Here is a 224955-nt window from a genome sequence, read left to right on the forward strand (position 1 = left end):
CGCGGTTCATGCCCACGAGCCGGGCGACGTACGCGGTCGCGGGCCGGGTCGCGACCTCCGTGGGCGCGCCCTCCTGCACCTGGCGGCCGTCCTCCAGCACCAGGATCCGGTCGGCGAGCGCGAGCGCGTCCACCGGGTCGTGCGTCACGAGCACGGCCGCGCCGCCGAACCGGCGGAGCTCCTCGGCGAGGAGGTCGCGCACGTCGAGCCGCGTGCCCGCGTCCAGCGCCGCCATGGGCTCGTCGAGGAGGAGCAGCGGCGGCTCGAGCACGAGCGCGCGGGCGAGCGCGACGCGCTGGGACTGGCCGCCGGAGAGAGCCGCCGGCCGCCGGTCGGCGAGGGGCGCGATCCCGAGCCGGTCGAGGAGGGCGCGGGCGCGGCCCTCGGCCTCCGCTCGCGGGACGCCGTGCGCGCGCGGACCGAAGGCGACGTTCGCCAGCGCCGACAGGTGAGGGAAGAGCAGGTGGTCCTGGAAGACGACGCCGATGCCGCGGCCCTCGGCGGGGATCCGCGGGGCGCGCGCATCCGCGTCCTCGAGCACGCGGCCGTCGAGCGCGACGCGTCCCGCGGTGAGCGGCACGAGCCCGGCGAGGGCGCGCAGCAGCGTCGACTTCCCGGCGCCGTTGGGGCCGACGACGGCGGTCGTGGATCCGGCCGGGACCCGCAGCGCGACGTCGAGCCGGAAGGCGGGGCGCTCGACGACGACGCGGGCGTCGAGCCCCCGGTCGTGCGCGGCGCCGCTCACGCGTGCACCCCCGAGGTCCACCGGTCGCGCAGGCTGACGAGCACGACGACCGACACCGCGAGCAGCACGAGGCTCAGCACGACGGCGGCGTCCGGATCCGTCTGTAGCGCGAGGTAGGCCGACAGCGGGATGGTCTGGGTCACCCCCGGGAAGCTGCCCGCGAAGGTGAGGGTGGCGCCGAACTCGCCGAGCGCGCGGGCGAAGCACAGCACCGCGCCCGCGCCGATCCCGGGGGCGACGAGCGGCAGGGTCACCCGGCGGAGCACGGTCCAGCGGCTCGCGCCGAGCGTCGCGGCGGCGTCCTCGAACCGGCGGTCGGCGCCGCGCAGCGCCCCCTCCACCGCGAGCACGAGGAACGGCATGGCCACGAAGGTCTCCGCGATCACCACGGCCGGCGTCGTGAACGGGATCGTGATGCCCGTCAGCGCCTCGAGCGGTCCGCCCACGAGCCCGCGGCGCCCGAGCAGGAGCAGGAGCGCCACGCCGCCGATCACAGGCGGCAGCACGAGCGGCACGGTCACGAGCGCGCGGAGCATCCGCTGCACCACGGGCGGCCGGCCCGCCGAGCGCGACAGCACGAACGCGAGCGGCACCCCGAGCAGGAGGCTCAGCGCGGTCGCCCCGAGGGCGCTGCCGAGCGAGAGGCCGAGGGCGCGCGCGATCGCCGGATCCTGGAGCCGCTCCGCCAGCGTCGCCCACGGCGCGCGCACCACGAGCGCCGCGAGCGGCAGCACGAGGAACGCGAGCGCGACGCCGGCCGGGATCCAGAGGAGGGCGGGCACGCGGTCGGCGCGCTCGCCGGCGTGGACGCGCGTTCGGATCCGCGCGCGGGCCGTCACGCGCTCAGGGCGCACGGAACCCCGCGGCGTCGAACCGGGCGCGGGCGGCATCGCCAGCCACGAAGTCCGCGAAGGCCGCGGCCGCGGCAGGCGACGCGGATCCGGCGAGCGGCGCCACGACGCAGTCGGTCGTCACGTTCGCCTCGTCCGGCAGGGGCACGCCCTGCACCCGATCGCCCGCGGCGCGCACGTCGGTCTCGTAGACGACCGCCGCGTCCACCTCGCCGAGCTCGACGCGCGTGAGGGCGGCGCGCACGTCCTGCTCGAGCGAGTCCGGCTGCGGCGCGATGCCCGCCTTCGTGAACGCCTGCGCCGCCGCGGCGCCGCACGGCACCTCGGGCGCGCAGAGGGCGAGCGTGCGACCGGCGTCGGCGAAGTCGGCGAGGCCCGTGATGCGTCCCGGGTTCCCGGGCGGCACCGCGATCTCGAGGGCGTTGCGGGCGAAGACGCGCGGGCCTGCCGCGGTCTCCCCCGCGTCGGCCACCGTCCGCATCGTCGCCGTGGAGGCGGACGCGAACACGTCGGCGGGCGCGCCCTGCACGATCTGCTGCGCGAGCGTCGAGCTGCCGCCGTACGAGACGGTGACGGTCACGCCCGGGTGCTGCGCCTCGAAGTCGGCGACGACCTGGTCCATGCTGCCGGTGAGCGAGGCGGCGGCCTGCACGACGAGGGCGCCGGAGATCGAGTCGGGAGCGGGATCGGGGACGCCGGCGGGAGTGGATCCGCCGGCGGAGCAGCCGGCCAGGAGGAGCCCGGTGGCCAGGACCCCGGTGGCGAGCGCCCCCACGACGACCGCGCGCACGCGGCGCATCAGGCCCGCCCGCCCGTCAGCGACTCCGGCGCGAGGGCCTCGACGCCCACGTTCGTGGCCTTCACGGTCGCGACCGCGGGCGAGCCCACCCCGAGGCCCAGCTCGTCGGCGGCCTCGCGGCTGATCAGCGACACCACGCGGAACGGCCCCGCCTGGATCTCGACCTGCGCCATCACCCCGTCGCGCACGACGCGCGTGACGATGCCGGGCATCCGGTTGCGCGCCGACGCGAGCGGCGCGCGCGAGGAGGACGCGGCGAGCGCCCCGTCCGCCGCGAGCTCGGTCGCGAGGTGCGCGAGCTGCACGCCGTCCACGAGGATCAGCCGCCCCTCGCCGCGCACCAGGTCGAGCCGCCCGGCGTCGGCCCAGCGGCGGAGGGTGTCGTCGCTCACGCCGATGAGCGCGGCGGCCTCGCTCACGCGGTAGCGGGTGGGCGCGCCCGCGTCGCGGGATCCGGATGCCTCGTCGGCATCCGCGGCTCGACGGGGCGTCCTGTCCCTGTTCTGCGTCATGCATCGATCCTACGGACCGCGCACGCGGCGCGCGACGAGACGCCCGATCCGCCGCGCGTCGGGTCCGCGGCGGGGCGCGCGTAGCCTGGACGCATGAGCACCTCGCTGGGGATGCCGGCCATGCCGCGTCCCGCCGCCGCGCCGGGTCCCGCCCGGCCCGACGACCCGGCGCTCCTGGACACCCACGGCCGCCGCGCGACCGACCTCCGCATCTCCCTCACGGACCGCTGCAACCTGCGCTGCACCTACTGCATGCCGGCCGAGGGCCTCCCCTTCACGCCCGACCGACAGGCGCTGCAGCTCGCCGAGATCGAGCGGCTCGTGCGCATCGGCACGCGCGACCTCGGCGTGCGGCAGGTGCGGTTCACGGGCGGGGAGCCGCTGCTGCGCCGCGACCTGCTGGAGATCATCGCCGCGTGCGCCGCCCTCCCCGACCGGCCCGAGATCTCGCTCACCACCAACGCCATCGGCCTGGCGTCCCGCGCGCAGGCGCTGAGTGACGCGGGGCTCGACCGGATCAACGTCTCGCTCGACTCCGTGCACGCCGAGACGTTCCGCCTCATCACGCGCCGCCCGTTCCTCGACCGCGTGCTCGAGGGCATCGACGCCGCGGCGGCCGCGGGGCTCGCGCCCATCAAGATCAACGCCGTGCTCGTGCGCGGCGTCAACGACGACCAGGCCGCCGACCTCCTGGAGTGGGCGGTCGCCGGCGGACACCAGCTGCGCTTCATCGAGCAGATGCCGCTCGACGCCGACCACGCGTGGGACCGGGCCGAGATGATCACGGCGGCCGAGATCCGCGGGCGCCTGTCGGAGCGCTTCACGCTCGTGCCCGACGACGATCCACGCGACGGCGCCCCGGCCGAGCTCTGGCGCGTGCACTCCCGCGAGGGCGGCCCGGGCACCGCGATGCTCGGCCGGGTGGGCGTCATCGCGAGCGTCACCGAGCCGTTCTGCGCCGACTGCCGCCGCACCCGCCTCACCGCGACGGGAGGCGTCCGCAGCTGCCTCTTCTCGCACACCGAGACCGATCTGCTCGCGCCGCTGCGCTCCGGCGCCTCGGATGCCGAGGTCGCCGACCTCTGGCGCGGCGCGATGTGGGCGAAGCCGAAGGGCCACGGCATGGACCAGGCCGACTTCATCCAGCCCGCCCGCTCCATGAGCGCGATCGGCGGCTGACGTGATCGTGCCCGTGGAGCTCTTCGCCGCCGCGTCCGCCGCGCTCGGCCGCACGACCGACGCGCTCGACTTGCCCGACGGCGCCGTGCTCGGCGACCTCGTGGACGCGCTCGGCGCCCGGGCCGCGGCGTCCGAGGATCCCGCGAACGCCGCGGCCGTGCTGGCCCGCTGCACCTACCTCCTGGAGGGCGTCGCGACCACGGATCGCGACGCCCCCCTCACCGCGGGCAGCGCGGTGGACGTGCTGCCGCCGTTCTCGGGCGGCTGACGGCGGTCAGTAGCTGTCCGTCACCGTGAGCTGACCGTTCACCAGCTTGAGCCGCTGCGCGACCTGGAACGTGTCCTGGTAGTCGTGCTGCTCGGGGGTCGGCTCGAAGGAGTAGCTGGTCTGGTACTTCTCCTCCACCTGGCCGCTCGTGGTGGAGATGACCCCGATGGAGCCGTCGTCCCGCACGATCACCTTCAGCTCGGGCATGCGCGTCACCGTGTACGAGACGTTCGACACGTTCGAGTAGTAGTACGGACCGCTGAAGGGGCATTCCGACGGGAGCTTCGCGTCCGTGCGGGCCGCGCACGACGTGATGGTGTCCTGCACCAGCTTGGAGGCGTCGGCCGTGAGCTTGTCCGTACCCGCCAGCGACAGCGAGACGGGCACCGTGCCCGCGTCCGCGACGGTGACGTCGGCGGTCGGCGCGGCGAAGTAGTCGGTGCCCTCGACGGCGATCGTGTAGTCACCGGGGAAGGCCGCGAAGGACTGGACGCCGCCGCCGTAGCCGGACGCGTGCGCGACCTGGCCGATCGGGATCCCGTCCGCGGTGATCTTCGCCCCTTCCAGAGCGGCGGGTGCCTGGACGACGACCTTGCCCCCGAGGGAGGAGGTGACGCGCCACTCGTCCTGGATGAGCCACGACGTGCTGACGCGCGTGAGACCCACCTGGGTCGTCCGAGGATCCGTGCCCTGCTTGTAGGTGACGGTCGCCGTCGCCGTGTCGCCGTCCTGGTGGACGAGGCCGAGCTGCACGTCGGAGATGCGCGTCTTCGCGGACTGCAGCACCTGGTCGGTGAGCATGCCGGAGCCGATCCCGTTGATCTGGGCGAGGGTGCCCGCCGTGCTGGCGTCCCCGTCGGCGATGGCCTGGACGAAGCGCTGCGCCGTGGAACCGGGACCCCAGACGGTGGAGCGGAGCACGCCCCCCGTGATCGACAGCGCGACGATGAGCAGGACGACCGCACCGCCGGCGATGGAGGAGCGGATGAGGATGCGGCGCCCCCGCGGGGACAGCGCCCGCGGCGCCGGCAGACCCGCGACGGCCGGGGCCGACGCGGTGTCGGTCGGCTCGCCCGCAGGTGCGTCGCCCGCCTGCACCGCTCCCGCGGCGGACGCGGCGGTGGCCGCCCCGACCCCGGGCGCGTTCACGGGACGCGCACGCGGGGTCCACGCGGCGACGGCCGCGGCGTCCCTGCCCACGAGTCGCGCGATGAGCCCCGTGAGCGGGGCGGGCGTGACGGCGAGGACCCGCGGCGCCACGAAGCGCGCCACGGTCTCGATGGCCCCTCCCCAGAGGGCGAGGATGACCGGCAGCCACGGAGTGAGGCCGATCGATCCGTCGCCGTTGACCGTCGCGACGTTGACGCTGACGACGGCCGTCCCGAGGACGAGCCCGAGGATGCCGAGCACGAAGTAGGCGGCGGGAGTCGCGGCCCAGTCGACGCCCCGGCGCGCCACCGCACCGCGGCGGATGGCGAGCGCGATGCCCGCGACGAACGCGAGCAGCACGGAGAGCAGCACGAGGAGCCAGATCGACGCCGGGCCGCTGAGGACGGAGAGGTCGGTGTTGCCGGCCTGGTAGCGGGAACCGGCGGCCGACTGCGCGACCTGCACGAGGAAGTCGGACGGGGAGGCCGTGGCGAACATGCTCACGGCGGCGAGCACGACGGCGAGGTTCCCGAGGAACAGCGGCAGCGCGGCGCCGGGTCCCGAGGAGCCGGCGAAGGCGGATCCGATGACGATGACGACGGCCGAGACGACGACGAGCGCTCCGAGGTGGCTGGCCGCGACCCGCAGGGTGCCGAGGCCCGCGGCGATCACGGGGTGCAGGCCGGTGAGCCATCCCGGACGTGCGAGGAGGGTCGCGGAGACGCCCACGAGGAAGGCCACGAAGACGGATCCGACCGTGGTCGCGGAGATGTCGCCGATGGAGACTCCGCTCGACGCGGGGATGCGGAAGGCCAGGAGGAGGCCGAACACGAGGCTGATGACCGCGAGCACGAGGCCCGAGATGACGGATCCGGCGAGGCGCACGCGGAACGGCTGATCACGGCGCCCGGCGTACCGGGCGACGAGCACGAGCGCGAGGAGCTGCGCGAGGCCCACGGTGACGGGCAGGACGCCGACCGACAGCGATCCGGTCACGGGGACGATCACCTGGAGGGCTCCGGAGACCCCCAGCCGACCGAGGTCGGCGAGCGAGATGAGCTGGGCGGGGCCGGCGAAGATGTTGCCGATGGCGCCGAGCGCGTCGGGGATGCTCGGCGTCGACATGCCGCCGGAGGAGCCGGAGGACGCGCCCGAGCCCGAGCCGGAGCCGCTGTTCGAGGCGATCGCGACCGCGATGGTGAGGAGGAGGCACACGACGCCCACCAGGTAGGCGGCCACGTAGGCACCGGCGCCGGCGACGACCGCCACGATGCGATCGCGCACCGTGAGGCCGCGGAGGGCGTCGACCACGGGGTTGGGCCGATGCGGTGCGGCGCCGGTCGGGGAGACGCCGGTCGGGGAGACGCCGGTCGCGGGGCCGACGGTCGGGGGGACGCCGATCGGGGGGATGCCCGCGGGGGCCGCGGCCGGCGGCGGGAGAGCCGGGCCGCCGGCCGCGGCTCCCGTCTCGGAGGCCGGAGGCGGCGTGGCGGGCTCCGGCGTGACCGGCTCCGGTGTGGCGGGCTCCGTCGCGGACGGGTCGGGTGTTGGTTCGGACACGTGGTGCTCCTCTGCGTGGCTGCTGTACGACTCAGACCGGGGCACCGACGGGTCGTGCCCGCTGATGCACCCGGCGGTGCAGCCGGAAAATACCAGCGAATGCGAAGGTGCTGCACTGATTCTCCCCAGGCGCACGTGCAGGCCGCGCGCGGCCGCGGAGACGGGTCCCGGCGGCGGGCCGCGGACGTCGGAATCCGGACCGGGGGCGCGCCGCGGAGGAGAACTGGGGCGCCGGGCTGCGGATCAGGCCGCGTCGCGCGCGGCGAGCAGGGCGCCGAGGACGGCCGCGCCCTGATGCGCGTCCGCCACGGTCACGAGCCGCGCCCGGCCGCCGCGCAGCCGGACGACGAGGCCCGGGCCGGATCGCGTGACGTACGCGACGCCGCGCCCCGAGATCCTCAGACCCCAGCCGCCCCACTCGCCGGGCGACACGTCCTCCCAGCCGCCGGACTCGATCCGGTCGAGGGGCACGCGCATGACGGGGATCCGCGTCCACGACGACGTGACCCGGAAGCCGCGGGCGTCCACGGTGACGTCGACCCGGGCCAGGACGAGGACCGCGAGACCCGACACGACCAGCGGGATGGAGGAGAGCGCGGCGGTGCCCACGTCGATGCCGGACGTGCTGATGCCCGCCACGATGCCGGTGACCACGACAGCCGCGCCGATGCCCGCGAACCACGCGCTGCCCGCATGGGCTCGCCAGGCGATCCGGGCCGTGGCGGTCACCGGGAGCGCCGGCACGTCGTGCGCGGGGACGGGCGACGCGTGCCGCACGAGCACGATCAGCGGGATGGCGGCCGCCAGCGCGCCGACGCCGAGGAACACGACGCTCCACCACATGGGGAACGTGCCGTCGCCGACCAAGCCGGCCATGGCGATGCCGATCCAGCCCGTGGCGAGGCTCCCCGCGAGGAGGTTGACGACGAGCAGCACCGTGGCGGCGGTGCGCCGGTCCCGCACGCGCAGCGCGGCGACGGCGAGCGCCGTGCCGAGGAGGGCGAGGCCGAGCGCGGCGGCGAGCATCGGCCACGGCGAGCTCCAGCCGTCCGGGGTGCCGTCGGCGGCGAAGTGGACGGCGATGCGGGCGGGCAGCTCCGGCGCGAGCAGGACGGCCGCGGCGGCGAGGGCCACGGCGATCACGGCCGCGGGGGCGACGACCGCCACGCGCGCGCCGAGGGACAGGGGGAGGGACGGGGGCGTCGTGGCGGTCATCGTGCTCCCTTGATCATGGTGAGGAGGTCGTCGAGGGGCACCCCGAGGGTGTCGGCCTGCGCGCGCAGCTCCTCGACGAGCGTGCGCATCCGGTCGAACGAGGCGTTGCCCGAGCGGATCACCGTGGCCCCGCGACCGCGTCGCAGCTCGATGAGCCCGTCGTCCTGGAGGCTCGCGTACGCCCGGAGGACCGTGTGCATGTTCACGTCGATCGAGGCCGCGAGATCGCGCGCCGACGGCAGACGCTCGCCGCTCGCGAGCTCCCCGCGCGCGATGGCGTAGCGGATCTGCGTGGCGACCTGGTCGGCCAGCGACGCCTTCGCCGCGGGATCCACCGTGATGAGCATGTTCGCATTCTATGCGAACAATGCATGTCCGCACCAGAGGGCGCGCATCACGCCGACTCGCGCACCACCAGCTGATGCCGCACCGTGCGGATCACCTCGGGGCCGGAGCGCGGCAGCTCCCCCGCGATCATCGCGACCGCGAGATCGAGCGCGTTCCGGGCGAGCTCGTCGAGGTCCACCGCGAGCGTCGTGAGCGTGGGCGCGAGCAGGCGGCCGATCGACAGGCCGTCGATGCCGACCACGCGCACCTCGCCCGGCACGTCGACGGCCGCGCGGCGGCAGGCGGACAGCACGCCGAGCGCGCACACGTCGTTGAAGGCCACGATCGCGTCGGCGGTGCGCGGCCGGGCGACGATCCGCTCGGTCGCCTCGGCCGCGGCCTCCGCGGTGGGTGCGGATGCGCGCACCACGGACGCCGCCATCCCGCGCGCCGCGAACGCGTCGACCAGCAGCCGGGCGCGCGCGCTCGGACCGGCGGCCACGGCGGCGTCGAGCACGACCGGATGCATCACGCCCGCCGCCCGCAGGTGGTCGGCGAGCGCCTCGACGGCGCCCGAGGGATCGAGGAGGACGGCGGCGCGCAGGGGCTCGCCGCGCGGATCCAGCTCCACGACGGGCACGGAGCCGAGCCGCGCGATCCACTCGCCGGCGCGGGAGCCGAGCGTGCCGATGACCGCGTCGGTCTGCGCGCCGAGCGCCTCCACCATGCGGTCGGAGTCGGCGGCGAGGCCCACGTCGGCGAGCGACACGTTCCAGCCGCGCGCCGCCGCGACGCGCACGACCGCGGACGCGAGCTCCGGCGACCACGGGTTCCGCAGGTCGTCGACCACGAGGCCGAGCTGGTGGTCGCCGCCCGTCACGAGGCCGCGGCCGAAGCGCGACGGCCGGTAGGCGAGCTGGTCGGCGACGTCGAGCACCCGCCGCTTCGTCTCCTCGCTGATGCCCGGCATGGCGTTCATCGCGCGCGTCACGGTCTGGCGGGAGACCCCGGCGGCGGACGCGACGTCGTGGATCGTGGCGCGGCCGGCCGGGTCCCTCGCGGGCTCCCGGCCGGACGCATCCGCTCCGCTCAGCCGCGCAGGTCCAGCCACGCCACCTGCTCCGGGGTGAGCTCGACGGAGAGGCCCTGCATCGAGGAGCGGACCTCCGAGATGGTGCGCGGTCCGAAGAGCGGGAAGGTCGGGAACGGCTGCGCGAGCACGTACGCGAGCGCGATCGCCGTGGCCTGCACCCCGTGCTCGGCGGCGAGCTCCTCGGCCCGGCGGAGGCGCTCGAAGTTGTCGTCGCCGTAGTAGCAGCGCACGAGCTCCGGGTCGCTCAGGTCGTCCGGGCGGGCGCGGCCGGTGAAGAAGCCGCGCGCCTGCGACGACCACGGGAGCAGCGGGATCTGCCGCTCCTCGAGCCAGGCCTTGGAGGCCGGATCCGTGACGTGCACGCACCCCGCCCACGGCACGTCGTACGCCTCGGCCAGGCCGAAGTGGTCGCTCAGCGCCTGGAAGCCCGCCCGCCCGTTGGCCTGCGCGTAGGCCTGCGCCTCGTCGAAGCGCTCCGGGGTCCAGTTCGAGACGCCGTAGGAGCGGATCCGCCCGGCGCGCTGGTGCTCGTCCATCACGTCGACGAACTCCCCCACCGGCACGTCGGGGTTGTCGCGGTGCATGAGGTAGATGTCGGCGTAGTCGGTGCCCTGGCGCTCGAGGCTCTCGAGCAGCTGCCGCGTGAGCGAATCGGGGTCGCAGTGCGGGGTGTGGGCGCCCTTGGTGATGACGACCAGGTCCTCGCGGATGCCGCGGTTCTGGATCCACCTCCCGAGGCGCCCCTCGAGCACGCCGCCGCCGTAGATGTAGCCCGTGTCGAACGCGTTGCCGCCCTGCTCGACGAAGTGGTCGAAGATCGCCGACGCGTGGGCGAGGTCGGGCTGGTTGTCGACGCCCATGACGAGGCGCGACATGCGCTTGCCGACGCCGGGGATCTCGCCGTACAGCATCGGGCTGTCGTCGCGCACCCGGAGGGGCCGGCCCGAGACGGTGGGGATGTCGGCGTCCTCCGCCTCGAACGGGTAGCGGAGGTCGAGCGCGGCGCGCCAGCGGTCGAGCGTGCGCGCGGTGGCGAGCGTCTCGTCGAGCGTCATCTGCGCGGCCTCGCCGAGGCCGGCCGCGAGGGCGTCGGTCGTGGCGTCGGCCTCGATGGCGTACGGCTTCGCGCCCGTGAAGGTGAGCGTGCGCGGCTCCTCGCCGACGACCGAGATCTCGATGGTCGGGGCGTCGCCGAGGGTCCACGGGTCGTTGAGGTGGATGCGGCCGCGGGATCCGTGGATCGTGAGCGCCTGCGGCTCGTCGAGGGCGACGCCCGTGCAGAGGGTCGCGGTGATGCCCGGCTGCCCGGCCCCGCGGGCTGCGCTCCCCCGGTACGTGGCGCGCGCGACCGACCACTCGTCGACGCCGGTCGGGCCGACCGTGCCGTCGACCTCGAGGGTGAGCGGCTCGGCGACCGCGATCCCGGTGGCGGCCTGCACGACGGCGGCCGCGGCGGTGACCGTGTAGCCGCCGACGTCGAGGATCCCGCCGCCCGCGGTCGCGGTGTCGTAGAGCCGGCCGGTGCGGGATCCGGTGCGGAAGGAGAAGGACGCGTCGACGTGGGCGACCTCGCCGATCACGCCGTCGCGGATCAGCTCGAGGAGCGCCTGGGTCTGCGGGTGGAAGCGGTACATGTACGCCTCGACGAGCGGGAGGCCGGCCGCGCGGGCCGCGTCGACGAGCGCCATCGCGGTGCCGTGGTTGACGGCGAGCGGCTTCTCGCAGAGGACGGCCTTGCCGGCGTCGAGGGCGCGGATCACGAGGTCGGCGTGGCCGGTGTGCACGGTGGAGATGTAGACGGCGTCGACGGTCGGATCCGCGAGGACGGCGTCGTAGTCGCCGCCCGTGACGTCGGCGAAGCCGTGGTCGGCGGCCTCGGCGGCGAAGGCCCCGGCGCGTTCGGCGCTCGAGCTGCCGGCGGCGACGAGGCGGGCGCCGCGCGTGCTCGCGGGGAGCTGGGAGAGGAAGCGGCGGGCGATGCTGCCCGGGCCGAGGACCGCCCAGCCGGGAGCGGTCGGGGTGGTCGGGGTGGGGTCGGTCATGGGGAGCCCTTCGCGGCGTCGTCGGCGTGAACGTTCACGACGACGCTACGGGCCGGCGTCCGGCGCGGTCAAGGGGGCGGGCGCAGCGGGCTCGTGAACGTTCACGACGGAGGCGCGGCATCGGGCGCGTGCAGGGTGAGCCACTCCTCGTCGATGCGGTAGCCGAGCGCGGTGCCGGCCGCGATGATCGCCGCGTTGTCCCGGGAGCCGCCGGTGCGGAAGGCCCGGATCCCCGCGCTGAGTAGCGCCAGGACGGACGCCGCCTTCACGGCACGGCCGAGCCCGCGCGAGCGGTGGGTCCGCGCGACGACGGTGACGTCCGTCTCGGCCCGGGCGCCGGCCGCGTCCACGTCGACGACCGTGAGGGCGACGAGGCGCCCGTCCGCGTCCAGGGCGCCGAAGGCACGCCGCGCCGGGATGCCCACGAGCGCGGTCTCGGGCGTGAACGGCGCGTGCCGGGTGGCCGGGCCGCCCGGGTAGTCGTCGATCGTGGCGGCGTCGAGCTCGAGGATCCGGTCCCGGTCGTCCGGCCCGAGCTCGCGGATCCGCAGGCCGGGCGCGATGCCGGCCACGCACGCGCGCAGGTGCGCCTCATCGACGCGGTCGGCGTCGAGCTGCGCGCCCCACGACCGGGCGCCCACGCTCCAGCCTGCGGCGAGCAGGCCGCCGAGCCGCGGGTCGTCGGAGCGGAGGATGACGGGGTCGTGGGTCATGCGACGAGCCTGGCATGGCGATGCGCTCGCCTCGCGGGCATGCGACCGGTCCGCTGTCCGGGCGGCGGAGGGCGAGCCGGAGCGGTGGGGCGCGAAGCTGCGGGAGACGGAGTCGCTGCGGGCGTCGGTCGCGTGATCCACCCCGATCGGGGGCGTCCCGCGCGGCGCGCACGGTGAGAGGCTCAGGCCGTACCCGACCGAGCCGGCCGGCCCACCCGAAGGAGTCCCCGTGGATGACGACGTCCAGCTGATCAGCGACGGCGACGGCCTGGCCGTCATCGGCGAGCCGAGCGCGGTGGAGCGCTTCCTCGCCGCGAACGAGCTGCCGAAGGGGCGGGATCTGGGGCTGAAGAAGCTGTGGCCGGTGATCGGTGTGGCGGCATCGGTGATCCAGAGCGGTTCTGAGATCGCTGCGAATCACGGCCGGTGGATCAAGCTGACCAAAGAGTCGGCAGCCGCGCTCGCGAACAATCCCGCGATGAAGGGATCAGCCGACCATCTCAGCCGCGCGATCGTCATGCACGGCGGTAAGACGAAGAAGATCCTCGAATTCGCGACCGGACCCGGGAAGGCGCTCGCGAATCCGAACGTCGCTGCCGCTGTCGGCGCCGTCATGGCCCAGTACGCCCTGGAGCAGGCCATGGACGAGATCAGCGACTACCTGGCCGTCATCGACGCCAAGGTCGACGACATCCTCCGCGGCCAGAAGGACGCCGTGCTCGCCGACATTATCGGCGCGGAGATGGTCATCGACGAGGGCACGATGATCCGCGCCCAGGTGGGCCGCGTCTCGGACATCACCTGGTCGAAGGTGCAGGGCACGACCCAGACGCTCGCGCGCACGCAGGGCTACGCCCTCCGCCAGCTCGACGCCCTCGCCGAGAAGATGGAGAAGACGACCAAGGTCGACGACCTCGTGCGCGTGACGAAGGACGCGGAGTCGACCGTGCGCGAGTGGCTCGCCGTGCTCGCGCGGTGCTTCCAGCTCCAGGACGCCGTCGCCGTGCTCGAGCTCGACCGCGTGCTCGACGCCTCGCCGGAGGAGCTGGACGAGCACCGGGTCGGGCTGCGCACGGTCCGTCAGAACCGCCTCGCCGTGATCGGCCGCACCACCGACCGCCTGCTCGAGCGGATGGACGCCGCGGCCGGCACCGCGAACGCGAAGGTGCTGCTCAACCCGTTCGACTCGCGGGCGGTCGTGGGATCCAGCAACCAGGTGGCGTCCGGCGTCGTGCGGTTCAACGGGCTGCTCGGCGTCGCCGACGAGCGCGAGTCGCTGGAGGCGCGCCGCTGGCTCGCGGCAGTGGGTGACACCTGGGACTCGGCGCGCGACCAGGGCGCCGAGGGCGTGGACGCGGCCCGCCGCCTCGGAGCCGCGGCCTTCGGTCGAGGCCGCGCAGCAGCCGACGGCCTCCAGCTGAGGCTGGCGGAGGGCGCGCTGCGTCGCCGCAAGGGCAAGGGCGATCAGGCGGGCGACGCCTCCGAGGACGACGCGAGCTGAGCGCACCGGCGCGCGACGACGACCCGCGAGCTCACGCCCGCCCCGCCACGCTCCGCCACGACTGGATCCCGCCGCGCAGGCTCACCGCATCGCGCCCCGCCTCACGGAGCGCCGCCGCGGCTGCCCGCGAGCGCACGCCCGACGCGCAGTAGACGATGACGCGGTCGGTGATCTCGCCGGGCACCGCGCCCGGATCCACCGTGACGATGCGCACCGGCACCGCGACGTGGCCGGGGATGGAGTCGACGAGGCGCTCGTCGGGCTCGCGCACGTCGAGGAGGACGACCTGCTCGTCGGAGGCGAGGATCCGCTCCACCTCCTCCGCGTCGAGCTCGGTGCCGTCGGTGGCCGCGCCCACACCGCAGAAGAGGTCGTAGTCGGCGAGCGCCGTGACCCGCTGGCGGCCCTTCGCGCGCTTCACGCCGATGGTGCGGCTGGTGCCGGCGAGCGCGTCGAGCACCACGACCCGGCCGAGCAGCGGCTGTCCCGCGCCCGTGACGAGCTTGATGACCTCGGTCGCCATGAGCGACCCGACCGTGCCGCACACCGCGCCGAACACGCCCGCCTCCTCGCAGGAGAGCACGGCGCCGTCGGCGGGCGGCTCGGGGAACACGTCGCGGTAGTCGATGCCGCGGCCGTCGGGCGCCGCGTCCCAGAAGACGGTGACCTGCGCGTCGAACCGGTACACGGATCCCCACACGCACGGGACGCCGACGAGCGCCGCCGCGTCGCTGATGAGGTACCTCGTGGCGAAGTTGTCGGTGGCGTCGACGACCACGTCGTATCCGCCCAGGATCCGGAGGGCGTTGTCGTTGGTGAGCCGCTCGGCGTGCTCGATCACCTCGATGCCGGGGTCCGTGCGGTGCACGGAATCCGCAGCTGACGAGGTCTTCGGCCGGCCCACGTCGGGCGTGCCGTGGATGGTCTGGCGCTGGAGGTTGGAGAGGTCCACAGCATCGTCGTCTACGATTCCCAGGGTCCCGATCCCCGCTGCGGCCAAGTACTGCAGCACCGGGGAGCCCAGCCCGCCCGCGCCGATCACGAGCACGCGCGCCTGGTCGATGCGGGACTGACCCCCCATCCCGATGCCGGGAAGGGCGAGGTGCCGGGAGTGCCGTTCGCGCCGCTCGTGCGCATCCTGCCCGGAGCCCTGACCACCCGGGCCCCGCCCTCCGGGGTCGGTGCCCTCCCGATCGACGAGCGGCAGAGACGACCCCATGACAGACCTCCGTACGGACGGCGGACGCGGACCCGCGTCGACCGGACCCAGCGTACGACGGCCCGCCGACGGGACCCGCGGCGGCCGCCCCTCCGCCCCCCTCGGCCGCTTCCACCACCGCCGCTGGGGCGACGCCTGGCTCATCGGCCTCCTCGGCTTCCTGCTCGCGCTCCCCCTCGCCGGCGCGCCGTCGGTCTGGTACGACGAGGCCGCCACCGTGATCTCCGCCACGCGCGGCTGGGACGACCTGCTCCGTGAGCTCAGCACGGTCGACGCCGTCCACGGCCTCTACTACGCGGGCATGAAGGTGTGGTTCGAGCTGGTCGGCTACTCCCCCACGTCGCTGCGGTTCCCGAGCGCCGTGTTCATCGGCCTGGCCGCCGCAGGCGTCGTGCTCCTCACCCGCACCGTCTCGACGCGCGCCACCGGCATCGTGGCCGGCATCGTCTTCGTCGTGATCCCCCGCTCGGCCTGGATGGGCACCGAGGGCCGGTCCTTCGCCCTCGGCACGCTCATCGCCGTCGCGCTCACGATCACGCTGGTGCTCGCGGCCCGCCGGGCGGGCGCGCGTTGGCAGGTGCAGGCCAGGTGGTGGGCGCTGTACGGGCTGCTCGCGTGGCTCGGCGCCTCCACGTTCGTGTACCTGGCGCTGCTCGTGGGCGCGCACGGCGTCGTGATCCTGTGGGCCGTCGCCTCCGCGCGCGCCGGCCGCCGCAGCCGCCGCCCCATGGTCGTGTCGTTGCTCGGGTGGGCCTCCGCGTCCATCGCCGCCGGGCTCCTCAGCCTGCCGCTCGTGCGCGTGGTGACGGAGCAGTCGGGCCAGGTCGGCTGGATCAAGCCCATCGGGCCGAACACCGTCATGCAGGTGCTGTCCACCCAGCTCTTCTCCGAGAACGACGTGTTCGCGCTGGTCGCCTGGGCGGTCGCGCTCCTGGGCCTCGCGCTGCTGGTGCGCCGCGGGATCCGCCTGGTGCGCGCCCGCCGCGCCTCCCGCGTCGAGCCCGAGGGCGACCTCGCCGAGTACGAGTCGGCGTACCTGCACGCCGGATGGTCGCCGACGATCCTGCAGCTCGCGGTCGTGTGGTGCGCCGTGCCCACGCTGCTGCTGATCGGCGCGTCCACCCTCATGTCGCCGCTCTACTCGCCGCGCTACATGGCCTACACGGCGCCCGCGTTCGCGATGCTCATGGCCGTGGGGATCCTCGCGCTGAGGTGGAAGCCGCTCGTCGCCGCGGTGACGGCCGCGCTCGTCGCACTCTCGGTGATGCAGCTCGTGCACGACCGCACCACCACCCGGAAGGCCGACTCCGACTGGGCCGCCATCGCGCGGATCGTCTCCGAGGAGCGCGCCCAGGAGGCCCCCGGCACGAGCGAGGCCGTGATCTTCGGCCCGGTGCGCCGGCACCCCAAGGCGACCTCGCGCATCGTCGCGTACTCCTACCCGGACGCGTTCCGCGGCATGGACGACATCCTGCTGCGCACGCCGCCCGGCGACACCGACGGCCTCTGGGAGCAGACGCACCCGCTGGCCGACCGGGTCGACGAGGTCGACGGCGCTGACGTCGTGTGGCTCGTCACGAGCGACAGGCAGGACATCCGCCCCGAGGTCGCCGAGGCGCTCACGCCGCGCGGCTTCGCGAAGACCGACGACTGGCACGTGATGAACGCGAACGTCGAGCGCTACGAGCGGGTCGACGCGGGCTGATCCGCCCGGCCGCGCATCACGAGGCGTCCTGCCACTCGCCGATGGTCCGCACCACGAGGTCGAGCTGCGACTCGAGCAGGAAGTGCCCGCCGTCGACCAGCTCGATGCGCGCGTGCGGGGCGTCGCGCCGGAACGCCTCCGCGCCCGCCGCACCGAAGATCTCGTCGTGGCGTCCCCAGATCGCGAGGAGCGGGACGCGCGACTCGCGGATCCACGCCTGCACCGCCGGGTACAGCTCCCGGTTGGTGGCGTAGTCGCGGAACAGCGCCAGCTGCACGTCGTCCTGGCCCGGGCGGGCGAGGAGCGCGAGGTCGTGCTCCCAGGCGTCGGGATCCACGACGGACGGGTCCGGCACGCCGTGCGTGTACTGCCACTCGACGGCGTCACGACCGAGAGCCGTGCGGAGCGCATCGCGCGTGGCGTCGGTGCGCTCCGCGCCGTCGGCCCAGATCGGATCCCAGAACGAGGGCACGAAGCCCTCCTCGTAGGCGTTCCCGTTCTGCGTGATGACGCCCGTGACGGCCCCGGGGTCGGCGAGCGCCAGGCGCCAGCCGACGGGGGCGCCGTAGTCCTGCACGTAGATCGCGTACCGGGACACCCCGATGGCGGCGAGGAAGCGCCCGGTCACGTCGGCGAGCGCGGAGAACGTGTACGCGAAGTCGTCGACCGAGGGCGCGGACGAGCGGCCGAAGCCCACCAGGTCGGGCGCGATGACGCGGTAGCGGCCCGCGAGCACGGGGATCAGGTGCCGGAACATGTGCGAGCTCGACGGGTAGCCGTGCAGGAGCAGGAGGACGGGCGCGTCGACGGGTCCGGCCTCGCGCCAGAAGACGTCGAGGCCGTCGATCGAGACGGTGCGGTGGTGGACGGTGACCATGGCTAACCCCTTTGAGTTGTTTTGGTGGTTAGCGAGACGGTAGCATGGATCCATCGCGCCATCCGAGCGCGGAGGATCGAGGAGCCGTGCACCCGGACGAGGAGCTGCTGCTGGCCGTGCTGAACAGCGCGCCGGTGGTCGACGGCGGGCGCGAGGACCACCTCGACGGTGCATCCGGCCGGCAGCTCGCGCGCACCTGGGGCGGCATCGGCACCGCCGCCGAGCTCGAGCGCCTCCGCCGCGCGCGCGACGCGATCCAGGCCGTCGTCCGGGCCGATGCCGGCGCGGGCGGCATCGCGGATGCCGATGCCGTCGCCGCGCTGGCGGACGTCGTCGACGGGGCCGTCCGCACGCCGCGCGTCACCGCCGCGGGCGTCACGTGGGAGCTCCGCGCGCCGCGGGACGAGCGCCTGGCCGTGGAGGTCGTCCTCGCCTGGTCCGACGTGACCGCACGCCTGCCCGGCCGTCTCCGCCCGTGCGCGAACGACGAGTGCCGGCTGTTCCTCCTCGACCGCAGCCGCCCCGGCACGGCCCGGTGGTGCTCGATGGCGACCTGCGGGAACCGGATGAAGGCCCGCGCGCACGCACAGCGGACGCGCTGAGCCGAGCGGCCGATCCGGCGCCCGCCACAGCGCTCCCGCCCGGCCACGGCGCGCCCGGGCCGCACGACACGCGCCTCCCCGGTCCGCCGTCCTCCGCGACGGCGGACGCCCGAGTGGCTAGGGTCCTGACGGGCTCGGCGACGCCCGGTCCATCCGGTCGCCCCGCCGCGCCCCCACACGAGGGGACCGCACGCCACGCGAACCGCGGCGGGCGGCCGCAGCGCGCCGCGGGGATCCCGCCGCACGCGCCGACCAGCACGAGGAGAGCGCCACCGTGCCATCGCAGCCCGCCCCGGATCCGCGTGGACCCGTCGACCCGGGTCCCGCGGACGACGCCGCCGCCGGATCCCACGCGCGGTACGCCGGCCTCGACGCCCTGCGCGCGCTGGGGCTCCTGGCGGTCGTGCTCTTCCACGCGGCCCCCGACGCGGTGCCGGGGGGGTACGCCGGCGTCGACGTGTTCTTCGTCATCAGCGGCTTCCTGATCACGGGCCTGCTCCTGCGCGAGCGACGCGCGACGGGCACGATCCGCCTGGGCGCCTTCGCCGTCCGCCGCGTCCGCCGGCTCCTGCCGGCCGCCGTGATCGTCGTCACCGCGGCCACGGCCGTCGCCGCGATGATCGGCGGCGACGTGCTCGTCGGGCTGCCCGCCCAGCTCGTGGGCATGGCGGCGCTCGGCACGAACTGGCAGATGCTCATCGCCGGCGGCGACTACTTCCTCCACTCGACCACGGGCCTCTTCGACAACTTCTGGTCCCTCGCGATCGAGGAGCAGTTCTACCTGGTCTGGCCGATGGTGCTGCTCGTCCTCACGCGCGGCGGCCGCACGATCCGGCTCCGCTGGCTGTGGGCGGCGGGCGCGGTGGCGGCCGTCATCCCGCTCGCGCTCACGGCCGCCGGGCTCACGGAGGCCGCCTACCTGGCGACGCCCGCGCACGCGTTCGGGCTGCTCTTCGGCGCCGCCCTCGCGGTGGCGGCCGAGCGGCGACGGACGCGCGCGGATCCCGCGGCCGACGCGCACGCGACGGCGTGGGCGGTCGTCTCGTACCTGTCGCTCGTCGCGTTCGGGCTCCTGGCCCTCGCGCCCGACGCCGCGGATCCGGGCTCGCGCTCCCTCGTGACCGTGCTGGGCGCCGGGCTCGGCTGCGTCATGGTGCTCGCGTGCAGCCGGGGCGGTGCATCCCCGTTCGCGCGCCTCGACGCCGGACCGACGGGCTGGCTCGGCCGCCGCTCCTACGGCCTCTACCTCTGGCACCTGCCGATGCTCGTGCTCGCGGCGGCAGCGCTCCCCGACGTCGGGGGCCTGGGCCCCGTGCCTGGACTGCTGCTGGCCCTCGGGATCTCCGTCGTCGCCGCGGCCGCCAGCCACCGGTGGGTCGAGCTGCCCGTCCTCCGGCTGGGGTTCCGCCGGCTCCTGCGGCAGCCCGTGGCTCTCGTGGCGGCGGTCGCGCTCGTGCTGGGGCTCGGCACGTCGGTCACCGCGGCCGAGCGCGCCGACCCCGGCGAGACCGAGGCCCAGCGGTTCGTCGAGCAGGGCAGCGCCGACCTCCCCGGCGACGACGACGTTGATCCCGGTGCCGACGCCCCCGGGGACCCGGGCGGCCCCGGCGACCCCGGTGTCGCGGCGGATCCGGGCGGCTCCTCCTCCCCCGACGCCTCCCCGGGCGCTCCCGGCGCGGACCGCGCGCCGGACGCGGGCACCCCGGACGCGGATGCGCCACGCGCGACCCCGACCCCCACCGCGACCCCCGGTCCGTCCGCCCACGCCCCCGGGACGCCCGGCGCATCACCGCCCACCACGTCGACCCCCGCGCCGACGCCCGCCGCCCCGGCACCGCACGCCCCGACCATGGACGGCTCCTCGACGATCGCCATCGGCGACTCGGTCATGCTCGCCTCGGGACGCGCGCTCCAGCAGCAGCTCCCGGGCATCACCATCGACGCGGTGGTCAGCCGGCAGATGCCCGCGGCCGCGCAGCTCGTCCGCAGCCACCTCGACTCCCGGCCGGACGCCACCACCGTGGTCATCGCGCTCGGCACGAACGGGATGGGCGGCGTCGATGACCTCGAGCAGGCCATCCAGGCCGCGGGCGGCCGGAAGGTGGTCCTGGTCGACGTGTCCGGCCCCATGTCGTGGACCTCGCGGGTCGACGACGCGATCCAGCAGGCGGCCGCGTCACACGCGAACGTGCGGATCGCGCGCTGGCAGGCCATCGCGACGGCGAACCCGGGGCTGCTCGCGAAGGACGGGATCCACCCCGGCAGGCGCGCCGCCGCGATGTACGCCGCGGCCGTCCGCGACGCCATCGCGTCCTTCGGCTGAGGTCGCGTCGACCGCGCCCCACGGCGGCAGGATCGTCGCCACGGTCCCGCTCGGACCCGGGTCGCGAGAGCCCCGTCCCCTCCGGGCGGGTGCAGCTCGCGGATGCGCCCCGCGGACCCGGCTCGCGGATGCGGCCCGCGGATGCGCCCCGCGGATGCGCCCCGCGGACGCACGAGGGCCCGACGCCGTGGCGTCGGGCCCTTCGCGGTGGAGCGGATGCAGCGGACGGAGCGGTCGCGGATCAGCGGACCGCGATGGTCCCCGCGAAGCGGGCGGTGACCGCCGTGCCGTCGGGCGTCTCGACCACGTGGTACGCGAGCCCCCGGTGGCCGGCGGCGTCCGTCGTGATGACGGGGTTCGGGAACTCGGTGGTGAGGGCCCAGTCGCCGGAGCCGTCGACGTGCGCCTTCTCCGCGACCACCGTGAGCCCGGCGACGCCGCGGTTCCGGTACGCCGGGTCGCGGGTGACGGCGTAGGTGACGGTGACGATCTCGCCGGGGACGCCCGTGCCGTGGAACTCCACGCACTTGGTCGTGCCGGCGCAGACGGCCCGCTGCGTGCCGTGGACGGTCAGCGGACCCGTCCCCGTGATGCGCTGCGGGTCGGGCAGCGCGACGCGGGCGGTCGAGTCAGCCGGCCCGGTCGCCGCGACGGGCGACTCGGTGGCGGCCTGCGCCGCGGCCGGCGCGACGAGCGCGAGCGGGAGCCCGGCGCTGACGGTGATGGCGACCGCCGCGGCGGCGCGAGTGATGATGTGCATGATGTCTCCTCGGAGGATGGCGAGCGGGATCGGAGCCACGCGCGAGAGCGCACGCGCCGCCGAGGGTAGGGGCACCGCTCCGCGCGGGGCGGGCGTTCTCCACGATCCCGACCGTGGACCCCGTACCGTCGCCTCCGTGATCACGTACTTCGTCGCCGGCAGCTGGCGCAACAGGCCGGGCGTCGCCGAGGTCCTCGACGCGCTCGACGGCATCGGCGCCCGGTCCTACTGCTTCGTCCGCGCCGCCTACGACCCGGACGCCGCCGCGTTCGCCGCCCCGGGTGGCGCCGACCACGCCGACCTCGACGACCCGGGCATCCGCCGGCTGTTCGAGCAGGATCTCGCCGCGCTCCGGGCAGCCGATCGGTTCGTGCTCGTCCTCCCGGCGGGGGCCGCCGCGCACATGGAGGCCGGGATCGCCTACGGGCTCGGGAAGCGCTGCGTCGCGGTCGGCACGGCCGACCGCAGGGAGACCCTCCACCTCGCCTTCGAGGCGATGTGCGCCGGGCCGGAGGACCTGATCCGCCACCTCCGCGCGACGGGCGCCGCGCGGTAGACGGGCACCGGGACGCTCCGATGCACCGCGAGGCCGCACCCGTCAGCCGACGGTCCGGCGCTCCTCACCCGGCTCGGGACGCGGCGCGGCATCGGGCTCACGCGCCCCGCGCGGCCGCAGCTCGCTGACGAGCGTGCCGGCGACGATGAGGGCTGCCCCGAGGATCGCGAGCGCGGGCAGCCGCTCCCCCGCCACACGGCCGACGATCCCCGCCCACACGGGCTCGCCCGCGTAGATGATGGTCGCGCGCGTCGGCGACACGGAGCGCTGCGCCCAGTTCATCGTGAGCTGGATGAGGCAGCTGCTCACCCCCAGCGCGAGCGCCGCGACGAGCCACACCCACGAGAACGCCGGGATCGCCTCGCCCGCCACGGGCATGCACGCCAGCGACAGGGCGCCGGCGACGAGGAGCTGGACGACGGTCACCCGACCCACGTCGACGCGGCCCGCGAACAGGCCGATGAGGATGATCTCGGCCGCGATCGGCAGCGTGCTCACGAGGGTCGCCAGCTCCCCCGCGCCGAGCGCCACCCCCTCCTGCGGACCCGCGACGAGCAGGAGCCCGACGAACGCCAGCGCCACCCCCACCAGGGCGAGAGCGCTCGGCCGCTTCCGGAACGCGGCCCACTGCAGGAGCGGCACGAGCGGCACGTAGAGCGCGGTGATAAAGGCGGAGGTGCTGCTCGGGATGGTCTGCAGCCCGTACGTCTGGAGGCCGTAGCCCAGGAAGATCATGACGCCGATGGCCGCGCCCGCGCCGAGGTCGACCCGGCGCATGCCGCGGAGCGTCCGGCGGAAGACGACCGCGCTGATCATCCCGGCCGCGAGGAAGCGGAGCCCCACGAAGAAGAGCGGCCCGCTGTGCTCCATCGCGACGTGCACCGCGAGGAAGGTGCCGCCCCAGATCGCCGTGATGCCGAGGAGAGCCCACTCGGGCCGCGTGGGCCGGACGGCGCGGGGCAGCATCGTGCGCATGGTGCGGAGCGGGCCGGGTCAGCCGGTGATGATGCGGGCGCCGTGCACGGGCCCGGTGGCCCGGATGACCGTGAGGCGGGCGGCGCTCAGCGCGATCTGCAGCTCGAGCGCGCTGTCGAGGTCGGCCGCGAGGAACGCGACCGTGGGACCGGATCCCGAGACGATGCCCGCGAGCGCGCCGTTCTCCTCGCCGAGCTGGAGCACCTCGCCGAGGCCGGGCGCGAGGTGGAGGGCGGGCGCCTGGAGGTCGTTGTGCAGGACCTCGGCGAGCATGTGCGGATCCCCCGCGCGCAACGCCTGGAGCACGCCCGAGTCGACCTGCGGGACCTGCTGCGCCGGGAAGATGTCCTGCGCGTGGCGCTCGCGGTGCTTGTCGAGCTCGCCGTAGACGTCGGGCGTGGAGACGCCGAACTCCGCGATGGCGAGCACCCACTGGAAGGTGCCCTTGGCGAGCGCGGGGCTGAGGCGGTCGCCGCGGCCGGTGCCGATGGCGGTGCCGCCGGCGAGCGCGAACGGCACGTCGGCGCCGAGCTCGGCGCCGAGCGCGAGCAGCTGGTCGCGCGTGCGCTCGGTGCCCCAGAGGGTGTCGCAGGCGAGGAGGGTGGCCGCGGCGTCCGCCGATCCGCCGCCCATGCCGCCCGCGATGGGCACGTCCTTCTCGATGCGCAGGTGCACGCCGCCGCGGTACCCGGTGCTCCGGGCGAGCAGGCGCGCGGCGCGGATGGCGAGGTTGTCGGCGCCGACCGTGAGGTGCGACGTGTCGATGGATCCGCCGAACTCCACCGAGAAGCCGTCCGACCGGGTGGCGTACACGTCCTCGTAGAGGCTCACGGCCTGGTAGGCGGTGGCGACGTCGTGGTAGCCGTCCTCCTGCAGGGCGCCGACCGTGAGGGAGACGTTGATCTTGCCCGGGGCCCGCGCGTGCACCACATCTGAGGTGGTGGCCGCGGAGGTCATGTGATCCAACCTAGCGGAGGCTGGGAGGCACTCCGACCCCGTCGCGATCCGCCCAGGCACGGGCTACGCGGAGGTAGTCGTGGACGCTCAGCTGCTCGCCCCGCGAAGTGGGGGCGACCCCGCCGGCCTCGAGGAGCGCCGACGCCGCCTCGCTCCCGCCGAGCAGCTCGGCGAGGGCCTGGCGCAGCATCTTGCGGCGCTGCTGGAAGGCCGCGTCGACGATCTTGAAGGTGCGCTTCCGCAGCTCCTCGGAGGCGAAGGGCTCCGCGTGCCGCTCGAAGGCGACGAGCACGGAGTCGACGTTCGGCACGGGCCAGAAGACCTGGCGGCTGACCTGGCCGGCCGTGCGCCACGCGCCGTACCAGGCGGCCTTGACGCTCGGGGATCCGTAGACCTTGGATCCGGGTGCCGCGGCGATGCGGTGTCCGACCTCGGCCTGCACCATGACGACGCCCGTGCGGATCGACGGGAAGTGCTCGAGCAGGTGCAGCAGCACGGGCACGGAGACGTTGTAGGGCAGGTTCGCGACGAGCGCGGCGGGGTCGCCCGGCAGGTCCTGGATGCGGAGCGCGTCCTCGTGCACGACGGTGAGGTCGGCGTCCGGCTGGTAGAGGCCCACCGTGATCGGGAGCTGCTCGGCGAGGCGGCCGTCGATCTCCACCGCGACGACGCTCGCGCCCGTCTCGAGGAGGCCGAGGGTGAGGGATCCGAGCCCGGGGCCGACCTCGACCACGTGCGTGCCGGCCTCGACGCGGGCGACGCGCACGATGCGGCGGACCGTGTTGGCATCGATGACGAAGTTCTGGCCGAGCTTCTTGGTGGGCGCGACGCCGAGCAGCTCGGCGAGGTCGCGGATCTCGGCGGGGCCGAGGAGCGTGGGGGCCGGGGCGGCGGCGGGCGCGGTCGACGCCTCGTCGCTCACGCGCGGCCCGCCGGGTCGAGCTCGGCCGGGTCCTTCGACGGCGACGTCACGGGCTCGTCGTCCCAGCGGCCGTAGACGAGCTCGGTGTTGGAGGAGATCTGCGCGGCGAGCATCGACACGTCGGTGCCGAGGTGCGCGGCCATCGCCCGGAGCGTGTGCGGGATGAGGTACGGCGCGTTCGGCCGACCGCGGAACGGCACGGGCGTGAGGAACGGCGCGTCCGTCTCCACCAGCAGCAGCGAGCGCGGCGCGAACGCGAGCGCCTCACGGAGGTCGTGCGAGTTCTTGAAGGTGACCGTGCCGGAGAACGACATGTACCAGCCGTTCTCGGCGCAGATCCGGGCGAGGTCCTCGTCGCCGGAGAAGCAGTGGAAGACGGTGCGCTCGGGGGCGCCGACGCGCAGCAGCGTGGCGACGACCTCGTCGTGCGCGTCGCGGTCGTGGATCTGGAGGGCGATTCCGCGCTCCTTGGCGATGCGGATGTGCTCCTCGAACGAGCGCTGCTGGGCCGCGCGGCCGTCCTCGCCCGTGCGGAAGAAGTCGAGGCCGGTCTCGCCGACGGCGCGCACGCGCGGGCGCCCGGCCAGCTCGTGGATCTCGGCCAGCGCGTCGTCGAGCGTGCCCGCCTCCTCGTAGGCAGGCGCCTCGTTCGGGTGGATCGCGACGGCCGCGAGCATGCGCGGCTCGTGCGCGGCCGTCTCCGCCGACCAGCGGGAGGTCTCGAGGTCGCCGCCCACCTGGATCACGCCGCGGACGCCCACGGAGCTCGCGCGGTCGAGGTGCTCGGTGAAGTCGAGGGGCGACTCGCCGTCCGCGATCTCGAGGTGCGTGTGGTTGTCGTAGACCGGGACCGTGAGCGCCTCGGGCAGCGGCGGGTACGAGAGATCGCGCGTCTGGCCGTGGGCCGAGGAGGTGTCGCGCTGGCGCACGTGATTGGAGTCGGACATCGCGCTCACTCTACCGACGGCGTCCGCGTCGCCCGGGGCCGGGACGCGACGCATCGGCCTGCGCATCGCCCCGCATATACCACGGGGATGGGCGATCCGGGGGCCTTCGGACGAAGCCGTTCCGGGCCCGATGCGGCTGCTAGCGTCCCGCGCTACAGGCGGTCGGACGCCGCCGTGCCGCGGGTCTCCCATGCCCGCTCCCACCACCATGAACACACGACAGGATGGCGAAAGATGAACGGATCGACGGAGATCACCAGCACGGGAACGAGACGAGGGGGCAGACGGAGCACGACGCGCAGGCGCGTCATCGCGGCCCTCTCCGTCACCGCGGGAGCTGCGCTCGCGACGCTGGCCGGAGCGACCCCGGCGCAGGCGGCGACGCCGGCGTTCGAGATCTTCTACGGACCCGGCTGCGGAGGCGGCGGGACGGCGTCCCGCGTCTACACGGGGTTCAACGCCAAGGAGGGCTGGGTCAACGACACCTTCACCAGCAGCCAGTGGGGCACCGTCGGCCTGGGACAGCCGGTCCGCGAGGATGCGGCATCCATCTACGTCAGCAACGCCCGCGTGTACATCTACACGGACGGAGGAGACAGCCCGTCGTGGACGGCCGCGTCGACGGGCGCCTGCTACGACCTGCCCCCGGGCGTCCGCAACCACAACACGCAGTGGCAGACGTTCCGCATCAACTGATCCGCGGAGAGCAGCCCTCGGGTGGGTGGGCGGGTGCCGGACGGACCGGCCCCGCTCACCCGTCCCGCGTTGGCGCCGCCCCGCGCGACCCCCACCCGGCGTGCCGACGCCGACCGGGAGGCGGCACGATCGAGCGACGGGTCAGGCGACGGGCGTCGCCGGCTCCTGCTCGATGCGCGGGAACAGGGGCGCCTCGAGCGGGGTGACGAGGCCGGATCCGGTCCACTCGTCGGCGAGGTCGATGCGCTGCCCGCCGACCGTGCCGGTGCCGCCGAGCGCGGTCCAGAGCTTGGCGGTGGCGCCGGGCAGCACGGGCGCGAGCAGCACGGCGAGCGTGCCGAGCCCGCGGACCGCGGTGTGCAGCACGGTCTCGAGGCGCTCGCGGCCGTCGTCCCTCTTGGCGAGGGCCCAGGGCTCCTGGCTCGTGATGTAGCCGTTGAGCTCGTCGACCAGCGTCCACACGGCGGCGAGCGCCTCGTGGATCGCGAGCCGCTCGATGGCCTCGTCGGCGGTGGCCGCCGCGGACCGCGCCACGGAGAGCACGCGCTCGTCGGCCTCGGTGAGCACGTTCCCCTCGGGGACGCGGCCGTCGAAGTAGCGGCCGACCATCGCGATCACGCGGGAGGCCAGGTTGCCGAAGCCGTTGGCGAGCTCGGCCTGGTAGCGGGCCGACAGGTCTTCCCAGCTGAAGGAGCCGTCCTGCCCGAACGCGAAGGCGCGCATGAAGTGGTAGCGGAAGGCGTCGATGCCGAAGGTGTCGGTGATGGTCTCCGGCGCGATGCCCGTGAGCTTCGACTTGGACATCTTCTCGCCGCCGACGAGCAGCCAGCCGTGGCCGAAGACGCGGCGGGGCGGCTCCTCGCCGAGCGCCATGAGCATGGCGGGCCAGATGACCGCGTGGAAGCGGAGGATGTCCTTGCCCACGAGGTGCGTGGCGGGCCAGCGGCGGCGGAACCGCTCGTCGTCCACGCCGTAGCCGATGGCCGTGACGTAGTTCATGAGCGCCTCGAACCACACGTACACGACGTGGCTCTCGTCCCACGGGATGGGGATGCCCCAGTCGAAGCTGGAGCGCGAGATGGAGAGGTCCTGCAGGCCGCCGCGCACGAACGAGAGGATCTCGTTGCGCGCGCTCTCGGGCTGGATGAAGTCGGGACGCTCCTCGTAGAACGCGAGGAGGCGCTCGCCGAAGTCGCTCATGCGGAAGAAGTAGTTCTTCTCCTCGAGCTGCTCGACCGGCTTGGAGTGGATGGCGCAGACGAGCTGGCCCTCGAACGGCCCGGTGCCCTCGACCAGCTCGTTCGGCTGCTTGTAGTCCTCGCAGCCGACGCAGTACGAGCCCTTGTACTCGCCCGTGTAGATGTACCCGGCGTCGTGGAGGCGCTGCAGGAACACCTTCACCGACTCCTCGTGGCGGGCGTCGGTGGTGCGGATGAAGTCGTCGTTGGAGATGTCGACGGCGGCGAGCAGCGGCTGCCAGCTCTCGGTGACGAGGCGGTCGGCCCAGGCCTGCGGGGTCGTGTCGTGCGCCGTGGCGGTGCGGAGGATCTTCTGCCCGTGCTCGTCGGTGCCCGTGAGGAACCAGGTGTCGTCGCCGCGCTGGCGGTGCCAGCGCGCGAGGACGTCGGCGGCGACCTCCGTGTACGCGTGCCCGATGTGCGGGACGTCGTTCACGTAGAAGATCGGCGTGGTGATGTAGAAGGGCTCGCCGCGGGACATGGGCTCCATCCTAACGATCGGCGGGAGCGCTCCCGATCGTGTGACGGGGGCGCCGAGCGGGCCACGCGCGCCGGTCAGGAGAGGTGGCGCTCCGCCGGTCCGTCGTACTCGGAGAGCGGCCGGATCAGCGAGTTCGCCGCCCGCTGCTCGACGATGTGGGCGGTCCAGCCGACCACGCGCGCGGCGACGAACAGCGGCGTGAAGGCGCGGGTCTCGAAGCCGAGGAGCGCGTAGGCGGGGCCCGAGGGGTAGTCGAGGTTCGGCAGGATGCCGGTGCGCGCCGCCATGCCGCGCTCGAGCGCGTCGTACAGCTCCATGGTGCGGGTGGCGGACTCCCCCGTGGGCCCGCCGTCGGCGACGCGGGCGGCCACGAGGTCGTCGAGCGCCGCCTTCATGGTGGGGACGCGCGAGTCGCCCGCGCGGTAGACGCGGTGGCCGAAGCCCATGACCTTGCGCTTCGCGGCGAGCGCCGCATCGAGCCACGCCTCCACGCGCGACGCGTCGCCGATCTCGTCGAGCGTCTCGAGCACGGCCTCGTTCGCGCCGCCGTGAAGCGGGCCCTTCAGCGCGCCGATGGCGCCCGTGACCGCGGAGTGCAGGTCGGCGAGGGTGGAGGTGATGACCCGGGCCGTGAACGTGGAGGCGTTGAAGGAATGCTCGGCGTAGAGGATGAGCGACACCTCCATCGCCTTCGCGTCGGCCTCCGTGGGCCGGTCGCCGTGCACCATGAGGAGCAGGTTCTCGGCGAGGCCGAGGTCGTCGCGCGGCTCGACGGGCGCGAGGCCCTGGCGGCGCCGCTGGTCGTACGCGATGAGCACGGGGATCTGCGCGAGCAGACGCACGGACCGCCCGAGGTCGGCCTCGGCGGAGTGGTCCTCCGGCGTCGGATCCGCGGCGCCGATCGCGCTGACCGCGGTGCGCAGGACGTCCATCGGATGCGCGTCGACGGGGAGGGCGTCGATGATCCCGAGCACGGCCGCGGACGGCTGCCGCTCCGACCGCTCCTGGTTCTCGAAGTGGGCGAGCTCCTCGTCGGTCGGCAGCTCGCCGTGCCAGAGGAGGTACGCGACCTGCTCGAAGGAGCACTCGGCGGCGAGCTCCTGCACGGGGTAGCCGCGGTAGAGGAGGGAGTTGGTGGCCGGCTCGACCTTGCTGATGCGGGTGGTGTCGACGACGACCCCGGCGAGGCCCTTGCGGATGTCGGCCATGGTGCTCCTTCGCGGCATGCCGCACCCGCGGTGGTCGGGCGGATCGGGTCGCCTCCGGGTGCGTTCGTCACTGTATCGGGGCCGGCGGCGCGGCGGCGAGGGGCGCCGACGACGAGGCGGTGGACGCGCGACGGCGGGTTGGGGAGGAGCCGCCGGACGACAGGCCGGTGACGACCTCCTCCGCACCCGGGTCGCCGCGGGATCCGCTCGGTAGCCTCACGAGCAGGCGCACCCGAGGCGCCGCCACGCAGCCGCGCCGACCCGGAGGACGCCATGCCCGAGAGCACCGACCACGCCGATCGCGCCGCCGAGGCCGCAGCCGCAGCCGCAGGCGACGCGCAACCCGGCGGCGCGGCCGAGCCCGACCGCTACGACGTCGCCGTCATCGGCGCCGGCCCCGCGGGCACCGCCGCCGCCCTCCGCGCCGCCGAGCTGGGTGCATCCGTCGTGGTGCTGGAGGCCGGCCGCCTCGGCGGCACGTGCGTCAACACCGGATGCGTGCCCACGCGCGTGCTCGCGAAGACCGCGCGGCTCGTGCGCGAGGTGCGCTCGGCGGGCGAGAGCGGGATCGGCGTGGGTGAGCCTGCGCCGCACTGGCCGTCGATCGTGGCGCGCGTGCACGCGCAGGTCGACCGCGTGCGCTCGCTCAAGGACGAGGAGGCGCGGTTCGAGGAGGCGGGCATCACGCTCATCCACGAGGGCCGCGCGCGCTTCGTCGACGACCGCACGCTCGTGCTCGACAGCGGCCGGCGGATCACGGCGGGCTCGATCATCGTGTGCGTCGGCGGCCACTCGCGCCGCCTGCCCGTGCCCGGCGCCGAGCTCGCGACCGTGCCCGAGGACGTGCTCGCGCTGCCGGGGATCCCCCGCCGGCTGGCCGTCATCGGCGCGGGCAACACGGGCGCGCAGCTCGTCACGGTGTTCCGCTCGTTCGGCTCCGAGGTCACGCTGCTCGACGTCGCGCCGCGCGTGCTCACCGCGTCCGACGAGGTGATCTCGGAGGCCGTCGCCGACGCGTTCGTCGCCCAGGGCGTGCGCGTGCGCACGGGCATCGACACCGTGACGGGCCTCACGAGGACGGGCGACGGATCCATCACCCTGCTCTGGCGCGAGGGCGACCGCCCGCAGTCCTCCAGCTTCGACGCCGTGATCATGGCCACCGGCTGGCCCGCCGACGTCGAGGACCTGGGGCTCGAGCACGCGGGAGTGGAGGTGGAGCGCTCGGCGATCCCCGTCGACCGCTACCTCCGCACGCGCGTGCCGCACATCCTCGCGGTGGGCGACGCCAACGGGAAGGACATGCTCGTGCAGGCGGCGCAGTCGGAGGGCGAGGCCGCAGCCGAGAACGCGGTGCTGGGCGTCAACCGGCGGATCCCGCTGCAGCTCCTCCCGGCCGGCGGCTTCACCGACCCCGACTACGCGGGCGTCGGCCTCACCCAGGCGGAGGCGCGCGAGCGCGACGGCGCGTGCGTCGTGGCGCGGGTGCCGTTCGCCGAGGTCGACCGCGCCGTGATCGACGACCGCGAGGCCGGCTTCCTGCTCCTCATCGCCGACCGCCGCCGTGAGCTGATCCTCGGTGCGCACGCCGTGGGCGAGAACGCGGTCGAGGTGATCCAGTCGGTCACCACCGCGATGGCCGCGGGCGTCGACGTCGCCACCCTCGCGCACGTGCGGTTCGCGTACCCCACCTACAGCGCGATCATCGGGATCGCGGCCCGGCGGCTGCTCCAGGAGGAGGAGCGCCCGGGCGAGCTGGACTGACGCGCGGTCGGGGCCGCCCAACGGCGCGTGGTCGGATGGACGCATGACCGCGCTGATCGTCACGGCCCATCCCGATCCCGACTCCCTCACCCACGAGGTCGCCCGCCGGGTCGTCGCCGCCCTCGGAGCCGACCGGACGGAGGTCGCGCACCTCGCGCAGGAGGGCTTCGACCCGGTGTTCGGCATGGCCGACCGGGCCGCGTACGCCGGCGGCTCCCCCGCGCACGCGGACGTCGTCGCCGAGCAGGCGCGCCTCGACGCCGCGGACCACGTCGTGCTCGTCTTCCCCGTGTGGTGGTGGTCGATGCCCGCCCTCCTCAAGGGCTGGATCGACCGCACCTTCATCGCGGGCTGGGCCTTCGGCATCGACGACGAGGGGCGCATCGAGAAGCGGCTCCAGCGCCTCACCGTGCACCTCGTGCCCGTCTCCGGCACGAGCCGGGAGTCGTTCGCCCGGCACGGCTACCTCGCGTCGTTCGAGACCCAGATCGGCCACGGGATCCTCGACTACTGCGGCGCGCGCCGCGGCGCGACGGCCTTCGTGCACGACTCCGAGTCGGGCGACCGCGACGCCGTGGACGCCGAGGTGGAGCGGGCCGTGGCCGAGGTGCTGGCGGCGGTCGGCTGATCCGGCGGGCCCTCCGCGCAGGCCGTCCGGCGTCGCCTAGCGTCGGAGCATGACCGCCGACGATCCGCTCCCCGACCGTCCCGGCGACGAGGCCCGCGCCGTCCCCGGTGCGGACGAGATCGCGATCCGCGCGGCCGAGCCCGCGGACATGCGAGCGGTCGCGGAGCTGCGCTGGCGGTGGTCCGTCGACGAGTCGGGCACGGCGCCCGTGACCGATCCCGCCGGCTACGTCGCCGCGACCACCGCCTTCGCCGACGCGCACGCGGGGACGCACCGCTGCGTCGTCGCCGAGCGGGACGGCGTCGTCGTGGGCCTGGCCTGGCTCGCCCTCACGGACCGGCCGCCGACGCCGGACGACCTGAGCCGCGTCGCGGGCGACGTGCAGTCGGTCTACGTCGTCCCCGAGCTGCGCGGATCCGGGACCGGCTCGCGGCTGGTCGCCGCGCTGCTCGACGACGCCCGCGCCGCGGGCTGCCGGTATGTCCGCGTTCACTCGAGCCCGCGCGCGATCGCCGTCTACGCCCGCGCGGGCTTCGCGGTGGACGAGACGTACCGCGTCGTCCGGCTCTGACGCGCCGACGCCGGGATCCCGCCGAGGAGCGCGCAGTCCGCCACCTCGCGCCGGCCGCACGCCGCGAGGCACGAGGATCCGCGTCCCACTGTGCACACGCCGCAGCGCCCGCAGCCCCCCGCGGCTAGCCTCGCGGAATGCCCGCCGCCCCCGCCGCCCGATCCGGCGGGGTGCGCGCGGGTTCCCGTGCGGGCCATGTCGTCGCATCGCTCGCGATGGGCGTCCTCACCCGGGGACTCGCGCTCGACGGATCGCTCCGGCGCCTCGACGAGCACGCGCCCGGGGCGCGCGCCTGATGCCGCACGCGACCCCGCACGACGACGAACCCCGCACCCTCCTCCACGTGCTCCCGTGGACCACCGCGGTGGGCGGCGCGGTGGCGGTGCTCCTGATCCCCGGGTCATTGGTCGCGCTCAGCAGCATCACCAGCCGGGCCGGCTCCGACGACGGCAGATTCCTCCCGGTCGTGCTGCAGGCGATGCTCTTCGCCGCGGTCATGGCCTTCGTCGTCGGGCTGGCCGCCGGCGCGCTGGCGGGCCTGCCGGATCACCTCGCGCGGCACCGCCCGGAGCTCCGGCGGCGCACATCCGCGCTCGCCGTCGTCATCCTGACCGCCGTCATCTCCCTCGCCTGGCTGGCCGTGCTCGCCGAATGGCAGCCGCTCCCCCTGGCGCCCACCCTCGGGACGACCGGCGTGGTCGCCGCCATCACCGCGGGGGCCACGGCGATCGTGGTCGCCCGCCACGCGCGACGCCGACGCCGGAAGGAGTCGCGCCCCTCGGTCACGGACGCGTGAGGATCACGCCCCGCCGCGGTTCCCCTCGAGCGTGAACGTGAAGACGTCCTCGTCGAACGCGCTGTAGCCCGCGTAGTCGAGCAGCTCGTAGAGGCGGGCGCGGGTCTGCATCTCGGGCACCTTCGACGCGAGCGTGCCCTCCTCGAGGATCGCGTCGAGGCCACGCTCGGCGGCGCCCATCGCGAGGCGCAGGAGCGACACCGGGTAGATGACGATGTTGACGCCCACGTCCGCGAGCTGCTGCGTCGTGAACAGCTCGCTCTTCCCGAACTCGGTCATGTTGGCGAGGATCGGCACGTCCACCGCGGCGCGCATCGCCTCGAACTCGGCGAGGTCGGCCATCGCCTCGGGGAAGATCGCATCGGCGCCCGCGTCCACCAGCGCCTTCGCGCGATCGACCGCCGCGGACATGCCGTCGACCCCGCGCACGTCGGTGCGGGCCATGACGAGCAGGTCGGGGTCGCGGCGGGCGTCGACGGCGGCGCGGATCCGCTTCAGCGCGGTCGACTCGTCCACCACCTGCTTCCCGTCGAGGTGGCCGCAGCGCTTCGGGTTCACCTGGTCCTCGATGTGGAGGCCCGCGACGCCGGCGTCCTCGAGCATCTGCACCGTGCGCGCGACGTTAATCGGCTCGCCGAAGCCCGTGTCCGCGTCCACGAGGCAGGGCAGGTCGGTGACGCGCGCGATCTGCTGCGAACGCCCGGCCACCTCGGTGAGCGTGGTGAGGCCGATGTCGGGCAGACCGAGGTCCGCCGAGAGCACGGCGCCCGAGATGTAGACGCCGTCCATGCCCTTGTCCTGGATGAGGCGGGCCGAGAGCGGGTTGAACGCGCCGGGCATCCGGAGCAGCTCACCCGATGCCAGCCGCTCGCGGAACGCGCGGCGCTTGGCGGCGGAGGTGAGGGTGGAGTGCAGCACTAGAGGAGTCCCTTCGGGGAGCCGGCGCCGTCGAGCAGGCCGGGCCGGGCGGTCACGGTGAGGCCGGCGAGCTCGTCGGCGGTGAGCTCGGGCAGGCGCTCCACGAGGGCGAGGAAGCGGTCGACCTCGCGGTCCTCGAGCACGCCGTCGGCGAGCGTGCGGAGCTTGCCCACGTAGTCGGCGCGCGCGAACGGCCGGGCGCCGAGCGGGTGCGCGTCGGCGACGGCGATCTCGTCGACGATGGTCGAGCCGTCGGTCAGGCGGATCTCCACCCGGCCGCCGAACGCCTTCTCGGCCGGATCCATGGAGTGGTACCGGCGGGTCCACTCCGGGTCCTCGGTCGTGGTGACGCGGCGCCAGAGGTCGACCGTGTCGGGGCGGCCGGCGCGCTCGGGCGCGTACGAGTCGACGTGGTGCCAGGTGCCGTCCTGCAGCGCGACCGTGAAGATGTACGGGATCGAGTGGTCGAGCGTCTCGCGGCTGGCGCGCGGGTCGTACTTCTGCGGGTCGTTGGCGCCGGATCCGATGACGACGTGCGTGTGGTGCGACGAGTGGATGAGGACGCGGTCGATCGCGTCCGCGTCGGCGAGCACCGGGTGGGCCTGGTGCAGGCGGCGGGCGAGGTCGATCCACGCCTGCGCCTGGTACTCGGCCGAGTGCTCCTTCGTGTACGTGTCGAGGATCGCCCGCTTGGCCTCGCCGGGTGCGGGCAGCGGCACGTCGTAGGAGGCCGCGGGGCCGTCGAGCAGCCACGCGATGACGCCGTCCTCGCCCTCGTAGATGGGGGTGGGGCTGGTCTGGCCGCGCATCGCCCGGTCGATCGCCTCGACGGCCATCTTCCCGGCGAACGCGGGCGCGTGCGCCTTCCACGTGCTGATCGCGCCCTTGCGCGACTGCCGCGTGGCGGTCGTGGTGTGCAGGGCCTGGCCGACGGCCTGGAACACGGTCTCCTCGTCGAGGCCGAGGAGCGTGCCGATGCCGGCCGCGGCCGACGGGCCGAGGTGCGCGACGTGGTCGATCTTGTGCGCGTGCAGGCTGATGGCCTTCACGAGGTCCACCTGGATCTCGTAGCCGGTGGCGATGCCGCGGATCACGTCGGCGCCCGTGAGCGCGCGGCCGTCGGGACGGCCGGCCGCGGCGGCGTGCTGCGCGGCCGCGAGGATCGGCGGGATGTTGTCTCCCGGGTGCGAGTACTCCGCGGCGAGGAAGGTGTCGTGGTAGTCGAGCTCGCGCACGGCCACGCCGTTCGCCCAGGCGGCCCACTCGGCGCTGACGCGGGTGGCGGGATCCGCGCCCACGACGGTCGCGCCCGCGCCGCCCGTGGACGGCCCGTGCGCGAGGGCCTGCGCGCGCGCCGCGACGACGGGGGCGCGCGTGAGCGACGCGGTCGCGACGGCCGCGTTGTCGATGATGCGGTTGACGACCATCTCGGTGACCTCGGCGTCGACCTCGACCGGATCCGCGGCGACGGCGGCGATGCGCCCCGCCAGCTGCTCCCCGGGAGGCAGGGCCTCGTCGCTGCGGTGGACGCGGACGCGGTGGATCTGCATGCTCTTCCTCACGGTCGGGCGCCTGTCGCGGAGGGCTCGGGGCCTCGTCCGCGCGGCACCGGTCCAGCGTATCCACCGCCGGGGCCGTCCTACGCTGGAGCGTGCTCACCGTCGATCCGGAGTCCCCGCGCGCCGCCGACGTGCTCCCGCTGCTGCGGCAGGCCGACGACTTCGCGCTCACGCTCTACCCGGCCGAGAACTACCACGCGCTCGACGCGGCCGACCTCGAGCGGTCGGGCGTGACGTTCCTCGTCGCGCGCGAGGACGGCCGCGCGCTCGGCACGGCGGCGGTCGTGGACGGCGGCGACGGATCCGCGGAGCTGAAGCGCGTGTTCGTCACGGACGCGGCGCGCGGCCTCGGCGTCGGGCGCGCGCTGCTGGTCGCCGCGGAGGAGCGGGCGCGCGAGCTCGGCGCTGACGTCATGCGGCTCGAGACCGGCCTGCCGCAGACCGCGGCGATCGCGATGTACGAGCGCGGCGGCTACCGGCACGTGCCGCGCTTCGGGCCGTACGCGGCGGATCCGACGAGCGTCTGCATGGAGCGCGACCTGCGGGTGGCGCCCGGGCCGCTCCCCCGCTGGATCCTCCGCCCCGCCCTCGCCGACGACGCGACGTGGATGGCGGAGCTGCGGGCCGTCGCGCTCCGGCCGGACCTCGAGCGGCTCGGCCGGTGGGATCCGGTGCGGGTCCGCCGCCGCTTCCTCGACGGATGGGCCGCCGAGCGCACCTCGGTGATCCGCGTCGACGGCCGCGACGCGGGCCTCATCGCCTGCCGCGAGGAGCCCGACGCGCGCTGGATCGAGCACTTCTACCTGGATCCCGCGGTGCAGGGCCGCGGCATCGGCGGCGAGGTGCTGCGCGCGATCATGGCCCGCCCCGACGACGGCCGCCCGTTCCGCCTCGACGTGCTCCAGGGCAGCGCGGCGCGGCGGCTGTACGAGCGGGCGGGGTTCCGGGTCGAGCGGGAGGATGCGGTGGACGTGTGGCTGGTGGCGCTGCGCCACGACCCCGCGGCCGCACCCCGGGCGACGAAGGGGACGTCCCCACGATGACGACCTCCGCGCGACCGGTCACCCACTTCACGCCCGCCCGCCACTGGATGAACGACCCCAACGGCCTCATCCACCACGACGGACGATGGCACCTGTTCTTCCAGCACAACCCGCACGGGATCGACTGGGGCCACATGAGCTGGGGCCACGCCTCGAGCGTCGACCTCCGCACGTGGACCGAGCATCCGGTCGCCCTCCGGCACGATGACGACGAGGCGGTCTACTCCGGCTCGGTCGTGTTCGACGCGGGGAACGCGTCCGGTCTCGGAACGGCGGATCGCCCGCCGCTGGTCGCCCTCTACACCTCCGCGCGCCCCGGCAGCCAGGCGCAGGCCCTCGCGTCGAGCGCCGACGGCGGCCGGACGTGGACGAAGCACGGCGTCGTCCTCGACCGCGGGACCACGGACTTCCGCGACCCGAAGGTGCTCCGGCACGGCGACCACTGGATCATGGTCGCCGTCGAGGCGCTCGACCGGCAGGTGCACCTGTTCCGCTCCGACGACCTCCGGTCGTGGACGCCGCTGTCGGTCTTCGGCCCCACCGGATCGACGGAGGGCATCTGGGAGTGCCCGGACCTCTTCCCGCTGGACGGGAGGTGGGTGCTCCTCGTCTCCACCAACCCCGGCAACCCGGCCGGCGGATCCGGCATGCAGCGCTTCGTCGGCGACTTCGACGGCACCGCCTTCACGGCCACGTCCTGGGGCCCGCTCGACCACGGGCGCGACCTCTACGCGGGCGTGACCGTCGCCGACGCCCCGGAGCCGACGCTCATCGGCTGGATGGGCAACTGGGACTACGCGGACGCGGTGCCGACCTCGCCGTGGCGGGGGTCGATGGCGCTGCCCCGGCGCCTCGCGCTCCGCGGGGAGCAGGTGCTCCAGCTCCCCGCGGTCCCGGACCCCGGCCCTCCCGACTGGCTCGCGGCGCAGGGCGAGGCGCCCTCCGGTCCCCTCCCCGCGGCGGCCCACGGTCGGGCGCTGCGGATCCGGCTGCGATGCGTCCCGCGGGAGGGCGCGGTCGCGCTGGTGGTCCGTGCCGCGGCGGACGGCTCCCGCGGCACGACCATCCGGATCGACGGCGACGTCCTCACCGTCGACCGGCGGGCCTCGGGACAGGTGGGCTTCTCGCCGGCGTTCCCGAGCGTCTCCTCGGCACGCGTCCCGGCCGACGCCGACGGAGCGGTGTCGCTCGAGATCTGGGTCGACGTCTCATCCGTCGAGGTGTTCGCGGATCAGGGGGCCGTGGTCCTCACGGAGCAGGTCTTCCCGTGCGACGAGGACATCGCGGTCGTCCTCGAGACGCCGGCCGGCGGGTCCACCTCGATCGACGTCACGGTCCTTCGCGCATGAGGTCGCGATCTCGCGTGGTGGGTCGCCCGGAGACCTCACCCGGGTCGAGGCCACCTGGGCAGGCGCCCGAGGAGGGTGACTAGCTGGACGGCCAGCGCGGCCGGCCCGACCCGCGGCATCCGCGCAGTCGTAACGTGGAGGGAAGACCGCGAAGGAGCAGGCACATGGAGCACACCCGACTCGGCAGCACCGGCCTCCGCGTGAGCCGCCTCGCCCTCGGCTGCATGACGTACGGCGATCCCACCCGGGGCATGCACTCCTGGACCATGGACGAGGAGGCGTCGGCGCCCTTCTTCCGCCAGGCGGTCGAGCTCGGCATCACCTTCTGGGACACCGCGAACGTCTATCAGCAGGGCACGAGCGAGGAGTACGTGGGCCGCGCCATCCGCCGCTTCTCCCGGCGCGAGGACATCGTGCTCGCGACCAAGGTCTCCGGGCGGATGCACGACGGACCCGGCGGATCCGGCCTGTCGCGGGCCGCGATCCTCGAGCAGGTCGACGCCTCGCTCCGCCGCCTCGGCACCGACCACATCGACGTGTACCACGTGCACCGCTTCGACCCGGAGACCCCGGTCGAGGAGACGATGCAGGCGCTCGACGACGTCGTGCGCGCGGGGAGGGTCCGCTACCTCGGCGCCTCGTCCATGCACGCCTGGCAGTTCGCGAAGCTCCAGCGCGCCGCGGCGGTCAACGGCTGGACGGGCTTCGCCGCCATGCAGGACCAGTACAACCTCCTCAAGCGCGAGGAGGAGCGCGAGATGATCCCGCTCTGCGCCGACACCGGCGTGGCCCTCACGCCGTACTCCCCCAACGGCAAGGGCCGGCTCACCCGGCCTCGCGGCGCGACGACCGCGCGATCGGCGACGGACGAGGTCGCCGAGGCGTTCGACACCGACGCCGACGGCCCCGTCATCGACGCGGTGGAGCAGGTCGCCGCGGAGCGCGACGTGCCCATGGCGCGCGTCGCGCTCGCGTGGGTGCTGCGGAACCCGACGGTCGCCGCGCCGGTCATCGGCGCGACGAAGCCCCACCACCTCACCGACGCCGTCGCCGCCCTCGACCTGGAGCTGACCGACGACGAGGTCGCCCGGCTCGAGAGCCCCTACGTGACGCAGCCGCCGTTCTGGTGGTGACGGGACGGCCGGCGTCGGGATGCTGTTCGCAGGCCTGTTCGGCGCCGCCATGTGCGTGCTCCGGGAGATGTGCCGAGGGTCCGTGGTGTGGATCGGCGCCGTCCACTTCGTGGCCGACGTGATCCTGATGGGAGGCGTTCATGGAGTCTGGACCTGACAAGGGGTTCGCCGTGCTGCTCGATCGTCTGGGGAGGTCCGCGCGAGCTCATGCGTGCTCCGGAGCGCCGACGGAGGCCATGGTCTGGGACGAGTCGTCGGAGATCACGGTCCGCCTGTCCCTGCGCGGAGACGAGCTCTGGGCGATGGCCGGCTCCGGCGTGCTGGTCCGCTTCGTGGAGACGAGCGAGGGGGAGTTCGACCTCGATCAGGTCGAGCACGCCGTCGGGCTGATGCTGCGGGGGCTCGCCGTCGAGTTCTTCGGGGCGGCCGATGATCCCGGGGGCGAGGCGTACCCGTCCGGCTTCGAGATCGGGAGCGAGCGTGCATTCGCGGGCGGCCTGGACGAGGGGCAGTCGCGCTTCCGCGCACGCCTCGCCGGGCCGATGTTCCGCGCGACGGTGCCGATCGCGGAGTGAACGTGTCCTGGCCGCAGCGCACGGCGGACGCGGACGCAAGCGCCGTCGCCACCTAGTCGCCGGGGTGCAGGCCAGCGTCCGCCGGCCCGGTCCGCCACGCGGTGAAGTGGACGGTGAAGCCGTCGCGCGTCGGGGCGCAGCACATGGGGCCCGCGGTCACGGCGGCGTCGGGATCCAGCGGCGACACCCGCACGAGGCGCCACGGCTCGTCGTCCACCCGCGCGCGGACCGTCAGCGCGTCGCCGGAGCGGCTGGTGCGGATCGTCACGAGCCGGCCGTGCCAGTCGGGGACGGGCGCCAGCGACCAGTCGGACATGCCGCGGGTGACGACGGCGCCGAGGCCGTCCTGGCCGTCGCTGCGCTCGACGCCGGCCTTGGTCCACACGCGGTGGTCCAGGTGCCGGAGTCCCAGTCGATGTCGGTCATGGCCCGAGCGTACGTACCCCGCGATCCCCGGTCGGGCTCGGACGGCGCGCGCGGAGGAGCGATCCGCCCCCGTCCCGGGAGTTCACGGAAGCAGAACATCCCGTTCATGCACGGGGCCGGGCCGCGCCCCATGATCCTGATGCCGAGCTCCCGCGCGTCTGCGCGCGCCGGCCTGCGCGACCCCGCGCGCATCCCACCACAGAAGGACGAACGTGAAGATCCCCCCTGCCCGCCGTGCCGCCCCCGCGCGCATCGGCGCCCTCACCGCGGCGGCCGCCGCGGTGGTGCTCTCCGTCGGCATCGGCGCCCCCGCCGCGCATGCCGCCGCCGACCCCGCGCTCCAGCCGGCCCCCGCGGCGAGCGACCACCTCATCACCGACGTGCCCGGCCTCGTCAACGGCCGCGAGCTCGGCGCCTTCACCGGCCTCGACGGGCGCCAGGTCGACGCGAGCCGCCTGATCCGCACCGAGTCGCTCGACAAGATCACCGCCGCGGGCGCCGCGACGCTCGCGACCGCGCACCACGTCGACCTCGTGATCGACCTGCGCACGCCCGGCCAGATCCAGAAGAAGCCCGACGTGGCGATCCCCGGCGCGAAGACCGTCGCGATCTCGCTCTTCGGCGCCGACGGCGACTACCCGGACGACACGGTCATGTACCAGGACCTCATCGACAAGGGCCACGTCGACGCCGCCCACCCGGGCGTCATGATCAGCGCGTACCGCCAGGTGCTGCAGGCCATCGCGTCGCACACCGGGAACGGCACGATCCTGATCCACTGCTCGCACGGCATGGACCGCACGGGCACCGTGGTCGACCTGCTCGACCGGATCCTCGGCGTCGGCAGCTCCGACATCCTCCACGACTACCTGCTCTCCAACACGCAGCTCGGCGTCGACTGGGCGAAGCCCGCGCTCCTCCAGGGCACCTTCGAGGCCGGCATCGCGTCGCGCTACGCGGGGATGGACTCCTACATCCGCACGACCCTCGGCGTGGACGACCAGGAGATCCGCGCCCTCCGCGCGCAGTTCCTCGTCTCCGACGACGCGGCCGCCACGTCCATCACCGTGGGCGGCGTGACCGTGCCGCTCGCCGACGCCGCCGGATCCGCGGGCGCCACGGTTGCCGTCGGCCGCGCGTCGATCGCTCCAGCCGACGTCCACGTCGCGCTCGCGGACGCCGGCAGCCGCGCGTCCGTGACCGTCGCCGGTCGCGTCGTCTCGGTCGTCGTCACGGCCGCGGACGGGCGCAGCACGCGCACGTACCGCGTCACGGCCGGCCTCGCGCGGCTCGAGCTGACGGGCGGATCCGCGCCCCTCGCGGGCGGGACGGTCGCGGTCCGCGCATCCGGCCTCACCGCGGGCGCCGCGTACCGGGTCGAGCTCCACTCCACGCCGACCGACGTCGGCACCCTCACCGCGGGATCCGACGGCGCGGTCGCCGGCACCGTCACGATCCCGGCGGGCACCGAGGCGGGCGCGCACACGCTGACGCTCCTCGACGCGTCAGGGGCCGCCGTCACGGATCCGGCGTCGCTCACGGTGAGCGCGGCCCAGGTCGCCGGCACGACGACGACGGGCACGACCACGGCCGCGCACCACGCCGGCCCCGCGGTCGCGACCGGCGGTACCTCGGTCGCCGCCGCCACCCCGTGGCCCGGCATCGCGCTCGCCGGCCTGGGGCTCGGCGCGCTCGCGGCCCTCGCCGCGACGCGTCGCCGCCGGGCGTCGCACCAGCGGTGACGACGGATCCGCGGACGACCCGGCGGCGGGCCATCACCGCCGCCACGGTCGTCGCGGCGTCCGCCGCCGTGGTCGTCGGCACGCTGTCGGCCGTGGGCGCGCTGCCCGCTGACGACGCCCCGCGCGACCTCGCCGGTGCACCGGTGCAGGCCGACGTGACCGCGCCCTCCGCCGGCGACGACGGATCCGCGCAGCCAGCCGTCGACTCCGGCCTCGGCCGCCTCCGGGCGCCGTCCGTCGGGCTCGACGTGCCGCTCGGCGCCGTCGACGTGGTCGGCGGCGTCGTGGATCCCCCGGGCTTCGCCTCCGCGTACCGCGTGCGCGACCTCGGCGTCGCGCCCGAGCACGCGGCGGAGGGCACGGTGTTCGTCGTCATGCACTCGGTGCGCGGCGGCGGCGTGGGCCCGGGCGACCTCCTCATCGACGACCGGGCCGGGAGCGCGCGCATCGCTCCCGGGGCGGTCATCGAGGTGGCGGGCGTCGACTACGCGGTCGGATCCAGCCGGGCGGTCGCCAAGGGCGCGCTGCCCGACGACGCCGCGGTCTGGGCCGACACCCCGGGCCGCCTCGTCGTCATCACGTGCCTCCAGCGCGCCGACGGCACCCCGTCGCGCGACGACATGGTGATCGAGGCGACGCGGACCTGACGCCCCACCGCCCGCGGAGCGGGGAGCGCGACGACCGATGCGGTCGCGCGCTCCCCGCCTCGCTAGCCTCGGGTCATGGGGATCCACCGCGTCCAGCACGCCGTCGTCGGCGCGTGGCGCGCCGCCACCTCCCCGGACCGCCTCCTCCTCGCCGCGAAGACCGCGCTCGCGGTCGGCATCGCGTGGGCCGTCGCCCCCTACGTGCCCGGCGTCGCGAACGAGTACCCCTACTACGCGCCGCTCGGCGCGCTCGTGAGCATGTACCCGACGCTCATGGGATCCGCCCGCACGGGCCTGCAGACGCTCCTCGGGCTCGCGGCGGGCATCGTCCTCGCCACCGCGGTGATCCTCACCTCCGGCCCGACGTGGTGGTCCATCCCCCTGATCGTCGGCATCGGCGTGATCCTGTCCGGCTCCGGCTGGTTCGGCGCCGGTCGCGAGTACGTGCCCATGGCCGCGCTGTTCGTGCTCATCATCGGCGGGCAGGACGCCGACACGTACTCGCTCGGCTACCTCGTGCAGATGGCGGTCGGCGTGGTGACCGGGCTCCTCATCAACGTGCTCATCGCGCCGACGCTGTCGAGCGGACGCGCGGCGGCCCGGATCAGCGCGTTCCAGCGCGAGGTCGCCCAGCGGCTGCGGGAGGTGGGCGACGCGGTCGAGTCCGACGCGCCGCCCGCGCACGCCGACTGGATCCGCGCCAGCGAGGACCTCGCCGGCACCGCGCGGGCCGTGCGCGCCGACCTCCGGGAGGCCGACGAGAGCCGCAAGGGCAACCCGCGCGCGCTCGTGAACAAGCGGGACGTGCGCATCGATCACGCCCGGCTCGAGGCGATGGACCAGATCGTCTTCCACGTCCGCGACGTGTCCGCGGCTCTCGCCGACACCATCTGGCAGCAGCGCGGATCCATCGGCCTCGACCACGGCATCGGCGCGCCCATCCGCGACGCCTGCCACGCGGTCGCCGACGTGCTCGACCTCGACGACCCGGACTCCCCCGAGCGCCACCGCGCCATGGGCGAGGCCGCCCGGCAGGTGCGGCTGCTCGTGGAGGCGGTGGACGAGCAGTCGCAGGAGCTCGGCCGCGCGATGGGACCGGGCGTCCTCACGGCGATGCACCTCAAGCGCGTGCTGCGGCACCTCGAGCCGGTGGACGCGGCGGAGTCACCGGCTCCGTAGCGCGGCGTCCGGGCCGTCCCCGCCCGCTGCCAGGGCCACGGCACCGGCACCGCCCGCGCCCGGCAGCGCATCCGCCCGCGCGTCGAAGCGCACCGCGACGATGCCCGCCACGATCAGCGCGCCGCCCACCAGCTGCAGCGCCGTCAGCTCCTCGCCGAGCAGCAGCCAGGCCCATGCGCCGGCGGCCGCCACCTCGAGCAGTCCCACGAAGGAGGCGAGGCGGGATCCGAGCATCGCGCTGCCCGTGATCCCCGCGCCGTACGCGAGCGCGGTCGCGACGACGCCCACCACGAGCATGGGCACCCACCACGGCACCACGCTGCCGAGCATCTCGACGTCGGCGACGGACCCCGTGAACGGCAGCACCCCGGTGAGCCCGACGAGCCCCAGCACCGCCGCCGCGACGAGCAGCCCCGCGGCCGCGAGCGCCACGGGCGGCAGGCCGTCCGCGCCCCGCGCCGCGATCGCGAAGTAGCCCGCGCAGCCCACCATCGCGCCGAGCGCGAGCAGCACGCCGACCGGATCCAGCGCCCCGCCGCCCGACGGCGACACCACGAGCGCGAGCCCGCCGGCCGCCGCGACGGATCCGAGGAGCACCGGCACCGCGGGCCGCCGCCTGGTCATCGCCCACGCGACCGCGACGAGCAGCAGCGGCGCCATGAACTCGATGAGGATGGCCGTGCCCACGGGGATCCGCTCGATGGCCGCGAAGTACATGCCCTGCGCGCCGGCCACGCCCACGAGCGCCATGCCGAGCACGCGCCGCCAGGCCCGGAGCACCGGACGCAGGTCGCCGCCGAGCTGCACGAGCGCGATCGGGGCGAGCACCAGGCCGCCGACGAGCGCGCGCAGGGCGACCGCCGCGACCGGACTCCAGCCCGATTCCAGCAGCGGCTTCACGAAGGCACCGGAGAGCCCGAAGGACGCGGCGGCCACGATGGCGAGCACGAGTCCGGTGGTGAGATGGCGTCGGGGCATGGTGCTCTCGTCTCGTCAGGGGCCAAACGACCTACGCCCCTGACGCTAGACTGGTCGCGGATAAGGAGTCAACTTGCATTTCACCCCTGACACCGAGGACGTGCTCACGTTCGACGCCGTCGTCCTCAACACGGCGCCGCGCGCCACCCGATCCGGCACCGACCTGCTCGCGACGCCCGAGCAGCTCGAGGACCTCATGACCCGCAGCGGCTTCTCCGGCCGCTTCGACCGCGACGACCGCGAGCTCCAGGAGGTGCGCCGCGCGCGCACCCGGCTCCGCGCCATCTGGACCCTCGACCGCGACGACATGGTCGACGCCGTGAACGAGCTGCTCGCCCGGCACCGCGCATCGCCCCGGCTCGTGCGGCACGACGCGCTCGACTGGCACCTGCACGCGACGCCCGACGACGCGCCGCTCGCCGACCGGATCCTCGTGGAGGCCGCGATGGCCCTGGTCGACGTCATCCGCTCCGGCGCCACCGACCGCCTCCGCGTGTGCGCCGCCGACGACTGCGACGGCGTGCTCGTCGACCTCAGCCGCAACGGGTCGAAGCGCTTTTGCAGCGTGCGCTGCGGCAACCGGATGAACATGGTCGCGTTCCGCGAGCGGCGCGGGTCCACGCCTCCCGCGTGACGGCCGGCGACGCGTGCGGGCGCGTGGAGGAAGCGCACGCGCCGAGGCGCCCCATCCCTACGCTCGGGTCGCACGCGGGATCGGGACGCGGATGCCCTCGATCCTCCCGACCGCGCCGCAGCACCTTCCTCCCGTCGAAAGGCTGTCATGACGCTTCGCCCGCTTCCCCTCCCCCCTCGGGGAGCCGCCCGCTCCCGCCGCCGCGGAACGCTCCGGACGACCCCCGGCATCGCCGTCGTCGCGCTCGCCGCCGTCGTCGGCTCCCTCCTCACGGCGGTCGCACCCGCCCACGCCTCGGAGTCGACCCTCGCCGAGGCCCGGACCGCGATCTCCTCGTCCGTGAACCACGGCACCTACACGGAGGACCTCCTCTCCGGGAAGGTCACCGTCGACCAGCTCGTGGACGTCACCATGGATCTCCGATCCACGGGGCGCATCCCGAGCGCCGGGCCGGTCCTGAGCCGCGCGGAGGTCACCCAGCAGGCCGTCTCGGCCATCGCCAGCCTCCGCGCCGTGGCCGCCGCTCCGGCCGCACCCACCCTGACCGGCTCCTCGCGCTCCCACGCGTCCACCGATCCGCTCGTCGAGGACAAGCACTGGTGGAACCACCTGACGCACTGGTTCGGCTTCAAGGCGGACGCCCTGACGCTCGTCGGCGCCGGCGCCGCGAGTGCCGCCGTCGGCGGCATCCTCGCAGGCGCCTGCTTCGCCAGCGGCAACGTGATCTGCGGAGGCCTCGCCTTCCTGGCCACCGCCGCCGTCGCCTTCATGGTCGCTGCAGCCGGGAACTGCCTCGCCCAGCACCATGCATTCCTCTACGTCAGCGTCCCGGACTTCAAGGCCAGCGGATGCCGCGACTGATGGCGTGACGCACGACCCCACGGGATGACCTCGCCGAGACGGGCCCCACACGGGCGCGCCCGTGCGGATGCCCGGATCAGCCCCAGCCCACCGCCCCGGTCGCCGCCTCACGAGGAGGCGACCGGGGCGGTGTCGCGTCCGGGCGGGCCGTTCGCACGGCGCCCCTCTGTGCAGGGCGTGCATGCGTGCTGTCCGCCCGTGCCTACGCTCTCCGATCGCGGGGGCGCGGCCCCCGCGTCTGCGCCGGGTCGCCCGCCCGGCACCCCCATGAGAGGACGTCATGACGCATCGCCCTGCCCCGCATGCTCCCCGCACCTCACGGCGTCACCGGACCCGGATGGGACGCGCCACCACCGGGGTCGCCATCGCCGGACTCGTCGCCATCGCCGGCTCCTTGCTCACCGCCCCCACCCCCGCCCACGCCTCCGAGGCCGCCCTCGACGGCGCTCGCGCCGCGATCTCCGCCTCCATGAGCCGGGGCACCTACTCGGAGGACGTCCTCTCCGGGAAGATCACCGTCGAGCAGATCGTCGACGTCGACTTCGCCGCCCGCGCAGCGATCCACGCGGACGCGACACGGATCCCCACCCGCGCGGCGCTCATCCGGCAGACCACCGAGGAGATCGCCGACGTCCGCATCCACGGGGCCGAGCCGACCACCCCGGAGCTCAGCCCCTCCACCGGATCACGCCCCGCCTCCGACCCCCTGGCCGAGGACAAGCACTGGTGGAACAAGGTCACCCACTGGGCCACCATCTCGGTGAACGCGCGCAAGGCGTGGCGGGCGGGGGCCGGCGCCGCCGGGATCTCCGCCGTCATCTTGGGCGCCCGCCTCTTCGAGGGCGTCGTCGTCTGCACAGCGGTCGCGGCGATCGGCGTCGCGGTCGCGGCCTCCCTGGCGTCGACTGCCGCGTGGTGCGTCGCGCACGATCAGCCCGTCCTGTACGTCAAGGTCCCGGACTTCACGAACAGCCACTGCGGCGACTGACCGGGCAGCCGGTCCCGCGCCGTCGTCACCGCGCCTGGAGCGCCGCCTGGTACAGGTCGCGCTTGCCGAGGCCGGTCGCCTCGGCGATGGTGCCGGCCGCGTCCTTGAGGCGCGCGCCGTCGGACACCAGCTCGAGCACCTGGGCGACGCCCGTCGCGAGGTCCACCTCGAGCGCGGCTGCGCCCTCCGCGACCACGACGATCTCGCCGCGCACGCCCTCCGCGGCCCAGGCGGCGAGCTCGGCGGCGGATCCGCGGCGCACCTCCTCGTAGAGCTTCGTCAGCTCCCGGCACACGACGAGCCGGCGGTCCGGACCCCACTCGGCGACGACGTCCTCGAGCGACGCCTGGAGCCGGTTCGGCGACTCGAAGAACACCATGGTGCGGCGTTCGCGCACGAGCTCGCGGAGCACGCGGCGCCGGTCGCCGCCCTTCCGCGGCAGGAAGCCCTCGAACGTGAAGCGGTCGGTGGGGAGTCCGGAGACGGCGAGCGCGCTGAGCACGGCGCTCGGGCCGGGGATCACGGTGACGCGGACGCCCGCCGCGGCCGCCGCCTCCACCAGGTGGAAGCCGGGGTCGGAGATCGCGGGCATGCCGGCGTCGGAGAGCACGAGCACGTCCGTCTCGCGGGCCAGCTCGACGAGGTCGGCCGAGCGCTCCTGCTCGTTGTGGTCGTGCAGCGCGATGAGGCGCGGCCGGTTCTCGACGCCGAGCGCCGTGAGCAGGCGGATGGTCGTGCGGGTGTCCTCGGCGGCCACGACCGTGGCGGAGGCGAGCGCCTCCACGAGCCGCCGCGACGCGTCGCCCAGGTTGCCGATGGGGGTCGCGCCGAGGATGATCACCGGTCGATCATCCCATCCGTGTCGCCCCCGCCGCGGATCGCGTTGGCGATGCCCAGGCCGATCGTGAAGATCCCCAGCGGCACGCCGAACAGGATGATGCCGGTGCCGCGCCCGGCCCGCAACTCGCCGAAGACGCCCGTGAGGCCGAGCACCGAGACCACGCACAGGCCGAGCCCGAGGATCCAGAGACCCCACGTCTCGCGACCTCGGGACCGGCTCCGCAGGAACACGCGTCAGCCCGCGTCCGGCGCGCCGGCGCCCACCGCCGCCAGCACCATCGGGTCCGCGCAGCCGCGCGCGTAGCCATCGATGCGGCGGGACTCGACGCCGGGCACGGATCCGTGCTGGCACGGCGCGCGCGGGCGGCGAGGGGCGGGCGGGCGCCCCCGTCCACGGGCGGGCGACTTGACGGCTCGGGACCATGGCACGTACGTTCGTTGAGCGTTCAAGAATGAGCGCGAGGGGCTGGGGGCACCGGGGACCGCGCCGATCGCGCGGCGGTCCCGCCGCGGCATCCGCCTGATGCCGCCATGGACCTCGATCGTCCCGGCACGATCGTCGGGCGTCCACCCGGGCGCGACCGACGGGGTCGCGCGGCCTCCGCACGGCGTGATCGTCGTGCGCGGCGTGATCGCCGTGCCCGAGGAGACCGACGCGGACCGATCCGCCCCTCGTCGGCGGACCTCCCGCGGCCGCCGGCCCACCACCAGGCACCACCGAACGAAGGAGAACCCCGCATGCGCACGCTGCTCCACCCCGCCCGCACGACGCCCGTACTCCAGGACGCCGCCCTGCTCGTCGCCCGCGTGGCGATCGGCTTCATCCTCATGGCGCACGGGCTCCAGAAGTTCCTCGAGTACACGCTCGACGGCACCACCGCCTCCTTCACGCAGATGGGCATCCCGGTGCCGGCCGCGGCGGCGATCTTCGCCGCGACGGTCGAGACCGTCGGCGGAGCCGCGCTGATCCTCGGCCTCCTGACCCCGGTGGTCGCGGCGCTGAACATCGTCAACCTGCTCGGCGCCTTCTTCGTCGTGCACGCCAGCAAGGGCATCTTCGTCGACGCCGGGGGCTACGAGCTCGTGCTCGCCCTGATCGCGGGCCTCGTCGTCGTCGCGCTCGTCGGAGCGGGCCGCTTCAGCGTCGACGGGCTCCTCGGCCGCCGCAGCCGGGCCGCCTGAGCGGGCGCCGTCCGAGCGGGGACCGCCCGATCGGGAGCCGCCTGCGCGGGGGCCGGCTGCGCGGGGGCCGGCCGCGGCTGGCACCGGCCGACCGGATCAGGCGTCCGCGACCACCCAGGGGAACGCCTGCGCGGTGGAGCGGGCTCCCTGCCGGGCCTTCGAGCGGTTCGGCTCGCCCAGGTCGCCGAGCAGCCGCTCGGATGCGCGCACCAGGTGGGCGAAGGCCGCGGTGGTGAGCCAGTCGGGGCGCAGCGCGAAGACGAGGTCCTCGGTGGCGGTGTTGCCGCTCGCGCCCGGAGCAAAGGGGCATCCGCCGAGCCCGCCGAGCGCCCCGTCGACCACCGTCGCCCCGGCATGGATGGCGGCGAGCGCGTTCGCGACGCCGGCGCCCCAGGTGTCGTGCCCGTGGAAGACGATCTCGCGGTCCGGCGTCTCCGCGGCCACGCGGCCGACGAGGGACGACACCTGCTGCGGATGCGCCTGCCCGAGGGTGTCGCAGATCACGATGTCCTCCGCCCCCGTCGCACGCGGGTCGTTCGCGATGTCCATCACCCGCCGCTCGGGGACGACGCCGTCGAAGGGGCAGGTGAACGAGGTCGCGATGCACAGCTGGATGCGCCCGCCCACCCCGTGCGCCAGATCCACCGCCTCCGGCATGGCGGCCAGGCTCGCGTCGGTGGTCCGGCCGATGTTCGCCTGGTTGTGGGCGTCGGACGCGGAGAGGCAGTACTGGAAGTTGCGCGCCCCCGCGGCCGCGGCGCGCGCGACGTGCCGGGGCGTGGCGACCCACACCCACGAGCGCTCCCGCTCCTCCGGCGTCAGCGCGGCGATGACCTCGAGCGTGTTCGCCATCGGCGGCACGACGTCGCCGCGTGCCATCGACCCGATCTCGAGCTCGGGGACCCCGGCCGCGAAGAGGGTCCGGGCGAGCTCGACCTTGCGCTCGGTCGGCAGCATCCCGCCGGTGAGCTGCAGCCCGTCGCGGAGGGTCACGTCGCGGAGCCGGACGCCGGTCATCGGACGCCCGCCGCATCGTCGTCGTCGCGGGTCGCGCGGTGGTCGTCGAGCATCGCGAGCACGTCCTCGGTGTCCTGGCCCAGCTCGGGAGCGAGCGTGCGGATCGGGAGGGAGCGGCCGCCGAGGACGGGCACGATGCCGGGGAACCCGACGCCGGGGATGATGCCCCCTCCCGTGTCGACGTCGAACTGCTGGATCATGTCGCGGGCGGCGTACTGGTCGCTGGAGCTGATGTCCGCGGCCGTGTAGATGGGCCCGGAGGGGACGCCCGCCTCGTCGAGGATGTCCAGCGCCTCCGTCGCGGTCCGGGTCGCGGTCCAGGCGCCGATGGCCGCGTCGAGCTCGTCGCGGCGCAGCCAGCGCCGGTCGTTGGTGCCGAGGTCCTCGTCCGCGGCGAGGTCGGCTCGGCCGATGACCTCCATCAGGCGCGGGAAGATGGCGTCGGCGTTGCCGGCGACGACGATGCTGGCGCCGTCGGCGCACGTGTAGGCGTTCGACGGGGCGATGCCCTCCATGCGTCCGCCGACGCGCTCCCGCCTGATGCCGTGGGCCTGGTAGTCCGGGATGAGCGACTCCATCATCGAGAACATGGCCTCGTTCAACGCGACGTCGACGACCCGCTCGTCGAGCGGCGCGGGCGGGAGACCGGCGGCGCGTCGCGCCTCCCTCTGGTACAGCCCCATCATGACGCCGTAGCCCGCGTACAGGCCGGCGATGGAGTCGCCGATCGAGACCCCCACGCGCACGGGAGGACGGTCGGGGTCGCCCACGAGGTCGCGGAACCCGCCCATCGCCTCGGCGACGGCGGCGAAGCCGGGACGCTGCGAGAGCGGCCCGGTCTGGCCGAAGGCGGAGATCCGCCCGATGACGATCTCGGGGTTGATCGCGTCGAGGACGTCCGGTCCGATGCCCCAGCGCTCGATGGTGCCCGGTCGGAAGTTCTCGAGCACCACGTCGCACTCGGCGGCCAGCCGTCTGACGGCGTCGCGCCCCTCCTCCGTGCGCAGGTCGAGGGCGATGGAGCGCTTGTTGCGGTTGATGGCGTGGAACAGCATCGACGTCGTCGAACCGGCGTGCAGGCGCCACCTCCGCAGCTCGTCGCCGGTGCCGGGCCGTTCGACCTTGATCACCTCGGCTCCGAAGTCCGCGAGGAGGCGCCCGGCGGTGGGGGCGGCGATGAAGCTGCCGAGCTCCAGCACGCGGATGCCGGCGAGCGGGGCGATGCTCGATGCGTCGATCATGGTCGGCCTTCCTGACGGGGTGCGGGTGGGATGCGGAGGGTCGCGTCGAGCGCGACGACCGACGCTACCGAGAGCGCGACCGCGCGGGTCCCCCGATTCCCCCGGACGGTCCGGCCGCGCGGCGACGGCAGGGCGGGATCGGGTCGCGCGCCGGCGTCGCCGCCACCGCCCACGACGCCCGCGCATCCTGCGTACGCTCGTCGTAGCGGCCCCGCGGGCCGACGTCGCCCGTATCGGGCACGACGCACCACCACCCCGAGGAGCACCAGTGGACGACGCCACCGAGCAGAACGCGATCCCCGAGCCGGAGCCCACCGAGATCACCTACGACGAGGACCGCTTCCCCGCGCGTCCCGCCCGGCTCCGCTCCCGCCCCCAGATGCGCGCGAGCGGGATCCGCCGGTCGTCGAACGACCCGCGCGCCGCCGACGCGTCGAACCCCTCCTACGTGGAGTGGCTCCGCCGCCAGTCGATGCTCGGCGACGCCGACGTGCTGAGCCGCGGCCTCTCCGGCTCGCCCAGCATGTGGTCGAACCCGTACGCGCGGCCCGACGCGCGTCGCGCCATCGACACCGCGTCGGTCTGGTTCACCGCCTACCCGATCTCGCTCATCACGAAGCCCGAGGAGACCTACCTCAGCGCGCTCGGCGACCCCGAGCTGTGGCGGATCTTCCAGTCCATCGGCATCGAGGCCATCCACACCGGCCCCGTGAAGCTCGCCGGCGGCATCACCGAGTGGTCGCAGACCGCGAGCGTCGACGGCCACTTCGACCGCATCAGCACGCAGATCGACGCCGCCTTCGGCACGGAGGACGAGTTCCGCCGTCTCACCGAGGTCGCCGACCAGCACGGCGGCAGCATCATCGACGACATCGTGCCCGGCCACACCGGCAAGGGCGCCGACTTCCGCCTGGCCGAGATGGGCTACAAGGACTTCCCCGGGATCTACCACATGGTCGAGATCCCCGAGGAGGACTGGCACCTCCTGCCCGACGTGCTGCCCGGCCGCGACGCCGTGAACCTCGACGTGGCCGCCGAGCAGGCGCTCGCCGACCAGGGCTACATCATCGGCCGCCTGCAGCGGGTCATCTTCTACGCGCCCGGCGTGAAGGAGACCAACTGGAGCGCCACCGCGCCCGTGCTCGGCGTCGACGGCCGCACGCGCCGCTGGGTGTACCTGCACTACTTCAAGCAGGGCCAGCCCTCCATCAACTGGCTCGACCCCACGTTCGCCGGCATGCGCATGGTCATCGGCGATGCGCTGCACTCGCTCGGCGACCTCGGCGCGAGCGCGCTGCGGCTCGACGCCAACGGCTTCCTCGGCGTGGAGAAGAGCGTCGAGGGTCCGGCGTGGTCCGAGGGCCACCCGCTCTCGGAGGCCGCGAACCACCTCATCGCGAGCATGGTGCGCAAGGTCGGCGGGTTCTCCTTCCAGGAGCTGAACCTCACGATGGAGGACATCCGCGACACCGGCCGCGTGGGCGCCGACCTCTCCTACGACTTCATCAACCGGCCCGCGTACCAGCACGCGCTCGCGACCGGCGACACCGAGTTCCTGCGCCTCACGCTCCGCACCTCGCTCGAGGTCGGCGTCGAGCCCGTCACGCTCGTGCACGCGCTGCAGAACCACGACGAGCTCACCTACGAGCTCGTGCACTGGGCGACCGAGCACTGCGCCGACGTGTTCCCGTTCCGCGGCGACGAGATGACGGGCGCGGACCTCGCGGAGACGATCCGCGGCGACCTGCTCGAGGAGCTCACGGGCGAGAGCGCGGACTACAACCACGTGTTCACGACGAACGGCATCGCCTGCACCACGGCATCCGTCATCGCGGCCGCGCAGGGCTTCACGACGCTCGACGCGATCGGGGACGACGACGTGGCCGGGATCCGCGCCGCGCACCTCCTGCTCGCCAAGTTCAACGCGTGGCAGCCGGGCGTCTTCGCGCTCTCCGCCTGGGACCTGCTCGGCGTGCTGCCGCTGCACGCGTCGCAGGTGGCCGACCTCATCGAGGGCGGCGACACGCGCTGGGTGCACCGCGGCGGGCACGACCTGCTCGACGGGGCGCCCGAGGCGACCGGATCCGCGTCCGGCATGCCGCGCGGCCGCTCGCTCTACGGGTCCCTCCCCGCGCAGGTCGACGACCCGTCGTCGTTCGTCTCGGGCCTCCGCAGCGTGCTCGAGGTGCGCGAGCGCTTCGACGTGGCCGTCGGCACGCAGGTCGACGTCCCGGACGTGGGCCACCACGGCATGCTCGTGATGGTCCACCGCCTCGACAACGGCGACGCGTCGGGCGACGCGCGCCTGCAGCTCACGGTGCTGAACTTCACGGGCGAGCCGATCCTGGCGACGGTGCGCTCCGAGGAGCTGCCCCCGCGCCGGACCGTCCGCGACGCCACCACGGGCGAGGAGGTCGGCACGGTCGACGACCTGTCCAGCTTCCCCGTGCAGCTCGAGCCCTACGCGGGCCTGTTCCTGCTGCTCGACGAGGCGCCCGAGTCCGACGAGGAGGACGCCGAGCAGTAGGAGCGGATGAGGCCGCGCCCGCATCGCGGGCGCGGCCTTGTGCAGTCCGCCCACGCCCGGCGCCGCCCACGCCCTAGCTTCTGGTCTCGAACGGGCGCGATCGTGCCCGCCGGCCGCATCCGGCCGACCGCCGATCCCGAAGGCCACCATGACCTCGTCGTCCCCCGCCCTGATCCGTCCCCGCTCTGCCCTCCGCGCCCTGCTGCGCGCGCCGCGCCTCGGGTCCGGCATCGCCATCGTCGGGATCCTCGCCGTGGTCGCCTCCCTGACCTGCGCTCCCGCCCCCGCACGTGCCTCGGAGGCACCCATGGAGGTCGCCCGGGCCGCCATCTCCGTCTCCGTCGATCGCGGCTCCTACGAGCACGACCTGATCGCCGGCCGCATCACCCCGGACGAGGTCGTCGACGTCGTGATCGCCGGGCGCGCGGCCGGCGTCCCGACGTCCGACCGCGCCGAGCTGGTGCGCCGGGCGACCACGGAGATCGCGCAGCTCCGGCGGTCCGAGGCCGCGCCTGCTGCGCCCTCCACGTCGCCGGTCTCCGCGAGCGCGTCGATCTGGAGCCACTTCAAGCACTGGGCCACGTTGAAGGTCGAGTCCCGGAAGCTCGCGTTCGCGGGCGGCGGGGCCGCCGGCGGCATCTCCGCCATCGCCGGGACCTGCTTCGGCTTCGCCCTGTTCGTCTGCTCCGCCGTGCTCGCCCTCGCCGCCGGCGTCGCCCTCGGGCTGATGGCCCTGGCGCTCTCCTGCATCGGCGACAAGCAGCCCTACACCTACGTCAAGATCCCGGATGTGACGAACAGCCACTGCGGCAGCTGATCCACGAGGTCGGGGCGGCGATCGCTCCCGAGTCCAGGCGGGCCGATCGGCGACGGACCTCCACGGGGACGAGCGGGGGTCGCCACTGAGCGTCCGCGGCCCGGGCGGCCTCTCGCGTGCATGCCATGATGAGCCGTGCCCGACATGCCCCACCGCCCCACCGAGCACGGCATCGACGCGGGCGCGCCGGACCGCGATCCCGCGGCGGACGGCCCCGGCTCCGGCTCCGGCACCGCACGGCGCGACCTCGTCGCCCGAGGATCCCGCCTCGACGACCTGCTGGCCCGCCTCGTCACCACGCCCGGCCGCCGGCGCGCGCTCGAGTGGGGCACGGTCGTGGCGATCGCGCTCCTCGCCGCGGTGCTCCGCATCCAGAACCTCGGCCACCCCGACACGCTCGTCTTCGACGAGACCTTCTACGTGAAGGACGCGTGGACCCTCCTCCACCTCGGCTACGAGGGGTCGTGGCCGAACGACCCCAACCCCGCCTTCATCGCCGGCCAGACGGACGGGTACCTCCAGGCGCCCGGGTTCGTGGCGCACCCGCCGCTCGGCAAGTGGGTCATCGCGCTCGGGCTCGCGGTCTTCGGCGCGGCGGATCCGGTGGGCTGGCGCATCGCGACGGCCGTCGTCGGCACCCTCGCCGTGGTCCTCCTCACGCTCATCGCCCGCCGCCTCACCGGATCCGCGGTCGTCGCCGCGATGGCCGGGTTCCTGTTCGCGATCGACGGCCACGCCATCGTCATGAGCCGGATCGCGCTCCTCGACACGCACGTGATGTTCTTCGGCCTGCTCGGCGTGGGCGCGATCCTCCTCGACCGCACCTGGCACGAGCGCCGGTTCGCCTCGCTCCTCGCCGTGCGCCGCGACGCCCGCCCCGAGACCGCGCCCCCGCTCGAGTTCGGCCCCGTGATCCTGTGGCGTCCCTGGCTGATCGCGGCCGGCGTCGCGTTCGGCGCCACCTCGTCGGTCAAGTGGTCGGGCCTCTTCTTCCTCGCGGGCTTCGGCCTCTACGTGGTGCTGAGCGACATGCTGCTGCGCCGCCGCCACGGGCTCGCCGCGTGGTTCACGGCGGGCGCCGTCGTGCAGGGTCCGATCTCCTTCCTCCTCCTCGTGCCGCCCGCGATCATGGCGTTCCTCGCCTCGTACGCCGGCTGGTTCGCCACCTCGAACGGGTACTTCCGCGGCTGGGCCGCGGAGGGGACGAACGCCTGGCAGGGCGGGCTCGCGTGGGTGCCGCTGTCGATCCAGAGCCTCTGGCACTACCTCGCGCAGCAGTACGCGTTCAACGTGGGGCTCGACGTCTCGCACCCGTACCGGGCGGATCCGCGCCTCTGGCTGCTCCTCTACCGGCCCACGCAGTTCTACTACGAGGCCTCCGGATACGGGCAGTCGGGCTGCACGGTCGACGCGTGCTCGTCGTCCATCACCTCCATCGCGAACCCGATCATCTGGTGGCTCTCGGTCGCGGCGATGCTCTACCTCGTCTACCGCCTGGCCGCCCGCCGCGAGTGGCAGGTGGGCCTCGTGCTCATGGGCATCGCGGTGGGGTACCTGCCGTGGCTGCTGTACGTGAACCGCACGGTGTTCCAGTTCTACTCGATCGCCTTCGAGCCGTACCTCATCCTGTGTCTGGCGATGGTGCTCGGGCTGGTCCTCGGCGACCGGCGCGACGCGCGTCCCCGGCGGACGCACGGCATCGTGATCGCGGCCGCGGTGCTCGCGGTGTGCGCGCTCGTCAGCGTGTTCTTCTACCCGCTGTGGACCGGCCAGCTCGTGCCGACCTGGTTCTGGCGGCTGCACGCGTGGATCCCGACGGGCTGGATCTGATGCCCGCCACCGCCGCCCGCCTCCCTCCCGCGCTGCCCGGCCTCGCGGCCGCCTCCGCCGCCGCGCTCGTCGCGTGGGCGGTGCACGCGCTCGTCCCGGCGATCCCGCTGCTCACGGTCGCGGTCGCGCTCGGCATCGTCGCGGCGCAGATCCCGGCCGCCCGCCCCGCGCTCACCGGGCCCCTCAAGCCCGGCCTCACGCTCGCGTCGAAGCGGCTGATGCGGATCGGCGTGGTGCTCCTCGGCCTGCAGCTCGGCCTCTCCGACATCGTCGGCCTGGGCTGGCGCGCCGTGCTGCTCGTGGTCGCGGTCGTGGTCCTGTCGTTCGCTGGCACGTACGCCATCGCCCGCGTGCTCCGGATGCCCGGGCAGCAGCCGCTCCTCCTCGCGACCGGCTTCTCCATCTGCGGCGCGAGCGCGATCGGCGCGATGGCCGGCGTCACGCGCGCCAAGCCCGCCGACCAGGGCGCGCCCGTGGCCCTCGTCACCCTCTGCGGCACGCTCGCGATCGCCGTGCTGCCGCCGCTCGCCGGCCCGCTCGGCCTCGACGACGTGGCCTTCGGGCACTGGGTCGGGGCGGGCGTGCACGACGTGGGGCAGGTGGTCGCGACCGCGCAGATCGCCGGATCCGCCGCCCTCACCATCGCCATCGCCGTGAAGCTCACGCGCGTGCTCCTGCTCGCGCCCGTGGTCGCCGTCGCGGGCGTCGTGATGCGCCGCCGCGAGGGCCGGGTGGAGGGCGCCGCGCGTCCGCCGATCGTGCCGCTGTTCGTGTTGGGGTTCCTCGCGGCCGTGCTCGTGCGCACCTTCGTGCCGGTGCCGGGCGGCGTGCTCGACGCCGCGCAGGTCGTGCAGACGGCGCTGCTCGCGATCGCGCTCGTGGCGCTCGGATCCGCGGTGCGCCTCCGCGAGCTCGTCGGCCAGGGCGGATCCGCGCTCGCCGCCGGCCTCCTCTCCTGGGCGCTCATCGCGGGCCTCGCGCTCGCGGCCGTGCGCCTGTCCTGATCCGCGTCCGCCCGCGCCGCGCGCGTGTCGCCGCATGCCGGCGCATACCGGCGCATACCGCACGCATGTCGCTGCATACCGCACGCATGTCGCCGCATTACGGCCCGGCCCGGGAACGCGCGGGAGCCCCGGCTAGCGTGACCCCATGGTCGATCGCGAGTACGGGTTCAAGACGAGGGCGATCCACGCGGGCAACATCCCCGACGCCACCACGGGTGCGCGCGCCCTCCCCATCTACCAGTCGAGCGCGTTCGTCTTCGACGACACCGCCGACGCCGCCGCGCGCTTCGCGCTGCAGAAGTACGGCAACGTCTACTCGCGCCTGTCGAACCCCACGGTCGCGTCCTTCGAGGAGCGCGTCGCGAGCCTCGAGGGCGGCCTCGGCGCGGTCGCGACGGCGAGCGGGCTGAGCGCGCAGTACATCACCTTCGCGTCGCTCGCGGGCGCCGGCGACCACATCGTCGCCTCCGCGGCCCTCTACGGCGGATCCATCACCCAGCTCGACGTGACCCTCCGCCGCTTCGGCGTGGAGACCACGTTCGTGCAGTCGAGCGACCCGGCCGACTACGCCGCCGCGATCACCGACCGCACCAAGCTCGTCTTCGCGGAGACCGTCGCGAACCCGTCGGGCGAGATCGCCGACATCGAGGGGCTCGCGGCCGTGGCGCACGCGACGGGGGTCCCGCTCGTCATCGACTCCACCATCGCGACCCCGTACCTCAACCGGCCCATCGAGTGGGGCGCCGACATCGTCATCCACTCGGCCACCAAGTTCCTCGGCGGGCACGGCACCACCCTCGGCGGCGTGGTCGTCGAATCGGGCCTCTTCGACTGGGAGAGCGCCCGCTTCCCCCTGCTCGACCAGCCCGTGCCGAGCTACGGCGGCCTCAACTGGACCGGCAACTTCGGCGAGTACGCGTTCCTCACCCGCCTCCGCGCCGAGCAGCTCCGCGACATCGGGCCCGCGCTCGCGCCGCACTCCGCGTTCCTGCTCGCGCAGGGCGTCGAGACCCTGCCGTACCGGATGCAGGCGCACATCGACAACGCGCGGGCCGTCGCCGAGTGGCTGGATCAGGATCCGCGCATCACCGCCGTCAACTGGGCCGGCCTCCCCGCGCATCCGCACCACGAGCGGGCGCGCAAGTACCTGCCGACGGGGCCCGGATCCGTGTTCACGTTCGAGGTCGCGGGCGGCCGCGCGGTCGGCCAGCGCTTCATCGAGTCGGTGGAGCTCGCGAGCCACCTCGCCAACATCGGCGACGCGAAGACGCTCGTCATCCACCCGGCCTCCACGACCCACGCGCAGCTGAGCGAGTCGCAGCTGGTGGACGCGGGCGTGCTGCCGGGCATCGTCCGCATCAGCGTCGGCATCGAGGACGTCGCCGACATCATCCACGACCTGGACCAGGCGCTCGCCGCCGCGACAGAGGGAGCGAAGTGAGCTTCGACACCGGCGGGGTGCCGCCCGAGCGCACCGGATCCACGCCCCACCCGGCCGCGGCCCCCGCGGACCTGGCGCCGCTGGATCCCGCCGAGGAGGCTGCCGACCGCGCGGCAGGCGACGCGGCGGAGGCGCAGGACGTCGACACCGACGCCGCGCCCGTCGAGCCCGTCGCGGATCCAGAGGCCGACGGCACCCAGACCACGCAGCTCCAGAACGGCCTGACCTGCGCGATCCCCCGCTCCAGCCCGCTCGCCGCGCTGCTGCGCTCCGAGCGCACGTGGACGGGCCCGAGCGCGAAGGAGCGCCAGGCGATCCTCCGCCGCGCGAAGTCCGTCGCCATCGTGGGCGCCTCGCCGAACCCGGCGCGCTCCAGCTACTTCGTCGGCACGTACCTCCAGCAGTCGAGCGACTACCGCGTCTACTTCGTGAACCCGAACGCCACCGAGATCCTCGGCCAGAAGGCGTACCCCGACCTCGCGTCGCTCCCCGAGGTGCCGGACATCGTCGACGTGTTCCGCAAGGCGAGCGACATCCCGTCGGTGGTGGACGACGTGGTCGCCGTCGGCGCGCCCGTCATCTGGGTGCAGCTCGGCATCTGGAACCAGGAGGCGGCGGTGGATGCGGAGTCGCGCGGCCTCACGGTGGTGATGGACCGCTGCATCAAGGTCGAGCACGCCCGCTTCCACGGCGGCCTCCACCTGCTCGGCTTCGACACGGGCGTGATCAGCTCGCGGAAGGCGGCGGGCTAGCGCGACCCGGACGCGCGCGCGGTCACGCCCCGGCGCCGCGGAGGATGCGCGACAGCCATCCCGACGCTCGGGTCCGAGCGACCGGCGCCGAGTCGATCGCCTCCTCCGGCGGTGCGTCCTCGGAGCCGCCGGCGATGCGGCTGATGAACGACGTCTCGGGATCGAACTCCACCGTGAGCACGCCGTCCGGGAGCGTCAGCACCGCCCGCGACTCACCCATGTCGATCGGGATGCCGCGGCCGGCGGCGTACTTCTCCACCGCAACCCGGTGGTCCCGGATCAGGGTGTAGTCCAGGCCCTGCGCGAGCACGCGCGCCGTACGGGGCAGCGTGGGAGCCGGCAGCTCCAGATCCGGATGGCACAGCATGAGGATGGTCTTCGAGATGTCCGTCGGCCCCGTGTAGGTGGCCCGCCACTCGGGGCGCAGCACCCCGACGGCGATCGCGAGCCGCTTGTGGACGGCGTCGTCCTCCGGCCAGTCGTCGAGCATCAGGTGATCGCTCGCGAGCTCGGGCACCGGCTCCCGGCGGCCGAGCTCGGCCAGTTCCTCCGAGAGCCGACGCGCGCCCTCGCGAGCGGAGGGGTTCGCCCACGCGGCCAACCACGTCGCCCCGGCCGCGGTGCCGAGGAGCTGCGCCGGGTAGACGCGCGTCGTGGAGCCGGTGCGGAACATCAGCGTGCACTCGCGCATGTCCATGTCCCACCTGTCGTAGTCGCCGAGCAGATCGACGAGGTGGAGCTGGGTCTCGAGGGACAGGAAGGCGCCGGCGTCGACGAGGGCGGTGAGCTCAGGGGATTCGGTCACGTCGCGCGCCTAGGCCGACCGACGGCGTCCGAAGAGGCCGGACAGCCACCCCTTCTTCGCGGTCGCCCCGACCGTCGGGGCGATGGGCGCCTCCACGCTGTTGCCGCCGGCCTCCCCTCGGACCCCGACGATGCGCGCGGTCTCCGGGTCGAACTCGACGACGACCGCGCCGCCGGGAAGCGTCAGCTCGGCCTTCGACGCGCTCATCTCGACGGGGATCCCGCGGCCGATGGCGTACGCCTCGACGGCATCGGTCATGCGGTGCAGCCTCGTGTAGCCCACGCCCTCGGCGAAGACCCGCATCACGCGCGGGATGGCGGGCGCCGGGAGCTCCAGCTCCGGGTGTCGCATCATGACCATGGCGTGCGAGCTGCCGAGCGGAGCCGCGTAGTAGGTGCGCCACTCCGGGCGGAGCGCGCCCGCGGCGATCGCGAGCCGGGTGCGGATCGGGTCGTGATCCGGCCAGTCGCCGAGCTTCAGCTGCTCGCTGGCGAGCTCGCGCACGGACTCGCGCCGGGCGTGCTCGGACAGCTCCCGCGAGAGCACCCGAGCGCCATCCCGGATGGACGGGTTCGCCCAGGACGCCATCCACGTCTCCGTCGATGCGGAGCCGAGCACCTGCGCGTCGTAGACGCGCGTTACACCGCCGGTGCGGAAGGAGATGACGGGGACGGTGAGATCCGCGTCCCACTGGTCGACGCTGCCCGTGAGCTCCGAGAAGTGCAGCTGGGACTCGAAAGACAGGAAGGCGCCGGCATCGACGAGGGCGGAGAGCTCAGGGGATTCGGTCATGCCCGGAAAGTAGACGACCGGTCGGGATCCGAGGGGGAGTTGTCACCACCCCAACGTGCCCGGCGCCCCCTTGAACGGGCCGACCACGCGCGGCGTGATCCAGCCGCCGTAGAAGTCGCCTTCCTGCGCCTCGACCACGACACCGTCGACCGTGATGCGGTCCATCGCCGACGGGTAGACGGCGACCATGTCGGCGAGCACCTCGAAGCCGCGCGTGGGCGACGGGTACCACCAGGCCGAGCGCTCGGCCGTGACGGATCCGGCGGCGAGCGAGAGGTACGACGCCTCGCCCTTGTACTCGCACCACGAGCGGCCCGCGGCGGAGGAGAGCACGCCGGCCGCGAAGTCGGCGGAGGGGATGTAGTAGACCGGCGGGTGGCTCGTCTCGAGCACGCGGACGGCGGCGCGGGAGTCGGCGACGACCTGGCCACCGAGCTCGATCACCACGTGCTCGCCGCTCGGATCGACGCGCGGCGGACGCGGGTAGTCCCACACGGACTCCTGCCCCTCGCCGGGGATCTCGCGGGGACGACGGGCCGGGGGGATGCGCATGCGCCGACGGTACCGCGGGCTCCTGAGCGCCCCGGATCCCGCGGAAGCAGGGGCCCGGCGCCCCCGTCCAGTAAAGGCGCATCCACTAAACGTTTTTGCACGAATGGTCCTCAGGGTGCTTGACTGGGGCACGTCCACCCGCATTCGGGTGTCACACAGCACGTCATCTTTGAGGAGTAACGCACATGGGCATCATCGGTTTTCTGGTTCTGGGTCTGATCGCCGGAGCGCTCGCCAAGCTGATCCTCCCGGGCAAGCAGGGTGGCGGAATCATCGTCACGCTGATCCTGGGCGTCGTCGGGGCCTTCCTCGGTGGCTTCATCGGCAGCGCCCTGTTCAACAAGGGCGTCGACAGCTTCGACCTGGGCTCGCTCGCGCTCGCCATCGTCGGCGCGATCATCGTCCTGCTGGTCTACGGCGCGATCACCGGCCGCAAGAAGGCCTAGCCCTTCCCGCAGCTCGCGGAGCCCTCGTCGCCCATCCGGACCGGATCGGCGGCGGGGGCTCTCGTCATGTCGGGCTCCTGAGCCGGGCGGGTCGCGCGTCGGCCCGTGCCTACGATGACCGCATGCCCGCCGCCGCTCCCTCCTCCCCCTCCCGCTCCCGCACCGCCGCCGTCCTCGTCGCGGTCGCGCTCCCGCCGCTCGCCCTCGCCGCCGCCGGGCTCAGCCACCCGAGCCAGCTGACCGACGCGACCGCCATGCACTGGCGCGACATGCACATCGCGCTCCTGCCCGTCTTCCCGCTGCTCGCGATCGCGCCGATCCTCCTCACGCGCCGCCACGACCGCCGCCTCGGGATCCTCGCGGTCGTCCTCGGCTTCGCCTACGCCGTCTGCTACCAGGCGCTCGACATCCTCGCCGGCATCGCGGCCGGCGCCCTGAAGCTCGAGGGCGGCCAGGGCGTGACCACCATGTACGCGCTCGCCGACGGCATCGTCGTGACGGGCGTCTGGTCGTACGTCGCCGCGACCGTGCTCGCGAGCGCGCTCGTGATCCGGCACGCGGGCCTCCCGGCGCTCCCGGGCTCCGTGATCGCGGTGGTCGCGGCCGTCTCGTTCGTCGACAGCCACATCTTCTTCCCGCGCGGGGTGATCACCATGCTCGGCCTCGCCATCGGCTGGACCTGGCTCGCGCTCGCCTCGTACGGACCCGCCCGTCGCGGCCCCGATCGCCCGGGGGCTCCCGCGACGGACCGCGCGGAGGCGGCGGCATAGTCTGGCGGGATGACAGCGTACGTCTCGGCACTCGACCTCTTCTCCATCGGGATCGGGCCGTCGAGCTCGCACACCGTCGGCCCCATGCGCGCGGCCCTGCTCTTCGCCGAGGAGTGCAGGGCGTCGCCCCGGTTCACGGAGATCGCGCGCGTCACGGTGCGGCTGTACGGCTCGCTCGGCGCGACCGGGCTCGGCCACGGCACGCCCGACGCGGTCGTCGCGGGGCTCGCGGGGCTGGCGCCCGAGACGTGCGACCCGGACGAGGTGCGCGGGCGCTGGTCGGGGCTCGGCGAGGGCGTCGACGTGCCGCTCGCGGGGATCCACCCCGTGCGCATGGTCGGACGCGACCTCACCTTCGAGCCGTTCACGCGCCTCCCCCGCCACCCCAACGCGATGCACCTCGCGGCCCTCGACGCCGACGGCGGCACGGTGCTCGAGAGCACGTGGTTCTCGGTCGGCGGCGGCTTCGTGCTGCGCGAGGACCAGGCGCCCTCCGCGGTGCTGCCCACCGGGCTCCCCCACTCCTTCTCCAACGCCGACGAGCTCATCGCCCTCGCCGAGTCGACCGGCCGCTCCATCGCCGACGTCGCGCGCGACACCGAGGAGTCGATCCACGGATCCCGCCGGGCCGTCGCGGGGCTCGACGCGATCTGGGACGCCATGGCCGCGTGCGTCTCCGCAGGGCTCGACGGCCAGGGCACGCTGCCCGGCGGCCTCAACGTGCGGCGGCGGGCAGCGCGGGTCGCCTCGCAGCTCGCGACCATCGACGCCGAGGGCACGCGCGACACCAGCCACGAGTGGCTGCACGCGTTCGCGCTCGCGGTGAACGAGGAGAACGCGTCGGGCGGCCGCGTGGTCACGGCGCCGACGAACGGCGCGGCCGGGATCATCCCCGCGGTCGGCTCCTACTACCTCCGGTTCGTGCCCGGCGCCGACCGCGGCGGCATCCGCGACTTCCTGCTCACCGCGACCGCGATCGGCTCGCTCGTGAAGGCGAACGCGTCCATCTCGGGCGCGGAGGCCGGCTGCCAGGGCGAGGTCGGCACGGCGTGCGCGATGGCGGCGGGCGCGCTCTGCGCCGTGCTCGGCGGATCCCCGCGGCAGGTCGAGAACGCCGCCGAGATCGCGATGGAGCACCACCTCGGCCTCACCTGCGATCCGGTGGGCGGGCTCGTGCAGATCCCCTGCATAGAGCGGAACGCGATCGCCGCGTCGACCGCCGTGAACGCCGCGCGCATGGCGCTGCACGGCGACGGCACGCACCTCGTCTCGCTCGACACCGTGATCGAGACCATGCGGCAGACGGGCCTCGACATGTCCACCAAGTACAAGGAGACGTCCACGGGCGGCCTCGCGGTGAACGTCATCGAGTGCTGAGGGCGGCGGGCGCGCCCCGCCGTGACAGGCTGTCCGCATGGGCGCTCCCGCACTGCTCCTCGCCGTCGCGGCGCTGCTCATCCTCGGCACCACGCAGGTCGCCGCGTGGGGCGGCCTCAAGCGCAACGGCTGGATCGGGATCCGCACGCGCCCCCTCATGGCGAGCGACGAGGCCTGGCGCGCCGGCCACCGCGCGGCCCTGCCCGCCCTCCGCGGCACCTGCATCCCCGTCGCGATCGGCGGCGTGATCGGCGCGGCCGCGAGCGGCGTGGGGATGAACAGCGTCGCGACCTGGGGCGCGCTGCTGCTCGTCGCGGGGATCGCGTGGGGCACCTTCCGCGCGGGGCGCGCGGCGAAGGCCGTCACTCGGACGCGCGATCCCGGACGCTGAACGGCCCCGCCCACGTGGGACGGGGCCGCCCGGCTCACCTCGGGATCAGCGGTGCCACCAGGAGAAGCCGCCTGTCCTCACGGGGTGGATCTTGTCGAAGGGCGACGTGTACTTGTAGATGGCGTTGACGTCGAGTCCGGGGCAGGGGTCGGTCCCGGTGTCGCTGCGCTGCCCGAACTCCTCGCACGTCATCATGTCGAACCTCTGCTCCGCCGAGGAGCCCTGCCACGCGTAGCCGTAGTACTGGAACATGAACTTCAACTTCTGGTGGCAGGTGTCCGGGCCGCCCTTGTAGACCTTGACGATGAGGCCCGACCCGATCTCCCCGTCGGACTGCGACGAGTTCCAGGTGCCGCACACGCGGTAGTTGGACTGCGCCTGGGCAGCCGGTGCGGGGCCGGCCGCGAGGCCTGCCGAGACGAGGGCGAAGGCGGCGAGGCCGCCGGCGAGGAGGCGCGGGAGGGCGCGGGGGAGCTTCATGGATCATCCGTCCTGTCGGGGAACCACGGGACCGTGGCTCTCGGAGCATAGGGCCGAGCCGCACGCGCACCAGGGAACGTTCCCCATGACCGGACATGGGCGAGCGTCACGGGCGGATGCGCGGGGTCGGCGACGCCCTCAGGCCCCTGCGCCCGCCGCGCTGAGGGCGTCGCCGATCGCCGCCAGCCGCGCCCGACCCACGAGGCCCAGGTGATAGACGTACGTGTCGTCGAGCCGCGCGACGGCGCCGGGCCAGCCGTCGCGGATGCTCGCGGGCGTGGCCGGCGGCAGCGCCCAGAGGTAGCCGCCGATGCGCGTGCCGGGCAGCCGTCCGCGGAGCGCGCGCATCGCATCCGGGTCGTGCGCCACGGCGTCGAGCACGACCACGCCGTCCACGAGGTCGACGTCGTCGAGGAGCGCGGCGAACGGGCCGGTGGCCCACGGATCCTCCTGCGCGTGCACCACGACGCGGCGCACCCCGGCGTCGCGGGCCGCGGCGACGCAGCCGATGAGCAGCTCACGCCGCGCTCGGGCGCGCACGCGCAGGACGGCATCGAGCCCGGCGAGGCCGCCGCCGCCGTCCACCCGCGCGCGGACCTCGGCCCGGAGCGCGTCCGGATCCTCGCCCTCCCCCGCGAGCAGCGCCACGCAGACCGCGCAGAAGCAGATGGACATGAGCGCCTCCGCCTCCGCCGACCAGTCGGCGCCCGCGGTCTTCTCGTGGTGCCCGAGGTGGCCGACGCCCATGGGGCCGCACGCCTCGAGCATCACGCCGTCGAGGTCGGCCGCCCGGACCGTCTCGGCGACCAGCGCCGTCGCGTACTCGCGCACCTCGGGCCGCGCCGGGCAGAGCGCGTACGGGTACGCCTCGCCGAACGCGTTGACGACGCGGGACTCGGGGTTCCGCGTGCCGACCGAGGTGGAGTGCGTGAGCACGATCCACGCCTCGACGCCCAGGCCCGCCGCGCGCGCCACGGCGGCGGCGCGCGCGAAGGCGTCCGGGCCGACCCACGGCGTGCGGTCCTCCGGGCGGAGCGCGCCGAACGCCTCCTCCCGCGCCGGCAGGTACAGCGCGGCCGAGGTCGCATCCACGATGCGGTGGCGAGGATGCAGCGGCGTCGCGGCCCGCACCGAGTGGTAGGCGGTGGCGATGGCGACGCCGTCTCCCCCGGCGGCCCGCACGCGCGCGCCCGCGTCGGGATCGTCGATCAGGTCCCACGGGTACGCGCAGAAGGAGACGCTCACCGGACGCCCGCCGAGCGGAGCTCCTGCGCGAGGCGGCCCGCATGGGAGCCGATGATGCGCGCGACCCGCGCGACCTCCGCGGGCGTCGCGCGTTCGATCGGCATCGAGCAGCTGATGGCGTCGGTCGCGGGGATCCGGTACCCCACGCTGACCGCGACGCAGCTGACGCCGAGCAGGTTCTCCTCGCGCTCGTGGGCGTGGCCGCGCTCGTGCGCCGCGTCGAGCTGGGCGTCGAGCGCGCGGCGGTCGGTGACCGTGTTCTCGGTCAGCGCCGCGAGCGGGCCGTCGCCCAGCGCCTCCGCCCGCTCCTCCGGGCTGAGCTCGGCGAGCAGCGCCTTGCCGAGCGAGGTCGCGTGCGCGGGCAGCTGCCGGCCGACGCGGGAGGTGGCGCGGCGCGACTCGGTGGTCTCGCGCGTGGCGAGGTACAGCACGCGGGCGCCCTCCCGCCGGGCGTAGTGGGCGGTGTACCCGGTCTCGTCGCGGACGCGCTCGAGCACCGGCAGCGCGTGCGGCAGCGCCCGGTCGCGGTCGAGGTAGGCGGTGCCGACGACGAGCGCGCGGGATCCGATGGAGACGTGCGTGCCGTCCTGCAGCATCTCGATCCACCCGCTCGCGGCCATCGTGTGCAGCAGCTGGTGCAGGCTCGAGCGCGGGTAGCCCGACGCGCGGTGCAGGTCGACGACCGACAGCGGCTCGCGCGCCTCCGCCAGCCGCTCCAGCAGCGCGAGCGTGCGCTCCGCCGACTTCACGGGTCGCGCGGCGCGGTCCTCGGCGGGCTCGGTCGCGGGCTCGGTCGCCGGGTCCTTCGTCACCATGCGTCTCCCAGCGCGTGCTGCGGGGCGGCCCATTCGCCGCCGATGAGCCCGTTCGCGTCGGCGTCGTCCCCGTCGACCACGCCGTCCGCGAAGGCCTCCGCGTCGTCCTCAGGGTAGTAGCCGATCCGCTCGCCAGCGTCGGGGAGGAACCACGCGCGGGTGTTGCGCGAGACGCCCCAGACGACGTGGGCGCCGGGCTCCTCCAGCCGGGCGGCGGCCTCGATCAGGCGCGCGAGGTCCGGGAAGGAGAGCCAGGTGGAGAGCGAGCGGCGGCCCGTGGGGCGCTCGAGGAGGGTGCCGATGCGCGCGCTCACGACGCTCATCCCGTGGCGGTCGGCGTAGACGGATCCGAGCGCCTCCATCGCCGCCTTCGTCACGCCGTAGAAGCTGTCCGGCCGCGGGGGCAGCTGGTCGACCGGCTCTGCGGGGATGGGATGGAAGCCGACGGCGTGCGTCGAGCTCGCGAGCAGCACGCGCCGGACGCCCTCGTCGCGCGCGGCCTCGAGCACGCAGCGGGTGCCGTCGATGTTGGCGGCGACCACGTCGTCCCACGCGCGCTCGCGGCTGATGCCGCCGAGGTGCACCACGAGGTCCGCGCCGCGCACGGCCTCGCGCACGGCGTCGACGTCGCGCACCGAGGCGACGACGGCGCGCTCCCCCGCGACGGGATCGGGATCCACCAGGTCGAGGAGCACGAGCTCGTGCCCCGCCGCCCGCAGCAGGGGCCGGACGCCCCGCCCGGCCATGCCGGCCGCTCCCGTCATCGCGATGCGCCTCGCGTCCGCCATCCCGTGCCTCCTCGCCGGTGGTCCCGGCGATTGACATCACCAGGTGGTCCACCTACGGTAGCAGCGCATTCACACTGACGTAATGCATTCGCCCATGTAAATGGAGATCCGATGATGAAGATCCGATTCGCGCGGCGGACGATCGCCCTCGTCTCCGTCGCCGCGCTCGCGGGCGGCCTCAGCGCCTGCTCCCCGGGCGGTGGCGGGCAGACGTCCGCCGACGACCGCTCCCTCGAGGTCTGGACGCGGAGCACGCCCGAGGACGCCGCCTCGTACCAGCTCGTGTTCGACGCCTTCACCGCGAAGACGGGCATCCGGATCGACTACAAGCCGGTCCCCGAGTTCGACACCCAGCTCCAGGCCCGCGCGCAGCAGAAGAGCCTGCCGGACGTCATGGTCAACGACGCCGGGAATCTCGGCACTTACGTCTCGCAGGGCTTCGTCCTCCCGGTCGACCGCGCCACGCTCGCCGGCGCCGACCAGATCTCCGACGCCACCTGGGACAGCACGCGCGGCACCGACGGCGACCTCTACGGCGTCCCGTGGTCGCGCCAGGCGAACGTCACCGTGATCCGCAAGGACTGGCGGGAGAAGCTCGGCCTGCCCGTGCCGAAGACGTGGGACGACCTCGCCGCGCTCGCGACGGCGTTCGCCGAGGACGACCCCGACGGCGACGGCAAGGCCGACACCTACGGCATGGTCGTGCCCGGCAGCGCCGAGAGCGGCTACATCGCGCGCTGGTCGGCGTCGTACATCTGGCAGGCCGGCGGCGACATCCTGAAGGACGAGGGCGGCGGCACGTACTCCGCCGACTTCGACAACCCGGGCACGGAGACCGCGGTGGAGTGGATCCGCGACCGGTTCTGCACGCCCGGCGCGGTCGTCCCCGGATCCGTCAACCTCACCACCGCGAACACCCCGTTCTTCGCGCAGGGCACCGCCGGCATCTACCAGACCGGCCCGTACAACATCAGCTCGTTCGACGAGGCGGTGGGCGAGGACAACGTGGAGGTGATCCCGACCCCGGAGGCCCCCGGCGGCGGCACCGACTCGCTCGCGGAGGGCGAGGACATCTACTTCGGCGCGGCCTCGAAGAAGCACGACCTGCAGCAGCAGCTCGCCGAGTTCATGATCACGCCCGAGGCGCAGGAGCTCGCGATGAAGGTGGAGACGAACGCGCAGGGCGTCACGGCGCAGCCGGTCGTGCGGATCCCCGTCAACACGACCGTCGACATCGGCCGGGTGAAGCAGGACCCGCGCTGGGACACCGCCAAGGAGGTCTACGAGGACCACGGGCGCAGCTTCCCCTGGGCGATCGACTTCACGCCGTACCGGCAGATCGTCGCCGACGGTCTGAACGGGGTCATCTCGGACTGCTCGAGCGACATCCCGGGCGCGATGGAGGACATCCAGTCGCAGCTCTCCGACGAGCTCGACGAGCAGGGGGTGCAGCGGTGAGCATCGGCGCCCCCGCCCCCGTCCTCGTGGATCCGGACCGCCGCGCCCTGGCCGCGCCCCGCCCGGTCGAGGCGCCAGGCCGCCTCCCGTTCCGTGGGCGCGCGCTCATCCCGTGGGCGTTCCTCGTACCCGGCCTCGTGCTCGGCGCCCTGTTCAAGTTCCTGCCGATGCTCGACGGCATCCGGATGAGCTTCGTCAAGGTCCAGCCCTTCCTCGGCGACCGGTTCGTGGGGCTCGACAACTACGCGCGCGTGCTCCGCGACCCGCGCTTCACCGAGGCGCTCGGGCACACCGTGCTGCTCGGCGTCGGGCAGACCGTGGGCGCGCTCATCGTCGGATCCGCCCTCGCGCTCCTCCTCGAGGGCACCTCCCGCCGGCTCTGGTTCGTGCGGACAGCCGTGTTCCTGCCCGTCGTCACGGCGCTGGCCGTGGTGGGCGAGATCTGGCGGATCCTCTACTTCCCCACCGAGACCGGGTTCCTCAACTCGCTGCTCGGGGCAGCGGGGATCCCGCCGCAGCAGTTCATCAGCGACCCGTCGACGGCCCTCGGCTACGTGATGCTCGTGGGCATCTGGACGGGCGCGCCCTACAACATGGTGATCATCCTCGCGGGCCTCACCGGCATCGACCGCACGCTCTACGAGGCCGCCGCGGTGGACGGGGTCACGATGCGGCAGCGGTTCCGGTACATCGTGCTCCCCGCGCTCCGCCCGGCCGTGAGCGTGGTGCTCACCCTCGCCGCGATCCGCAGCCTCCGCACCTTCACCGAGGTGTACGTGCTCACGGGCGGCGGGCCGGCCGGATCCACCGAGGTCTGGATGACCCGCGTGTTCTCGCTCGGCTTCAAGGCCAACGACCTGGGCGTCGCGTCGGCGGCGTCGGTGCTGCTGCTCGTGGCGACCCTGGTCCTCACCGTGGGCGTGCGCGCCCTGTCGTCCCGCAAGGAGGAGGTCCAGTGAGCATCCTCGAGCGTCCGAAGGGCCCGGCCCGTCGCAGCGGCGACGGCCAGTTCGACAGCGCCATCGGCTGGAAGCCCGGGCTCCGGCCCTCCAATGCCGTTCGGCTGGTGCTGTGCGTCGTCGCGTTCGCGGTGTTCGCGGCGCCGTTCGTGATCATCGTGTCCGGCGCGTTCGACGCCTTCACGTCGTCGACGAGCGTGCACCTGCTGCCGCAGAAGCTGTCGCTCGAGTCGTTCCGGGTGGCGATCGACAAGGGCGTGCTCGGCTACTTCGCCAACTCGCTCGTGATCGCCGGCGGCGGCCTGGTGCTGCAGGTCGCGGTGGCGATCCTCACCGCCTACGCGCTCGCCCGGCACCGGTTCCGCGGGCAGTCGTTCGTGCTGCTGCTGTTCCTGCTCACGATGATGCTGCCGGAGGAGATCATCGCGATTCCGCTGTCGCAGGCCATCGGCGACGTGGGCGGAACCGGCCTCAGCCTGCGCGGGACCCCGTTCGGCGTGATCCTGCCGGTCGCCGTCTGGGGCTTCTCGATCCTCATCATGACGGAGTTCATGAAGGACATCCCGCTGGAGATCGAGGAGGCCGCGCGCCTCGACGGCTGCGGCGAGCTGCGGATGCTGTGGAGCGTCATCCTCCCGCTGTGCACGCCCGTGCTCGGCGTCGTGACGATCTTCGGCTTCATGATGATCTGGGACCAGTACCTCCTCCCGCTCATCGCCGCCGACAGCCCCAGCGACTACACGCTCACCGTGGCGCTCAGCGTGCTGCGGACCGACGCCACCGTCGGGTCCGGCGTGCTCCTCGCGGGCGCGCTGCTCGCGCTCCTGCCCAGCCTCGTCATCTACCTGCTCATGCAGAGGTCGCTCATCCGGGGGATCACCTCGGGCGCGACGAAGGGATAGCACCATGATCATCCGCGACGTCGTCGTGACCCCCATCGCCTTCCGCGATCCGCCCCTGCTCAACGCCGACGGCGTGCACGAGCCGCTCGCCCTCCGCACCATCGTCGAGCTCGTCGTCGACGGCGGCGTCATCGGCCTCGGCGAGGGCCAGGGCGGCGCGGACGTCGCCGCGCGGCTCGCCGCCGCGCGCGACGCCGTCATCGGGCTCTCCGTGTTCGACCTGCACGGCATCGAGCGGGCGGTCGACGCCGCGCTCGGCGGCGACGCCGGACCGCTCAGCCGCCAGCAGCGCCGCGTCGTCTTCTCGATGCTCGAGGTCGCCGCCCACGACGCCCAGGGGCGCATCACCGGCCTGCCCGTGAGCGAGCTGCTCGGCGGGCGCGTGCGCGACGCCGTGCCGTACAGCGCGTACCTCTTCTACAAGTGGGCCGCGCACCCGGGCGAGGAGCCCGACGCCTTCGGCGAGGCGCTGGATCCGGCCGGCATCGTCGCGCAGGCGCACCTCCTCATCGACCGCTACGGCTTCGGCTCCATCAAGCTCAAGGCGGGCGCGTTCCCGCCAGACGAGGAGGTCGCCGCGATCCGCGCACTGGCCGAGGCGTTCCCGACGCACCCGCTGCGCATCGACCCGAACGGCGCGTGGACCCACGAGACGGCCACGCGCGTCGCGGCCGAGCTCGACGGCGTGCTCGAGTACCTCGAGGACCCGGTGCTCGGCATCGACGGCATGGCCACGGTCGCCGCCGAGGTCGCGCAGCCGCTCGCCACCAACATGTGCGTGGTGACCTTCGAGCAGATCTCGGAGGCGTTCGCGAAGGACGCCGTGCAGATCGTGCTCTCCGACCACCACTACTGGGGCGGCCTCGCGCACACGCGCGAGCTCGCCGCCATCTGCCGCACCTTCGGCGTCGGCCTGTCGATGCACTCCAACTCGCACCTCGGCATCTCGCTCGCGGCCATGACGCACCTCGCCGCCGCGAGCCCCGAGCTCGCCTACGCCTGCGACACGCACTACCCGTGGAACCGCGGCGACGACGTGATCGTGCCGGGCGTGCTCGAGATCGTCGACGGCGCCGTCGCGGTGCCCACGGGCCCCGGCCTCGGCGTCGAGCTCGACCGCGACGCCCTCGCCCGGCAGCACCGCGTGTACCTGGACGCGGGACGCACCACGCGCGACGACACCGGCTACATGCGCACCATCCACCCCTCCTACGACCCCACGCTCCCGAGGTACTGATGACCGACACCGCCCAGGCCCCCGCCGCCGTCCCCTCCGCCCCCGCCGCGCTCGCGCCGTTCGAGGGCGTGCTCTTCTTCCCCGTGACGCCGTTCGACGCGGCCGACCGGGTCGATCAGGACGTGCTCGCCGCCCACGTCGCCGACGGGCTCGCGCACGGCGCGGGCGCCGCGTTCGTCGCGTGCGGCACGGGCGAGTTCCACGCGCTCGGCATCGACGAGCACGCCCAGGTCGTGCGCGCCGGGGTCGCCGCCGCGGGCGGGCGCCACGTCGTCATCGCGGGGGTCGGCGGGCCGCTCGGCCATGCCCGGCGCTGCGCCGAGATCGCCGCGGAGGCGGGGGCCGACGGGATCCTCGTGCTCCCGCCGTACCTCGTGGCCGGCCCGCCGTCCGGCGTCGCCGCGTACGTCGAGGAGATCGCGCGCGCCACGCCCCTGCCGCTCATCGCCTACCACCGCGGCACGGCGCAGCTCACCGACCAGACCGTGGAGCGGCTGCTCGCGCTGCCGGCCCTCGCGGGGATCAAGGACGGCGTGGGCGACGTGGCCCTCTTCCAGCGGTTCGTGCTCGCCGCGCGCCGCGCCGGCCGCCACGACCTGCAGTTCTTCAACGGGCTGCTGACGGCCGAGGCCAGCCAGGCCGCGTACCGCGCGATCGGCGTGCCGCTCTACTCGTCGGCCGTCTTCGCGATGGCCCCGCGCATCGCGCTCGACTTCTACACGGCGTACCGCGACGACGACGTCGAGCGGCAGCGCCTCCTGCTCGACGAGTTCTACACACCGCTCGTGCGGCTCCGCGACCAGACGCCCGGGTTCGCGGTGTCCCTCATCAAGGCGGGGCTGCGGCTGCGCGGCGTGGACGTGGGACCCGTGCGGGCACCCCTCGTGGATCCGTCGCCCCGGCAGCTCGCCGAGCTCGAGCGGATCCTCGCGCACGGGGAGGACGTGCTCGGCTGAGCGCCGTCGTCGCTCGCGCCTGCCGGGGCGCGCTCCGCCGGCGGACGACGGCCCCGTCCACCTGGACGGGGCCGTTCGCGGAGCATCGGCGCAGGTCAGGGGCGCCAGCAGGAGGCGGAGATGCTCCTGTTCGAGGGGCCGCGCACGGGCGCCCGCGACTCCCGTCCGGACGCGGACCGGCCCCGCCCGCGAGCGGACGGGGCCGGTCGGATCAGCCCGGGTCAGCGGTTGTAGAAGTGGAACGACGGCGGGTTCGGGTGGACCCGGTCGTTCGGCGAGGTGTAGGTGTAGATGATGTTCTGATCGAGCTGATAGCAGGGATCCGCACCGGTGCCGCTGCGGCTCCCGAAGTCCTCGCAATTGATCATGTGGAAGTTCTCGTAGGGGTAGGAGCCGCCGTACACCTGCCCGTAGCGCTGCGCCATGAAGTTCATCTTGGAGTCGCACGTCGAGCTTCCGTACTTGTAGACCTTGGTGATCATCCCAGTGCCGATCTCCTCGCCGTAACGTGCGGAGTTGAAGACGCCGCAGACGCGGAAGTTCGATTCGGCCTGGGCTGCAGGCGCGGGGCCGCCGAGGGTGAGCGCGGCGGAGACGACGGCCAGCGCAGCCAGGCCTCCAGCGAGCAGTCGTGAGCGGGCGGGGGAGCGCTTCATCGTGGTGTCCGTCCTGTGGGGATGCGCCGCGGAGCCGCGGCATCAGGAGAGTAGGGAGCGGCGGCGGGAGGGCGGGCGGACGTTCCCCACAGCCGGAGACGCGGAACACGCCGAACACCGGCGCTTGCCAGTCGGATGTCTGACGAGTCACCTTCCGCACCCCGGCCGGACGCCGAACCGACGTCAGCCGGACATCAGCGCACGGTCGCTGCGAGCTGGTCGGCGAGCGCCTGGGCGTCCGTGACCGGCAGGCGGCAGACGAAGCCGGAGCAGAGGTAGGCGGTGGGCCCGGGTGCCGCCGTGCGGTCGGCCGTGGTCCGGCACTTCAACGGGCTGCTGACGGCCGAGGCCAGCCAGGCCGCGTACCGCGCGATCGGCGTGCCGCTCTACTCGTCGGCCGTGCCCGCTCGGACGGGGCCGACCGGTCGGACGGGGTCGGCGCCGGTCTCAGGGGCGCCAGTAGGAGAACGCCGGATTGTCGGCGGGGTAACGCGCGTCCCCCGACGACGTGAACTTGTAGATGGCGTTCTGCACGAGCTGGTAGCACGGGTCGCCGTCGACCCCGATGCGCTCGGCCAGGCTCTCGCAGCGGATCATGACCGCCGTGTGCTGGACGGAGGATCCGCTGTACGCCTCGGGGTAGTGGTCCTTCATGTACTGCAGCTTCTGGGCGCACGTGGAGTCGCCGTTCTTGTAGACCTTGACGACGAGGCCCGTGCCGATGCCGTTGGCGAAGCTCGACGAGTTCCAGGCGACGCAGACCCGGAAGTTGGCCTGCGCGTGGGCCGCGGGCGCGGGCCCCGCGACGAACGTGGCGAGGCAGAGGCCGGCGGCGGCGAGGGCGCCGAGGCAGAGGCGGAAGAGCCGGGACGGGATGGGCATGCGGGGCTGCTCCTCGAGACGGGGGACGCGCACGGGATCCCGTGGCGGGGGAAGGGTAGCGAGTCCCCGCGGCGCGGGTCGGCGCTCCTCCCGGGCCCCGGACGCGGACCGCGCGGGTCCGCGTCCGGGCGCGCGACAGAGTCAGGACCTCCAGTACGAGAATCCGGGGTTCGTGACCGGGTGGACGTAGTCGTACCTCGAGCTGTACTCGTAGATGGCGTTCTGCGTGAGCTGGTAGCACGGGTCGCCGAGGTACCCGATGCGCCCCGCGAAGTCCTCGCACGTCATGAGGCGCGTCGCGTGCTGGACGGAGGATCCCTGGTAGGCCTCGCCGTAGTGGTCGTACATGTACTCGAGCTTCTGGTCGCACGTGAACGAGCCGTTCTTGTAGACCTTGACGACGAGGCCCGTGCCGAGCCCGCCGGACACCGCCGAGTTCCACGCGGCGCAGATGCGCACGTTCGATTGCGCTTCGGCGGCGGGAGCGGGACCTGCGGCGAGGACGGAGAGGACGAGACCGGCGGTGGCGGACGCGCCGAACGCGAGGCGCGCGAGCTGACGGGTGGGGCGCATGGGGATGCTCCTTCGGGCGGGGGATCGCGCACGGGATGCCGTGGCGGACGGAGGCTAGCGATTCCGCTCCCCCGCGCTCGCGGTTCCTCCCCGGGTACTCGCGGGCGCGACGCGGGACCGAGCCTCCGCGCGATGCCCCCGCCCTCAGGGGAGCGCGACCAGCTGCTCGCGGAGCGCGTCCGCCGTCGTCACGGGGAGGCGGCACGAGAACGCGCGGCACACGTAGGCCGTCCCGGTGGATCCCGCGTCGCGGTCGGCGAGCAGCTCGAAGCCCGCGTCGGCCCAGGCGCGCGCGGCCGACTCCGCGACCACGATCGCCACGTCGGGCGGGCGGACGCGGCCCCGCGCGACCAGGGCGAGCGGGTCGGTGGCGCCGGGATCCGCGTCCGGCACGACCACCACGAGCTGCCGCGCCGCCGCGTCGATCGCCGCCGCCTGCTCGAGCGCGCCGCCGAAGGCGATCGGCCGGGTGGCACCGGCAGCCGCCACCGTCGCGAGCGCGGCGCGCGCGGCCCGGTCGTAGCGCGGATCCGCCGTCAGCTGCCCGAGCACGCGCGCGGCCGAGGACGCCGCCGTGAGGCCCGACGGGTACGCGCCCTCGGACGGGTCGGCGGCGAGGTCGAGGCCGAAGCCGGCGAGCACCGGATCCACGCCCGTCGGCACCCGGAAGCCCGCGGCGCCCGGTCGCGGATCGGCCTCGGCGGCCGCGATCAGCGCGTCGACGAGCGCCCGCGCCCGCACCGCGTACGCGACCTCACCCGTGGCGAGCGCGAGCGCGAGCAGCCCGTCGGCGAGCATCCCGTGGTCCTCCAGCGTCGCGACCGCGGGCGAGACGCGTCCTTCGATGGAGGCGCGGACGAGCGACCCGTCCATGCGCACGTGCTCCGCGAGCAGCATGTCGGCGGCGGCGCACGCGGCGTCGATCCACGCGGGCCGGTCGAACGCGCGCCCCGCCCGGGCGAGCGCGCCGATCGCGAGCCCGTTCCATCCCGTGAGCACCTTCCCGTCGACCGCGGGCGGCTCCTCGGCCGCGCGGCCCGCGGCGTCCAGCGCGTAGTACCCGCCCTCGACGCGGCGCCCGCCGACGGTGCTCTCCGAGTCCTGCGCGGACGCGAACCCGCCCGACGCCCGCCGCAGCGTCCCCGTGAGGAAGGCGACGATGCCCGCGGCGACGTCCTCGTCGCCCGCCCGCGCGTACGCGTCGAGGAGCAGCGCGTTGTCGTAGAGCATCCGCTCGTAGTGCGGCTCGGACCAGTCGCGGCGCGTGGAGTAGCGGAAGAAGCCGCCCTCGACCGGGTCGCGCAGGTCGGATCCGGCCATCGCGTCGAGGGTGCGGCGCACGAGCGCGCGGGTCGCCTCCGCGCGCGGTGCGGCGAGCACGCCGGACTCGGCGAGCGTGTCGAGCAGCAGCACGACGGGCGCCACGGGGAACTTGGGCGCGGATCCGAACCCGCCGTGCTCCCCGTCTTCGAAGCCGGCGAGCTCGGCGGCGACCCGGTCGAGGGCGGCGTCGTCGGGCAGCGGCGAGGCGACGGATCCGCGCGCCGAGGCCTCCCGGATGGCCGAGCTCAGCTGCCCCGCGCCCTGCTCGACCTGGTCGCGCCGCGTGGTCCACGCGTCGGCGACGGCGTCGAGCACCTGCCGGAACGACGGGTGCCCGGCGCGCGGCTCGGGCGGCGAGTACGTGCCCGCGTGGAAGGTGCGGCCCTCGGGCGTCGTGAACACGTTGAGCGGCCAGCCGAGCTGGTCCGTGAAGGCGCCGGCCGCGGTGATCAGGGCCGCGTCGACCTCGGGGTGCTCCTCGCGGTCGACCTTGATCGCGACGAACCCGTCGTTCAGCCGCGACGCGAGCGCCGGATCCTGGAAGGTCTCGCGCGCCATGACGTGGCACCAGTGGCAGGTGGAGTAGCCGACCGAGACGAGCACCGGCACGTCGCGGCGGCGGGCCTCCGCGAACGCCTCCTCGCCCCACGGCCGCCAGTCGACCGGGTTGTCCGCGTGGCTCTGGAGGTAGGGGCTGACGGCGTCGGCGAGGCGGTTGGGCATGCCGCCCACGCTACGCGCGGGTCAGGGAGGGGCCGAGCGTCAGATCCAGTCGCGCTTGCGGAAGATGCCGTAGAGCACGCCGCTCACGCCGAGCATGAGCACGATCGAGAAGGGGTAGCCCCAGTCCCAGTGCAGCTCCGGCATGATGTCGAAGTTCATGCCGTAGACGCTCGAGACGAGCGTGGGCGCGAAGAGGATGGCCGCCCAGCCGGAGATCTTGCGGGTCTCCACGCTCTGCCGGTTGCTCGACTCGCTGAGCTCCCGCATCTCCTCGTTCTGGCGCTGGCCGACGAGCGTCGAGTTCACCGTGAGGATGTCGCGCAGCAGCACCCGGAACTCCTCCACGCGCTCGTTCACGACGATGACGTGGTCGGCCACGTCGCGGAGCGCCTGCTGGAGGTCCTCGCTGACCTCGTACTTGCCGGATCCCGCCTGCAGCTGCTGCAGCATGCCGCCGAGCGGGCGCACCGCGCGCTGGAAGTCGATGACCTCGCGGCTGAGCTCGTAGATGCGGCGGGACACGGCCGGATCCCCGTCGAAGACCTGGTCCTCGATCTCGTCGATGTCGTTGGCGAGGCCCGTGACGACGGGCGCGTAGCCGTCGACGACCGCGTCGAGGATCGCGTAGAGCACCGACTGGGGCCCGTGGGTGAGGAGCTCGGGCCGCTCCTGCATGCGCGTGCGGATGGCCGAGAGGTCGGGCGACTCGGCGTGCCGGACGGTGATGACGAAGTTGCGGCCGAGGAACACGTGCAGCTCGCCGAACTCCACCTCCTCGCGGTCGTCCACGTAGCGGGCCGCGCGGAGCACGGTGAAGAGGGTAGAGCTGTAGCGCTCGGTCTTGGGGCGCTGGTGGGCCTGCACCGCGTCCTCGACCGCCAGCTCGTGCAGGTCGAACTCCTCGGCGAGCGCCTGGAGCTCCTCCACGGTGGGGCGGTAGAGGCCGATCCAGGCCATGGCGTCGGGCCGCGCGTCGAGCTCGCGGAACGTGTCGGCGAGCGTGGCGGGCGAGGCCACGCGGCAGCCGTCCACGTACACGCCGTTGTCGACGAGGCTGGGGCGGCGCACGCCCGCCTGCTCCGTCTGATCCTCCCGTTCCGACCGCGCCCGCGCCGCACCGCCCGCATGCCCGCCGCCGAGGGGCGCGACGCCCCGGGAGACCACGGACTTGAGGCGCGTGCGGATGCGGTGCTGGGACATGACGGACACCGTACCCGGCGCGCACGGCCATCCCCCGCGGCTCCCCTGAGGCGGCGCCGACCCGCGACGGCGCGGCCCGATCCGCCGGCGACCGCCCGGTGGACGGCGGGTGGACGGCGGGTGGACACTCACAGGCCGCCGACGCGCCGCCGCGGAGCCCGCTACCTTTCAGCCAGCGCCCGATCCCCGTCCGCGTCCACGCCGACCGGGACGCGGTCGCTTCCTCCACCTCTCTCTCCCCCCTCCGCTCCGCAGGACAGCGCGGGCCGCCCCTCACGTGCGACGTCCCTCGCGCACGCGCGGTTCAGCACATCCGCATCCCGACCAGGAAGACCCCCATGACCCGCACGCGCCTCCGCAGCCGCCTCTCCCGCATCCTGTCCGCATCCCTCGTCACGGCGGCGCTCGCGACGGCCGTCGTCGTGTCCGCGCCCGGGGACGCCGCCGAGGCCCAGTCGGGCTACCGGGTGTGCGGCGCCTTCAACTCCTCCACATCGGAGTCCATGCAGCACGGCATCCGGTACCACCAGCCGGTCGCGCCGACCATCGGCACGGGTCTGGTCGCCAAGATCTGGATCCGGGGCGGCGAGACCTGCGAGAGCAAGGTCGGCTTCATGCAGACGTACTACGGTCTCGCCTACCCCGGTTCGTCCGCGGAGTTCACGTTCCACATGGTCACCTGCGAGGCCTTCGGGACGGGCATCACCGGCACGTCGTGGGACCCGTGCAACGGCCTCGAGACGAACAAGATCTACAAGTACACGTCCAAGTTCGACTTCTGGCACCCCGTGCGGTACCCGACGATCAACTGGTGGCACAACTGACCTGACGGGATCCCCGCCACCCGGTCAGACCACCTGATCCGGGTGGCTGCCGACGCGTCCTGCGGCCTCGAGCGCGGTGATCCCGGCCATCTCCTCGTCGGTCAGCGCGAAGTCGAACACGTCGGCGTTCTCGATGAGGCGCGCGCGCCGCGTGGTCTTCGGGAAGACGATCGTGCCGCGCTGCACGTGCCAGCGGAGCACGACCTGCGCGTCGGTGCGGTCGTGCGCACGGGCGGCGTCGCGCACGACCTCGGCGTCCGCGACCGCGCCGCGGGCGAGCGGGCTCCACGCCTGCACCGCGATCCCGTGCTCAACGAGGTACGCGGTGGTCGCGCGCTGCTGGTGCCGCGGGTGCAGCTCGATCTGGTCGACCGCGGGCGCCGGCAGCCCGGCGGCATCCAGCGCCTCGAGGTGCGGCACGAGGAAGTTGGAGACGCCGATCGAGCGGGTCAGCCCCTCCTCGCGCGCCTCGGCGAGCGCCTCCCACGTCTCCACGTAGAGGCCGCGCTCGGCGGCCGGCCAGTGGATGAGGTGCAGGTCGACCGCGGGCACGTCGAGCCGGTCGAGGCTCCGGCGGATCGCGTCGCGCGCCCGGTCGCGGCCGTGGTCGTCGTTCCAGACCTTCGTGGTGACGAACAGCTCGTCGCGCGGGATGCCGGATGCGCGGATCGCCCGCCCGACCCCCTCCTCGTTGCCGTACATGGCGGCCGTGTCGATGTGCCGGTAGCCGACCTCGAGCGCCTCCGCCACGATCCGCTCGGCCTCGTCGTCGGACACCTTGTAGGTGCCCACGCCGAACTGCGGGATCGGGATCCCGTCGCCCATCGGCACCGACGGGATGGGCGTGCGGAGGACGGCCGCGCTCACGCGCCGAACCGCTCGACGAGCTCCCGCTTGAGCACCTTGCCGCTCGGACCGAGCGGCAGCGCCTCCACCACCTCGACCCGCCGCGGGTACTTGTAGGAGGCGATGCGCTCCCGCATGTACGCGACGACCTCCTCCGGATCCACCGTCGCGTCCGACTTCGCCACGATCGCGGCGACGACCTCCTGGCCGTGCAGGTCGTGGGCGACGCCGAACACGGCGCACTGCGCGACGGCCTCGTGCCGGGCGAGCACCTCCTCGACCTCGCGCGGGTACACGTTGTAGCCGTTGCGCAGGATCATGTCCTTCGTCCGGTCGACCACGCGGATGTAGCCGTCCTCGTCGATCGTGCCGAGGTCGCCCGAGCGGAACCAGCCGTCGACGACCGCGCGGGCCGTGTCCTCGGGGCGGTGCAGGTAGCCGTTCATGAGGTTGTGGCCGCGGATCACGATCTCGCCGAGCACGCCGCGCTCGACGAGCTCCACCCGGTCCTCGTGCTCGGGGTCGGCGATCTCGATCTGCACGCCCCAGATGGGCGTGCCGACCGTGCCGGGCCGGGCCGCGACCCCCACGTGGTTGAACGACGCGACGGGCGAGGTCTCCGTGAGGCCGTAGCCCTCGTGGATCTCGGCGTCGAACGCGGCGCGGAACGCGTCGATGACGGCCACCGGGATCGCGGCCCCGCCCGAGATGGCGTAGCGCAGGTGCGGCCGGGCCGGGTTCCGCCCGGCGGCCGCGAGCAGCGCGTAGTACATGGTCGGCACGCCCATGAAGACCTGCGTGTCGTGCTCGACCATGAGCGCGAGCGCCGCGTCGCCGTCGAAGCGCGGCACCATCACGATGGTCGCGCCCGCGCGGAACGACGCGTTCATCGTGCAGGTCTGGCCGAAGGTGTGGAACAGCGGGAGGCAGCCGAGGATCCGGTCGCCCGCGCGCAGGTCGAAGGTGTCGAGCAGCAGCACGTCGACCTGCATCACGAGCGCGAGGTGGCAGCCCTCGGCGCCCTTCGGCTGGCCGGTGGTGCCGGACGTGTAGAGGATCGTCGCGGTGTCGGACGGCCGACGCGGCACGTAGGTGCGGATCGGCGCCGCGGCCTGCGCGAGCTCCTCCAGCCGGTCGGGTCCACCGTCGGTCGCGGCCGGCACGAGCACGCTGATCACGGGCACCTCGGCGAGCGCCGCGCCCTTCGCGCCCTGCTCGAGCAGCGGGCCGGCGCAGACCAGCAGCGCGGATCCGGAGTCGCGCAGCACGTACGCGATCTCCTCGCTCTTCAGCAGCGCGTGCACGGGCACGACCACGCCGCCGAGCGCGAGCACCGCGTAGTACACGCGCGGGAAGTCGGCGACGTTCGGGATGAGCATCGCGACGCGCGTGCCCTCGCCCACGCCGCGGTCGCGGAGGGCGCCCGCGTACGCGCGGGTCTCGTCCCACAGCTGGCGGTAGGTGGTGGAGACGTCGCCGACGACCACGGCAACCCGGTCGGCGTGCCGGTCGGCCGACTCGGCGAGGATCGCGGCGACCGAGACCGAGGAGAATCCGGTCCCCGCCTGCTCGCGGTCGTGCTCGGGGAGGAGGGGCGTGTCGGAGGTCATGGGCGGATCCCGTCGGTCGTCGTCGACTCGGGAGGCGGTGCCGCCCGCGCGCCGACGTGGCCGGCGCCTTGTCTCGAACATATCCACCGCGACCCCCGCCGGGGAGGGCCGACGGCTCGCGGATAGACTGACCCCAGCATGGAATTCAGCATCGCGTACCCGCCGGAGCTCCCCGTCAGCCGGATGCGCGACGAGATCGCCGACGCCATCCGCGACAACCAGGTGGTCATCGTGGCGGGTGCCACGGGCTCCGGCAAGACCACGCAGCTGCCGAAGATCTGCCTCGAGCTCGGCCGCGAGAGCATCGGCCACACGCAGCCCCGCAGGCTCGCCGCGCGCACCATCTCGGAGCGCATCGCGGAGGAGCTCGGCGGCGAGGTCGGCCAGCTCGTGGGCTACCAGGTGCGCTTCACCGACAAGGTCTCGGCCGACACCCGCATCAAGCTGATGACGGACGGCATCCTCCTCAACGAGCTGCAGCGCGACCGGCTGCTCCGGAAGTACGACACGATCATCATCGACGAGGCCCACGAGCGCAGCCTCAACATCGACTTCCTGCTCGGCTACCTCAAGCAGCTGCTCCCGCGCCGGCCCGACCTGAAGCTCATCATCACGTCGGCGACCATCGACCCGCAGAGCTTCTCGAAGCACTTCGGCGACGCGCCCATCGTGGAGGTCTCCGGGCGCACCTATCCGGTGGAGATCCGCTACCGCCCGCTCGTCGCGGAGGCCGCCGTCGCGGGCGAGGACGACGACCTCGCCGACGCGCCCATGGAGCGCCCGGCCGACGATCGCGACTTCCTCGAGGGCATCAACGCGGCCCTCGACGAGCTGGCGGCCGAGTCCTCGGGCGACGTGCTCGTGTTCCTCAGCGGCGAGAACGAGATCCGCGACGCCGAGGACGCGATCCGCAGCCGGAACCTCCCGCACACCGAGGTGCTCCCGCTCTACGGCCGGCTCTCCTCCGCCGACCAGCACCGCGTCTTCCAGCCGTCGACGCAGGCGGGCGTGCGCCGCCGCATCGTGCTCGCCACCAACGTCGCCGAGACGAGCCTCACGGTGCCCGGCATCAAGTACGTGATCGACGCCGGCACCGCGCGCATCTCGCGCTACTCCGTGCGCTCCAAGGTGCAGCGGCTCCCCATCGAGGCCGTCTCGCAGGCCTCCGCGAACCAGCGCTCGGGACGCTCCGGCCGCACGAGCGACGGCATCGCGATCCGCCTGTACTCGGAGGAGGACTTCCTCCGCCGGCCCGAGTTCACCGAGCCGGAGATCCTCCGCACGAACCTCGCGGCCGTGATCCTGCAGATGGTGTCGCTCGGCCTCGGCGACATCGCCGCGTTCCCGTTCCTCCAGCCGCCGGACTCGCGCGGCATCAAGGACGGCGTCGACCTCCTCACCGAGCTGGGCGCGGTCGTCCGCTCCCCCGACGGGACGCCGGCGCTCACGAAGGTGGGCCGCGATCTGTCGCGCCTCCCGATCGACCCGCGGTTCGCGCGCATGGTCGTCGAGTCGCGCAAGCACGGCGTGAGCCGCGAGGTCATGATCATCGTGGCCGGCCTCACCATCCAGGACGTGCGCGAGCGCCCGCTCGAGAAGCGCCCGCAGGCCGACCAGCAGCACGCGCGGTTCGTGGATCCGGCGAGCGACTTCATCACCCTCCTCAACCTCTGGAACCACCTGGAGGAGAAGGAGGCCGAGCTCTCCTCGAGCGCGTTCCGCCGCATGTGCAAGGCGGAGTTCCTGAACTACGTGCGCGTGCGCGAGTGGAAGGACGTCTTCCGGCAGCTGCGCCAGCTCGCCCGCCCGCTCGACCTCACGATGAACGAGCCGAAGGCCGACCCGGACGGCATCCACAAGTCGCTCCTGGCCGGGCTCCTCTCCCACATCGGGTTGAAGGACGCGCAGAAGAAGGACTACGTCGGTGCCCGGCAGTCGCGGTTCGTCGTGTTCCCCGGATCCGCGCTCGCGAAGAAGCAGCCCGACGCGATCATGAGCGCCGAGCTCGTGGAGACCAGCCGCCTGTTCGCGCGCACCAACGCGGCCATCGACCCGGCATGGGCCGAGCCCATCGCGGGCTCTCTCGTGAAGCGCACCCACAGCGAGCCGCACTGGGAGAAGAAGCAGGGCGCGACCGTGGCGTGGGAGCGCGTGACGCTGTACGGCGTCCCCATCGTGCTCAAGCGCCGCGTGCAGTTCTCCCGGATCGACCCGGCGTACGCGCGCGAGCTCTTCATCCGGCACGCGCTCGTCGAGGGCGACTGGGAGTCGCAGCAGGCGTTCGACCGCGCCAACCGGAAGCTCCGCGAGGAGCTCGCCGAGGTCGAGGAGCGCACGCGCCGCCGCGACATCCTCAACGACGACGAGGCCGTCTTCGAGTTCTACGACAAGCGGATCCCGCGCGACGTCGCCTCCACGCGCGCCTTCGAGGGCTGGTGGAAGAAGCAGCGCCAGGAGACGCCCGAGCTCCTCACCATGACCGCCGAGGAGCTCCTCGCCGAGGACGCGGTCGACGTCGACGTCGACGAGGCCGCGTTCCCGCCCACCTGGCAGCAGGGCGACCAGCGCCTCTCCCTCACCTACCGCTTCGAGCCGGGCGCGCCCGACGACGGCGTCACGGTGCAGGTGCCGCTCGCGCTCCTCGCGCGCCTCAGCCCGGCCGGCTTCGACTGGCAGGTGCCGGGCATGCGGCACGACCTCGTCACCGCGATGATCAAGGCCCTCCCGAAGGCGCTGCGGAAGAACGTCGTGCCGGCCGCCGACTGGGCCGCGCGGCTCATCGAGGGGCTGCCGGACCCGGATCCGCAGCACCCCGTGGCCTTCACCACCACCATCGCCGGCCTCATCATGCGGAAGGCGCACGTGCGCGTCGCCGACGACGACTTCGACCTCGACCGGATCCCCGCGCACCTCCGCATGGCGTTCCGGGTCGTCGACGAGCGCGGCCGCGAGGTCGCCGCCGGTCGCGACCTCACCGAGCTGCAGGCGCGGCTCTCCAGCCGCGCCCGCGACAGCGTCGCCCGCGCCACCGCGCGTCCCGTCGAGCGCGTCGCCGGCGCATCCGGACCCGCGACGCGCGGCATGGAGCGCACGGGCCTCACCACGTGGGACCTCGACGAGCTGCCGCGCTTCGTCGACACCGCGCAGGGCGGCACGGGCGACAGCCGCCACGTCATCCGCGCCTACCCCGCGCTCGTCGACGAGGGATCCACCGTCGCGATCCGCCTCATGGCCACCGCCGAGGACCAGGCGCGCGCGATGCCCGGCGGCGTGCGGCGCCTCCTTGTGCTCGCCATCGCGAACCCGTCGGCCTACGTGAAGCAGCACCTCACGAGCCAGGAGAAGCTGATGCTCGCGACGAGCCCGTACCCGAACGTGCAGGCGCTCTTCGACGACTGCCTGCTCGCCTGCATCGACCAGGTGCTCGAGCGCGTGGCCCCGGGCGGCGCGATCTACTCCAAGGAGCTGTTCGAGACGGCGCGCGACCGCGTCTCCGGCGTCGTCATGGACTCGATGTTCGACACGGTCGCGCTCGTCAACCGGATCCTCACGGGGTACCGCGACGCCGAGCGCGCCATCAAGCAGGCCACGAGCATGCAGCTCATCGGCGCGCTCACCGACGCGCGCGAGCAGCTCGCCGGCCTCGTGCACCCGGGCTTCGTCTCGGCCACCGGGCTCGCGCGGCTCCAGCGCCTGCCCGCCTACCTCTCCGGCCTCACCCACCGCGTCCAGCGCCTGCCCGACCAGCCGGCCCGCGACCGCGCGTGGATGACCGAGGTGCAGAAGGCGACCGACCTCTACCGCGAGGCCGGCGGCGTCATCCCGTCGGCGCCGCACGCGCCCGAGTCGCTCGTGCACGCCCGCTGGATGCTCGAGGAGCTGCGCCTCAGCCTCTTCGCCCAGCACCTGCCGACGGCCGAGCCGGTGTCGCTGCAGCGGATCCGCAAGGTGCTCGCGGGCTGAGGCGCGCACCGGGAACGGCTGCGGGAAGCGGCCGGGACGCGCCGGATCCTAGGTCCCGAGCGCCTCCCCGTCCACGCCCGGACGGAAGCCCGCACGCGCGTAGGCTCGATGCATCGCGCACGACCGGTCCGGTGTCCTGCGCGATGCGCGGATCGGGGGATCCGCCGGAGGAGCGCAGGGGGAGCACGGGATGGACACGGAGCTCCGGGAGCGCCAGCGGCTCGAGTCGCTGGAGGCGCTGCACGTGTACGGCACGGCCCCGGAGACGCGGTTCGACCGCATCACGGTGATGATCGCCGAGTTCTACCGCGTGCCCATCGCCGCGGTCGGCATCATCGGCGCCGACGCCATCTGGATGAAGTCGCGCGTCGGCCTGCCCAGCCCGCGCTGGGCGCGCGACGGCACGTTCACCGAGGCGGCCCTCGACGCGGACGGCATGCTCGTCGTCGAGGACGCGTGGGAGGATCGAGAGCTCGCCTCCTCCCCCAGCACCACGGGCACGCTCAGCGTCCGCTTCTACGCCGCCCAGCAGCTGCGCGCACCCGACGGGAACGTCATCGGCGTCTTCTTCGTCGCCGACACCGTGCCGCGCTCCTTCGACGAGGCCGACCGTGCCCGCCTCTCCCTCATCGGCGACTTCTTCTCCGAGGAGCTCGCCCGCGAGACCGACGCCCACCGCGCCACCGAGGTCGCCCGCGCGCTCAGCCCGCAGGCCGCGCCGCACCTGGACGGCTACGAGGTCGCGGGCACGAGCGTCCCCGCGCAGGTCGTCGGCGGCGACGTGCACGACTGGTTCCTCGAGGGCGGCGACCTGCGCCTCACCCTCGCCGACGTGATGGGCAAGGGCGTCGGCGCCGCCATCCTCGCCGCGGGCGTCCGCGCGACCGTCCGCCTCGCATCCCGTTCCCACGGCGTGCGCGAGACGATGGTGCGCACGGCCGCCGCGCTCGTCGACGACCTCTCGACCGCGGGATCCTTCTCCACCCTGTTCCACGGGCGCCTCCAGCTCGCCACGGGCATCCTCACCTACGTCGACGCCGGGCACGGGCTCGCCCTCGTCCTCCGGGCGGACGGCGCGATGCTGCGCCTCCGCGGCCACCACCTCCCGCTCGGGCTCGAGGCGGAGGACGCGTGGCAGGAGCAGTCCGTGCGGCTGGATCCGGGGGACGGCCTCGTGGTGTTCAGCGACGGGCTGCTCGACTTCTTCCCCGACGAGGAGGCGGCCTACGCCTACCTCGCCGACCTCCTGGCGCGGCACGGATCCGCGCGGCGCTTCATCGACGCCCTCGTGGCCCTCACCCCGGCGGGACAGGCGGACGACTGCACGATCATCGCCGTGCGGCGCGCGGCGGACTGAGCCGCACCTCCCGTCCGGATCCCGCGGGCTCGTCGACCGGACGACGCGGTCGGTGTGTGGAATCTACTGAGAACGGTTCTCGATAAGCGGCTAGCCTGCGCCTCGACCCGCGCCGTCGCGCGGAGCCCACGCAGCTGCACGGAGGATCCCATGACCACGCTCCCCAGGAGGCACCCCGCGACCACCGCGGCGCTCGTCGCCGTCGCGATGACGGCGGCGCTGTCCGGCTGCGCCTCGTCGCCCGCCGGCTCCGCGGACGCCGCGACGGGCGGCACGCTCCGCGCGGCGTTCCCCGGCGGCGGCGCGTCCGAGACCCTCGACTACCTCGTCGGCCCGACCGCGCTCGACTACGTGCGGGCCCGGCTGGTGCACGCGCCGTTCTGCGAGCTCGACGCGTCCGCCGCGGACGGCGTCGCCTACGGCGCCCTCTCCTCCATCGACGTGAGCCCCGACCTCTCCTCCTACACGCTGCACGTGCGGCCCGACGTGCCGTTCACCGACGGATCCACGCTCACGGCCGCGGACGTCATCTACTCGCTCCGCGCGCCCGGGCTGCTGCACGGCCTGCCCTTCACGCAGATCGTCGCCCGCGACCTCGACGTGGATGCCGCCGCCGCCGTGGACGACCTCACCGTCACGCTGCCGACGCGCCACCCGGTCGCCGACGGGCGCCAGCTCATCTGCCAGAGCATGCTCGCCATCAAGGACGGCACCACGGAGTTCACCCCGACGACGCCGTCCTCCGGGCCCTTCACCATCAGCGGGTTCGAGCCCGGGCGCAGCACGGTCCTCACCCGGAACCCGAGCTTCTACGGCACCGCGCTCGGCACCGGGCCGACGCTCGACTCCATCGAGCTGCTGTCCGTGTCCGACGCGACCGCCCGCGAGGACGCCCTGCGCCAGGGCCAGGTCGACTACGCGAGCGGACTCGCCCCGGCGCAGGCCCAGGAGCTGCAGGGAGCGTCCGGGATCACCGTCTCCACGAGCGAGCTGCCGTACGCCTCCTCCCTCCAGTTCGCCATGAACCCGGCGTTCGCCCCGTTCGCCGACGAGCGCGTGCGGGAGGCGTTCAAGCTCGCGATCGACCGGCAGCAGATCGTCGACACCGTGTACTTCGGCCACGCGTTCGCGGGCGACGACGTGCCGGGGCTCGGCTTCCCGAGCTACGACACGACCCTGCCGGTGCGCGAGCACGACCCGGACCGGGCGCGGGCGCTGCTCGCCGACGCCGGCCAGAGCGGCATGTCCGTGACGCTCACGGCGGGCCCCGAGCTGCCCGGCATGGTCGAGACGGCCACCCTCATCGTGCAGGACCTCCGCGCGATCGGCGTGGACGCGACCCTCTCCGAGCTGCCGGCGGGCCAGCTCTACGCCGACTACGCCGCGTACCAGAAGCTGCCGTTCGCGGCCGGGTACACGCCGCCGGCGCTCTTCGAGCCGAACCACGTGCCCGGCGCCCTGCCCGAGGCGGATGCGCTCGTCGCCGAGGCCCGCAGCGCCGCCACCCCGGACGCACGGCTCGCCGCGTCGCACCGGGCGCAGCGGATCCTGTGGGAGAAGGGGTACACGATCGCGCCGGTGTTCGTGCCCTCCGTCAGCGCGCGAGCCGACGGCGTCGGCGGCATCCGCGAGCTGCAGTTCCCCGACCTGTCCCGGGCGACGGTCGCGGCGCGGTGAGCGCCGCGGCGCCGCTCGGCCGGTGGATCGCCGGGCGGTTCGGCGCCGCGATCGTGACCCTCGTGGCGCTCTCGGTCGTCGTCTTCGGGAGCGCGTCCGCGCTCCCGGGCGACGCCTCGGGCGCGCTCGCGGGCAGCGGCGCGACCCCGTCGGAACGCGACGCCCTGCGGACGGATCTCGGCCTCGACCGGCCCGTGGCGGAGAGGTACCTCTCCTGGGTCCTCGCCGCCCTGCACGGCGACCTCGGCCGGTCGCTGGTCTCCGGCCGCGAGATCACGCCGCTGGTCGCCGAGCGCCTGACCGACACGCTGACGGTCACCGCGATCGCGGTGGCGGTCATCGCGGCGACCGCGACCGGGGTCGGCCTCGCGTCCGGCATGCGGGAGGGCAGCGCGGCCGACCGGATGCTCACCGCCCTGACGGTGCTCACGATGTCGACCCCGGACTTCCTCACCGCCACCGCGCTGCTCGCGCTCCTCACCTCCCTCGTCCCGCTGCTCCCGGCGGTGGCCCTCCTGCCGCTCGGCGACAGCGCGTGGCAGCATCCGGAGGTGCTCGTGCTGCCCGTCGCGACGCTCGCGCTCGGCGGAGCCGGGCCGGCCGCCCGCATGATGCGGGCCGCCGTCGTCGACGTGATGCGCGCGCCGTTCATCGAGCACGCACGGCTGAACGGGGCCCGCGGCGTCCGCCTCGCACTCGTGCACGTGCTGCCGAACGCCGCGGCTCCCGCGCTGCAGTCGCTGACGCTGGTGGCCGCCGGCCTGCTCGGCGGCGGGATCGTCGTCGAGACGCTGTTCGGCCTCCCGGGCATCGGCCTGGAGCTCACGCGCGCGGTGTCCGCGCGGGACGTGCCCACGGTGGAGGCCGTCGCGCTGACGCTCGGCGCCACGGCCCTCGCGATCGTGCTCGCGGGCGACGTCGGCGCGGCCCTCCTCCGACGCCGCCGGGGCGCCGAGCGGGTGGGCGGATGACCGACGCGCCCGGCGGATCGCGCGCCCGCGTCGCCGCCCTGGTGCTCGCCGCGGCCGTCGTCGGCGCCGCCCTCCTCGGGCCGCTGCTGCCGCTCGGCTCGCCGGACCAGGTCGTCGGCCGGCCGTTCGCGGGGCCCGACGCCGCGCATCCGCTCGGCACGGAGCTGCTGGGGCGCGATCTGCTCGCGCGCGTGGCGGCCGGCGGGCAGGGGCTCGTGCTCGAGGCCCTGGGCGCGACCCTCGCGGCGAGCGCCGCCGGACTCGCGATCGGGATCTGGTCGGGACTCCGCCCCTCCCGCCGGGCCGACGCGGCGGTGCGCATCCTCGACGCGGTGACCGCCCTGCCGGCGCTGCTGGTCCTGCTCGTCATCGCGGCGGGCGCTCCCGGGCAGCCGGCCGCGATCGTCGCCGCCATCGCCCTCGTGAGCGCGCCCTTCTCGGTGCGCGTCATCCGGCAGCGGACGCGCGCCGTCGCGGCGGCCGACCACGTGATGGTCGCCCGCTCGCGCGGCGACGGGATCGGCAGCCGGCTGCGACACGACATCCTCCCCGGGATCCGCCGGGTCGCCCTGGCGGACGCGGGCCTCCGCTTCATCGCCGCGCTCCAGATCGCCGCGACCGCCGGCTTCCTCGGCGTCGGCGCCAGCGCGCCCGCCGCGGATTGGGGGCGCATGGTCCGCGAGGACGTGGTCGGCCTCCGCGCGAACCCGCTCGCGACCCTCGTCCCCGCCGGGCTCCTCGTGGCCGTCTCGCTGGGCGTCACGCTGGCCGTGGACGCGTCCGGCCGGCGTCGCGGGGTCGACCGATGATCCACGCCATCGACGTCCGGGGCCTCACTATCCACGGGACGTCCGCACCCGGCACCGCCGGACCGCCGCTCCTCCGCGCGATCGACCTGCGCGTCGCGCCCGGCGAGGTCGTCGGGCTGTCCGGGCCGTCTGGCAGCGGCAAGTCGACCATCCTGCACGCGCTCGTCGGCCACGTCTCTCCCGGCATGCGGGTCGCGGCCGGCACCGTCCGCGTCCATGGCGCGGATCCCCTCGCCCCGGCCGGCCGACGCCTCCTGCGCGGACGCGTCGTCGGCCACCTGCCGCAGGATCCCGCGAGCGCCCTCGATCCCGCGCGGACGGCGATGCACCACCTGCGCTCGCGAGCCCGGCGGTCCACGGGCCGCTCCGGGCGCGCGGAGCTCGACCGGCTCGTGCTCGCGGCCGCCCACGACGCCCACCTCGACCCCGCGCTGCTGCACCGACGCGGATGCGAGCTCTCGGGCGGTCAGGCCCAGCGCGTGATCCTGGCCGCGCTGCTCGTCGGCCGTCCCGCGGTGGTCCTCCTCGACGAGCCCACGAGCGACCTGGACGCCGAGACCGCCGACCTGGTCGCGCGCCGCCTCGCCGACCTCCCCTGGCTCCCGGCCGTCGTCCTCGCGAGCCACGCCCCCGACGTCCTCGCGCGCTCCCGCGCCCGCATCCTCACCCTGCGCGACGGGGTGCTCGGCGAGCCGGCCGTCCCGGCGGACGCGGGGCCCGCACGCGCCGGTGGAAGGGCGACCCCGCGATCCCGGGCGACGGAGCCGGCCGCGCGCCTCCCACGCGAGGCGCCCGGTCACACCCCGGACGACGCGGCCCCCGCCGGCGGCGCGGCCCCCGCCGGCGTCGATGTGGTCGACCTCCGCATCCGCCTCGGTGGCGCTGCGGTCGTCGACGGAGGCTCCTTCCGCATCCCGCCCGGCGGGATCCTGGCCCTGCGCGGCCGGTCCGGGTCCGGGAAGACGAGCGTCGGCCGCGCGCTCGCCGGCCTGCTCGCGCCGGAGGCGGGCGAGCTGCGCGTGGACGGCCGCCGGGTCCCCTGGTCGGGCGACGACCGCCGTCGTGCCGAGAGGATGCTCGTGGGGCTGGTCCTCCAGGACTCCCGCACGGCGCTGCACCCGGAGGAGACGGTGCGCACGGCCATCGCGCGTGCCGGCCGTGCCGCGGTCCGCCAGGGCGCCGTCCCCGCCGCTCCGGCCGAGCTGCTGGAGCGCCTCGGGCTGGATCCGCGCCTGCTCGACCGCCGGCCGCACGAGCTGAGCGGCGGTCAACGCCAGCGCGTCGCGATCGCCCGGGCGATGGCCGCGGCACCGACCCTGCTGGTGTGCGACGAGGTCACGGCGTCCCTGGATCCCCCGGCGGAGCGCCAGGTGCTCGACGCCCTCGACGACGCGTGCACGCGCACCGGCCTCGCGGTCCTGCTCATCACGCACAGCGACGCGGCGGCCCTCCGCGCGCATCGGGTGCTCACGCTGGACGCCGGCCGTCTCGTCTGACGCCGGCCGTCGCGCCCGGCGACCTCGCCCCGCCCGGCGCGCCGCACGCGACGGCGTCGGTCCCCGCCCGACGTGCCGCACGCGACGGCGTCAGTGCCCGCCCGGTTCCGCACCGGTCGCGGCCGGCAGCTCGGGCCGGTTCGCCCACGCCGACCAGGATCCGGGGTACAGGGCCGCGTCGATCCCGGCGATGCGGAGCGCCGCGACCTCGAGCGCCGCGCTGACGCCGGACCCGCAGTACACCGCGACCTCCCCCGCCTCCGGCACGCCGAGCCCGGCGTACCGCGCGCGCAGCTCCGCGGCCGAGCGGAACGCGCCGTCGGCGTCGAGCGCGTCCGAGGAGGGCGCGCTGCGGGCGCCCGGGATGTGGCCGGCGCGCGGATCCCACGGCTCGACCTCCCCGCGGTACCGCTCCCCCGCGCGCGCGTCGAGCAGGACGCCGTCGTGCGCGACGCGGGCGGCGCCGGCCTCGTCGACCACGGCGAGGAGCCCGGAGGTGAGCGTCACGTCGCCGGGCGCCGGCACCACCGGGCCGGTCTCGAGCGGCAGCCCGGCCGCGGTCCAGGCGGGCAGCGCGCCGTCGAGGATCCGCACGTCGGCGATCCCGGCGTCACGCAGCACCCACCAGGCCCGGGCCGCCGCGAGGCCGCCCCCGCCGTCGTACGCCACGACGACGTCGCCCGTCCGGATCCCCCAGCGCCGGGCCGCCTCCTGCAGCGCCTCCCGATCCGGCAGCGGATGCCGCCCCTCCTCCGGCGCACCGTGCCGCGACAGCTCCTCGTCGAGGTCGACGTACACGGCTCCCGGGATGTGCCCGGCCTCGTGCAGCGGCCGGCCGGGAGGGCCGCCGAGCGACCAGCGCACGTCGAGGACCCGGACGTCGTCGCGGGTGCGGAGGGCGTGATCCAGCTCGGCCGGCGTGAGGGTGATCCACATGTCCCCCATGCTCGCAGGCGGGATCGACGCCTCGACCCCCTAGGGTTGCGGGATGCGCAGTCCCGTGCTCGAGGACGGTCTCCCGTCCGGGCAGGGCGGTGACGGCGCGTGAACGACCCCCGAGGCGAGGTGCGCGCCCAGGTCCACCCGGACGCGATCCGGCACAACACGGCGGTGTTCGCCGCGTGGACGGGGACGCCCGTCATGGCCGTCGTCAAGGCCGACGGCTACGGGCTCGGAGCGCTCACCGCGGCGCGCGCGGGCATCGAGGGCGGCGCGACCTGGATCGGCGTGACCGCCGTGCAGCACGCCGTGCGCCTCCGCCTGGCCGGCATCCGCGTGCCCGCGCTCAGCTGGCTGAACACGGCCGTCGTCGACTTCGCGGTCGCGGCCGAGCACCGCGTGGACGTGGCGGTGGGCACCTTCGCGGAGCTCGGACGCGCGATCGACGCGGACGGCGCGCCCCGCGTGCACCTGCAGATCGACACCGGGCTCACGCGCGAGGGCTTCCCCGAGGCGGACTGGGAGCTCCTCGCCGCTCGCGCCGCCGAGGCCGAGCGACGCGGCCGGATCCGCGTCGTCGGCGCCATGACGCACATGGCCTCGGCGGACCGCCCGGCGGCTCCCGCGAACGAGGCCCAGCGCCGGGCCTTCGAGCGCGCCTGGGAGGCCCTCCTCGCTGCGGGGCTGGATCCCGAGGAGCGCCACGCCGCCGGGTCCGCCGCCGCCCTCCTCGATCCCGCCTCGCGCGGCACGCTGGTGCGGATCGGCGCCGGCCTCGCCGGGATCGACGCGAGCGGATCCGCCGGCCTCCGCTGGGCGCTGACCCTCCGCGCCCCGCTGATGGACGTGCGCCGCGTCGATGCGGGCACGTCCGTCGGGTACGGCGGCACCTGGACCGCCGAGCGCGACACGATGCTCGGCCTGCTCCCCGTCGGCTACGCGGACGGCCTCCCCCGGGCCGCCTCCCCGCTCGCCTCCGTGCAGGTCGCCGGCCGCCGGGTGCCGGTCGCCGGCGTGCTGTCCATGAACCAGACCGTCGTCGACCTCGGCCCCGGCTCCGCGGACTCGGTCGGCGACGAGGCCGTCGTGCTCGGCGACGGATCCGATGGCGCGCCCACCGCGGGCGACTGGGCCCGCTGGGCCGGCACCATCCCGCACGAGGTCCTCACCGCCGTCGGGAGCGCCCTCGCGACGCACGGCGACGTGGGGTCCGCGTCCGTCGACCCGGCCCCGACCCCGGCCGACGCATCCGGCACCCCCGCCCCGCCCCGCGACCGGACGGAGATCCGCGCATGACCGCAACCCCCCACGCCCCCCGCACCGCCCGGGACGCCGCATGCACGCGCGTCGCCGTCATCGGCGGCGGGAGGAGCACCGAGCACGACGTGTCGCTGGCCTCCGCCGCGGGCGTCGCCGCCGCGCTCGACCCGGCGCGCTTCGACGCCGTCCCGCTCACCCTGCTGCGCGACCACGGCTGGCTCGACGCGTCCGGCCGGGCGCTCACGCTGGCCGGTGCGATCGACGTCCTCGCCGGCTGCGACGTCGCCATCCCGATGCTGCACGGGCAGGACGGGGAGGACGGCACGATCGCCGCGCTCCTCGAGCTCGCGGGCGTCCCCTACGTCGGGTCCGGCGTGCGCGCGGGCGCCATCGGCATGGACAAGCTGCAGACCAAGCTCCTGGCGACCTCGATCGGCATCGCGGTCGCGCCCGGCGTGCAGCTCACGCGCGGCTCGGCGGCCGCGTACGCATGGGACCACCCGGTCATCGTGAAGCCGGCCGTGGGCGGATCCAGCCACGGCGTCGGCCTCGCGGAGTCCGCCGGAGACCTGCCCGCCGCGCTCGCGGACGCCTTCGCCGTCGACGACCGCGTGCTGGTCGAGGACCTGATGTCGGGCCGCGAGATCGACCTGCCCGTCATCCGCGCCGCGGACGGCGCGGTGCGCATCGGCCCCGCGGTGGAGATCCTCGCCGACGGCGTGTTCGACGCCGAGACGAAGTACGGCGGCGAGGCCCGCTTCGCCATCCCCGCCCCGCTCGCGCCCGAGGAGCTGGCCGCCCTGCACGACGCGGCCACCCGCATGGCGGAGGCGCTCGACTGCCGCGGCGTCGTCCGCGTCGACTTCTTCCTCACCGCGGACGGCCCCGTCCTCAACGAGGTGAACACGACGCCGGGCTGCACCGCCGCGTCGCAGGTCCCGCGCAGCTTCGCCGCCGACGGCCTCGCCTTCGCCGACCTGCTCGCCCTCCTCGTCGACGACGCCCTCAGCGCAGCGGCTTCTCGAAGCAGATCGAGTTCGTGACCGGGATGTACGGCGGGTACACGTCGATCGGCAGCCAGCCGGCCGTCGCGTAGAGCCGCACGGCGTCGGGCTGCCGGTCGCCGGTCTGCAGGATCATCCGGTGCGCGCCGCGCTCCCGTCCGACCCGCTCGAGCTCGGCCATGAGCACGCGGGCGAGCCCCGTGCCGCGGTGCGCCGGATCCACGACGACCTTCTTCAGCTCCAGCTCGCCGCGCAGCCGACGGATGACGCCGTGCGCGGCCGCCTCGCGATCGTCGCCCTCCGGCACGAGCAGCACGACCGCCTCGACGTCGGCGGGGTCGATCGCGAACGCGACGGCGGCCTTCGCCGGCCAGTCCGGGTCGTCGGCGTGCCGACCCTCGTAGCGGACGTCCATCTCGTCCTCCATGGCGCGGCGCATCCGGGCGCCGCGCGGGTCGTCCCACCCCACGACCTCGGTGCGGTAGGCCCGCCCGTCGCGGGCGACGTGACGCGGGGCGGAGTCGTGCTGCTGGTCCATGGGCCCTCTCGATGGCGGCGATGGTGATGCGGGCGGCGGCACGACGCCGCCCGCCCCGGCATCGACGGATGCGCGGCGCGGGCGGCGTCGGGTGGTGAGGTGGTGCGGCGCCGCGGTCTTCCGCGGCGGGTGGTGCGGTCCTACTTGGCGCCGACCGTGGCGGACGCGTTCGACTCGTACGACGTGTTGGTCGACTCGAAGAAGTTGACGAGCTGCAGCGTGTCGTTCGCCGTGGCCATCCACTTCGCCGGGTTGGAGACCTTGTACTCGGCCTCGAAGCCGAGCTCCTCCAGGCGGCGGTCGGCCAGGTACTTCACGTACTGGTTGATGTAGTTCGCGTTGAGGCCGAGGATGCCGTTCGGCAGGAGGTCGCGGTTGTACTGCTCCTCCATCTCGACGGCGTCGAGGATCATCTGCTTGATCTCGGCGGCGAACTCCTCCGTCTGCAGGTCGGGGTTCTCCTCGAGCACCGTGAGGATGAGGTTGATGCCGAACTTGAGGTGCAGCGACTCGTCGCGCACGATCCAGTCCATGAGCGAGCCGAAGTTGCGCAGCAGGTTCCGCTGGCGGAACGACAGCGACACCATGAAGCCCGAGTAGAACCAGATGCCCTCGAGGATCACGTTGTACGCGACGAGGTTCCGGACGAAGTCCTTCTTGCCCTCGGTGGTGGTGATGTCGAGGGTCTGCTCGGTCATGCGCTTGATGAACTTGACCTCGAACTCCTCCTTGCGGGCCATCGACGGGATGTCGACGTGGGAGTTGTACGCGGCCTCGCGGTCGATCGGGAACGTCTCCAGGACGTACTCGAACGACATGCAGTGGTTCGCCTCCTCCCACATCTGCTTCGCCAGGTAGAGGTGGCACTCCGGCGCGTTGATGTAGGGGTAGACGCCGAACGCGAGCGCCTTGTTCACGAGGAGCTCGTTCGGGTTGAAGTAGCTCATGAGGAACGTGATCGCGTGGCGCTCCTCGTCCGTCATCTTCTTGAAGTCCGCGATGTCCTCGCCGAGCTGGATCTCGTTGGGGAACCACGTGTTGGCGACGGCCTGGTCGTACAGGTCCATGGCCCACTGGTAGTTGACGGGCTTGAGGAGGAGGCCCTCCTGGATTCCCGTGCCGAGGATCTTCGACATCTGCTTCTTCTTCCCTGTTGCTTCTAGCTCGTCGTTCGTGTGGGGGCGGGTCGCGCCGCGCGGGCTGCGCGACCCGCTGCGGCGGTCCTGCCTACTGGCAGGAGTCGCACTGGAGCTCGTCCATGGGGTCCATGGGGACGACGTAGTCGCCGAACGTGTCGTCGTTCATCAGCGTGCACCTCCCACTCCGCCGAAGCCGAAGCCCTTGCGGGGCGCCGGAGCGGACTGCGGCGCCGGGGCGTCCGCGGTCGCGGTGGATGCGGGAGCCGCGGTGGCGGGCACGGCCGCGGGAGCGCCGCCGCCGAATCCGCCGAAGCCCTTGCGCTTGGTGCCGTCGGCGTCCTGCGACTTGTCGACCTTGACGGTCGACTGCTCGGCGGTGTGACGCGGCTTCATGTGCAGGTAGTACGTGGTCTTGACCCCGCGCTCCCAGCCGGCGAAGTAGATGTCCATCATGTCGCCGAGGTCGCGCGTCTCGAGGTACATGTTGCGGCTGATGGCCTGGTCGATCCACTTCTGCGCGCGGGCCGCGACCTCGAGGAACGCGTACGGCGAGAGCTGGAAGCTCGTGCGGTACGTGGCCTTGACCGAGTCCGGGATGGCGGCGATGTTCTGGATGTCGCCCTGGCTGCGCAGGATGCTCTCGCGCACGGTCTCCCAGAGGCCGAGCTCCTGCAGGTCCTTCACCAGGTTCCGGTTGACCTCGAGGAACTTGCCCGAGGAGGTGGAGCGGCTGAAGATCTGCGAGAACTGCGGGTCGAGGCCGGGCGTGGTGCCGGCGACGAGGCCGATGGACGCGGTGGGCGCGATCGCCATGAGCGTCGCGTTGCGCATGCCGCCCTTGACCTTGGCGCGGAGCGCGTCCCAGTCGAGGCGCGTGGTGCGGTTGACCTTGACGGGCACGCCGCGGTCGGCCTCCATGAGCGCGATCGAGTCGAGCGGCACGAGGCCCTCCGACCAGCGCGAGCCCGCGAAGTTCGGGTACGCGCCGCGCTCCTTGGCGAGATCGGCCGACTCGTCGATGGCCGCGTAGGAGACGTGCTCCATGATCTCGTCGATGAGGTCGTACGACTCCTCCGACTCGTACGAGAAGCCGAGCTTCTCCACGACGTCGGTGAAGCCCATGACGCCGAGGCCCACCGCGCGGTTCTGCTGGTTGGAGAAGTCCGCCTCCTTCACGCTGGAGCGCGTGATGTCGATGAGGTTGTCGAGCTGGCGCACCGCGAGGCGCGCGCTCTGCTCGATCTTCGCGAAGTCGATCTTGCCGTCGGCGAAGTGCTGCGACAGGTTGATGGACGCCAGGTTGCAGACGGAGACGTTGTCCTCGTCCTGCGGCAGCGTGATCTCGGTGCAGAGGTTCGAGAGGTGGATCGTGCCCGTGTTGTTGTTCAGGGCGCGGTTGTTGATCGTGTCCTTCCAGGTCAGCCACGGGTGGCTGGTGGTCTGGAGCGAGATGAGGATCGACTTGAACTGCTCGCGCGCCTTGATGCGCTTGAACATCCGGATGCGCCCGGCCTCGGCCTCGCCGACGTAGAACGCGTAGCGCTCCGAGAACGCCTTGCCGTACAGCTCGTTGAGGTCGGAGACCTCCAGCGGGTCGAAGAGGTACCAGTCGTCGTCGTTCTGGACGCGCTTCATGAACTCGTCGCTGATCCACACGGCCGTGTTGGCGGTGCGGGTGCGGCGGTACGGGTCGCCCGAGTTCTGGCGCAGGTCGAGGAACTCGGGGAAGTCGAGGTGCCAGTTCTCCATGTAGAAGCACAGGGCGCCGAACTTCTTGCCGCCGCGGCTGACGGCGCGGAGCACCGAGTCGATGGTGTGCATGAACGGGATGGGGCCCGTGGAGGTGGTGTTGTTCGAGCGGATGGGCGAGCCCTGCGCGCGCAGCTTGGAGACGGAGAGGCCGATGCCGCCCGTGCCCTTGGTGAGCCACATGACGTCGCGCGTGGTCTTCGCGATGTGCTCGATGTCGTCCTGCATCTCCATGACGAAGCAGTTCGCGAGCTGCGGGTAGATGGTGCCCGCGTTGACGAGGGTGGAGCCGGCCGCGAGGTACTCGAGCTTCGACATCTTCTCGTAGAAGGCGATGGCGGTCGCGGTCGGGTCCTGCTCGTTGAGCGTGAGGCCCATCGCGATGCGCATCCAGAAGTACTGGGGCACCTCGAGGGCGTCGCCGTTGCGGCCCTTGATGCCGTAGCGGTTGTTCAGCGTGACGACGCCGATGTACTTGAGCAGCTCGTCGTGCGCGGGCTCCAGGGCCTGGGCGAGGCGCTCCAGGTCGAACAGCTGCACGAGGCGGGAGTCGAGGAGCATCTCGTCGACGCCGCGCTGGATGTTGCGGGCGAAGTGCTCCGCGTGGAGGCGCTTGAGCTCCTCGGGCGACGAGTAGTCGCCGAGGACGCGCTTGTAGATGGTCTTGAGGAGGAGGCGCGCCGCGACGGTGTCGAACGCCGGGTCGTCCTTCACGTTCTGGAGCGCGACCTGGATGACCGCCTCATCCAGCTGCTGCGTGGTGATCCCGTCGAAGAGGGTGATCTCCAGCTCGGACGCGATCTGCGTGACCCAGCCGATGTTCTCATCGAGGCCCTGCGTGGCGTCCTCGATGGCCAGGTTGATGCGGTTCGCGTCGTACGGCTCCCGCGTGCCGTCGCGCTTCACTACGGTGATGGACACTCTGCTCCTCGTCGTCTTCGTCGTCCGCCCTGATCGGCTGCGGACCGTCCTGCTGTCGGCGGCGACGCGGTGCGGGTCGTGCCCGCCGCGCCATGTGCCTCACCAGCCCTGGTCCTCACCAGGGGAAATGCTCGGCGGGCCCTCATCCGCCCGGCTCCGGGGAGCAAAGGCGGCGGGGTGTCCCGCGGTCCCATCACTATATATGCGGGCCCCCGGCCGAGCCCAACCCCATATGTAGTGGGCGTGTCGTCCACAGGTGTGGACAACTCCGCGGACTTGTCCACAGGTTCCACAGGCTACGGAGGTCCCCCGACATCCCTGTCCGGTGGCGCCCGGGGCTGCGGGCGGATGCCTCACGGACGGTAGGATCTGACCCTCGTGAGCACGTACGGAAGCCTCCTCAAGACCCGCGGCGTGGGCCGGATCATCGCCGCCCAGCTCGTGGCGCGCTTCCCCGGCGGCATGCTCTCGCTCGCGTTCCTCATGCACGTCGAGCGGATCCACGACTCGTACGGCGCAGCCGGCCTCGTGCTGGCCGCGACGAGCATCGGCCAGGCCGTGGCCGGTCCCCTCACCAGCCGGTGGATGGGCGTCTGGGGCATGCGGCCCGTCCTCGTCCTCACGTCCATCGTCTGCACCGTCGCCGTCGTCGCCGTGGCGCTCGGCGACGCGGGCACCTCGGTCCCGGTCTTCATGGTGCTCGGCCTCGTCGCCGGCCTCGCCAACCCGCCCGTGCAGCCCGCCGTCCGCACCATCTACCCGAAGATGGTCAACTCCAAGCAGCTCACGCCCCTGTTCTCGCTCGACGCCTCGGCACAGGAGATCATCTGGGTCCTCGGGCCCGTCATCGCGACCTTCCTCGCGATCCAGGTCGACACGAGCGCCGGGATCCTCGTCGCGGCGGCGTTCCTGGTCGGCGGCGGCGCGTGGTTCATCTCCTCCCCCGAGCTCGGCCGGGTGCGCATCCCGCGCAGCAAGCGCCGCTTCGGCGTCGTGCTCGGGCGCCCGCCCGTGCTCCTCAGCACCGTGGTCGGCTTCCTCCTCATCGCCGCGTGCTCCGCCATCGAGGCGGGCGTCGTCGCGGTCTACGGGCACGGCGGCCCGGAGGCCGGCTTCGTGCTCGCGATCTTCGCGGTCGGCTCGCTCATCGGCGGCCTGTCGCTCGGGCACATCCCCATCAGCCCGTGGGCCATGGCCCGGCGGCTCACGATCATCCTGGTCGGCACGGCCCTCGCCGCCGTCTGGATGCAGTTCGCCTGGCTCTCCGTGTTCCTCTTCCTGGCGGGCGTGGGCATCGCGCCCGCCCTCGCGGTGCTCTTCGCGGTCGTGTCCTCGTCGGTGCGGTTCAGCGACACCGCCGAGGCGTACGGCTGGGTCGGCACCGGCCAGCTCATCGGCGCGGCCCTCGGGTCCGCGGCCGCCGGCTTCGTCATCGACGCACAGGGCGCGCAGGGCGCCTTCGTCGTGGCGGCCGCGCTGCTCGCCGCGGGCACCGCGATCGCCGCCGTGTTCCACCGCCACAGTCCGGACCTCCGCGGACGCGACGCCGGGCCGATCCCGGACACGGAGCCCGTCGCCATCGTCACCTGACACGCGGGCTGCCAGCGCGGGTCCGCTCCGCACCCCAGAGTTCCCGCCCCCGCGGAAAACGGAGCCGCCCGGCTGGATAGTGTGAGGGCATGACCTCTCAGCAGACCCCTCTGACCACGCGACGCCTGCGGGCCGGGATCGCCGGGCTCGGGCTCGTCCTCGGCCTGACGCTCGCCGGCTGCAGCTCGCCCGCCGCCGACGACGCCGCCACCCCCGCGCCCTCCGCCTCCGCGAGCGCCCCCGCCGAGGCCGCCGCCCCCACGCCCGACGCGAGCGCGAGCGCCGGCTCCGGCGACGCCGCCGCGACCGGATCCAAAGAGGCCATCGCCGCGAAGACCCGCGAGATCGCCTGCGGTCTCAAGGACAAGTCGACGCTCGAGGAGTCGGACGTCCAGGCGTTCCGCGACCTCGGCACCGAGATCTCCGCCTCGCCCGAGAACGGCGCCGCGGCGGCCGGCCAGCAGATCACGGCCCTCGCCGACCAGATCGCCCCCGGGGTCGGCCAGCCCCTCAGCGCCGACCTGAAGACGCAGATGTCGTCCGCCTGCGACAAGCTGCAGTAGCGGTCTCCCACGATCGACGGCCCCGACCCGCGCAGAGCGGGTCGGGGCCGTCGCACGTGCGGGCGGCTACCAGCGCGGGTGCACGGCCTCGCGGAAGCACCGGTCGTAGATGTCGGCCACCTGCCGCTCGAAGACCTCGCCGAGCGCGGGGGCGTCGCCGGCCTGCGCGTTGGCGCGTGCCTGCTCCGCGTTGCGCGCGCCGGGGATCACCGTGGAGACGCCCTCGCGCTGCACGATCCAGGCGAGCGCGACCTGCGCGGGCGTGAGGTCGGGCGCGGCCTCGTGCGCGGCCGCGGCGAACTCGCGCGCCGCGGTGACGCCCTGCTCGTAGTCGACGCCGGAGAAGGTCTCGCCGACGTCGAACGCCTCGCCCTTGCGGTTGAAGCTGCGGTGGTCGGTCTCGGCGAAGGTCGTGTCCGCCGAGTAGCGGCCGCTGAGGAGGCCCGAGGCGAGCGGGACGCGCGCGATGACGCCGACCCCGGCCTCCGCCGCAGCGGGCAGCACCCGGTCGAGCGGCTTGAGGCGGAACGCGTTGAGGATGATCTGCACGCTCGCGACGCCCGGCCGCGCGATGGCGAGGAGGGCCTCGTCGGTCGTCTCGACGCTCACGCCGTAGGACGCGATGGCGCCGTCGGCGACGAGCTCGTCGAGGGCGTCGTAGACGCGGTCGCTCGAGAAGACGGGCGTGGGCGGGCAGTGCAGCTGCACGAGGTCGAGCGTGTCGACCCCGAGGTTGCGGCGCGAGCGGTCGGTCCACTCGCGGAAGCGGTCGAGGGTGAAGTTCGCGGGATCCTGCGCGTCGCGGCGGCCCATCTTCGTGGCGACCGTGACGCCGGAGCCCGGGTGCGCACGGAGCCAGGATCCGATGATCGTCTCGCTGCGGCCGTCGCCGTAGACGTCGGCGGTGTCGAAGAAGGTGATGCCCGCGTCGGCCGCCGCATCGAGCACGGCGAGCGCGTCGTCCTCGGCGACGTCACCCCAGTCCCCGCCGAGCTGCCAGGTCCCGAGTCCGATGACCGAGACGTTCCGATGGGTCCTGCCGAGGCTTCTCTGCTCCATGCGTCGAGCCTACGCGCGGGGCGGGCGCCGGGCCGGGCGCCGGGGGTGCCGCGATCCATGGCCGACGCTCGTGCTCGTCATGGGCTGCTCATAGGGACGGGCGGTGTGATCTCCTCATCGCCCCCACCGGGCCACCCGAGACACGAAGGACCGTCATGAACGAGACACCGCAGGAGCCGACCGGACGTCCGGACGAGGCCCCGGCCGGCGACGCCGGCACGACCACCCCCGCGCCCTCCACCGACGCGACTCCCACCTCCGCCACCACGCCTCCCACCGACGCGACTCCCACCTCCACCACCGGCACCGCAGCCTGGGCCGCCCCGACCGGACCCGCCGCGGCCGGCCCCGCCGCCCCGACCGCCGCGTACGCCACCGCGTCGCCGTCCGTCGGGCACGGCGCCCCAGCCGGATCGCCCTGGCCCGCGCCCGCGACCGACGCGTTCGGCCGCCCCCTGCAGGTGGACGCCGCGGGCCACCCCGTCCCGCCGAAGCGGATGGGCCGCGGCCTCCGCACCGGGCTCATCGCCGGTGCCTCCGCCCTCGCCCTCCTCCTCGCCTTCGGCAGCGGCACCGCGGTCGGCTTCATGGCCGACCTCGGGCGCCACTCCACGGCGGCCGGCGACTCCCGCGTCCAGGACCCCGGCTCCTTCGTCCCCGGGCAGGGCCACGGCCACGGACGCGGCACGGGCGGCACCGGGCAGGGATCCGACGGCGGCTCCGGCAATCAGCGCGGATCCGGATCCGGCACCGGCGCCTCGGAGACCTCCCCCGAGGCGTCGGCCGACCAGATCTCCGGCGTCGTCACCGTCGACTCCGCCCTCACCTACGAGAACGCGGCGGGCGCGGGCACCGGCATCATCCTGTCGTCCGACGGCACCATCCTCACCAACAACCACGTCGTCAGCGGCGCCACGAGCATCCGCGTCACCGTCGAGTCCACCGGCAAGGCGTACGTGGGGAAGGTCGTCGGCACCGACGCCACGAACGACGTGGCCGTGCTGAAGCTCGAGGGCGCATCCGGCCTCACCCCGGCGAAGATCGACTCCGACGGCGTCCAGGTCGGCGAGGCCGTCACGGGCGTCGGCAACGCGGGCGGCACGGGAACGCTCACGGCGGCGTCCGGCGCGGTCACCGCTCTCGGCCAGTCGGTGACGACGCAGTCCGAGGGCACGGCGGCCGGCGAGACGCTCACCGACATGATCCAGACGGACGCGCCCATCGTCTCCGGCGACTCCGGCGGACCGCTGAAGGACGCCGACGGCGAGGTCGTCGGGATCGACACGGCCGCCTCGAGCGGATCCGCCGACATCACGGGCTTCGCCATCCCCATCGACCGCGCGATGTCCATCGCGAAGCAGATCGAGAACGGCGTCGAGTCCGGCACCGTGAAGATCGGCTACCCCGCGTTCCTCGGCGTGCTGCTCGCGAACCAGCCGGGCACCGTCGCGGGCGCGCCGCTCTCCGGCGTCGTCAACGGATCCGGTGCCGCGAAGGCCGGGCTCGCGCAGGGCGATGTCGTCACCTCGGTCGACGGGAAGCCCGTCGCCTCCGCGTCCGAGCTCAGCACCGCGGTCTCCGGCCACAAGCCGGGCGACCGCATCAAGCTCGGCTGGACCACCGCGGCCGGCGCGCAGAAGACGGCCGAGGTCACCCTCACGGAGGGCCCCGTCAGCTGACCGTCGCTCCGCCACGACGACGACGGCCCGTCCCGCATCGCGCGGGGCGGGCCGTCGTCGTGCGGGTCACTGCCCGCCGAACCCGGTCGTCGAGATGCCCTTGATGATCTGGCGCTGGAAGAAGAGGAACACCACGATCAGCGGCAGCGCCGCGAGCACGGCCGACGCCATGTTCTGCGCGTACTGGATGCCGTAGGCGCTCTTCACCGTCTGCAGCCCGACCGGGAGCGTCATGAGGCTCGAGTCGTTGGTCGCGATGAACGGCCAGAGGAAGTTGTTCCACGCGCCGATGAAGATGAAGATCGCCACCGCCGAGAGGATGGGGCGCGACAGCGGCATCACGATCTGCAGGAACACGCGCACCCGGCCGGCGCCGTCGACGCGCGCCGCGTCCTCCAGCTCGATCGGGATCTGGTCGAAGAACGCCTTCAGGATGAAGACCATGGCCGGGTGCACGAGCTGCGGCAGGATCACCGCCCAGAGGGTGTCGATGAGGTCGAACGACAGCATCTGGTAGAAGAGCGGGACGATCAGGATCTGCGGGGGCACGATGATCGACGCCACGATCGCGCCCATCAGCACCTTGCGTCCGCGGAAGTCGATGCGGCTGAGCGCGTAGCCGGCGAGCGCGGAGAACACGACCGCCACCACCGTGATCACGCTGCTCGTGAGCAGGCTGTTCCACGTCCACAGGGGGATGGTGCCGCCCTTGAGCACCGAGGCGTAGGCGTCGAGCGTGAAGCCGCCGGCGGGGAAGAGCGTCACGGGGAACGCCGCCGCGTCCGTCTCGGACTTGAAGGACGTGAGCACCGCCCACAGGAACGGCAGCAGCCACGCGGCCGCGAGCACGAGGAGGATCAGCAGCGCCGCGATGCGCGAGGGCGCGAACCGCGGGGTCCCCGTGCGCCCGGCGCGGGCGGCCGAGGTCGTGGCCGGCTTGCGGGCCAGCGTGCCGGCGGAGAAGGCGGGGCGGGTGGCGGTGGTCATGGCTTCCTCCGGGTGGCGGTGAGCTGCACGATCGAGATGACCACGATCAGGGCGAAGAAGATGTAGGAGATGGCGGCCGAGTAGCCGAAGCGGAAGCCGGTGAACCCGGTCTCGAAGACGTACTGCACGATGGGCCGGGTCGCGCCGCCGGGGCCGCCCGCGGTCATCTGGTAGATCTGGTCGAAGACCTTGAGCGACGCGAGCACCTGCAGGATCGCGAGGAGCGCCGTCGTCGGGGCGAGCTGCGGGATCGTGATGGAGAACAGCTGCCGCCACTTCCCGGCGCCGTCGAGGGCCGCGGCCTCGTACTGCTGGTCGGGGATGTTCTGCAGCGCCGCCAGGTAGATGAGGAAGTTGAACCCGACGGTCCACCACACGGTGGTGATCACGACGCTCGCCATGGCGAGGGACGGGTCCTGCAGCCAGGCCGGCTGCGGGAGGCCCAGGGATCCGGCGATCGCGTTCACCACCCCGAGCTGCGGGTTGTACATCCACAGCCAGAAGAGCGACACAACGGTGGACGCGAGCAGGAACGGCAGGAAGAACGACAGGCGCCACAGCCACTGGCCGGGCAGCCCGAGGTTCACGAGCAGCGCGAGGACCAGCCCGACGAGGAGGAGGGGCACGGTGCTCGCGACCGTGAACACGACGGTATTGCCGAGCGAGCGCCACATCTGGGAGTCGCCGAACGCCTCGGCGTAGTTGGCGAAGCCGATGAAGCCGCCGTTCGCGCCCGTCAGGCTCTGGCCGGTGAGGCTCTGGTAGAAGCCGTAGAGCACCGGCCACACGAGGAAGAGCAGGAAGGTGACGACGAAGGGGGCGATGAAGAGCATCCCCTGCATCTGCTCCTTCGCGCGCGGCCTCGGGCTCGGGCGGCCCGCGACGGGAGGCGGGGAGGCGGGTCCGGTCGCGGGCGCGACCGGGGCGGGTGGTGCAGCTGTCGTCACGAGTGGACTCCTTCGTCGTTTCGCAGGATGGGGCGCCGGGCCGCGGGGAGCGGCCGCGGCCCGCTAAAGGGGGTTGGGCTTGGCGAGCAGCGCGTCGATCTGCCCGATGAACGCGTCGAGGCCGGCCGCGGGATCCTGCCGGCCGAGGAACACGTTCTGCATGTTCTCGGCGAAGAAGGTCTGGAAGTCCGAGCCGGATCCGGTGAAGTACGCCACCGGGTCGTACTCGATCTGCTCGGCCGCGTACGCGTAGTGCGCCTGCGGCAGCAGCTCCGCGTACTCCGGGCTGTCGATGATGGGCTTGTACGCGGGGATGTGCCCGGCGCCCGCCCACTGGAGCGAGTTCTTCAGGAGGTCGGTCACGAACTCGTAGCTCTTGCGGCGCTTGTCCGGATCGGGTGCGCTCTGGTGCGGGAGCACGAACGCGTGCGAGTCGGCGAAGGACGCGGGCGTCCCGTAGAGGGTCGGGATCGGCATCGCGTCGAAGGGCAGCTTCGCGGTCTGGAACGTGGGCAGCTCCCACACGCCCGTGAAGATCGCGCCGCTCTTGCCGCCGGCGAACTCGGCGATGGCGGTGCCGGCGTCGCCGCTCGCGGTCGCGATGGTGCCGTCGAGGAGCGTGCGGATGAACTCGATCGCGGTGAGGGCCTTGTCGCGGTCGTAGACGACCTGGCCGCCCGTGGGCAGCTCCATCTCGCCGCCCATCTGCTTGTAGAGCGTGTAGAAGAGGCGCCACATCTGGGTGCCGTCGCCGAGGTAGCCGTAGCTGAGGCCGTGCACGCCCGTGATCCCCTGCATCGCGCGCATCGCGTCGGCGAAGGCCTCGGGCGAGTCGAGGGGGGCGAGCTGGCCGTCGTCGCCGAGGAGGCCGGCCTGGCCCGCGATGTCGGTGTTGTACATCATCACGAACGGGTGGCTGTCGAGCGCGATGGAGTAGAGCTTCCCGTCCACCACGCCCTTGTCCCAGACGCGCGGCTCGAAGTCGGCCTGGGTGACGCCCAGCTCGGCGAGCACGTCGAGGTCCCAGGGGTCGAGGAGGCCGCCGGGCGCGAAGCCGGGGACGCGGGCCGCGTGCATCACGGCGACGTCGGGCGCGCGGCCGCCGACCGAGGCCATGGCGAGCTTCGTGTAGTACGGCTGACCCCAGGCGAGGACCGTGGCGGTGACGTCGAAGTCGCCGCTGGTCGCCTCCGCCTGCCGCACCATCTCCGTCATGCGGATGCCGTCGCCGCCGGACAGCAGGTGCCAGTACTTCAGGTCGACGATGCCGCCGGCCGCCGCCACCTGGGGCGCGCAGCCGGAGAGACCCCCGACCAGGAACGCGCCGCCCAGGGCGGCCGCGCCGCCCATGATCAGCTGACGCCTCGACCACGCCGTGGGTCGCGCCCCGGCCTTTCCCTCAACAGGATCCATTGACCACTCCTTCGTGATGCGACGATCATTACATCGTTGTAATGGCGAGCGCAACGTTTCCGGGGTCGATCTCGGGGGTCGGCGCGGACCGGGGCGGAGCGATCAGCCCACGAGCGTCGAGCGCGTGCTGCCGCGCACGACGACGCGGTGCGGGATCACGACGTGCACGGGCGGTCCCTCGCGCTCCTCGATGCGCCGCACGAGCTGGGCGACCGCCGCCTCCGCGTAGGCGCGGATGTCGAAGTGCACGGTCGTGAGGGTCGGGATCGAGAAGCGCGACTGGTCGACGTCGTCGAAGCCGGCGACCTGGATCTGCTCGGGCACGCGGATCCCGTGGTCGGCGAGCGCCCGCAGAGCGCCGAAGGCCAGGCCGTCGGTGAAGCAGAACAGCGCGTCGGGCAGCGGGTTCCCGCTGGAGAGGTACGAGTCGACGGCCTCGGCGCCGGACGCGCTGTTCCACCCGGTCCGGTCGATCTCGATCGGCGCTTCGCCCGCCTCCTCCATCGCCCGGAGGTAGCCGATGCGGCGGAGGTCGCCCGCCGCCGACTCCTCGCGCGTGGCCGTGCCGACGGCGGCGATGCGCCGGGCACCGGTGCCGAGGAGGAACCGCGTCATGTCGTAGGAGGCCTGGACGCTGTCGACCCCCACCCGGTCGGCGATCTCCTGCTCCACCTCGCCGATGACCACGACGGGCGGCAGCGACTCCGCGCGCACGATGGCGCTCTGCGACAGCAGCACCGGGTTGAGGATCAGGCCGTCGACCAAGTGCTCGCGCGCGCGGGACATGAGGTCGCGCTCCCGGTCCGGCCGCGACCCGGTCTCCTCCATCTGGATGCTGTACCCGGCCTCGTGCGCCACCTCCACCAGGTGGTGCGCGAGCTCCGCGGAGTACGCCGTGCCGAGGTCCGGCAGCGCGACGGCGATGACGCCCGTGCGTCCGTTGCGGAGCCCGCGGGCCGACAGGTTGGGCACGTAGTCGAGCGCGGCCACCGCCTGCTCGACGCGCTCGCGGGTGGCGGGGCTCACGGCGACACGGCCGGTGATCACGTTGGAGACGGTCTTCGGGGAGACGCCGGCGCGCGCGGCCACGTCCTTGACTGTCGCGCGCATGGTCCTCCCGGTCCCGGACGGCGGCGGTCGGCGGCCGCGGTCGGTGCCCCGAATCTAATGCACCGGCATTCCCCCACCCGCGGAGGCGACGCCCGGGAGGGCCGGGCATACTGCACGGATGATCTCCACCGCGCACGCGACGACCCTCCTGGAGCTCGGCCTCGAGTGGCAGCCCGAGCCCGGCGACCGGTTCCGGATCCGCGGCCAGGGCTTCGAGTCGGACGTCTTCACCATCAGCGAGCTCACCATCGAGGCGCACGAGCACGCGACCGGGACGGTGCTCGGCTTCAACGGCACGACCGAGTGGGCGCTCGACTCGGTCGCCCTCGAGGACAGCCTGTGGCTCCCGCGCGAGGACCAGCTGCGGGCGCTCCTCGGCGGCGCCTTCCGTTCGCTGCGACGCGAGATCGGCGGGGCCGAGGACGGCGCTCACGTGGTGTTCGTCGTCATCGCCGGCGAGGAGGTCGAGCACCGCGACCTCGAGGCGGAGGAGGCCTACGCGAAGGCGCTCATCGCCGTGATGGAGGCGGCGGCCTAGTCGCGACCGGCGCCGGAGCCGCGACGACTCGGATCAGGCGCGCGCCCGGCGGCGGACGGCGACGGCGACGATGCCGCGCCAGCCGAGGAGCAGGATCCCCAGGATGATCGCGGTCGTGATCACGAACGGCACCACCACGCCCTCCCCGGTGAGCGCGCGCAGCACCATGCCGACGACGACCGTGACGCCCCACGCCACGAGGCCCGTGGGCACGATGCGGGACGGCGCGCGCCAGGCGCGCGCCACGATCCAGCCCACGACGCCCGCCGCCAGGAACGGCCACGCGGTGCCGAGCACGCCGGACGGCGCGAGGTCCTCGCCGTGGCTGGCGCGCCCGATGAGGACGAAGACGACGACGAGCGCGGCGTCGAGCACGGCGGCGCGGAGGATCTCGGGGCGGGCGGCGGGGCGGGCGGTTCGGCGGGTCACCCGGAGATCCTAGGCGTCGTCGCCTGGGCGGGCGGCGCCCTGTCCCGCATCCGCGTCCGCCGCCGCGTCCGGCAGCAGCAGGAACCCGTCGGCCACGAGCGCGCGGATCCGCGGCAGCAGCTCCGCGCGCAGGGCGGCGGCATCCACGGACGTGAGCTGCGCCACGGCGTCCGCGATGGCTCCGACGGTGAGCTCGCCGTCACACGCCCCCACGAGCGCCGCCAACCCGGTGTCGAGCGGCAGCTCGCGGCCGAAGCCGGCGCCCTGGCGGAGGATCATCACGGTGGGGTCCTCGGCGCCGGGCCAGTGGTGCCGCTCCTCGGTGACGTCGCCCGCGACCACGAGCGCGGTCGCCGCCAGCGCGTCGTCGTCGAGGAGCGCGAGGCCGTCGTGCGCGGCGAGCGACGCGGCGAGGTGCTCACCCAGACCGGTGGGGTTGTGCCCGAGTCCGCCGGGCAGGCGCTCGAGGCGGCGGAGCGTCGGCGCGCCCGCGGCGGGACGACGCAGGGTCAGGTAGCCGAAGCCGACGGCGTCCACCCCGCGGGCGGCGAAGTCGTCGAGCCACGCGCCCATGAGCGACTCGGACTCCGGTGTGCCGGCGCGGGTGCCGCCGTCGCGGATCCACGTCTCGGCGTAGAGCGCGGCGTCCTGCACCTCGCGCTCCACCACCCACGCGTCGAGGCCGGCTCCCGTGCGCGCCGCGGCGCGGTCGAGCCAGCCCGCCACCCGCTCGAGGCCCGGCTCCCCCGCCCGGTGCTCCCAGTTGCCGAGGAGCTGCGCGACGCCGCCGGGCGTCAGGTGGTCGGCGAGGTCGGCGATCACCCCCTCCACGAGCGCGTCGCCCACGAGCCCGGCGTCGCGGTACTCGTACGCGGGAACGCCGTCGGCGCGCGGGGTGATCACGAACGGCGGGTTCGACACGATGTGGTCGAAGCGCTCCCCCGCGACCGGCTCGAACAGGCTGCCGAGGCGGAGCTCGATGGTCGTGACGCCATTGAGCGCCGCGTTCAGAGCGGCGAAGGCGAGCGCGCGCGCGGAGATGTCCGTGGCGACCACGCGGTCGGCGTGGCGGGAGGCGTGCAGCGCCTGGATGCCGCAGCCGGTGCCGAGGTCGAGCGCGTTCGCGACCGGGGTGGAGATCATCAGGCCGCTGAGGGTCGCCGACGCGCCGCCGACGCCGAGCACGTGGTCCTCGTCGAGGGCGCCGCCCGTGGCGAGCTCCCCGAGGTCGGACGCGATCCACCACTCGCCGACGCCGTGAGCGTCGATGAAGCCGTAGGGCCGGAGGTCGACGGCCGGGCGCACGCGGTCGCCGTCGACCTCGACCAGCCCGAGGCGCGCGGCACCGTCGAGGCCGAGCGCCGGGAGTGCGCGTCGCAGGTCGGCGGCGTCCACGGCGTCGCCGAGGACGAAGAGGGCTGCGAGCGCGGCGGGGGCGGGGAGGCCGTCCGCGGTGCGCGCAGCGGCGACGGCGCGGCGGGCGGGGATCCGGTTGCCGCGGTGCAGGGCCTGCCCGGCCGCGTCGCCCCAGACGCCGAGCGCCGAGGCCAGGGTGAAGGGCGCCGCCTCGAGGTCGGCGCGGAGCGCCCGCACCTCCGGGGTCGCGATGGTCACGGACGGGATCGCGGGGCGGGGCACTGACCGATCTTAACGAGCGGCGGCGCCGGCCGCCGGGTGGGAGCCCGACGACCGGCGCCGTGGTGAGGTGGAGGTCAGCGGCTCGTGACGGTGAGCTGCGGCGCGCTCGGAGCGGGACCACCGGCCGCCTGCAGGCCGACGTGCACGGTCTGGCCGGCGGACAGCGCACCTGCCCAGTCCGCGCCCGTGCAGGTCACCGTGCCGGAGGCGACACCGCAGCGCATCCCCCAGCTGTTCCCGACGGAGGTCGTGCCGGAGCTCGCCCACGACACGGTCCACCCGGAGACGGCGGACTTCGCGGTGATGTCGAGATCGGCCACGTAGCCGGACGACCAGGAACCGCCCGGCTGCCACGTCGCCGCCACGGCGCCCGACGTGGCGGGTGCCGGCTGCGGCTGCGGCTGCGGAGCGGGCTGGGCACCGGAACCGGATCCCGAGCCGGAACTGGCGCCGGATCCGGAACCCGAACCCGACGATGCCGCCGGGTGCAGGATCGGCGCCATCGCGTCGAGCTTCGCCTGCTCCGGGGTCACCCAGTCGCTCTTCACGAGCCCGCCCGTGTCATTGCTGTCGGGGTTGAACGACCAGAACGACGAGCTGATGCCGGTGGTCTGCAGGTAGGACACCAGGGTGGACAGCCACTGCTTGTCGCTCGTGGTCTCCAGCCGGGTGCCGAACTCGCCGAGCAGCACGGGGGCGACGCCGGTCTTCGCGAGGTAGCCCCAGTGGGTGTCCCACACGCTCGTGAGGTTCTTCGGGTACTCGGGCGAGCTGAACCACGACTGGCCGGAGATGCTCGACGGGTAGTCGTGCGGGGAGTAGACGACGCGGTTCGGCACGCTCAGCCGGACCGGCTTGTCGCCCGCGGCGCCGAGGGCGCCGCCCCACCAGGTGCCCGAGCCGTCGGGCTGCTTGTCGGTGCCCTCGACGATGACGAGCAGCTTCGGGTTGACCGACAGCACCGCGTTCCCGCCGCGCTCGGCGGCGAGCCGCCAGTCGGTGGCCGTGTCGCCCGTGCCCCAGGATGCCTGGCCGTGCGGCTCGTTGTGCAGGTCGACGCCGATGACCGTCGGGTCGTCCTTGTAGCGGTCCGCGAGCATCTTCCAGTCGGAGATCCACTGCGACTCCGGGAGGTCCGACGTGTACCAGACCTCGGACTGCCCGCTCGTGGTGGGACGGTGCTGGTCGAGGAACACGTTGAGGCCGTTGGCCTTGGCGGAGGCGATGACGCGGTCCATGAGCTGCAGCGGGGACAGGCCCCGCAGGTCTGGGTTCGCGTTCAGCCAGTCGGCCGTGCTGGAGGCGTGGAGGCACTCGTTGGCGTACGGGAGGCGCACCGTGGTGAAGCCCATGTCGTGGAGGTGCTTCATGCCGCTGTCGAGCGTGATCTTGTCGAGCCCGTGGAGGACGCAGCCCGACGACTCGAGCCCGAACCAGGCGGCGCCGCGGATGGTGTACGTGGATCCGGATGCGTCGACGATCCTCCCGCCGTCGGTGTGCAGCCACCCGGAGGCGGCCGTCGCGGCGGTCGAGGCGGCGGAGGTGCGCGCGACGGCGCCCGGGTCGGCTGCGGAGGCCGAGGCAGCCGATGCTCCTGCCGCCGCGAGCGCGACCGGGAGGAGGAGTCCGAGCAGTGCAGTGGTGAGGCCTCTTCGTGTCTTCATGGGGGAAGGCTAAGAGGCTCGGAGGGCGCTCGGGAACATCCCTCACAGGACGTGAGGGTGAACGTCGCACTGCGGATCGGCGGGGCGTGCAGCGTCGTCATCCCCGTCATCCCCGTCATCACCGCGTGCGCGCTGCCCGTCGGCTCGGCCGGGATCCCCCGCGGTCACCGGTCGGGCGCACCTCCCGTGGCAGCCCGCGGACGGGTCGGGAGAAAGCAAAAACCCCGCCGGAGCGGGGTTCTTGTGGACCTAAGGAGATTCGAACTCCTGACCTCCTCGATGCGAACGAGGCGCGCTACCAACTGCGCCATAGGCCCTGACAACTCCACGAGACTACCACGTCACGGGGAGCCCTCCGAACCGCGCGGCCCGGAGACGAGGGGTCAGCCGACGGCCCTGCGGCGCCGCAGCACCTCGTCGAGGTCGCCCATGCCGGGCTCGGCGTCATCCACGATGCCCATGCGCGAGAAGCGGCTGTCCGGAGCGGTGCGCGCGGCGGGCGCGAGCGGAGCGGCGGATGCGGCGGGCGCGGCCTCCTCCTCGGCGGACAGGCGCGCGACCTCGGGCTCGAGGTGCGCGCGGCGGAGCGTCTCCTCCGACGCGGCGGCGGCGCGGCGCATCTCCTCGACGGGCGACAGCGGCGTGCGCGGCGCGTTGCCGGCGCCGGGTCGCGGGCCGGGCGCCTGCGAGCGCGAGAGGTAGAGCGGCTTCGGGACGGGGACGGGGGTCCACGACTCGCCCTCCTCCCGCTCGGCGACGGGCGCGGCGGGCTGCTCGGCGGACTCGTGGAAGTCGGTGAAGCCGGTCTGGGGTCGCGGCCGGGCCTCGGGCGCCTGGAGGCGGCGGGCGGCGGCGACCTGGGACATGCGCTGCAGGATCGCGAGCGATCCCATGGTGGCGAGGGACGAGATCACGAGCAGCGTCCACGCGGCACCGCCGGCGACCTGGGCGATGCCGGCGACGACGCCCACGAGGGCGAGCGCGAGGATCGCGGTGGCGACGAGCCGGGTGCGGCGGAGGCGCGTGGCGGCGGAGGGCGACGTTGCGGACACGGGGGCCACTTTCGGTAGGGCGCGCTGGGCGGCGGCGTCTCGCGCGCGCGCGGCGGCTTCGGCTTCTTCGGCGGCGCGGCGGAGCGCGCGCTGCTGCTCGACGACGCTGCGGGCGCTGGTCTCGGCCCGCACCGCGTCGGGGACCTCGGCCGTCTCGGCCAGGATCCGCAGGGTCTGCTGCAGCCGCACGGCGTTGCGCTCGGTCGCCATGTACTGGCGCCGGTGCAGCCACGTGGGCAGGAGGTAGGCGAGCCAGAGCACCGCGGAGAGCGCGATGATGATGCCGCCGGATTGCATGTCCCGAGGCTAGGAGGTCGGGGGCGCACGGCGCGGGAAGCGCGCCGCGTGTCCACCGCTGGACCGGCGCATCCGCAGGCGCGGGCCGGACCCGGCCGGCAGCCGGACCGGCGCCGGATCCCGGGTCAGATGCGGCGCTGCACGGCGAGCGGGGCTGCGGCCGCCTCGACATCGGCGTCGGGCACGCGCGACCACTCCGGGTCCACGCCGCCCTGCTTCCAGCGGTCGAGCACGCTGGTGGACAGCTCCTCCACCACGAGGCCGAAGCAGAAGTGGTCGCGCCAGTCGCCGTTGATGTGGATGTAGCGGCGTCGCAGGCCCTCGTACCGGAAGCCGAGCTTCTGCACGACGCGGAGGCTGGGGGCGTTCTCCGGGCGGATGCAGATCTCCATCCGGTGGAGCCCGAGCGTGGTGAAGCAGTGGTCGGTGGCGAGCGCGACGGCCGTGGGCGTCACGTTCCGGCCGGCGAAGTCCTGGCCGACCCAGTAGCCGATGGTCGCGCTCGAGAGCGAGCCGTAGGCGATGGACGAGACGTTGAGCTGGCCGGCGAACTCGTCGTCGTACTCGATGACGAGCGGCACGCCGAGGCCCGCCCGCGCGTTGGCCTGGAGCGACCGGATGCTCGCGCGGGTGTCGAACGCCATGGGCGCGTAGGGGCTGGTCGCCTCCCACTTGCGGAGCCACGAGCGGTTGTCGAGCAGCGAGCGCTCGAGGGCCCGCGAGTCGCGGAGCCGGATGGGGCGGACGGAGATGCGCCCGTCCCGCATGGTGGGTACGGTCTGCGGCACGTCCATGAGCCTAGGCCCGACCGGGTCGGGTGGCGCCGCGCGCCGGGTATGCCGCGCGGAGCGGATCCCCGGAGGCGGGCCGACCGCCGTGCGCGCGGATCAGCGCTCGAGCGTCTTGACGAACTCGGGCAGCCACTCGCGGAGGCCCTCGCCGAGGTCCTCGTGGTCGACGCCGAGCTGCACGATGGCCTTCAGGTAGTCGAGCCGGTCGCCCGTGTCGTAGCGGCGGCCGCGGAAGACGACGCCGTAGACGCCGCCGGTCCACTCGGGAGCGGCCGCCATCTTCTCGAGCGCGTCGGTGAGCTGGATCTCGCCGCCCTTGCCGGGCTCCGTCTTGTGCAGCACGTCGAAGACCTCGGGGCGCAGCACGTAGCGGCCGATGATCGCGAGGTTGGACGGCGCGGTGCCGGCGGCCGGCTTCTCGACCATCCCGGTGATGCGCACGACGTCGTCGTCGTCCGTCGCCTCGACCGTGGCCACGCCGTAGAGGTGCGTCTGCGAGGGATCCACCTCGAGGAGCGCGACGACGGAGCAGCCGCGCTCGAGCTGGACCTCGATCATGCGGGAGAGGAGCACGTCGCGCTTGTCGATGATGTCGTCGCCGAGGAGCACGGCGAAGGGCTCGCGGCCCACGTGCATCTCGGCGCGGAGCACCGCGTGGCCGAGGCCCTTCGGGTCGCCCTGGCGGACGTAGTGCATGTCGGCGAGGTCGGTGGACTCGTTGACCTTGCGGAGCTTGGCGTCGTCGCCCTTGAGCTGGAGGGTGGCCTCGAGCTCGGCGTTGCGGTCGAAGTGGTTCTCGAGGGCGGTCTTGTTGCGGCCCGTGATCATGAGGACGTCGTGGAGGCCCGCGCCAACCGCCTCCTCCACCACGTACTGGATGGCCGGGCGGTCCACGACCGGCAGCATCTCCTTCGGCATCGCTTTCGTGGCGGGCAGGAACCGCGTCCCGAGCCCCGCCGCGGGGATGACAGCCTTCGTGATGTGGGTGACCATGCGATCGAGCGTATCCACAAAAGCTACCTAGACTCGACCCATGCCGAGCGATGTCCCCAACGAGAAGAGGGCCCTGCGGGCCCAGCTGCGGGAGCGTCGTCGCCAGATGACCTCGACCGAGCGCGACGAGGCGGCCCACGGGCTGACCAGCCGGCTGACCGAGCTGGTGGCGAACCATGACGCGCGTCGCGTCGCCTGCTACCTCTCCACCGTCGACGAGCCGACCACCCGGCCTTTCCTCCAGCGGCTGCACGCGGACGGCCTCCGGGTGCTCCTGCCGGTGTCCCGAGACGACGGCCTGCTCGACTGGGTCGTCAGCGACGGCACCGAGACCGAGGGCCTGTTCGGCCTGCCGGAGCCGGTGGGCGAGCTGCTCGGTCCGATCGCGATCAACGACGTCGACCTGATCATCGTGCCCGCCGCCGCGGTCGACCAGGGCGGCATGCGCATGGGCTGGGGCCGCGGCTACTTCGACAAGACCCTCGGATCCATGGAGGCCTGTCCCCCGGTCTACGCTGTGGTGTTCGACGCCGAGTTCGTCGACGAGCTCCCGCGGGAGAAGCACGACATGCCGGTCGACGGCATCGTGACCCCGACCCTCATCCACTCCTTCTAGGGACCCATGCCCACGTACTCCTACCGCTGCACGCTGTGCGGCAACGCCTTCGACATCGTGCAGGCGTTCACCGACGACTCCCTCACCGAGTGCCCCGTGTGCGGCGGCAAGCTCCGCAAGCTCTTCGCGGCGGTGGGCGTGAGCTTCACCGGCAGCGGCTTCTACCGCAACGACTCGCGCACCGAGGACGCGGCGAAGCGGTCGCGGTCGTCGTCGGGGTCGTCGTCGGCGAAGTCGGGCGACGCGTCGTCGTCCTCGTCGTCCGACTCGTCGTCGTCCTCGTCTGACTCGTCGTCCTCGTCGTCCTCGTCGTCCTCGTCGTCCGACTCCTCGGGGTCGTCCGGGTCGGGCACCACGGGCCAGGGCTCCGGTACCGTGGCCCCCAGCACCCCCTCCGGTCCCGCGTCCTCGGGCTCCGGTCCGTCCTCGCCGTCCACCTGATCGGGCGGCCCGCACGACAGGAGCACCCGTGAAGGGCTTCAAGGAGTTCATCCTCCGCGGCAACGTCATCGACCTCGCGGTCGCGGTCGTCATCGGCGCCGCGTTCACCGCGATCGTGACGGCCATCGTCACGTCGGTCTTCAACCCGGTCATAGGGGCGCTCTTCGACGCGAAGGACCTCGCGGAGGCTCTGCCTGTCGGGATCCCGAAGGCGTCGGGCGGCGAGGCCACCATCTACTTCGGCGCCGTGATCGCCGCGGTCCTCAACTTCCTCATCGTCGCGGCCGTCGTCTACTTCGCGCTCGTGCTGCCCGTGAACCACCTCAAGAAGGTGGCGTTCGCCAAGCAGAAGGCCGAGGAGGAGGCCACGCCGAAGGACGTGCCGCCGACCGAGACCGAGCTGCTCATCGAGATCCGCGACCTGCTCGCCGGGCGGCCCTCGCCCGAGGGCTCGCACACGGTGCCGTCGCCGACCGGCCAGCACGCGGCCGAGACCGGGAAGCCCGCCTAGCGGGATCCGCGCTCCCGCACGACCGACCGCCTCCGGTCCGTCCGCTCAGCCCCAGTGGGGCGGGCGGTCGAGCCGGAGGCGGTCGTCGTTGGTGTCGGCCGACGCGGGCGCGTCGCCCCAGCCCTGCGGCGCGTCCTCGGCGGCGCGCACCGCGGGGACGCGCGCGTCGGCCTGGGGCGTGGGGTCGGATCCCGGCACGGGCGGCGTCGACGCGCGCCGCGACCGGCGCGCCGGCCGGGGCTCCCCCGCGGCGTGCGGGTGGCCGTCGGCGTCCGACGGATCGCGCTCCGGCATCAATCCGCCCGGTGCGCGCCGGCCTGCACCTGCACGGGCGCGGTGACCGGATGCGCGTCCGAGATGGCGCCGAGGGCGGTGGCGATGCGGCGGGCGACGGCGTCCGGATCCGCGAACAGCTCGAAGGAGTGCACGCGGAGGTAGTGCCAGCCGAGCCGCTTGAGCATCTCGGGCCGCAGGCGCAGCGACTCGCGGAGGCTCGTCTGGTTGACGACCGGGTCGGTCTCGATCGCGATGGCCCGGCCGCCGTAGGACGCCACGAGGCCGAGCTTGTCGCGGTGGCCGAGGGCGGGCGCGAGGCCGAGGCCCTCGAGGCGGCGGGCGAGGTCGACGAGCATGGCGTCGCCGTCGTCCGGGATCGGGTCCTCGCGGAAGCGCGCCTCCGCCTCGGACAGGATCTGGGCGAGCGCGACGATGCCGTGCTTCATCCGGTCCTGGTCGATGTCCGACGGCTGGAAGCAGGAGACCACGACCATCGAGCGGCGGGCGCGCGTCATGGCGACCGCGAGCAGGCGCTCCCCGCCGGGAGCCGCGAGCGAGCCGAAGTTCGACAGCACGCGGCCGTGCGGGGTGCGGCCGTAGCCGACCGAGAAGATCACGCGGTCGCGGCTCTGCGCGACGCACTGCTCGAGGGTCGCGACCATGAACGGCTCGGCGCGGTCGCCGATGAAGAACTCGGTGACGTCGCTGCGCTTGGCCGCCGCGTGGAGCGCGGCCTGCTGCACCCGCACGGCGTGCCGGGCGCTCGCGGTGATGACCATGAGGGACTCGCGCGGGCGGTGGCTCGCGTGGTCGAGCACCAGCTCCACGACGCGGATCACCTCGGCGTCGACGCTCTCGACCGCGCCGGAGTCCTCGTCGGGCATGCCGTGTCCGTCGGCGACGAAGTCGAGCGACAGGCTGCCGTGGCCGAGGAACGTGCCGGCCCACGGGAGGGACTGGATGCGACCGCCGTAGAACCGGCGGTTGACGAGCTCGGCCAGGTCCTCGCCGCCGGCGCGGTAGCTGCGGGTGAGCGCGAGCGAGGGCAGGAGCTCGCCGAGGCGCGCGAGGGCGGAGTCGGCGTGGCGCTCCTCGAGCGTCGAGTCGTCGTCCGCGAGCTGGGGCGTCGAGCGCTCCGGCTGCGGCACGACCGCGATCGTGAACGGCGACGGCGTCTGCGTGACGGGATCCCCGAAGACCACGGTCTGCTTGCCGCGCCGGATGCCGCCGAGGGCCTCCGCGAGCGTCATAGCGCCGGCGTCCACGAGGAACACGGCGTCGAAGGGCATCTCGTCGGTGATCGCCGGCACCTCGTAGGGCGACGCGAGCCAGACCGGCGCGATCGTGCGCGAGAGGTGGGGCGCTGAGTGGTGGAGGGCCGCGGCGTCGACGGGGGCGGATCCGCCGAGCAGCTGGCGCAGGTGGTGCGCCTCCTCGGGCCAGTCGACCACGCCGATCTTCCACGTCTCCGCGAGCTGCCAGGCCAGGAGGCCCGCGCTCGCGGTCGCGTGCGCCTCGTCGACGAGGCGGAAGTCGGACTCGAGCCGGTCGAGCACGCTCGTGTTCGCGTTGAGGAGCGCCTTGTCGCCCGCGAGCATCTGCTCGAGCACGGACTGCCACCAGGCGAGCTCGAGCTCGGCGGCGACGGCCTCCTGCGGCACGTGCCGGTCGGAGAGGTCGCGGAGCAGCGGGTCGAGGTCGAGGCGGCGGAGCTCGGCCAGCAGGGAGGTGCGCTCCTGCAGGTTCTGCAGCACCTCGCTGTCCTCGGCGAGCTGGGCGACCTTCTCGCGCAGCTCGTCGACGGGCAGCTCGGCGAGCGGGGTGGGCCGGGTGAGCATGCTCAGCGGCTCGTCGAGCACGCGGAGGTCGGCGGCGACCTCCTGGAAGCGGACGTGCACGTCGGAGATGCCGCGCGGGACCTCCGGGGTCGAGCCGACCGCGACGTAGCGCTGCCACAGGATCCGCTGCTTCTGGATCGCCTGGAGACTCTCGTGCATGTCGGAGATGTGGACGCCCGGGCGCACGTACTCGCGCGCCAGCTTGCGGAGGCGACGGCGGGTGATGCTCGTCATCTCGGGGGCGTCGCGGCGGGACCCGGTGGCCGCGATGATCTCGCTGAGCGACCGGTCGAAGACGACGGGCTGGAACTTGTCGAGGGTCTCGCGCACGTCGAGCAGGAGGCGGAGGTACACGCCGAGCTCGTCGATGGAGCGGTAGGCGCGCATGCGCGTCTGGCCGATGAGCTCGTCGGCCCGCTCGAGGAGGCGCGGGAGGCCGTCGGCGGACAGCGACTTCGCGAGGTCGTGCGCGTGGCTCGCGGCGGCGCTCGTGGGGAAGGTGGCGCCGTACCAGGGCGAGTCGCCCGGGCCGTAGCGGAACTCGCCGAGGCTCGCGGCCTTCACGAGGGAGGCGGCGGCGCTCGCGCGGTCGTGCGCGATGGCCGTCACGGCGGCGCGGGTGAGGCGCGCGGTGGTGGCCGGCGGGCTGGGGAGCAGCGCGAGGCGAGAGAGCTCGCCGAGCGCGTCGAGCACGGAGACGCCGAGCTCGGCGTCGGGGCGGCCGAGCGCGAAGCGGTAGTCGAGCAGCACGTGGCGCAGACGCACGAGCGCGTCGTCGACCTCGGCGGTCTGCGCGGGCGCGGCCTTCTCGTTGCGGACGATGGACTGCACCACGTCGCGCTTCAGCGACTTCGGTGCGACGGCGAGGCCCGGCAGCCCCACGTCGGCCAGGCGCTGGCCGATGCCCTTCAGCGAGGAGGCGCGGGGGCTCACCACGAGCACGCGCTTGTTCTGCGCGACGAGGCAGCCGATGGAGTTGACGATCGTCTGCGTGCCGCCCGTGCCGGGAAGCGTCGTCACCACGAGCGAGTTGCCCGCGTTGATCTGCGCGATGACGTACTCCTGCTCCGGATCCGCGTCGAGCAGCAGGGTGTCGGTGACGGGCGGGCGCTGGTCCTGCGGGATCGGATCCACCGGCGCGTAGGCCTCGCCGACGCCCCACTTGGCGGTGGGGTTGCCGGCGATGGCGTCGATCACGAGGTGGTCGAGGTGCTCAGCGTCCTCGGCGAGCGCGCGGCCGACCTCGGCGAACGAGGAGACGACGAGGCGCGGCTGCACCGCGAAGGCGGGCAGGTGCGAGGTGAGGCCGCGCAGGCGGTCGATGACCGGCTGCGGCTTGAACGCGCCGTTCTGCACGGCGAGCGCGACGAACGACTCGGCGTCGAGCGTGATCTGGAACTGCTCCTCGAGCGCCCGAGCGAGCGCCGGGTTGAGGAACGGCTGCCCCTTGAGGCGCACCTCGTAGTCGCTGCCGTGGCGGCGGATGGCGAGCGGGCGCAGGAGCACCGGCGCGCGGAACTGCTCGTCGGCGAAGCGCCACTCGGCGAGGCCGATGGCGAGGTGGATCGACTCGATGCCCCGGGCCGAGACCAGCTCGATGCCCTTCTGGGTGATCCTGTTCGCGGCCTTGCGGGCGCTGCGGAGCGCGAGCTCGTCGCGGATGAGGGACGACAGCAGGGTCGTCTTGCCCGTGATGAACTGCGCGAGGCCGCCGGGATGCGTGGTGCTCAGCTCGATGCGCGCGCCGGGCACGTCGACGAAGTGGAGGAGGGGCGAGGGCCCGCCGATGCCGGCCAGCTGCTCGCGCCACTCGCGCCAGCGGGGCTCGGCCACGTTGCCGCTGCCCAGCTGCACGTCGCCGACGCGGAGGTCGTGGGGGCTGGTGCTGTTGTGGGAAGCGTTCACGTGGGGGTCCTCAAGATGCTCGGCGGCGAACCCGGAGAGCAGGTCGTCGTCGTCGTCGGATCGTTCATTGGCACGCCACACCCGGCAACAGTACGACGCGGCGGGTGGGGAAACGGGCAGGCGGGGCCGCGCGGGGGTCGATCCGGGGGGGCTCGGCGGACAGCCGCCCGTGTCCGTTCCCGGCGCCCGCCCACCTCAGCCGAGCCCGCGGCCCTCCGCTACCATGGGCCCGTCAGCCTCTGTAGCTCAATGGAAGAGCAGTTCCGTCCTAAGGAAAGGGTTGGGGGTTCGAGTCCCTCCAGGGGCACCCTCCGCCTCGCGATATCGGCCCGCTATCATCGCGGACATGAGCGAGGCGACCGTCGGCGAGGAGCTGCGTCGGCTGCGCCGCGAGGTGGCGCTGTCGCAACGCGAGCTCGCCGCTCGCACGGGGGTCCCGCAGCCGAACATCGCCGCGTACGAGAGCGGTCGCCGGCAGCCGTCCCCCGAGACGCTCGAGCGGCTGGGGTCGGTGCTGCGGGTCCCGTCGCTCGAGCGCGTGCGGGCGTCGCGGGAGCGGATCCTCGAGGTCGCGGCCCGCCGACGCCTCAGCGACGTCCGCGTCTTCGGATCCGTGGCGCGCGGGGACGCCACGGCGGGATCCGACGTGGATCTCCTCGTGCATCCCGCGCCGGACGCGTCCCTCTTCGACCTGGCGGGCTTCATGGCCGAGGTCACGGAACTGCTGGGCCTGCACGTCGACGTGGTCTCCGATCGTGGGACGGGGCCGGTCATGGACCGCATCCGAACCGAGGCCGTGGCCCTCTGATGATCGACGGCGAACGCATCCCGGCGCTGCTGGCGGACATCGCGCGGTTCGCGGTCTCCGCTCGACGGGTGGCGGCGCGCGGCCACGCGCGCTTCGTCGACCCCGCGGACGACGAGCAGCGCCGCATCGCGCGCTCGCTCGTCGTGGACCTCTCGAGCGCCGCCGACCGCCTCCCCACCTCCTTCCGGGAAGCCCGTCCCGACGTCGACTGGAGCGGGATCCGCGCGGTACGGAGCTTCGTCGCCCACGACTACGACGGCACGGACGTGGAGGTGCTGTGGCGCGTGGTGGCGGTGGAGTTCCCGCGGATCGCGGAGGCGCTGGCGGAGTGACCCGGAACTACGCGCCGACCGGCTCCCCCGCGTGCCCGCGGATCGCCTCCCGGATCGCGTCCGCGTGCGCGTAGATCTCGTCGAGCGATCCGATCGGGTGCCGCGTCTCGACCTTGTGCGCGTCGAAGAGCCCCAGGTACTTCTGCTTCTTGCCGTTGAAGTGCAGGCGCGCGATGGGCTTGCGGTTGTTGTCGTCGAGGAGGATCGCGAGGTAAGACTTCGCGTCGCGGTGCACCACGCGCTGCGGCTTCACCTCGCTGCAGGCGATGGCCTTGACGATCTGGTAGCCCTCGAGCTCCTCGAGCGTCGTCTCGATCTCGGTGTCGCGGTCGAGGTCGGCCTCCACGGCCTCCTCGCTGGTGATCGCGTCGGCCGACACCGCGGTCGGCGCCGACGGGAACGCGGGAGCGCCCAGGGCCGTCTTCAGGCGGTCGTTCACCTGCTCGTTCAGGTACTGCTTCGACGCCTTGCCGACGAGGGTCGTGAACTGGTCGCGCACCTTCTCCGTGAACGAGCCCTCGTACACGCGCCGCGTGAGGAGCTTCACCCATTCCGGCGTCGGCTCCCGGAACTCGGCGGCGATCGCCCGCTTCAGCGCACCGACGTACTTGAGCTCACCGGCCGCGCTGATGATCGAATCGAGGTCGAACACGTCCTTCGTGAGCTTCATCAGCTCGGGCAGCAGGGTCTCGTCGATGTCCGCGAGATCGAGCACGAGGAACGGCTTCTCGTCCATGCGGTTCGGCGCGTCGAGGTCCGTGTAGAAGTGGTACGTGTCGCCGTTCGTGAGCACCGCGATGCGCGCGTTGGTGACGGCGAAGTAGCGGAAGAGCTGCGACGCGTGCTCGATCTTCAGCGGCTCGGTCGACTTCTTGCACTCGATGAGGATCTGCACCTCGCCGTCGCGCATGATCGCGTAGTCGATCTTCTCGCCCTTCTTGAGGCCGAGGTCCGCCGTGAACTCGGGGACCACCTCGAGCGGGTTGAAGACGTCGTATCCGAGGATCGTGGAGATGAACGGCATGATGAACGCGTTCTTCGTCGCCTCCTCCGTCTGGATGGCCTCGCGCTGGTTGCGGACCTTCAGGGCCAGGGCGGCCAGTCGTTCGGCGAATTCCATGGGGACTCCCTCGTCTCGGTGATCCTGACGATACGGATGTCCATGCGCGCTCATGGAAGCGCGGTGCCCCCACTTCGGGATCGGGGACCGCCTGCTACCGTGACCGCATGGTCAGCCGAGACGTGCGCGACGAGCTCGCCGCGTTCGTCGCGGAACGGGACTGGGCGCAGTTCCACACGCCGGAGAACCTCGCGAAGAGCATCGTGATCGAGGCGGGCGAGCTGCTCGAGTGCTACCAGTGGGATGCCGAGGGCGACCCTGCGCAGGTGAGGGGCGAGTTGGCCGACGTCTTGACGTACTGCCTGCTCCTGGCCGAGCGGATGGACCTCGACCCGGAGGAGATCGTGCGCGAGAAGCTGGCCGTCACGCGAGCCAAGTACCCGGTGGAGAAGGCTCGCGGACGCAGCGCCCGGTATGACGCACTTTGAGGTCCGTCGCGTCGCACTCTCCGGTGACGCCGTCGCCCGATGGGGAGCAGAGCATCCGCGCAACTCCAACTGGCCGGTGGTCTACGTCCTCGACGGTCCGCCCGCCGGAACGCGGCCGAGCCGCCGCGCACCCGACGACCTCTACGTCGGGGAATCGCTCCGGGCAGCCGCGCGTCTCGCACAGCACCTCAAGTCCGACGCACGCGGACATCTGGCGACCGCGCGCGTGATCGTCGGTGAGACCTTCAACAAGTCCGTGTGCCTGGACTTCGAGTCGCGTCTCATCAACCTCTTCTCCGGCGACGGCGTCTACACCGTCCTGAACCGCAACATCGGGATCACGAACGCGGACTACTACGACCGAGTCACCTACACCGCGGAGTTCGAGAGGGTCTTCGAGACGCTTCGACGCGAGGGGCTGTTCCAGCGCTCCATCGCCGAGATCGAGAACGGCGACCTCTTCAAGCTTTCCCCGTTCAAGGCGCTCTCGCCTGACCAGGAGGTCGCGCTGGAGCAGGTGCTCGAAGGTCTGGTAGCGGACCGGCAGACGGGGATCGAGAGCACGATGGTGATCCAGGGCGAGCCCGGCACCGGGAAGACCGTCGTGGCGATCTACCTGCTGAAGCTGATCGCCGACATCGGGCGGCTCCCGGTCGACGACGTCCTCGACAGCGACTCCGTGTTCACCGACTTCTTCCTCGGCGAGAACCGCGAGGCGCTCCAGGGGATGCGCACGGGTTTCGTCATTCCCCAGCAGTCGCTGCGAGAGAGCGTGAAGAAGGTGTTCACGCGCACGCCCGGGCTACGAGGCGTCGAGGTCCTGACGCCCTTCCAGGTCGGCGAGAGCGCAGGCCGCTTCGACCTCCTCATCGTCGATGAGGCGCATCGCCTGAACCGCCGGGCGAACCAGGCCTCGGGGCCGCTGAATCGCAAGTTCGAGGACATCACCGTCGCCCTCTTCGGGGAGGACGACAAGCACAAGACGCAGCTGGACTGGATCCGCGCGAAGAGCACGCATCAGATCCTCATGATCGACCCCGCGCAGAGCGTTCGGCCCGCCGATCTCGGCGCGGACATCATCGACGGCGTCATCGCCGAGGCACGACGCGGTCGCCGCTGGCAGCCGCTCATGTCGCAGATGCGCGTGCGAGCGGCGACGGATTACATCGGGTACATCCGCCGCGTCCTCGGCGCGACGCCGAGCTCGCGTCCGGAGGAGCCGCTGACCGCGGACGCCCTCGGCGACTACGAGTTGCGGATGTTCGACGATGTCGGCGCCATGCATGCGGCCATCCGCGACCGTGACCGGGAGCACGGGCTCGCGCGCATGGTGGCGGGGTACGCATGGGAGTGGGTCTCGAAGAAGGACCCTCAGGCGTTCGACATCCGGATCGGCGACTACCGGGCGAAGTGGAACAGCACTCAACGCGACTGGATCGCGTCGACGAACGCGCTGGAGGAGGTGGGCTCGATCCACACGGTGCAGGGATACGACCTGAACTACGCCGGCGTCATCATCGGGCCGGATCTCCGATACGACTCCGAGGGCGGCAGCCTGTTCATGCACCGCGAGTCCTACTTCGACAAGAAGGGCCAGGAGAACAACCCGACGCTCGGCATCACCTTCTCCGACGATGACCTGCGGCTGCTCATCAGCAACATCTACGCGGTGCTCATGACGCGCGGCATCCGCGGGACCTTCGTGCACGTGGTCGATCCCGAGCTGCGCGAGCATCTGCGTCGCTACATCCCCACGACGACGTAGGACGGATCGTCCGGGCTCACCCGCCCTCGCTGTCCTGCTCCCGCCGCTTCCTCTCGATCGCGTCGCGGTAGCGCTGCATGCTCCGCTCCCCGGCGCGTCGGCGGATCTCCTCCACGTCGGGGGCGAAGGTCTCGCGGGTCATGTCCTTCAGCTCGATCCACTTGGCGTCGTGCTCGTCCTGCGTCATGCCGGGCTCCCACGGGCGGCCGATGGCGATCCCGACCGCGGAGGCCAGCCCCCAGGCGGCTCCCACCGCCACGCCCACGGCGAGCGAGCGGCTCATGAGCCAGCCGAGGGCCACCACCCCCACCAGCGCGACGAGCGGGGGCACGAGCGCGAAGTCCCAGCCGCCCGGCGACGAGAGCCTCCGCCGCCGGGCGAAGGGGTCCTCGACCAGGACCTCGATCAGCGCGCCGACGCCGATGGCCACGGCGACGAGCGCCACCAGTCCACCGGCTCCCGGCGACGGGACGGCGGGCAGGAGGGTCGCGAGCCCGAGGAGCACGAGCACCACCGGCGCCTTCACGACCCCGAGGACGAGGTGTCCCACGAGGGCCGCCCCCAGGCCCGGCGGCTCCCAGGAGTCGGGGTTCCGAGGTCGCGCGTCGTCCATGAGACTCCCGATGCTCGCAGGCTCGGAGCCGACCCGCCCGGACTCTCCCCCAGCACTCCGCCCCGCTCCCCGCTCCCGACGGGGCACTCTGCACATGGCGCCCTCCGCGGGCGGATCCCTACGCTGTGGCAACCCGTCGTGACACCCGAGGAGTCCCCATGGCATCCACCGCACCCGACGACTACGCGCTCGCGCGGGTCCCGCAGGAGGCGCGCTACCACTGGTTCCCCATCGCGACCCAGCGCGTCGGCCAGCTGTCCGCGCTGAGCGCCTTCGTCGTCGCCGCCACGCTCGGCTTCAGCATGTCGTTCTGGGATGCCTTCTGGGCGATCACCATCGGCGCCGTGATCCTCGAGGTCGTCTGCGTCTTCACCGGGCTCATCGGGCAGCGCGAGGGGCTGAACACCTCGATCCTGTCGCGGTGGACGGGATTCGGGCACGCGGGCTCCGCCGTCATCGGGCTGGCCATCGGCGTCAGCCTCATCGGCTGGTTCGGCATCCAGTCGGGCGTCTCCGCCTCGGGGCTGCACTCGATCATGCCGTGGCTGCCGGTGTGGGCCTGGTCGCTCGCGTTCGGCCTGATCATCACCGCCGTCGTGATGCTCGGCTTCCACGGCATGCAGTGGGTCGCGAACATCGCGGTGCCGCTCTTCCTGCTGCTCGTCGGCTGGGCCGTCGTCCTCGAGCTGAAGGAGCACGACATCTCGGAGCTCGTGATGCAGCCGGCGCCGGGCCCGCCCATGTCGATCCTGGCGGGCGCCTCGATCGTGGCCGGCGGCTTCATCGTCGGCGCGCTCATCTCACCCGATCAGACCCGCTACAACCGCTCGGCGATCGACGTGGTGAAGCAGACGGTCGTGAGCATCACGGTCGGCGAGTACCTCACGGGGCTGTCCGGTGTGCTGCTCGCGCACGCGGTGCGCACGGCCGACGTCTCCGCGATCATCCTGTCGTCGGTGGGCTGGGTGGGCGTGCTCGTGATCCTGCTCGGCACCATCAAGATCAACGACTGGAACCTGTACTCGTCGGGCCTCGGCATCGTGAACTTCATCGACGCCGTGTTCGGGCGGCGCGTGAACCGGGCGCTCGTCACCGTGGTGGTCGGCCTGGTCGGGTCGGTGCTCGCGGCGGCCGGGATCCTCGGCCAGTTCACCGCGTTCCTCACACTGCTGGGCGTGGCGTTCCCGCCCATCGTGGGGATCATGATCGCCGAGTACTTCGTGGTGAGGAACTGGCGGCCGGCGCTCGACGCCTCCCGCGCGACCGGCGCGCTCCCGGCGAGCGCGCCGCGCTGGGTGCCGGTGAGCCTCGGGATCTGGCTGGTCTCCGCGCTCGTCGGCTACTACGCGACCTTCGGGCTCGGCAGCCTGAACGCGGTCATCACGGCCTTCGTGCTCTACGCGCTGCTCGGTAAGGCGGGCCTGATCCGCGGCGTCGGCGAGGTCGCCACCGAGGGCGCCGCGCACCCGGCGCCGGGAGCCGCGACGCCGGTCGCGGCCACGGCCGGGACGGGGGCGAGGCGATGAGGATCGGCATCGACGTCGGCGGCACCAACACGGACGCCGTGCTCATGGACGGCGACCGCGTGGTCGTCGGCATCAAGTCCTCCACCACCGAGGACGTCACCTCCGGCATCGTCGGCGCGCTCGCGGAGCTCGACCGGCAGCACCCCTTCGACCCGGCCGCGATCGACGCGGTCATGATCGGCACCACCCACTTCATCAACGCCCTCGTCGAGGCCCGGCGACTCGCGCCCACCGCGGCCGTGCGGCTCGCGCTGCCGGCGACCGCGTCGCTGCCGCCCTTCGTCGACTGGCCCGAGGCGCTGGTCGACGCCGTGCGCGGCACCGGGTACCTCGCCCACGGCGGCCACGAGTTCGACGGCCGGGTCATCGCGCCGCTCGACCACGACGAGCTGAAGCGGCACGCGGCCGACATCGCCCGGCGGGGCCTCCGCTCCGTCGCGATCTCGTCGGTGTTCGCGCCCGTGAACAGCGAGTTCGAGGTCGAGGCGGCGGGCGTGCTCGCGGCCGAGCTGGGGCCGGACGTCGCCATCTCCCTCTCGCACGAGATCGGCCGGATCGGCCTGCTGGAGCGGGAGAACGCGACCATCATCAACGCGTCGCTGCGGGAGCTGGCCGACCAGATCGTCGGCGGGCTCGAGGAGGCGGTGCGCGGCCACGGCATCACCGCTCCCCTCTACCTCTCGCAGAACGACGGCACGCTCATGGGGGCCGACTTCGCGCGCCGGTACCCGGTGGCGACCTTCGCGTCCGGACCCACCAACTCGATGCGCGGCGCCGCCCTCCTCTCCGGCCTCGACACGTGCGCGGTCGTCGACATCGGCGGCACCACGAGCGACGTGGGCGTGCTGGCGGGCGGCTTCCCGCGGGAGGCGACCACCGAGATCAGCGTGGCCGGCATCCGCACCAACTTCCGCATGCCGGACGTGCTCTCCATCGGCATCGGCGGCGGATCCCTGGTGCGCGGCGACGGCGACCTGGTCGGCCCCGACTCGGTCGGCTACGCGCTCGGCCGGCGCGCCCTCGTGTTCGGCGGGGACACCCTCACAACCACGGACGTCGCGGTCGCCGCCGGCATGGCCGAGGTGGGCGACCCCGCGCTCGTCGCGCACCTCTCCCCCCAGCTCGTGCGGCGGACGCTCGACACCATCGCCGGACGCGTCGCCGACGTCGTGGAGCGCATGCGCACCTCGTCCGCGCCGCTGCCGGTGGTGGCCGTGGGCGGCGGCTCGATCCTCCTGCCCGACGAGCTCGAGGGACTCGGGCGGATCGTCCGGCCGAACGACCACGCGGTCGCCAACGCCGTCGGCGCCGCCATCGCGCAGGTCTCCGGCGAGCTCGACCGCGTCTACAGCGTCAACGACGGATCCCGCCAGCAGGCCCTCGACGACGCCCGGCAGGAGGCCGTGGAGCGCGCGGTCGCCGCGGGCGCGTCCCCGGCGAGCGTCGAGATCGTGGACTTCGACGAGCTCGTCATCCCCTACCTGCCCGGCAACGCGATCCGCATCCGCGCCAAGGCCGTCGGCGACCTCGACATCAGGAAGGCCGCGCATGTCTGACACGACCGTGCCCCGCACCCGCCTCACCGAGATCCGGCTGGAGCACCTGCCCGCCATCGCGCGCGGCGCCGCCATCCTCGGCACGGGCGGCGGCGGCGACCCCTACATCGGGCGCCTGCTCGCGGCCGAGGCGATCAAGGAGCTCGGCCCCATCCCGCTCGCCGACCCGTTCGACCTGCCGGACGACGCGGTCGTGATCCCCGTCGCGATGATGGGCGCGCCCACCGTGATGGTCGAGAAGCTCCCCACGGTCGAGCAGCTGCAGGGCGCGATCCTGTCGCTCGCCCGCTACCTCGGCGTGACGCCCACGCACGTCGCGTGCATCGAGGTGGGCGGCGCGAACTCCACCATCCCGATGGTCGCCGCCGCGCGCATGGGCCTGCCGCTGGTGGACGGCGACGGGATGGGACGCGCGTTCCCCGAGATCCAGATGGTGATCCCCACCATCGACGGGATCCGCGCGACGCCCATGTCCTTCGCCGACGAGAAGGGCAACACGGGCGTCGTCGACACCATCGACAACGCCTGGGCCGAGCGGCTCACCCGACCGGTGGCCGTGCAGATGGGCAGCTCGATGATCATGTCGAACTACGCGATGACGGGCGCGCAGATCAAGACGTCCTTCGTGCCGCGCACGCTCTCGCTGTGCCACGAGCTCGGCACGCTGGTGGAGGAGGCCCGTGACGCGCTCGTCGACCCGGTGGAGGCGGTGGCCGAGCGGCTCGGCGGCGCGGTGCTCCTCGGCGGCAAGGTCGTGGACGTGGCCCGGCGCACGGTCGCGGGCTTCGCGAAGGGCGAGGCCAGGATCCAGGGCACGGGCGCCGACGAGGGCCGCGAGATCGTGCTCGGCTTCCAGAACGAGATGCTGCTGGCGTCGATCGACGGGGTCCCCGTGGCCTCGACGCCCGACCTGATCATGGTGCTCGACAGCGAGACGGGCGAGCCGATCACCACGGAGACGCTGCGCTTCGGGCAGCGCGTGCGCGTGGTCAGCGCGCCGGCCGACGAACGCTGGCACAGCCCGCGCGGCATCGAGCTCACGGGGCCGCGCTACTTCGGCTACGACATCGATCCCGTTCGCTCCCCCGTCGACGCCTTCCCGCGGTAGCCGGCCGCCGGCCGAGGACGGACGGGCCCGGCCGGGGCCCGGGGAGGGCGGACGGCCGGGTGCTACCGTGACGCCGGTGAGCCGGGACCTGGGAGTCGACGACCTCCCCGACCTCGTCGCCGGGCTGATGCTGCTGGGCTCGGGCGGCGGCGGCGACCCGCGGATCCTCGCGGCCGCCACCGCCCGGCAGCTCGCCACGGCCCCGGTGCGCGGCATCGGGCTCGACGACCTCGACCCGGACGACCTCGTGGTGCCGGTGGGCTACATCGGATCCACGTCGGTGCTCCGCGAGAAGCTCCCCTCCGGCACGGAGCTGCCCGAGGCGGTGCAGGCGCTCACGCGGTGGACGGGCACGCCTCCCGCGGCGCTCATGCCGCTCGAGATGGCGGGCGTCAACGGGCTCGCGCCCTTCGCGGCGGCGTCGATGACCGGCCTGCCGCTGCTCGACGCCGACCTCATGGGACGCGCGTTCCCCCGCATCGACCAGTCGAGCCTCGTCGTCTCCGGCCGCGCCATCTCGCCGTGCGTCGTCGCCGAGCCGGGCGGACGCACCATGCTGCTCGACGGCGTCAGCCCCTCGGAGGTGGAGGGCCTGCTGCGGCTCGCCATCGCGCACTCCTCCGGCTGGGCCGCGCTCGCCCTGTCGCCGCAGCGCGCCGCCGACCTCCGCGCGACGGCGATCCCGGGCACCGCCGAGCGTGCGCGCCGGCTCGGGCGGGCCCTGCGCGCGGCCGACGGCACGGACGCTCCGGCCGACCTCGCGAAGGCGCTCGGCGGCGTGCTCCTCGGGCACGGTCGCGTGGTCGACGTCGTCACCTCGCCGCGCCGCGGCCGCTTCGACGTGACCACCGTCAGCGTCGTGGACGAGCGGAGCGGCGCGGTCATCCGGCTGGAGGCCGAGAACGAGTTCGTCGTCGCGCTCACGGACGGCCTGCCCGTGGCCGCGGCACCCGACATCATCACCGTCATCGCGGTGCCGGGCCTCTCCGTGGCGGGCGCCGGAGCGCTCCTCGTCGACGCCGTGCGGCCGGGCGCGAAGGTCGCCGTCGTCGCGCTGGAGGCCCCCGCCTGGTGGACGGCCACGGCCGAGCGCCGGGCCGCGGTCTCCCCCGCGGCGTTCGGCTTCGGCGCCGTCGAGGTGCCCGCGTGATCCGCCCGGTCGTCCTCTCCGCGCTGCTCGACCACGCGTCGCTCGCCGACGTGCGCCGCCTGGCCGGATCCGCGGACCCGGCCGTGACGCGGGTCCAGGGCGTGCTGATGGACGCCCCGTCGGACGAGCCGCTGCCCCCGGGGACGGACGTGCTCGTGGTCCTCGACCGGACCGAGCGCACCACCTGGCGGTTCGACGCCCGCCTGCGCCGCCTCGCCGACCGGGGGGTGACCGTGGTCGTGCTCGATGCGGCCGTCGCGGTGGATCCGGCCACGTCCCTCCTCGCAGCCCGGCTCGGCGTCGTCGTCCTCGCGTGCGACGACGCGTGGGCCACCTCGCTCGCCCTCCACGACCGTCTCGGCGATGCCCGCGCTGCCGCGGGACGGGCCGCGCTCGACGCCGTCACGGCGCTCGCGGACGCCGACCGGGATCCGGCCGACACCCTCGTCGCGGCGACCGCGCTCCTCGGCCGGCCGGCGCTCCTCGTCGACTCCTCCGGCCGCGTCCTCGCGCCCGATGGCGCGCTCCCGTCCTCCGAGGCGCGCGCCGCGATCGCCGAGGGGCTCCCCGGGCACGTCGACGCGCGCCCCGTCGGCGAGACCGGCACGCTGGTGAGCGCGCGGGTCGACTCCGGTCTGGTCGCGCCGAGCTGGCTGGTGGTCGAGGTCCCCGGGTCCGTGCCCGCCGAGGTCGACGCCGTGGCCGCCGCCCTCCCCATCGCCGCGCTCGCGGTCGGCCACCGGCTGTCGCTGCGGCGCGTGGTCGACGAGCGCGAGGCCCGGTGGCGCATCGCGCTGCTCGGCGAGCTCCTGGAGGCGGGGGACGCCCCCGGCGCCGGGCTGCTCCGCCGCGCCCTCGAGCTCGGCTGGCGCGTCGAGGGCTGGCACATGGGGGTGCGCGTCGTGGCGCGCCAGGACGTGGACACCGTCGGCCGCCGCTACCAGCTCATCGAGGCGCTCGCGGCGGAGGGCCTCGACGTGGGCGTGGTCGAGCAGGGCGACGGCTGGGCTGCGTGGATCACGTTCGACCTCGAGCCCGACGTCCCCGCGGCCCAGGCGGCCGCGCGTGCGGTGCGGCGGGCGCAGCAGCGGTGGGACGACGACCTGTCGAGCGCGGTCGGCGTCGGACGCGTGCACCACGGGCCGGCCGGGATCGCGCGCTCGCTCACGGAGGCCGCCGACGCCGCGCGTCTCGCCGCCTCCCGGCCGCAGTCCGGCCGCTTCCTCCACGTCGACCGCCTGGGCCTCGCGCAGCTGCTCCTCGCCTGGACGCAGACCGACACCTTCCAGCCGGCGGCGCTCGAGCTGCTCGCGCCGCTGCGCCGGCAGACCGCGGGCGACCTCCTCGCCACCCTCGCGACCTACCTCGACGCCGAGTCGTCGGTCGCCGAGACCGCCTCGATCCTGGCCGTGCACCGCAACACGGTGGCCGAGCGGATCCAGCGCGTGCAGCGCATCCTCCAGGTCGACCTCGCGGACGCCGAGACGCGCCTCGCGCTGCACCTCGCCTGCCGCACGGTGCTGGCGGCGGAGGGATAGGGTCGTCCCCTGTGGACGCTCACCCGTCCCGCCCAGCCGCCGCGCCTACCGTCGTCCACACCGCCTGATCGCCGCACGCGCGGCACGGCGCATCCCGGCCCGACGCAGGTGCGCCCATGCTCCCCTTCCCGACACGTACGAGAGGCACGCGCCCATGACCGACACCACCCGCACGATCCCCTGGGACGGCAGCCTCGACGAGCGCGCCGCCGCCGCGATCGAAGCCCCCGGCGGGCTCGTCGTCGCCGCCACCAAGGTCGGCTACATCCTCATGACCACCGACGGAGCGGGCCTCGAGCGCAAGTTCGACGCCAAGCAGCGCAACCGCGACAAGCCGGGCGTGGTCCTCTGCACGAGCATCGAGCAGCTGCAGCAGCTCGCCGTGCTGAACGACGAGATCCTCGCCTTCTACCAGGAGCACTGGGACGCGGACGTGCTGCTCGGCTGCATCCTCCCCTGGCGCGAGGACGCGAAGCACCTCCTCCCCGACGAGACCGCGGCGCAGCTCGCCATGGACCGCCGCGGCACGAGCTGCTTCGTGATCCGCTTCGGCCGCCCCGCCGAGCAGCTCGCCGAGCACCTCTGGGCGAGCGGGCGCCTCGCGTTCGCCAGCTCGGCCAACCCGTCCGGCAAGGGCAATCGCGGTCGCGTCGAGGGCATCGGCGAGCGCATCGAGCAGCAGGCCGACGTCATCGTCGCCGCCGACGAGTACGTCGCCTCCATCCAGCCGGGCCTCGACGAGACCAGTCGGCACGAGCAGGGCGTCATGGTCTCGATGGTCGACGCGTCCGGCGCGCTCATCCCCGAGCAGCGCGGCGAGCGCTCCGTCACCCCGAGCCCCACGCTCATCCGCCGCGGCCTCGCGGTCGACGTCATCATGTCGGCGCTCGCCCGGTCGTTCCCGTCGTGGGACTACCGCCACGGCGAGTACTACTGATCCCGCGTCGCAGCAGGATCGGCATCGAGGGCCCGCGGAGCACGTCTCCGCGGGCCCTCGCGCGTCCGGGCGCCCGCCTGCGGACCCGCCTGCGCACCCCGGCGCCGCGGATCCGTTGCGGGACGCATCAAATTCCCCGCTTTCCGAAAATAGGCGGCGGGGACGCCCGCGCCGGCCCGTCCGCCCTCCCGGAAAGGGCCGGAGCGCATCCCCGGACGGGTCCGAAATGCGAATGCCGCGCTCAGGGCACGCGCATATCGCGTAATCGACGACCGGATCGCGCGTCTCGTTTCGGAAATCACGCCGGGAACGGTATCGTGTGGAACGCAGGCATCGCAGGATGCATCATCCGCAAGGAAAGGAATGGACGTGGCTCGCAAGGTTGTCACCACGCTCGTCGACGACATCGACGGCGTCGTCATCGATGAGGGAAAGGGCGAGACCGTCCCCTTCGCACTCGACGGCGTGAACTACGAGATCGATCTGAGCGACGCGAACGCCGCGAAGCTCCGTGAGGCGCTGGACACGTACGTCGACCGCGCACGCCGCGTCGGCCGCGCCTCCTCCGGCCGCTCCTCCAGCCCGCGTCGCTCGTCCTCGAGCGCGCCCAAGGAGGACCTCGGCGCCGCCCGCGAATGGCTGCGCGCGCACGGCCACAAGGTCTCCGAGCGCGGCCGCATCTCGGCCGACCTGCTCGAGGAGTACCGCTCCAACAAGTAGTCGCACCGCTTCCCGCGCCTGGCGCGGAATGCACCCGAGAGGGCCGATCCGCATGCGGATCGGCCCTCTTCGCATGCCCGCCGGAGTCACGTAATGAATGGCCCGCGCACCACGGCCGTGCGCATCCGGCACCGTGGCGCGCCGGGTGTCACGCGCCGGTCACGCGGCCGTCGCGGCCGTGTCGCGCCCCTGCGAGCAGGCTCGCTCCCGAACAAGGAGCACCGTGCCGAATCACCTCGCATCACCCGGGTCCGCCGCAGCCGCGACCCGCATCACCCGCCCTCGACGCCCGCTCCGCGCGCGTCTCGTCGCCGCCGGTGGTGCCGCGCTCATCGCCCTCGTGGCCGTGGTCGGCATCGGAGTCGGCGTCGGCAGCTCCCTCGACTCCGCGTCGGCCGCCACCGCCACCGCGATCCAGCAGTGCGACGGGATCTCCAACGTGGGCGGCGAGCAGGTCACCTGCTCGGTCACCGTCGTCAACAACCTCGACGTGGCCACCGGCGTCGGCTCGTCGACCGTCACGACCGTCGTCTGCGTCGGCGCCGCGAACACCGCCGGCACCTGCACCACGGACGTGCAGAGCGCGCAGACCATCGTCACCTCGGTCGACCAGTGCAACGGATCCGGGAACGGCGGCGGCGGCGAGGTCGCATGCACCGTGGACGTCACGAACAACATCACCGGCACGAGCACCACGACGCCGGCGACGGTCAACCAGTGCATCGCCGCCGGACAGGGCGGCGGCGCGAACGCCGTCAACTGCTCCCCGGTCGGCAGCACGACGAACGCCGACATCACCCAGTGCAACCAGTCCGGCAACGGCGGCGGCGGGGCCGGTCGCGTGACCTGCACCGTGCCGACCTCCACGACCTCCACCGCGCTCGCGGTGCAGGTCGACCAGTGCATCGGATCCGGCAACGGCGGCGGCGCGACCGTCACCTGCTCCGCGCGCATCCGCAACTTCGTGACCGCCGTCGTCACCCCGACGGCGACGCCCACCGACGCGCCGACCACGTCGCCGACCGTGGCCCCCACGACGTCGCCGACCGACGCTCCCACGCCGACGCCCACCGCGACGGCACCGACCCCCACCCCCACGGCGCCGACGCCCACCGCGACCGCGCCGACCCCGACCCCGACCGCTCCCACGCCCACCGCCACGACGGGCACCCCGACGCCGACGGCCGGCACCCCGACCGCCACGCGCACCCCGGGGACGCCCTTCGGTCCGGGCGGCACCACGCCGGGCGGGAACCTCCCGGTCACCGGATACGACCCCACGCCCACGATCGGCTGGGGCCTCGCCGCCCTGATCCTCGGAGCCCTGGGCCTCGGGATCCACGCACGACGCAAGACCGCGAAGGCCTAGCCGCCCTCGCACCCCATGCCGAGCCGCCCGTCGATCCGTCGCCGGGCGGCGCGGCGCACCTAGCCCCAAAAGCACCCGGATGATGGGCTTTCGTCGCCGAACGGATACGTTGGCGGCGACGGAGGTGCCCCATGCATCAGCACGCGCACGACGGGAGCACGTTCGTCGCGCGTCGTGATGCCGTGACCGGCACCGGGCCCGACAGCCCGTCCACCTCCTCCCCCGCGTGCGCCGGGGCCGCCCGGTGATCCGCGTCGACCTGCTCGGCGGGTTCCGCGCCGCCGGCCTGGCCCCGCTCGCCGACGCCTCGCACCCACCCGCCCCGCTCGCGACGACGACGACGACGACGACGGTGGGCCCGCCCGCCACCGCCCTGTCCGACGGCACGCAGCGCCTCATCGCCGCCCTGGCGCTCCGCAGCCGGCCCGCCGACCGCGGCGCGCTCGCGGCCGAGCTGTGGCCCGAGGCGCGCGACGGCCGCGCGGCCTCGAGCCTCCGCTCCGCCGTCGCGCGCCTCGGTGACGCCGGGCGGGAGATCGTCGAGACGACGCCCGGCGGCCTGCTCCTCCGCGCGGACGTCCGGGTCGACCTGCGCGTCGCCCGCGCCACCGCCGCTCGCCTGCTCGAGCCGCGGATCGTCGAGCCGGCGGACGCCGACCTGGCCCCGGACGCCGTGGCCCTGTTCGGCTCACCCCTCCTGCCCGACTGGTTCGACGCCTGGCTGGAGCCCGCCGCCGACGAGTGGCGGCACCTCCGCGTGAACGCGCTCGAGGCGCAGTCCGACGCGCTCCGCGTGCGCGGCCGGCTCCACGAGGCGGCGTCCGCGGCCCGCCGGGCGATCGAGGTGGATCCGCTCCGCGAGACCGCGCAGCGCTGCCTCATCGCCGTGCACCTCACCGCGGGCAACCAGTCCGACGCGCTGCACGCGTACGGCGCCTACCGCGCGCGGCTGGAGCGCGAGGTGGGGCTCGCGCCGACGGCGATGCTCTCCGACCTCATCGCCGGGATGCACCAGCGCTCGCGGGCCCTCGACCGCACCGGCTGAGGCGGACCGTCGATGCGGCGCCGCATCGCCGGTCCGCCGCGTCCGTCAGCGGCGTGCGCCGAGCCGCTCCCACAGGAAGGCGTGGATCAGCGACTGGAGCCGCGCGGTCGCCGGGTTGTCCGCGGACCCGCCGTGGCCGCCCGCGGTGTTCTCGAAGTACCAGGCGTCCTCGACCCCGGTCTCGTGCAGGAGGGCGACCATCTTGCGCGCCTGCACGGGGCCGACCCGGTCGTCGCTCGTCGCCGCGTAGACGAGCGCAGGCGGGTACGCGACCCCCTCCCGGACGTTGTGATACGGCGAGAACGTGCGGATGAACTCCCAGTCCCCTGCCACGTCCGGGTCGCCGTACTCGGCGATCCACGACGCCCCCGCGGAGAGCCGCGTGTACCGCCGCATGTCGAGCAGCGGCACCCCGCAGACCACGGCGCCGAACAGCTCCGGGTAGGTGGTGAGCATGTTGCCGACGAGCAGCCCGCCGTTGCTCCTGCCCTCGCAGCCGAGGCGCGCGGGCACGGTGACGCCGCGGGTCACGAGGTCGCGCGCGACCGCCGCGAAGTCCTCGTAGGCGCGGTGGCGGTCCTGCCGGAGCGCGGCCCGGTGCCACGCCGGGCCGTATTCGCCGCCGCCCCGGATGTTGGCGAGCACGTAGACGCCGCCGCGCGCGAGCCAGCCGCGCCCCACGACGCCGCTGTACGACGGCAGCCGGCTGTTCTCGAAGCCGCCGTAGCCGGAGAGGAGCGTGGGCGCGGATCCGTCGAGCGGCAGGTCCCGCGGCCCCACCTGGAAGTACGGCACGCGCGTCCCGTCGTCGGACACCACGAAGTGCTGCGCGACCTCGAGCCCGGACGCGTCGAAGGAGGCCGGCTGGTCCTTGACGGCACGCGGCGCGCCCTCGCCCACCACGCCGAGCAGGAGCGTGGGCGGGGTGAGGAAGCCCGTCACCGCGAGCCAGTACTCGTCGGTCTCGCGGTCGGTGGCCACGACGGAGACGGAGGCGAGCGGCGTGCCCACGGGCACGTCCTCCTCCCTCCAGCCGCCGGAGCCGTCGGCCGTCGGCGGAGTCAGCACGCGGATCCGGCTCGCCACGTCCTCCAGCAGGGTCAGCACGAGGTGCCCCGCGGTCCAGGCCCAGTCCTCGAGGCTCCGCGACGAGGTCGGCGCGAACAGCACGGCCGGCTCGCGGGATCCGGCGAGGAAGTCGTCGAGGCGCGCCGCCAGCAGCGAGCCCGCGGGGTGGACGACGCCGCCGATCTCCGTGTCGGTGCGCGGCCGGAGCACGAGCCACTCGCGGTGCAGGTCGACGTCCACGTCCTCGGGCACGTCGATCGGCACGGTCCCCGCGTCGGTGAGCAGCAGCGTGCGCGAGGTGAAGAAGTCGGGCACCTCGCGGATGACGTCCCGCTCGAAGCCCGGCGTGGGGTCGTGCGTCACGTGGACGAGCATGTCGCTCGCCGCGACCGCGTGGACCTCGGGGGCGTCGGCGAGCGCCTGACCGCGACTCCAGCGCCGGGCCGTCCGCGCGTAGGAGCTCTCGGTGAGGCTGCCCGGGCCGAAGTCGGTGCCGACGAAGACGGTGTCCCGGTCGATCCACGACACCATCGTCTTCGCGACCGGCACCGCGAAGCCGCCCTCGACGAAGCGGCCGGTGGCGAGGTCGAGCTCGCGGACCGCCACGGCGTCCCCGCCGTCGGGCGACAGCGACACGAGCGCGCGGTCGCGGTCGGGCGACAGCAGCTGCGCCCGGAAGAACTGCCACGGGATCCCCTCGGCGGCGCCCAGCGCGTCGAGGTCGAGCAGGACCTCCCACTCGGGCGACGGCGCCGCGTACTCGTCGAGCGTGGTGCGGCGCCAGAGGCCCTGCACGTGCTCGGCGTCGCGCCAGAGGTTGTAGAGGTGCTCGCCGTGGCGGGTCACGTACGGGATGCGCTCGTCGGACTCCAGCACCTCGAGCAGCTCGGAGGTGAGCCCGGCGCGCGACTCCTCGGGCGACCGGCCGAGCGTCCGGTCGTTCTCCGCCCGGACCCACGCGAGCGCGCGGTCTCCGTGGATCTCCTCCAGCCACAGGAACGGATCGTCGGGGGTCGCGGAGGCACGGACGTCGTCGGTCATCCCCTCAGCCTACGGACGCGCGTCCGCCGGATCCCGTCGGGCGCGTCGACCGCCGTCCCGCGTCAGGCCGCGGGCGCCAGGAACTCGTCCCAGCCGGGAGCCGGGCGCTCCATGCCGCTGACGACCCAGCCGCTCCCCTGCGGAGCCCGCGGCGACGTCCGCAGCGACCACCCCATCTCCTCGGGCGTCCGGTCGCTCTTGCGGTTGTTGCACGACAGGCAGCAGGCGACGAGGTTCTCCCAGGTGTCCTTCCCCCCGCGCGAACGGGGCAGGACGTGGTCGATGGTGGTCGCGTTCCGGGCGCAGTACGCGCAGCGGCCGCCGTCGCGCCGCAGGACCCCGCGGCGCGAGACGGGCACACGGCGCGCGTGCGGGATCCGCACGTACCGCGTCAGGAGGATGACCGACGGGCGGCCCCAGGCGCCGCCGCTCCCGAGGATGGGGTTCTCCTCGTCCTGGGCGAGCGTGGTGGCCTTGCCGCTCAGCACGAGCACCAGGGCCCGCTTGAACGACACGACGGCGAGCGGCTCGAAGCCCGCGTTGAGTACCAGTGTGCGCACGACATCCCTCTCAGACCGGCCTGGACGGCTTCCAGGAATCCGAATGAGGCGTCCCCGCCCCCGGGAACACGCGAAGGCACCGCCGAGTGCTCGGCGATGCCTTCAGGAGAGCGGGTGACCGCTCGGGTGGACCAGGTGGATGCCCACCCGGGGATGGTGCCGATGGCCGTGGCGCACGTGCGCATCCATGGTGCGGATGTCGCGTGCGGTGGTCATCGGGGCTCCCGGGCGGGTCGAGGGACGTCTCACCGCACAGGGTAGCCCAGCGACCCCCGTTTGTCCCGGGGAACGACGGAGGCCGGCGGCGCATCGGGTGGATGCGTGCCGCCGGCCTCCGGAGGTCGGTGCGCGGGTCAGCCGAGGAGGCGGACGTAGTGCACGTTGGAGCTCCAGACCGGGCGCTCCTTGACGTGGTCGCCGGGCTTGGGCGCGTCGATCATGATGCCGTTGCCGGTGTAGATGCCGTCGTGGCTGCCGTCGTTCCAGACCACGATGTCGCCGGCACGCGCCTCCGACTCGGGGACCGTGACGCCGGCGGCGCCCTGCGCGCGGACCGAGTGCGGCAGGTCGAGGCCGAACTGGGCGAAGACGTACTGGACGAGCCCGGAGCAGTCGAAGCCGGCGGGGGAGTTGCCGCCCAGGACGTAGGGGGTGCCGAGGTACTGGCGCGCCACAGCGGCCACGCCCGTGGCCGAGGTGCCCGGGTAGATCGGGTTCTGCGCGAGCTGCGAGGCGGACGCCCCGGTGTAGTTCGTGACCGAGGACGCGAGCTGCGTGCGGCGCTGCTGGGCGAGCGCGGAGCGGGCCGCGTCGGCCTTCTGGGCGTTGAGCTCGGCGACGGAGGTGGCGGTGAAGCCGGCCTCGACCGGGGCGGACGACGCGTTGTCGGCGGTCACGACCTGCGCGTTGGCGGCCGTGTAGTCCTGGAGGGAGGTGCCCTTCACGTTCGCGGTGTGCTCGATCGAGGCGCCGGTGGCGTACGCCGGCAGCGCGAGGGCCCCGATGACGCCGGTTACCACGGTCATGACGAAGACGTTGGCGGTCTTCGTGCGGCGCGAGCGCGCGGCAGGCGCGGTGCTCACGCGCGGCGCGGGGGCCTGCAGCGTGCGCGCGGCCGAGTCGCGACGGGGACGGACCGCCTGGGCGGCCTCGGCGGCACGGAGCTCGCGGCGGGTGGGGAGGCGATCCATCCCGGGTGCGGGCGGTCGGGTCGGGTCGGACGGGTTCCCGACGGAACCGCTGATGTCACCATGGGCCAAGTTGTCAACCTCCTGCGTCTCGACGCCGGGCATGCTGGCGCCCCGTCCCTCCAAGGTCGTCGAGGGGTACACGTGCAGGGGACGGGTGTCGAGACGCCCTGCACCGGGCCCGGGACCTCTGTGGTGGTCGGTCGGGCCTGTTCGAGAGTAAGGGACCGGCCCCCGTTTGTCATCCTGAGGGACCATCTTTCTAACGAATCCATAACGGGAGACGTCATCCTCGCGAGGGATGCGGAACAGAACCCCCGGTGAGCACGGTGTGGCGCGAACGCGTGACCACTTCGGGGGTGGTGCTGTGGATCCGCCGACCGCGATCGCCCCGCGCGGGGCGCCGGTCAGCGCTCGATGAAGATGTGCCCGGCGACCTCGAGCGGCAGCTCCAGCCCCGACTCGGCGCCGTCGACGCGGACGAGCACGTAGGCGCCGTCGCGGGAGAACGACCCCGTGGCGCCGGGCAGCACGCCGGCCTGCTTGAGCTGCGACAGCAGCTCGGGGTCGAACTGCACGGGCTCGCCGAGGCGACGCACCACGCCCCGCGCCGGGGCGTCCGCGGTGACCCCGAGGGTCGCCTCCACGATGCTCACCACGCCGGCCATGAACGCGACGGCCGGGGAGTCGCCGAGCTCGTCGAGGCCCGGGATGGGGTTGCCGTAGGGGGACTCGGTCGGGTGCCCGAGGAGGTCGAGGATCTTCCGCTCCACCTGCTCGCTCATCACGTGCTCCCAGCGGCAGGCCTCGTCGTGGACGAACTCCCACTCCAGCCCGATGACGTCGCTGAGGAGGCGCTCGGCGAGGCGGTGCTTGCGCATCACGTGGACGGCCTTGCTGCGGCCCTCCGGCGTGAGCTCGAGGTGGCGGTCGCCGCTCACGACGACGAGCCCGTCGCGCTCCATGCGGGCGACGGTCTGCGAGACGGTGGGGCCGGAGTGCCCGAGGCGCTCGGAGATGCGCGCCCGCAGGGGCACGATGGCCTCCTCCTCGAGGTCGAGGATGGTGCGGAGGTACATCTCCGTCGTGTCCACGAGATCAGTCATCGGGGCCTCCCTTGCGCCAGCGACCAGCCTACTTCCCCGGGTGCGGGATGACCGGCGCGGGGGCTCGCACGCCTCCGGACGCACTCCGAGGCGCGCGGAGGGGGTCCCCTAGCATTGCCGCATGCCGACCACGACGATCCCCACCGAACTCCTGCCCCTCGACGGACGATTCGGCTGCGGCCCGTCCAAGGTCCGCCAGGCGCAGCTCGACCACCTCGCGCTCGCGGGCGCGCAGATCCTCGGCACCTCCCACCGGCAGGCGCCGGTGAAGGACATGGTCGGCCGCGTGCGCGCCGGCCTCTCCCGCCTCTTCCGCCTGCCCGACGGCTACGAGGTCGTGCTGGGCAACGGCGGATCCACCGCGTTCTGGGACGCCGCGGCGTTCTCCCTCATCGAGCGCCGCAGCCAGAACCTCGTCTTCGGCGAGTTCGGCGGCAAGTTCGCGAAGGCCGCCGCGGCGCCCTTCCTCGAGGCGCCCGACGTCATCACGGCGGAGCCCGGGAGCCGTGCGTCGGCGAACCCCGTCGAGGGCGTGGACGTCTACGCCTGGCCGCACAACGAGACCTCCACCGGCGTCATGGCGCCCGTCACCCGCGTGCACGGCGACGAGGGCGCCCTCACGGTCGTCGACGCCACGAGCGCGGCCGGCGGCATCGACTTCGACGCGGCCCAGGCCGACGTCTACTACTTCGCCCCGCAGAAGAACCTCGCGAGCGACGGCGGCGTCTGGCTCGCGCTGTTCTCCCCCGCCGCCCTCCAGCGCGTCGAGCGCATCGCGGCGTCCGGCCGTTGGATCCCCGAGTTCCTCAGCCTCAAGAACGCCGTCGACAACTCGCGCCTGGACCAGACGCTGAACACGCCGGCGCTCGCGACGCTGCTGATGCTCGAGGACCAGCTCGACTGGATCGACCGCGCCGGCGGCCTCGCCTGGGCCGACGCCCGCACGCGCGAGTCGTCGGCCGTGCTCTACGACTGGGCCGAGCGGGTCGACTACGCGCGGCCGTTCGTCACGGATCCCGCGCACCGCTCGCAGGTCGTGGTCACGATGGACTTCGACGACGCCATCGACGCGGCCGCCATCGCGAAGACCCTGCGCGCGAACGGCGTCGTCGACACGGAGCCCTACCGGAAGCTCGGACGCAACCAGCTGCGCGTCGCGACCTTCACGGCCATCGAGCCGGACGACGTGCGGGCGCTCGTGCGCTGCATCGAGTTCGTGGTGGAGCAGGGCGCTGGCTGATCCCGCACCTGCCGGAGACGACGACGGCGGCGGTCCCCTCGGGGACCGCCGCCGTCGTCATGCGCGACGCGGGTCAGCGATCGGCGCCGTCGAAGCTCGTGTCGTCATCGTCGTCGTCATCGTCATCGTCGGCTGCCGGGGGGCTCTCGAAGTCGACGCCGTCGAGCACGTCGTCCGCGTCCTCGGTGTCGTCGTCGGAGGAGTCGTCCGACTCGTCGTCGTCCTCATCGTCGTCATCGTCGTCTTCGTCGGATCCGGACTCGGCGGCGAGGCGCTCGGCCTCCTCGTCGGCCTCGATCCCGGCCAGGCGGTCGGACCACGGCAGCCACTCCGGCGACAGCAGCGCGCCCTCGCCGGGCATGAGCTCCGCCTCGAGCACCGTCGGCGCCGCGTCCTCGACGCGGGCCAGCGTCACGGTCCAGTACCAGCCGGGGTAGCCCGGCATCGTGTTCGCGAAGAGGAGGGAGAGCACGCGATCGCCCTCGACCGTGGATCCGGCAGGCTCGCCGACGGTGTCGGCCGGCGTGATCTCGAGCAGCGCGGCGCGCGCGAGGTCCACGGCGGCGAGCAGCTCGGCGTCGGCGACGGGCGGCGCGGCCGGCTCGTCAGCGACCGCGGCCCCGCGGTCATCACCGGCGTGCGCGACGGCGTCCCCGCCCACGTCCTCGGTCGCCTCCGGTGCCGTCGCGTCGGACACGACGCCCGACCCGGTCGTCGTCTCCTCGACGCTCTCGTCCTCCACGCGCTCAGGCATCGAGCTCCTCCGCGACCCGGCGCAGCAGCGCGGCGATCTTGCGGCTGTGGGCGTCGTCCGGGTACCGGCCGCGCTTGAGGTCGCTGCCGATCCCGTCGAGCACCTTCACGAGGTCCTCGACGATGACGGCCATGTCGTCGGCGGGCTTGCGGGACAAGCGGACGAGCGAGGGCGGGGCGTCGAGGATCCGCGCGGACAGCGCCTGCGCGCCACGCTTGCCGTCGGCGATGCCGAACTCGAGCCGGGTGCCGGCCTTCACGCCGGCGACGCCCGAGGGCAGGGCCGACGCGTGCAGGAATACCTCCTGGCCGTCGTCCGAGCTGATGAACCCGAACCCCTTGTCCTCGTCGTAGAACTTCACCTTGCCGGTGGGCATGCGATCCTCTTCCCTCGCCCCTGCCAGGGGCTCCGCGCCCCGGTCGGGGCTCGATGTGCTGGTGGGCGGTCCAGTCTATTCGCCCGGGCTCCGCGCGGTCCGGGCGGCGGACCCCGGCGGCGACGCGACCCGGCGGCGGCCGATCGGGCTCCGCACGGCGACGCGCCCGGGAGTCGCCCACGGCGTAGTCTGAGCGGATGGCATCCGAGACCGCACCGAGCGAGGGACGGGCCGAGCGCATCCTCGCGTACATGCTCGCCGGGATCCTGCTGGTGGCCGTGCTGAGCATCCTCGCGATCCTGCTGGCCCCGCTCATCGCCGTCGACGCGTCGCAGTACAGCACGCCCCTCTGGCAGGTGATCCTGCTGCTCCCGGCGGTGGGGATCCCGATCGCGGCGCTCCTCTTCATCGCCATCCTCATCATCAGCGTCCGTCGCCGCCGTCGCATGGACGGCACGTCCCGCTAGCGGGACGACCATGACCGACGCCCTCGTGCTCGCGTCCCGCCTGCGCGCGCTGGACGACGATGCGCTGGCCGACCTCGTCCGCGACCGCGGCGTCGATGCATCGCGCGTCGCCGACCTCTTCGACCTCGCCGACGCGCTCCTCGCCCCGGACGCCGTCGCCCGGGCCCTCGAGCAGCTCGACCGCACGTCCCTCGCCGTCCTCGCCGTGGCCTGCGCCGAGGGCGCGGCGTCGCGACGGGTGCCCCTGTCCGTCGTCCGCGACGCGATCGCGCGCCGGTCGGGCGAGGACCCCATCGATCCCGAGGACATCGCGGATGCCGCCCGTCGCGGAGCCGGGACGCTCCTCGCCGACGTCGACGAGGACGGGATCACGACGCATCCCGAGGTGCAGGCGGAGCTCGCGTCCTGGCCGGACGCGGGCCGCCCCGGCACGGACGAGCTCACGCGGCTCGCCCCGCCCGCGCCGCTCGCCGCCGTCCCCCGCGTCGACCCGCACGAGGTCGACCGCCGCGCCGGCGAGAGCGCCTTCGCCTCGATCGTCGCCGTCGCCGCGCTCGTGGACGAGCTGTCGCGGGAGCCCGCCCGCGAGCTCAGCCGCGGCGGCATGTCGCTGCCGGATGCGCGGCGCCTGTCCGCTGCGCTCGCGGTCGACCTCGACGGCGTCCCCGTGCTCCTCGCCATCGCCGCCCGTGCCGGCCTCGCCGCCCGGGCAGGTCGCGCCTGGTCCGTGACGGACGCCGCGGCGGAGTGGTCCGCGCTCCCCACCGCCGCGCGCTGGCGAGCGCTCGCGTCCTCGTGGCTCGACGCGCTGGCCCCGACGACGCGCGAGATCCTCGCCGAGCGCGCCGACGCCGCGTGGGGCCCGGGCCTCATCGACGGCGTGCTCTGGCGCTTCCCGGGCGGATCGGCGTGGATCGCCGACCGCATCACCGCGTTCACGCGCGACGCGGGCCTCCTCGGGATCACGACCGGCGACGTCCCGAGTTCGGCGGGCCGCGCCCTCCTCACGACTGGCGCCGCCGCCGCGGCCGCCGAGCTCGCCGCGCACCTGCCCGCGGAGGTGGACCGCGTGTACCTGCAGCACGACCTCACGGTCGTCTCCCCCGGCCCGCTGGATCCGAGCGTCGAGTCGCGCCTCCTCGCCGTCGCCGACGTGGAGGGCCGCGGACTCGCCGCCAGCTACCGCATCTCAGCCGGATCCGTCGCCCGCGCCCTCGCCGCCGGCGACTCGGGCGATGGGATCCGCGCGTTCCTGGCCGGCATCTCGCTCACCGGCATCCCGCAGCCGCTCGACTACCTCCTCGACGAGGCCGTCGCCCGCTTCGGCCGGCTGCGCATCCGGCCCGCGGACCTCCCCGACGCCGCGGAAGCCCGCACGGCCGTGGTCTCCGACGACGCCGCGCTCCTCGCCACCCTCCTCGTCGACCGCGACCTCGCCTCCCTGCGCCTCGTCCGCGTCGACGACGTGACGCTCGCCTCCCCGGCGACGCCCGACGCCGTCGAGCGGACCCTCGTCGCCGCCCGCCTCGGCCCGGTCCGCGAGGGCCCCGACGGCCGGCCGATCGCGCCCGACGCGCGCGCGACGCCGGCGCGGCCGATCGCGACGGATCCCTCGCCCGACGCCGCCGACGCCCTCGTGGCCCGCGTCCGCGCCGCCGACCGACCCGATGACGGCACCGCCTGGACGGCACGCCAGCTCGAGGTCGCGATCCGCGCCAAGGCCGCCCTCTCGGTGCGGGTCCGCCTGCCCGACGGCCGCGAGGTCGACCACGTCCTCGAGCCCGCGAGCATCGCCGGCGGCCGCCTGCGCGCCCGCGACCGCGTCGCCGACGTCGAGCGGACCCTGCCGCTGTCGAGCATCGTCTCCCTCTCCCCCGGGCCGATCCCGTCGTGAGCGCGCCTAAGCTGGCGGGCGTGTCCGACGGCCCCCTGATCGTCCAGAGCGACCGCACCGTCCTCCTCGAGGTCGCCCACGCGGACGCCGAGGACGCGCGCCACGACCTCGCCGTGTTCGCCGAGCTCGAGCGCGCGCCGGAGCACATCCACACGTACCGGATCACCCGGCTCGGCCTGTGGAACGCCCGCGCCGCCGGCCATACCGCCGCGGACATGCTCGCCACCCTCGAGCGCTACTCGCGCTTCCCCATCCCGCAGTCCGTCACGGTCGACGTCACCGACACGGTGGGGCGCTACGGCCGCCTCGTCATCGGACGCGACGCGGACGGCGGCCTGCAGGTGTCCAGCGCCGAGAGCGCGGTGCTGTCCGAGATCGCGAGCGCCCGCCGCATCGCGCCGCTGCTCACCGAGCGGATCGACGCCACGACCTACCGCGTGCAGGACTGGGCCCGCGGTCAGCTCAAGCAGGAGCTCGTGAAGATCGGGTGGCCCGCAGAGGACCAGGCGGGCTACACGCCCGGCACCCCGCACGACATGGCCCTCGTCGAGGACGGCTGGACCCTGCGCGCGTACCAGACGGACGCGGTCGACCACTTCCTCGACGGCGGATCCGGCGTGGTCGTCCTCCCCTGCGGCGCCGGCAAGACGCTGGTCGGCGCGGCCGCGATGGCGCGGGCCAAGACGACGACCCTCATCCTCGTCACGAACACGGTGTCCGCCCGGCAGTGGCGCACGGAGCTCCTCAAGCGCACCACGCTCACCGAGGACGAGATCGGCGAGTACTCGGGCCAGTCGCGCGAGGTCAAGCCGGTCACCATCGCGACGTACCAGATCCTCACCGCCAAGCGGAAGGGCGAGTACGCCCACCTGGCCCTCCTCGACGCGCTCGACTGGGGACTCGTCGTGTACGACGAGGTGCACCTGCTCCCCGCGCCCGTCTTCAAGCTCACCGCCGACCTGCAGGCCCGCCGCCGCCTCGGCCTCACGGCCACGCTCGTGCGGGAGGACGGCCGCGAGGGCGACGTGTTCAGCCTCATCGGCCCGAAGCGGTTCGACGCGCCCTGGAAGGAGATCGAGGCCCAGGGCTTCATCTCCCCCGCGGAGTGCTTCGAGGTGCGCATCGACCTGCCCGACGACGCGCGGCTCGTCTACGCCGCGGCCGCGGACGACGAGCGCTACCGGCTCGCCGCCACCGCGCCGGCGAAGCTCGAGGTCACGCGCGCGCTGGTCGAGCGCCACCGCGGCGAGAGCATCCTCGTGATCGGGCAGTACCTCGACCAGATCGACGAGCTCTCCGAGGCGCTCGGCGCCCCGAAGCTCACGGGCGCCACCCCCGTCGCCGAGCGGGAGCGGCTCTACCAGGCGTTCCGCGACGGCACGGAGAAGGTCCTCGTGGTGAGCAAGGTCGCGAACTTCTCGGTCGACCTGCCGGATGCGACGGTCGCGATCCAGGTGTCCGGCTCGTTCGGTTCGCGGCAGGAGGAGGCGCAGCGCCTCGGCCGCCTGCTCCGCCCCGAGGCGTCCGGACTGTCCGCCAGCTTCTACACGCTCGTCTCCCGGGACACGGTCGACCAGGACTTCGCGCAGAACCGCCAGCGCTTCCTCGCCGAGCAGGGGTACGGCTACACGATCCTCGACGCCGCGGGCATCGCCGCCTGACCGCTGCGACGGGCAGGTGCCACAGCCTGTTCCTCGCATCCAGGCAGCTCCCAGCGAGCGCGCAGATACTTCATCCCATGAGCGATGGCCCGAAGATCCTTATCGTCGATGACGAGCCCAACATCCGCGACCTGCTGACCACGAGCCTCCGGTTCGCCGGGTTCGCGGTCCGCGCCGTCGGCAACGGCGCCCAGGCCATCTCGGCCGTCCTCGAGGAGGAGCCCGACCTGATCATCCTCGACGTCATGCTGCCGGACATGAACGGCTTCGGCGTCACCAAGCGCCTCCGTGCAGCCGGCTACACCGCGCCGATCCTCTTCCTCACGGCGAAGGACGACACCGAGGACAAGATCACGGGCCTCACGGTCGGCGGCGACGACTACGTCACCAAGCCGTTCAGCCTCGACGAGATCGTGGCCCGCATCAAGGCCATCCTCCGTCGCACCATGCACGCCGACGAGGACGCGATCATCCGCGCGGGCGAGCTCACGATGGACCAGGACACGCACGAGGTCCTCGTGGGCGAGGAGCCCATCGAGCTGAGCCCCACCGAGTTCAAGCTCCTCCGCTACCTCATGCTCAACCCCAACCGCGTGCTCTCGAAGGCGCAGATCCTCGACCACGTGTGGGAGTACGACTTCAACGGCGACGCCGGCATCGTGGAGTCCTACATCTCCTACCTGCGGCGCAAGCTCGACCAGCACTCCTCGGAGCCGGTCATCCAGACCAAGCGCGGCTTCGGCTACATGCTGAAGGCCGCCAAGTCCTGATCCACCCGACCCCCGCCGGGTCGCGCACCTCCTGATCGGCCGGACGCCCGCTGGGCGCCCGGCCGATCCCACATCCGGCGTCGCCTATCCTCATGGGACACGGTCACCATGACGGAACACGAGGTGCGGCCAGTGCACGACTACGTCTCGGAGAAGTGGAACAACGTCTCCCTGCGCACCAAGATCACGGGCGTCACGGTGCTCCTGCTCCTGCTCGGCCTCCTCGTCTCCGGCGCCGGCACCATGTACCTGCTCCGGCAGCAGATGGTGATCCAGCTCGACGCGCAGCTCCGCATCGCCGCGACGCAGCTCCCGAAGATCCTCGGCACCGACCAGGCCACGCCCGAGACCTTCACCCAGGACGACGTGGAGACGGCCGACTCCACCTACTTCGTCCTCCTGCTCGACGCCCAGGGCGACGTCATCGCCGACAACTGGTCCGGCGGCTCCGCCTCCCACCCCCGCGTCTTCGACCTGGACCTCGCGCGGGCGTCCGAGCGCAACGAGCAGATCGTCCAGTTCTCCGACAACGCCGGGAAGGGGACCTGGCACGGGATCGTGCGGGTGTCGCAGAACGCCGGCCCGAACACCACCGCCTACTCGACGCTCGTCGTGGCCAAGCCGCTCAGCGAGGTCGACGACCTCGTCGCCACCTACATCGTCATCTTCGCCAGCTTCGGGCTCGCCGTCGTCGTGCTGGGCGCGGCGGTCACCCGCATGCTCGTGACGAGCACGTTCGGTCCTCTCCGCCAGGTGGAGCGCACCGCCGCCGCCATCGCCGAGGGCGACTTCGGCCAGCGCCTCGGCGGCGCCACCCCGAACACCGAGGTGGGGCGCCTCAACCGCTCCCTCAACACCATGCTCAGCCGCATCGACCGCGCGTTCGCCGACCGCGCGAAGACCATCGACCAGATGCGGCGCTTCGTGGGCGACGCGAGCCACGAGCTGCGCACCCCGCTGGTGTCCGTCCGCGGCTACGCGGAGCTGTACCGCATGGGCGCGCTGCAGACGCCCGAGGACGTGTCGCAGGCCATGGAGCGCATCGAGAAGGAGGCGATCCGCATGGGCGGGCTCGTCGAGGACCTCCTCGAGCTCGCGCGCCTCGACGAGACGAAGCCGCTGCAGCTCGCACCCGTCGACCTCTACCCCATCGCCCGCGACGCCGCGCTCGACGCCATGGCCTCCTCGCAGACGCGCACGGTGACGGCGCTCCCGCCCGTGCTGGTCAACCCGATCGGGCTGATCCTCGACGCGGACGGCCTCGAGCCCACGCAGGAGATGCCGCCGGACGCCCTCCGCGGCACCGCGACCGGGAACGACGCCACCGGGCCGATCGCCTTCGCCGGCGCCACGCTGTCGCGGCTGCGGGCGCGACGCACCCGGCGCCCCGGCGAGACGGCGACCGGAGCGCTCGCGGCCATCTCCCCCGACGCCGGCGGCGCTCGTGCCGCCGAGGGCGTCGCCATGGTCTCGGCCGAGGAGAACAAGATCCGCCAGGTCGTCACGAACCTCATCGGCAACGCCGTCCGGTTCACGCCCGACGGCAGCCCGATCGAGCTCGCGACCGTCGTGGACGAGCGCGCGCGCGAGGCGCGGATCGAGGTGCGCGACCACGGCGACGGTGTCCCGCCCCAGATCCGGGAGAAGATCTTCCAGCGGTTCTGGCGCGCGGACACGTCGCGCACCCGGGAGACCGGTGGCAGCGGCCTGGGCCTCGCGATCGTCTCGGCCATCGTCGCGGCGCACCGCGGCCGGGTCGACGTCGTGGAGACCGAGGGTGGCGGCGCGACGTTCCGGGTCATCCTCCCGCTCCTCCCCAGCTCCGAGGCCCCGTCCTCGTCCACCGGCACGACGCCGCCCGGCCCCGCCTCCTGACCCGCCCCTAGCCTCCGGTCGTCCGTCGACCAGGAGGAGGAGCACATGACGAGGTACCAGGTGGACAGCGAGGCCGTGCTCAGCGCGACCGCGGCGGTCCAGGGAAGCATCGGCCGCATCCAGGCGGAGGTGTCCGGCCTGCATGGGCAGCTGGCGGATCTGCAGGGCTCGTGGTCCGGCAGCGCCGCCACCGCGTTCCAGGGTGTCGTGGCGGAGTGGAAGGGCACGCAGCAGCGGGTGGAGGAGGCTCTCGCGAGCATCAACCAGGCACTGAGCTCGGCGGCCCGCCAGTACGCCGAGGTCGAGGAGGGGAACGCGCGCATGTTCGCGCACTAGGGCTCCTGCACCACCCGGGCCGGCCTCGCGCCCTGCCGGGAGCGCATGAGCGCACGACGAAGCGGGCGGCCCCGGAGGGACCGCCCGCTTCGTCGTGCTGAGGGTGATGCGGGGCGGGAGCGTCGCCGCTCCCGCCCGTTCGGACTAGAAGTCCATGCCACCCGAGGGGTCGCCGGCCGGGGCCGGGTTCTTCTCGGGCTTGTCGGCGACGACGGCCTCGGTCGTGAGGAACAGGCCGGCGATGGACGCCGCGTTCAGCAGGGCCGAGCGCGTGACCTTCACCGGGTCGTTGATGCCCGCGGCGAGCATGTCGACGTACTCACCCGTGGCGGCGTTGAGGCCGTGACCCGAGGGGAGGTTGCGGACGCGCTCGGCGACGACGCCGGGCTCGAGGCCCGCGTTGATCGCGATCTGCTTGAGCGGAGCGTCGACCGCGACGCGGACGATGTTCGCGCCGGTCGCCTCGTCGCCCTCGAGCTGGAGCTTCTCGAACGCGAGCTTGCCGGCCTGGATGAGGGCGACGCCACCACCGGCGACGATGCCCTCCTCGACGGCGGCCTTCGCGTTGCGGACGGCGTCCTCGATGCGGTGCTTGCGCTCCTTGAGCTCGACCTCGGTCGCCGCGCCGGCCTTGATGACCGCCACGCCGCCGGCGAGCTTCGCGAGGCGCTCCTGGAGCTTCTCGCGGTCGTAGTCGCTGTCGGTGTTGGTGATCTCGTTGCGGATCTGCTGCACGCGCGCCGAGATCTCGGTGGCGTCGCCGCCGCCGTCGACGATCGTGGTCTCGTCCTTGGTGATGACGACCTTGCGGGCCGTGCCGAGCAGGTCGAGGGTGACGTTCTCGAGCTTGAGGCCGACCTCCTCGGCGATGACCTGGCCGCCGGTGAGGATCGCGATGTCCTGCAGCTGCGCCTTGCGACGGTCGCCGAAGCCGGGGGCCTTGACGGCGACCGACTTGAAGATGCCGCGGATCTTGTTCACGACGAGCGTGGCCAGGGCCTCGCCGTCCACGTCCTCCGCGATGATGAGGAGCTGCTTGCCGGACTGGATGACCTTGTCGACGATCGGCAGCAGGTCCTTGATGTTCGAGATCTTCGAGTTGACGATCAGGATGTACGCGTCCTCGAACACGGCCTCCTGGCGCTCGGGGTCGGTGACGAAGTACTGCGACAGGTAGCCCTTGTCGAAGCGCATGCCCTCGGTGAGCTCGAGCTCGGTGCCGAAGGTGTTCGACTCCTCGACGGTGACGACGCCCTCCTTGCCGACCTTGTCGATCGCCTCGGCGATGATCGCGCCGATGGTGGAGTCGCCGGCGGAGATGGACGCGGTGGCGGCGATCTCCTCCTTGGTCTCGATCTCCTTCGCGGCGGCCTTGAGCTCCTCCGTGACGGCGGCGACGGCCTTCTCGATGCCGCGCTTGAGGCTGATGGGGTCGGCACCCGCGGCGACGTTGCGGAGGCCCTCGCGGACCAGGGCCTGCGCGAGGACGGTCGCGGTGGTGGTGCCGTCACCGGCGACGTCGTCGGTCTTCTTGGCGACCTCCTTGACGAGCTCAGCGCCGATCTTCTCGAACGGGTCGTCGAGCTCGATCTCCTTGGCGATGGAGACGCCGTCGTTCGTGATGGTGGGGGCGCCCCACTTCTTCTCGAGGACGACGTTGCGGCCACGCGGGCCGAGGGTCACGCGGACCGCGTCGGCCAGGATGTTGAGGCCGCGCTCGAGGCCGCGGCGGGCTTCTTCGTCAAAAGCGATGATCTTAGCCATGTGTATCTCTCGTCCCTCCCGGACGTCAGGAAAAAGGCAGTCGTCTAGCACTCCCCGTGAGGGAGTGCCAGGGACGATTCTGGCACTCGCCCTACGGGAGTGCAAGCGAGCCGCTCACAGGCGGCGGCCTGGGGGAGGACACGTGGCGGACATGCGCGACGCCGCCGTCCCGGGGACGGCGGCGTCGTGGGAGCGCGGAGTCAGCCCAGCGTGACCTTCTCGGCCTGCAGGCCCTTGGACCCCTGGCCGATCTCGAAGACGACCCGCTGCCCCTCCTCGAGGACCTTGTATCCCGACATCTCTATGGCCGAGTAGTGGACGAAGACGTCCTGCTGGGCGGCGCCGCCCTCTACCGGGTCCACGGTGATGAATCCGAACCCCTTCTCCCCGTTGAACCACTTCACGGTTCCGTTGGCCATGTGCTTCTCCCAGTGCGACTGCGCGATGGCGGGGGCGCGGTACCGCCACCCCCGGGTCGATCGCGGAGCCCTGCATCGGCCCCGCGACACGCCCTCGGGACGGCGGCGTGCAGAGCCGGGACGCGAGGGGCATGCGACCAGGCAGCACGATAGCCAGGCTGGCGCATCCGGTGCCCGGTTTCCCCACGGGCCCGACGGGGCCCGCCGTCGTCTAGCCGCGGGCCGCGTAGTCCGCGCCGAGGACAGCCGTGAGGCGCGCCGCCTGGGCGGCCGCCGTGCCCTGCGCGGGGCGGAACTGCTCGGACTGCTGCACGTCGCCCACCCCGAGCTGCGCCACGAGGCCGCGGGCCGCGCCCTCGTCCGCTGCGTCGTAGTAGTAGACGGTGGTCGTCGTGATGTCGGACGAGCTCGCGTTCACCCGGGAGCCGATCTTCCAGCCGGCCGTCTGGAGCGCTGTGGCGGCCTTGGCCGAGAGGCCCGACGTGCGGGTGCCGTTGAGCACGGTCACGACCATCCCTGGGACCGTGGTGGGCGCCACGGTCGGCGTCTCGGTGGGAGCCGCCGCCTCCTCGGAGGCGCTGTCGTTCGGGATGATGTCCGTGAAGGACACCCGGTCGTCGATCACGAACAGCCCGACCACCCCGAGCCCGACGAGGAGGCCCGTGGCGAGCGCCGCCCAGGCGAACGCCCGGAACCGGTGATGGCGAGGGCGCGGGGCGCGGTGCGCGCCGACGCGGCTGAGGTCGCCGGGTACGTCGTCGAACCGGTCGGGAGCGTGGGAGGGCATGGCGGTCTCGAGTCTCCTCGGTAGGGCGCGGGTCAGCGCGCGTTCGGGCGGTGCGGGAGACCGGCGGGGAGCGCTCGCGCGGCGCGGGCCGCGGCGCGCGTCTCACGCAGTCGGAGGAGCCGGCCGACGAGGAGCGGGTCGTAGGCGAGCGCCGGACGCGTCTCGATGAGGGCGCCCAGCAGCTGGTAGTAGCGGGTGGCCGACAGGCCGAAGGCCTGGCGGATGGCCTCCTCCTTGGCCCCGGCGTGCCGGGTCCAGTCGCGTTCGAAGTCGAGGACGGCGCGCGAGCGCTCGTCGAGCTCGACGACGCCCGCGTCCTGGGGAGAGGGGGCGGTGGCGGAGCGGGCTTCGCGGTGGTCCACGGCGTGCTCCTTCCCCGACATCCCCCACATACTAGGGGCGGGATCCTGGGCGCCTCGCGAACGCGCGCGGGGTGTCCCGTCGGGCGGGCGACGGCCGGATCCGCCCACGCCGGGCGGCGAAGCGTCCTCGCCCGAGGAATCCTCGGGGCACCGCGTCGGTTGACCCAGGAGGCGCGCTGGGACGCCGCCCCTAGGATCGACCAGCGAGAAAGGACCCGCACCATGGCCTACGAGATCGAGAAGACCGACGAGCAGTGGCGTCAGGAGCTCTCCCCCGAGGAGTACGCGGTGCTGCGACAGCAGGCCACCGAGCGCCCCTGGACGGGCGAGCTGCTGGACGAGGACCGCACCGGCGTCTACGGCTGCAAGGCCTGCGGTGCCGAGCTCTTCACGAGCGACACGAAGTTCGACTCCCACTGCGGGTGGCCGAGCTTCTACGCGCCGAAGGAGAGCGACGCGGTCAAGCTGTACACCGACACCAGCCTCGGCATGAAGCGCGTCGAGGTCGTCTGCGCACGGTGCGGATCGCACCTCGGGCACGTCTTCGACGACGCCCCGCAGACCCCCACGGGCGACCGGTTCTGCATGAACTCGGTCTCCATGTCGTTCCGCACGGCGGAGTGACCCCGATGCCGCGGCACCGGGCGGGCGGCGACGCCGACCCGACCGGGCCCGGCACCCCCGTGCTCGACGCGCTGCGCGGGCGGCGCTCCCGCTCCTCCGTGGGTGCGGCCTCGCCCTCGCACGAGGACCTCGTCCCGCTCGTCGAGGCCGCCTGCCGGCTGGCCGACCACGGAGGCCTGCGCCCCTGGCGCGTCATCGAGATCCGCGGGACCGCGCGCGACCGCCTCGGCGCGGCGATGGACGAGGCGGCAGGTGACGCCGGATCCGGCAAGCACGGCAAGAAGGTCCATCGCGCGAGCCTGCTCGTCGCCGTGGTCGTCCGCCGCACGCCCAGCCGCAAGGTCCCGGAGTGGGAGCAGGAGGCCGTCGCCGCCGGCGTGGCCCACGCGCTCACGCTGCTGCTCGAGGAGCAGGGCTGGGGCGTCTTCTGGCGCACCGGGGGTCTCACGCGCAGCGACCCGGTCCGCCGCATGCACGGGCTGTCCGACGGGGAGGACCTGCTCGGGTGGCTGTACGTCGGCGACGCCGAACCCGACGGCAAGGGCCCGCGCATCGTCGTCCCCGGCGAGCGGATGATCACGGTCCTCGACTGAGGCGACCGTCTCGAGCCGGCCACGGGACTCGAACCCGTAACCGCCGCATTACAAGTGCGGTGCGCTACCAATTGCGCCAGGCCGGCCGACCGCCCTCGCGGGCCGTCGATCCATCATAGGAGCCGGTGCGCCGCCTACGGCGCGGTGGCGGGGGTCGCCTCGGGGGCGGGCGTCGGCGTGGAGGTCGGGTCCTGCCCCGCGGCCTGCAGCACGAACGCCGCGAACGCCTTGGCGTCGTCCGGCTGACCCGTGTACTGCCGCTCGCCGACGACGATGACGGGAGCGCCGACGACCTTCGCGACGTTGGAGTCGGGGATGTCGCCGTTGAGGACGCGATCGGTGGCGGCGTTGACCCAGGACTGGAAGCGCTGGTCCGCGATGCACTTCGCCACGTCGGGCGACGAGGCGCCAGCCTGCCCCGCGAGCTCCGTGATGCGCTCGTCGCTGAGCCCCGTGCTCTGCTCCGCCGGCTGCTCCGCGAACAGGGACGCGTTGAACGCCCAGAAGTCGTCGGGCGAGGTGTCGGCGACGCAGGCGGCGGCGTTGGCAGCGCGCTGCGAGTACCCCTGCGACTTGCTCGTGAGTATGGCGACGGGGTGCACCTCGACGGTGGCGGCGCCGGACTGCAGCCACCCCTCCATCTGGGCCCCGTTCGTGTCCTGGAACTCCTTGCACGCCGTGCAGAGGTAGTCGACGTACACGCGGATGTGGGCGACGCCGGCGGCCTCGGACTGGGTGGGGACCGGGACCTGCTGCGGCTCGAGCGCCCGGGTGGGGACGGCTGCCAGGTCCTTGCCGATGAGGATGCCGTCGCTCGCCATGTTCTGGGGGCCGGGTCCGGCGGGGCGGGCGCCCTGGACGACGATGAGGCCGACCACGACCACGACGGCGACGAGCGCCACCGCGATGCCGCCGCGCACGAGGCCGCGCGTCGCGACGTCGCGACGTCGCTGCTTCATGCGGTTGAGCCGGGCCTTCTCGCGCGCCGCCTCGCGGCGTCGACGATGGCCGCCGTGCGGTTCGTGCGCGGGCGGCGTGCTGCTCATGGATCCTCGCTCAGGGGATGGATGTCGGGTGCGGGCGGGCTCCCGCACGACCTCAGGACTCTAGGCGGGCAGCCTGGGAAAGCGATGACGCGGCCGCGCGAGGAGGTCGTCCATCCGACGATACAGGCTCGGCGGCGGAGGTCCCCAGGTGGGGAATAGCCGCCGATCCGCATCATGGTGCGCTTCCCGCTCCATGGCCCTCGTGCAATACTCATCGGGTGGTCGTCGTCGCCCACAGCGATGAGCCATGAGCATCACATCCATCACCACGGATCGTCGGGCACGTACCTGCCCGTGAAGGAGAACACCGAAATGGCATCAGTAACTTTCGACAAGGCCACGCGCCTGTACCCGGGCTCCACCCGCCCGGCCGTCGACCAGATCGACCTGGAGGTCGCCGACGGCGAGTTCCTCGTCCTCGTCGGCCCGTCCGGCTGCGGCAAGTCGACCACCCTCCGCATGCTCGCGGGCCTCGAGGAGGTCAACGACGGCAACATCTTCATCGGCGACCGCAACGTCACGGACGTGCCGCCGAAGGACCGCGACATCGCGATGGTGTTCCAGAACTACGCGCTGTACCCCCACATGACCGTCGCCGAGAACATGGGCTTCGCGCTCAAGATCGCCGGCGTCGGCAAGGACGAGCGGGCCACCCGCGTCCTCGAGGCCGCCAAGCTCCTCGACCTCGAGCCCTACCTCAGCCGGAAGCCCAAGGCCCTCTCCGGCGGCCAGCGCCAGCGCGTCGCCATGGGCCGCGCCATCGTGCGCCAGCCGCAGGTGTTCCTCATGGACGAGCCGCTGTCGAACCTCGACGCCAAGCTCCGCGTCCAGACCCGCACGCAGATCGCGTCGCTCCAGCGCCGCCTCGGCGTCACCACGGTCTACGTCACCCACGACCAGACCGAGGCGCTCACCATGGGCGACCGCATCGCGGTCCTCAAGGACGGCGTCCTGCAGCAGGTCGGCACCCCGCGCGACCTCTACGAGAAGCCGCAGAACGTCTTCGTGGCCGGCTTCATCGGCTCGCCCGCGATGAACCTCTTCACCGCGAACGTCGTCGACGGCGGCGTGCAGTTCGGCTCCGCCGTGGTGCCCGTCGAGCGCGACGTGCTCACGAACGCGAGCGGAAACGCCGTGACCATCGGCGTGCGTCCCGAGGACGTCGTCGTCTCCACGACGCAGGGCCAGGGCCTCTCGGTCACGGTCGACCTCGTCGAGGAGCTCGGCGCAGACGGCTACCTCTACGGCCACACCGACATCGAGGGCAAGCGCACCGACCTCGTCGCGCGCGTCGACGGCCGCCTGCACCCGAACGCCGGCGACACCGTCTTCATCACGCCGCAGCCGGGCCACCTCCACGCCTTCGACGCCGAGAGCGGCCTCCGCCTCAACGCGCCGGTCGCCGCGGGCTGATCCGCTCCGTCACCGCACGTCCGCTGCCGCGGTCCCCTCGCTCCCCCGGGAGCACCGGGGCCGCGGCAGCGGCGTTTCCGGGGTCGGGTAGGGTCGCACCATGGCCGGATCCCTCAACATCACCGCGGCGACGGTCGACCCCGCGCTCCTCGACCTGCCGTGGCAGCTGCCGCTCGACGAGTGGCCCTCCTCGGCCATCGCGACCCTGCCGAAGGGCATCTCGCGGCACCTCGTGCGGTTCGCGAACCTGTCCGGCTACGTGATCGCCATCAAGGAGACGACGGACGAGATGGCCCGCGGCGAGTACGACATGCTGCGGACGCTCCAGCGCCTCGAGATCCCGTGCGTGGAGCCGGTCGCGGTCATCACGAACCGCACGGACGAGGACGGCGACCCGCTCAAGTCGGTGCTCGTCACGCGCCACCTCAAGTTCTCGCTGCCCTACCGGGCGCTCTTCTCCCAGCAGCTCCGGCCCGACACGGCGACGCGTCTCGTCGACGCCCTCGCCGTGCTCCTGGTGCGCCTGCACATGATCGGCTTCTTCTGGGGCGACGTCTCGCTCTCGAACACCCTCTTCCGGCGCGACGCCGGCGCGTTCGCGGCCTACCTCGTGGATGCCGAGACCGGCAAGCTCTTCAACGGCGGCCTCTCCAACGGGCAGCGCGAGAACGACCTCGAGATCGCGCGGGTCAACATCGCCGGCGAGCTCATGGACCTCGAGGCCGGGGGCCGCATCGAGGAGGGGCTCGACCCGCTCGAGACGAGCACGCGCATCGTGGCGCAGTACCGGATGCTCTGGAAGGAGCTCACGGGACGCGAGGAGTTCCCCACCTCGGAGCGGTGGCGCATCAACGAGCGCGTCGACCGGCTCAACGACCTGGGCTTCGACATCGAGGAGCTCGCCATCCGCACCACCGCGGAGGGCTCGCAGGTGCGGATCCAGCCCAAGGTCGTCGACGCCGGGCACCACCAGCGGCGGCTGCTGCGCCTCACGGGCGTGGACGCGCAGGAGAACCAGGCCAGGCGCCTGCTCAACGACCTCGACTCCTACACCGCGGCGGCCGACAAGCAGGACCACGACGAGGAGATGGTGGCCCACGAGTGGCTCGCCCGCGTCTTCGAGCCCGTCGTGCGCGCGATCCCCCGCGACCTCCGCGGCAAGCTCGAGCCCGCCGAGGTGTTCCACCAGCTGCTGGAGCACCGCTGGTACATGTCGCAGAAGATGAACCGGGACATCCCGCTGGCGGAGGCCGTCACGGCCTACGTGCAGGACATCCTCCGCCACCGCCGCGACGAGGCGACCGTCATCGATCCGCCCACCGAGTCGATCGGCGTGATCGAGGACGAGTCGGACGTGCCGATCACCGAGGCAGAGGCCGCCGAGGACTGGCGCGCGAAGGTCTGATCGCCGCTGGCCGAGGCCGCACGCACGAGGAGCCGGGACCCTGGGGTCCCGGCTCCTCGTGCGTGCGATGGTCTACTTGCGGCGGGCCGCCGTGCGCAGCTTGCCGATCTCGTACAGCGTGACGCTCGCCGCGATGCCCGCGTTGAGCGACTCGGTGGAGGCGCCGATCGGGATGGACACGACGGTGTCGCAGGTCTCGGTGACGAGGCGCGACAGGCCCTTCCCCTCGGAGCCGACGACGACGACGATCGGCCGGTCGGCGAGCGTGAACTCGTGCAGCGACATGTCGCCGCCGCCGTCGAGGCCGACCACGAAGACGCCGCGCTGCTTGAGCGCCTTGAGCGTCTGCGTGAGGTTCGACGCCATGGCGACGGGCGTGCGCGCGGCGGCGCCGGCGGACGTCTTCCACGCGCTCGCGGTGAGGCCGACCGAGCGTCGCTGCGGCACGATCACGCCGTGGCCGCCGAACGCGGCGACCGAGCGGATGATCGCCCCGAGGTTGCGCGGGTCGGTGATGCCGTCGAGCGCGACCATGAGCGGCAGCTGGCCGCGCGAGATCGTCTTGTCGAGCAGCTCGATCGCGTCCGCGTACTCGTACGGCGGCACCTTGAGCGCGAGGCCCTGGTGCACGGCGTCGTGGCCGGCGATGCGGTCGAGCTCCGGTCGCATGACCTCGAGCACGGGGATCCCGCGCCCGGTGGCGAGCGACAGCACCTCCTTGACGCGGTCGTCGTACTCGATGCGCGAGGCGATGTAGAGGGCGGTCGCGGGGATCTTCGCCCGGAGCGCCTCGACGACCGAGTTGCGGCCGGTGACGACCTCGGACTCGTCCTGCTGCTTCGCGCGGCGGGCGCGCGGGGCGTCCGCACCCGCGGGCCGGTCGGTCGCGCGGGCGCGCGGCGGGGCCGAGCGGGGTGCGGGCGAGCGCTCGGCGCGCTCGTCGCGGCCGCGGTTGGCGCCCGCGGACGCCGCCTCGTACCGGTCCTTCGCGAGCTTGCGCTTGCCCGCGGGGTGGTACGGCCGGTCCTCTGCCTTGGGCGTGGGCTTCTTGCCCTCGAGGGCCTGCCTGCCCTGCCCTCCGGATCCCTTGAGCGGGCCCTTCTTGGTCTTGCGTACCGCGCCTGATCGGCTGGGCTTATTCGCCATCGATGCTCCAATGCGACCCGCCGGGCGAGTCCTCTATCGTGATGCCGGCCTCGGCCAGCTCCTGTCTGATGCGGTCGGCGAGGGCGAAGTCCCTGGCCTCCCGCGCGGTCTGTCGCTCGGCGATCCGGTGCTCGACCAGCGCCTGCAGCGCACGGCGCGCGGGCTGGTCGGACGCGGTGCGCCATTCGTCGGCGAGGGGGTCGATGCCGAGCACCGCCACCATGGCGGAGACGTCCGCGCGCTGGGACGCGGCCTCCGGGAGGTCGCCGGCGTCGAGGGCGGCGTTGCCCGCGCGGACGGCGTCGTGCAGCACGGCGAGCGCCTGCGGGACGCTGAGGTCGTCGTCCATCGCCTCGGCGAACGCGGCGGGCACGACGGCGGGCACGCCGTCCTCGGCAGCGGCCGCGGCCTGGAAGCGCGTGCCCGCGAGGCGCCGGGCGCTGCGGTCGAGGAACGTCTCGATGCGGTCGAGGGCGGCCTCGGCCTCGGCGAGCGCGCCGTCGTGGAACTCGAGGGTGGAGCGGTAGTGCGCGGATCCGAGGAAGTAGCGGACGACGACGGGACGGGCCGAGGTCAGCAGGTCGGCCGCGAACAGCGAGTTGCCGAGCGACTTGCTCATCTTCTGGCCGGCGACCGCGACGAGCCCGTTGTGCAGCCAGTACCGGGCGAACGGGTCCCCCGCCGCGCGCGACTGCGCCAGCTCGTTCTCGTGGTGCGGGAAGCGGAGGTCGAGGCCGCCGCCGTGGATGTCGAACTCGGCGCCGAGGTAGCGCGTGGACATGGCGGAGCACTCGATGTGCCAGCCCGGACGGCCGGCGCCCCACGGGGACGGCCACGACGCGCTCGCGGGCTCGCCCTGCTTGGCGCCCTTCCAGAGCGCGAAGTCGCGCACGTCGCGCTTGGCGCGCGGATCCGCGTCGGCCGCGGCCTCCATGTCGGCGGCGCGCTGGCGGGTGAGCTCGCCGTACTCGGGCCAGGAGGCGGTGTCGAAGTAGACGTCGCCCGACTCGTCGCCAGCGGGGTAGGCGTGCCCGCGCTCGATGAGGCGCGCGATGAGCACCTGCATCTCGCCGATGCTGGCGGTGGCGCGCGGCTCGTAGCTGGGCGGCAGGATCCCGAGGGCGCCGTAGGCGCGGGAGAACTCGAGCTCCACGCGGTAGGCGAGCGCCCACCACTCCTCCGTGCCGCCCGCCTCCTGACCACGGCGGGCGTTGTCGATGACCTTGTCGTCGATGTCGGTGACGTTGCGCACGAGCGTGACGTCGAGCCCGCGGTAGGTCAGCCAGCGGCGCAGCTGGTCGTACGCGAGGGCGGAGCGGAGGTGTCCGATGTGGGGGGCGGACTGGACCGTCGGGCCGCACACGTAGATGCCCACCCTGCCGTCGACGAGGGGGACGAAGTCCCGCAGGGACTGCGTCCGGGAGTCGTGGAGGCGCAGGGTCACACACAGATCCTAGTCAGCGCGCCTCCGCGCCCCCGCCGGGTGACGGCCGATGCGACGGGCCGCGGCGTCCCGGGCGCGCCCCGTCAGACGCGCTCGACGAGGGCCGTCGCGACCGCGGCGACTCCGTCGCCGCGACCCGTGAAGCCGAGCCCGTCCGTCGTGGTGCCCGCGAGCGAGACGGGCGCGCCGAGGGCGGCGGAGAGGATCCGCTCGGCCTCGGCCCGCCGCGGCGACAGCTTGGGGCGCACGGCCATGACCTGCACGGCCACGTTGACGATCCGGAAGCCGGCCCCGCGCACGAGCTCCGCGGTGCGCCGCAGGAAGACGTCGCCGTGCGCGCCGTCGAGCTCCGGGTCGTCGGTGCCGAAGATCCCGCCGATGTCGCCGAGGCCGGCGGCGGAGAGGAGCGCGTCGCACATCGCGTGGCTCACGGCGTCGCCGTCGCTGTGCCCCGCGAGGCCGGCCTCGCCCGGCCAGTGCAGGCCCGCGAGCCAGAGCGGCTGCGACGCGTCGACCGCGTGCACGTCGGTGCCGATGCCCGAGCGGAGGCGCGCGGCGGCGGATCCGCCCCCCGCCGCGCGTGCGACGAGCTCCTCCGCGCGACGCAGGTCCCACGCCGTGGTGACCTTGAACGCGAGCGCGTCGCCGGGGATCACGCGGACCCCGCCGCCCGCGGCCTGGAAGAGCGCCGCGTCGTCCGTGTGCTCGGCGGCGGCGGATGCGTACGCGGCGACGAGGGCGGCGCGCGGGAAGCCCTGCGGGGTCTGGACGCCCACGAGGTCGCTGCGGTCGACCGTGCCGAGGCACTCCCCCGCGGCGCCGACGCGCTTGACCGTGTCGGTGACGGGGAGGCCGGGGACGACGCCCGCGCCGTCGTCGCGCACGGCCCGGGCGACCGCGGCGAAGAGCGCGGTGGGCGTGAGCGCGCGCGCCGCGTCGTGCACGAGGACCGTGTCGACGGATGCGGCGAGCGCGTCGAGACCCGCCCGCACGGACCCCTGCCGGGTCGTCCCGCCCACCACGACGTCGACGGACGACCGGGCCGCGCCCGCGACGGCGTCGACGACGGCGGCCGTCTCGTCGAGGTGCGTCGCCGGTGCGACGACGACGACGCGCGCCTCCTCCTCGAGGTCGAGGACCGCGGACAGGGAGCGGGCCAGCAACGTGGCGCCGCCGACCTCGACGAGCGCCTTCGGGATCCCGGCGCCGAGGCGGGTGCCGTTGCCCGCCGCCACCACGATCACGCCGAGCCGCGGGCCGTCCGGCGCCCCGTCGACGATCGCGGGGGCGGAGGGGGCGACGGGGTCGTGGCTCATGCGGTCAGGCTACCGGCGGGTCGGGGCGCGACGGCCGGGACGGAGCACGCCGAGAGGTCGTGCCCGGCCGGCGGATCAGGACGCGAGGACCTCGTCGAGCAGCGTGGACGCGTGCTCCTCGTCCGTCTTCTCCGCGAGGGCGAGCTCGCCCACGAGGATGCCGCGTGCCTTCTGCAGCATGCTCTTCTCGCCCGCGGACAGGCCGCGATCCTGGTTGCGGCGCCAGAGGTCGCGAACGACCTCGGCCACCTTCAGCACGTCACCCGACGCGAGCTTCTCGAGGTTCGCCTTGTAGCGCCTCGACCAGTTGGTGGGCTCCTCGGTGAACTCCGCCCGGAGCACCGCGAACACGCTCTCCACGCCCTCGCGCCCGATGACGTCGCGGACGCCGACCATGTCGACGTTCTCGGCGGGCACCTCGATCTGCAGGCCGCCCTGGTTCACGTCGAGCTTGAGGTACAGCTTCTCCTCGCCGCGGATGACCCTCTTCTTGACCTCGATGATGGTCGCCGCCCCGTGATGCGGGTACACGACGGTCTCGCCGACCTCGAAGATCATGGGTTCCCCGTTCTGTGGACTGCCGCCCAGGGTACCAGCCGGATCGGGCGCCCCCGCGGGCGGCCGGTCGGCACCTGATCCCGTAGGCTGGGCGGGTCAGCTGATACACGCGCGGACGCCCCCGGACGCCCCGGCGCCGGCTCCGTGCGACAACCGGAGGGTCCCGTGAGAGCGCGTACCGCATCGTCCATCGTCCTCGCGGCCCTGATCGCGGTCGGCACGTCGTCCTGCACCTTCATCACGCCCCAGGCCACGCGGATCTCCTACTACCCGAGCGACGGCTTCAACGCCACGGTCGGCGACATCGAGGTGCGGAACGCCATCCTCCTCACCGAGGGCGGCGGCGCCACCGGCGCGAGCCTCGTCGTCACGCTGGTGAACGACTCGGGCGGCAGCCAGCGGGTGTCGTTCCAGCACGAGACCTCCCCGGGCAGCGCCGACCGCGAGACCCGCACGGTCACGGCGGCCCCCGGCCTCACGAAGTTCGGCGCGGAGGACTCGCAGCGCATCGCGTTCGACACGGTCGAGCCGGAGCCGGGTTCGCTCACGAAGATCTACATCCAGTACGGCGACGCCGAGGGCGTCGAGATGGACGTGCCCGTGCTCAACGGCGACCAGGAGACGTACACGAACCTGGTGCCCGGCGAGACCGGGTCCACGCCCGACACGACCGTCACCACCACCCCCGTCTCCCCCAAGGGCGACGAGGGCCAGGGCGACTCCACGAACTGATCGGCCGGTCGCACGCGCGGCAGGCTGGACGACGAAGGCCCCGTCCCTGAGGGACGGGGCCTTCGTCGTGTGCGGAGCGCGCTACGCCTCGAAGCGGTAGCCGAGACCGCGCACGGTGACGAGCAGCACGGGGTCGGACGGCTCGCGCTCGATCTTGGAGCGGATCCGCTTGATGTGCACGTCGAGCGTCTTGGTGTCGCCGAAGTAGTCGGATCCCCAGACCCGGTCGATGAGCTGGCCGCGCGTGAGCACCCGGCCGGCGTTGCGGAGCAGCAGCTCCAGGAGCTCGAACTCCTTCAGCGGCATGGCGATCTCGCGGCCGTCGACCTCGACCGTGTGGCGCTCCACGTCCATGCGGACGAGCCCGACCTCGAGCACGTTGAGCGGCTCGTCGTCGACCTCGACGCGGCGGCGGAGCACGGCGCGGATCCGGGCGAGCAGCTCCCGCGTGGAGTACGGCTTGGTGACGTAGTCGTCGGCGCCGAGCTCGAGGCCCACGACGATGTCCACCTCGGAGTCCTTCGCGGTGAGCATGATGATCGGCACCGCCGAGCGCGTGCGGATCTCGCGGCAGACCTCGGTGCCCGGGAGGCCCGGGAGCATGAGGTCGAGCAGGATGAGGTCCGCGCCGTCCTTGTCGAACGCCGCCACGGCCGCGGGGCCGTCCTCGACGACGTCGACCTCGTAGCCCTCCCGCTGGAGCAGGAAGGCGAGCGGCTCGCTGAGCGACGCCTCGTCCTCGACGAGCATGATGCGTGTCACGTTGGTTCTCCGATGTCCGTACCGGCGAGCGCCGGGGTCTGCGATGCCTCGGGGAGGCGGATGGTGAAGGTCGAGCCGCGGCCGGGACGGGACCAGACCCGCACGTCGCCGCCATGATTCTGCACGACGTGCTTGACGATGCTGAGCCCGAGCCCCGTGCCCCCGGTGTCGCGGGCGCGGGCCTGGTCGACGCGGAAGAAGCGCTCGAAGATCCGGCCCTGCTCGTCTTCGGGGATGCCGATGCCCTGGTCGGTGACCACGACCTCGACGGCGCCGTCCTCGTGCATCACGCCGATCCCGACGCGGGAGCCGTCCGGCGAGTAGTTGACGGCGTTGCTCAACAGGTTCGCGACCGCCACCACGAGGAGGGCCTCGTCGCCGTAGACGGTGGTGCGCGAGCGCTTGCCGCGGGCCAGCTCGATGCCGCGGAGCTCCGCGCCGAGCCGCACCTGGTCGAGCGCGACGCTGATCACGTGGTCGACGTCGACGGGCTCCGCCTTCTCCAGCGCGTTGGCGGCCTCGAGCCTGGACAGCTCGATGATCTCCTGCGTGATCCGCGCGAGCCGCGCCGACTCCGTGGTGAGCCGGGCCGCGAAGCGCCGCACCTGCACCGCGTCGTCGGCGCACGAGTCGAGCGCCTCCGCGAGCAGCCCGACCGCGCCGATGGGCGTCTTCAGCTCGTGGCTGATGTTCGCCACGAAGTCGCGCCGCACCTGGTCGAGCCGGTGCGACTCGGTGCGGTCCTGCGCGAGGAGGAGCACGTAGCGCGTGCCGAGGCGGGCCACCCGCACGTGCATCTGGAACTCCGCGGCGCCGAACGGGCCGCGTGCGAGCGACACCTCCTCGGCCATCGGCTCGCCGGACCGGCGCACGCGGTCGACCATGGCGACGAGCTCCGGGTGCACGAGCGCCTGGTGGAAGACGAGGCCGGAGGAGATGGCGCCGGGCGACGCCTTCATCACGTTGTTGGAGGGATCGAGCACGATGCCGGCCGACTCCAGCGCGTCGAGCACCTGGTCGACGCCGTCCGGGACGACGGGGTTCGTGATCTCGACGGCACGGTCGCCGCGGTCCGCCGCGTGGTGCAGCAGCCACACGAATCCCGCGCCGACCGCCAGACCGATGAGGAGGCAGACGAGCACCAACGCACCGGTGTCCATGCGCCCACACTAGGAGACGGCGTCGGGGCGTCCCGGCCGTCCCCCTGCCGCATCGGGGCGGCGGGGCCACGAATTCAGCTCGACGGCACCGTGCGTTAACCTCGCATGACCAGAGTCGGAGGGACGTGGACCCGGCCCGGGGTCCGCCATGCCCGAGAACCACCCCGCCCCTCCTGCAGCGGGGCGGACTGAGAGGACGTCCCCCATGCGCGAAGTGTTCCAGCAGGAGCTCCACGAGGTGCAGGAGCGTCTCATCGAGATCTCCGCGCTCGTCGCCATCTCCATCGAGAACGCGACCCGCGCGTTCAACGAGTCGAACGTCAGCCTCGCCGAGACGGTCATCGAGCAGGACCGCCGCATCGACGAGCTCGCCACGAGCCTCGACGAGCTGGCCATCAACATCCTCGCCCGCCAGCAGCCGGTGGCGCGCGACCTCCGCATCGTGGTGAGCGCCCTCCGCATCAGCGCGTCGCTCGAGCGCATGGGCGACCTCGCCGAGCACATCGCGCAGCTGTCGCGCTACCGCTTCCCGGACAAGGTGGTGCCCAAGTCGCTCCGCCCCACGTTCCTCGAGCTCGGCCAGCTCGACGTGGCCATCGCCCGCAAGCTCACGGACCTCCTCACCACGGAGGACCCGAAGCTCGCGGAGGAGATCCGCAACGACGACGACCGCATCGACGAGCTGCACCTCAGCGTCTTCGACAAGGTGCTCGGCGAGACCTGGAAGGGCGCGGCCGTCGACACCGTCGACTCCACCCTCGCCAGCCGCTACCACGAGCGCTTCGCCGACCACGCGGTGTCCATCGCCAAGACCGTGCAGTACCTCGCGACCGGCGACTGGGTCCAGGCCGACGGCTGATCCCCGCCCGCCGGCCGAGTGCCGGCCCGCCGCGCCGCGGTGACATGACGAGAGCCCAACCGGATGATCCGGTCGGGCTCTCGTCGCCCGTGCGGGTGGGCCTACTTCTTGCTGCCCTGCGCGGCGACGGCCGCGGCACCTGCTGCGGCCGCCTCGGGGTCGAGGTACTCGCCGCCCGGGACGAGCGGACGGAAGTCCTCGTCGAGGCGGTACACGAGTGGGATGCCGGTGGGGATGTTGAGCTCGGCGATGTCCGCGTCCGAGATGCCGTCGAGGTGCTTCACGAGCGCGCGCAGCGAGTTGCCGTGCGCCGTGACGAGGACCGTGCGGCCGGAGGCGAGGTCGGGCTGGATGTCGGACTCCCAGTAGGGCAGCATCCGCTCGATGACGTCCTTGAGGCACTCGGTGCGGGGCAGGTCGTCGCCGAGGTCGGCGTAGCGCGGGTCGGCCGACTGCGAGTACTCGTCGTCGTCGGCGATGGGGGGCGGCGGCACGTCGAACGAGCGGCGCCAGGTGGCGAACTGCTCGGGGCCGTACTCGGCGAGGGTCTGCGCCTTGTCCTTGCCCTGGAGGGCGCCGTAGTGGCGCTCGTTGAGGCGCCAGGTGCGCTGGACGGGGATCCACGAGCGGCCGGCGCGCTTGAGCGCGATGTTCGCGGTGTCGATGGCGCGGATGAGGACGGAGGTGTGCAGCACGTCGGGGAGGATGCCGGACTCGGCGAGGAGCTCGCCGGCGCGCTGCCCCTCCGCGACGCCCTGCTCGCTCAGCTCGACGTCCACCCATCCGGTGAACAGGTTCTTCTGGTTCCAGTCGCTGTTGCCGTGACGCAGCAGCACGAGGGTGCGGGGTTCAGCCATGCGACCAGCCTATCGAGCGATGCGAGACTGGTCCCATGCCCGGCGCCGCCTCCCCCGTAGGCTCCGTGACCCGCGGGACGACCAACACGAACCGCCTCCGGCGCGTCGACAGGTGGATCGCGACCCTCGACTCCCTGCGCCTCGCGACCGACCCGCTCGTGGTCGACCTCGGCTACGGCGCGAGCGGGATCACGGCCCTCGAGATGCACCGGCGGCTGCGCGCGACGCGGCCGGACGTGCGCGTGGTGGGCATCGAGATCGAGCCGGGGCGGGTCGCGCGGGCGCGCGAGCAGCTCGCGGCATGGCCCGACGCGTCCGCCCGCGAGCGGGTGGCCTTCGCCCGCGGCGGCTTCGAGGTGCCGCTGCCGGGCGGCGAGCGGGCCACCGTGATCCGCGCGTTCAACGTGCTGCGGCAGTACGACGAGACGGAGGTGCCGGCCGCCTGGGCCCGCATGGCCGCGCGGCTGGCTCCCGGCGGATCCGTCGTGGAGGGCACGTGCGACGAGATCGGCCGCATCGCGAGCTGGGTCGACGTGCGCGCGGACGGCCCCCGCAGCCTCACCATCTCGCTGCGGCTCACGGGGCTGGAGCTGCCGTCGATCGTGGCGGAGCGCCTGCCGAAGGCTCTCATCCACCGCAACGTCCCCGGCGAGCGGGTGCACGGGGTGCTGGCCCTGCTCGACCGGAGCTGGATCCTCAGCGCGCCGCTCGGCGTGTACGGGCCGCGCCAGCAGTGGCTCGGCGCGGTGCGGCGGATGCGCGACGCCGGCGTGCCCGTCGAGGGCGGCCACGCGCGCTGGCGGCTCGGCGAGCTGACCGTGCCGTGGTCCGCGGTGGCGCCGGGCGCCTCCTGATCCCAGGGGCGCCCGGCCCCGGGTGATCAGGACGGCAGCCGGAGGATGCGCGCCACGTTCCAGCGCGGGCCGGGGAACTCGGCGTCCGATCTCGTGGAGGCCCCGGGCATCGCCGTCATGGCCGGCATCTGCGACATGCCCGACATCGAGGCCATGCCGGACATCCCGTCCATCCCCGCCATCGCGTCCGACGCCTCGGTCGGGTCCGCGCCCCACATCGGGGGCATGCCCACAGCCTGCTGCATGATCGCGCCGGTCGGCATCGACGGGGTGGTGCTCCGCAGCGGCTCGACGGTGCGGCCCCCGGCGCCGCAAGGGACGGTCACGTCGACCGTCGCCCGATGCGCGTCCTCGTCCATGCTCACGACGCGGACCGACATGCCGTGACGGAGGTCCGCTTCGTCACCCGGCACGAGGCGCTCGGCCATCTCCGAGGTGTCCCCCGGCCGCACGGCGATGGAGGTGGCCTCGGGGTACAGCGGATCCGTCCTCGAGAGCTGCACACCGGACGGCCGCACGTCGTGCGGCGCGGCCGGGGAGTCGTAGACGTTCGCGTACTCCTGCCCGTCCACGACGTCCCGGTACTGCACGAACCAGCTGACGGACGGGTCCCGAGGATCCGCCCAGGAGATGATCCGCTGGGCGTCGAAGCCGCTCGACATGGTGCTTATCGTGACGCGGCGCGCGGCCCCGCACGTGGGCACGACGCGATGCGAGATGAGCCCCAGGCGGTCGAGCGTGCCTGCGGTGAAGGGCAGGAACGTGTACGCGTGGCCCATCAGGTCGGCGTCGTTCCCGTACTCGTCACGGGCGCAGGAGGCGGGCATGGCGTGCTCGTCGTAATCCCACGCGTCGGAGCACTGCACCGAGGACGCGTGGAACAGCGACATGTTGTGCCCCAGCTCGTGCGAGATCGTGGTCGGCAGGTCGGCGTCGATGAAGAGGAATCCGCCGTCGTTCACGCCCTCGCCCTCCGACGCGTTGGAGAACCGCTCGCACGAGAGGCTCTCCGGCACCATCGCCATGAGGTGCTTGTCCGGACCGGGCGTGAAGCCCGAGTACTGGAGGGCGAAGGCGTTGATCGATGCGAAGTCGTCGCAGCGCACGTTCGGGTCGTCGGGGACCTGCCAGTCGCTGATGGAGGCGGCGTTGATGTGCACGCGGCCGTGCGTCTCGTTCGCGTAGTAGGCGTCCGCCTGGCTGAGCCGCGTCGCGACGTCCTCCGGGGTGTAGTTCGGGTCGATTCCCTGTGGCGCGACGAGGACCGCGGTGACCTCCTCGACCGCGGCCTGCCCCTTGGGGGTCGCGGCCTCCACCCGGTACGGCGCGGTCGTGGTGCCGCGACCCGCCGCGCCGGCGGGGGATGCGGTGGCCGCAGCGATGGCGAGCACCGCGAGGGTGCAGAGGATCGTCGGTCTCGTGATGCGCATGGGGCTCCTGTCAGACCCGCCGGAGCGGGGGGGGGGGGGGACGTTCTCCGCAGGACCGTCACGACGGGCGGTCGGCGTGCGAGCACGTCGATGCGCAGATGCCGCGGGGACCGGTGCCCGTGGTGGGCCTGACACTAGGGCGGTCAGACGATCGTCGGGCGGAGACCGCACAAGGCCTCCTCCGCGCCGTCAGACCTCCGGCAGCGCCGCCCGGGCGGTCTCCGCGTCGACGCCCGCCGCGACCTGGAGGTCGACGAGGAGCGGACGCAGCAGCATCACGAGCATCACCTCGCCGACGGGCGCCCCGGGGATGAGCTCCCTCGGATCCAACCGCACGGCCACGAGCACGAGGTTCTGCTGCGCGAGCGGCGCGGCCGAGGGGTCGGTCAGGCTCTGGCCGAGCAGGTTGACGCCGTTCGAGACGGTGGCGAGGAGCTCGGCGAGCACAGGTCGGCGGATCCCGTCGACCACGAGGAAGTCGATGCGCCGCGAGATGACGCGCAGGTTCCGCACCGCGAGGTCCATGCCGTCGAGCACGCGCCGCTGGGCGCGCAGCTCCGGCAGGTGACGGCGGAGGAATGGGGAGATGCGCGCGATCGAGATGGCCGAGTCCGCCGCGGCGCTCCACGCGTCGATGAGCGGCTGGGTGCGCCGCAGCCGGTCGAGCGCGCGGTCGGCCGCGGTCGCGTCGCCGAGCCGCAGCGCCGTGACGAGCGACGTGAGCGCGTACGAGCACTCGGAGAAGACGCGGCGGGCCTCGCGGATCGCCTGCCGGCGCGGATCCCTCGGGATGAGCGCCGTCGCGAGCAGGGCCACCGCGCCGCCCACGAGCCCGTCGACGCTGCGCACGAACACGCCGCCGGGCGGCGCGGGCAGGAGCGCCACCAGGACGGCCTGCACGCCCGCCGCCACCGCGAACGCCGCGTTCGACGACAGCAGCCGCGCGACCAGCAGCGTCGCCAGGATGATGACGAACAGCTGCCACGCTCCCCGCCCGATCCCGAGCAGCAGCACCTCGCTGAGCGTGATGCCCACGGTCATGCCGATCGCCGTCTCGAGCACGCGCACGGGCCGGGCGTCACGCACGAAGCCGAGGCTCGTGATGGTGACGGTCGTCGCGAGCAGCGGGGTGTCGTGGCCGAGCACGTGGTGCGCGAAGGCCCAGCCACCCGTGGCGGCGATGGCGATCTGCAGGGCGGCGGGCGCGGATCCCCACAGGCGCAGGAGCGCGGCGCGCGGATCCGCCCGGTGCCTCAGGGTGCGGGCGGCACGGGCCGACCGCTCCCGCGCGCGCTCAGCGGCGGACCGCACCGAGCCGCGGCAGGCGGGGGACGTCGGCCGAGCGGCCGGCGTCGGTGGGCACGATCACGTCCTGCGCGGCCTGGACGCGCACGTCGTCGGCGACCACCTCGAGCTGCGCGGCGGGATCCACGTTGCGGCGCACCACGGCGAGCGCGACGGGACCGAGCTCGTGGTGCAGGGCGCTCGAGGTGACGGCGCCGACGACCTCGCCGGGGGTCCCGTCGGGCTCGGCGGGGAGCCGCACCTCGGATCCGGTGCCGGGCAGGACCGCGTCCGACCCGTCGAGGTGCAGGAGCACGAGACGGCGCGGCGGCCGGCCGAGGTTGTGCACCTTGGCGACCGTCTCCTGCCCGCGGTAGCAGCCCTTGCTGAGGTGGACGGCGCTGCGCAGCCAGTCGAGCTCGTGCGGGATGGTGCGGTCGTCGACCTCGGTCGCGAAGCGCGGGCGCCACGCGGCGATGCGGAGCGCCTCGGCGGCGAGCGCGCCGGCGACCGGCAGCTCCCCCGCGGCGGCGCGGGCGACGAGGGCCGGGAGCTCGATGCGCGGGACGAGCCGCTCGCTCCAGGTCCAGCCGGCGGCCGGATGCGCGGCCGAGGTCGCGTACTGGTGGCCGCCGGGCACGACGGCGCCCCACGGATCCCGCCAGACGAGCGGCACCCCGGCGGGCGCGGCGACGGGCAGGTCGGGCTCGCCGAGCGTGCCGATCACCGCGAGCTCGGCTGTGCGGTCGGCGGGCTCGACGCGGAGCATGAAGCGCATCCGCTGCAGGTAGGCGAGCAGGGCGGCCGCGTCTCCCGCGCCCAGGAGGAGCCACGTGCTGACGCCGTCGTCGAGCACGCCGACCGCGTGCTCGAGCCGGCCGTTCTGGTCGAGGAAGAGGGTCTCGGCGGAGTCGCCGGGGGCCAGATCGCGGAGCGACTGGCTGGTGATGGAGTCGAGCCACGTGAGCCTGTCCTCGCCGGTGACGGAGAGGACCGCCCGGTGCGAGAGGTCGACGACCGCGGTGCCGGCGGCGAGGGCGCGCTGCTCCGCGACGAGCGATCCGATGTGCGCGGGCACGCCGGCGTCCGGGCCCTCCGCGGCGACGGCGCCGGGCAGGTCGAGGAACGGGGAGCGGAGGACGGGATCCGGGTCAGTCGACATGCGCCACCCGCCCGGAGGCGTGCGTGCGCAGCGGCTGGCCGAGGGCCGCGATGTCCCACGCCCAGAGGAGGTCGCGCTCCACGAGGCCGTAGAGCCGGGTGGCGCCCGTGTACTCCTTGGCTCCCTCGGTGCGCATGACCGCGTCGGTCGCGAGGTCGATGCGCGCGCTCTTCACCTGGCCGACGTACAGCTCGCTGACGCCGCCGGGATGCACGAGCGCGACCTCGACGTCGAAGCCGCCCTCGGCGTTGCGGAGGGTCTCGACCTCGTCGGCCGTGGTGAAGGGGCGCTCGCCCGCGGGCGGCAGCATGGCGGGGCCCGGGTCGCCGTCGGTGACGCGGCGTCGCAGCCGCCAGTAGCCGGTCTCGGTGACGAACGGCACGGGCCCGTCGTCGCCCTCGAGCCAGGCGTAGGAGGAGTAGTTGAGGTGGGGCAGGCCGTCGTGGCTGAAGCTGATGCGCTGGCCGAACTCGCGGCGCACCATCTCCTCGCCGACGGCGTACTCGACGACGCCGGTGCCCTCCCAGACCCCGAGGAGCCAGGAGAGCGGGACGAGCTCCGCGGGGAGGCCGGTCGGGATCTCGATCATGCGGCGCGCGGTCAGCGCTGGCCGCGGAAGAGGTTGTAGACCACGACGAGCGACACCCAGCCGATGGAGAGGCTCGCCAGGACCAGCAGTCCGGTGAAGAAGAGTTCCAGAGCAAGCAGCGACGACATGGCCTCAATCTACCCCACGGGCGGACGCGCCGGGCCGGTGGGTCAGCCCGCGGCGGCCAGCAGGAGCACGACGACCGTGGCCGCCGCGAGCACGAGCACGGCGCCGACGACGCTGCCGGTGGCGCGGTCGACGAAGCCGGTCTTGCGGGGCAGCGCCAGCTGGATCACGAACGTCGCCACGACGCACGTCGCGAGCACGAGCGGGAACCACCGTGGCGCGTCGACGGGTCCGACCGCCACGGCCACCACGACCGCGCCGACCACGGCGGCGAGCCAGACGGGGACGATGCTGCGCAGGGGGGAGGTCACCCCGCAATCCTGCCCCACGTATCATGGGGTCAATTCATCCATGGAGGATCCCTGTGGCCCAGCTGTTGATCCTGACCTCGTCCGCGGACACCGACGTGCTCCCGGCGCTCGGGCTCCTCAGCCACCGGACGCGGCACATCCAGGCGGACGCCGCGAGCCTCGTCAACGCCCCCGCGGCCGACCTGGTGCTCGTCGACGCCCGCCGCGACCTCGCCAGCGCGAAGTCGCTCTGCAAGATCCTCACCACCACGGGCGGCGGCACGCCCCTCATCCTCGTGCTCACCGAGGGCGGCCTCACGGCGGTCAGCGCCGACTGGGGCGCCACCGACGTGATCCTCGACTCGGCCGGCCCCGCCGAGGTGGACGCCCGTGTGCGCCTCGTCATCGGCCGGGCCGCCCAGGAGCACACGGGCAGCCGGATCCAGGCGTCCGGCGTGGTCATCGACGAGGCGAGCTACTCCGCCAAGGTGCACGGCAAGCCGCTCGACCTCACGTTCAAGGAGTTCGAGCTGCTCCGCTTCTTCGCCAGCCACCCCTCGCGCGTCTTCACGCGCGAGCAGCTGCTCAGCGAGGTGTGGGGATACGACTACTTCGGCGGCACGCGCACGGTCGACGTGCACGTGCGGCGCCTGCGGGCCAAGCTCGGCGACCTCGAGTCGCTCATCGGCACGGTCCGCAACGTCGGCTACCGCTTCAACGTGTACGAGGAGGACAGTGAGCGCGTTCCCGCCCCCGTCGGCAGCTGACGTCCCGCGCGTCGCCGCCGTCGACGCGTCGCCCGAGACCGTCCGGCGCGTGCTCGCGCTCGCCGACCGCGCCCGATCCGTCGACGGCCCGGCCGCCTTCAACGAGCAGACCCGCCTGACCCTCGGCGCGGACGACGGCCCGCGCGCGCTCGTCGCGCCGGGTCCGGACGGCCGGCCGATCGGGGCCGCCGTCGTCGCGCGCGGGGCCGAGGGCGTCGAGGCCGAGCTGGTCGTGGATCCGGAGCACCGTCGCCTGGGCGTCGGCCGCGCGCTGCTGGACGCCGTGCTCGCCGAGGCCGGCGGCTCCCCCGTCTCGGTCTGGGCGCACGGCGACCACCCGGGTGCCCGCGCCCTGGCGGCGGCGACCGGCCTCGACCGCGCACGCGAGCTCCTGCAGCTGCGCGCGTCGGTCGCCGAGGCGCGTGCGGGGCTCGGCGAGCGCCCGTTGCCCGCGGGCCTCGCGCTCTCCTCCTCCACCCCGGACGACGCGGACGACTGGGTCGCGCTCAACGCGCGCGCCTTCGCCAGCCACCCGGAGCAGGGCCGGATGACCCGGCGCGACCTCGACGAGCGCATGGCCGAGCCCTGGGGCGACCCCTCGACCCTGCTGCTCGCCCGCGACGGCGACGGCCGGCTCGTCGGCTTCCACTGGCTGAAGGTGGAGGACGGCCAGGCGGAGGTCTACGTGCTGGGCGTCGATCCCGACCGCGCCTCACGCGGCCTCGGATCCGCCCTCCTGGCCGCCGGCCTCGACCTCCTGGCCGAGCGCGGCCACGACGAGGTCGACCTCTACGTCGAGGCGGACAACGCGCCCGCCCTCGCGCTGTACCGCCGGGCCGCCTTCCGCGACGCCGCGGTCGACGTCCAGTACCGCCGCGCCTGATCCGCCCTCCCCAGCACCCTCCCGGGGGCGGTTCACCGTGCGTTCACCTGCCGGAGGGTGGAGCGCGCACCGCGATGCCATGATGGGCGGATGGACAGCGAGACGTACATCGGCGACGCGAAGGCGGTCGCCGAATCCCTGGACGACTTCGACGAGGACGAGATCCTGGAGGACGACGGGACCCTCCCCGAGGGGCGCTTCCTCGACCGGGAGCTGAGCTGGCTGGCCTTCAACCGCCGCGTGCTCGAGCTCGCGGAGGACCCGCAGCTGCCGGTCCTCGAGCGCGCCAACTTCCTCGCCATCTTCGCGAGCAACCTCGACGAGTTCTTCATGGTCCGCGTGGCCGGCCTCAAGCGCCGCATCGCCACCGGGCTCGCCGTCCCCACCAACATCGGCCGCACGCCCGCCGAGGTGCTCTCGGCCATCAACGAGACCGCGTACCGCCTGCAGGTCCGCCACGCGGCGGCCTTCAACGACAGCGTCCGCCCGGCGCTCGAGGAGCAGGGCATCCGCATCGTCCGCTGGGACTCGCTCGACGAGGCCCAGCAGGACCGCCTGCACGAGCTCTTCTCCGAGCAGGTGTTCCCGGTGCTCATGCCCCTCGCGGTGGATCCCGCGCACCCGTTCCCCTACATCTCCGGCCTCTCGCTCAACCTCTCGGTGCGCATCCGCAACCCGAAGACGAACCGCCAGGAGTTCGCGCGCATCAAGGTGCCGCAGATGCTGCCGCGCTTCATGCCGCTCACGCCGGACACGCGCTCGGGCCCCATCGACTTCATCGCGCTCGAGGACCTCATCGCGAACCAGCTCGAGACGCTGTTCCCGGGAATGGAGATCGTCGAGCACCACGTCTTCCGCGTCACCCGCAACGAGGACGTGCAGATCGAGGAGGACGAGACCGAGAACCTCATCCAGGCCCTCGAGAAGGAGCTGCTGCGCCGCCGGTTCGGCCCGCCCATCCGCCTCGAGATCTCGGACGACATGGACGCGGTCACGCTCGACCTCCTCATGCGCGAGCTCGACATCACCGAGCAGGAGGTGTTCACGCTCCCGTCCCCGCTCGACCTCGGCGGCCTGTTCGACCTCGCCAAGCTCGACCGCCCGGCGCTGCACTACCCGAACAACGTGCCCACCACCGCGGTGGCCCTGAAGCCGGCCGAGGACAACTCCCGCGCCGACATCTTCCGCTCCATCGCGCAGCAGGACATCCTGCTGCACCACCCGTACGAGTCCTTCACCACGAGCGTGCAGGCGTTCCTCGAGCAGGCCGCCGCGGACCCGCACGTCCTCGCCATCAAGCAGACCCTGTACCGCACGAGCGGCGACAGCCCCATCGTCGAGGCGCTCATCGACGCGGCCGAGGCGGGCAAGCAGGTGCTCGCGCTGGTGGAGATCAAGGCCCGCTTCGACGAGCAGGCCAACATCACGTGGGCGCGCAAGCTCGAGAAGGCCGGCGTGCACGTCGTCTACGGGGTCGCGGGACTCAAGACGCACTGCAAGCTCGCGCTCGTCATCCGCCAGGAGAAGGGCGGGGTGCTCCGGCACTACAGCCACATCGGCACGGGCAACTACAACCCCAAGACGAGCCGCATCTACGAGGACCTCGGGCTCCTCACGGCGGACGACGTGGTGGGCAAGGACCTCACCCGGCTGTTCAACGAGCTCTCCGGCTACGGCATCGAGAAGAAGTTCAAGCGCCTGCTCGTCGCGCCGCTGCACCTGCGCAAGGGGCTCCTGAAGCGCATCGCCGTGGAGACGCAGAACGCGCTCGACGGCAAGCCGAGCGGCATCCGCATCAAGGTCAACTCCATCGTCGACGAGGCCATCATCGACGCGCTCTACCGGGCCAGCAACGCGGGCGTCCCGGTGCAGGTCTGGGTGCGCGGCATCTGCTCGCTCACGCCGGGGCAGCCGGGCCTCAGCGAGAACATCGAGGTGCGGTCCATCCTCGGCCGGTACCTCGAGCACTCGCGCGTGTTCTCGTTCGTCAACGACGGCGACCAGGCCACCTACATCGGCAGCGCCGACATGATGCACCGCAACCTCGACCGCCGCGTCGAGGCCCTCGTCCGTCTGGTGGCCCCCGCGCACCTGCAGGAGATCGAGGACCTCTTCGACCGCGCCATGGCCGACACCACGTCCGCGTGGATCCTCGACTCCGCCGGCGAGTGGACGCGCCGCAACCAGGACGCCGACGGCAACACCCTGGAGGACCTGCAGACCGCGGTCATGGGCATCGTCTCCAAGCGCAAGCGTCGCGTGCTCCGCTGAGCGCATCGCCGCACCGGGCACCTGCGGTCGGCGCTCCCGGGTCCTCCGGGGGCGCCGACCGCGACGCCGATCCGGCTAACGTGGCAGGCGTGACACCCCGCCCCACCGTGCTCGCCGCCGGCGCCGTCGTCTGGCGCGTGGTCGACGGCCGGATCCGGGTGCTCATCATCCATCGCACGCGCCTCCGCGACACCTCCCTCCCGAAGGGCAAGGTCGATCCCGGCGAGACCCTCCCGCAGACCGCCGTCCGCGAGGTGCACGAGGAGACCGGCTACCGGGTCGCGCTCGGCGTGCCCCTGGGCGCCATCGAGTACGGCATCTCCGGCGGGCGCCGCAAGGCCGTGCACTACTGGGCCGCCGAGGCGACCGAGGCGGTCCTCGAGGCCGGCCGCTTCGAGCCGGGGGACGAGGTGGAGAGCATCGAGTGGGTCTCCATCCCCAACGCCCGCAAGCGCCTCGACTACCCGGGCGAGATCGACATGCTCGACCTCTTCGCCGGCCTCGTCGAGACCGGATCGCACCGCTCCTTCGCCCTCATCGCCCTGCGCCACGGCCATGCCGTGCAGCCGTACGAGTGGGACGGCCGCGACGCCGGACGGCCGCTGAGCGTCCGCGGGCGCGCCGAGGCCGCCTCCATCGTGCCGACCCTCGCCGCCTTCGGCCCGCGCGTCATCACGAGCAGCACGGCCGAGCGCTGCCTGCAGACGGTCGCGCCGCTCGCGGAGGCGCTCGGCCGCCGCGTGAAGGAGGACGCGGGCATCAGCCAGGACGCGTACGAGTCCGACGGCGGATCCGTGCGGGCGACCGTCGCGAAGCGCGTGCGCAAGGCCCGGAGCGCCGTGCTGTGCAGCCACAGCCCCGTGCTGCCCGAGATCCTGCACGAGATCGCGCTCGCCACCTCGACGCCGGCGGCCAGCCGCATGCCGCGAGCCGGCATGCTGTCGCCGGCCGAGTTCTCCGTGGTGCACCTGTCGGCGTCCGACCCGGAGGCCGGGATCCTCGCGGTGGAGACGTACGGACCCACCGCCTGAGGCGCCGCGGGATCCCTCGGGCATCTGCCCGACCGACCACTGTGCGCCCGCGCGCCTGAGCCCGTGCCGATCCGCGCGGTCTGTTCACCTCCCGTTCACCGGAATCGGCCGAGCCCGTCAAGAGCCCGACATAGCGTCTCGGAGGAGCCCGCACCGGCTCCGTCACAGCACGAATCACCCGGAAGGCTCCCCCACGTGAAGATCTCGCGTCTCGGCAGCGCAGCAGCGCTCGCCGCCGTCACCGCCCTCGCCCTCTCCTCCTGCGCCGCCAACGAGGCCCCCGCGGCGGGCGGCTCCTCGGCGTCCACGCTCCAGGGCACGCTCAACGGCATCGGCTCGTCCGCGCAGGGCTCGGCCCAGGAGGCCTGGGCCAAGGCCTTCCAGACCACCAACACCGGCGTCACCGTCAACTACTCGCCCGACGGATCCGGCGCCGGACGCGAGGCCTTCATGGCCGGCGGCCAGAACGCCAACTTCGCCGGCTCCGACCGCGCGCTCAAGACCGACGAGCTCACCGGCACCTTCGGCCAGTGCGCCGACGGCACCTCCGCCATCGACCTCCCCAACTACATCTCCCCCATCGCCATGGTCTTCAAGATCGACGGCGTCTCGGAGCTCAACCTCGACGCCGCCACGGCCGCGGGCATCTTCAAGGGCACCATCACGAAGTGGAACGACAAGGCCATCACGGCCCTCAACCCCGACGCGAAGATGCCGGACGCCCCCATCACGGCCGTGCACCGCTCGGACGACTCGGGCACCACGCAGAACTTCGGGGACTACCTCAAGGCCGTCGCCCCCACCGTGTGGGACGCCGCCTCCAGCGGCAAGTGGCCCTACCCGGGCGGCGAGGCGGCCCAGGGCACGTCCGGCGTCATCGACGCCGTCAACGGCGGCACCAATGTCATCGGCTACGCCGACGCGTCGCGCGCCGGTTCCCTCGGCACCGCCAAGGTGAAGGTCGGCGACGACTTCGTCGCGTACTCGCCCGAGGCCGCGTCCGCGATCGTCGAGGCCTCCCCGGAGGAGACCGGCCGCGCGGAGAACGACATCGCGATCAAGATCGACCACACCTCCACCCAGGCCGGCGTGTACCCGATCGTCCTGGTCAGCTACCTCATCGGCTGCCAGCAGTACAAGGACGCCGCCGTGGGCGAGCTCGTCCGCTCGTACTTCGAGTACGTGACCGGCGCCGAGGGCCAGAAGCTCGCCGCCGAGAAGGCCGGCGCCGCGCCGCTGTCCGACACGGTCGCCGCGCAGGTCAAGACCGCGGTCGCGTCCATCAAGTAAGCACCCGCCGTCCGCCCCCTGGCCCGCTCGCGCGGGCCAGGGGGCGCTCCCACGGGCGGCGCGCCGCCCACTGCCCCACCATCACGACCGCAAGGGAACCCGACCCATGACGACCGCCGCCCCGCAGCCTCCCGAGGCCCCCGAGTCCGATCGGCCGCGCGACGTCGCGGCCGCCCCCCGCAGCACCCAGGGCGTGAAGGCCAAGGCCCGCCTCGCCGACCGCGTGTTCTCCGGCCTCGCATCCGGGTCCGGCGCGCTGATCCTCGCGATCCTCGCCGCCGTCGCGCTCTTCCTCGTCGTCCAGAGCATCCCCGCCCTCACCGCCTCGCCGGCCGAGGTCTCCGGCGGTGCCGGCTTCTGGAGCTTCGTCGGCCCGCTGATGTTCGGCACCGTCTACGCCGCCGCGCTCGCGATGCTCATGGCCGTGCCCGTGGCCGTCGGCATCGCGCTGTTCATCTCGCACTACGCGCCGCGCCGCCTGGCGCAGGGCCTCGGCTACGTCATCGACCTGCTGGCCGCCGTGCCCTCGGTGGTCTTCGGCCTCTGGGGCATCACGGTGCTCGCCCGCTTCCTCCAGCCGTTCTACGCGTTCCTCACGGAGACCTTCGGCTGGTTCCCGCTCTTCGCCGGCCCCGTCTCGGGCACCGGCCGCACCATCTTCACGGTCGCGGTCGTCCTCGCCGTGATGATCCTGCCCATCGTCACCGCGCTCTGCCGCGAGGTGTTCCTCCAGACGCCGAAGCTGCACGAGGAGGCGGCGCTCGCCCTCGGCGCCACGCGCTGGGAGATGATCCAGACGGCGGTGCTCCCCTTCGGCCGCCCCGGCATCATCTCGGCCTCCATGCTCGGCCTCGGCCGCGCGCTCGGCGAGACCATGGCGGTCGCGATCGTGCTCTCGCCCGCGGCGGTCGTGAACTTCGCGTGGTTCCAGTCGACGAACTCGAACACCGTCGCCGCGAACATCGCGCTGAGCTTCCCCGAGGCGTACGGCCTCAAGGTCAACGAGCTGATCGCCTCCGGCCTCATGCTCTTCATCATCACGCTGGCCGTGAACATGCTGGCCCGCTACATCATCAGCCGCCGCAAGGCCTTCTCCGGAGCGAACTAATGGCGACGACAGCCCCCTCCCGCACGCGGCCCGTCGCGACCACGCTGCCCAACTCCCTGACGGCCGGCAAGCTGCACCGCGCCACGGCGCCCCTGATCTTCCTCGCCTCCTGGCTCGTCATGGCCGTCATCTTCCTGGTGCTCCTCGTCTCGGGCGCCGCCGAGGACTTCAACTACGTCGGCACCGCCGTGTTCGGCACGCTGCTGTTCGGCGTCGCCCTCTTCGTCATCTCGCTCGCCGTGGAGGGCGAGCGGAAGGCGAAGGACCGGGTCATCACGATCCTCGTCACGGTCGCCTTCGTGCTCGCGCTCATCCCGCTCATCTCGCTGGTGTTCACCGCGGTCACCAACGGCTCCGGCCGCTTCGACCCGCTGTTCTTCAACTCGAGCCTCCGCAACGTGGTGGGCGAGGGCGGCGGCGGGCTGCACGCCATCATGGGCACGCTGATCATCACGGCCATCGCCGCGGTCATCTCCATCCCCGTGGGCCTCATGTCGGCCATCTACCTCGTCGAGTACGGCCGCGGCCGCCTGGCGCGGGCCATCACGTTCTTCGTCGACGTCATGACGGGCATCCCGTCGATCGTCGCGGGCCTGTTCGCCTACGCGCTGCTCGTGCTCTTCCTCGGCCCGGGCGTCCGCATGGGCTTCGGCGGCGCCCTGGCGCTCTCGGTGCTGATGATCCCCGTGGTCGTCCGCAGCGCCGAGGAGATGCTGAAGCTCGTCCCCAACGAGCTGCGGGAGGCGTCCTACGCGCTGGGCGTGCCGAAGTGGCTGACCGTCGTGAAGATCGTGCTGCCCACGTCGCTCGCCGGCATCGTCACGGGCGTCATGCTCGCGATCGCCCGCGTCATCGGCGAGACGGCGCCGCTGCTGATCGTCGCCGGCTTCACGCAGGGCATGAACTACAACCCCTTCAAGGACCAGATGATGACGCTGCCGGTGTTCGTCTTCCGGCAGTACGCCGACCAGGGCGCGGATGCGGCGGCCTACGTCGACCGCGCGTGGACCGGCGCGCTCGTGCTGATCCTCATCGTCATGGCGCTCAACATCATCGCCCGCCTCATCGCCCGCATCTTCGCCCCCAAGCTCGGCCGCTAGCGCCCGCTCCCCCGGCCACGAACCCGAACGGTTAGGAACACCCCTTGTCCAAGAGCATCGAAGTCAACGACCTGAACGTCTACTACGGCAAGTTCAAGGCGGTCGAGGACGTCAACCTGCGCATCGAGCCGCGCACCGTCACCGCCTTCATCGGCCCGTCCGGCTGCGGCAAGTCCACGTTCCTCCGCACGCTCAACCGCATGCACGAGGTCATCCCCGGCGCGTACGTGGAGGGCGAGGTCCTCGTCGACGGCAACGACCTCTACGGTCCGGGCGTCGACCCGGTGCTCGTGCGCCGCCAGGTGGGCATGGTCTTCCAGCGGCCGAACCCGTTCCCCACCATGTCCATCCGCGACAACGTGCTCGCGGGCGTCAAGCTCAACAACCGCAAGATCTCGAAGTCGGACGCCGACGCGCTCGTCGAGCAGTCGCTCATGGGCGCCAACCTCTGGAACGAGGTGAAGGACCGCCTGGCGCTCCCCGGATCCGGCCTCTCGGGCGGCCAGCAGCAGCGTCTCTGCATCGCGCGCGCCATCGCCGTGCAGCCCGACGTGGTGCTGATGGACGAGCCGTGCTCCGCGCTCGACCCGATCTCCACGCTCGCCATCGAGGACCTCATCGAGGAGCTCAAGACGCAGTACACGATCGTGATCGTGACGCACAACATGCAGCAGGCCAGCCGCGTCTCCGACCGCACCGCGTTCTTCAACATCGCGGGTACCGGCAAGCCGGGCAAGCTCATCGAGTACGACGACACCACCACCATGTTCTCGAAGCCGAGCGTGCAGGCGACCGAGGACTACGTCAGCGGCCGCTTCGGCTGATCCGCCGCGCCGCACGAGATGAAGGCCCCGCATCCTCTGGAGGATGCGGGGCCTTCGTCTCGTGCGGGAGCCGACGATCAGGTGACGGTGACCGCCACGATGGGCTCGCTCGTGGGCTGCTCGGATCCGCCCTCGGGCTCGACGGTGATGGCCACCGTGTCGCCCGGCGTGTACGTGCCGGCGAGCACCGCGTGGCCCGCGCCGCCGTCGGACGGCATGACGCCGGCGGACACGGGACCCGACTGGCTGACGTACCACATCTGCAGGACGCGGCCCTCGGGGAGCGGAGCGGCGTCGTTGAGCACGACGGCCGTCTTCGCCTCGGAGGCGGAGAAGTAGACCGTGGCGGTGCCGCCGCCGACCACTTCACGCTTGTCGATGACGACGTCGGACGCCGTGGTGACCCGCTCGTAGGCGGAGGCGACGGGCGACTCCGAGGAGCCGGGCACGCCCGCGTTCGTGCCGACGACCACGCCGCCGACGACGAGGACCACGGCCGCGGCCGCCACCCCGAGGAGCGCGCCGGGCTTGCGGAACCAGCGCTCGGAGGCGCGGGCCGACGCGGAGCCGAGCCGACCGCGCGGAGCGGTCGGGCCGGCGGACGCCGACGGGGTGCCCGCGGCAGGACGCAGCTCGGTGACGGGCGCGGCAGGGCGGTCGTCGGCGGGAGCCTCGGCCGGCGCCTCGAGGGGCGGCAGCTGCGGCGTGGCGTCGAGCATGGCCATGAGGTCGGACTTGAGGCGCGGGGACGGGGCCACGGGCTCCGTGGCGAAGGCGAGGCCGGCCGCGGTGGCCCGGATCTCCTCGACCTCGGCGCGGAGCACGGGGTCGCCCTCGAGGATGGCCTCGAACTCGGCCGCCTCGTCGGCGTCGACCGCGCCGAGCGCGTACGCCGCGGTGAGCGTGCGCAGGTCGTCGTCGGTGGTCATCATGCGACTCCCATCTCATCGCGCAGGCGGATCATGCCGTCGCGCAGGCGCGTCTTCACGGTGCCGATGGGCACGTCGAGCATCGACGCGACCTCGCTGTGGCTGTAGCCGCCGTAGTAGGCGAGGGAGACGGCCTGGCGCTGGATCTCTGTGAGCTTCGTCATGGCCTTCTTCACCCTCTCGTGCTCGATGCTGATCTCGACGGTCTCCGACACCTGGTCGTAGCCGTGCTCGTGGTCGCGGATGCCGATGCGGACATCGCGATCACGGCTGGACTGGGAGGCGCGCACGCGGTCGACCGCGCGGCGGTGGGCCATGGTGAGCACCCACGTGGTCGCGGCGCCCTTGGCCGGGTCGAACCGCGATGCGGACTGCCAGATCTCCAGGAAGATCTCCTGGGTGACCTCCTCGGACTGCGCGTGGTCGACGAGGAGCCGCCGCACGAGTCCGAGGACGCGGGGCGCGAGCTGGTCGTAGAGCTCCGAGAAGGCGCGCTTGTCGCCCTGGGCGACACGGCCGAGGAGCGACTCCTTCGACTCGGGGTCCGCCGGCCCGGGCAGGTCGGGACGCTCGATCGATGAAGGCACGAGCCCCAGCATCCCAGACCCGACCGGGTTCCGCATGCAGGCGCATCGACGCCCGTCGGGCGGAGGTGGATCTGCGGGGAGGTCATGTGGGTCTTCCGGGTGGTGGGGCGGATGGTGCAGGGGATGCGGGGAGGCCCGCACCGGCCGGATCCCGCGGGAACGCGGCATCTGGGATGGCCGGGCGGCCTGCCGCGCAGCAGGACACGACCGATGCGGGTCGCACCCTCGCGGGTGACGGGTGCGAAGCGGGTGAGCGCCTCACGATGACTCTTCGGGGCGGGGCGCGTCACGGTTTGGTCACAGGACGGCCGGATGACGATGCCGGGGCGCGGGTGGCGCTCGGCTCCGGTCGGAGGGGACGTGGGTGGCGTCCGGTCGGGTGGGGACCCGGCCTCGAGGGCATCTGGCGGAGATAAAAGGAGCCGGACCGCAGGAACGCCTCTCGGCGCGAGGCCGCTCGGAGCGGCGAATATTGGAGCCCGGGGTTACTGCGGCCCGACCCCATCCACTGTAACCGAGTCGACCGGAGCTGTCGCCCGGGGTCCGTCGCTCACAGCGAACGCGGCGGATGCAGCGATGCGGGAGGACGCCCGCGCGCCCGGCCCCGGGTCAGTCGAGCCGGTCGCTCCGCCACAGGCGGGCGCACTGCGCGAGGTCCGCCGCCATCTGCGAGAGCCGGAGGGCGCGCGTCGTGAGGTCGCCGGCGCGCTCCGGGGAGGCCGTGGCGTCGAGGTCGTCGGCGACGCTCGTGGCACCGAGCGCGGCCAGCCTGCTGAACGCACCCGCCCGATCCAGCGCCACGGCGAAGTCGCCCGTGAAGAGGCCGCGGAGGATGCTGTCCGCGAGCTCGACGATCTCCGCCGGCCCCGTCGGCGCCGTCGCACCCGCGACGACGGGATCGATGGTCGTCGCCACCTCGGTGCCGCGCTGGTAGAGGAGGCTGATGCCGTCCGGATCCTGTCGGATGAGCGCGCGCATGAGGTACAGGCGCCAGAGCGCGCCGGGCAGGCTGCGCGGGCTCGCGCGCGACCACAGCTCCGCCACCGCGTCGATGCCGTGTTCGTCGGTGTAGGCGATGAGGCGCTCGACGACCGCGGGGTCGGGATCCGCCCGCACGCGCGCCAGCAGCGCCGACGCGGTCTCGTGGGCCACGCGGCTGATCGTGGCGGGGTCCTCGCCGCCGAGCATGCTCTCGAACTTGGACCCGGAGAACCTGGTGGGCTTGTGGTAGTCGCCGGACATCCTCGTCAGCGTACGCCGGGGCCCGCCGCGATCGCCCGGCGAGCGCCCGGGAGGCCCCCGTAGGCTGGGGGCATGAGATTCGTCGTCGGCCTGGTGGTGCTGTGGCTCGTCCTGGTCGTCGTGGGGTTCGTCATCAAGGCGCTCGCGTGGCTCGTGGGCGTCGGGATCTTCCTCGTCGTGGTCACGGTCGTGGCCGGTGCCGTCGTGCGTCGCGGGTCCTCGCGCGACGTCGACCGCCTCTGATCGGCCGCTCCCCCATCCCGTAGAGTCGGGCGCACGGGCCTCTAGCTCAGTTGGTAGAGCAAGGGACTTTTAATCCCTGGGTCGTCGGTTCGAGCCCGACGGGGCCCACACGGTCCTCGAGCGGTGGAGCGGAATGCGTCGCCGACGGCGTCAGTATTCGCAGATGCCCGCCGCGTGAACCGGTCATCCTCTATCCCCTCATGTGGGGCCACCAATTGGCGTTGTCGCCTCTCACCGGCCCATATGATTTCATTCATGGGGAAAAGACGTGGACGCGGCATGAGCAGGGCGTGGGGCATCGGTGGTGTCACGCTGCTAGCCACGGGGGTCGTCATCATCTCCGGGCTCGCCCTCGGACAGGGGCGGGACGAGGCGTCCTCTAAGGCCGGCTCCGTGCCGACGCTCTCGGAGAGCTCTCCCCGCGTGACCGCCGAGCCACTGCGGGTGGCGGCGGTCGGGGACTCGATCACCGCGGCCGACAGCCGCGACTTCGCCGGGGGCGACATCGGTGACGGCTCCTGGTTGTCCTACGTGCTCGGCGATGGTGTCGTGTTCTCCGGCGGATGGGCGCTTGGCGGAGTCCAGACGCGTTCCATGGTGGAGAACGTCACCCCGTACCCCGACACCGATGTGCTGGTCCTCCTCGCCGGGGTCAACGACTACGGGAACAACGTGCCGTTCTCGACCACCGCCGCGAATTACGACGCGATCGTGGGGACCGTCGCCCCCGCCCGGGTCCTCGTCTCCACCGTGCCGCCCAGCGATGAGCAGCCCGCTGCGTCCCGCTCCTTCAACGAGGACCTGGAGGAGCTGGCAGCGACCCGGGGTTGGTCGTTCGTCGACGCGGCCTCGGGGACCCAGGACGTCGACGGCACCTACATCGAGGGATTCACCTCAGACGGCACGCACCCGACGCCCGCCGCTGCGAAGGTGATGGGCGAGGCCGTCCGGAAGGCGGTCCTGGCCGAGTCGTCGTGACGGTGCGAACGGAGGACTAACTCCGCGGCATGTCGACGGACGAGATCCTCCACCGCGCCGGCTCGTGACGCGGGCAATGCCGTCCGATCCAGCGATCCCGGCAGCCCCCCCCCCCCGAGAGGCGGTCCCCGCTCTGCCTGCCATCACCGGCTGGTGCTGTAGTCCGTGACGAAGCACAGACGCTCGGCTGGTAGCGGTACCTCGCAGCGCTGATGCTGCGTATCGAAGAGCGACCGCTTTCGCGAATGGCCGCGGAGCCCGCGTGACCCATTCGCCTCTCCCGGTGTCGGGCTCACCCGCAGGCTCACGCGAGGACTACCCTGCGTCCACGAGCAACGTGCGGTAGCGGGGGAACCGATGTCCAGTCCGACTGCCGCCACCCATGACGACCGCAAGCTCTCCGCACTCACCGGTCTGCGCTTCTTCGCGGCCATGACCGTCCTCCTGTCCCACTTCTCGCATGCCGGGCTGGTGGTGATACCCGCGGGAATCGTGGCATTCGTCGACGGAGGTCGAACCGCCGTCGCGTTGTTCTTCGTCCTGTCGGGCTTCATCCTCGCGTACAACTACTCCGAGATGTCCGGCGGCGCTGACCGCCGCGCCTTCTACGTCAACCGCGTAGCGCGCATCTACCCCGTGGTGGTCCTCGCCCTCGGACTCGGGGCGATCGGCGTCGCCTTCGCGATCGTGAATCGCGATGAGGGCTATCTGCAGCAGTGGTATTCATTGCCCGATGTCGACGGCGTGGCTCTCGTCGTCAGCTTCCTCAGCCAGGCGACCGTCACGACCGGGTGGTTCCCCGCAGCTCGGATCAATCAGCCGTGGAACGGCCCCGCCTGGAGCATCGCCTGTGAGATGTTCTTCTACCTGCTCTTCCCGATGCTCATCGCATCGATTCGGAAGATGACCGCGCGGGCGATGATGTGGATGCTCGCCGTGGCGTTCTCCGGCCAGGTGATCTTCATCTCGGCGGTGCGCGCTTTCGCTCCCGTGGGGCAACGTGGATTCCTGGTCAGCCAGTTCCCGGTCACGCACTTCTTCGACTTCCTCATCGGGGTGGTCGCCGCGCTCGTCTTCCTCCGTGGTGGGCGCGAATGGCTGGCAGCCGGCCACCGTCGTCTCGCGCTGATCAGCGCCGCTTGCCTGGGCGTCCTCCTGCTGTCGCTCACGGCGCCCGTGCAGCCCGCCTACCTCCTGCTGACGCCGTTCTTCGCGGCGCTCATCACCGGCCTCGCCGTGCCCCCGCGAGGACGCCGCACATGGCTGGGTGCAGGTTGGCTCCTGCTGCTCGGCGAAGCGAGCTTCTCGCTCTACCTGATCCACGTACCGCTGATGAACCTGATGAGCGTCGTGCCGACGCCCTCGTGGTTCGGGTGGGTGTGGGTCGTGCTGACGATCGCGTCGAGCGTCCTCATCTTCACGGTCTTCGAGGCCCCGAGCCGCAGGTTCGTCAAGCGGGCGCTGACCCGCGCGCGCAGGGAAGACGAGCAGGAGCCCGTCGGGTGAGGTGGCCGGCGTGCACCTCCCTGCTGAACCGCCCCTCCGGCGGCTCCGGCACGCGCTACAGCCCGCGGATGAGCTTCGCGGGAAGGCCGCCGTGGATCTCGTCCGCCGGGACGTCCTTCGTGACGACGGCGCCCGCGGCGATGACCGCGCCGCGGCCGATGGTGACGCCCTGCAGGATGACCGCGCCGCTGCCGATCCACGCGCCGTCGCCGATGGTGATGGGCGCGTAGCGCATCGTGCCGGCGCGGACGGCCGGGTTCGACATCTCGTGGGAGCTCGTGATCATCTGCACGCCCACCCCGACGCCGACCCGCTCGCCGATGACGACGGGCACCCAGTTGTCGATGACGCAGCGGAAGTTGAGGGTGGAGGAAGCGCCCATGGTGAGCTGGGCCGATTGGAACAGGGCACCGGAGAACACGCGCGCCCCGGGGGCGATGCGCGCCCCGCAGGCGCGGTAGACGCGCATCCGGACGGGCATGGGGACCAGGAGCGAACCGGCGAGGTTCATGACGAACGCGCTGCCGCGCCGCGTGATCCCTGCGATGTTCGTGACGCCCCCCGATGGTCTCGGCGAACCTAGCGGTCCTGTCGATCCCACGCTTCTGATTGTCCACAGGCGATGTGCGGCGGCGTGCGTCCGGCCTCACGGCCGTGGCCGGCCCTCGGACGGCCGCCCCCGCTCGGGGGCGCGTCCTGGCATACGATCGGGAGATGGGTGTCGTGGAGAAGATGGTGGAGCTGCGGCGCGTGCGGCTGGTGAGGGAGGCCCTGCTCCTGATGGGCGTCGAGGTGCACGCCCACACGACCATCGGTCCGGGCCTCGTCCTGCACCATCGCGGCAACGGCGTCGTGATCACCCCCGCCACCCGGATCGGGTCGTCGGTGGCCATCTACCAGCAGGTCACGATCGGACGCAGCGGCGTCGGCATGACCGACGAGGAGCTGGGCTTCGACGGCATCGAGATCGGCGACCACGCGGTGCTCTGCGCAGGAGCGAAGATCCTCGGAGGCAGGGGGACGCTGCGTGTCGGCACGGGCACGATCGTCGCGGCGAACGCGGTGCTGACCCGGTCCACCGGCGACTGGGAGGTGTGGGCGGGCGTTCCCGCCGTCAAGGTCTCCGACAGGAAGCGCACGCAGACCGCCCTGTCCTGATCGCGGGAGATGCCCGCGGGAGGCGACGACGGCATCCGGACGGGCGCTCCGCTGGCCCGACCGCCGCCTCGCGCCGGTGCGATGCTGGGGCGCATGAGCATGCAGGCCGACGAACTCGTGATCGCGATGCTGACCGCCGAGGAGACCTCCGAGCGCTACGACCTGCTCAAGGCCGCGCTCGAGGAGCACGACGACCGGGGCGTGCAGTACCTCTCCGGCGTGGTCGGGCGGCTGCTCGCGTACATCGACGGGCTGCGCGAACCCGAGGAGAACCGGATCGCGCTGCGGCAGTACACGCGCCGGGTCGCGCTGCAGTGGGCGCAGGAGGATGCGGGCTAGCGGCTCCGGCGCCCGCTCCGGCTCCGGCTCCGGCTCCGGCTTCGGAGGGCAGCGACCAGCGCGCCGATCGTGAGGACCGCCCCGGCCGCCCAGCAGGCCGCGGCGAGGTCGGGTACGAGGTGCGCGACGAGGGGCATGGGCGCCGCCGCGAGGATCATCGCGACGACCATCCGCCGCGCACGCGGGATCGGCGGAGCGGGCGGGCGTCCGGTCATCCGGGCCTCCGGGCATCAGGGGATGCGCCCATCAGGCCACGGGAACGGACGGCCGCGCCCGTCGAGCGCACAGGCGCGGCGCGATGCCGCTCAGGCGCCGGGCCAGGCGCCCGTCGCGCGGATGCCCCAGCTGAGGGTCCACTCCTCGCCGGGGGCGAGGCGGCGGACGCCGACACCCGAGTTGAAGGCGTCCGCGGGCGCGGTCATCGGCTCGAGGGCGACGGCCTGCGAACCGTGGGTCGGGAACTCGCGCGGCGTGTAGACCTGCAGGAAGCGGAAGGACGCGTCGGCCCACAGCTCGACGCCGCGACCGTCGGGCGCGATGAGGCCGTGGCGGCTCACGCCGTCCTCCACGTGCACGTCGCCGTAGCCCGTGTTGAGGTCGAGGTCGCCGACGACGCGGCCCTGACGGAGGTCCTCGTCGGCGCCGTCGACGGGGTGGTCCGCGACGGGGATGAGCGCGTCGTCGACCTCGGACCAGGTGTCGGCGCGGACGGTGAGCGTGAGCTCCGCGGACGGGACCCCGCCGATCGCGAGGTAGGGGTGCGCGCCGACCGCGACGGGAGCAGCGCCGGCCGAGTCGTTGCGGATCCGGTGGGTGACGACGAGTCCGTCGTCCGTGAGCCGGTACGTGACGGACGTGCCGAGGAGGAACGGGTAGCCGTGCTGCGGGAAGACGGTGGCGGAGAGGGTGACGCGGTCGTCGGCGCGGTCGGAGGCGGTGTAGCCGGTGTTGCGGAGGAGGCCGTGGGACGCGTTGCCGAGCGAGGGCTCCGTGACGTCGAGCGCCTGCGCCTTCCCGTCGAGCACGTAGCGGGCGCCGCGGATCCGGTTCGGCCACGGCACGAGCACCATGCCGGCGCCCATGGGCGCGACGACGTCCTCGCCGTAGGGCTCGACGAGGTCGACGCCGTCGAGGGTCAGGCCGCGGATCGCCGCCGCGAGCTGCACGACGGTGGCGCGGAGCTCGCCGGACGGGCCGGCGTGGACGAGGTGGTGCTGCTCTCCGGTGACGGGTCTCATGGGATCCACGTTACGGCCGCGCGGCGTCGGACGGCCCGGCCGCCTCGACGACCCGCAGGCCCGCGTCGCGGAGGCGGGTCACCTCGTGCGCGTCCGCGCCGTCGTCCGTGAGCAGGGTGTCGACGAGGTCGAGCGGCGCGACGGATCCGAGGTGCGTGCGGCCGAGCTTGGAGCCGTCCGCGACGACCACCGTGCGGGCGCTCGCGGCGACCATCCGCCGCTTCACCTCCGCCTCCGGCAGGTTGACGTTGGTGACGCCGCGGTCGACGTCGATGCCGGTGCCGCCGATGAACGCGATGTCGGGGTTCAGGCGGTCGAGCACCTCGGTGGCGAGGGGATCCACGAGGCTGTGCTGCAGCGCCCGGAGCGTGCCGCCCGTGACGACGACGGTGAAGCGCGGCATCGCGCGCTCGAGCTCGAGCGCCAGGGTGAGGCCGTTCGTGATGACCGTGACGTCGACGAGGTCGTCGCGCGCCACGAGCGCGCGGGCCACCTGGAGGGTCGTGCTGCCGACGTCGAGGAGCACGCTCTGTCCGCTCTCGACCATCTGCGCGGCGGCGCGGCCGATGGCGCGCTTGGCGTCGGCGGCGGACTCGAGCGTCACCTCGAGGCTCTGCTCGCGGGCGGCGAGGCCGGAGCGGAGGACCGCGCCGCCGTGCACGCGCTGGAGGGCGGCGGAGTCGGCGAGCGCGTCGAGGTCGCCGCGGATCGTGACGGCGGAGACGCCCGCGTCGGCCGCGAGCTCGGCGACGGTCGCGAAGCCGCGGTCGGCGAGGCGCTCCAGGATGCGGGAGCGGCGGGTCGCCGCGGGGACGGAGGCGGTGTCGTCGGCCATGCGGCGAGCCTCGCCCACCGCTTGCCCGAACGCAAGCCCGGCCTTTCGGGAATGCAGATCCGGGCCCCGCGAGCCCGTAGGATCGGGGCATCATGCATGCCGACCAGACCGTCACGACGTCGCCGTCCGGGATCACGCAGCGCCGCACGCTGCTGTCCGACGGCCGCGAGCTCGTCTACTTCGACGACGCCGACACGGCCCTCCCGCCCGAGCGCGCCGTCGACGCCCGCCCGGCGGCACCTCGGCCGCCCACCGCGACGATGCGGCAGGACGTGCTCACGGGCGAGTGGGTCTCCATCGCGGCCGCGCGGCAGAACCGCGCGCACCTGCCGCCGGCGGAGCTCGATCCCCTCGCCCCCGCGACCCCGTCCAACCCGTCCGAGATCCCGAGCATGTACGACGTCGCGGTCTTCGAGAACAAGTCGCCGTCCTTCGGGCCCGCGCTCGCGGACGCGGACGGCGTGGACGCGCCCGTCGACGACGACGACCTCACGTCCATCGGCCTGGAACGCACCCGCACCTCGGTCGGCCGCTGCGAGGTCGTCTGCTTCAGCCCCGCGCACACCGGCTCGTTCAGCGGCCTCACGCCGTCGCGCGCCCGCACCGTGGTGGAGGCGTGGGCCGAGCGCACGCGCGCCCTCTCCGCGATGCCCGGGATCCGCCAGGTGTTCCCGTTCGAGAACCGCGGCGAGGCCATCGGCGTCACGCTGCACCATCCGCACGGGCAGATCTACTCGTACCCCTACGTCACGCCGCGCACGCGCCGCCTCGTGGAGTCGATCGAGCGGTTCGGGCCGGGGCTGTTCCAGCGGATCCTCGAGACCGAGCAGGCGTCCGAGCGCGTCGTGCTCCGCGGCGAGCACTTCACGGCGTTCGTGCCGTTCGCGGCGCGCTGGCCCGTGGAGATCCACCTGCTCCCCCACCGCCACGTGCCCGACCTCGCGGAGACGACCGAGGCCGAGCGCGACGAGCTCGCCACGATGTACCTGCGGCTGCTGCGGGGGATGGACCGGCTGTACGACACCCCGACGCCGTACATCGCCGCCTGGCACCAGGCGCCCGTCGCTGCGCACCGCGACGAGATCCGGCTGATGCTGCAGATCACGTCGCCGCGCCGGGCCGCCGACAAGCTCAAGTTCCTGGCCGGATCCGAGGCGGCCATGGGCGCCTGGATCGGCGACGTGCCGCCGGAGAAGGCGGCCGAGATGATCCGGAAGGCAGTGGAGGACGCATGACCGACATCCGAGACGACGTGCGCGAGGGATTCCGCGCCCGCTTCGAGCGCGAGCCGCACGGCGTGTGGTCGTCGCCCGGGCGCGTGAACCTCATCGGCGAGCACACCGACTACAACGCCGGGTTCGTGTTCCCGTTCGCGATCGACCGCCGCACCGTCATCGCGCTCGCGCCGCGGGACGACGACCGGATCCGCCTGGCCAGCTCCTTCTCCGAGGAGGTCGTGGAGGCCCGCCTCGCCGACCTCACCGGCGAGCGCATCGCGGGCTGGGAGGCCTACCCGCTGGGCGTCGCGTGGGCCCTCGGTCAGCGCGGGGCCGACCTCGCCGCCGTGCCCGGCTTCGACGTGTACGTCGACAGCGACGTGCCCGTGGGCGCGGGCCTGTCGTCGTCGGCGGCCCTCGAGGGATCCATCGCCCTCGCGCTCGACGACATCTGGCGGCTGGGCCTCGACCGGCCGACGCTCGCCGCGGTCGGGCAGCTCGCCGAGAACGAGATCGTGGGCGCCCCGACAGGGATCATGGACCAGTCCGCGAGCCTCCTCGGTCAGCAGGACGCGGGCGTGTTCCTCGACTGCCGCTCGTTCGAGGCCGAGGTCATCCCGCTCGGGCTCGAGGCGGCCGGCCTCACCATCGCCGTGATCGACACCCACGTCGCCCACGCGCACGCCGACGGCGGCTACCGCGCACGCCGCGAGTCGTGCGAGCGGGGCGCGCGCCTCATGGGCGTCTCGTCCCTGCGCGAGCTCGCGGTCGACGACCTCGTGCGCGCCCGCGAGGTGCTCGACGACGAGACGTTCCGCCGCGTGCGCCACATCGTCACCGAGAACCAGCGCGTGCTCGACACCGTGCGCGCGCTCCGCGAGGAGGGCCCGCGCGCGATCGGCGAGCTGCTCGACGCGAGCCACCGCTCCATGCGCGACGACTTCGAGATCAGCGTCCCCGAGCTCGACCTCGCCGTCGAGGTGGCCCAGAACGAGGGCGCGATCGGCGCGCGCATGACCGGCGGCGGCTTCGGCGGATCGGCCATCGCGCTGATCGACGTCGACTCCCTCTCGCGCCTGCAGGTCGCCATCGACGGCGCCTTCGCGGAGCACGGCTACACCGGCCCGACCGTCTTCACGGTCACGCCCTCGGACGGGGCGAAGGCGGAGCAGTAGGACGGGCGTCCCCCTAGGCTCGGCGGCATGCGACCACCCGCGAGCCTGACCGAGATCGTCGACGACCGGGAGGGGGCCGTCCGCGACATCGCCCCCGCGCTGTCCGCGTGGTTCCCCGCGTCCACCCACCCCGGCGGATTCGCGTGGGAGGCGTCCACCGGCCAGCTGCCGGAGCGGATGGCCGTCGTGCGCGACAGTGCCGGCGCGCTCATCGGCTGGGCCGCCTTCTCCGAGGACGACGCGCGCGTCGAGTGCGCGCCCGGCGACGACGCCACCACCGACCTGCTGGCCGCGTGGATCCTCGACGCGACCGGAGACGGGCGCACGAGCGTCGCCGTCCATCGCGGGCAGGACCGGCTGCGCGGGATCCTCGCCGGCCGCGGCTTCGTCGACGAGGCCGTCCCGCTCGCCGGGCTCCGCCACGTCGCCCACGACACGGGAGCGCGACCGCCCGCGGGGTACCGCATCCGCCCGGTCGCGGAGGGCGAGGAGCAGGCCAAGGTCGAGACGCACCGCCGCGCCTGGAAGCCGGTCGAGCTGCCCTTCACCGACGGGTCCGGCGACGGCATCGACCCGGAGGCCGAGAGCCGCTTCGACGCGGACGGCTACGCGGCCATGCAGACCGCCGCCGTCTACCGGCGCGAGCTGGACCTCGTGATCGAGGCACCCGACGGCACGCTCGCCGGCACCTGCACGGCCTGGCTCGACCCCGCGAGCGGATGGGCGGAGCTCGAGCCGCTCGGCATCGTGCTCGCGCACCGCCGCCGGGGCCTCGCGCAGACCCTCGCGCTCGACGTCTGCCGCCGGGTGGGCGAGCTGGGCGGCCACGACGTGTTCATCAACGCCTCCCCGCTCCCCTACTACCGCGCGCCGTGGGACGCGTACGTGGCTGCCGGGTTCGTGCCGATGGAGCGCGGCACGCGGATGCGCCCCGGCGCCTGACCCGGCGGCCTACCCTGTCGGCATGACCGTCGATCCCCAGGCCACCGTCCGCGCGCTCCCCGGATCGCCCGCGCCCGACATCGCCGACGACGCGCTCGTGGCCGCGGGCGCGCGCGTCGTCGGGCGGGTGACGCTCGGCGCCGCATCCAGCGTGTGGTTCAACGCCGTGGTGCGCGCGGAGGCCGCGGACATCGTGATCGGCGCGGGCTCGAACCTGCAGGACAACGTGAGCTGCCACGTGGATGCGGGCTTCCCGCTCACGCTCGGCACGGGCGTGAGCGTCGGCCACAACGCCGTGCTGCACGGCTGCACGATCGAGGACGACTGCATCGTCGGCATGTCCGCGACGGTGATGAACGGCGCCGTCGTCGGCCGCGAGTCGCTGCTCGCGGGCGGCACGGTCGTGCTGGAGGGGCAGGTCATCCCGCCGCGCTCGCTCGTCGCGGGCGTGCCCGGCAAGGTGCGGCGCGAGCTCACGGACGAGGAGGTCGCGGGGCTCCGGGCGAACGCGGCGCACTACGTCGAGAACGCGCGGCTGCACGCGGGGACGATCCCGACGCCGGCCGTGCTCCTGGTCGCGCATCCGGCGTCCGCGACGGACCCGGGACGCGAGGAAGGGACGGCCTGACCGGCCGTCCCCTCCTGCATCGCCCGACACTCCGTCGGGGCTTCGGCGGAAGTGCCCGCCTGCGCTAGTCGATCGGAACGGTCGTGGTGGTGGACGTGCTCGACAAGCTCGCCGCGGCGATGCCGACCGCGGTCACCGCGACGAGCGTGGCAGCGATCACGGCGATGGCGCTCCAGAGCACCACCGCCTCCCGCCGGGGAGGACGCCGTGAGAGCCGCTTCGCCGCGATCACCACCACCACCACCTGTGCAGCCAGCGACCACGCCGTCCCCAGCAGGAGGACGCACGAGGCGACTGCCGCGACCAGCACCCACCAGTGCGTCGCGCCCGTTCGCGGACGGTATGTCATGGTCGTCATGCTGCTACTCGTTCCTGATCGAGATGTCGACACGGGTCGGGTCTCCTGCGACCGTGCTGATGGCCGCGAGGTGCTCGATGATGCGTAGCTGACGTGCCGCGGCGAGCGCCGTCAGCCGCGCAGCTCGGCGGCCAGGCGCGCGTCGCGCTCGGCGGCCAGCACCACGTTCACGAGCAGCATCGCGCGCGTCATCGGCCCGACGCCGCGCGGGTTCGGAGACAGGTGCCCGGCGACCTCGGCGACGGCCGGATCCACGTCGCCCGTGAGGCGCGCCTTGCCGGTCTCGGGATCCACGACCCGCGTGATGCCCACGTCGAGCACCGCGGCGCCCGGCTTCACCCAGTCCGGCTTGATCAGATGCGCGACGCCCACGGCCGCGACCACGATGTCCGCCCGGCGGACCTCCTGCTCGAGGTCGCGCGTGCGCGAGTGCGTGAGCGTGACCGTGGCGTCGAGGCCCTTGCGCGTGAGCAGCAGGCCGAGCGGGCGTCCGACCGTGAGGCCGCGGCCGACGACGACCACGTGCTGTCCGGCGATCGGCACGTCGTAGCGCTCGAGCATCTCCACGATGCCCGCGGGGGTGCACGGCAGAGGCGACGTCAGCTCGCCCTGCACGCCGAGCACGAGGCGCCCGAGGTTCGTCGGGTGCAGGCCGTCGGCGTCCTTGGACGGGTCGATGAGCTCGAGCATCGCGTTCTCGTCGATGCCCGCCGGGAGCGGCAGCTGCACGATGTAGCCCGTGACCGCCGGATCCGTGTTGAGGCGCTCGATGGCGGTGCGCACGTCGGCCTCGGTCGCGTCGGCCGGGAGGTCCATGCGGATGGACTCGATGCCCACCTCGGCGCAGTCGCGGTGCTTGCCGGCGACGTAGGAGCGGGATCCCGGGTCATCGCCCACGAGGAGCGTGCCGAGGCCGGGCACGAGGCCCTGCTCGCGGAGGGCGCGGATCCGGACGGCGAGCTCGGACTTGACGGCCGACGCGGTGGCGACGCCATCGAGCACGACCGCGGTCACTGGGTGAGGCCCTCGTAGAGCGGGAAGCCGTCCGTGAGCGTGAGCACGCGCGCACGGAGGGCGGCGAGGTCGCTGCCGGGCTTCAGGGTCTCGGCGATGATGTCCGCCACCTCGGTGAACTCGGTCTCGCCGAAGCCGCGGGTCGCGAGCGCGGACGTGCCGATGCGCACGCCGGAGGTGACCATCGGCGGGCGCGGGTCGAACGGCACCGAGTTGCGGTTGACCGTGATGCCGACCTCGTGCAGCGCGTCCTCCGCCTGCTTGCCGTCGATGGGCGAGTCGCGGAGATCCGCCAGCACGAGGTGCACGTCGGTGCCGCCCGTGAGCACGGAGACGCCGGCCTCGGTGGAGTCGGCCGCGACGAGGCGCTCGGCGAGGATCTGCGCGCCCTGGATGGTGCGGCGCTGGCGGTCCGCGAACTCCTCGGTGGCCGCGATCTTGAACGCCGTGGCCTTGGCCGCGATGACGTGCATGAGCGGGCCGCCCTGCTGGCCCGGGAACACGGCCGAGTTGAGCTTCTTGGCGAGCGCGGTGTCGCGGCTGAGGATCACGCCCGACCGGGGGCCCGCGAGGGTCTTGTGTACGGTGGAGGAGACGACGTCCGCGTAGGGCACGGGCGAGGGGTGGACGCCGGCGGCGACGAGGCCCGCGAAGTGCGCCATGTCGACCCAGAGCTTGGCGCCGACCTCGTCCGCGATGGCGCGGAACGCGGCGAAGTCGAGGTGGCGGGGGTACGCCGACCAGCCGGCGATGATGACCTGCGGGCGGTGCGCGAGCGCCTTCTCGCGCACGACGTCCATGTCGATGAGGAAGGTGTCGGGATCCACGCCGTACGCGGCCGCGTCGTAGAGCTTGCCGGAGAAGTTGAGCTTCATGCCGTGCGTGAGGTGGCCGCCGTGCGCGAGCTCGAGGCCGAGGATCGTGTCGCCGGGCTGCGCGATGGCGGCGAGGACGGCCGCGTTGGCGGTGGCGCCCGAGTGCGGCTGGACGTTCGCGAACTCGGCGCCGAAGAGGCTCTTGGCACGGTCGATGGCGAGCTGCTCGGCGACGTCGACGAACTCGCATCCGCCGTAGTAGCGGCGACCCGGGTAGCCCTCCGCGTACTTGTTGGTGAGCACCGACCCCTGCGACTGCAGCACCGCGCGCGGCACGAAGTTCTCGCTGGCGATCATCTCGAGGGTGCCGCGCTGGCGGCCGAGCTCCTGCTCGAGGACGGCCGCGATCTCCGGGTCGACCTCGGAGAGGGGGGCGTTGAAGGACTGGTCGACGGGCATGGGACTCCTTGAGCACGGTGGACGAGGGGATGCGTCGTGGCCCAGGCGTACGGCCACCAACCGTGTGTGAGTCGCTCCCCGATGGTGACCCATCCGAACGCCAGTCGCGACGTCGTCGAGCCTACCCGGGCGGGGGCGCCCGCGCGAGGCGCCGAGGCGGGCTCGCAGGCGGGCGGGGCGGCGGCGCGCGGCCCCGCCTGGCCGCCCAGCGCCGCATCCGGCCCGCGGGCCCGCGGATCGCCGGACGACGGCACCCCCTCGCCCGTAGGATCAGGAGGTCGGGCGACGCGGCCCGCCGGATGCGGAGGAAGGACCGAGCATGAGGAGCACCGAGCTCACGACCGATCCCGCAGCAGGCGGATCCGATCGCGACGACGAGCGCGCGCACGATGCGCGGCCCGCCGCCGACGGCGCCCCCGCCGCGGACGTCCCCGTGCCCCCGCTCGACCGTGCGGCCCTCGCCGCCGACCTCGCCCTCCTCGCGGACGACCGGGCGGACGCCCTGGCCGACGCGCTCGTCGCCGACGCGGCCGACGCGGCCGACGCGGACGCGCTCGCGGCGCCCGCCGCCCGCCGACGCGCATCCGACGACCCGGACCTCGCCCGCCGCACCGGCGGCTCCTGCTACGTCGACCGCTACGCCGGCGACCTCGCGGGCCTCACGGCGCGGATCCCCTACCTCGTCGAGCTCGGCCTGTCGCACCTCGAGGTGACGCCCGTGGCCGAGCCCGCGGCCGACGACGTCGCGGCCGACGCGCTGCTGGCGCCGGACCTGCGGGTGCGCTCCGGGCTCGGATCCGCCCGCGACCTCGCCGACCTCGCCGACGGTCTCCACGACGCCGGCCTCACGCTCGCCGTGGAGCTGTCCCCGACGGACGCCGCCGACCTCATCCCCGACCGGATCCGCGCCGCCGCCCGCGAGGCCGCCGCGCTCGCCTCCGCCGGAGCCGACCTGCTGCGCGTCGACCCGCGCGCAATCCTCGCCGACGCCGACGCGGCCCGCGCCTCCGCCCTCCTCCGCGTGCTCGCGGCCGTCGCCCGCCGCGTCTCCCCCGGGGTCGCCCTGGCCGTCGCGGCCGACGCACCCGGTGCGCCCGCCGCCCTCGACGCCGACGCCGCCGTGCGCCTCGTCGACGACCCCGAGCGCACCGCCCTCGTCTGGGAGGCGCTCGCGACCCGCTCGCCCGCGCTCCTCTCCCGCTCGCTCGAGCGCCGGGGCGAGGCGCCCGCCGGCACCGCGTGGACCACGCGCGTCCGCGACCTCGATGCCCTGCGCTGGGCCTTCGACGACGACGACGCGCGCGCCCTCGGCATCGACCCGGACGAGCACCGCCGCTTCCTCACCGACTTCCACCTGGGCCGGTTCGCCGGCAGCCACGCGCGCGGCGTCGCGCACCCCGCCGGGGTCGCCGGCACCACGGCGTCCCTCGCGGGCCTCGAGCAGGACGACCCGGGCGCGGTCGAGCGGATCCTCCTCGCCCACTCCATCGCGCTCAGCAGCGGCGGCCTGCCGATCCTCGTGCTCGGCGACGAGGTGGGCCAGCTCAACGACTACGGCTACGACGACGTGCCCGCGCACGCCGACGACAGCCGCTGGGTCAACCGCCCGCTGCACCCGTTCGAGCGCTACGACCAGCGCGAGGACCGCACCACGAGCACGGGGGTCGTGCACGCCGGGATCCGCCGCCTCGTCGCCGTCCGCGGCGCCACCCCCGCCCTCGGCGGCACGCGCGTCGTCGGGTTCGACGCGCACCACCCGCACGTCCTCGGCTACCAGCGGCCGCACGCCGACGGCACGGTCCTCGTGCTCGCGAACCTCGGTGACGACGCCGCGACCGTGGAGGCCGCGACCCTCGGCGGGTTCGCCGAGCACGCCGTCGACCTCGTGCGCGACGAGCGGCTGCGCCTCACCAAGGGCATCGTCCTGAGCCCCCGAACGTTCGTCTGGCTCCAGGCGGCTCCCGACCTCGCGTGACACACTCGCAGGCGGATTCGGGTCGGCACGGAGGAACGGCATGAGCGACGAGGGACGCGGCACGGGCCGGCCTCCGGGGAGCCCGGGCGGCGCCTCGGGGTTCGCCTGGCCCATGTGGGTCAACATCGGGTGGATCGCGCTCGGCGCCTGGCACGTGCTGGCTCCCGTGAACGACGCGTCCGGCTGGCTCGGCCTCTTCCAGATCGCCGTCGGCGCCTTCGGGATCCTCGCCTCCCGCCGCCGCGCCCGTCGCCTCGCGGAGGCCCAGGCCGACGCGATGCCGCTCGAGGAGGCCACGCGCCTCCCCGCGGACGTCGGCGACGACCGCGCCCGGCCCGACGAGGCCGCCGTCGCGCACGCCGAGCTCGACGCCCGCCTCCGCGCCCTGGCCATGCAGCTCGAGCAGCCGGGCACCCCCGGCGCCGATCCCGACGAGCCCGAGACGCCGCACCAGCCCGGCCCGCGCAGGCGGGGTCGGTGGGCCCGGAGCCGCGGACGCGTCCGCGACGACGGCCTCGCGGACGACGGCCTGCCGCCGGTCGCCCGCTGGTAGCGGCGGCCCTCAGCTCGCCCGCGCCACCCCGCGCGACATGATCGCCGACGTCAGCGCCTCGATCGAGTCCCGCGGGCCCGCCGGGTTCGCCATCAGCACGTAGTCCACCTCGTCGAGCTCCGGCAGGGCGAGGCGCGTGGTCACCTTCACGAGGTCGGTCGGGATCAGCGCCTGCGGCAGCACCGCCACGCCCATGCCCGCGCGCACCGCGGCGAGCACGCCGTTCACGTCGCGCGTGCTGCAGGTGACCCGCCACGTGCGCCCGGCCCGCTCGAGCGCGTCGATCGCCATCTGCCGGCTGATGCTCGGCGCCCGGTACGCGATGAGCGGCACCGTCGCGCCCGCCTCGATGAGCGTGCGCTCGAGGCCCACCCACACCATCCGGTCGCGGCCGACGCGACGCTCGGCGGGCTGCTCGTCCACGGTCGTCTTGGTGAGGATCAGGTCGAGCTGCCCCGCGAGCAGCCTCCGGTGCAGCGGCCCGCTCTGCGTGACCGTGAGCTCCAGCTCGATCTGCGGGTGCAGCTGGCGGAAGTGCCGGAGGATGCGCGGCAGCTGCGTGATGGCGAGGTCGTCGGCGGTGCCGAAGCGGAGGCGGCCGCTCACCTGCGATCCGCCGAAGTAGCTCTCGGCCGCCCGGTGCGCCGCGAGGATCGTGCGCGCGAAGCCGGCCATCGCGTCGCCCGCGTCGGTGAGCTGCATGTCGCGGGTGTCGCGCGCGATGAGCGTGCGGTCGACCGCGCGCTCCAGGCGGCGCACCTGCTGGCTCACGGTCGGCTGGCTGATGCCGAGGCGCGCGGCCGCCTGCGTGAAGCTGCGGGTGTCGGCCACCTGCAGGAAGGTGGCGAGCAGGGTCGGGTCGAGCATCGTCGCTCCATTCGAGATCGTGATGCCACTCATCATGTCGAGACGGGATCCGAATGGGAAGTCCCGGGGTAGCTTCGGTGACGGCCCCACGAGAGCCGCACCCATACGGAACCGATCCGCCGATACGCAACGCATACCGCAGGACTGATGACACCGCCGCCGAACGCCTTCCCCCCGACCGCCCCGCTCCCGATCCAGACCCGCCGCCCGCCGTGGCGCCACACGCTCATCGCGCTGAGCGTGCCGAACTTCCGCCGGTTCACGGCCTCCAACGTCATCGCCATGACCTCGGGCTGGATGCAGCGCATCGCCCAGGACTGGCTCGTGCTCGAGCTCACCGGCAGCGTCACCGCGGTCGGCATCACGGTCGCGATGCAGTTCGCGCCCATGCTGTTCTTCGGGCTGCTCGGCGGCGTCATCGTCGACCGCTGCTCGAAGCGCATGCTGATGATGATCACCCAGGGCACCTACGCGCTCCTCAGCGCGCTGCTCGCGGTGCTCACGCTCTCGGGCGCGGTCGAGGCGTGGCACATCTTCGCCATCGCGTTCGCGACGGGGCTCGTCACGGTGATCGACAACCCGGCCCGTCAGGTGTTCGTCACCGAGATCGTCGGGCAGGAGCACCTGCGGAACGCGATCAGCGTCAACTCGTCGGTGTTCCAGCTCGGCGGCATGGTGGGGCCCGCGCTCAGCGGGATCCTGCTGCTCGCGGTCGGCGCCGGCTGGTCGTTCGCGATCAACGCGCTCGCCTGCGTGGTCGTGGTGCTCACCCTGTGGAGCCTGAAGACCCGCGACCTGGTCCGCATCCCGCCCGCCCCGCGCCGCCGCGGCCAGCTCGCGGAGGGCCTGCGATACGCGCGGTCGAAGCCGACCATCCTGTGGCCCGTCGTGCTCGTGGCCGTGTTCAGCGTCTTCGGCCTCACGATGCCCGTGCTGCTCGCCGCGTTCGCGAGCGACGTCTACGACGTGGGCGCGGGCGGCTACGGCTTCTTCAACTCGATGGTCGCGATCGGCGCGCTCACCGGCGCCCTGCTCTCGACCCGGCGCGCGACCGTGCGGCTCCGGACCATCGTGGTGGGCGTCGGGATCACCGGCGTCCTGCAGGCGGCCGCGGGGCTGATGCCCGGCATCGCGCCGTTCGCCGCCGTGCTCGTGACGGTCGGCATGGCGTCGCTGCTGTTCCAGACCGCCGCGAACTCGCTCGTGCAGCTCTCCAGCAACGTCGCCATCCGCGGCCGGGTGATGAGCGTCTACGTGCTCGTGCTCCTCGGCGGCCAGGCGATCGGCGGTCCGCTCATGGGCGGGATCGTGGAGGCGTGGGGCGTGCACGTCGGCATGATCGTCTCGGGCGGCGTGCCCGCGCTGGCGGCCGCCGTGGTCGCCGTGGTGCTCGCGCGCCGCGGGCAGCTGACCCTCGAGGTCGTGGTGCGGCGGCACGTGCCGCGCGTGCGGATCACGCCGCGGACCGAGCGCCCGGGCCGGTCGCGCCCCGCCGGCCGTGCGGGCGACACGACGACGCCGGCCCCCGCCACGGCGCCGATCCCGTCGCCCGCGGCGACGGCGACCGGCGCCGTCCCGGTCAGCCGCGCACGTCGATCGCGCGGTGGCGCTGCTGCACGCCGGCCGGGCCGTACGGGTAGTCGGACACCACGGGCGCGCTCACCGCGCTGAGCGACGCGATCTCCTCGGCCGTGAGCTCGAGGTCGGCGGAGGCCATGTTGTCCTCGAGCTGCTCCACGGTGCGGGCGCCGAGGATCACGCTGGTCACCGCGGGCTGCGCCTCGAGCCACGCGAGCGACACCCGGGCGGACGTGGATCCGTGCGCGTCGGCGATCCGACGCACCTCGTCGAGGATCGCCCACGTGCGCTCCTGGCCGTTCCGGGGCGTGAACGCCTCCATGCCGCGCTCCGGGTCCTCGCCGAGGCGGGTGGCGCCGGTCGGCGTCTCGTCGCGGCGGTACTTGCCCGTGAGCCAGCCGCCCGCGAGCGGCGACCACGGCAGCAGGCCGATGCCGGCATCCCGCGACGCCGGCACGATCTCCGACTCGATCTCGCGCACGAGCAGCGAGTACTGCGGCTGCAGCGTCACGGGCGGCGTGTACCCGAGGGCCTTCGCGACGTGCACGGCCTTCGTCAGCTGCCAGCCCAGGTAGTTCGAGAAGCCGTAGTACGAGATCTTGCCGGCGCGCACGGCGTCGTCGAGGAAGCGCAGGGTCTCCTCGAGCGGGGTCACGGCGTCCCACGCGTGCATCTGGTACAGGTCGATCGTGTCGACGCCGAGGCGCCGGAGCGAGTCGTCGAGCGCGCGGGTGAGGTGGCGGCGCGAGGTGCCGACGTCGTTGTTCCCCTCCCCCATCGGGAAGCGGCCCTTCGTGGCGACGACGAGCTGGTCGGCTTCCGACGGATGCGCCTTCAGCCAGCGCCCGACGATCTCCTCGGAGACGCCCGACGTGTAGACGTCCGCCGTGTCGATGAACGTGCCGCCGCCGGCGACGTACGCCTCGAGGATGCGGCCCGAGGTCTCCTCGTCCGCCTCCGCGCCGAAGGTCATGGTGCCGAGCGCGTAGGTCGAGACGACCGCGCCGCTGTTCCCGAGATTCCGGTACTGCATGTGGTTCCTCCATCGGATCCGCCGCGGGCGTCCCTGCCCGCGGTCCCGTCCAGCATGCACCGCCCGGGCGGCCGGGAGCCGGTCGCGGGTGCTCGGTACCATGGCGGCATGTCCGTCGACGAGCTCTCCAGCGCCGCACAGGACTACCTCAAGCTCATCTGGTCGGCGACCGAGTGGACCGACCAGCCCATAACCGTGTCGCGGCTGGCGGAGCGGCTCGGGATCCGGCCCGCCACCGCCTCCGACGGCATCCGCCGCCTCACGGCGCAGGGCCTCGTGGAGCATCGGCCGTACGGCAGCATCGAGCTCACCGACGACGGGCGCCGGCACGCGATCCAGATGGTGCGCCGCCACCGGCTGCTCGAGACGTTCCTCGTGGAGGTGCTCGGCTACGGCTGGGACGAGGTGCACGACGAGGCCGAGGTGCTCGAGCACGCGGTCTCGGACGACTTCGTGGCGCGCATCGACGCGCACCTCGGGCACCCCTCCCGGGATCCGCACGGCGACCCGATCCCCTCGGCCGACGGCGAGCCGCACCTCCCGGACGCGACCGTGCTCGCCCACGCCGCCGCCGACCGGCCCCTGCGCGTGCGCCGCATCTCCGACGAGGACCCGCGCCTGCTGCGCGAGCTCGCGGAGCACGGCATCGGGCTCGACGCGACGCTCGTGCGGTCACGCGCGTCGGGCGGTGCGGCCGCCGTGCTCGTGACGGTCGACGGATCCGCGGTCCGCCCGCTCACGCCCGCCGCCGCCTCCGCGGTGTGGGTCTCCGCGGCCGACTGATCCGCGGCCCGCCGACGCGCCCCGGCGCGCTCAGCCCGTGACGGTCAGCACCACGAGCGCCACGTTCAGCACCACCACGAGCGACACCGCCACCCACGCCGCGATGCGCGTGAGCGGCCGGTCGACGTGCGCGCCCATCACGCGACGGTCGCCCGTGAGGCGGATCAGCGGCACGAGCGCGAACGGGATCCCGAGGCTCAGCACGACCTGGCTCACGACGAGCGCGGTCGTCGGGTCGACGCCGATCGCGAGGATCGCCAGCGCCGGGATCAGCGTCACCACGCGCCGCGCGAGCAGCGGCACCTTCACGTGCAGCAGGCCGCCCATGATCGCCGCGCCCGCGTACGCGCCCACCGAGGTCGACGCGAGGCCCGACGCCAGGAGCCCGACCGCGAAGACGACGCCGACGACCGGCCCGAGCGACGCCGTGATGGCCGCGTGCGCGCCCTCGATGGAGTCGGTGCCGGGCACGCCGCCGAGGCTCGCGGCCGCGATGAGGAGCATCGAGATGTTGACGGCGCCGGCCACGGCGAGCGCGGTGATCACGTCCCAGCGCGTCGCGCGGAGGAGCCGCCGGAGCACGCCGTCGTCGGTCTGCACGCCGTGCCGGTCGCGGCTGAGGGAGGAGTGCAGGTAGACGGCGTGCGGCATCACGGTCGCGCCGAGCATGCTGGCGGCGAGCAGGACGCTGTCCGGCCCGTCGAAGCGCGGCACCAGGCCGCCCGCGATGCCGGACGCGGAGAGCGGGCTCACGACGAGGCCCGTGAGGAAGCCGACCGTGATCACGAGGAGCAGCGCCCCGATCACGAGCTCGAACGGCCGCTGCCCGTGCCGCGACTGCACGGCGAGGAGGCCGATGGAGACGAGCCCCACGATCACGCCGCCCGCCAGCAGCGGGATCCCGAACAGCAGGTGCAGCGCGATGGCCCCGCCGATGACCTCCGCGAGGTCGGTGGCCGCCGCGATCAGCTCCGCCTGCACCCAGAACGCGCGGCGGCGGGTGGTCGGCAGCCGGCGGCCGAGGAGCTCCGGGAGGCTGCGGCCCGTGACGAGCCCGAGCTTCGCCGACTGGTACTGCACGAGCACGGCGATGGCGTTCGCGGCGACGAGCACCCACACGAGCAGGTAGCCGTAGCGCGCGCCCGCGGTGAGGTTCGCGGCGACGTTGCCCGGATCCACGTAGGCGATGGCCGCGACGAACGCCGGCCCGAGCAGGAGGACGAGCCGCGGTCCCGTGACGGGCCGACGCGCGCGGCGCTCGGGGGCGGTGCGGGTCATGGCGGCCTCTCCGTCGAAGTGTTAGCCGAGGCTAACATCCGTTCGCGCACACGCGGGAGGGCCCGTCCGGATCGGACGGGCCCTCGGGTCGTGCGGCGAGCGCGGCGGGCGGCCGCGTGCGGATCGCGTGCGCGGATCGCGTGCGCGGAGAGCGGGTGCGGATCAGCTCGCGGAGCGCCCCGGCGCGAGGAACGCGGAGTCGTCCGCCTCCTCGCCGCGGATGATCCGCACCCAGTGCGCGAGGAACGCCGCCCCCGCGTGGTCGTGCACGAGGTCGCCCGCGGTGAGCACCGGGTACGGCGTCGCCGGGATCCCGTCGGCGGGCCGCACGTCGACGTGCGCGACCTCGTGACCGTGCTCGTGCAGCCAGCCGGCCATCGCGTAGTCGGTGCGCGAGTCGCCGACCGTGCGCCAGCGCAGCGGCAGCGGACCGCTGTCGGCCAGCAGCTCGAGCGCGCGGGAGGCGCCGAGGTCCTTGCCGAGGCGGATCGACTCGATGTCGGTCGAGATGATCGTCGGATCCACGCGCACCTGCACGCGCCCCTCCGCGTCCGGCACCTCGACGCCCTCGAGCACCGAGCCCAGCCCGTGCGCCTGGAGCATCTCGACCGCGCGCGCGTCGAGCTCCGGCTGCACGGCGAGGTAGTCGGCGGACGACACGCTCGTGAGCTGCTCGAGCGAGACCATCGCGTGCTTGGTGGCGTCGAAGAACATCCAGTCGGCGAAGCGCTCCTCCACGAGCCGCTCCATGTCGCGCATGAACGCCTCGGGCAGCGCGAGCGACCGGTCGACGTGAACCTCCCCCGCACCCGCGGGCGAGATCGAGAACCACGACGCGCCCTTCTCGCACACGGCGTTCACGCGCGCGCCCTCCGGCAGGCCGGCGGCGAGGAGCGGGCCGACGACCTGCTCGCGGATGAAGGCGTCCGACCGGCCGGTGTTGAAGACGATGGGCACGCCCGCGGCGGCGAGCTCCACGAGGTCGGTCGCGATGCTCGGGATGGCGAGGGTGCGGGTGATCGGGCTGGCGATGGGGCCGTCGACGTCGAGGAGGAGGCCGAGGGGCGCGGGGGTCGTGGTCACGGCTCCATCCTCGCGCAGGCACGCGGCGCCACGGGACGGCTGGGGACCACCGACGGCCTCCCGCGCCACGGGACGGCTGGGGACCAGCGACGGCCTCCCGCGCCACGGGACGACTGGGGACCACCGACGGCCTCGTGGGTCCGGCGGCGTCAGGCGTCCGCGCGCGCGGCGGTCGCGCGACCCCGGGCGGCCCGCCCCGCGGATCCGACGACGAGCACCACCGACACCGCCATGACGACGAGGTACGCGACCGGCAGCGTCGGGAGCCCCAGCCCGTCGAGCAGCGCGCCGCCGGCGAGCGCCCCGCCGCCGATCCCCACGTTGAACGCCGTCGTGTAGAACGAGCTCGCCGTGTCGCGGAACGACGGGTGCGCGGCGTGCAGCATGCGCGTCTGGAGGAGGGACGGGATCGCGCCGAACGCGAGGCCCCAGAGGAGGAAGCCGGGGATCGCGACGCCCCACATGCCCGGCGCGAACGCCAGCGCGCTCACGCCGAGCGCCGCGGCGGCGAGCCCCGAGACCACGCCGAGCTGCGGCCGGCTCGAGAAGACCGTGCCCGCGATGAGGAGGCCGACGGCCCCGGCGATCCCGTAGCCGAAGAGCATGGCGCTCAGCTGCTGCTCGGGGATGCCCATCACGCGCGTGACGAACGGGTCGACGTACGTGTAGAAGCCGTACTGGCCGATCATGATCACCATCGCCGTGAGGCACACCAGCAGCACGCCGCCCACGCCCTGCCCGGCCATGCGCTCGCGGAGGGGGACGCGGCCCGCACCCGACGCGGCCGCGGGGGTCTCGCGCTCCGGCCGCCCGACCGCCGGCAGGAACCGCCAGGTCAGCAGGATCCCGAGCAGCGTCAGCACGCCGATCCCCGCGAACGCCGCGCGCCAGCCGAACGCCTGCCCGGCCGCGGTGCCGAGCGGCACGCCGAGCACGAACGCGAGGCTGCCGCCGCCGACCGTGAGCGCCACCGCCCGGCCGATGAGCGCGGGCGGCACGAGGTGCGCCGAGTACGCGCCGACGACCGCCCAGAACAGGCCGTGCGCCAGGCCGCCCAGCACGCGCGTGGCGACGACGAGCTCGAACGTGGGCGCGAGCGCCGTGAGGAGGTTGCTGGTCGCGAAGACCGCGAGCACGCCGATCAGCAGCGCGTGCCGCGGGATGCGCCGCGTGAGGGCGGCGAGCGGCGCGCTCGAGACCACCACGGCGATCGCGAACACCGAGACGAGGAGGCCGACGCGCGACTCCTCCACCCCGAGCTCGCCGCTCATCTCGCTGAGGAGGCCGGTGGGCAGCGTCTCGCTCGTGACGCTGAGGAACACGCATGCGGCGAGGGTGAGGATGCCGACCCAGGGGAAGCGGAAGGCGGGATCCGACGGGTCGTGCGGCGGCACGGGCGTGCGCCGGCCGGCGTGCGCGACGCGGTCGGGATCGGGCAGGAATACGGGGGAGGTGTTCGTCATGGAGACCCACGGGACGTCGACGGCGGGAGAGCTCCCGGGGCCGGCGGGATCCGCTCGGCCAGGCAATAGCCTAGACGGATGACCGACCAGGCCACCCCCGCGAGGGCCCCGCACCGCGTCCTCGTCTTCTCCTGCGACGACCGGCCGGGCATCGTCCACGCCATCGCCGGCGCCGTCGTCGAGGCGGGCGGCGACATCACCGAGTCGCAGCAGTTCTCGAGCGCCGACACCGGCCGGTTCTTCATGCGCCTCCAGATCCAGAGCGCCGCCGACGACGACCGCCTGGCCGACGCCCTCGCCGCGGTCGTCGAGCGGTACGACGCGACCTGGCACCTCGACGAGGTGGGCCGGCCGCTGCGCACGCTCGTGCTGGGATCCACCGCCGAGCACTGCGTGAACGACCTGCTCTTCCGCCAGCGCGCGGGCCAGCTGCCCGTCGAGATCCCGCTCGTGCTGAGCAACCACGGCCGGCTCGCGGACCTCGCGGGCTTCTACGGCGTGCCGTTCGAGCACGTGCCCGTCACCGACGACGCGTCGAAGCGGGCCTTCGAGGAGCGCGTGATCCGCGCGGTCGAGGAGCACGACGTGGAGCTGGTGGTTCTCGCGCGCTACATGCAGATCCTCTCCCCCGAGCTGTGCGCGCGCCTCAGCGGCCGGATCCTCAACATCCACCACTCCTTCCTCCCCGGCTTCAAGGGCGCGAACCCCTACAAGCAGGCGCACGCGCGCGGCGTGAAGCTCATCGGCGCGACCGCGCACTTCGTCACGAGCGACCTCGACGAGGGCCCGATCGTGGAGCAGAACGTCGTGCGCGTCGACCACTCGCGCAGCGCCCGCGAGCTCATGGCCATCGGCCAGGACGAGGAGTCGCGCACCCTCACGCAGGCCGTGCGCTGGTTCGCGGAGCACCGCGTGCTGCTCGACGGCGCGCGCACGATCATCTTCCGCTGACGCACCGCCGCGCACGACGGAGGGGGCGGGCGCCTCGCGGCACCCGCCCCCTCGGAGGTCATGACTCGGGATCAGTCGCGGATCAGCGGATCACGAAGATGTGCTTCCGCGAGCTGGTCTCCGCCGCGTTCGCGTCGTCGCCCGCGTAGGCGGCGGTCACGGCGTACAGGCCCTTCGCGTACGCCGGCAGCCGGACGCGGCCGGTGCCGGACGCGTCCAACGCGACCTCGTACGCGTCCCTGCCGACCGTGACGGTGACGCTGCCCGTGGGCGCCGCCTTCGCCGCGCTGCCGACCTCGACCGTGACGACGGCCTTCCGCGCGCTCGTCAGCACCCACGGCGTGACGGACACCGTGACCCTGCTGGCCAGCTTGATCACGACGGGCTCGCTGGTCGCGGTGCCCGCGGGGCCCGCGGTCGGCTTCGCCGTCACGACGACCGTGAGCGACTTCCCCGCGACCGACTTCGCGGCCCGGTAGGTCGCGCGCGTCTGTCCGGCGAGCGGCTTCCCGTCGGCGGACCACTGGTACGAGAAGGCCAGGCCCTCGGCGTCCCACGTGCCGGGCGACGCGGTGAGCGTCCGGCCGACGGCGGGCGTGCCGGTGATCACGGGCGGCGCGGTCGCGACGGGGGCCGGGGTCGCGCCCGACTCGACGCGCACGTAGGTCGTCGCCGCGGAGCCCGAGTAGGCGACGCGACCGAGGTACGACGTCTCGGGAGCGAGGCCGGTCCACGACGCCGTGTAGGTGGCCGGCCGGCTCTGCACCGCGTCGACCGGGTCCGGGGACACCCGGAAGCCGCCCTCGTCCGTCGTCGTGGACAGGTCGTACTCCGTGACCGTCCACTCCTCGGTCGTCTCGCCCTCGGGGACCGAGAAGACGTCGACCTTCACCACGTACTCGCCGGCGACCGGCTCCTCGATGGTCACGGACTCGTCGGCGGACTCGGTGGCCGAGGTGTACGTCGCCGCCACCTTCCCGTCGACGACCCGGGTGACCGTGAGGTCGAGGTCGGCGGCGTCGTCCGCCGAGTCGAGGTCGATCCGGGTGGCCAGCTGGCCCTCCGGGACGGTCACCGGGTAGGTGGCCGACGTCTTCGCGGGGCCGGATCCGGTGACGGGCGACGAGGCGTCCTCCGGGTCCGGGATCACGACGCCGGCGCTGAGGCCCTCGGCGGTGAGCGCGATCGGGCCCGTGGTGCCGGGCGTCACCGTGACGTCGACGGAGCCGTCGATGCCGGTCCCCTGCACCTCGGCCGGGGCCGCGATGGCGACGGGGTTCACGGCGACGGGGCTGCGCACGACGTGGTCGGCGCTCGTCCAGGTGAGCGACCCGGTGGCGTACGCGTCGACGGGCGCCGTGGTGCGCGTGAACGCCACCTCGTACGACTTCGTCTGGCCCGCCTCGGTGAACTCGAGCGTGGACGGGGTCACGTCCGCCGTGATGCCCGCGAGCCCCTGCACGCTGGCCGCGTAGGTACCGGGCCCGGTGGAGGTGACCTCGCGGGTCACGGTCTCGGAGCCGGTGAGGGCGCCGATCGCGATGCTCGCCAGGTTGAGCTCCGACGGGTCGACGGGGTCGATGCCCGTCGCGTAGCCGAGGGCCGCGAGGTACGCGACCCAGTCGCTGCGGTCGTTGAGGTACAGGAGGCCCGCGTCGAGGTAGCGGCGCGCGTCCACGTGGCCGGCGCCCTGGGCGAAGGGATCCGTGACCGTGCCGCCGTCCGCGTCCACCGTGTCGTACGCGGTGGTCATGAGGGCCGACTTGATCTCGGAGACGGGCGCGTTCGGGCGCTCGCCCAGGTACAGCAGCGCGAGGCCGGCCACGTGCGGGGCCGCCATCGACGTGCCGGACAGGAGCGCGAAGGTCGGGTCGCCGCCCTCCGCGTTGTTCGTGGCCGCGATGATCGAGACGCCGGGCGCCGCGACGTCGGGCTTCAGGATGTCGCTGCCGTCCGCGAGCACCGGGCCGCGCGAGCTGAAGCCGGCGACCTGCGGGGTCGGGGCGGACACGCCCGTGACGTTGTCGGGCACGAGGGTGACGGTCGCGCCGGACGTCGCCGCGTAGGCGGAGACGGCCGCGTAGACGTCCGCGTCGAGGTGGACGGTCGGCACGGCGTGCGTGTCGGCGTCGATCGAGTTGGGCGTCGGGTTCACGAGGACCATGCCGATGCCGCCGGCCCGCTCGACCTCGGCCGACTTGGCGGTGCGGTCGAAGGTGCCGCGCTCGCACAGGACGATCTTCCCGGCGGTCTTGGCCGGGTCGAGGGATCCGGGTCCGCACAGGTTCGGGGTCGTGGCGCCGGCCGCGGCGACGGAGGCCGCCGTGACGAAGGCGCCGGTCACCGGCTCGGTGACCGTGATGGACGAGCCCGCGAACTGCTGCCCGTCGCCGAGCTTCGCGGTGGCCTCGAAGTTGCCCGCGACCGTGCTCGCGGCGACCGTCGTGATCCACGGCGACGCGTTGTCGAGCGTGGAGGCGTCGGGCCCGGAGTTGCCGGCGGATGCCGAGACGAAGATGCCCGCCGTGGCCGCGCCGAGGAACGCCTGGTCGGTGGCGGAGAACGTGGTCCGCGCGGCGCCGCCGCCGATGGAGTAGTTGATGACGTCCACGCCGTCCGCGGTCGCCTGCTCGATGGCGGCGACGAGGTCAGCGCCCGCGCAGCCGTCGTCGGTCTGGACGGAGCCGTCGGGGCCCGACCAGCAGACCTTGTAGGCCGCGACCTTCGACGCGGGCGCGACGCCCGAGATCTCACCGAGCGGGTTGCCGTCGATCGTGGCCTCCACGCCGGCCTCGCCCGCCGCGGTGGACGCGGTGTGCGATCCGTGGCCGTCGCCGTCGCGCGGGGAGACGTACTCGCCGGTCGCCGCGGTGCCGATGTTCGCCTTGCCGAAGCCGTCGACGAAGTAGCGCGCGCCGACGATCTTCGTGCTGCAGTCGGCGGCCGCGAACTGCTCGCCCGTCTGGCACACGCCCGCGAACTGCGTGCCGTCGCCCTTGTCGAAGCGGATCGTGGACCCGTCGAGGTAGGGCGCGTCGCCCTTCGCGGTGCCGAGCGGCTCTCCCGCGAAGGACGGGTTCTCGGGGGCGATGCCGGTGTCGATCACGCCGATCACCGCGCCCTCGCCCGCCTCCTCCTGACCGCCCGTCTTCGCCCAGACGCCGTCGGCGCCCGTGAGGCCGAGGAAGTCGGCCGCGGGGGTGGAGGTGGGGTGGTAGATCCGGTCGAGCTCGACGCTCTGGACCTCCCGGTCGCTCGAGAGCTCGGCGGCCTGCTCGGCGGTGAGGTCGGCCGAGAAGCCGTTGACCGTCAGCGAGTACGAGTAGTCGATGTCGGCGCCGACGCTGGCGGCCACATCCTGCTGCTGCTGCTCGAGGTGGTCGGTGTAGTCGACGACGGGGGCGGACCGGGCGTCGAGCTGCGTGCCCGAGCGCGCCTGCGTCGCGGGGAGTCCCGCGATGCCGCCCTGGTACGTGGCGGCGGCCTGGTCGACGAGGGTGACGATGTAGCGGCCGTCCTCGAGGTCGGCCGCCTGCTTCGCGACGGTCGGCGCGGGCGCGGCCATCGCGCCTCCCGCTCCGAACGTGACGAGGCCGGCGGCGACGAGGGCGGTGGCGGCGACGGAGGCCGTCGCCCGGCGCAGGGAGGCTGCGCGGTCGGACTCCGGGCGGAGCCGAGGGGAGCGTGGGATCACGAACACGTCCTTCAGATGGGGATCGGTGGCCCGAACGCGCCCCTTGCGACGCGCACGAATCCTCAACATACCCCGGGTATTCGCCCTGAGAAGGGCTCCGTGTTACCACCGTGTAACGGTTGCCGAAGGCACTCAGATGCCCGTCATCTCGGCGATCTGCCGACGCCGTGACACCGAAGTGAGTCTGTGCCCATGCCCCGCGCACGGCAGGTTTCCAGCATCCCGTCCGGCCGGATCCGCGCGACACCGCGCGCGCCGCGCATCGCCCCGGGCACGCGGGAGGGGCGGGTGCCGTCGGCACCCGCCCCTCCGTCTCACCTGCGGATCAGCCCGCCATGTGCCACTTCCGCGCGGGGCTCGTGCCGGCGCCGACCACGCCGTCACCCGCGTACGAGGCCCGGACCGAGTAGTCGCCCGGCTGGATCCCGGACACGTCCAGGTGCCCCGACCCCGACCCGTCCAGCGGCACCGTGAAGGTGCGGTCGCCGACGGGGACGGTCACCGAGCCGGTGGCCGCCGCGCGCGCGCCGCTCCGCACGGACACGTCGATGCACGCGGATCCGGACGGCGCGCCCGCCGGAGTCGTGAGCGTCATCCGCACGTCGGCCGCGTACCGCGCCGTCACCGGCGCGCTCGTGGCGTCCGCCGTCGCGCCTCCCGGCGCGGTCGCCGTGACGCGCGCGGTGAGCGCGGTCCCGGACAGCTTCGACGTGACGCGGAGCACGGAGGCCGTCGCGCCCGGGATGGGCTTCCCATCCGACAGCCACTGCGTCGCGAAGGTCGTGCCCACCGGGGTCCACGTGCCGGTCGAGGCCGTCAGCGTCTGCCCGACGTCCGGCGTCCCGCTGATCACAGGTGGCGCGCTGGCGACGGGCGCGGCGGCGGCGGCCGGCGTCGTGACGTCGACCAGCGTCGAGGCGTCGGATCCCGCGTACGTCACGAGACCGACGTACGCGGACCCCGCCGCGAGGCCGGACCACGACGCCGTGTACGTGACCTTCCGGCCCTGCGTCACGGGGAGCTGCGCGGGCGACACCGCGAACGAGCCCTGCCCGCCCGACGCCGTGACGTCGTAGCGGGTCAGGTCGACGTCGGCCTTCTGCGCCGTCCCGGCGACCGACTCCGCCTCCAGGGTCGCGACGTACTTTCCGGCCGGGGGCGCCGGCACGACGATGCGCTCGGACGGCGACGACGTCTCCTGGATGTCGACGACCTTGCGCGTGCCGTCGGCTCCGACGCTCTGCAGCAGCAGGGACAGGTCGGAGGCGCCGTCACGCGGGGTCGCGTCGAGCACCAGCGCATCCTCCCCCGCGGCGACGGTGAACGGGAGCTCCAGCCCCTCGTCCTTCGCGAGGGATCCGCTCGGACCCGACGGGGTGCCCGACGCGGCGTGCAGCACCTCCCCCTTCGCGAGCCCGGAGGCGGTGAGCGCGATCCGGCCCGAGACGCCGGGGGTCACCGGCACGGCGACCTTCCCGGCGGTCCCGCTGCCGGACACGCGGGCCGGGGCCTCGACCGCCTCCGGCCGCACCGCGACCGGGCTGCGGACGGTGCCGCCGGGGCCCGTCCAGGTGAGCGACCCGGTCGACCACGAGCCCGTGGCCGTACCGGCCTTCGTCGTGATGCGCACCTGGAAGGAGCGCGTCTGCCCGGGGGCCGTGAAGGTGAGCTTCGCCGGGCTGACCTTCACGTCCGCGCCGGCCACGCCCTGCACGGACGCGGTCCAGGTGCCGGCCGCCTGCGACGTCACCGTGCGCGTGACGGTGGTGCTGCCGACGAGCTTCCCGACCGCGATGCTCGGCAGGTTCAGCTGCGACACCGGCACGGCCGCCGCGGGATGCGGCAGCTCCAGGCCGGTCTGCGCGGCGTAGCCCGCCCAGTCCTTCGGGCCGCTCGGGTACACGAGGCCGGGGTGCAGGTACCGCGCCGGCGCGATCTCGCCGGCGCCCTGCGCGAACGGATCGGGGGCGGCCTGGCCCTTGGCGTCCACCGTGTCCGTCGCGGTGGTCATCATCGCCGACTTGATCTCCGCGGGCGACGCCTTCGGGTGGATGCCGAGGTAGTCGAGCGCGAACCCGGCGATGTGCGGCGACGACATCGACGTGCCCGAGAGCACGGCGAAGCCCGGCTTGCCGTCGATGTCGGCGTAGGCCGCGGGGATGCCGGAGCCCGGTGCGGTGATGTCGGGCTTGATGATGTCGCCGCCGTCCGGCAGGTCGGGCCCGCGCGAGCTGAAGCCGGTGACCTGCGGAGCGGGGCGCACGACGCCCGAGGTGTTGCCGGGCGTGAGCGTCGCGGTGGCGCCGGCCTTCGCGGCGTACGCGACGATCGCGGGCCGGGCGTCGACGTCGACGTGGACGGTCGGCACGGTGTGCGTGTCGAGGTCCTCGGAGTCCGCCTTCACGTTGGTGAGGATCATGCCGATGCCGCCCGCGCGCAGCACCTCGGCGCTCTTGTCGATGCGGGCCGACACGCCGCGGTCGCACTGCACGATGCGGCCCTTCACCTTCGCCGGATCCAGCGTCCCCTTCCCGCACAGCTCCGGCGACTTCGCCCCGGCGACGCCGGCGGCCGCCGCGCTCACGAGCGGGCCCGTGACCGTGGTCGGCACCGTGATGGATCCTCCGGAGTGCTTGGTGCCGTCGCCGAGCGTGACGGTGGCCGAGTAGTTGTCGGGCACGCTGCTGGCCGCGACGGTCGTGATCCACGGGTCGAGGTTCGTGACGGTGCCCGCGTCGGGCCCGCTGTTGCCCGCGGACGCGGCGACGAAGACGCCGGCGCTCGCGGCGCCCAGGAGCGCGCGCTGCCAGGCGTCCGGCGACTTCCCGCTGCCGCCGAGCGACATGTTGATGACGTCCGCCCCGTCGGCCGTGGCCTGGTCGATCGCGGCGATGACGTCGGACGCCTGGCAGCCGTCGTCGGTCTCGACGGTCGGGTCGGGCCCCTGCCAGCACACCTTGTAGGCGGCGATCTTCGCGGCGGGGGCGACACCCGAGATCGTGTCGAGCACGCGCCCCTGGATGGTGGCCGTGACGCCCGCGTCCCCCGCGGCCGTGCTGGCGGTGTGGGTGCCGTGCCCGCCCGCGTCGCGCGGCGAGCGCGTCTCCTGCGGGCCGAGCGGGTCCTTGGACGCGTCCCGCCCGGCGATGAAGTAGCGGGCGCCGATGAGCTTCGTCGAGCAGTCGGCCGCGGTGAAGCCGGCGCCGGTCTGGCAGGTCCCGTGGAAGACGCTGCCGTCGGCCTTCCGGAACGCGATGCCCGTGCCGTCGAGGTAGGGCTCGTCGCCCGGGGTGGATGCGAGGGCCTTGCCCGCGAACGACGGGTTGTCGGGGGCGATGCCGGAGTCGATGTCGGCGATCACCGTGCCGGCGCCCGCCTTGTCCGCCCCGCCCGCGGCCGCCCACAGCCCGTGGTCGCCCTCGAGGCCGAGCGCGCGCGTCGCCGGGGTGGACTGCGTGTGCACGGTCTGGTCGGGCTCGACGCTCAGGACGTCGGCGGAGCGGCCGAGCGCTCGGACCTGCGCCGCGGTGAGGTCGGCGGAGAAGCCGTTCGTGGTGAGCGAGTACTCGTGCGTCGGCGTGACGCCGATCGAGTCGGCGACCGAGCGCTGCGCCTTCGCGAGGTGGTCGGTGTATCGCTGGACGACGTCGGACTGCGCGTCGAGGCGCGCACCGGCGTCGACCTTCGTGCGCGCGAGCCCGTCGAGGGTCCCGTCGTAGGTCGCGGCGGGCTGGTCCTTGAGGGTCACCAGGTAGTGGCCGTCCCCGGCGTCCGCCGGCAGGCTGGCCCGCGGGATCGTGGCGGCACCGGCCGCGGTGCTCCCGGCGACGACGAGCGCCAGCGCGAGCGTGCAGGCCGCCATGGGCCGGGCCCCGGGGAGGCGACGCCTCCCGCCGGGCGGGATCGGGTCGAGGTGGATGGGCATGGCTGTTCCCTCCTGTCGCCGGCTGACCGGCATCCGGATCCGCGGCGCACCACGTGCGCGGCACGGCGGTCGCCGCCGTCGCGGACTCGCGTCGTCGACGCGTTGGGGAGAACCGTAGGGAGGAAGCCGCGGCACCCGTCGGCCCTCTGCACACGCGAGGCCCGGCCGGGGACGCGAGAGGCCCCGCCCCCGTATCGGGGGCGGGGCCTCTCGGCGTGCGGCGGCGTCGCGAGGACGTCCGCGGGATCAGGCCAGGCGCGTCTGCAGGTTGTCCGCGAGCGACGCGAGGAACTCCTCGGTCGTCTGGTACGGCTGGTCGGGCCCGACGAGGAGCGCGAGGTCCTTCGTCATCTTGCCGCTCTCGACCGTCGTGATGACGACGTCCTCGAGGGTGTCCGCGAACGTCTTCAGCGCGTCGTTGCCGTCGAGCTTCGCGCGGTGCGCGAGGCCCCGGGTCCAGGCGTAGATCGACGCGATGGGGTTCGTCGACGTGGGCTTGCCCTGCTGGTGCTGGCGGTAATGGCGCGTGACGGTGCCGTGCGCGGCCTCCGCCTCGACGACCTTGCCGTCGGGCGTGGTGAGCACGCTCGTCATGAGGCCGAGCGAGCCGAAGCCCTGGGCCACGGTGTCGGACTGCACGTCGCCGTCGTAGTTCTTGCAGGCCCAGACGTAGCCGCCCTCCCACTTGAGCGAGGCGGCGACCATGTCGTCGATGAGGCGGTGCTCATACGTGAGGCCGGCGGCGTCGAACTGCTCCTTGTACTCGGCCTCGAAGACCTCCTGGAACAGGTCCTTGAAGCGGCCGTCGTAGGCCTTGAGGATCGTGTTCTTCGTCGAGAGGTACACCGGGTAGTTGCGGGCGAGGCCGTAGGACAGCGACGCGCGCGCGAAGTCGCGGATCGAGTCGTCGAGGTTGTACATGCCCATCGCGACGCCGGATCCGGGGCTCTGGAACACCTCGAACTGCTGCGGCTCGGAGCCGTCCTTCGGGGTGAAGGTCATCGTGAGCGTGCCCTCGCCCTCGAAGCGGAAGTCGGTGGCGCGGTACTGGTCGCCGAACGCGTGGCGGCCGACGATGATCGGCTTGTTCCATCCGGGCACGAGGCGCGGGATGTTGCTGATGATGATGGGCTCGCGGAAGATCGTGCCGCCCAGGATGTTGCGGATGGTGCCGTTCGGCGAGCGCCACATCTTCTTCAGGCCGAACTCCTCGACGCGCGCCTCGTCGGGCGTGATCGTGGCGCACTTGACGCCGACGCCGTGCTTCTTGATGGCGTTGGCCGCGTCGATCGTGATCTGGTCGTCGGTCTCGTCGCGCTTCTCGATGCCCAGGTCGTAGTACTCGAGGTCGATGTCGAGGTACGGGTGGATGAGCGTGTCCTTGATGGACTGCCAGATGATGCGCGTCATCTCGTCGCCGTCGAGCTCGACGACGGTCCCCTCTACCTTGATCTTCTCCACGAAGTCCTCCTCATGCTCGTCGGTGCCCTCCGTCCGCGCGTCTCCGTCGGCGCGCGGCGGGTCCGGCTCGTCGCCGGTGGATCCGTCGGCCAGCCTACCCGCCGAGGCCGTTGTCTCGACATCGAGACATCCCCGATCCCGCGATCGGACGGGGCCGGCGCCGTCCTGGTCCGGCCGGGCGCCGGGCGATACCCTGTGCCCATGAGCGACATGAGACTCGAAGAGCTGAGCGCCCGCACGATCGTGGCGGCCAACACGCTGACGCTCAAGCCGGGGCAGGAGAACTACGTCGCCCCCGTGTCGCACTCCATCGCCGAGGCGTACGTCAACCCCACCACCGCCTGGCCCCGCGTCGTGATCGAGGACGAGGAGGTCGTCGGCTTCATCATGGGCAACTTCGACCCCGAGGCCCACGAGGAGATCTTCCGCAGCTGCATCTGGCGCATCAACGTCGACGCCGACGCGCAGGGCCACGGCGTCGGCCGCTTCGCCGTCCTCTCGCTCGCCGACGAGGCGCGCTCGCGCGGGTTCGACCGCCTCACGGTGGTGTGGGAGCCGGGCGAGGACGGACCGGAGGACTTCTTCACGCACGTGGGCTTCGAGGTCATCGGCGAGACGCAGTACGGCGAGGCCATCGGCGCGCTGGCGCTCTAGCGCGTGGCCGTCTTCACGACGCCCGGCGAGTACACCGATCGTGTCCTCGAGGTCGTGGCCGAGATCCCCGCCGGCCGGGTCATGACCTACGGCGACGTGGCCGCCGTCTTCGGCCGTCGCGGCGCTCGCGCCGTGGGGATGGTGATGCGGTACCACGGCTCCGGGCTCCCCTGGTGGCGCGTGCTCCGCGCGGGCGGGCACCCGCCGACGGGCCTCGCGGACGAGGCGCGCCCGCGGTACGAGGCGGAGGGCACGCCGCTCGTCGACGCGCCGACGGATGCGGGCTACCGCGTCGACCTGGCGGCGGCCCGCTGGTTCCCCTGACGGGCTGACGGGCTGACGTGCGCTGCCGGGCCACGCCGAGCCACGCCGTGACACCGGCGCCCTGCTCCCCGTCCGCCTGACGGCCGAGCCCGGATCATGCTCCGGGACCACCGCCGGGGCCTCCCGGCCGATGCGGCGGAGGACCCTCGACCGCTGGACTGGGATCATGCCCCGTCGCCCGTCCGCCCGCTCCCTCGTCGCCGTCCCGATCACCGTCGTCCTCGCGCTGTCTCTCGGCGGCTGCGGCGCGGCCCGCACGGTCGGCGGCATGACCAGCCCGGCGGACGCGCGCGTCTACGCCGCGGCGGCGGACGCCGAGGGGCGGCTCCCGTCGTGGATCCCCGCCGACGCGACCGACGTCCGCATCAAGACCTCGCTCCGCGGCGAGGGCGCCATCCTCGCGTTCCGCTCCGCGACGCCGGCGGACGCCCTCGGCTGCACCGCCGCTCCCGCCGACGCTCCCCCGCCCGCCGTCCAGGACACGTGGTGGCCGGATCCGTCGCCCACGGCCGCGATGACGTGCGGCGACGGCTGGCTGACCGCCGCCGCCGGGGACGCCGTGCACGCGTGGCTGCCGGCCGGGTCGCGCGCGCTCGACCTCTGACACCGGGCAGGGCACCTGCCGCGCGGGAGGCGCCCTGCTCGGTCGCGCTAGACCAGCGACTCCCGCCAGGCCGCGTGCAGCTGCGAGAAGCGGCCCGTGCCCTGGATGAGCGACTCGGGCGTGCCGTCCTCGACGATCCGTCCCTGCTCCATCACGAGCACGCGGTCGGCGATCGCGACCGTCGAGAGCCGGTGGGCGATGATGATCGCCGTCCGGTCCGCGAGCAGCGTGGTGAGCCCCTGCTGCACGAGCCGCTCGCTCGGGATGTCGAGCGAGCTCGTCGCCTCGTCGAGGATGAGCACCGCCGGATCCGCGAGGAAGGCGCGCGCGAACGACACCAGCTGCCGCTGGCCCGCCGAGACGCGCCCGCCGCGCTTGTTCACGTCGGTGTCGTAGCCGTCGGGCAGGCTCACGATGAAGTCGTGGGCGCCCACCGCGCGCGCCGCCTCCTCGATCTCGCCACGCGTGGCGTCCGGCTTCCCGATGGCGATGTTGTCCGCGACCGAGCCGGAGAAGAGGTACGCCTCCTGCGTCACCATGACGATGGCGCGGCGCAGGTCCTTCGGGTGCAGGTCGCGGAGGTCGATCCCGTCGAGCGCCACGCGGCCGTCGGACGGGTCGTAGAAGCGGGAGATGAGCTTCGCGAGCGTCGTCTTGCCGGCCCCCGTGGATCCGACGAGCGCGATGGTCTGCCCGGCCGGCATGTCGAGGTCGAACCTCGGGAGGATGGTCTTGCCCTTCCCGTAGCCGAACTCGACGCCCTCGAACGACACGTGGCCGGTGGAGTGCCACAGGTCGACGGGTCGCACCGGGTCCGGCACGCTCGGCTCCTCCTCGAGCACGCCCGAGATCTTCTCGAGCGCCGCCGACGCCGACTGGTAGCTGTTGTAGAACATGGCCATGTCCTGCGCCGGCCCGAAGAACTGGCGCGTGTAGAGCACGACAGCGAGCAGCGCGCCGATGCCGAGCTGACCGTCGGCCACGCGCAGGCCGCCCACGAGCAGCACCACGGCCACCGTGATGTTGCCGATGAGGATGAGGCCCGGGTCGAAGACGCCGAACACCTGGATCACCCGCATGTTCGTGTCGCGGTACCCCTCGACGTGCTCGGAGAACTCGTCCGCGTTCCGCTTCTCCTTGCGGAACGCCTTCACCGCGCGGATGCCGGTCATGGTCTCCACGAAGTGCACGATGAGCCGCGCGGACTTCACGCGCGTCTGCCGGAACAGCGCCTGCGACTTGAGCGCGAACCAGACGCTGAGGAAGAAGAGCGGCACGAGCGCCGCGAGCAGCACGAGGCCCGATACCCAGTCGAAGGAGAACAGCGCGATGGCGGTGAACGCCATGTACAGCGCGCCCTGCACCAGCTGGTTGATGCCGCCGTTGAGCAGCTCCCGGATGGAGTCGAGGTCGCTCGTCTGCCGGGAGATGATGCGGCCCGACGTGTAGGTCTCGTGGAACTCGAGGCTCAGCTTCTGGGTGTGCAGGAACATGCGCTTGCGGAGGTCGATGAGGATCTCCTGCGCGATGCGCGCCGACATCACCTGGTACTTGGCCACCAGCACGGCGCCCGCGACCGCCACGAGGACGTACGCGCCGATGACGAGCGCGAGGAGCGTGGGGTCGTCCGTCTCGAGCAGCGCCGGCAGCGCGCGGTCGAGGCCCACGCCGATGAGCGCGGGGCCGGCGACGTTGGCCGCGGTGGCCACGAGGATCGTGACGGCGGTGAGGATCAGCGTCCGCTTGACGGGCTGGACGGTGCTGACGAGCAGCCGCGTGGAGCGGCGTCGGATCTGCCTGCTCTCGGCGCGGGAGAAGTCGTCCCTCTCCT

Annotated in this window: 209 protein-coding genes, 4 tRNA genes, 1 pseudogene and 1 riboswitch (2 of these 215 running past the window's edge); of the genes and pseudogenes, 109 read left to right on the top strand and 105 right to left on the bottom strand. The window is 73.4% G+C overall.

Annotated elements, in window-relative coordinates:
- The 4 genes in view from PED38_RS03020 to PED38_RS03035 are tightly spaced (at most 4 nt apart) and all read right to left on the bottom strand, a layout consistent with a single transcriptional unit that may run on beyond the window.
- A protein-coding gene (locus PED38_RS03020) for an ABC transporter ATP-binding protein (protein WP_270979666.1) crosses the window boundary here: on the bottom strand, nt 1–745 show its 5' portion. Its footprint begins 308 nt before the window's first position; 745 of the gene's 1053 nt are visible here — the first part of the coding sequence; its start codon is at nt 743–745; the stop codon falls past the left edge of the window.
- Nucleotides 742–1584, bottom strand: coding sequence for an ABC transporter permease (locus tag PED38_RS03025; RefSeq protein WP_270979668.1), 843 nt, complete (start codon nt 1582–1584; stop codon nt 742–744). Before PED38_RS03025 ends, PED38_RS03020 begins: the two co-directional genes overlap by 4 nt.
- A gap of 4 nt (nt 1585–1588) precedes the next feature.
- Entirely contained in the window at nt 1589–2395 is an 807-nt protein-coding gene (gene modA / locus PED38_RS03030; RefSeq protein WP_270979669.1) for a molybdate ABC transporter substrate-binding protein, read from the bottom strand.
- The gene (locus tag PED38_RS03035) at nt 2395–2907 is read right to left on the bottom strand and encodes a TOBE domain-containing protein (RefSeq protein ID WP_270979671.1); all 513 of its coding nucleotides are present in this window, start codon (nt 2905–2907) and stop codon (nt 2395–2397) included. Before PED38_RS03035 ends, modA begins: the two co-directional genes overlap by 1 nt.
- 93 nt (nt 2908–3000) lie before the next feature.
- On the opposite strand from PED38_RS03035, the gene moaA reads away from it, so the two are divergent.
- Nucleotides 3001–4086 (top strand): GTP 3',8-cyclase MoaA, encoded by a 1086-nt coding sequence (gene moaA / locus PED38_RS03040; RefSeq protein ID WP_414146345.1) that lies wholly within the window; start codon nt 3001–3003, stop codon nt 4084–4086.
- A gap of 1 nt (nt 4087) precedes the next feature.
- Nucleotides 4088–4354, top strand: coding sequence for a MoaD/ThiS family protein (locus PED38_RS03045; RefSeq protein WP_063071065.1), 267 nt, complete (start codon nt 4088–4090; stop codon nt 4352–4354).
- A gap of 6 nt (nt 4355–4360) precedes the next feature.
- On the opposite strand, the gene PED38_RS03050 is transcribed toward PED38_RS03045, so the two are convergent.
- The 6 genes from PED38_RS03050 to PED38_RS03075 form a co-directional block, all read right to left on the bottom strand.
- Nucleotides 4361–7063 (bottom strand): hypothetical protein, encoded by a 2703-nt coding sequence (locus tag PED38_RS03050; protein ID WP_270979673.1) that lies wholly within the window; start codon nt 7061–7063, stop codon nt 4361–4363.
- 243 nt (nt 7064–7306) lie between these two features.
- A complete protein-coding gene (locus PED38_RS03055) occupies nt 7307–8278 on the bottom strand; it encodes a DUF1648 domain-containing protein (RefSeq protein WP_270979674.1) in 972 nt (323 codons plus the stop codon).
- Nucleotides 8275–8625, bottom strand: a complete 351-nt coding sequence (locus PED38_RS03060) for a GntR family transcriptional regulator (RefSeq protein ID WP_270979675.1) — start codon at nt 8623–8625, stop codon at nt 8275–8277. The genes PED38_RS03055 and PED38_RS03060 overlap by 4 nt, the downstream gene beginning before the upstream one ends.
- Before the next feature lie 47 nt (nt 8626–8672).
- Nucleotides 8673–9716 (bottom strand): LacI family DNA-binding transcriptional regulator, encoded by a 1044-nt coding sequence (locus PED38_RS03065; protein WP_270979677.1) that lies wholly within the window; start codon nt 9714–9716, stop codon nt 8673–8675.
- Entirely contained in the window at nt 9695–11740 is a 2046-nt protein-coding gene (locus PED38_RS03070; RefSeq protein ID WP_270979679.1) for an aldo/keto reductase, read from the bottom strand. The genes PED38_RS03065 and PED38_RS03070 overlap by 22 nt, the downstream gene beginning before the upstream one ends.
- A gap of 101 nt (nt 11741–11841) precedes the next feature.
- On the bottom strand, nt 11842–12453 hold the full coding sequence (locus PED38_RS03075; RefSeq protein ID WP_270979681.1) for an acetyltransferase: 612 nt from the start codon (nt 12451–12453) through the stop codon (nt 11842–11844).
- A 229-nt stretch (nt 12454–12682) separates the two neighbouring features.
- Here PED38_RS03075 and PED38_RS03080 point away from each other — a divergent pair, with 229 nt between their 5' ends.
- Nucleotides 12683–13954 carry a hypothetical protein gene (locus tag PED38_RS03080; protein ID WP_270979683.1) on the top strand — a complete coding sequence of 424 codons (1272 nt, stop codon included), beginning with the start codon at nt 12683–12685 and terminating at the stop codon, nt 13952–13954.
- A gap of 31 nt (nt 13955–13985) precedes the next feature.
- Here PED38_RS03080 and PED38_RS03085 read toward each other — a convergent pair whose 3' ends face one another.
- Entirely contained in the window at nt 13986–15173 is a 1188-nt protein-coding gene (locus PED38_RS03085) for a ThiF family adenylyltransferase (protein ID WP_063071072.1), read from the bottom strand.
- Here PED38_RS03085 and PED38_RS03090 point away from each other — a divergent pair.
- Nucleotides 15172–16878, top strand: a complete 1707-nt coding sequence (locus tag PED38_RS03090; RefSeq protein WP_270979685.1) for a glycosyltransferase family 39 protein — start codon at nt 15172–15174, stop codon at nt 16876–16878. The genes PED38_RS03085 and PED38_RS03090 overlap by 2 nt on opposite strands.
- Nucleotides 16879–16894: 16 nt before the next feature.
- Here PED38_RS03090 and PED38_RS03095 read toward each other — a convergent pair whose 3' ends face one another.
- Complete coding sequence (locus tag PED38_RS03095) at nt 16895–17755, bottom strand: alpha/beta fold hydrolase (RefSeq protein ID WP_270979686.1); 861 nt, start codon at nt 17753–17755, stop codon at nt 16895–16897.
- An 86-nt stretch (nt 17756–17841) separates the two neighbouring features.
- Here PED38_RS03095 and PED38_RS03100 point away from each other — a divergent pair, with 86 nt between their 5' ends.
- Together PED38_RS03100 and PED38_RS03105 are read left to right on the top strand one after the other, a co-directional pair.
- Nucleotides 17842–18357, top strand: a complete 516-nt coding sequence (locus tag PED38_RS03100; RefSeq protein WP_270979688.1) for a CGNR zinc finger domain-containing protein — start codon at nt 17842–17844, stop codon at nt 18355–18357.
- Nucleotides 18358–18631: 274 nt separating this feature from the next.
- Nucleotides 18632–20680, top strand: coding sequence for an acyltransferase family protein (locus tag PED38_RS03105; RefSeq protein ID WP_270979690.1), 2049 nt, complete (start codon nt 18632–18634; stop codon nt 20678–20680).
- Nucleotides 20681–20921: 241 nt separating this feature from the next.
- On the opposite strand, the gene PED38_RS03110 is transcribed toward PED38_RS03105, so the two are convergent.
- Nucleotides 20922–21440, bottom strand: coding sequence for a hypothetical protein (locus PED38_RS03110; protein WP_270979691.1), 519 nt, complete (start codon nt 21438–21440; stop codon nt 20922–20924).
- A 136-nt stretch (nt 21441–21576) separates the two neighbouring features.
- On the opposite strand from PED38_RS03110, the gene PED38_RS03115 reads away from it, so the two are divergent.
- Nucleotides 21577–21996: a hypothetical protein gene (locus tag PED38_RS03115; RefSeq protein ID WP_063071078.1), complete on the top strand. Its 420-nt coding sequence runs from the start codon at nt 21577–21579 to the stop codon at nt 21994–21996.
- A gap of 42 nt (nt 21997–22038) precedes the next feature.
- Here the strand turns inward: PED38_RS03115 and PED38_RS03120 are convergent, their stop codons facing one another.
- Genes PED38_RS03120 through PED38_RS03135 form a run of 4 tightly spaced genes read right to left on the bottom strand, consistent with a single transcriptional unit; the run spans nt 22039 to nt 25797 of the window.
- On the bottom strand, nt 22039–22962 hold the full coding sequence (locus PED38_RS03120; protein WP_270979693.1) for a DMT family transporter: 924 nt from the start codon (nt 22960–22962) through the stop codon (nt 22039–22041).
- Nucleotides 22963–22989: 27 nt separating this feature from the next.
- Nucleotides 22990–23928, bottom strand: a complete 939-nt coding sequence (locus PED38_RS03125) for a 4-(cytidine 5'-diphospho)-2-C-methyl-D-erythritol kinase (RefSeq protein WP_063071079.1) — start codon at nt 23926–23928, stop codon at nt 22990–22992.
- Between the two features lie 10 nt (nt 23929–23938).
- A complete protein-coding gene (gene rsmA, locus PED38_RS03130) occupies nt 23939–24850 on the bottom strand; it encodes a 16S rRNA (adenine(1518)-N(6)/adenine(1519)-N(6))-dimethyltransferase RsmA (RefSeq protein ID WP_063071080.1) in 912 nt (303 codons plus the stop codon).
- The gene (locus tag PED38_RS03135) at nt 24847–25797 is read right to left on the bottom strand and encodes a TatD family hydrolase (RefSeq protein ID WP_270979695.1); all 951 of its coding nucleotides are present in this window, start codon (nt 25795–25797) and stop codon (nt 24847–24849) included. The genes rsmA and PED38_RS03135 overlap by 4 nt, the downstream gene beginning before the upstream one ends.
- Before the next feature lie 234 nt (nt 25798–26031).
- On the opposite strand from PED38_RS03135, the gene PED38_RS03140 reads away from it, so the two are divergent.
- A complete protein-coding gene (locus PED38_RS03140) occupies nt 26032–26493 on the top strand; it encodes a hypothetical protein (protein WP_063071082.1) in 462 nt (153 codons plus the stop codon).
- Nucleotides 26494–26634: 141 nt separating this feature from the next.
- Here PED38_RS03140 and metG read toward each other — a convergent pair whose 3' ends face one another.
- Together metG and PED38_RS03150 are read right to left on the bottom strand one after the other, a co-directional pair.
- On the bottom strand, nt 26635–28212 hold the full coding sequence (gene metG, locus PED38_RS03145) for a methionine--tRNA ligase (protein WP_270979697.1): 1578 nt from the start codon (nt 28210–28212) through the stop codon (nt 26635–26637).
- 74 nt (nt 28213–28286) lie between these two features.
- Nucleotides 28287–29438, bottom strand: a complete 1152-nt coding sequence (locus PED38_RS03150; RefSeq protein ID WP_270979698.1) for a bifunctional 2-methylcitrate synthase/citrate synthase — start codon at nt 29436–29438, stop codon at nt 28287–28289.
- 255 nt (nt 29439–29693) lie between these two features.
- On the opposite strand from PED38_RS03150, the gene PED38_RS03155 reads away from it, so the two are divergent.
- The 5 genes from PED38_RS03155 (at nt 29694) to PED38_RS03175 (ending at nt 33176) form a co-directional block, all read left to right on the top strand.
- The gene (locus PED38_RS03155) at nt 29694–31181 is read left to right on the top strand and encodes a dihydrolipoyl dehydrogenase family protein (protein WP_270979700.1); all 1488 of its coding nucleotides are present in this window, start codon (nt 29694–29696) and stop codon (nt 31179–31181) included.
- A gap of 43 nt (nt 31182–31224) precedes the next feature.
- Nucleotides 31225–31809 (top strand): NAD(P)H-dependent oxidoreductase, encoded by a 585-nt coding sequence (locus PED38_RS03160; RefSeq protein ID WP_270979702.1) that lies wholly within the window; start codon nt 31225–31227, stop codon nt 31807–31809.
- Nucleotides 31810–31858: 49 nt separating this feature from the next.
- Nucleotides 31859–32380 carry a GNAT family N-acetyltransferase gene (locus tag PED38_RS03165; protein ID WP_081234888.1) on the top strand — a complete coding sequence of 174 codons (522 nt, stop codon included), beginning with the start codon at nt 31859–31861 and terminating at the stop codon, nt 32378–32380.
- A gap of 137 nt (nt 32381–32517) precedes the next feature.
- The gene (locus PED38_RS03170) at nt 32518–32676 is read left to right on the top strand and encodes a hypothetical protein (RefSeq protein WP_270979705.1); all 159 of its coding nucleotides are present in this window, start codon (nt 32518–32520) and stop codon (nt 32674–32676) included.
- Complete coding sequence (locus PED38_RS03175; RefSeq protein ID WP_270979707.1) at nt 32676–33176, top strand: hypothetical protein; 501 nt, start codon at nt 32676–32678, stop codon at nt 33174–33176. The genes PED38_RS03170 and PED38_RS03175 overlap by 1 nt, the downstream gene beginning before the upstream one ends.
- 3 nt (nt 33177–33179) lie before the next feature.
- On the opposite strand, the gene prpB is transcribed toward PED38_RS03175, so the two are convergent.
- Entirely contained in the window at nt 33180–34094 is a 915-nt protein-coding gene (gene prpB, locus PED38_RS03180) for a methylisocitrate lyase (protein ID WP_270979709.1), read from the bottom strand.
- Nucleotides 34094–35644 carry an MmgE/PrpD family protein gene (locus PED38_RS03185; RefSeq protein WP_270979710.1) on the bottom strand — a complete coding sequence of 517 codons (1551 nt, stop codon included), beginning with the start codon at nt 35642–35644 and terminating at the stop codon, nt 34094–34096. Before PED38_RS03185 ends, prpB begins: the two co-directional genes overlap by 1 nt.
- Nucleotides 35645–35745: 101 nt before the next feature.
- On the opposite strand from PED38_RS03185, the gene PED38_RS03190 reads away from it, so the two are divergent.
- The 4 genes from PED38_RS03190 to PED38_RS03205 all read left to right on the top strand — a co-directional run bounded on the left by PED38_RS03190 (nt 35746) and on the right by PED38_RS03205 (nt 39753).
- The gene (locus tag PED38_RS03190; RefSeq protein ID WP_270979711.1) at nt 35746–36696 is read left to right on the top strand and encodes a GNAT family N-acetyltransferase; all 951 of its coding nucleotides are present in this window, start codon (nt 35746–35748) and stop codon (nt 36694–36696) included.
- Nucleotides 36693–38045 carry a glycoside hydrolase family 32 protein gene (locus tag PED38_RS03195; protein ID WP_063071090.1) on the top strand — a complete coding sequence of 451 codons (1353 nt, stop codon included), beginning with the start codon at nt 36693–36695 and terminating at the stop codon, nt 38043–38045. The genes PED38_RS03190 and PED38_RS03195 overlap by 4 nt, the downstream gene beginning before the upstream one ends.
- Nucleotides 38046–38209: 164 nt before the next feature.
- Entirely contained in the window at nt 38210–39178 is a 969-nt protein-coding gene (locus tag PED38_RS03200; RefSeq protein WP_270979713.1) for an aldo/keto reductase, read from the top strand.
- Between the two features lie 140 nt (nt 39179–39318).
- Nucleotides 39319–39753, top strand: coding sequence for a hypothetical protein (locus tag PED38_RS03205; protein ID WP_270979714.1), 435 nt, complete (start codon nt 39319–39321; stop codon nt 39751–39753).
- A 52-nt stretch (nt 39754–39805) separates the two neighbouring features.
- Here the strand turns inward: PED38_RS03205 and PED38_RS03210 are convergent, their stop codons facing one another.
- Nucleotides 39806–40138: a DUF1349 domain-containing protein gene (locus tag PED38_RS03210; protein WP_442870649.1), complete on the bottom strand. Its 333-nt coding sequence runs from the start codon at nt 40136–40138 to the stop codon at nt 39806–39808.
- 253 nt (nt 40139–40391) lie between these two features.
- Here PED38_RS03210 and PED38_RS03215 point away from each other — a divergent pair, with 253 nt between their 5' ends.
- From PED38_RS03215 to PED38_RS03225, 3 genes are all read left to right on the top strand, one after another.
- The gene (locus PED38_RS03215) at nt 40392–41921 is read left to right on the top strand and encodes a tyrosine-protein phosphatase (RefSeq protein WP_270979715.1); all 1530 of its coding nucleotides are present in this window, start codon (nt 40392–40394) and stop codon (nt 41919–41921) included.
- Complete coding sequence (locus PED38_RS03220; protein ID WP_270979716.1) at nt 41918–42568, top strand: class F sortase; 651 nt, start codon at nt 41918–41920, stop codon at nt 42566–42568. The genes PED38_RS03215 and PED38_RS03220 overlap by 4 nt, the downstream gene beginning before the upstream one ends.
- Nucleotides 42569–42643: 75 nt before the next feature.
- Nucleotides 42644–43747, top strand: coding sequence for an FUSC family protein (locus PED38_RS03225; RefSeq protein WP_270979717.1), 1104 nt, complete (start codon nt 42644–42646; stop codon nt 43745–43747).
- On the opposite strand, the gene PED38_RS03230 is transcribed toward PED38_RS03225, so the two are convergent.
- Complete coding sequence (locus PED38_RS03230) at nt 43733–44725, bottom strand: EamA family transporter (RefSeq protein WP_270979719.1); 993 nt, start codon at nt 44723–44725, stop codon at nt 43733–43735. The two genes, PED38_RS03225 and PED38_RS03230, sit on opposite strands and share 15 nt — an antisense overlap.
- Before the next feature lie 73 nt (nt 44726–44798).
- On the opposite strand from PED38_RS03230, the gene PED38_RS03235 reads away from it, so the two are divergent.
- The 3 genes from PED38_RS03235 to PED38_RS03245 all read left to right on the top strand — a co-directional run bounded on the left by PED38_RS03235 (nt 44799) and on the right by PED38_RS03245 (nt 47208).
- Nucleotides 44799–45359, top strand: a complete 561-nt coding sequence (locus PED38_RS03235) for a CGNR zinc finger domain-containing protein (protein WP_175345485.1) — start codon at nt 44799–44801, stop codon at nt 45357–45359.
- A gap of 147 nt (nt 45360–45506) precedes the next feature.
- Nucleotides 45507–46220 (top strand): hypothetical protein, encoded by a 714-nt coding sequence (locus PED38_RS03240; protein WP_270979720.1) that lies wholly within the window; start codon nt 45507–45509, stop codon nt 46218–46220.
- Between the two features lie 337 nt (nt 46221–46557).
- The gene (locus PED38_RS03245) at nt 46558–47208 is read left to right on the top strand and encodes a hypothetical protein (RefSeq protein WP_270979721.1); all 651 of its coding nucleotides are present in this window, start codon (nt 46558–46560) and stop codon (nt 47206–47208) included.
- A gap of 25 nt (nt 47209–47233) precedes the next feature.
- Here the strand turns inward: PED38_RS03245 and rsmI are convergent, their stop codons facing one another.
- Both rsmI and PED38_RS03255 read right to left on the bottom strand, forming a co-directional pair.
- On the bottom strand, nt 47234–48049 hold the full coding sequence (gene rsmI, locus PED38_RS03250; protein WP_270979722.1) for a 16S rRNA (cytidine(1402)-2'-O)-methyltransferase: 816 nt from the start codon (nt 48047–48049) through the stop codon (nt 47234–47236).
- Nucleotides 48046–48279, bottom strand: coding sequence for a hypothetical protein (locus PED38_RS03255; protein WP_063071464.1), 234 nt, complete (start codon nt 48277–48279; stop codon nt 48046–48048). Before PED38_RS03255 ends, rsmI begins: the two co-directional genes overlap by 4 nt.
- A 507-nt stretch (nt 48280–48786) precedes the next feature.
- On the opposite strand from PED38_RS03255, the gene PED38_RS03260 reads away from it, so the two are divergent.
- Complete coding sequence (locus PED38_RS03260) at nt 48787–49230, top strand: DoxX family protein (RefSeq protein ID WP_063071465.1); 444 nt, start codon at nt 48787–48789, stop codon at nt 49228–49230.
- 96 nt (nt 49231–49326) lie between these two features.
- On the opposite strand, the gene PED38_RS03265 is transcribed toward PED38_RS03260, so the two are convergent.
- Both PED38_RS03265 and PED38_RS03270 read right to left on the bottom strand, forming a co-directional pair.
- Nucleotides 49327–50247, bottom strand: coding sequence for a hydroxymethylglutaryl-CoA lyase (locus tag PED38_RS03265; protein ID WP_270979724.1), 921 nt, complete (start codon nt 50245–50247; stop codon nt 49327–49329).
- Nucleotides 50244–51488, bottom strand: a complete 1245-nt coding sequence (locus PED38_RS03270) for a CaiB/BaiF CoA transferase family protein (RefSeq protein WP_442870650.1) — start codon at nt 51486–51488, stop codon at nt 50244–50246. The genes PED38_RS03265 and PED38_RS03270 overlap by 4 nt, the downstream gene beginning before the upstream one ends.
- Before the next feature lie 268 nt (nt 51489–51756).
- Between PED38_RS03270 and treS the strand changes: the two genes are divergently transcribed.
- The 6 genes from treS (at nt 51757) to PED38_RS03300 (ending at nt 59859) form a co-directional block, all read left to right on the top strand.
- Nucleotides 51757–54015: a maltose alpha-D-glucosyltransferase gene (gene treS, locus PED38_RS03275; RefSeq protein WP_270979726.1), complete on the top strand. Its 2259-nt coding sequence runs from the start codon at nt 51757–51759 to the stop codon at nt 54013–54015.
- 148 nt (nt 54016–54163) lie between these two features.
- Entirely contained in the window at nt 54164–54832 is a 669-nt protein-coding gene (locus tag PED38_RS03280) for a hypothetical protein (RefSeq protein ID WP_063071469.1), read from the top strand.
- 144 nt (nt 54833–54976) lie between these two features.
- Nucleotides 54977–56662 (top strand): dolichyl-phosphate-mannose--protein mannosyltransferase, encoded by a 1686-nt coding sequence (locus PED38_RS03285; protein WP_270979897.1) that lies wholly within the window; start codon nt 54977–54979, stop codon nt 56660–56662.
- The gene (locus PED38_RS03290; RefSeq protein ID WP_270979899.1) at nt 56662–57666 is read left to right on the top strand and encodes a YeiH family protein; all 1005 of its coding nucleotides are present in this window, start codon (nt 56662–56664) and stop codon (nt 57664–57666) included. Before PED38_RS03285 ends, PED38_RS03290 begins: the two co-directional genes overlap by 1 nt.
- A 145-nt stretch (nt 57667–57811) precedes the next feature.
- The gene (locus PED38_RS03295; protein WP_270979728.1) at nt 57812–59107 is read left to right on the top strand and encodes an O-acetylhomoserine aminocarboxypropyltransferase/cysteine synthase family protein; all 1296 of its coding nucleotides are present in this window, start codon (nt 57812–57814) and stop codon (nt 59105–59107) included.
- Between the two features lie 221 nt (nt 59108–59328).
- On the top strand, nt 59329–59859 hold the full coding sequence (locus PED38_RS03300; protein WP_063071495.1) for a CoA-binding protein: 531 nt from the start codon (nt 59329–59331) through the stop codon (nt 59857–59859).
- Nucleotides 59860–59881: 22 nt separating this feature from the next.
- Here PED38_RS03300 and PED38_RS03305 read toward each other — a convergent pair whose 3' ends face one another.
- The 3 genes from PED38_RS03305 to PED38_RS03315 are packed head-to-tail and all read right to left on the bottom strand — an operon-like array spanning nt 59882 to nt 62008.
- Nucleotides 59882–60664 carry a DUF6882 domain-containing protein gene (locus PED38_RS03305; protein WP_270979729.1) on the bottom strand — a complete coding sequence of 261 codons (783 nt, stop codon included), beginning with the start codon at nt 60662–60664 and terminating at the stop codon, nt 59882–59884.
- 9 nt (nt 60665–60673) lie between these two features.
- Complete coding sequence (locus PED38_RS03310; protein WP_270979730.1) at nt 60674–61456, bottom strand: DUF6882 domain-containing protein; 783 nt, start codon at nt 61454–61456, stop codon at nt 60674–60676.
- A gap of 42 nt (nt 61457–61498) precedes the next feature.
- The gene (locus tag PED38_RS03315) at nt 61499–62008 is read right to left on the bottom strand and encodes a DUF427 domain-containing protein (protein ID WP_063071482.1); all 510 of its coding nucleotides are present in this window, start codon (nt 62006–62008) and stop codon (nt 61499–61501) included.
- 185 nt (nt 62009–62193) lie between these two features.
- On the opposite strand from PED38_RS03315, the gene PED38_RS03320 reads away from it, so the two are divergent.
- The 4 genes from PED38_RS03320 to PED38_RS03335 all read left to right on the top strand — a co-directional run bounded on the left by PED38_RS03320 (nt 62194) and on the right by PED38_RS03335 (nt 64992).
- Entirely contained in the window at nt 62194–62454 is a 261-nt protein-coding gene (locus PED38_RS03320; RefSeq protein WP_063071483.1) for a GlsB/YeaQ/YmgE family stress response membrane protein, read from the top strand.
- Nucleotides 62455–62576: 122 nt separating this feature from the next.
- Nucleotides 62577–63224: a hypothetical protein gene (locus PED38_RS03325; protein WP_270979732.1), complete on the top strand. Its 648-nt coding sequence runs from the start codon at nt 62577–62579 to the stop codon at nt 63222–63224.
- 9 nt (nt 63225–63233) lie between these two features.
- Nucleotides 63234–64601 (top strand): L-serine ammonia-lyase, encoded by a 1368-nt coding sequence (locus PED38_RS03330; RefSeq protein ID WP_270979734.1) that lies wholly within the window; start codon nt 63234–63236, stop codon nt 64599–64601.
- Between the two features lie 37 nt (nt 64602–64638).
- A complete protein-coding gene (locus tag PED38_RS03335) occupies nt 64639–64992 on the top strand; it encodes an SdpI family protein (protein WP_063071486.1) in 354 nt (117 codons plus the stop codon).
- 45 nt (nt 64993–65037) lie between these two features.
- On the opposite strand, the gene PED38_RS03340 is transcribed toward PED38_RS03335, so the two are convergent.
- The 4 genes from PED38_RS03340 to PED38_RS03355 all read right to left on the bottom strand — a co-directional run bounded on the left by PED38_RS03340 (nt 65038) and on the right by PED38_RS03355 (nt 68320).
- Complete coding sequence (locus PED38_RS03340; RefSeq protein WP_270979736.1) at nt 65038–65472, bottom strand: hypothetical protein; 435 nt, start codon at nt 65470–65472, stop codon at nt 65038–65040.
- A 138-nt stretch (nt 65473–65610) separates the two neighbouring features.
- A complete protein-coding gene (locus PED38_RS03345; RefSeq protein WP_270979738.1) occupies nt 65611–66717 on the bottom strand; it encodes a hypothetical protein in 1107 nt (368 codons plus the stop codon).
- Nucleotides 66714–67532, bottom strand: a complete 819-nt coding sequence (locus PED38_RS03350) for an IclR family transcriptional regulator (RefSeq protein ID WP_270979740.1) — start codon at nt 67530–67532, stop codon at nt 66714–66716. Before PED38_RS03350 ends, PED38_RS03345 begins: the two co-directional genes overlap by 4 nt.
- The gene (locus PED38_RS03355; RefSeq protein WP_270979742.1) at nt 67526–68320 is read right to left on the bottom strand and encodes an NAD-dependent epimerase/dehydratase family protein; all 795 of its coding nucleotides are present in this window, start codon (nt 68318–68320) and stop codon (nt 67526–67528) included. Before PED38_RS03355 ends, PED38_RS03350 begins: the two co-directional genes overlap by 7 nt.
- A gap of 111 nt (nt 68321–68431) precedes the next feature.
- On the opposite strand from PED38_RS03355, the gene PED38_RS03360 reads away from it, so the two are divergent.
- The 5 genes from PED38_RS03360 to PED38_RS03380 are packed head-to-tail and all read left to right on the top strand — an operon-like array spanning nt 68432 to nt 73832.
- The gene (locus PED38_RS03360; protein ID WP_270979744.1) at nt 68432–69778 is read left to right on the top strand and encodes an ABC transporter substrate-binding protein; all 1347 of its coding nucleotides are present in this window, start codon (nt 68432–68434) and stop codon (nt 69776–69778) included.
- The gene (locus PED38_RS03365) at nt 69775–70737 is read left to right on the top strand and encodes a carbohydrate ABC transporter permease (protein ID WP_270979746.1); all 963 of its coding nucleotides are present in this window, start codon (nt 69775–69777) and stop codon (nt 70735–70737) included. The genes PED38_RS03360 and PED38_RS03365 overlap by 4 nt, the downstream gene beginning before the upstream one ends.
- Nucleotides 70734–71639, top strand: coding sequence for a carbohydrate ABC transporter permease (locus tag PED38_RS03370; RefSeq protein WP_270979747.1), 906 nt, complete (start codon nt 70734–70736; stop codon nt 71637–71639). Before PED38_RS03365 ends, PED38_RS03370 begins: the two co-directional genes overlap by 4 nt.
- Nucleotides 71640–71643: 4 nt before the next feature.
- On the top strand, nt 71644–72876 hold the full coding sequence (locus tag PED38_RS03375) for an enolase C-terminal domain-like protein (RefSeq protein ID WP_270979749.1): 1233 nt from the start codon (nt 71644–71646) through the stop codon (nt 72874–72876).
- Entirely contained in the window at nt 72876–73832 is a 957-nt protein-coding gene (locus PED38_RS03380) for a 5-dehydro-4-deoxyglucarate dehydratase (protein ID WP_270979751.1), read from the top strand. Before PED38_RS03375 ends, PED38_RS03380 begins: the two co-directional genes overlap by 1 nt.
- Before the next feature lie 221 nt (nt 73833–74053).
- Here the strand turns inward: PED38_RS03380 and PED38_RS03385 are convergent, their stop codons facing one another.
- The 6 genes from PED38_RS03385 to PED38_RS03410 all read right to left on the bottom strand — a co-directional run bounded on the left by PED38_RS03385 (nt 74054) and on the right by PED38_RS03410 (nt 79198).
- Nucleotides 74054–74488 carry a hypothetical protein gene (locus PED38_RS03385; RefSeq protein ID WP_270979753.1) on the bottom strand — a complete coding sequence of 145 codons (435 nt, stop codon included), beginning with the start codon at nt 74486–74488 and terminating at the stop codon, nt 74054–74056.
- 194 nt (nt 74489–74682) lie between these two features.
- Nucleotides 74683–74817 carry a hypothetical protein gene (locus tag PED38_RS03390; RefSeq protein ID WP_270979754.1) on the bottom strand — a complete coding sequence of 45 codons (135 nt, stop codon included), beginning with the start codon at nt 74815–74817 and terminating at the stop codon, nt 74683–74685.
- Nucleotides 74818–74935: 118 nt separating this feature from the next.
- Entirely contained in the window at nt 74936–75370 is a 435-nt protein-coding gene (locus tag PED38_RS03395; protein ID WP_063071444.1) for a hypothetical protein, read from the bottom strand.
- Nucleotides 75371–75511: 141 nt separating this feature from the next.
- Nucleotides 75512–75943 carry a hypothetical protein gene (locus PED38_RS03400; RefSeq protein WP_063071443.1) on the bottom strand — a complete coding sequence of 144 codons (432 nt, stop codon included), beginning with the start codon at nt 75941–75943 and terminating at the stop codon, nt 75512–75514.
- 144 nt (nt 75944–76087) lie between these two features.
- A complete protein-coding gene (locus PED38_RS03405) occupies nt 76088–77989 on the bottom strand; it encodes a thioredoxin domain-containing protein (RefSeq protein WP_063071456.1) in 1902 nt (633 codons plus the stop codon).
- A 39-nt stretch (nt 77990–78028) separates the two neighbouring features.
- Nucleotides 78029–79198: a magnesium and cobalt transport protein CorA gene (locus PED38_RS03410; protein ID WP_063071442.1), complete on the bottom strand. Its 1170-nt coding sequence runs from the start codon at nt 79196–79198 to the stop codon at nt 78029–78031.
- A 329-nt stretch (nt 79199–79527) separates the two neighbouring features.
- On the opposite strand from PED38_RS03410, the gene PED38_RS03415 reads away from it, so the two are divergent.
- A complete protein-coding gene (locus tag PED38_RS03415; RefSeq protein WP_270979756.1) occupies nt 79528–80013 on the top strand; it encodes a hypothetical protein in 486 nt (161 codons plus the stop codon).
- A 24-nt stretch (nt 80014–80037) separates the two neighbouring features.
- Here PED38_RS03415 and PED38_RS03420 read toward each other — a convergent pair whose 3' ends face one another.
- Both PED38_RS03420 and PED38_RS03425 read right to left on the bottom strand, forming a co-directional pair.
- A complete protein-coding gene (locus PED38_RS03420; RefSeq protein WP_270979758.1) occupies nt 80038–80880 on the bottom strand; it encodes an aldo/keto reductase in 843 nt (280 codons plus the stop codon).
- Nucleotides 80877–82469, bottom strand: a complete 1593-nt coding sequence (locus tag PED38_RS03425) for a long-chain-fatty-acid--CoA ligase (protein WP_270979760.1) — start codon at nt 82467–82469, stop codon at nt 80877–80879. Before PED38_RS03425 ends, PED38_RS03420 begins: the two co-directional genes overlap by 4 nt.
- 138 nt (nt 82470–82607) lie before the next feature.
- Between PED38_RS03425 and hrpA the strand changes: the two genes are divergently transcribed.
- The 6 genes from hrpA (at nt 82608) to PED38_RS03455 (ending at nt 92742) form a co-directional block, all read left to right on the top strand.
- A complete protein-coding gene (gene hrpA / locus PED38_RS03430) occupies nt 82608–86432 on the top strand; it encodes an ATP-dependent RNA helicase HrpA (protein ID WP_270979761.1) in 3825 nt (1274 codons plus the stop codon).
- 190 nt (nt 86433–86622) lie between these two features.
- Nucleotides 86623–87789 (top strand): PP2C family protein-serine/threonine phosphatase, encoded by a 1167-nt coding sequence (locus tag PED38_RS03435; protein WP_270979762.1) that lies wholly within the window; start codon nt 86623–86625, stop codon nt 87787–87789.
- 150 nt (nt 87790–87939) lie between these two features.
- Entirely contained in the window at nt 87940–89466 is a 1527-nt protein-coding gene (locus tag PED38_RS03440; protein WP_270979763.1) for an ABC transporter substrate-binding protein, read from the top strand.
- A complete protein-coding gene (locus PED38_RS03445) occupies nt 89463–90437 on the top strand; it encodes an ABC transporter permease (protein ID WP_270979764.1) in 975 nt (324 codons plus the stop codon). The genes PED38_RS03440 and PED38_RS03445 overlap by 4 nt, the downstream gene beginning before the upstream one ends.
- Nucleotides 90434–91246, top strand: a complete 813-nt coding sequence (locus PED38_RS03450) for an ABC transporter permease subunit (protein WP_270979766.1) — start codon at nt 90434–90436, stop codon at nt 91244–91246. The genes PED38_RS03445 and PED38_RS03450 overlap by 4 nt, the downstream gene beginning before the upstream one ends.
- Complete coding sequence (locus PED38_RS03455) at nt 91243–92742, top strand: ABC transporter ATP-binding protein (RefSeq protein ID WP_270979768.1); 1500 nt, start codon at nt 91243–91245, stop codon at nt 92740–92742. The genes PED38_RS03450 and PED38_RS03455 overlap by 4 nt, the downstream gene beginning before the upstream one ends.
- Nucleotides 92743–92832: 90 nt before the next feature.
- On the opposite strand, the gene PED38_RS03460 is transcribed toward PED38_RS03455, so the two are convergent.
- The gene (locus tag PED38_RS03460; RefSeq protein ID WP_270979770.1) at nt 92833–93678 is read right to left on the bottom strand and encodes a sulfurtransferase; all 846 of its coding nucleotides are present in this window, start codon (nt 93676–93678) and stop codon (nt 92833–92835) included.
- 108 nt (nt 93679–93786) lie between these two features.
- Here PED38_RS03460 and alr point away from each other — a divergent pair, with 108 nt between their 5' ends.
- A complete protein-coding gene (gene alr, locus PED38_RS03465; protein ID WP_270979772.1) occupies nt 93787–94977 on the top strand; it encodes an alanine racemase in 1191 nt (396 codons plus the stop codon).
- Nucleotides 94974–95984, top strand: a complete 1011-nt coding sequence (locus PED38_RS03470) for a D-alanine--D-alanine ligase (RefSeq protein ID WP_270979774.1) — start codon at nt 94974–94976, stop codon at nt 95982–95984. The genes alr and PED38_RS03470 overlap by 4 nt, the downstream gene beginning before the upstream one ends.
- Here PED38_RS03470 and PED38_RS03475 read toward each other — a convergent pair.
- From PED38_RS03475 to PED38_RS03485, 3 genes are all read right to left on the bottom strand, one after another.
- Nucleotides 95947–96483, bottom strand: coding sequence for a GNAT family N-acetyltransferase (locus PED38_RS03475; RefSeq protein ID WP_063071431.1), 537 nt, complete (start codon nt 96481–96483; stop codon nt 95947–95949). The genes PED38_RS03470 and PED38_RS03475 overlap by 38 nt on opposite strands.
- A 140-nt stretch (nt 96484–96623) precedes the next feature.
- Nucleotides 96624–97619, bottom strand: coding sequence for a ribonucleotide-diphosphate reductase subunit beta (locus PED38_RS03480; protein ID WP_012039117.1), 996 nt, complete (start codon nt 97617–97619; stop codon nt 96624–96626).
- Nucleotides 97620–97787: 168 nt separating this feature from the next.
- Entirely contained in the window at nt 97788–100292 is a 2505-nt protein-coding gene (locus tag PED38_RS03485; RefSeq protein ID WP_270979783.1) for a ribonucleoside-diphosphate reductase subunit alpha, read from the bottom strand.
- A gap of 378 nt (nt 100293–100670) precedes the next feature.
- Here PED38_RS03485 and PED38_RS03490 point away from each other — a divergent pair, with 378 nt between their 5' ends.
- Both PED38_RS03490 and PED38_RS03495 read left to right on the top strand, forming a co-directional pair.
- The gene (locus PED38_RS03490; protein WP_214582559.1) at nt 100671–101882 is read left to right on the top strand and encodes an MFS transporter; all 1212 of its coding nucleotides are present in this window, start codon (nt 100671–100673) and stop codon (nt 101880–101882) included.
- Nucleotides 101883–101971: 89 nt separating this feature from the next.
- Nucleotides 101972–102445 (top strand): hypothetical protein, encoded by a 474-nt coding sequence (locus PED38_RS03495; RefSeq protein ID WP_270979785.1) that lies wholly within the window; start codon nt 101972–101974, stop codon nt 102443–102445.
- Between the two features lie 66 nt (nt 102446–102511).
- On the opposite strand, the gene PED38_RS03500 is transcribed toward PED38_RS03495, so the two are convergent.
- Nucleotides 102512–103504, bottom strand: coding sequence for an aldo/keto reductase (locus tag PED38_RS03500; RefSeq protein ID WP_270979787.1), 993 nt, complete (start codon nt 103502–103504; stop codon nt 102512–102514).
- Nucleotides 103505–103659: 155 nt separating this feature from the next.
- On the opposite strand from PED38_RS03500, the gene PED38_RS03505 reads away from it, so the two are divergent.
- On the top strand, nt 103660–105183 hold the full coding sequence (locus PED38_RS03505; RefSeq protein WP_270979788.1) for a S1C family serine protease: 1524 nt from the start codon (nt 103660–103662) through the stop codon (nt 105181–105183).
- 66 nt (nt 105184–105249) lie between these two features.
- On the opposite strand, the gene PED38_RS03510 is transcribed toward PED38_RS03505, so the two are convergent.
- From PED38_RS03510 to PED38_RS03525, 4 genes are all read right to left on the bottom strand, one after another.
- Nucleotides 105250–106170: a carbohydrate ABC transporter permease gene (locus PED38_RS03510; protein ID WP_063071426.1), complete on the bottom strand. Its 921-nt coding sequence runs from the start codon at nt 106168–106170 to the stop codon at nt 105250–105252.
- Nucleotides 106167–107117 (bottom strand): carbohydrate ABC transporter permease, encoded by a 951-nt coding sequence (locus PED38_RS03515; protein WP_270979790.1) that lies wholly within the window; start codon nt 107115–107117, stop codon nt 106167–106169. The genes PED38_RS03510 and PED38_RS03515 overlap by 4 nt, the downstream gene beginning before the upstream one ends.
- A gap of 63 nt (nt 107118–107180) precedes the next feature.
- Nucleotides 107181–108530 (bottom strand): extracellular solute-binding protein, encoded by a 1350-nt coding sequence (locus PED38_RS03520; protein ID WP_270979791.1) that lies wholly within the window; start codon nt 108528–108530, stop codon nt 107181–107183.
- A 102-nt stretch (nt 108531–108632) separates the two neighbouring features.
- Nucleotides 108633–109640, bottom strand: coding sequence for a LacI family DNA-binding transcriptional regulator (locus PED38_RS03525; protein ID WP_270979792.1), 1008 nt, complete (start codon nt 109638–109640; stop codon nt 108633–108635).
- Nucleotides 109641–109758: 118 nt separating this feature from the next.
- Here PED38_RS03525 and PED38_RS03530 point away from each other — a divergent pair, with 118 nt between their 5' ends.
- Nucleotides 109759–110178 carry a pilus assembly protein CpaE gene (locus PED38_RS03530; RefSeq protein WP_270979793.1) on the top strand — a complete coding sequence of 140 codons (420 nt, stop codon included), beginning with the start codon at nt 109759–109761 and terminating at the stop codon, nt 110176–110178.
- A 33-nt stretch (nt 110179–110211) separates the two neighbouring features.
- On the opposite strand, the gene PED38_RS03535 is transcribed toward PED38_RS03530, so the two are convergent.
- From PED38_RS03535 to galU, 7 genes are all read right to left on the bottom strand, one after another.
- Nucleotides 110212–110607: a DUF3054 domain-containing protein gene (locus tag PED38_RS03535; RefSeq protein ID WP_270979795.1), complete on the bottom strand. Its 396-nt coding sequence runs from the start codon at nt 110605–110607 to the stop codon at nt 110212–110214.
- Between the two features lie 9 nt (nt 110608–110616).
- Nucleotides 110617–112245 (bottom strand): DUF7059 domain-containing protein, encoded by a 1629-nt coding sequence (locus PED38_RS03540; RefSeq protein WP_270979796.1) that lies wholly within the window; start codon nt 112243–112245, stop codon nt 110617–110619.
- A gap of 74 nt (nt 112246–112319) precedes the next feature.
- Nucleotides 112320–113909 carry a cellulase family glycosylhydrolase gene (locus PED38_RS03545; protein WP_270979798.1) on the bottom strand — a complete coding sequence of 530 codons (1590 nt, stop codon included), beginning with the start codon at nt 113907–113909 and terminating at the stop codon, nt 112320–112322.
- A gap of 244 nt (nt 113910–114153) precedes the next feature.
- Nucleotides 114154–114226, bottom strand: a tRNA-Ala gene (locus PED38_RS03550).
- A 66-nt stretch (nt 114227–114292) separates the two neighbouring features.
- Complete coding sequence (locus PED38_RS03555; RefSeq protein ID WP_063071419.1) at nt 114293–115258, bottom strand: hypothetical protein; 966 nt, start codon at nt 115256–115258, stop codon at nt 114293–114295.
- Between the two features lie 125 nt (nt 115259–115383).
- A complete protein-coding gene (locus PED38_RS03560; protein ID WP_063071418.1) occupies nt 115384–116052 on the bottom strand; it encodes a GNAT family N-acetyltransferase in 669 nt (222 codons plus the stop codon).
- Nucleotides 116053–116145: 93 nt separating this feature from the next.
- Nucleotides 116146–117042: a UTP--glucose-1-phosphate uridylyltransferase GalU gene (galU, locus tag PED38_RS03565; protein WP_063071417.1), complete on the bottom strand. Its 897-nt coding sequence runs from the start codon at nt 117040–117042 to the stop codon at nt 116146–116148.
- 40 nt (nt 117043–117082) lie between these two features.
- Here galU and PED38_RS03570 point away from each other — a divergent pair, with 40 nt between their 5' ends.
- On the top strand, nt 117083–117658 hold the full coding sequence (locus PED38_RS03570) for a 5-formyltetrahydrofolate cyclo-ligase (protein ID WP_063071416.1): 576 nt from the start codon (nt 117083–117085) through the stop codon (nt 117656–117658).
- Nucleotides 117659–117664: 6 nt separating this feature from the next.
- Nucleotides 117665–117805: pseudogene (locus PED38_RS15860) on the top strand (FmdB family zinc ribbon protein); the annotation flags it as partial.
- A 14-nt stretch (nt 117806–117819) separates the two neighbouring features.
- On the opposite strand, the gene PED38_RS15865 reads toward PED38_RS15860, so the two are convergent.
- Nucleotides 117820–118014, bottom strand: a complete 195-nt coding sequence (locus PED38_RS15865) for a hypothetical protein (RefSeq protein ID WP_333720435.1) — start codon at nt 118012–118014, stop codon at nt 117820–117822.
- Between the two features lie 113 nt (nt 118015–118127).
- Here PED38_RS15865 and mscL point away from each other — a divergent pair, with 113 nt between their 5' ends.
- Nucleotides 118128–118610, top strand: coding sequence for a large conductance mechanosensitive channel protein MscL (gene mscL / locus PED38_RS03580; protein ID WP_063071414.1), 483 nt, complete (start codon nt 118128–118130; stop codon nt 118608–118610).
- A gap of 45 nt (nt 118611–118655) precedes the next feature.
- Here the strand turns inward: mscL and PED38_RS03585 are convergent, their stop codons facing one another.
- Together PED38_RS03585 and PED38_RS03590 are read right to left on the bottom strand one after the other, a co-directional pair.
- Nucleotides 118656–118808 (bottom strand): hypothetical protein, encoded by a 153-nt coding sequence (locus PED38_RS03585; protein WP_175345484.1) that lies wholly within the window; start codon nt 118806–118808, stop codon nt 118656–118658.
- A 95-nt stretch (nt 118809–118903) separates the two neighbouring features.
- The gene (locus PED38_RS03590) at nt 118904–122710 is read right to left on the bottom strand and encodes a DUF4011 domain-containing protein (protein ID WP_442870651.1); all 3807 of its coding nucleotides are present in this window, start codon (nt 122708–122710) and stop codon (nt 118904–118906) included.
- A gap of 154 nt (nt 122711–122864) precedes the next feature.
- Here PED38_RS03590 and PED38_RS03595 point away from each other — a divergent pair.
- From PED38_RS03595 to PED38_RS03605, 3 genes are all read left to right on the top strand, one after another.
- Nucleotides 122865–122936 (top strand) — tRNA-Arg (locus PED38_RS03595).
- Nucleotides 122937–122975: 39 nt separating this feature from the next.
- Nucleotides 122976–123437 (top strand): XRE family transcriptional regulator, encoded by a 462-nt coding sequence (locus PED38_RS03600; protein WP_270979803.1) that lies wholly within the window; start codon nt 122976–122978, stop codon nt 123435–123437.
- Nucleotides 123437–123769 carry a HepT-like ribonuclease domain-containing protein gene (locus PED38_RS03605; RefSeq protein WP_063071410.1) on the top strand — a complete coding sequence of 111 codons (333 nt, stop codon included), beginning with the start codon at nt 123437–123439 and terminating at the stop codon, nt 123767–123769. The genes PED38_RS03600 and PED38_RS03605 overlap by 1 nt, the downstream gene beginning before the upstream one ends.
- Nucleotides 123770–123776: 7 nt before the next feature.
- On the opposite strand, the gene PED38_RS03610 is transcribed toward PED38_RS03605, so the two are convergent.
- Nucleotides 123777–124889 (bottom strand): type I restriction endonuclease, encoded by a 1113-nt coding sequence (locus tag PED38_RS03610; RefSeq protein WP_270979805.1) that lies wholly within the window; start codon nt 124887–124889, stop codon nt 123777–123779.
- A 107-nt stretch (nt 124890–124996) separates the two neighbouring features.
- Here PED38_RS03610 and PED38_RS03615 point away from each other — a divergent pair, with 107 nt between their 5' ends.
- Both PED38_RS03615 and PED38_RS03620 read left to right on the top strand, forming a co-directional pair.
- Nucleotides 124997–125317 carry a nucleotide pyrophosphohydrolase gene (locus tag PED38_RS03615; protein ID WP_063071408.1) on the top strand — a complete coding sequence of 107 codons (321 nt, stop codon included), beginning with the start codon at nt 124997–124999 and terminating at the stop codon, nt 125315–125317.
- Nucleotides 125318–125543: 226 nt separating this feature from the next.
- On the top strand, nt 125544–127082 hold the full coding sequence (locus PED38_RS03620; RefSeq protein WP_333720434.1) for a DNA/RNA helicase domain-containing protein: 1539 nt from the start codon (nt 125544–125546) through the stop codon (nt 127080–127082).
- Nucleotides 127083–127098: 16 nt separating this feature from the next.
- Here the strand turns inward: PED38_RS03620 and PED38_RS03625 are convergent, their stop codons facing one another.
- Complete coding sequence (locus PED38_RS03625) at nt 127099–127695, bottom strand: hypothetical protein (RefSeq protein WP_063071406.1); 597 nt, start codon at nt 127693–127695, stop codon at nt 127099–127101.
- Nucleotides 127696–127853: 158 nt separating this feature from the next.
- Between PED38_RS03625 and PED38_RS03630 the strand changes: the two genes are divergently transcribed.
- The 9 genes from PED38_RS03630 (at nt 127854) to PED38_RS03670 (ending at nt 138644) form a co-directional block, all read left to right on the top strand.
- Complete coding sequence (locus PED38_RS03630) at nt 127854–129221, top strand: purine-cytosine permease family protein (protein ID WP_270979809.1); 1368 nt, start codon at nt 127854–127856, stop codon at nt 129219–129221.
- Nucleotides 129218–130777: a hydantoinase/oxoprolinase family protein gene (locus tag PED38_RS03635; protein WP_270979810.1), complete on the top strand. Its 1560-nt coding sequence runs from the start codon at nt 129218–129220 to the stop codon at nt 130775–130777. The genes PED38_RS03630 and PED38_RS03635 overlap by 4 nt, the downstream gene beginning before the upstream one ends.
- Nucleotides 130770–131885 carry a DUF917 domain-containing protein gene (locus PED38_RS03640; RefSeq protein WP_270979811.1) on the top strand — a complete coding sequence of 372 codons (1116 nt, stop codon included), beginning with the start codon at nt 130770–130772 and terminating at the stop codon, nt 131883–131885. The genes PED38_RS03635 and PED38_RS03640 overlap by 8 nt, the downstream gene beginning before the upstream one ends.
- A 76-nt stretch (nt 131886–131961) precedes the next feature.
- Nucleotides 131962–133035, top strand: coding sequence for a DUF917 domain-containing protein (locus tag PED38_RS03645; RefSeq protein ID WP_270979813.1), 1074 nt, complete (start codon nt 131962–131964; stop codon nt 133033–133035).
- Complete coding sequence (locus PED38_RS03650) at nt 133032–134573, top strand: helix-turn-helix domain-containing protein (protein ID WP_270979814.1); 1542 nt, start codon at nt 133032–133034, stop codon at nt 134571–134573. The genes PED38_RS03645 and PED38_RS03650 overlap by 4 nt, the downstream gene beginning before the upstream one ends.
- A gap of 154 nt (nt 134574–134727) precedes the next feature.
- Nucleotides 134728–135510 (top strand): L-threonylcarbamoyladenylate synthase, encoded by a 783-nt coding sequence (locus tag PED38_RS03655; RefSeq protein WP_063071400.1) that lies wholly within the window; start codon nt 134728–134730, stop codon nt 135508–135510.
- A gap of 369 nt (nt 135511–135879) precedes the next feature.
- Nucleotides 135880–136230 carry a histone-like nucleoid-structuring protein Lsr2 gene (locus PED38_RS03660; protein ID WP_063071452.1) on the top strand — a complete coding sequence of 117 codons (351 nt, stop codon included), beginning with the start codon at nt 135880–135882 and terminating at the stop codon, nt 136228–136230.
- A gap of 223 nt (nt 136231–136453) precedes the next feature.
- Nucleotides 136454–137599 carry a hypothetical protein gene (locus tag PED38_RS03665; RefSeq protein WP_270979815.1) on the top strand — a complete coding sequence of 382 codons (1146 nt, stop codon included), beginning with the start codon at nt 136454–136456 and terminating at the stop codon, nt 137597–137599.
- Nucleotides 137600–137825: 226 nt separating this feature from the next.
- Nucleotides 137826–138644 (top strand): AfsR/SARP family transcriptional regulator, encoded by an 819-nt coding sequence (locus PED38_RS03670; RefSeq protein WP_270979817.1) that lies wholly within the window; start codon nt 137826–137828, stop codon nt 138642–138644.
- A gap of 45 nt (nt 138645–138689) precedes the next feature.
- Here the strand turns inward: PED38_RS03670 and PED38_RS03675 are convergent, their stop codons facing one another.
- The 4 genes from PED38_RS03675 to PED38_RS03690 all read right to left on the bottom strand — a co-directional run bounded on the left by PED38_RS03675 (nt 138690) and on the right by PED38_RS03690 (nt 143606).
- A complete protein-coding gene (locus tag PED38_RS03675) occupies nt 138690–140753 on the bottom strand; it encodes a prolyl oligopeptidase family serine peptidase (protein WP_270979819.1) in 2064 nt (687 codons plus the stop codon).
- 62 nt (nt 140754–140815) lie between these two features.
- Complete coding sequence (locus PED38_RS03680; protein WP_063071397.1) at nt 140816–141313, bottom strand: HNH endonuclease; 498 nt, start codon at nt 141311–141313, stop codon at nt 140816–140818.
- A 353-nt stretch (nt 141314–141666) separates the two neighbouring features.
- Nucleotides 141667–142503: a C40 family peptidase gene (locus tag PED38_RS03685; protein ID WP_270979820.1), complete on the bottom strand. Its 837-nt coding sequence runs from the start codon at nt 142501–142503 to the stop codon at nt 141667–141669.
- A gap of 404 nt (nt 142504–142907) precedes the next feature.
- Nucleotides 142908–143606, bottom strand: a complete 699-nt coding sequence (locus PED38_RS03690; RefSeq protein WP_063071395.1) for a metal-dependent transcriptional regulator — start codon at nt 143604–143606, stop codon at nt 142908–142910.
- A 121-nt stretch (nt 143607–143727) separates the two neighbouring features.
- Between PED38_RS03690 and serC the strand changes: the two genes are divergently transcribed.
- A complete protein-coding gene (gene serC / locus PED38_RS03695) occupies nt 143728–144846 on the top strand; it encodes a phosphoserine transaminase (protein WP_270979821.1) in 1119 nt (372 codons plus the stop codon).
- A gap of 73 nt (nt 144847–144919) precedes the next feature.
- On the opposite strand, the gene PED38_RS03700 is transcribed toward serC, so the two are convergent.
- Complete coding sequence (locus PED38_RS03700) at nt 144920–145600, bottom strand: DUF3027 domain-containing protein (RefSeq protein WP_270979823.1); 681 nt, start codon at nt 145598–145600, stop codon at nt 144920–144922.
- Nucleotides 145593–145976 carry a cold-shock protein gene (locus tag PED38_RS03705; protein WP_270979825.1) on the bottom strand — a complete coding sequence of 128 codons (384 nt, stop codon included), beginning with the start codon at nt 145974–145976 and terminating at the stop codon, nt 145593–145595. Before PED38_RS03705 ends, PED38_RS03700 begins: the two co-directional genes overlap by 8 nt.
- 197 nt (nt 145977–146173) lie before the next feature.
- Between PED38_RS03705 and PED38_RS03710 the strand changes: the two genes are divergently transcribed.
- From PED38_RS03710 to PED38_RS03735, 6 genes are all read left to right on the top strand, one after another.
- Nucleotides 146174–146443, top strand: coding sequence for a hypothetical protein (locus tag PED38_RS03710; RefSeq protein ID WP_063071391.1), 270 nt, complete (start codon nt 146174–146176; stop codon nt 146441–146443).
- 10 nt (nt 146444–146453) lie between these two features.
- Complete coding sequence (locus PED38_RS03715; protein WP_270979828.1) at nt 146454–148337, top strand: helicase-associated domain-containing protein; 1884 nt, start codon at nt 146454–146456, stop codon at nt 148335–148337.
- A 20-nt stretch (nt 148338–148357) separates the two neighbouring features.
- Nucleotides 148358–149998, top strand: a complete 1641-nt coding sequence (locus PED38_RS03720; protein ID WP_270979830.1) for a DNA repair helicase XPB — start codon at nt 148358–148360, stop codon at nt 149996–149998.
- A gap of 77 nt (nt 149999–150075) precedes the next feature.
- Nucleotides 150076–150768 (top strand): response regulator transcription factor, encoded by a 693-nt coding sequence (locus tag PED38_RS03725; protein ID WP_012039163.1) that lies wholly within the window; start codon nt 150076–150078, stop codon nt 150766–150768.
- 108 nt (nt 150769–150876) lie between these two features.
- Nucleotides 150877–152643, top strand: a complete 1767-nt coding sequence (locus PED38_RS03730) for a sensor histidine kinase (RefSeq protein ID WP_270979836.1) — start codon at nt 150877–150879, stop codon at nt 152641–152643.
- A 45-nt stretch (nt 152644–152688) separates the two neighbouring features.
- Entirely contained in the window at nt 152689–152979 is a 291-nt protein-coding gene (locus PED38_RS03735; RefSeq protein ID WP_063071387.1) for a WXG100 family type VII secretion target, read from the top strand.
- A 144-nt stretch (nt 152980–153123) separates the two neighbouring features.
- On the opposite strand, the gene groL is transcribed toward PED38_RS03735, so the two are convergent.
- The 4 genes from groL to PED38_RS03755 all read right to left on the bottom strand — a co-directional run bounded on the left by groL (nt 153124) and on the right by PED38_RS03755 (nt 156311).
- Nucleotides 153124–154743, bottom strand: a complete 1620-nt coding sequence (groL, locus tag PED38_RS03740) for a chaperonin GroEL (protein WP_063071386.1) — start codon at nt 154741–154743, stop codon at nt 153124–153126.
- Between the two features lie 200 nt (nt 154744–154943).
- Complete coding sequence (locus PED38_RS03745) at nt 154944–155162, bottom strand: cold-shock protein (RefSeq protein WP_063071385.1); 219 nt, start codon at nt 155160–155162, stop codon at nt 154944–154946.
- Nucleotides 155163–155373: 211 nt separating this feature from the next.
- On the bottom strand, nt 155374–155949 hold the full coding sequence (locus PED38_RS03750) for a LytR C-terminal domain-containing protein (protein WP_063071384.1): 576 nt from the start codon (nt 155947–155949) through the stop codon (nt 155374–155376).
- Between the two features lie 32 nt (nt 155950–155981).
- Nucleotides 155982–156311 carry a DUF3263 domain-containing protein gene (locus PED38_RS03755; RefSeq protein WP_063071450.1) on the bottom strand — a complete coding sequence of 110 codons (330 nt, stop codon included), beginning with the start codon at nt 156309–156311 and terminating at the stop codon, nt 155982–155984.
- A 222-nt stretch (nt 156312–156533) separates the two neighbouring features.
- Here PED38_RS03755 and msrB point away from each other — a divergent pair, with 222 nt between their 5' ends.
- Nucleotides 156534–156935 carry a peptide-methionine (R)-S-oxide reductase MsrB gene (gene msrB / locus PED38_RS03760; protein WP_063071383.1) on the top strand — a complete coding sequence of 134 codons (402 nt, stop codon included), beginning with the start codon at nt 156534–156536 and terminating at the stop codon, nt 156933–156935.
- A 5-nt stretch (nt 156936–156940) separates the two neighbouring features.
- Nucleotides 156941–157528, top strand: a complete 588-nt coding sequence (locus PED38_RS03765) for a nitroreductase family protein (protein WP_063071449.1) — start codon at nt 156941–156943, stop codon at nt 157526–157528.
- Nucleotides 157529–157541: 13 nt separating this feature from the next.
- On the opposite strand, the gene PED38_RS03770 is transcribed toward PED38_RS03765, so the two are convergent.
- Together PED38_RS03770 and PED38_RS03775 are read right to left on the bottom strand one after the other, a co-directional pair.
- Nucleotides 157542–157614 (bottom strand) — tRNA-Thr (locus PED38_RS03770).
- Between the two features lie 48 nt (nt 157615–157662).
- Nucleotides 157663–158574, bottom strand: coding sequence for a DsbA family protein (locus tag PED38_RS03775; RefSeq protein ID WP_063071382.1), 912 nt, complete (start codon nt 158572–158574; stop codon nt 157663–157665).
- A gap of 312 nt (nt 158575–158886) precedes the next feature.
- Here PED38_RS03775 and PED38_RS03780 point away from each other — a divergent pair, with 312 nt between their 5' ends.
- Nucleotides 158887–159987, top strand: coding sequence for an ABC transporter ATP-binding protein (locus tag PED38_RS03780; RefSeq protein WP_063071381.1), 1101 nt, complete (start codon nt 158887–158889; stop codon nt 159985–159987).
- 100 nt (nt 159988–160087) lie between these two features.
- Nucleotides 160088–161392, top strand: a complete 1305-nt coding sequence (locus PED38_RS03785) for a DUF4032 domain-containing protein (RefSeq protein ID WP_063071380.1) — start codon at nt 160088–160090, stop codon at nt 161390–161392.
- Nucleotides 161393–161464: 72 nt separating this feature from the next.
- On the opposite strand, the gene rlmB is transcribed toward PED38_RS03785, so the two are convergent.
- The 4 genes from rlmB to PED38_RS03805 all read right to left on the bottom strand — a co-directional run bounded on the left by rlmB (nt 161465) and on the right by PED38_RS03805 (nt 165856).
- Nucleotides 161465–162538 carry a 23S rRNA (guanosine(2251)-2'-O)-methyltransferase RlmB gene (gene rlmB, locus PED38_RS03790; protein WP_063071379.1) on the bottom strand — a complete coding sequence of 358 codons (1074 nt, stop codon included), beginning with the start codon at nt 162536–162538 and terminating at the stop codon, nt 161465–161467.
- Nucleotides 162528–163982: a cysteine--tRNA ligase gene (gene cysS, locus PED38_RS03795; protein ID WP_270979840.1), complete on the bottom strand. Its 1455-nt coding sequence runs from the start codon at nt 163980–163982 to the stop codon at nt 162528–162530. The genes rlmB and cysS overlap by 11 nt, the downstream gene beginning before the upstream one ends.
- Before the next feature lie 83 nt (nt 163983–164065).
- Nucleotides 164066–165298 (bottom strand): 2-C-methyl-D-erythritol 4-phosphate cytidylyltransferase, encoded by a 1233-nt coding sequence (gene ispD / locus PED38_RS03800; RefSeq protein WP_270979842.1) that lies wholly within the window; start codon nt 165296–165298, stop codon nt 164066–164068.
- A 75-nt stretch (nt 165299–165373) separates the two neighbouring features.
- Nucleotides 165374–165856 carry a CarD family transcriptional regulator gene (locus PED38_RS03805; RefSeq protein ID WP_045529466.1) on the bottom strand — a complete coding sequence of 161 codons (483 nt, stop codon included), beginning with the start codon at nt 165854–165856 and terminating at the stop codon, nt 165374–165376.
- A 165-nt stretch (nt 165857–166021) separates the two neighbouring features.
- Between PED38_RS03805 and PED38_RS03810 the strand changes: the two genes are divergently transcribed.
- Nucleotides 166022–166588 (top strand): hypothetical protein, encoded by a 567-nt coding sequence (locus tag PED38_RS03810; protein ID WP_063071376.1) that lies wholly within the window; start codon nt 166022–166024, stop codon nt 166586–166588.
- An 81-nt stretch (nt 166589–166669) separates the two neighbouring features.
- Here the strand turns inward: PED38_RS03810 and PED38_RS03815 are convergent, their stop codons facing one another.
- Together PED38_RS03815 and PED38_RS03820 are read right to left on the bottom strand one after the other, a co-directional pair.
- Entirely contained in the window at nt 166670–167350 is a 681-nt protein-coding gene (locus PED38_RS03815; protein ID WP_063071375.1) for a response regulator transcription factor, read from the bottom strand.
- Nucleotides 167347–168510 carry a sensor histidine kinase gene (locus PED38_RS03820; protein WP_063071374.1) on the bottom strand — a complete coding sequence of 388 codons (1164 nt, stop codon included), beginning with the start codon at nt 168508–168510 and terminating at the stop codon, nt 167347–167349. The genes PED38_RS03815 and PED38_RS03820 overlap by 4 nt, the downstream gene beginning before the upstream one ends.
- Nucleotides 168511–168715: 205 nt before the next feature.
- On the opposite strand from PED38_RS03820, the gene phoU reads away from it, so the two are divergent.
- Nucleotides 168716–169369, top strand: a complete 654-nt coding sequence (gene phoU, locus PED38_RS03825) for a phosphate signaling complex protein PhoU (protein WP_063071373.1) — start codon at nt 168716–168718, stop codon at nt 169367–169369.
- Nucleotides 169370–169470: 101 nt separating this feature from the next.
- Here the strand turns inward: phoU and PED38_RS03830 are convergent, their stop codons facing one another.
- A complete protein-coding gene (locus PED38_RS03830) occupies nt 169471–170226 on the bottom strand; it encodes a phosphoglyceromutase (protein WP_063071372.1) in 756 nt (251 codons plus the stop codon).
- A 35-nt stretch (nt 170227–170261) separates the two neighbouring features.
- Between PED38_RS03830 and PED38_RS03835 the strand changes: the two genes are divergently transcribed.
- A complete protein-coding gene (locus tag PED38_RS03835) occupies nt 170262–171080 on the top strand; it encodes a class I SAM-dependent methyltransferase (RefSeq protein WP_270979845.1) in 819 nt (272 codons plus the stop codon).
- Between the two features lie 26 nt (nt 171081–171106).
- Here the strand turns inward: PED38_RS03835 and PED38_RS03840 are convergent, their stop codons facing one another.
- The 5 genes from PED38_RS03840 to PED38_RS03860 all read right to left on the bottom strand — a co-directional run bounded on the left by PED38_RS03840 (nt 171107) and on the right by PED38_RS03860 (nt 175982).
- Nucleotides 171107–172510, bottom strand: coding sequence for a hypothetical protein (locus PED38_RS03840; protein ID WP_063071370.1), 1404 nt, complete (start codon nt 172508–172510; stop codon nt 171107–171109).
- Between the two features lie 189 nt (nt 172511–172699).
- Nucleotides 172700–173821 carry an FUSC family protein gene (locus PED38_RS03845; protein ID WP_270979848.1) on the bottom strand — a complete coding sequence of 374 codons (1122 nt, stop codon included), beginning with the start codon at nt 173819–173821 and terminating at the stop codon, nt 172700–172702.
- Entirely contained in the window at nt 173805–174956 is a 1152-nt protein-coding gene (gene ygfZ, locus PED38_RS03850) for a CAF17-like 4Fe-4S cluster assembly/insertion protein YgfZ (RefSeq protein ID WP_270979850.1), read from the bottom strand. Before ygfZ ends, PED38_RS03845 begins: the two co-directional genes overlap by 17 nt.
- Nucleotides 174946–175545, bottom strand: a complete 600-nt coding sequence (locus PED38_RS03855) for an FABP family protein (protein ID WP_063071367.1) — start codon at nt 175543–175545, stop codon at nt 174946–174948. The genes ygfZ and PED38_RS03855 overlap by 11 nt, the downstream gene beginning before the upstream one ends.
- A gap of 170 nt (nt 175546–175715) precedes the next feature.
- Nucleotides 175716–175982: a hypothetical protein gene (locus PED38_RS03860; RefSeq protein WP_270979852.1), complete on the bottom strand. Its 267-nt coding sequence runs from the start codon at nt 175980–175982 to the stop codon at nt 175716–175718.
- 53 nt (nt 175983–176035) lie between these two features.
- Between PED38_RS03860 and PED38_RS03865 the strand changes: the two genes are divergently transcribed.
- The 8 genes from PED38_RS03865 (at nt 176036) to pstB (ending at nt 185235) form a co-directional block, all read left to right on the top strand.
- Nucleotides 176036–176728, top strand: coding sequence for a response regulator transcription factor (locus tag PED38_RS03865; protein ID WP_063071365.1), 693 nt, complete (start codon nt 176036–176038; stop codon nt 176726–176728).
- Nucleotides 176697–177611, top strand: a complete 915-nt coding sequence (gene mshD / locus PED38_RS03870; protein ID WP_270979853.1) for a mycothiol synthase — start codon at nt 176697–176699, stop codon at nt 177609–177611. The genes PED38_RS03865 and mshD overlap by 32 nt, the downstream gene beginning before the upstream one ends.
- A 90-nt stretch (nt 177612–177701) precedes the next feature.
- Nucleotides 177702–179882: an RNA degradosome polyphosphate kinase gene (locus PED38_RS03875; RefSeq protein ID WP_063071363.1), complete on the top strand. Its 2181-nt coding sequence runs from the start codon at nt 177702–177704 to the stop codon at nt 179880–179882.
- 89 nt (nt 179883–179971) lie between these two features.
- The gene (locus PED38_RS03880) at nt 179972–180913 is read left to right on the top strand and encodes an NUDIX hydrolase (RefSeq protein ID WP_063071448.1); all 942 of its coding nucleotides are present in this window, start codon (nt 179972–179974) and stop codon (nt 180911–180913) included.
- A gap of 195 nt (nt 180914–181108) precedes the next feature.
- Nucleotides 181109–182203: a phosphate ABC transporter substrate-binding protein PstS gene (locus PED38_RS03885; RefSeq protein ID WP_063071362.1), complete on the top strand. Its 1095-nt coding sequence runs from the start codon at nt 181109–181111 to the stop codon at nt 182201–182203.
- 106 nt (nt 182204–182309) lie between these two features.
- Complete coding sequence (pstC, locus tag PED38_RS03890) at nt 182310–183311, top strand: phosphate ABC transporter permease subunit PstC (protein WP_175345483.1); 1002 nt, start codon at nt 182310–182312, stop codon at nt 183309–183311.
- Nucleotides 183311–184411 (top strand): phosphate ABC transporter permease PstA, encoded by a 1101-nt coding sequence (gene pstA, locus PED38_RS03895; RefSeq protein WP_063071361.1) that lies wholly within the window; start codon nt 183311–183313, stop codon nt 184409–184411. Before pstC ends, pstA begins: the two co-directional genes overlap by 1 nt.
- Before the next feature lie 44 nt (nt 184412–184455).
- Nucleotides 184456–185235, top strand: coding sequence for a phosphate ABC transporter ATP-binding protein PstB (gene pstB, locus PED38_RS03900; RefSeq protein ID WP_094127956.1), 780 nt, complete (start codon nt 184456–184458; stop codon nt 185233–185235).
- 77 nt (nt 185236–185312) lie between these two features.
- Here pstB and PED38_RS03905 read toward each other — a convergent pair whose 3' ends face one another.
- From PED38_RS03905 to PED38_RS03915, 3 genes are all read right to left on the bottom strand, one after another.
- Complete coding sequence (locus PED38_RS03905) at nt 185313–186167, bottom strand: anti-sigma factor (RefSeq protein WP_270979856.1); 855 nt, start codon at nt 186165–186167, stop codon at nt 185313–185315.
- Nucleotides 186164–186763, bottom strand: a complete 600-nt coding sequence (locus PED38_RS03910; protein WP_063071359.1) for a sigma-70 family RNA polymerase sigma factor — start codon at nt 186761–186763, stop codon at nt 186164–186166. Before PED38_RS03910 ends, PED38_RS03905 begins: the two co-directional genes overlap by 4 nt.
- Nucleotides 186764–187360: 597 nt before the next feature.
- Nucleotides 187361–187993, bottom strand: coding sequence for a hypothetical protein (locus PED38_RS03915; protein WP_063071358.1), 633 nt, complete (start codon nt 187991–187993; stop codon nt 187361–187363).
- A gap of 72 nt (nt 187994–188065) precedes the next feature.
- Between PED38_RS03915 and PED38_RS03920 the strand changes: the two genes are divergently transcribed.
- The 4 genes from PED38_RS03920 to PED38_RS03935 all read left to right on the top strand — a co-directional run bounded on the left by PED38_RS03920 (nt 188066) and on the right by PED38_RS03935 (nt 190720).
- Complete coding sequence (locus PED38_RS03920; protein WP_175345482.1) at nt 188066–188236, top strand: hypothetical protein; 171 nt, start codon at nt 188066–188068, stop codon at nt 188234–188236.
- Between the two features lie 35 nt (nt 188237–188271).
- Nucleotides 188272–188344 (top strand) — tRNA-Lys (locus tag PED38_RS03925).
- Nucleotides 188345–188491: 147 nt separating this feature from the next.
- On the top strand, nt 188492–189214 hold the full coding sequence (locus PED38_RS03930) for an SGNH/GDSL hydrolase family protein (protein WP_270979857.1): 723 nt from the start codon (nt 188492–188494) through the stop codon (nt 189212–189214).
- Between the two features lie 357 nt (nt 189215–189571).
- Nucleotides 189572–190720, top strand: a complete 1149-nt coding sequence (locus PED38_RS03935; RefSeq protein ID WP_270979859.1) for an acyltransferase family protein — start codon at nt 189572–189574, stop codon at nt 190718–190720.
- Between the two features lie 55 nt (nt 190721–190775).
- Here PED38_RS03935 and PED38_RS03940 read toward each other — a convergent pair whose 3' ends face one another.
- Entirely contained in the window at nt 190776–191231 is a 456-nt protein-coding gene (locus PED38_RS03940) for an acyltransferase (RefSeq protein ID WP_063071356.1), read from the bottom strand.
- Nucleotides 191232–191434: 203 nt separating this feature from the next.
- On the opposite strand from PED38_RS03940, the gene PED38_RS03945 reads away from it, so the two are divergent.
- Together PED38_RS03945 and PED38_RS03950 are read left to right on the top strand one after the other, a co-directional pair.
- Complete coding sequence (locus PED38_RS03945; protein WP_063071355.1) at nt 191435–191878, top strand: hypothetical protein; 444 nt, start codon at nt 191435–191437, stop codon at nt 191876–191878.
- Between the two features lie 93 nt (nt 191879–191971).
- Nucleotides 191972–192217 carry a hypothetical protein gene (locus PED38_RS03950; protein WP_270979860.1) on the top strand — a complete coding sequence of 82 codons (246 nt, stop codon included), beginning with the start codon at nt 191972–191974 and terminating at the stop codon, nt 192215–192217.
- Nucleotides 192218–192522: 305 nt separating this feature from the next.
- Here PED38_RS03950 and PED38_RS03955 read toward each other — a convergent pair whose 3' ends face one another.
- Nucleotides 192523–193455 carry an aldose 1-epimerase family protein gene (locus PED38_RS03955; protein WP_270979862.1) on the bottom strand — a complete coding sequence of 311 codons (933 nt, stop codon included), beginning with the start codon at nt 193453–193455 and terminating at the stop codon, nt 192523–192525.
- Nucleotides 193456–193465: 10 nt separating this feature from the next.
- Nucleotides 193466–194290 (bottom strand): DeoR/GlpR family DNA-binding transcription regulator, encoded by an 825-nt coding sequence (locus PED38_RS03960; RefSeq protein WP_270979863.1) that lies wholly within the window; start codon nt 194288–194290, stop codon nt 193466–193468.
- 92 nt (nt 194291–194382) lie between these two features.
- On the opposite strand from PED38_RS03960, the gene galT reads away from it, so the two are divergent.
- The 4 genes from galT to PED38_RS03980 are packed head-to-tail and all read left to right on the top strand — an operon-like array spanning nt 194383 to nt 198252.
- A complete protein-coding gene (galT, locus tag PED38_RS03965) occupies nt 194383–195525 on the top strand; it encodes a galactose-1-phosphate uridylyltransferase (protein WP_063071351.1) in 1143 nt (380 codons plus the stop codon).
- Nucleotides 195522–196682, top strand: a complete 1161-nt coding sequence (gene galK / locus PED38_RS03970) for a galactokinase (protein ID WP_063071350.1) — start codon at nt 195522–195524, stop codon at nt 196680–196682. The genes galT and galK overlap by 4 nt, the downstream gene beginning before the upstream one ends.
- Nucleotides 196683–196709: 27 nt before the next feature.
- Entirely contained in the window at nt 196710–197624 is a 915-nt protein-coding gene (locus PED38_RS03975; protein WP_270979866.1) for a GNAT family N-acetyltransferase, read from the top strand.
- 22 nt (nt 197625–197646) lie between these two features.
- Nucleotides 197647–198252 carry a gamma carbonic anhydrase family protein gene (locus PED38_RS03980; protein WP_270979868.1) on the top strand — a complete coding sequence of 202 codons (606 nt, stop codon included), beginning with the start codon at nt 197647–197649 and terminating at the stop codon, nt 198250–198252.
- Between the two features lie 64 nt (nt 198253–198316).
- Here the strand turns inward: PED38_RS03980 and PED38_RS03985 are convergent, their stop codons facing one another.
- The 3 genes from PED38_RS03985 to glyA all read right to left on the bottom strand — a co-directional run bounded on the left by PED38_RS03985 (nt 198317) and on the right by glyA (nt 200898).
- A complete protein-coding gene (locus PED38_RS03985) occupies nt 198317–198610 on the bottom strand; it encodes a hypothetical protein (protein WP_131798112.1) in 294 nt (97 codons plus the stop codon).
- A 111-nt stretch (nt 198611–198721) separates the two neighbouring features.
- Complete coding sequence (locus tag PED38_RS03990) at nt 198722–199624, bottom strand: bifunctional methylenetetrahydrofolate dehydrogenase/methenyltetrahydrofolate cyclohydrolase (RefSeq protein WP_270979870.1); 903 nt, start codon at nt 199622–199624, stop codon at nt 198722–198724.
- The gene (gene glyA, locus PED38_RS03995; protein WP_063071345.1) at nt 199621–200898 is read right to left on the bottom strand and encodes a serine hydroxymethyltransferase; all 1278 of its coding nucleotides are present in this window, start codon (nt 200896–200898) and stop codon (nt 199621–199623) included. Before glyA ends, PED38_RS03990 begins: the two co-directional genes overlap by 4 nt.
- A 32-nt stretch (nt 200899–200930) precedes the next feature.
- Nucleotides 200931–201016: riboswitch (ZMP/ZTP riboswitch) on the bottom strand.
- Between the two features lie 201 nt (nt 201017–201217).
- On the opposite strand from glyA, the gene PED38_RS04000 reads away from it, so the two are divergent.
- Both PED38_RS04000 and PED38_RS04005 read left to right on the top strand, forming a co-directional pair.
- Nucleotides 201218–202873 (top strand): glycosidase, encoded by a 1656-nt coding sequence (locus PED38_RS04000; RefSeq protein ID WP_270979872.1) that lies wholly within the window; start codon nt 201218–201220, stop codon nt 202871–202873.
- Nucleotides 202874–202913: 40 nt separating this feature from the next.
- Nucleotides 202914–203426, top strand: coding sequence for a hypothetical protein (locus tag PED38_RS04005; protein WP_063071647.1), 513 nt, complete (start codon nt 202914–202916; stop codon nt 203424–203426).
- Nucleotides 203427–203435: 9 nt separating this feature from the next.
- On the opposite strand, the gene PED38_RS04010 is transcribed toward PED38_RS04005, so the two are convergent.
- Nucleotides 203436–204293 (bottom strand): LysR substrate-binding domain-containing protein, encoded by an 858-nt coding sequence (locus tag PED38_RS04010; protein ID WP_063071648.1) that lies wholly within the window; start codon nt 204291–204293, stop codon nt 203436–203438.
- Nucleotides 204294–204440: 147 nt separating this feature from the next.
- On the opposite strand from PED38_RS04010, the gene PED38_RS04015 reads away from it, so the two are divergent.
- Complete coding sequence (locus tag PED38_RS04015) at nt 204441–205964, top strand: MFS transporter (RefSeq protein WP_270979874.1); 1524 nt, start codon at nt 204441–204443, stop codon at nt 205962–205964.
- Here the strand turns inward: PED38_RS04015 and PED38_RS04020 are convergent.
- Entirely contained in the window at nt 205873–206904 is a 1032-nt protein-coding gene (locus PED38_RS04020; protein ID WP_063071650.1) for an aldo/keto reductase, read from the bottom strand. The two genes, PED38_RS04015 and PED38_RS04020, sit on opposite strands and share 92 nt — an antisense overlap.
- 108 nt (nt 206905–207012) lie before the next feature.
- Between PED38_RS04020 and PED38_RS04025 the strand changes: the two genes are divergently transcribed.
- Entirely contained in the window at nt 207013–207687 is a 675-nt protein-coding gene (locus tag PED38_RS04025) for a metal-dependent transcriptional regulator (RefSeq protein WP_270979877.1), read from the top strand.
- A gap of 30 nt (nt 207688–207717) precedes the next feature.
- On the opposite strand, the gene PED38_RS04030 is transcribed toward PED38_RS04025, so the two are convergent.
- The 3 genes from PED38_RS04030 to PED38_RS04040 form a co-directional block, all read right to left on the bottom strand.
- Complete coding sequence (locus PED38_RS04030) at nt 207718–208965, bottom strand: Nramp family divalent metal transporter (RefSeq protein WP_270979879.1); 1248 nt, start codon at nt 208963–208965, stop codon at nt 207718–207720.
- Between the two features lie 162 nt (nt 208966–209127).
- On the bottom strand, nt 209128–210048 hold the full coding sequence (locus PED38_RS04035) for a hypothetical protein (protein ID WP_081234999.1): 921 nt from the start codon (nt 210046–210048) through the stop codon (nt 209128–209130).
- 149 nt (nt 210049–210197) lie between these two features.
- A complete protein-coding gene (locus PED38_RS04040) occupies nt 210198–211511 on the bottom strand; it encodes an MFS transporter (protein ID WP_270979881.1) in 1314 nt (437 codons plus the stop codon).
- 78 nt (nt 211512–211589) lie between these two features.
- Between PED38_RS04040 and purU the strand changes: the two genes are divergently transcribed.
- Nucleotides 211590–212462 carry a formyltetrahydrofolate deformylase gene (gene purU / locus PED38_RS04045; RefSeq protein ID WP_270979883.1) on the top strand — a complete coding sequence of 291 codons (873 nt, stop codon included), beginning with the start codon at nt 211590–211592 and terminating at the stop codon, nt 212460–212462.
- 82 nt (nt 212463–212544) lie between these two features.
- On the opposite strand, the gene PED38_RS04050 is transcribed toward purU, so the two are convergent.
- From PED38_RS04050 to PED38_RS04060, 3 genes are all read right to left on the bottom strand, one after another.
- Nucleotides 212545–216162: a S8 family serine peptidase gene (locus PED38_RS04050; RefSeq protein ID WP_414764213.1), complete on the bottom strand. Its 3618-nt coding sequence runs from the start codon at nt 216160–216162 to the stop codon at nt 212545–212547.
- Nucleotides 216163–216481: 319 nt separating this feature from the next.
- Complete coding sequence (locus PED38_RS04055) at nt 216482–220081, bottom strand: S8 family serine peptidase (protein ID WP_270979885.1); 3600 nt, start codon at nt 220079–220081, stop codon at nt 216482–216484.
- A gap of 246 nt (nt 220082–220327) precedes the next feature.
- Nucleotides 220328–221542, bottom strand: coding sequence for an NADP-dependent isocitrate dehydrogenase (locus PED38_RS04060; protein ID WP_045529537.1), 1215 nt, complete (start codon nt 221540–221542; stop codon nt 220328–220330).
- A 201-nt stretch (nt 221543–221743) separates the two neighbouring features.
- On the opposite strand from PED38_RS04060, the gene PED38_RS04065 reads away from it, so the two are divergent.
- The 3 genes from PED38_RS04065 (at nt 221744) to PED38_RS04075 (ending at nt 223124) form a co-directional block, all read left to right on the top strand.
- Nucleotides 221744–222196 carry a GNAT family N-acetyltransferase gene (locus PED38_RS04065; RefSeq protein WP_043673388.1) on the top strand — a complete coding sequence of 151 codons (453 nt, stop codon included), beginning with the start codon at nt 221744–221746 and terminating at the stop codon, nt 222194–222196.
- A gap of 3 nt (nt 222197–222199) precedes the next feature.
- The gene (locus PED38_RS04070; protein WP_063071658.1) at nt 222200–222520 is read left to right on the top strand and encodes an MGMT family protein; all 321 of its coding nucleotides are present in this window, start codon (nt 222200–222202) and stop codon (nt 222518–222520) included.
- 166 nt (nt 222521–222686) lie between these two features.
- Entirely contained in the window at nt 222687–223124 is a 438-nt protein-coding gene (locus tag PED38_RS04075) for a hypothetical protein (protein ID WP_254654520.1), read from the top strand.
- A 47-nt stretch (nt 223125–223171) separates the two neighbouring features.
- Here PED38_RS04075 and PED38_RS04080 read toward each other — a convergent pair whose 3' ends face one another.
- Nucleotides 223172–224955 carry the 3' portion of an ABC transporter ATP-binding protein gene (locus PED38_RS04080; protein ID WP_270979890.1) on the bottom strand. The gene runs 25 nt beyond the window's last position, so only the last 1784 of its 1809 coding nucleotides appear in the window; its start codon lies off the right edge, out of view — the gene reads right to left on this strand; it ends in the stop codon at nt 223172–223174.

Source organism: Clavibacter sp. CT19 (genome assembly GCF_027858075.1).
Lineage (GTDB): Bacteria > Actinomycetota > Actinomycetes > Actinomycetales > Microbacteriaceae > Clavibacter > Clavibacter tessellarius_A.

What these genes read in the sequence shown, in the direction of transcription:
- modA (WP_270979669.1), bottom strand. Translation starts at nt 2,395, where the DNA reads ATGCGCCGCGTGCGCGCGGTCGTCGTGGGGGCGCTCGCCACCGGGGTC.
- PED38_RS03035 (WP_270979671.1), bottom strand. Translation starts at nt 2,907, where the DNA reads ATGACGCAGAACAGGGACAGGACGCCCCGTCGAGCCGCGGATGCCGAC.
- moaA (WP_414146345.1), top strand. Translation starts at nt 3,001, where the DNA reads ATGAGCACCTCGCTGGGGATGCCGGCCATGCCGCGTCCCGCCGCCGCG.
- PED38_RS03055 (WP_270979674.1), bottom strand. Translation starts at nt 8,278, where the DNA reads ATGACCGCCACGACGCCCCCGTCCCTCCCCCTGTCCCTCGGCGCGCGC.
- PED38_RS03060 (WP_270979675.1), bottom strand. Translation starts at nt 8,625, where the DNA reads ATGCTCATCACGGTGGATCCCGCGGCGAAGGCGTCGCTGGCCGACCAG.
- PED38_RS03070 (WP_270979679.1), bottom strand. Translation starts at nt 11,740, where the DNA reads ATGACCGACCCCACCCCGACCACCCCGACCGCTCCCGGCTGGGCGGTC.
- PED38_RS03075 (WP_270979681.1), bottom strand. Translation starts at nt 12,453, where the DNA reads ATGACCCACGACCCCGTCATCCTCCGCTCCGACGACCCGCGGCTCGGC.
- PED38_RS03090 (WP_270979685.1), top strand. Translation starts at nt 15,172, where the DNA reads ATGACAGACCTCCGTACGGACGGCGGACGCGGACCCGCGTCGACCGGA.
- PED38_RS03085 (WP_063071072.1), bottom strand. Translation starts at nt 15,173, where the DNA reads ATGGGGTCGTCTCTGCCGCTCGTCGATCGGGAGGGCACCGACCCCGGA.
- PED38_RS03095 (WP_270979686.1), bottom strand. Translation starts at nt 17,755, where the DNA reads ATGGTCACCGTCCACCACCGCACCGTCTCGATCGACGGCCTCGACGTC.
- PED38_RS03110 (WP_270979691.1), bottom strand. Translation starts at nt 21,440, where the DNA reads ATGCACATCATCACTCGCGCCGCCGCGGCGGTCGCCATCACCGTCAGC.
- PED38_RS03120 (WP_270979693.1), bottom strand. Translation starts at nt 22,962, where the DNA reads ATGCTGCCCCGCGCCGTCCGGCCCACGCGGCCCGAGTGGGCTCTCCTC.
- PED38_RS03125 (WP_063071079.1), bottom strand. Translation starts at nt 23,928, where the DNA reads ATGACCTCCGCGGCCACCACCTCAGATGTGGTGCACGCGCGGGCCCCG.
- PED38_RS03135 (WP_270979695.1), bottom strand. Translation starts at nt 25,797, where the DNA reads ATGTCCGACTCCAATCACGTGCGCCAGCGCGACACCTCCTCGGCCCAC.
- PED38_RS03140 (WP_063071082.1), top strand. Translation starts at nt 26,032, where the DNA reads ATGAACGGATCGACGGAGATCACCAGCACGGGAACGAGACGAGGGGGC.
- metG (WP_270979697.1), bottom strand. Translation starts at nt 28,212, where the DNA reads ATGTCCCGCGGCGAGCCCTTCTACATCACCACGCCGATCTTCTACGTG.
- PED38_RS03150 (WP_270979698.1), bottom strand. Translation starts at nt 29,438, where the DNA reads ATGCCGCGAAGGAGCACCATGGCCGACATCCGCAAGGGCCTCGCCGGG.
- PED38_RS03155 (WP_270979700.1), top strand. Translation starts at nt 29,694, where the DNA reads ATGCCCGAGAGCACCGACCACGCCGATCGCGCCGCCGAGGCCGCAGCC.
- PED38_RS03160 (WP_270979702.1), top strand. Translation starts at nt 31,225, where the DNA reads ATGACCGCGCTGATCGTCACGGCCCATCCCGATCCCGACTCCCTCACC.
- PED38_RS03165 (WP_081234888.1), top strand. Translation starts at nt 31,859, where the DNA reads ATGACCGCCGACGATCCGCTCCCCGACCGTCCCGGCGACGAGGCCCGC.
- PED38_RS03170 (WP_270979705.1), top strand. Translation starts at nt 32,518, where the DNA reads ATGCCCGCCGCCCCCGCCGCCCGATCCGGCGGGGTGCGCGCGGGTTCC.
- PED38_RS03175 (WP_270979707.1), top strand. Translation starts at nt 32,676, where the DNA reads ATGCCGCACGCGACCCCGCACGACGACGAACCCCGCACCCTCCTCCAC.
- PED38_RS03185 (WP_270979710.1), bottom strand. Translation starts at nt 35,644, where the DNA reads ATGCAGATCCACCGCGTCCGCGTCCACCGCAGCGACGAGGCCCTGCCT.
- PED38_RS03195 (WP_063071090.1), top strand. Translation starts at nt 36,693, where the DNA reads ATGACGACCTCCGCGCGACCGGTCACCCACTTCACGCCCGCCCGCCAC.
- PED38_RS03200 (WP_270979713.1), top strand. Translation starts at nt 38,210, where the DNA reads ATGGAGCACACCCGACTCGGCAGCACCGGCCTCCGCGTGAGCCGCCTC.
- PED38_RS03205 (WP_270979714.1), top strand. Translation starts at nt 39,319, where the DNA reads ATGGAGTCTGGACCTGACAAGGGGTTCGCCGTGCTGCTCGATCGTCTG.
- PED38_RS03225 (WP_270979717.1), top strand. Translation starts at nt 42,644, where the DNA reads ATGGGGATCCACCGCGTCCAGCACGCCGTCGTCGGCGCGTGGCGCGCC.
- PED38_RS03230 (WP_270979719.1), bottom strand. Translation starts at nt 44,725, where the DNA reads ATGCCCCGACGCCATCTCACCACCGGACTCGTGCTCGCCATCGTGGCC.
- PED38_RS03240 (WP_270979720.1), top strand. Translation starts at nt 45,507, where the DNA reads ATGACGCTTCGCCCGCTTCCCCTCCCCCCTCGGGGAGCCGCCCGCTCC.
- PED38_RS03245 (WP_270979721.1), top strand. Translation starts at nt 46,558, where the DNA reads ATGGGACGCGCCACCACCGGGGTCGCCATCGCCGGACTCGTCGCCATC.
- PED38_RS03260 (WP_063071465.1), top strand. Translation starts at nt 48,787, where the DNA reads ATGCGCACGCTGCTCCACCCCGCCCGCACGACGCCCGTACTCCAGGAC.
- PED38_RS03265 (WP_270979724.1), bottom strand. Translation starts at nt 50,247, where the DNA reads ATGACCGGCGTCCGGCTCCGCGACGTGACCCTCCGCGACGGGCTGCAG.
- PED38_RS03270 (WP_442870650.1), bottom strand. Translation starts at nt 51,488, where the DNA reads ATGATCGACGCATCGAGCATCGCCCCGCTCGCCGGCATCCGCGTGCTG.
- PED38_RS03280 (WP_063071469.1), top strand. Translation starts at nt 54,164, where the DNA reads ATGACCTCGTCGTCCCCCGCCCTGATCCGTCCCCGCTCTGCCCTCCGC.
- PED38_RS03285 (WP_270979897.1), top strand. Translation starts at nt 54,977, where the DNA reads ATGCCCCACCGCCCCACCGAGCACGGCATCGACGCGGGCGCGCCGGAC.
- PED38_RS03290 (WP_270979899.1), top strand. Translation starts at nt 56,662, where the DNA reads ATGCCCGCCACCGCCGCCCGCCTCCCTCCCGCGCTGCCCGGCCTCGCG.
- PED38_RS03295 (WP_270979728.1), top strand. Translation starts at nt 57,812, where the DNA reads ATGGTCGATCGCGAGTACGGGTTCAAGACGAGGGCGATCCACGCGGGC.
- PED38_RS03310 (WP_270979730.1), bottom strand. Translation starts at nt 61,456, where the DNA reads ATGACCGAATCCCCTGAGCTCTCCGCCCTCGTCGATGCCGGCGCCTTC.
- PED38_RS03315 (WP_063071482.1), bottom strand. Translation starts at nt 62,008, where the DNA reads ATGCGCATCCCCCCGGCCCGTCGTCCCCGCGAGATCCCCGGCGAGGGG.
- PED38_RS03320 (WP_063071483.1), top strand. Translation starts at nt 62,194, where the DNA reads ATGGGCATCATCGGTTTTCTGGTTCTGGGTCTGATCGCCGGAGCGCTC.
- PED38_RS03325 (WP_270979732.1), top strand. Translation starts at nt 62,577, where the DNA reads ATGCCCGCCGCCGCTCCCTCCTCCCCCTCCCGCTCCCGCACCGCCGCC.
- PED38_RS03330 (WP_270979734.1), top strand. Translation starts at nt 63,234, where the DNA reads ATGACAGCGTACGTCTCGGCACTCGACCTCTTCTCCATCGGGATCGGG.
- PED38_RS03335 (WP_063071486.1), top strand. Translation starts at nt 64,639, where the DNA reads ATGGGCGCTCCCGCACTGCTCCTCGCCGTCGCGGCGCTGCTCATCCTC.
- PED38_RS03340 (WP_270979736.1), bottom strand. Translation starts at nt 65,472, where the DNA reads ATGAAGCTCCCCCGCGCCCTCCCGCGCCTCCTCGCCGGCGGCCTCGCC.
- PED38_RS03350 (WP_270979740.1), bottom strand. Translation starts at nt 67,532, where the DNA reads ATGGTGACGAAGGACCCGGCGACCGAGCCCGCGACCGAGCCCGCCGAG.
- PED38_RS03355 (WP_270979742.1), bottom strand. Translation starts at nt 68,320, where the DNA reads ATGGCGGACGCGAGGCGCATCGCGATGACGGGAGCGGCCGGCATGGCC.
- PED38_RS03360 (WP_270979744.1), top strand. Translation starts at nt 68,432, where the DNA reads ATGATGAAGATCCGATTCGCGCGGCGGACGATCGCCCTCGTCTCCGTC.
- PED38_RS03375 (WP_270979749.1), top strand. Translation starts at nt 71,644, where the DNA reads ATGATCATCCGCGACGTCGTCGTGACCCCCATCGCCTTCCGCGATCCG.
- PED38_RS03380 (WP_270979751.1), top strand. Translation starts at nt 72,876, where the DNA reads ATGACCGACACCGCCCAGGCCCCCGCCGCCGTCCCCTCCGCCCCCGCC.
- PED38_RS03385 (WP_270979753.1), bottom strand. Translation starts at nt 74,488, where the DNA reads ATGAAGCGCTCCCCCGCCCGCTCACGACTGCTCGCTGGAGGCCTGGCT.
- PED38_RS03395 (WP_063071444.1), bottom strand. Translation starts at nt 75,370, where the DNA reads ATGCCCATCCCGTCCCGGCTCTTCCGCCTCTGCCTCGGCGCCCTCGCC.
- PED38_RS03400 (WP_063071443.1), bottom strand. Translation starts at nt 75,943, where the DNA reads ATGCGCCCCACCCGTCAGCTCGCGCGCCTCGCGTTCGGCGCGTCCGCC.
- PED38_RS03405 (WP_063071456.1), bottom strand. Translation starts at nt 77,989, where the DNA reads ATGCCCAACCGCCTCGCCGACGCCGTCAGCCCCTACCTCCAGAGCCAC.
- PED38_RS03415 (WP_270979756.1), top strand. Translation starts at nt 79,528, where the DNA reads ATGACCCGCACGCGCCTCCGCAGCCGCCTCTCCCGCATCCTGTCCGCA.
- PED38_RS03425 (WP_270979760.1), bottom strand. Translation starts at nt 82,469, where the DNA reads ATGACCTCCGACACGCCCCTCCTCCCCGAGCACGACCGCGAGCAGGCG.
- hrpA (WP_270979761.1), top strand. Translation starts at nt 82,608, where the DNA reads ATGGAATTCAGCATCGCGTACCCGCCGGAGCTCCCCGTCAGCCGGATG.
- PED38_RS03435 (WP_270979762.1), top strand. Translation starts at nt 86,623, where the DNA reads ATGGACACGGAGCTCCGGGAGCGCCAGCGGCTCGAGTCGCTGGAGGCG.
- PED38_RS03440 (WP_270979763.1), top strand. Translation starts at nt 87,940, where the DNA reads ATGACCACGCTCCCCAGGAGGCACCCCGCGACCACCGCGGCGCTCGTC.
- PED38_RS03450 (WP_270979766.1), top strand. Translation starts at nt 90,434, where the DNA reads ATGACCGACGCGCCCGGCGGATCGCGCGCCCGCGTCGCCGCCCTGGTG.
- PED38_RS03455 (WP_270979768.1), top strand. Translation starts at nt 91,243, where the DNA reads ATGATCCACGCCATCGACGTCCGGGGCCTCACTATCCACGGGACGTCC.
- PED38_RS03460 (WP_270979770.1), bottom strand. Translation starts at nt 93,678, where the DNA reads ATGTGGATCACCCTCACGCCGGCCGAGCTGGATCACGCCCTCCGCACC.
- PED38_RS03470 (WP_270979774.1), top strand. Translation starts at nt 94,974, where the DNA reads ATGACCGCAACCCCCCACGCCCCCCGCACCGCCCGGGACGCCGCATGC.
- PED38_RS03475 (WP_063071431.1), bottom strand. Translation starts at nt 96,483, where the DNA reads ATGGACCAGCAGCACGACTCCGCCCCGCGTCACGTCGCCCGCGACGGG.
- PED38_RS03480 (WP_012039117.1), bottom strand. Translation starts at nt 97,619, where the DNA reads ATGTCGAAGATCCTCGGCACGGGAATCCAGGAGGGCCTCCTCCTCAAG.
- PED38_RS03495 (WP_270979785.1), top strand. Translation starts at nt 101,972, where the DNA reads ATGACCTCTCAGCAGACCCCTCTGACCACGCGACGCCTGCGGGCCGGG.
- PED38_RS03500 (WP_270979787.1), bottom strand. Translation starts at nt 103,504, where the DNA reads ATGGAGCAGAGAAGCCTCGGCAGGACCCATCGGAACGTCTCGGTCATC.
- PED38_RS03505 (WP_270979788.1), top strand. Translation starts at nt 103,660, where the DNA reads ATGAACGAGACACCGCAGGAGCCGACCGGACGTCCGGACGAGGCCCCG.
- PED38_RS03510 (WP_063071426.1), bottom strand. Translation starts at nt 106,170, where the DNA reads ATGACCACCGCCACCCGCCCCGCCTTCTCCGCCGGCACGCTGGCCCGC.
- PED38_RS03520 (WP_270979791.1), bottom strand. Translation starts at nt 108,530, where the DNA reads ATGGATCCTGTTGAGGGAAAGGCCGGGGCGCGACCCACGGCGTGGTCG.
- PED38_RS03525 (WP_270979792.1), bottom strand. Translation starts at nt 109,640, where the DNA reads ATGCGCGCGACAGTCAAGGACGTGGCCGCGCGCGCCGGCGTCTCCCCG.
- PED38_RS03530 (WP_270979793.1), top strand. Translation starts at nt 109,759, where the DNA reads ATGATCTCCACCGCGCACGCGACGACCCTCCTGGAGCTCGGCCTCGAG.
- PED38_RS03545 (WP_270979798.1), bottom strand. Translation starts at nt 113,909, where the DNA reads ATGAAGACACGAAGAGGCCTCACCACTGCACTGCTCGGACTCCTCCTC.
- PED38_RS03555 (WP_063071419.1), bottom strand. Translation starts at nt 115,258, where the DNA reads ATGCAATCCGGCGGCATCATCATCGCGCTCTCCGCGGTGCTCTGGCTC.
- PED38_RS03560 (WP_063071418.1), bottom strand. Translation starts at nt 116,052, where the DNA reads ATGGACGTGCCGCAGACCGTACCCACCATGCGGGACGGGCGCATCTCC.
- galU (WP_063071417.1), bottom strand. Translation starts at nt 117,042, where the DNA reads ATGGTCACCCACATCACGAAGGCTGTCATCCCCGCGGCGGGGCTCGGG.
- PED38_RS03570 (WP_063071416.1), top strand. Translation starts at nt 117,083, where the DNA reads ATGCCGAGCGATGTCCCCAACGAGAAGAGGGCCCTGCGGGCCCAGCTG.
- PED38_RS03600 (WP_270979803.1), top strand. Translation starts at nt 122,976, where the DNA reads ATGAGCGAGGCGACCGTCGGCGAGGAGCTGCGTCGGCTGCGCCGCGAG.
- PED38_RS03605 (WP_063071410.1), top strand. Translation starts at nt 123,437, where the DNA reads ATGATCGACGGCGAACGCATCCCGGCGCTGCTGGCGGACATCGCGCGG.
- PED38_RS03610 (WP_270979805.1), bottom strand. Translation starts at nt 124,889, where the DNA reads ATGGAATTCGCCGAACGACTGGCCGCCCTGGCCCTGAAGGTCCGCAAC.
- PED38_RS03615 (WP_063071408.1), top strand. Translation starts at nt 124,997, where the DNA reads ATGGTCAGCCGAGACGTGCGCGACGAGCTCGCCGCGTTCGTCGCGGAA.
- PED38_RS03625 (WP_063071406.1), bottom strand. Translation starts at nt 127,695, where the DNA reads ATGGACGACGCGCGACCTCGGAACCCCGACTCCTGGGAGCCGCCGGGC.
- PED38_RS03630 (WP_270979809.1), top strand. Translation starts at nt 127,854, where the DNA reads ATGGCATCCACCGCACCCGACGACTACGCGCTCGCGCGGGTCCCGCAG.
- PED38_RS03635 (WP_270979810.1), top strand. Translation starts at nt 129,218, where the DNA reads ATGAGGATCGGCATCGACGTCGGCGGCACCAACACGGACGCCGTGCTC.
- PED38_RS03640 (WP_270979811.1), top strand. Translation starts at nt 130,770, where the DNA reads ATGTCTGACACGACCGTGCCCCGCACCCGCCTCACCGAGATCCGGCTG.
- PED38_RS03655 (WP_063071400.1), top strand. Translation starts at nt 134,728, where the DNA reads ATGACCGACACCACCCGCACGATCCCCTGGGACGGCAGCCTCGACGAG.
- PED38_RS03675 (WP_270979819.1), bottom strand. Translation starts at nt 140,753, where the DNA reads ATGACCGACGACGTCCGTGCCTCCGCGACCCCCGACGATCCGTTCCTG.
- PED38_RS03685 (WP_270979820.1), bottom strand. Translation starts at nt 142,503, where the DNA reads ATGGATCGCCTCCCCACCCGCCGCGAGCTCCGTGCCGCCGAGGCCGCC.
- PED38_RS03690 (WP_063071395.1), bottom strand. Translation starts at nt 143,606, where the DNA reads ATGACTGATCTCGTGGACACGACGGAGATGTACCTCCGCACCATCCTC.
- serC (WP_270979821.1), top strand. Translation starts at nt 143,728, where the DNA reads ATGCCGACCACGACGATCCCCACCGAACTCCTGCCCCTCGACGGACGA.
- PED38_RS03700 (WP_270979823.1), bottom strand. Translation starts at nt 145,600, where the DNA reads ATGCCTGAGCGCGTGGAGGACGAGAGCGTCGAGGAGACGACGACCGGG.
- PED38_RS03705 (WP_270979825.1), bottom strand. Translation starts at nt 145,976, where the DNA reads ATGCCCACCGGCAAGGTGAAGTTCTACGACGAGGACAAGGGGTTCGGG.
- PED38_RS03710 (WP_063071391.1), top strand. Translation starts at nt 146,174, where the DNA reads ATGGCATCCGAGACCGCACCGAGCGAGGGACGGGCCGAGCGCATCCTC.
- PED38_RS03715 (WP_270979828.1), top strand. Translation starts at nt 146,454, where the DNA reads ATGACCGACGCCCTCGTGCTCGCGTCCCGCCTGCGCGCGCTGGACGAC.
- PED38_RS03725 (WP_012039163.1), top strand. Translation starts at nt 150,076, where the DNA reads ATGAGCGATGGCCCGAAGATCCTTATCGTCGATGACGAGCCCAACATC.
- PED38_RS03730 (WP_270979836.1), top strand. Translation starts at nt 150,877, where the DNA reads ATGACGGAACACGAGGTGCGGCCAGTGCACGACTACGTCTCGGAGAAG.
- PED38_RS03735 (WP_063071387.1), top strand. Translation starts at nt 152,689, where the DNA reads ATGACGAGGTACCAGGTGGACAGCGAGGCCGTGCTCAGCGCGACCGCG.
- groL (WP_063071386.1), bottom strand. Translation starts at nt 154,743, where the DNA reads ATGGCTAAGATCATCGCTTTTGACGAAGAAGCCCGCCGCGGCCTCGAG.
- PED38_RS03745 (WP_063071385.1), bottom strand. Translation starts at nt 155,162, where the DNA reads ATGGCCAACGGAACCGTGAAGTGGTTCAACGGGGAGAAGGGGTTCGGA.
- PED38_RS03750 (WP_063071384.1), bottom strand. Translation starts at nt 155,949, where the DNA reads ATGCCCTCCCACGCTCCCGACCGGTTCGACGACGTACCCGGCGACCTC.
- msrB (WP_063071383.1), top strand. Translation starts at nt 156,534, where the DNA reads ATGGCCTACGAGATCGAGAAGACCGACGAGCAGTGGCGTCAGGAGCTC.
- PED38_RS03765 (WP_063071449.1), top strand. Translation starts at nt 156,941, where the DNA reads ATGCCGCGGCACCGGGCGGGCGGCGACGCCGACCCGACCGGGCCCGGC.
- PED38_RS03775 (WP_063071382.1), bottom strand. Translation starts at nt 158,574, where the DNA reads ATGAGCAGCACGCCGCCCGCGCACGAACCGCACGGCGGCCATCGTCGA.
- PED38_RS03780 (WP_063071381.1), top strand. Translation starts at nt 158,887, where the DNA reads ATGGCATCAGTAACTTTCGACAAGGCCACGCGCCTGTACCCGGGCTCC.
- PED38_RS03785 (WP_063071380.1), top strand. Translation starts at nt 160,088, where the DNA reads ATGGCCGGATCCCTCAACATCACCGCGGCGACGGTCGACCCCGCGCTC.
- rlmB (WP_063071379.1), bottom strand. Translation starts at nt 162,538, where the DNA reads ATGGCGAATAAGCCCAGCCGATCAGGCGCGGTACGCAAGACCAAGAAG.
- ispD (WP_270979842.1), bottom strand. Translation starts at nt 165,298, where the DNA reads ATGAGCCACGACCCCGTCGCCCCCTCCGCCCCCGCGATCGTCGACGGG.
- PED38_RS03805 (WP_045529466.1), bottom strand. Translation starts at nt 165,856, where the DNA reads ATGATCTTCGAGGTCGGCGAGACCGTCGTGTACCCGCATCACGGGGCG.
- PED38_RS03820 (WP_063071374.1), bottom strand. Translation starts at nt 168,510, where the DNA reads ATGGACACCGGTGCGTTGGTGCTCGTCTGCCTCCTCATCGGTCTGGCG.
- phoU (WP_063071373.1), top strand. Translation starts at nt 168,716, where the DNA reads ATGCGCGAAGTGTTCCAGCAGGAGCTCCACGAGGTGCAGGAGCGTCTC.
- PED38_RS03830 (WP_063071372.1), bottom strand. Translation starts at nt 170,226, where the DNA reads ATGGCTGAACCCCGCACCCTCGTGCTGCTGCGTCACGGCAACAGCGAC.
- PED38_RS03835 (WP_270979845.1), top strand. Translation starts at nt 170,262, where the DNA reads ATGCCCGGCGCCGCCTCCCCCGTAGGCTCCGTGACCCGCGGGACGACC.
- PED38_RS03840 (WP_063071370.1), bottom strand. Translation starts at nt 172,510, where the DNA reads ATGCGCATCACGAGACCGACGATCCTCTGCACCCTCGCGGTGCTCGCC.
- ygfZ (WP_270979850.1), bottom strand. Translation starts at nt 174,956, where the DNA reads ATGTCGACTGACCCGGATCCCGTCCTCCGCTCCCCGTTCCTCGACCTG.
- PED38_RS03855 (WP_063071367.1), bottom strand. Translation starts at nt 175,545, where the DNA reads ATGATCGAGATCCCGACCGGCCTCCCCGCGGAGCTCGTCCCGCTCTCC.
- PED38_RS03875 (WP_063071363.1), top strand. Translation starts at nt 177,702, where the DNA reads ATGGACAGCGAGACGTACATCGGCGACGCGAAGGCGGTCGCCGAATCC.
- pstC (WP_175345483.1), top strand. Translation starts at nt 182,310, where the DNA reads ATGACGACCGCCGCCCCGCAGCCTCCCGAGGCCCCCGAGTCCGATCGG.
- pstA (WP_063071361.1), top strand. Translation starts at nt 183,311, where the DNA reads ATGGCGACGACAGCCCCCTCCCGCACGCGGCCCGTCGCGACCACGCTG.
- PED38_RS03905 (WP_270979856.1), bottom strand. Translation starts at nt 186,167, where the DNA reads ATGATGACCACCGACGACGACCTGCGCACGCTCACCGCGGCGTACGCG.
- PED38_RS03910 (WP_063071359.1), bottom strand. Translation starts at nt 186,763, where the DNA reads ATGCTGGGGCTCGTGCCTTCATCGATCGAGCGTCCCGACCTGCCCGGG.
- PED38_RS03915 (WP_063071358.1), bottom strand. Translation starts at nt 187,993, where the DNA reads ATGTCCGGCGACTACCACAAGCCCACCAGGTTCTCCGGGTCCAAGTTC.
- PED38_RS03920 (WP_175345482.1), top strand. Translation starts at nt 188,066, where the DNA reads ATGAGATTCGTCGTCGGCCTGGTGGTGCTGTGGCTCGTCCTGGTCGTC.
- PED38_RS03930 (WP_270979857.1), top strand. Translation starts at nt 188,492, where the DNA reads ATGGGGAAAAGACGTGGACGCGGCATGAGCAGGGCGTGGGGCATCGGT.
- PED38_RS03935 (WP_270979859.1), top strand. Translation starts at nt 189,572, where the DNA reads ATGTCCAGTCCGACTGCCGCCACCCATGACGACCGCAAGCTCTCCGCA.
- PED38_RS03940 (WP_063071356.1), bottom strand. Translation starts at nt 191,231, where the DNA reads ATGAACCTCGCCGGTTCGCTCCTGGTCCCCATGCCCGTCCGGATGCGC.
- PED38_RS03945 (WP_063071355.1), top strand. Translation starts at nt 191,435, where the DNA reads ATGGGTGTCGTGGAGAAGATGGTGGAGCTGCGGCGCGTGCGGCTGGTG.
- PED38_RS03950 (WP_270979860.1), top strand. Translation starts at nt 191,972, where the DNA reads ATGAGCATGCAGGCCGACGAACTCGTGATCGCGATGCTGACCGCCGAG.
- PED38_RS03955 (WP_270979862.1), bottom strand. Translation starts at nt 193,455, where the DNA reads ATGAGACCCGTCACCGGAGAGCAGCACCACCTCGTCCACGCCGGCCCG.
- PED38_RS03960 (WP_270979863.1), bottom strand. Translation starts at nt 194,290, where the DNA reads ATGGCCGACGACACCGCCTCCGTCCCCGCGGCGACCCGCCGCTCCCGC.
- galT (WP_063071351.1), top strand. Translation starts at nt 194,383, where the DNA reads ATGCATGCCGACCAGACCGTCACGACGTCGCCGTCCGGGATCACGCAG.
- galK (WP_063071350.1), top strand. Translation starts at nt 195,522, where the DNA reads ATGACCGACATCCGAGACGACGTGCGCGAGGGATTCCGCGCCCGCTTC.
- PED38_RS03975 (WP_270979866.1), top strand. Translation starts at nt 196,710, where the DNA reads ATGCGACCACCCGCGAGCCTGACCGAGATCGTCGACGACCGGGAGGGG.
- PED38_RS03980 (WP_270979868.1), top strand. Translation starts at nt 197,647, where the DNA reads ATGACCGTCGATCCCCAGGCCACCGTCCGCGCGCTCCCCGGATCGCCC.
- PED38_RS03985 (WP_131798112.1), bottom strand. Translation starts at nt 198,610, where the DNA reads ATGACGACCATGACATACCGTCCGCGAACGGGCGCGACGCACTGGTGG.
- glyA (WP_063071345.1), bottom strand. Translation starts at nt 200,898, where the DNA reads ATGCCCGTCGACCAGTCCTTCAACGCCCCCCTCTCCGAGGTCGACCCG.
- PED38_RS04000 (WP_270979872.1), top strand. Translation starts at nt 201,218, where the DNA reads ATGAGGAGCACCGAGCTCACGACCGATCCCGCAGCAGGCGGATCCGAT.
- PED38_RS04005 (WP_063071647.1), top strand. Translation starts at nt 202,914, where the DNA reads ATGAGCGACGAGGGACGCGGCACGGGCCGGCCTCCGGGGAGCCCGGGC.
- PED38_RS04010 (WP_063071648.1), bottom strand. Translation starts at nt 204,293, where the DNA reads ATGCTCGACCCGACCCTGCTCGCCACCTTCCTGCAGGTGGCCGACACC.
- PED38_RS04015 (WP_270979874.1), top strand. Translation starts at nt 204,441, where the DNA reads ATGACACCGCCGCCGAACGCCTTCCCCCCGACCGCCCCGCTCCCGATC.
- PED38_RS04020 (WP_063071650.1), bottom strand. Translation starts at nt 206,904, where the DNA reads ATGCAGTACCGGAATCTCGGGAACAGCGGCGCGGTCGTCTCGACCTAC.
- PED38_RS04025 (WP_270979877.1), top strand. Translation starts at nt 207,013, where the DNA reads ATGTCCGTCGACGAGCTCTCCAGCGCCGCACAGGACTACCTCAAGCTC.
- PED38_RS04030 (WP_270979879.1), bottom strand. Translation starts at nt 208,965, where the DNA reads ATGACCCGCACCGCCCCCGAGCGCCGCGCGCGTCGGCCCGTCACGGGA.
- PED38_RS04040 (WP_270979881.1), bottom strand. Translation starts at nt 211,511, where the DNA reads ATGACGAACACCTCCCCCGTATTCCTGCCCGATCCCGACCGCGTCGCG.
- purU (WP_270979883.1), top strand. Translation starts at nt 211,590, where the DNA reads ATGACCGACCAGGCCACCCCCGCGAGGGCCCCGCACCGCGTCCTCGTC.
- PED38_RS04055 (WP_270979885.1), bottom strand. Translation starts at nt 220,081, where the DNA reads ATGCCCATCCACCTCGACCCGATCCCGCCCGGCGGGAGGCGTCGCCTC.
- PED38_RS04065 (WP_043673388.1), top strand. Translation starts at nt 221,744, where the DNA reads ATGAGCGACATGAGACTCGAAGAGCTGAGCGCCCGCACGATCGTGGCG.
- PED38_RS04075 (WP_254654520.1), top strand. Translation starts at nt 222,687, where the DNA reads ATGCCCCGTCGCCCGTCCGCCCGCTCCCTCGTCGCCGTCCCGATCACC.